The sequence below is a fragment of the Microbacterium sp. No. 7 genome (assembly GCF_001314225.1).
Classification (GTDB): Bacteria; Actinomycetota; Actinomycetes; order Actinomycetales; family Microbacteriaceae; genus Microbacterium.
In genome coordinates this window covers 3,292,130-3,522,815 of record NZ_CP012697.1, presented here as the reverse complement: position 1 = coordinate 3,522,815, position 230,686 = coordinate 3,292,130, and the positions used below count along the sequence as shown (strand labels likewise).

General features: G+C 69.6%; 195 protein-coding genes, 2 tRNA genes, 3 rRNA genes and 2 pseudogenes (2 of these 202 cut by a window edge). 144 read left to right on the top strand and 58 right to left on the bottom strand.

Going from position 1 to position 230,686, the window contains the following annotated elements; translation table 11 throughout:
* Together AOA12_RS16335 and AOA12_RS16330 are read left to right on the top strand one after the other, a co-directional pair.
* Nucleotides 1-1,618, top strand: the 3' portion of a protein-coding gene (locus AOA12_RS16335) for a hypothetical protein (RefSeq protein ID WP_054685130.1). Its footprint begins 1,208 nt before the window's first position; only the last 1,618 of its 2,826 coding nucleotides appear in the window; its start codon lies off the left edge, out of view; it ends in the stop codon at nt 1,616-1,618.
* 23 nt (nt 1,619-1,641) lie between these two features.
* Nucleotides 1,642-2,196, top strand: a complete 555-nt coding sequence (locus tag AOA12_RS16330) for a prepilin peptidase (protein WP_197280950.1) — start codon at nt 1,642-1,644, stop codon at nt 2,194-2,196.
* Nucleotides 2,197-2,460: 264 nt separating this feature from the next.
* Here the strand turns inward: AOA12_RS16330 and AOA12_RS16325 are convergent, their stop codons facing one another.
* Both AOA12_RS16325 and AOA12_RS16320 read right to left on the bottom strand, forming a co-directional pair.
* Nucleotides 2,461-3,318, bottom strand: a complete 858-nt coding sequence (locus tag AOA12_RS16325) for a bifunctional DNA primase/polymerase (protein WP_054685124.1) — start codon at nt 3,316-3,318, stop codon at nt 2,461-2,463.
* Nucleotides 3,318-4,382, bottom strand: coding sequence for a serine/arginine repetitive matrix protein 2 (locus AOA12_RS16320; RefSeq protein WP_197280949.1), 1,065 nt, complete (start codon nt 4,380-4,382; stop codon nt 3,318-3,320). The genes AOA12_RS16325 and AOA12_RS16320 overlap by 1 nt, the downstream gene beginning before the upstream one ends.
* A gap of 379 nt (nt 4,383-4,761) precedes the next feature.
* On the opposite strand from AOA12_RS16320, the gene AOA12_RS16315 reads away from it, so the two are divergent.
* Complete coding sequence (locus AOA12_RS16315; RefSeq protein ID WP_054685115.1) at nt 4,762-6,216, top strand: ParB/RepB/Spo0J family partition protein; 1,455 nt, start codon at nt 4,762-4,764, stop codon at nt 6,214-6,216.
* A gap of 66 nt (nt 6,217-6,282) precedes the next feature.
* On the opposite strand, the gene AOA12_RS16310 is transcribed toward AOA12_RS16315, so the two are convergent.
* The gene (locus AOA12_RS16310) at nt 6,283-7,149 is read right to left on the bottom strand and encodes a hypothetical protein (RefSeq protein ID WP_054685110.1); all 867 of its coding nucleotides are present in this window, start codon (nt 7,147-7,149) and stop codon (nt 6,283-6,285) included.
* 260 nt (nt 7,150-7,409) lie between these two features.
* Between AOA12_RS16310 and AOA12_RS16305 the strand changes: the two genes are divergently transcribed.
* Together AOA12_RS16305 and AOA12_RS16300 are read left to right on the top strand one after the other, a co-directional pair.
* Nucleotides 7,410-7,946: a hypothetical protein gene (locus tag AOA12_RS16305; protein WP_054685108.1), complete on the top strand. Its 537-nt coding sequence runs from the start codon at nt 7,410-7,412 to the stop codon at nt 7,944-7,946.
* Nucleotides 7,947-8,507: 561 nt separating this feature from the next.
* A complete protein-coding gene (locus AOA12_RS16300) occupies nt 8,508-8,702 on the top strand; it encodes a hypothetical protein (protein ID WP_054685105.1) in 195 nt (64 codons plus the stop codon).
* Between the two features lie 425 nt (nt 8,703-9,127).
* Here AOA12_RS16300 and AOA12_RS23890 read toward each other — a convergent pair whose 3' ends face one another.
* Nucleotides 9,128-9,754 carry a DoxX family protein gene (locus tag AOA12_RS23890; RefSeq protein WP_231637253.1) on the bottom strand — a complete coding sequence of 209 codons (627 nt, stop codon included), beginning with the start codon at nt 9,752-9,754 and terminating at the stop codon, nt 9,128-9,130.
* Between the two features lie 7 nt (nt 9,755-9,761).
* On the opposite strand from AOA12_RS23890, the gene AOA12_RS16290 reads away from it, so the two are divergent.
* Both AOA12_RS16290 and AOA12_RS23885 read left to right on the top strand, forming a co-directional pair.
* Nucleotides 9,762-11,012, top strand: a complete 1,251-nt coding sequence (locus AOA12_RS16290; protein ID WP_054684964.1) for an IS256 family transposase — start codon at nt 9,762-9,764, stop codon at nt 11,010-11,012.
* 253 nt (nt 11,013-11,265) lie between these two features.
* The gene (locus tag AOA12_RS23885) at nt 11,266-11,427 is read left to right on the top strand and encodes a hypothetical protein (RefSeq protein WP_156366540.1); all 162 of its coding nucleotides are present in this window, start codon (nt 11,266-11,268) and stop codon (nt 11,425-11,427) included.
* Nucleotides 11,428-11,510: 83 nt separating this feature from the next.
* Here AOA12_RS23885 and AOA12_RS16285 read toward each other — a convergent pair whose 3' ends face one another.
* Nucleotides 11,511-12,917, bottom strand: a complete 1,407-nt coding sequence (locus tag AOA12_RS16285; RefSeq protein ID WP_054678479.1) for an IS1380 family transposase — start codon at nt 12,915-12,917, stop codon at nt 11,511-11,513.
* Nucleotides 12,918-12,991: 74 nt separating this feature from the next.
* On the opposite strand from AOA12_RS16285, the gene AOA12_RS16280 reads away from it, so the two are divergent.
* On the top strand, nt 12,992-14,182 hold the full coding sequence (locus tag AOA12_RS16280) for a cytochrome P450 (RefSeq protein WP_156366539.1): 1,191 nt from the start codon (nt 12,992-12,994) through the stop codon (nt 14,180-14,182).
* 138 nt (nt 14,183-14,320) lie between these two features.
* Complete coding sequence (trpS, locus tag AOA12_RS16275) at nt 14,321-15,361, top strand: tryptophan--tRNA ligase (RefSeq protein ID WP_054679560.1); 1,041 nt, start codon at nt 14,321-14,323, stop codon at nt 15,359-15,361.
* An 8-nt stretch (nt 15,362-15,369) separates the two neighbouring features.
* Here trpS and istB read toward each other — a convergent pair whose 3' ends face one another.
* From istB to AOA12_RS16255, 4 genes are all read right to left on the bottom strand, one after another.
* Nucleotides 15,370-16,182 (bottom strand): IS21-like element helper ATPase IstB, encoded by an 813-nt coding sequence (gene istB / locus AOA12_RS16270; RefSeq protein WP_054679557.1) that lies wholly within the window; start codon nt 16,180-16,182, stop codon nt 15,370-15,372.
* Nucleotides 16,179-17,858 carry an IS21 family transposase gene (istA, locus tag AOA12_RS16265; RefSeq protein ID WP_054679554.1) on the bottom strand — a complete coding sequence of 560 codons (1,680 nt, stop codon included), beginning with the start codon at nt 17,856-17,858 and terminating at the stop codon, nt 16,179-16,181. The genes istB and istA (AOA12_RS16265) overlap by 4 nt, the downstream gene beginning before the upstream one ends.
* A 436-nt stretch (nt 17,859-18,294) precedes the next feature.
* Nucleotides 18,295-19,293, bottom strand: coding sequence for a 3,4-dihydroxyphenylacetate 2,3-dioxygenase (gene hpaD / locus AOA12_RS16260; RefSeq protein WP_054685097.1), 999 nt, complete (start codon nt 19,291-19,293; stop codon nt 18,295-18,297).
* Nucleotides 19,290-21,251: an FAD-dependent monooxygenase gene (locus tag AOA12_RS16255; protein WP_054685094.1), complete on the bottom strand. Its 1,962-nt coding sequence runs from the start codon at nt 21,249-21,251 to the stop codon at nt 19,290-19,292. The genes hpaD and AOA12_RS16255 overlap by 4 nt, the downstream gene beginning before the upstream one ends.
* Before the next feature lie 128 nt (nt 21,252-21,379).
* Here AOA12_RS16255 and AOA12_RS16250 point away from each other — a divergent pair, with 128 nt between their 5' ends.
* The 8 genes from AOA12_RS16250 (at nt 21,380) to AOA12_RS16215 (ending at nt 28,881) form a co-directional block, all read left to right on the top strand.
* The gene (locus AOA12_RS16250; RefSeq protein WP_054685091.1) at nt 21,380-22,057 is read left to right on the top strand and encodes an IclR family transcriptional regulator; all 678 of its coding nucleotides are present in this window, start codon (nt 21,380-21,382) and stop codon (nt 22,055-22,057) included.
* Between the two features lie 9 nt (nt 22,058-22,066).
* Entirely contained in the window at nt 22,067-22,462 is a 396-nt protein-coding gene (locus tag AOA12_RS16245) for a RidA family protein (protein ID WP_054685086.1), read from the top strand.
* A 56-nt stretch (nt 22,463-22,518) separates the two neighbouring features.
* A complete protein-coding gene (locus tag AOA12_RS16240) occupies nt 22,519-23,682 on the top strand; it encodes a Bcr/CflA family efflux MFS transporter (protein WP_054685084.1) in 1,164 nt (387 codons plus the stop codon).
* A 140-nt stretch (nt 23,683-23,822) separates the two neighbouring features.
* Nucleotides 23,823-24,983 (top strand): NAD-dependent formate dehydrogenase, encoded by a 1,161-nt coding sequence (locus AOA12_RS16235; RefSeq protein WP_054685082.1) that lies wholly within the window; start codon nt 23,823-23,825, stop codon nt 24,981-24,983.
* An 84-nt stretch (nt 24,984-25,067) separates the two neighbouring features.
* The gene (locus tag AOA12_RS16230) at nt 25,068-25,985 is read left to right on the top strand and encodes a LysR family transcriptional regulator (RefSeq protein WP_054685081.1); all 918 of its coding nucleotides are present in this window, start codon (nt 25,068-25,070) and stop codon (nt 25,983-25,985) included.
* Nucleotides 25,986-26,170: 185 nt separating this feature from the next.
* Nucleotides 26,171-27,391 carry an acetyl-CoA C-acyltransferase gene (locus AOA12_RS16225; protein WP_082406327.1) on the top strand — a complete coding sequence of 407 codons (1,221 nt, stop codon included), beginning with the start codon at nt 26,171-26,173 and terminating at the stop codon, nt 27,389-27,391.
* The gene (locus AOA12_RS16220) at nt 27,388-27,789 is read left to right on the top strand and encodes a PaaI family thioesterase (RefSeq protein WP_054685077.1); all 402 of its coding nucleotides are present in this window, start codon (nt 27,388-27,390) and stop codon (nt 27,787-27,789) included. The genes AOA12_RS16225 and AOA12_RS16220 overlap by 4 nt, the downstream gene beginning before the upstream one ends.
* 45 nt (nt 27,790-27,834) lie before the next feature.
* On the top strand, nt 27,835-28,881 hold the full coding sequence (locus AOA12_RS16215; protein WP_197280948.1) for a hypothetical protein: 1,047 nt from the start codon (nt 27,835-27,837) through the stop codon (nt 28,879-28,881).
* A gap of 98 nt (nt 28,882-28,979) precedes the next feature.
* Here the strand turns inward: AOA12_RS16215 and AOA12_RS16210 are convergent, their stop codons facing one another.
* Complete coding sequence (locus tag AOA12_RS16210) at nt 28,980-30,356, bottom strand: aldehyde dehydrogenase family protein (RefSeq protein ID WP_054685075.1); 1,377 nt, start codon at nt 30,354-30,356, stop codon at nt 28,980-28,982.
* Between the two features lie 128 nt (nt 30,357-30,484).
* Between AOA12_RS16210 and AOA12_RS16205 the strand changes: the two genes are divergently transcribed.
* From AOA12_RS16205 to AOA12_RS16135, 15 genes are all read left to right on the top strand, one after another.
* Nucleotides 30,485-31,498, top strand: a complete 1,014-nt coding sequence (locus AOA12_RS16205) for an ornithine cyclodeaminase family protein (RefSeq protein WP_082406326.1) — start codon at nt 30,485-30,487, stop codon at nt 31,496-31,498.
* 9 nt (nt 31,499-31,507) lie between these two features.
* Nucleotides 31,508-32,527 carry a dihydrodipicolinate synthase family protein gene (locus AOA12_RS16200; RefSeq protein WP_054685072.1) on the top strand — a complete coding sequence of 340 codons (1,020 nt, stop codon included), beginning with the start codon at nt 31,508-31,510 and terminating at the stop codon, nt 32,525-32,527.
* 207 nt (nt 32,528-32,734) lie between these two features.
* Complete coding sequence (locus AOA12_RS16195) at nt 32,735-33,691, top strand: LysR family transcriptional regulator (protein ID WP_054685069.1); 957 nt, start codon at nt 32,735-32,737, stop codon at nt 33,689-33,691.
* 91 nt (nt 33,692-33,782) lie between these two features.
* A complete protein-coding gene (locus tag AOA12_RS16190; protein ID WP_054685066.1) occupies nt 33,783-35,288 on the top strand; it encodes a bifunctional 3-(3-hydroxy-phenyl)propionate/3-hydroxycinnamic acid hydroxylase in 1,506 nt (501 codons plus the stop codon).
* A gap of 18 nt (nt 35,289-35,306) precedes the next feature.
* Complete coding sequence (locus AOA12_RS16185) at nt 35,307-36,248, top strand: VOC family protein (protein WP_054685063.1); 942 nt, start codon at nt 35,307-35,309, stop codon at nt 36,246-36,248.
* Between the two features lie 3 nt (nt 36,249-36,251).
* Nucleotides 36,252-37,271: a fumarylacetoacetate hydrolase family protein gene (locus AOA12_RS16180; RefSeq protein ID WP_082406324.1), complete on the top strand. Its 1,020-nt coding sequence runs from the start codon at nt 36,252-36,254 to the stop codon at nt 37,269-37,271.
* On the top strand, nt 37,268-37,975 hold the full coding sequence (locus AOA12_RS16175; RefSeq protein WP_197280947.1) for an ABC transporter substrate-binding protein: 708 nt from the start codon (nt 37,268-37,270) through the stop codon (nt 37,973-37,975). The genes AOA12_RS16180 and AOA12_RS16175 overlap by 4 nt, the downstream gene beginning before the upstream one ends.
* 111 nt (nt 37,976-38,086) lie before the next feature.
* A complete protein-coding gene (locus tag AOA12_RS16170) occupies nt 38,087-39,403 on the top strand; it encodes an oxidoreductase (RefSeq protein WP_054685055.1) in 1,317 nt (438 codons plus the stop codon).
* A 12-nt stretch (nt 39,404-39,415) separates the two neighbouring features.
* Nucleotides 39,416-40,120 (top strand): EthD domain-containing protein, encoded by a 705-nt coding sequence (locus tag AOA12_RS16165; protein ID WP_054685052.1) that lies wholly within the window; start codon nt 39,416-39,418, stop codon nt 40,118-40,120.
* Nucleotides 40,121-40,214: 94 nt separating this feature from the next.
* Complete coding sequence (locus AOA12_RS16160) at nt 40,215-40,664, top strand: MarR family winged helix-turn-helix transcriptional regulator (RefSeq protein WP_054685050.1); 450 nt, start codon at nt 40,215-40,217, stop codon at nt 40,662-40,664.
* Nucleotides 40,665-40,676: 12 nt separating this feature from the next.
* Entirely contained in the window at nt 40,677-41,627 is a 951-nt protein-coding gene (locus tag AOA12_RS16155; protein WP_156366537.1) for a LysR family transcriptional regulator, read from the top strand.
* A gap of 68 nt (nt 41,628-41,695) precedes the next feature.
* Nucleotides 41,696-42,931: a cytochrome P450 gene (locus AOA12_RS16150; RefSeq protein WP_156366536.1), complete on the top strand. Its 1,236-nt coding sequence runs from the start codon at nt 41,696-41,698 to the stop codon at nt 42,929-42,931.
* 73 nt (nt 42,932-43,004) lie between these two features.
* Nucleotides 43,005-43,349, top strand: a complete 345-nt coding sequence (locus AOA12_RS16145; protein ID WP_054685044.1) for a non-heme iron oxygenase ferredoxin subunit — start codon at nt 43,005-43,007, stop codon at nt 43,347-43,349.
* Nucleotides 43,346-44,551: an NAD(P)/FAD-dependent oxidoreductase gene (locus AOA12_RS16140; RefSeq protein WP_054685039.1), complete on the top strand. Its 1,206-nt coding sequence runs from the start codon at nt 43,346-43,348 to the stop codon at nt 44,549-44,551. The genes AOA12_RS16145 and AOA12_RS16140 overlap by 4 nt, the downstream gene beginning before the upstream one ends.
* Nucleotides 44,552-44,634: 83 nt before the next feature.
* Complete coding sequence (locus AOA12_RS16135; RefSeq protein ID WP_054685036.1) at nt 44,635-45,846, top strand: cytochrome P450; 1,212 nt, start codon at nt 44,635-44,637, stop codon at nt 45,844-45,846.
* Nucleotides 45,847-46,471: 625 nt separating this feature from the next.
* Here the strand turns inward: AOA12_RS16135 and AOA12_RS16130 are convergent.
* The 3 genes from AOA12_RS16130 to AOA12_RS16120 form a co-directional block, all read right to left on the bottom strand.
* A complete protein-coding gene (locus AOA12_RS16130) occupies nt 46,472-47,461 on the bottom strand; it encodes a substrate-binding domain-containing protein (protein ID WP_054685034.1) in 990 nt (329 codons plus the stop codon).
* Nucleotides 47,462-47,514: 53 nt separating this feature from the next.
* On the bottom strand, nt 47,515-48,747 hold the full coding sequence (locus AOA12_RS16125; protein WP_054678500.1) for an IS256 family transposase: 1,233 nt from the start codon (nt 48,745-48,747) through the stop codon (nt 47,515-47,517).
* 112 nt (nt 48,748-48,859) lie between these two features.
* The gene (locus AOA12_RS16120) at nt 48,860-49,135 is read right to left on the bottom strand and encodes a hypothetical protein (protein ID WP_054685031.1); all 276 of its coding nucleotides are present in this window, start codon (nt 49,133-49,135) and stop codon (nt 48,860-48,862) included.
* A gap of 152 nt (nt 49,136-49,287) precedes the next feature.
* On the opposite strand from AOA12_RS16120, the gene AOA12_RS16115 reads away from it, so the two are divergent.
* The 6 genes and pseudogenes from AOA12_RS16115 (at nt 49,288) to AOA12_RS16090 (ending at nt 55,276) form a co-directional block, all read left to right on the top strand.
* Nucleotides 49,288-50,796 carry a sugar ABC transporter ATP-binding protein gene (locus AOA12_RS16115; protein ID WP_054685028.1) on the top strand — a complete coding sequence of 503 codons (1,509 nt, stop codon included), beginning with the start codon at nt 49,288-49,290 and terminating at the stop codon, nt 50,794-50,796.
* Nucleotides 50,793-51,740 carry an ABC transporter permease gene (locus AOA12_RS16110; protein ID WP_054685025.1) on the top strand — a complete coding sequence of 316 codons (948 nt, stop codon included), beginning with the start codon at nt 50,793-50,795 and terminating at the stop codon, nt 51,738-51,740. The genes AOA12_RS16115 and AOA12_RS16110 overlap by 4 nt, the downstream gene beginning before the upstream one ends.
* Before the next feature lie 8 nt (nt 51,741-51,748).
* A complete protein-coding gene (locus AOA12_RS16105) occupies nt 51,749-52,777 on the top strand; it encodes an ABC transporter permease (protein ID WP_054685023.1) in 1,029 nt (342 codons plus the stop codon).
* 186 nt (nt 52,778-52,963) lie between these two features.
* Nucleotides 52,964-53,662, top strand: a pseudogene (locus AOA12_RS16100) (fumarylacetoacetate hydrolase family protein); the annotation flags it as partial.
* A 37-nt stretch (nt 53,663-53,699) separates the two neighbouring features.
* Complete coding sequence (locus tag AOA12_RS16095; RefSeq protein ID WP_054685020.1) at nt 53,700-54,485, top strand: 2-keto-4-pentenoate hydratase; 786 nt, start codon at nt 53,700-53,702, stop codon at nt 54,483-54,485.
* A complete protein-coding gene (locus AOA12_RS16090) occupies nt 54,470-55,276 on the top strand; it encodes an aldolase/citrate lyase family protein (RefSeq protein ID WP_054685017.1) in 807 nt (268 codons plus the stop codon). Before AOA12_RS16095 ends, AOA12_RS16090 begins: the two co-directional genes overlap by 16 nt.
* A 201-nt stretch (nt 55,277-55,477) precedes the next feature.
* Here AOA12_RS16090 and AOA12_RS16085 read toward each other — a convergent pair whose 3' ends face one another.
* Entirely contained in the window at nt 55,478-55,861 is a 384-nt protein-coding gene (locus tag AOA12_RS16085) for a nuclear transport factor 2 family protein (RefSeq protein ID WP_054685015.1), read from the bottom strand.
* A gap of 169 nt (nt 55,862-56,030) precedes the next feature.
* On the opposite strand from AOA12_RS16085, the gene AOA12_RS16080 reads away from it, so the two are divergent.
* Nucleotides 56,031-56,420 carry a nuclear transport factor 2 family protein gene (locus tag AOA12_RS16080; RefSeq protein WP_054685012.1) on the top strand — a complete coding sequence of 130 codons (390 nt, stop codon included), beginning with the start codon at nt 56,031-56,033 and terminating at the stop codon, nt 56,418-56,420.
* A 307-nt stretch (nt 56,421-56,727) separates the two neighbouring features.
* Nucleotides 56,728-57,708 carry a helix-turn-helix domain-containing protein gene (locus tag AOA12_RS16075; RefSeq protein ID WP_082406317.1) on the top strand — a complete coding sequence of 327 codons (981 nt, stop codon included), beginning with the start codon at nt 56,728-56,730 and terminating at the stop codon, nt 57,706-57,708.
* Here AOA12_RS16075 and AOA12_RS16070 read toward each other — a convergent pair.
* The gene (locus tag AOA12_RS16070; RefSeq protein WP_197280945.1) at nt 57,693-59,288 is read right to left on the bottom strand and encodes an FAD-binding oxidoreductase; all 1,596 of its coding nucleotides are present in this window, start codon (nt 59,286-59,288) and stop codon (nt 57,693-57,695) included. The genes AOA12_RS16075 and AOA12_RS16070 overlap by 16 nt on opposite strands.
* A gap of 178 nt (nt 59,289-59,466) precedes the next feature.
* Here AOA12_RS16070 and AOA12_RS16065 point away from each other — a divergent pair, with 178 nt between their 5' ends.
* The 5 genes from AOA12_RS16065 (at nt 59,467) to AOA12_RS16045 (ending at nt 64,592) form a co-directional block, all read left to right on the top strand.
* Entirely contained in the window at nt 59,467-60,237 is a 771-nt protein-coding gene (locus tag AOA12_RS16065; RefSeq protein WP_082406530.1) for an SDR family NAD(P)-dependent oxidoreductase, read from the top strand.
* Between the two features lie 83 nt (nt 60,238-60,320).
* A complete protein-coding gene (locus tag AOA12_RS16060) occupies nt 60,321-61,328 on the top strand; it encodes a fumarylacetoacetate hydrolase family protein (RefSeq protein WP_054685002.1) in 1,008 nt (335 codons plus the stop codon).
* A gap of 2 nt (nt 61,329-61,330) precedes the next feature.
* Nucleotides 61,331-61,951 carry a cupin domain-containing protein gene (locus tag AOA12_RS16055; protein ID WP_054684997.1) on the top strand — a complete coding sequence of 207 codons (621 nt, stop codon included), beginning with the start codon at nt 61,331-61,333 and terminating at the stop codon, nt 61,949-61,951.
* Nucleotides 61,948-63,930, top strand: a complete 1,983-nt coding sequence (locus AOA12_RS16050) for an acetoacetate--CoA ligase (RefSeq protein WP_054684993.1) — start codon at nt 61,948-61,950, stop codon at nt 63,928-63,930. The genes AOA12_RS16055 and AOA12_RS16050 overlap by 4 nt, the downstream gene beginning before the upstream one ends.
* A gap of 59 nt (nt 63,931-63,989) precedes the next feature.
* A complete protein-coding gene (locus AOA12_RS16045) occupies nt 63,990-64,592 on the top strand; it encodes a TetR/AcrR family transcriptional regulator (RefSeq protein ID WP_156366535.1) in 603 nt (200 codons plus the stop codon).
* A 50-nt stretch (nt 64,593-64,642) separates the two neighbouring features.
* Here AOA12_RS16045 and AOA12_RS16040 read toward each other — a convergent pair whose 3' ends face one another.
* Entirely contained in the window at nt 64,643-65,908 is a 1,266-nt protein-coding gene (locus AOA12_RS16040; protein WP_054684987.1) for a helix-turn-helix transcriptional regulator, read from the bottom strand.
* 143 nt (nt 65,909-66,051) lie between these two features.
* On the opposite strand from AOA12_RS16040, the gene fdhA reads away from it, so the two are divergent.
* The 3 genes from fdhA to AOA12_RS16025 all read left to right on the top strand — a co-directional run bounded on the left by fdhA (nt 66,052) and on the right by AOA12_RS16025 (nt 68,300).
* Nucleotides 66,052-67,272, top strand: a complete 1,221-nt coding sequence (gene fdhA / locus AOA12_RS16035) for a formaldehyde dehydrogenase, glutathione-independent (RefSeq protein WP_054684984.1) — start codon at nt 66,052-66,054, stop codon at nt 67,270-67,272.
* Nucleotides 67,273-67,353: 81 nt separating this feature from the next.
* Entirely contained in the window at nt 67,354-67,752 is a 399-nt protein-coding gene (locus tag AOA12_RS16030; RefSeq protein ID WP_054684981.1) for a GlcG/HbpS family heme-binding protein, read from the top strand.
* 158 nt (nt 67,753-67,910) lie between these two features.
* On the top strand, nt 67,911-68,300 hold the full coding sequence (locus tag AOA12_RS16025; RefSeq protein WP_156366534.1) for a hypothetical protein: 390 nt from the start codon (nt 67,911-67,913) through the stop codon (nt 68,298-68,300).
* 13 nt (nt 68,301-68,313) lie between these two features.
* On the opposite strand, the gene AOA12_RS16020 is transcribed toward AOA12_RS16025, so the two are convergent.
* The 4 genes from AOA12_RS16020 to AOA12_RS16005 are packed head-to-tail and all read right to left on the bottom strand — an operon-like array spanning nt 68,314 to nt 72,720.
* The gene (locus AOA12_RS16020) at nt 68,314-68,952 is read right to left on the bottom strand and encodes a TetR/AcrR family transcriptional regulator (protein WP_054684973.1); all 639 of its coding nucleotides are present in this window, start codon (nt 68,950-68,952) and stop codon (nt 68,314-68,316) included.
* Between the two features lie 11 nt (nt 68,953-68,963).
* Nucleotides 68,964-70,226: an ABC transporter permease gene (locus AOA12_RS16015; protein ID WP_231637104.1), complete on the bottom strand. Its 1,263-nt coding sequence runs from the start codon at nt 70,224-70,226 to the stop codon at nt 68,964-68,966.
* 26 nt (nt 70,227-70,252) lie between these two features.
* Nucleotides 70,253-71,032: an ABC transporter ATP-binding protein gene (locus AOA12_RS16010; protein ID WP_082406313.1), complete on the bottom strand. Its 780-nt coding sequence runs from the start codon at nt 71,030-71,032 to the stop codon at nt 70,253-70,255.
* The gene (locus tag AOA12_RS16005) at nt 71,029-72,720 is read right to left on the bottom strand and encodes an MDR family MFS transporter (protein WP_054684968.1); all 1,692 of its coding nucleotides are present in this window, start codon (nt 72,718-72,720) and stop codon (nt 71,029-71,031) included. Before AOA12_RS16005 ends, AOA12_RS16010 begins: the two co-directional genes overlap by 4 nt.
* Nucleotides 72,721-73,231: 511 nt before the next feature.
* On the opposite strand from AOA12_RS16005, the gene AOA12_RS16000 reads away from it, so the two are divergent.
* From AOA12_RS16000 to AOA12_RS15955, 10 genes and pseudogenes are all read left to right on the top strand, one after another.
* Entirely contained in the window at nt 73,232-74,482 is a 1,251-nt protein-coding gene (locus AOA12_RS16000; RefSeq protein ID WP_054684964.1) for an IS256 family transposase, read from the top strand.
* Nucleotides 74,483-74,776: 294 nt separating this feature from the next.
* Nucleotides 74,777-75,979, top strand: a complete 1,203-nt coding sequence (istA, locus tag AOA12_RS15995; protein WP_054684961.1) for an IS21 family transposase — start codon at nt 74,777-74,779, stop codon at nt 75,977-75,979.
* Nucleotides 75,979-76,533 (top strand): annotated as a pseudogene (locus tag AOA12_RS15990) (ATP-binding protein); the annotation flags it as partial. The gene istA (AOA12_RS15995) and the pseudogene AOA12_RS15990, both read left to right, overlap by 1 nt.
* A 399-nt stretch (nt 76,534-76,932) precedes the next feature.
* A tRNA-Met gene (locus tag AOA12_RS15985) sits at nt 76,933-77,009 on the top strand.
* Between the two features lie 375 nt (nt 77,010-77,384).
* Nucleotides 77,385-77,873 (top strand): hypothetical protein, encoded by a 489-nt coding sequence (locus AOA12_RS15980; RefSeq protein ID WP_156366533.1) that lies wholly within the window; start codon nt 77,385-77,387, stop codon nt 77,871-77,873.
* Between the two features lie 265 nt (nt 77,874-78,138).
* Nucleotides 78,139-80,196: an RNA polymerase sigma factor gene (locus tag AOA12_RS15975; protein WP_197280944.1), complete on the top strand. Its 2,058-nt coding sequence runs from the start codon at nt 78,139-78,141 to the stop codon at nt 80,194-80,196.
* Nucleotides 80,197-80,374: 178 nt separating this feature from the next.
* Nucleotides 80,375-81,688 carry a right-handed parallel beta-helix repeat-containing protein gene (locus tag AOA12_RS15970; protein ID WP_197280943.1) on the top strand — a complete coding sequence of 438 codons (1,314 nt, stop codon included), beginning with the start codon at nt 80,375-80,377 and terminating at the stop codon, nt 81,686-81,688.
* Entirely contained in the window at nt 81,685-82,410 is a 726-nt protein-coding gene (locus AOA12_RS15965; protein ID WP_054684950.1) for a hypothetical protein, read from the top strand. The genes AOA12_RS15970 and AOA12_RS15965 overlap by 4 nt, the downstream gene beginning before the upstream one ends.
* Nucleotides 82,394-83,614, top strand: coding sequence for a Dyp-type peroxidase (locus AOA12_RS15960; protein ID WP_054684947.1), 1,221 nt, complete (start codon nt 82,394-82,396; stop codon nt 83,612-83,614). Before AOA12_RS15965 ends, AOA12_RS15960 begins: the two co-directional genes overlap by 17 nt.
* A 142-nt stretch (nt 83,615-83,756) precedes the next feature.
* Nucleotides 83,757-88,919, top strand: coding sequence for an SdrD B-like domain-containing protein (locus AOA12_RS15955; RefSeq protein WP_054684944.1), 5,163 nt, complete (start codon nt 83,757-83,759; stop codon nt 88,917-88,919).
* A 177-nt stretch (nt 88,920-89,096) separates the two neighbouring features.
* Here the strand turns inward: AOA12_RS15955 and AOA12_RS24045 are convergent, their stop codons facing one another.
* Entirely contained in the window at nt 89,097-89,231 is a 135-nt protein-coding gene (locus tag AOA12_RS24045) for a hypothetical protein (RefSeq protein ID WP_257720146.1), read from the bottom strand.
* 111 nt (nt 89,232-89,342) lie between these two features.
* Here AOA12_RS24045 and AOA12_RS15950 point away from each other — a divergent pair, with 111 nt between their 5' ends.
* Together AOA12_RS15950 and AOA12_RS23220 are read left to right on the top strand one after the other, a co-directional pair.
* Complete coding sequence (locus AOA12_RS15950; protein ID WP_054684942.1) at nt 89,343-89,960, top strand: hypothetical protein; 618 nt, start codon at nt 89,343-89,345, stop codon at nt 89,958-89,960.
* 1,179 nt (nt 89,961-91,139) lie between these two features.
* Nucleotides 91,140-91,418 carry a hypothetical protein gene (locus AOA12_RS23220; RefSeq protein ID WP_156366531.1) on the top strand — a complete coding sequence of 93 codons (279 nt, stop codon included), beginning with the start codon at nt 91,140-91,142 and terminating at the stop codon, nt 91,416-91,418.
* A gap of 103 nt (nt 91,419-91,521) precedes the next feature.
* Here AOA12_RS23220 and AOA12_RS15945 read toward each other — a convergent pair whose 3' ends face one another.
* Both AOA12_RS15945 and AOA12_RS15940 read right to left on the bottom strand, forming a co-directional pair.
* Complete coding sequence (locus tag AOA12_RS15945; RefSeq protein ID WP_082406310.1) at nt 91,522-92,835, bottom strand: MFS transporter; 1,314 nt, start codon at nt 92,833-92,835, stop codon at nt 91,522-91,524.
* A gap of 133 nt (nt 92,836-92,968) precedes the next feature.
* Nucleotides 92,969-93,649 (bottom strand): GntR family transcriptional regulator, encoded by a 681-nt coding sequence (locus AOA12_RS15940; RefSeq protein WP_054684937.1) that lies wholly within the window; start codon nt 93,647-93,649, stop codon nt 92,969-92,971.
* A gap of 258 nt (nt 93,650-93,907) precedes the next feature.
* On the opposite strand from AOA12_RS15940, the gene AOA12_RS15935 reads away from it, so the two are divergent.
* Together AOA12_RS15935 and AOA12_RS15930 are read left to right on the top strand one after the other, a co-directional pair.
* The gene (locus AOA12_RS15935; protein ID WP_156366530.1) at nt 93,908-94,810 is read left to right on the top strand and encodes an AraC family transcriptional regulator; all 903 of its coding nucleotides are present in this window, start codon (nt 93,908-93,910) and stop codon (nt 94,808-94,810) included.
* 124 nt (nt 94,811-94,934) lie between these two features.
* Entirely contained in the window at nt 94,935-96,257 is a 1,323-nt protein-coding gene (locus AOA12_RS15930) for a hypothetical protein (protein WP_054684931.1), read from the top strand.
* Nucleotides 96,258-96,527: 270 nt separating this feature from the next.
* Here AOA12_RS15930 and AOA12_RS15925 read toward each other — a convergent pair whose 3' ends face one another.
* On the bottom strand, nt 96,528-97,586 hold the full coding sequence (locus AOA12_RS15925) for a LacI family DNA-binding transcriptional regulator (RefSeq protein WP_054684929.1): 1,059 nt from the start codon (nt 97,584-97,586) through the stop codon (nt 96,528-96,530).
* A 156-nt stretch (nt 97,587-97,742) separates the two neighbouring features.
* Here AOA12_RS15925 and AOA12_RS15920 point away from each other — a divergent pair, with 156 nt between their 5' ends.
* From AOA12_RS15920 to AOA12_RS15815, 22 genes are all read left to right on the top strand, one after another.
* Nucleotides 97,743-98,678, top strand: a complete 936-nt coding sequence (locus AOA12_RS15920) for a carbohydrate ABC transporter permease (protein ID WP_054687128.1) — start codon at nt 97,743-97,745, stop codon at nt 98,676-98,678.
* Complete coding sequence (locus AOA12_RS15915; protein WP_054684925.1) at nt 98,675-99,589, top strand: carbohydrate ABC transporter permease; 915 nt, start codon at nt 98,675-98,677, stop codon at nt 99,587-99,589. The genes AOA12_RS15920 and AOA12_RS15915 overlap by 4 nt, the downstream gene beginning before the upstream one ends.
* 80 nt (nt 99,590-99,669) lie before the next feature.
* Nucleotides 99,670-101,025 carry an ABC transporter substrate-binding protein gene (locus AOA12_RS15910; RefSeq protein WP_054684921.1) on the top strand — a complete coding sequence of 452 codons (1,356 nt, stop codon included), beginning with the start codon at nt 99,670-99,672 and terminating at the stop codon, nt 101,023-101,025.
* Nucleotides 101,026-101,094: 69 nt separating this feature from the next.
* A complete protein-coding gene (locus AOA12_RS15905) occupies nt 101,095-102,843 on the top strand; it encodes a glycoside hydrolase family 35 protein (RefSeq protein ID WP_054684917.1) in 1,749 nt (582 codons plus the stop codon).
* A 1-nt stretch (nt 102,844) separates the two neighbouring features.
* Entirely contained in the window at nt 102,845-104,356 is a 1,512-nt protein-coding gene (gene arfA, locus AOA12_RS15900) for an arabinosylfuranosidase ArfA (RefSeq protein WP_054684913.1), read from the top strand.
* Nucleotides 104,353-106,413, top strand: a complete 2,061-nt coding sequence (locus AOA12_RS15895; RefSeq protein WP_054687126.1) for a beta-galactosidase — start codon at nt 104,353-104,355, stop codon at nt 106,411-106,413. Before arfA ends, AOA12_RS15895 begins: the two co-directional genes overlap by 4 nt.
* An 85-nt stretch (nt 106,414-106,498) precedes the next feature.
* Nucleotides 106,499-107,521 (top strand): LacI family DNA-binding transcriptional regulator, encoded by a 1,023-nt coding sequence (locus AOA12_RS15890; RefSeq protein ID WP_054684910.1) that lies wholly within the window; start codon nt 106,499-106,501, stop codon nt 107,519-107,521.
* A 169-nt stretch (nt 107,522-107,690) separates the two neighbouring features.
* The gene (locus AOA12_RS15885) at nt 107,691-108,704 is read left to right on the top strand and encodes a substrate-binding domain-containing protein (protein ID WP_054684908.1); all 1,014 of its coding nucleotides are present in this window, start codon (nt 107,691-107,693) and stop codon (nt 108,702-108,704) included.
* 115 nt (nt 108,705-108,819) lie between these two features.
* Nucleotides 108,820-110,427 (top strand): sugar ABC transporter ATP-binding protein, encoded by a 1,608-nt coding sequence (locus tag AOA12_RS15880; RefSeq protein ID WP_054684907.1) that lies wholly within the window; start codon nt 108,820-108,822, stop codon nt 110,425-110,427.
* Nucleotides 110,424-111,509 (top strand): ABC transporter permease, encoded by a 1,086-nt coding sequence (locus tag AOA12_RS15875; protein ID WP_054684904.1) that lies wholly within the window; start codon nt 110,424-110,426, stop codon nt 111,507-111,509. The genes AOA12_RS15880 and AOA12_RS15875 overlap by 4 nt, the downstream gene beginning before the upstream one ends.
* Nucleotides 111,506-112,576 carry an ABC transporter permease gene (locus AOA12_RS15870; protein WP_054684902.1) on the top strand — a complete coding sequence of 357 codons (1,071 nt, stop codon included), beginning with the start codon at nt 111,506-111,508 and terminating at the stop codon, nt 112,574-112,576. Before AOA12_RS15875 ends, AOA12_RS15870 begins: the two co-directional genes overlap by 4 nt.
* Entirely contained in the window at nt 112,573-113,277 is a 705-nt protein-coding gene (locus AOA12_RS15865) for an L-ribulose-5-phosphate 4-epimerase (RefSeq protein WP_054684899.1), read from the top strand. Before AOA12_RS15870 ends, AOA12_RS15865 begins: the two co-directional genes overlap by 4 nt.
* On the top strand, nt 113,274-114,875 hold the full coding sequence (locus tag AOA12_RS15860) for a xylulokinase (RefSeq protein WP_054684896.1): 1,602 nt from the start codon (nt 113,274-113,276) through the stop codon (nt 114,873-114,875). The genes AOA12_RS15865 and AOA12_RS15860 overlap by 4 nt, the downstream gene beginning before the upstream one ends.
* The gene (gene araA, locus AOA12_RS15855) at nt 114,872-116,383 is read left to right on the top strand and encodes an L-arabinose isomerase (RefSeq protein WP_054684894.1); all 1,512 of its coding nucleotides are present in this window, start codon (nt 114,872-114,874) and stop codon (nt 116,381-116,383) included. The genes AOA12_RS15860 and araA overlap by 4 nt, the downstream gene beginning before the upstream one ends.
* The gene (locus AOA12_RS15850; RefSeq protein WP_054684891.1) at nt 116,383-117,339 is read left to right on the top strand and encodes an aldose 1-epimerase family protein; all 957 of its coding nucleotides are present in this window, start codon (nt 116,383-116,385) and stop codon (nt 117,337-117,339) included. Before araA ends, AOA12_RS15850 begins: the two co-directional genes overlap by 1 nt.
* Nucleotides 117,336-118,451, top strand: a complete 1,116-nt coding sequence (tal, locus tag AOA12_RS15845) for a transaldolase (protein WP_054684889.1) — start codon at nt 117,336-117,338, stop codon at nt 118,449-118,451. Before AOA12_RS15850 ends, tal begins: the two co-directional genes overlap by 4 nt.
* 461 nt (nt 118,452-118,912) lie before the next feature.
* Nucleotides 118,913-119,764, top strand: coding sequence for a DUF2510 domain-containing protein (locus AOA12_RS15840; protein WP_054684886.1), 852 nt, complete (start codon nt 118,913-118,915; stop codon nt 119,762-119,764).
* A complete protein-coding gene (locus tag AOA12_RS15835) occupies nt 119,764-120,570 on the top strand; it encodes a sulfite exporter TauE/SafE family protein (protein ID WP_054684884.1) in 807 nt (268 codons plus the stop codon). The genes AOA12_RS15840 and AOA12_RS15835 overlap by 1 nt, the downstream gene beginning before the upstream one ends.
* A gap of 38 nt (nt 120,571-120,608) precedes the next feature.
* Entirely contained in the window at nt 120,609-121,055 is a 447-nt protein-coding gene (locus tag AOA12_RS15830; protein WP_054684881.1) for an FAS1-like dehydratase domain-containing protein, read from the top strand.
* Nucleotides 121,052-121,459: a MaoC/PaaZ C-terminal domain-containing protein gene (locus AOA12_RS15825; RefSeq protein ID WP_054684878.1), complete on the top strand. Its 408-nt coding sequence runs from the start codon at nt 121,052-121,054 to the stop codon at nt 121,457-121,459. The genes AOA12_RS15830 and AOA12_RS15825 overlap by 4 nt, the downstream gene beginning before the upstream one ends.
* A 5-nt stretch (nt 121,460-121,464) precedes the next feature.
* Nucleotides 121,465-122,601: a UDP-N-acetylmuramate dehydrogenase gene (locus tag AOA12_RS15820; RefSeq protein ID WP_054687124.1), complete on the top strand. Its 1,137-nt coding sequence runs from the start codon at nt 121,465-121,467 to the stop codon at nt 122,599-122,601.
* Between the two features lie 77 nt (nt 122,602-122,678).
* Nucleotides 122,679-124,238: a trypsin-like serine peptidase gene (locus AOA12_RS15815; protein WP_054684874.1), complete on the top strand. Its 1,560-nt coding sequence runs from the start codon at nt 122,679-122,681 to the stop codon at nt 124,236-124,238.
* Between the two features lie 203 nt (nt 124,239-124,441).
* On the opposite strand, the gene AOA12_RS15810 is transcribed toward AOA12_RS15815, so the two are convergent.
* Genes AOA12_RS15810 through AOA12_RS15790 form a run of 5 tightly spaced genes read right to left on the bottom strand, consistent with a single transcriptional unit; the run spans nt 124,442 to nt 128,673 of the window.
* Nucleotides 124,442-125,659 (bottom strand): pyridoxal phosphate-dependent aminotransferase, encoded by a 1,218-nt coding sequence (locus AOA12_RS15810; RefSeq protein ID WP_054684871.1) that lies wholly within the window; start codon nt 125,657-125,659, stop codon nt 124,442-124,444.
* Complete coding sequence (panB, locus tag AOA12_RS15805) at nt 125,656-126,585, bottom strand: 3-methyl-2-oxobutanoate hydroxymethyltransferase (RefSeq protein ID WP_082406308.1); 930 nt, start codon at nt 126,583-126,585, stop codon at nt 125,656-125,658. Before panB ends, AOA12_RS15810 begins: the two co-directional genes overlap by 4 nt.
* On the bottom strand, nt 126,582-127,013 hold the full coding sequence (gene panD / locus AOA12_RS15800; RefSeq protein WP_054684868.1) for an aspartate 1-decarboxylase: 432 nt from the start codon (nt 127,011-127,013) through the stop codon (nt 126,582-126,584). The genes panB and panD overlap by 4 nt, the downstream gene beginning before the upstream one ends.
* On the bottom strand, nt 127,013-127,864 hold the full coding sequence (gene panC / locus AOA12_RS15795; RefSeq protein WP_054684865.1) for a pantoate--beta-alanine ligase: 852 nt from the start codon (nt 127,862-127,864) through the stop codon (nt 127,013-127,015). The genes panD and panC overlap by 1 nt, the downstream gene beginning before the upstream one ends.
* On the bottom strand, nt 127,861-128,673 hold the full coding sequence (locus AOA12_RS15790; protein ID WP_054684862.1) for a Rossmann-like and DUF2520 domain-containing protein: 813 nt from the start codon (nt 128,671-128,673) through the stop codon (nt 127,861-127,863). Before AOA12_RS15790 ends, panC begins: the two co-directional genes overlap by 4 nt.
* 307 nt (nt 128,674-128,980) lie before the next feature.
* Between AOA12_RS15790 and AOA12_RS15785 the strand changes: the two genes are divergently transcribed.
* The 4 genes from AOA12_RS15785 (at nt 128,981) to AOA12_RS15770 (ending at nt 132,549) form a co-directional block, all read left to right on the top strand.
* Complete coding sequence (locus tag AOA12_RS15785; RefSeq protein ID WP_054684859.1) at nt 128,981-129,850, top strand: ABC transporter ATP-binding protein; 870 nt, start codon at nt 128,981-128,983, stop codon at nt 129,848-129,850.
* The gene (locus AOA12_RS15780) at nt 129,847-130,653 is read left to right on the top strand and encodes an ABC transporter permease (protein WP_054684857.1); all 807 of its coding nucleotides are present in this window, start codon (nt 129,847-129,849) and stop codon (nt 130,651-130,653) included. Before AOA12_RS15785 ends, AOA12_RS15780 begins: the two co-directional genes overlap by 4 nt.
* A gap of 91 nt (nt 130,654-130,744) precedes the next feature.
* Complete coding sequence (locus AOA12_RS15775) at nt 130,745-131,917, top strand: sensor histidine kinase (RefSeq protein WP_054684854.1); 1,173 nt, start codon at nt 130,745-130,747, stop codon at nt 131,915-131,917.
* Nucleotides 131,914-132,549 carry a response regulator gene (locus AOA12_RS15770; RefSeq protein ID WP_054684851.1) on the top strand — a complete coding sequence of 212 codons (636 nt, stop codon included), beginning with the start codon at nt 131,914-131,916 and terminating at the stop codon, nt 132,547-132,549. The genes AOA12_RS15775 and AOA12_RS15770 overlap by 4 nt, the downstream gene beginning before the upstream one ends.
* A 96-nt stretch (nt 132,550-132,645) precedes the next feature.
* On the opposite strand, the gene aceB is transcribed toward AOA12_RS15770, so the two are convergent.
* Nucleotides 132,646-134,277, bottom strand: a complete 1,632-nt coding sequence (gene aceB / locus AOA12_RS15765; RefSeq protein ID WP_054684849.1) for a malate synthase A — start codon at nt 134,275-134,277, stop codon at nt 132,646-132,648.
* 181 nt (nt 134,278-134,458) lie between these two features.
* On the opposite strand from aceB, the gene AOA12_RS15760 reads away from it, so the two are divergent.
* The 12 genes from AOA12_RS15760 (at nt 134,459) to fdhD (ending at nt 144,295) form a co-directional block, all read left to right on the top strand.
* Nucleotides 134,459-135,928 (top strand): XRE family transcriptional regulator, encoded by a 1,470-nt coding sequence (locus AOA12_RS15760; RefSeq protein WP_054684847.1) that lies wholly within the window; start codon nt 134,459-134,461, stop codon nt 135,926-135,928.
* Nucleotides 135,929-135,988: 60 nt separating this feature from the next.
* Nucleotides 135,989-136,426 carry a pyridoxamine 5'-phosphate oxidase family protein gene (locus tag AOA12_RS15755; RefSeq protein ID WP_054684844.1) on the top strand — a complete coding sequence of 146 codons (438 nt, stop codon included), beginning with the start codon at nt 135,989-135,991 and terminating at the stop codon, nt 136,424-136,426.
* Between the two features lie 129 nt (nt 136,427-136,555).
* Nucleotides 136,556-136,628: transfer RNA gene (locus AOA12_RS15750), tRNA-Trp, on the top strand.
* A 46-nt stretch (nt 136,629-136,674) separates the two neighbouring features.
* A complete protein-coding gene (gene secE, locus AOA12_RS15745) occupies nt 136,675-136,938 on the top strand; it encodes a preprotein translocase subunit SecE (protein WP_054684841.1) in 264 nt (87 codons plus the stop codon).
* Nucleotides 136,939-136,991: 53 nt separating this feature from the next.
* Nucleotides 136,992-138,026 (top strand): transcription termination/antitermination protein NusG, encoded by a 1,035-nt coding sequence (gene nusG, locus AOA12_RS15740; protein ID WP_054684838.1) that lies wholly within the window; start codon nt 136,992-136,994, stop codon nt 138,024-138,026.
* Nucleotides 138,027-138,044: 18 nt separating this feature from the next.
* Nucleotides 138,045-139,007 carry a formylglycine-generating enzyme family protein gene (locus AOA12_RS15735; protein ID WP_197280942.1) on the top strand — a complete coding sequence of 321 codons (963 nt, stop codon included), beginning with the start codon at nt 138,045-138,047 and terminating at the stop codon, nt 139,005-139,007.
* Nucleotides 139,004-139,369: a YidH family protein gene (locus tag AOA12_RS15730; protein WP_054684835.1), complete on the top strand. Its 366-nt coding sequence runs from the start codon at nt 139,004-139,006 to the stop codon at nt 139,367-139,369. The genes AOA12_RS15735 and AOA12_RS15730 overlap by 4 nt, the downstream gene beginning before the upstream one ends.
* The gene (locus tag AOA12_RS15725) at nt 139,366-139,701 is read left to right on the top strand and encodes a DUF202 domain-containing protein (protein ID WP_054684832.1); all 336 of its coding nucleotides are present in this window, start codon (nt 139,366-139,368) and stop codon (nt 139,699-139,701) included. Before AOA12_RS15730 ends, AOA12_RS15725 begins: the two co-directional genes overlap by 4 nt.
* Before the next feature lie 119 nt (nt 139,702-139,820).
* On the top strand, nt 139,821-140,252 hold the full coding sequence (gene rplK / locus AOA12_RS15720; RefSeq protein WP_005050009.1) for a 50S ribosomal protein L11: 432 nt from the start codon (nt 139,821-139,823) through the stop codon (nt 140,250-140,252).
* 13 nt (nt 140,253-140,265) lie between these two features.
* Nucleotides 140,266-140,955, top strand: a complete 690-nt coding sequence (rplA, locus tag AOA12_RS15715; protein WP_054684830.1) for a 50S ribosomal protein L1 — start codon at nt 140,266-140,268, stop codon at nt 140,953-140,955.
* A 161-nt stretch (nt 140,956-141,116) separates the two neighbouring features.
* A complete protein-coding gene (locus tag AOA12_RS15710) occupies nt 141,117-143,426 on the top strand; it encodes an FdhF/YdeP family oxidoreductase (RefSeq protein WP_054684828.1) in 2,310 nt (769 codons plus the stop codon).
* 8 nt (nt 143,427-143,434) lie between these two features.
* Entirely contained in the window at nt 143,435-144,295 is an 861-nt protein-coding gene (fdhD, locus tag AOA12_RS15705) for a formate dehydrogenase accessory sulfurtransferase FdhD (protein ID WP_054684825.1), read from the top strand.
* Nucleotides 144,296-144,349: 54 nt separating this feature from the next.
* On the opposite strand, the gene AOA12_RS15700 is transcribed toward fdhD, so the two are convergent.
* From AOA12_RS15700 to AOA12_RS15685, 4 genes are all read right to left on the bottom strand, one after another.
* Nucleotides 144,350-144,625, bottom strand: a complete 276-nt coding sequence (locus tag AOA12_RS15700; RefSeq protein WP_156366529.1) for an acylphosphatase — start codon at nt 144,623-144,625, stop codon at nt 144,350-144,352.
* Between the two features lie 295 nt (nt 144,626-144,920).
* Nucleotides 144,921-147,125 (bottom strand): malate synthase G, encoded by a 2,205-nt coding sequence (locus tag AOA12_RS15695; RefSeq protein ID WP_054684822.1) that lies wholly within the window; start codon nt 147,123-147,125, stop codon nt 144,921-144,923.
* A gap of 104 nt (nt 147,126-147,229) precedes the next feature.
* Complete coding sequence (locus AOA12_RS15690) at nt 147,230-148,030, bottom strand: IclR family transcriptional regulator (RefSeq protein WP_054684819.1); 801 nt, start codon at nt 148,028-148,030, stop codon at nt 147,230-147,232.
* Between the two features lie 183 nt (nt 148,031-148,213).
* Nucleotides 148,214-149,044, bottom strand: coding sequence for a LysE/ArgO family amino acid transporter (locus AOA12_RS15685; RefSeq protein ID WP_082406306.1), 831 nt, complete (start codon nt 149,042-149,044; stop codon nt 148,214-148,216).
* A gap of 30 nt (nt 149,045-149,074) precedes the next feature.
* Between AOA12_RS15685 and AOA12_RS15680 the strand changes: the two genes are divergently transcribed.
* Nucleotides 149,075-149,962 (top strand): LysR family transcriptional regulator ArgP, encoded by an 888-nt coding sequence (locus AOA12_RS15680; RefSeq protein ID WP_054684813.1) that lies wholly within the window; start codon nt 149,075-149,077, stop codon nt 149,960-149,962.
* 169 nt (nt 149,963-150,131) lie between these two features.
* Nucleotides 150,132-150,476 carry an iron chaperone gene (locus tag AOA12_RS15675; protein WP_054684810.1) on the top strand — a complete coding sequence of 115 codons (345 nt, stop codon included), beginning with the start codon at nt 150,132-150,134 and terminating at the stop codon, nt 150,474-150,476.
* A gap of 86 nt (nt 150,477-150,562) precedes the next feature.
* On the opposite strand, the gene AOA12_RS15670 is transcribed toward AOA12_RS15675, so the two are convergent.
* The 3 genes from AOA12_RS15670 to AOA12_RS15660 all read right to left on the bottom strand — a co-directional run bounded on the left by AOA12_RS15670 (nt 150,563) and on the right by AOA12_RS15660 (nt 153,646).
* On the bottom strand, nt 150,563-151,081 hold the full coding sequence (locus AOA12_RS15670; RefSeq protein ID WP_082406305.1) for a MarR family winged helix-turn-helix transcriptional regulator: 519 nt from the start codon (nt 151,079-151,081) through the stop codon (nt 150,563-150,565).
* A complete protein-coding gene (locus AOA12_RS15665; protein ID WP_054684807.1) occupies nt 151,078-152,727 on the bottom strand; it encodes an MDR family MFS transporter in 1,650 nt (549 codons plus the stop codon). The genes AOA12_RS15670 and AOA12_RS15665 overlap by 4 nt, the downstream gene beginning before the upstream one ends.
* Nucleotides 152,728-152,998: 271 nt before the next feature.
* Nucleotides 152,999-153,646: a YqaJ viral recombinase family protein gene (locus AOA12_RS15660; RefSeq protein ID WP_054684802.1), complete on the bottom strand. Its 648-nt coding sequence runs from the start codon at nt 153,644-153,646 to the stop codon at nt 152,999-153,001.
* Nucleotides 153,647-154,226: 580 nt separating this feature from the next.
* Here AOA12_RS15660 and rplJ point away from each other — a divergent pair.
* Together rplJ and rplL are read left to right on the top strand one after the other, a co-directional pair.
* Complete coding sequence (rplJ, locus tag AOA12_RS15655) at nt 154,227-154,742, top strand: 50S ribosomal protein L10 (protein WP_054684799.1); 516 nt, start codon at nt 154,227-154,229, stop codon at nt 154,740-154,742.
* A gap of 45 nt (nt 154,743-154,787) precedes the next feature.
* Entirely contained in the window at nt 154,788-155,177 is a 390-nt protein-coding gene (gene rplL / locus AOA12_RS15650) for a 50S ribosomal protein L7/L12 (RefSeq protein ID WP_054684795.1), read from the top strand.
* A gap of 58 nt (nt 155,178-155,235) precedes the next feature.
* Here the strand turns inward: rplL and AOA12_RS15645 are convergent, their stop codons facing one another.
* A complete protein-coding gene (locus tag AOA12_RS15645) occupies nt 155,236-156,297 on the bottom strand; it encodes a LacI family DNA-binding transcriptional regulator (protein ID WP_054684792.1) in 1,062 nt (353 codons plus the stop codon).
* A gap of 226 nt (nt 156,298-156,523) precedes the next feature.
* Here AOA12_RS15645 and AOA12_RS15640 point away from each other — a divergent pair, with 226 nt between their 5' ends.
* From AOA12_RS15640 to AOA12_RS15615, 6 genes are all read left to right on the top strand, one after another.
* A complete protein-coding gene (locus tag AOA12_RS15640; protein WP_054684789.1) occupies nt 156,524-157,876 on the top strand; it encodes an ABC transporter substrate-binding protein in 1,353 nt (450 codons plus the stop codon).
* A 110-nt stretch (nt 157,877-157,986) separates the two neighbouring features.
* The gene (locus AOA12_RS15635) at nt 157,987-159,126 is read left to right on the top strand and encodes a carbohydrate ABC transporter permease (RefSeq protein ID WP_054684785.1); all 1,140 of its coding nucleotides are present in this window, start codon (nt 157,987-157,989) and stop codon (nt 159,124-159,126) included.
* Nucleotides 159,126-160,061, top strand: a complete 936-nt coding sequence (locus tag AOA12_RS15630) for a carbohydrate ABC transporter permease (protein ID WP_082406304.1) — start codon at nt 159,126-159,128, stop codon at nt 160,059-160,061. Before AOA12_RS15635 ends, AOA12_RS15630 begins: the two co-directional genes overlap by 1 nt.
* Nucleotides 160,062-160,260: 199 nt before the next feature.
* Entirely contained in the window at nt 160,261-161,580 is a 1,320-nt protein-coding gene (locus AOA12_RS15625; RefSeq protein ID WP_231637103.1) for a multidrug effflux MFS transporter, read from the top strand.
* A gap of 25 nt (nt 161,581-161,605) precedes the next feature.
* Nucleotides 161,606-162,226: a phosphatase PAP2 family protein gene (locus tag AOA12_RS15620; protein ID WP_054684782.1), complete on the top strand. Its 621-nt coding sequence runs from the start codon at nt 161,606-161,608 to the stop codon at nt 162,224-162,226.
* 10 nt (nt 162,227-162,236) lie between these two features.
* Nucleotides 162,237-164,228, top strand: a complete 1,992-nt coding sequence (locus AOA12_RS15615) for a helicase HerA-like domain-containing protein (RefSeq protein ID WP_054684781.1) — start codon at nt 162,237-162,239, stop codon at nt 164,226-164,228.
* 216 nt (nt 164,229-164,444) lie between these two features.
* Here the strand turns inward: AOA12_RS15615 and AOA12_RS15610 are convergent, their stop codons facing one another.
* Nucleotides 164,445-165,275 carry an RDD family protein gene (locus AOA12_RS15610; RefSeq protein ID WP_054684780.1) on the bottom strand — a complete coding sequence of 277 codons (831 nt, stop codon included), beginning with the start codon at nt 165,273-165,275 and terminating at the stop codon, nt 164,445-164,447.
* A 16-nt stretch (nt 165,276-165,291) separates the two neighbouring features.
* On the opposite strand from AOA12_RS15610, the gene AOA12_RS15605 reads away from it, so the two are divergent.
* The 4 genes from AOA12_RS15605 (at nt 165,292) to katG (ending at nt 171,273) form a co-directional block, all read left to right on the top strand.
* Nucleotides 165,292-166,287 (top strand): stage II sporulation protein M, encoded by a 996-nt coding sequence (locus AOA12_RS15605; protein WP_054684779.1) that lies wholly within the window; start codon nt 165,292-165,294, stop codon nt 166,285-166,287.
* A 235-nt stretch (nt 166,288-166,522) separates the two neighbouring features.
* Complete coding sequence (locus AOA12_RS15600; RefSeq protein WP_054684778.1) at nt 166,523-168,283, top strand: hypothetical protein; 1,761 nt, start codon at nt 166,523-166,525, stop codon at nt 168,281-168,283.
* Nucleotides 168,284-168,490: 207 nt separating this feature from the next.
* Nucleotides 168,491-168,985 (top strand): Fur family transcriptional regulator, encoded by a 495-nt coding sequence (locus tag AOA12_RS15595; RefSeq protein WP_082406302.1) that lies wholly within the window; start codon nt 168,491-168,493, stop codon nt 168,983-168,985.
* Nucleotides 168,982-171,273 carry a catalase/peroxidase HPI gene (gene katG / locus AOA12_RS15590; protein WP_054684776.1) on the top strand — a complete coding sequence of 764 codons (2,292 nt, stop codon included), beginning with the start codon at nt 168,982-168,984 and terminating at the stop codon, nt 171,271-171,273. Before AOA12_RS15595 ends, katG begins: the two co-directional genes overlap by 4 nt.
* A gap of 523 nt (nt 171,274-171,796) precedes the next feature.
* Here the strand turns inward: katG and aqpZ are convergent.
* From aqpZ to AOA12_RS15560, 6 genes are all read right to left on the bottom strand, one after another.
* Nucleotides 171,797-172,600, bottom strand: a complete 804-nt coding sequence (gene aqpZ / locus AOA12_RS15585; RefSeq protein WP_082406301.1) for an aquaporin Z — start codon at nt 172,598-172,600, stop codon at nt 171,797-171,799.
* A gap of 128 nt (nt 172,601-172,728) precedes the next feature.
* The gene (locus AOA12_RS15580) at nt 172,729-174,030 is read right to left on the bottom strand and encodes a DUF58 domain-containing protein (protein WP_054684775.1); all 1,302 of its coding nucleotides are present in this window, start codon (nt 174,028-174,030) and stop codon (nt 172,729-172,731) included.
* 97 nt (nt 174,031-174,127) lie between these two features.
* A complete protein-coding gene (locus tag AOA12_RS15575) occupies nt 174,128-175,084 on the bottom strand; it encodes an AAA family ATPase (protein ID WP_054684774.1) in 957 nt (318 codons plus the stop codon).
* Nucleotides 175,081-176,232, bottom strand: a complete 1,152-nt coding sequence (locus tag AOA12_RS15570) for a DUF4350 domain-containing protein (protein ID WP_054684773.1) — start codon at nt 176,230-176,232, stop codon at nt 175,081-175,083. Before AOA12_RS15570 ends, AOA12_RS15575 begins: the two co-directional genes overlap by 4 nt.
* Nucleotides 176,229-176,867, bottom strand: coding sequence for a DUF4129 domain-containing protein (locus AOA12_RS15565; protein ID WP_156366528.1), 639 nt, complete (start codon nt 176,865-176,867; stop codon nt 176,229-176,231). Before AOA12_RS15565 ends, AOA12_RS15570 begins: the two co-directional genes overlap by 4 nt.
* Nucleotides 176,864-178,204 (bottom strand): glycerophosphoryl diester phosphodiesterase membrane domain-containing protein, encoded by a 1,341-nt coding sequence (locus tag AOA12_RS15560; RefSeq protein WP_054684770.1) that lies wholly within the window; start codon nt 178,202-178,204, stop codon nt 176,864-176,866. Before AOA12_RS15560 ends, AOA12_RS15565 begins: the two co-directional genes overlap by 4 nt.
* A 148-nt stretch (nt 178,205-178,352) precedes the next feature.
* On the opposite strand from AOA12_RS15560, the gene mtrA reads away from it, so the two are divergent.
* From mtrA to hpf, 5 genes are all read left to right on the top strand, one after another.
* Nucleotides 178,353-179,033, top strand: a complete 681-nt coding sequence (gene mtrA, locus AOA12_RS15555; protein ID WP_054684767.1) for an MtrAB system response regulator MtrA — start codon at nt 178,353-178,355, stop codon at nt 179,031-179,033.
* Nucleotides 179,034-179,049: 16 nt separating this feature from the next.
* Nucleotides 179,050-180,759 (top strand): MtrAB system histidine kinase MtrB, encoded by a 1,710-nt coding sequence (gene mtrB, locus AOA12_RS15550; protein ID WP_054687117.1) that lies wholly within the window; start codon nt 179,050-179,052, stop codon nt 180,757-180,759.
* The gene (locus AOA12_RS15545) at nt 180,756-182,441 is read left to right on the top strand and encodes an LpqB family beta-propeller domain-containing protein (RefSeq protein ID WP_054684766.1); all 1,686 of its coding nucleotides are present in this window, start codon (nt 180,756-180,758) and stop codon (nt 182,439-182,441) included. Before mtrB ends, AOA12_RS15545 begins: the two co-directional genes overlap by 4 nt.
* 102 nt (nt 182,442-182,543) lie before the next feature.
* A complete protein-coding gene (locus AOA12_RS15540) occupies nt 182,544-183,185 on the top strand; it encodes a ComF family protein (protein WP_054684763.1) in 642 nt (213 codons plus the stop codon).
* Nucleotides 183,186-183,305: 120 nt separating this feature from the next.
* Nucleotides 183,306-183,968 (top strand): ribosome hibernation-promoting factor, HPF/YfiA family, encoded by a 663-nt coding sequence (hpf, locus tag AOA12_RS15535; protein ID WP_054684760.1) that lies wholly within the window; start codon nt 183,306-183,308, stop codon nt 183,966-183,968.
* Nucleotides 183,969-184,283: 315 nt separating this feature from the next.
* Here hpf and AOA12_RS15530 read toward each other — a convergent pair whose 3' ends face one another.
* The 4 genes from AOA12_RS15530 to AOA12_RS15515 form a co-directional block, all read right to left on the bottom strand.
* The gene (locus AOA12_RS15530; protein WP_054684759.1) at nt 184,284-185,603 is read right to left on the bottom strand and encodes a hypothetical protein; all 1,320 of its coding nucleotides are present in this window, start codon (nt 185,601-185,603) and stop codon (nt 184,284-184,286) included.
* Nucleotides 185,604-185,768: 165 nt separating this feature from the next.
* Nucleotides 185,769-186,977 carry an ABC transporter permease gene (locus tag AOA12_RS15525; RefSeq protein ID WP_054684757.1) on the bottom strand — a complete coding sequence of 403 codons (1,209 nt, stop codon included), beginning with the start codon at nt 186,975-186,977 and terminating at the stop codon, nt 185,769-185,771.
* Nucleotides 186,974-187,675, bottom strand: a complete 702-nt coding sequence (locus tag AOA12_RS15520; RefSeq protein ID WP_054687116.1) for an ABC transporter ATP-binding protein — start codon at nt 187,673-187,675, stop codon at nt 186,974-186,976. The genes AOA12_RS15525 and AOA12_RS15520 overlap by 4 nt, the downstream gene beginning before the upstream one ends.
* Before the next feature lie 74 nt (nt 187,676-187,749).
* On the bottom strand, nt 187,750-188,673 hold the full coding sequence (locus AOA12_RS15515) for an efflux RND transporter periplasmic adaptor subunit (protein WP_054684755.1): 924 nt from the start codon (nt 188,671-188,673) through the stop codon (nt 187,750-187,752).
* 223 nt (nt 188,674-188,896) lie between these two features.
* Here AOA12_RS15515 and secA point away from each other — a divergent pair, with 223 nt between their 5' ends.
* The 5 genes from secA to AOA12_RS15490 all read left to right on the top strand — a co-directional run bounded on the left by secA (nt 188,897) and on the right by AOA12_RS15490 (nt 198,785).
* A complete protein-coding gene (gene secA, locus AOA12_RS15510; protein ID WP_054684753.1) occupies nt 188,897-191,686 on the top strand; it encodes a preprotein translocase subunit SecA in 2,790 nt (929 codons plus the stop codon).
* 472 nt (nt 191,687-192,158) lie between these two features.
* Nucleotides 192,159-193,680 (top strand): 16S ribosomal RNA (locus tag AOA12_RS15505).
* A 419-nt stretch (nt 193,681-194,099) separates the two neighbouring features.
* A 23S ribosomal RNA gene (locus AOA12_RS15500) occupies nt 194,100-197,207 on the top strand.
* A 117-nt stretch (nt 197,208-197,324) separates the two neighbouring features.
* Nucleotides 197,325-197,441: ribosomal RNA gene (gene rrf, locus AOA12_RS15495) — 5S ribosomal RNA — on the top strand.
* Together the 16S, 23S and 5S rRNA genes form the textbook arrangement of a ribosomal RNA operon.
* Nucleotides 197,442-197,561: 120 nt before the next feature.
* Entirely contained in the window at nt 197,562-198,785 is a 1,224-nt protein-coding gene (locus AOA12_RS15490) for a pyridoxal phosphate-dependent aminotransferase (RefSeq protein ID WP_054684751.1), read from the top strand.
* A gap of 17 nt (nt 198,786-198,802) precedes the next feature.
* On the opposite strand, the gene AOA12_RS15485 is transcribed toward AOA12_RS15490, so the two are convergent.
* Entirely contained in the window at nt 198,803-199,213 is a 411-nt protein-coding gene (locus AOA12_RS15485; RefSeq protein ID WP_231637102.1) for an Rv3235 family protein, read from the bottom strand.
* Between the two features lie 152 nt (nt 199,214-199,365).
* Between AOA12_RS15485 and AOA12_RS15480 the strand changes: the two genes are divergently transcribed.
* Nucleotides 199,366-199,947 (top strand): hypothetical protein, encoded by a 582-nt coding sequence (locus tag AOA12_RS15480; RefSeq protein WP_054684745.1) that lies wholly within the window; start codon nt 199,366-199,368, stop codon nt 199,945-199,947.
* Between the two features lie 2 nt (nt 199,948-199,949).
* Here the strand turns inward: AOA12_RS15480 and AOA12_RS15475 are convergent, their stop codons facing one another.
* Entirely contained in the window at nt 199,950-200,231 is a 282-nt protein-coding gene (locus AOA12_RS15475; protein ID WP_054684742.1) for a helix-turn-helix domain-containing protein, read from the bottom strand.
* Nucleotides 200,232-200,319: 88 nt separating this feature from the next.
* On the opposite strand from AOA12_RS15475, the gene AOA12_RS15470 reads away from it, so the two are divergent.
* The 3 genes from AOA12_RS15470 to AOA12_RS15460 are packed head-to-tail and all read left to right on the top strand — an operon-like array spanning nt 200,320 to nt 203,662.
* Complete coding sequence (locus AOA12_RS15470) at nt 200,320-200,961, top strand: SAF domain-containing protein (protein ID WP_054687113.1); 642 nt, start codon at nt 200,320-200,322, stop codon at nt 200,959-200,961.
* Nucleotides 200,958-202,136, top strand: coding sequence for an AAA family ATPase (locus AOA12_RS15465; RefSeq protein ID WP_054684739.1), 1,179 nt, complete (start codon nt 200,958-200,960; stop codon nt 202,134-202,136). The genes AOA12_RS15470 and AOA12_RS15465 overlap by 4 nt, the downstream gene beginning before the upstream one ends.
* A gap of 35 nt (nt 202,137-202,171) precedes the next feature.
* On the top strand, nt 202,172-203,662 hold the full coding sequence (locus tag AOA12_RS15460) for a sensor histidine kinase (RefSeq protein WP_054684734.1): 1,491 nt from the start codon (nt 202,172-202,174) through the stop codon (nt 203,660-203,662).
* Here AOA12_RS15460 and AOA12_RS15455 read toward each other — a convergent pair.
* Entirely contained in the window at nt 203,659-205,947 is a 2,289-nt protein-coding gene (locus AOA12_RS15455; RefSeq protein WP_156366527.1) for an ATP-binding protein, read from the bottom strand. The genes AOA12_RS15460 and AOA12_RS15455 overlap by 4 nt on opposite strands.
* A gap of 394 nt (nt 205,948-206,341) precedes the next feature.
* Here AOA12_RS15455 and AOA12_RS15450 point away from each other — a divergent pair, with 394 nt between their 5' ends.
* Nucleotides 206,342-207,982, top strand: coding sequence for a hypothetical protein (locus AOA12_RS15450; protein WP_054684727.1), 1,641 nt, complete (start codon nt 206,342-206,344; stop codon nt 207,980-207,982).
* A gap of 180 nt (nt 207,983-208,162) precedes the next feature.
* On the opposite strand, the gene AOA12_RS15445 is transcribed toward AOA12_RS15450, so the two are convergent.
* Nucleotides 208,163-208,411, bottom strand: a complete 249-nt coding sequence (locus tag AOA12_RS15445) for a WhiB family transcriptional regulator (RefSeq protein WP_054684724.1) — start codon at nt 208,409-208,411, stop codon at nt 208,163-208,165.
* Between the two features lie 256 nt (nt 208,412-208,667).
* Between AOA12_RS15445 and AOA12_RS15440 the strand changes: the two genes are divergently transcribed.
* Nucleotides 208,668-209,078 (top strand): hypothetical protein, encoded by a 411-nt coding sequence (locus AOA12_RS15440; RefSeq protein ID WP_054684721.1) that lies wholly within the window; start codon nt 208,668-208,670, stop codon nt 209,076-209,078.
* Here AOA12_RS15440 and bcp read toward each other — a convergent pair.
* The 3 genes from bcp to aroA are packed head-to-tail and all read right to left on the bottom strand — an operon-like array spanning nt 209,052 to nt 211,928.
* Nucleotides 209,052-209,519, bottom strand: a complete 468-nt coding sequence (gene bcp / locus AOA12_RS15435; protein WP_442922248.1) for a thioredoxin-dependent thiol peroxidase — start codon at nt 209,517-209,519, stop codon at nt 209,052-209,054. The two genes, AOA12_RS15440 and bcp, sit on opposite strands and share 27 nt — an antisense overlap.
* A gap of 38 nt (nt 209,520-209,557) precedes the next feature.
* Nucleotides 209,558-210,595 (bottom strand): ribosome small subunit-dependent GTPase A, encoded by a 1,038-nt coding sequence (rsgA, locus tag AOA12_RS15430; protein ID WP_054684716.1) that lies wholly within the window; start codon nt 210,593-210,595, stop codon nt 209,558-209,560.
* Between the two features lie 7 nt (nt 210,596-210,602).
* Complete coding sequence (aroA, locus tag AOA12_RS15425; RefSeq protein WP_054684713.1) at nt 210,603-211,928, bottom strand: 3-phosphoshikimate 1-carboxyvinyltransferase; 1,326 nt, start codon at nt 211,926-211,928, stop codon at nt 210,603-210,605.
* Between the two features lie 143 nt (nt 211,929-212,071).
* Between aroA and AOA12_RS15420 the strand changes: the two genes are divergently transcribed.
* Both AOA12_RS15420 and AOA12_RS15415 read left to right on the top strand, forming a co-directional pair.
* Complete coding sequence (locus tag AOA12_RS15420; RefSeq protein ID WP_156366670.1) at nt 212,072-212,665, top strand: sigma-70 family RNA polymerase sigma factor; 594 nt, start codon at nt 212,072-212,074, stop codon at nt 212,663-212,665.
* On the top strand, nt 212,662-212,907 hold the full coding sequence (locus AOA12_RS15415) for a zf-HC2 domain-containing protein (protein ID WP_054684709.1): 246 nt from the start codon (nt 212,662-212,664) through the stop codon (nt 212,905-212,907). Before AOA12_RS15420 ends, AOA12_RS15415 begins: the two co-directional genes overlap by 4 nt.
* Nucleotides 212,908-213,048: 141 nt before the next feature.
* On the opposite strand, the gene AOA12_RS15410 is transcribed toward AOA12_RS15415, so the two are convergent.
* Nucleotides 213,049-216,753, bottom strand: a complete 3,705-nt coding sequence (locus AOA12_RS15410; RefSeq protein ID WP_054684706.1) for a multifunctional oxoglutarate decarboxylase/oxoglutarate dehydrogenase thiamine pyrophosphate-binding subunit/dihydrolipoyllysine-residue succinyltransferase subunit — start codon at nt 216,751-216,753, stop codon at nt 213,049-213,051.
* Nucleotides 216,754-216,897: 144 nt separating this feature from the next.
* Here AOA12_RS15410 and AOA12_RS15405 point away from each other — a divergent pair, with 144 nt between their 5' ends.
* The 3 genes from AOA12_RS15405 to AOA12_RS15395 all read left to right on the top strand — a co-directional run bounded on the left by AOA12_RS15405 (nt 216,898) and on the right by AOA12_RS15395 (nt 221,060).
* Nucleotides 216,898-218,358 (top strand): GuaB1 family IMP dehydrogenase-related protein, encoded by a 1,461-nt coding sequence (locus AOA12_RS15405; protein ID WP_054684702.1) that lies wholly within the window; start codon nt 216,898-216,900, stop codon nt 218,356-218,358.
* 255 nt (nt 218,359-218,613) lie between these two features.
* Complete coding sequence (locus AOA12_RS15400; RefSeq protein ID WP_082406300.1) at nt 218,614-220,005, top strand: hemolysin family protein; 1,392 nt, start codon at nt 218,614-218,616, stop codon at nt 220,003-220,005.
* Complete coding sequence (locus AOA12_RS15395; protein WP_054684699.1) at nt 220,002-221,060, top strand: hemolysin family protein; 1,059 nt, start codon at nt 220,002-220,004, stop codon at nt 221,058-221,060. Before AOA12_RS15400 ends, AOA12_RS15395 begins: the two co-directional genes overlap by 4 nt.
* A 102-nt stretch (nt 221,061-221,162) precedes the next feature.
* On the opposite strand, the gene AOA12_RS15390 is transcribed toward AOA12_RS15395, so the two are convergent.
* Nucleotides 221,163-222,233, bottom strand: coding sequence for an NADH:flavin oxidoreductase/NADH oxidase (locus AOA12_RS15390; RefSeq protein ID WP_054684697.1), 1,071 nt, complete (start codon nt 222,231-222,233; stop codon nt 221,163-221,165).
* Nucleotides 222,234-222,271: 38 nt separating this feature from the next.
* Between AOA12_RS15390 and AOA12_RS15385 the strand changes: the two genes are divergently transcribed.
* The 9 genes from AOA12_RS15385 to AOA12_RS15345 all read left to right on the top strand — a co-directional run.
* The gene (locus AOA12_RS15385; RefSeq protein WP_054684692.1) at nt 222,272-223,195 is read left to right on the top strand and encodes an ADP-dependent NAD(P)H-hydrate dehydratase; all 924 of its coding nucleotides are present in this window, start codon (nt 222,272-222,274) and stop codon (nt 223,193-223,195) included.
* A complete protein-coding gene (locus AOA12_RS15380; RefSeq protein WP_156366526.1) occupies nt 223,192-223,839 on the top strand; it encodes a TetR/AcrR family transcriptional regulator in 648 nt (215 codons plus the stop codon). The genes AOA12_RS15385 and AOA12_RS15380 overlap by 4 nt, the downstream gene beginning before the upstream one ends.
* Nucleotides 223,840-224,019: 180 nt before the next feature.
* Nucleotides 224,020-224,847 (top strand): ABC transporter ATP-binding protein, encoded by an 828-nt coding sequence (locus AOA12_RS15375; RefSeq protein WP_054684687.1) that lies wholly within the window; start codon nt 224,020-224,022, stop codon nt 224,845-224,847.
* Nucleotides 224,844-226,445: an ABC transporter permease gene (locus AOA12_RS15370; RefSeq protein WP_054684685.1), complete on the top strand. Its 1,602-nt coding sequence runs from the start codon at nt 224,844-224,846 to the stop codon at nt 226,443-226,445. The genes AOA12_RS15375 and AOA12_RS15370 overlap by 4 nt, the downstream gene beginning before the upstream one ends.
* A 74-nt stretch (nt 226,446-226,519) precedes the next feature.
* The gene (locus tag AOA12_RS15365; protein WP_054684682.1) at nt 226,520-227,557 is read left to right on the top strand and encodes an ABC transporter substrate-binding protein; all 1,038 of its coding nucleotides are present in this window, start codon (nt 226,520-226,522) and stop codon (nt 227,555-227,557) included.
* The gene (locus AOA12_RS15360) at nt 227,550-229,148 is read left to right on the top strand and encodes an FAD-dependent monooxygenase (RefSeq protein WP_054684679.1); all 1,599 of its coding nucleotides are present in this window, start codon (nt 227,550-227,552) and stop codon (nt 229,146-229,148) included. Before AOA12_RS15365 ends, AOA12_RS15360 begins: the two co-directional genes overlap by 8 nt.
* A gap of 117 nt (nt 229,149-229,265) precedes the next feature.
* Nucleotides 229,266-229,601: a thiamine-binding protein gene (locus tag AOA12_RS15355; RefSeq protein ID WP_054684676.1), complete on the top strand. Its 336-nt coding sequence runs from the start codon at nt 229,266-229,268 to the stop codon at nt 229,599-229,601.
* The gene (locus AOA12_RS15350; RefSeq protein WP_054684673.1) at nt 229,598-230,239 is read left to right on the top strand and encodes an NUDIX domain-containing protein; all 642 of its coding nucleotides are present in this window, start codon (nt 229,598-229,600) and stop codon (nt 230,237-230,239) included. The genes AOA12_RS15355 and AOA12_RS15350 overlap by 4 nt, the downstream gene beginning before the upstream one ends.
* A gap of 68 nt (nt 230,240-230,307) precedes the next feature.
* On the top strand, nt 230,308-230,686 hold the beginning of the coding sequence (locus AOA12_RS15345; protein WP_054684670.1) for an MFS transporter. 842 nt of this gene lie beyond the right edge of the window; 379 of the gene's 1,221 nt are visible here — the first part of the coding sequence; the start codon lies at nt 230,308-230,310; its stop codon lies off the right edge, out of view.

Sequence of the window (230,686 nt, the reverse complement as noted above, 5' to 3'; positions counted from 1 at the left end):
GTTCTTCTTCGCCGACCCGGTGCAGCTGCCTGCGCCGTTCGAGCCTGCCAGCGACGATGACCTGGTCTGGACCTACCCCCCGAACGCTGAGGATCACGCGCGGGCCGCGGTGAACCCCTACCCTTCACTGCTGCTGCTGGGGCAGGACCCCGCTGGCGCGCACATCCTGATCGATCTCGAGCACTGGCGCGCCCTGCACGTGCACGGGGGCACCAGCCTGATCGAGGCCGTCCTCACGGCGATGACGCTGGAACTGGCAACCACCCCGTGGGCGGACGACCTGCACCTCACCGTTGTCGGCGGGCATTCCGGACTGGCGGATGCCCTGGACGCCGGCCGGATCCGCTACATCGACACCATCGAGACGCTCCTTCCCATGCTGCGGGCCGAGCTCTCCGATATCGGCCAGGCGCTCGAGCGCGCCGGCTACGCATCGGTAACCCAGGCGCGCCTGGACGAGTCTCCCGAAACGTGGCCCACCCAGATCGTCATTGTTCACAGCGGCCTCGACGACCAGCACGCCCACACGCTCGCCGACCTCATCGCGCATAGCAGAAACGCGGGCATCGCCGTCATCGCAACGCACCCGCTGCTCGAGGGCGCGCGCCTGCGGCTGCGGGACGAGGAGCACGCAAGTCTCGACCCCGTTGGTCTGGACCTGTGCCTGCAGCAGGTCAGCGCGGAGGTGCTCACAGTGCTGAACCGGCTGATGGACGCCGCCACCGCCCCCAGCTTGCGCCCCGACGTCACCGCGGCAGTCACCTCCCTCCCGTCCCCCAGCGGCCACGACCACGCTGCCGAGCCCGGCGCACCTGCCACCGAGGTCACCGTCCCATCCCAGGAGGCGGGTATCGGCACGGCGGCCCCGTACCTGAGGTTGCTTGGGCCGGTTTCCCTCGACCTCCCGGACGCCGGAACGCCGCGACAGGCGGCGCCGGGCCGCGGCGTCGAACTGGTCGCCTACCTGCACCTGCACCCGCACGCCAGCACCGGCCAGTTCGCGAGCGCGTTCTGGCCGAACGCGGCACCGCAGGCCGCATCCATGTCGATGCGGAAGCTGACCAACCACACCAGGAACTGGCTCGGCGCCACCGACACTGACCCCCCGCGAAGCTACCTTCCCCGGTACGAGCCCGCCGAGGGGTACCGACTGGATCTGGGGATCCGCAGCGACTGGAGCGATTTCCAGGACCTCGTCGGCACCGACCTGACCGTGGCCGGCTCCGACGATCTCCTGGCGGCGCTGCGACTGGTCAGGGGGCAGCCGTTCACGGGCATCAAGCAGCGATTCTGGGCTTGGTGTCATCTGGACATGGAGGAAATGATCGCCCGGATCAGCGACGTCGCGGACGAGCTGTTCGGTCGCGCATATGCCGCCCGCGACCACGCTCGGGCGCAGTTCGCCGCGACGGTCGGGAACGTCGTCGACCCGGTCAATGAGATCGCCTGGCGCAATCTCATGCTCAGCGCCCTCGCCAAAGGTGACGTCGACCGGTTCGAACGGATCGTGGCCGACCTGGAACGCTACCTGGACAGCTTCGACGAGGGATACGAGCCCGAACCGGAGACCCAGGCCCTCATCGATGAGGGTCGCCGAGAGCTGGTCGCCGACCCATGACCCGCATCCCCTCGACCGGCACGATGTCCGTTGCCAGGCGCGGACTGGTCGCGGTCGTGACGACGGGATCGGCGATCGCGGCCGGGGCGGCATCCGCGGGGATCCAGCAGTCTCTGCCGCCGGTCGGTGTGCTGCTGCTGTGCCTGGCGGGCGTGCTGGCGCTGGTCGCGCTGAGCGTGGCCGACATCCGCTCGCATCAGATCCCCGACCGGCTGTTGCTGCCGCTGAGTGGGCTCATGGGCGGGTGGCTTGCGGCCGCGGTGGCGCTCGGCACCCCCGGCGCCGCCGCTGCCGTCGGCGATGCTGTCGTGGCGGGGGCCGTGCTTGCCGCCGTCTACTTCGTGCTGGGGCTCATGGGTGCGGTCGGTCTTGGCGATGTGAAGCTCGCCGGCGTGCTGGGGCTGTGGGTCGGCGGGCTCGGCGGGTTCTCGTGGATGCTGATCCCGATGCTGGCGGTGGGGATCAGCGGGACTCACCAGCTCGCCCGCCGCGTCCTGCGCCGCCCTGGCGCCGTCGCGCACGGCCCCGCGCTGGCCGTCGCCTCTGTGCTGTGCGCCGCGGTCGCGCTGTCCGGGTGAGTCGGCTCACTCCCAGGACGCCCTGCGCACATAGCGACCCGGTTCTTCCGCGCCGCGACCACCTTTTCCACACGCTCGACCACGTCCGTGTTCGACCCCAGCGCGATCGCGGCGCCAGCGTCGGGGTGGGACGCGGTGGCCCGGTAGAAGGTCACCGTTGCGCTGGCTGTATTCCACAGCTGGATCCACTCGAAATAGGAGTGTCGTTCTCGCGTCGGCCGCACGCCGAGCCGGCCATCGGGGACGTGCGCGGCACTCGTGTTGTCAGAGCCGGACCGAGGGTGGGGACGGTCCGGGCTCGATCCCGAGAGACCACGCCGCTGATACGGTGCGGAAGGCCGAGCGGATGGTGGTCTCCGCCTCCCGCTGCTGCAGGCCGGCGCGCTGCGCCGCGATCCCGAGCGCGCCGTGGGCGTACTCTTCCGGCAGTCCCAGCTCCGCGACCCGGCACGCCGCCCAGAACAGTGCCCGGTTACGGTTGCCCTCCGGCTGGCGTGCGACGAACGCCGCGATCCTGCGCACGACTGCGTCTGGGGAGCGATCAAGCTCCCGCGGCGGCGCGACGATCGGTGTCGGCGGTGGGCGGAGGAAGTCCCGGATCCGGGCGGCGTCCACCGGGCGGGCGGCGAGCGCGGTGTCGACGACTTCGTACCGCTTCGTTCCCGCACCAAAGGACGGCGGCGCGATCACATACCCGCCGTCGCCGCGGAAGTCGATGTGCGCGGCGGTGACGGCCCAGTTCCGTTGCGGCCAGGCCGGGTCCGCGGGGAAGTACACGTGCATCCCGCCTGAGGGGGTGCGCACCTTCGCGGCCCAGCCTTCGACCAGCCCGGCGTCCTCGAGTTGGCCGAACGCACCGTACCCGTCGCCGCTGGCGTACACGTCGATGTCGAGCACGTCGACGCCGTTGCCGCCGGTGGCGATCCCGATGCTCGCCCATGGCCAGGACCGCCACCAGGACTCCACGGTCGCGAGCGTGGTGGTGGCGTCTTTGAAGCCGTTCTCGGTGAGCGGGCGCTTGTGCTCGGGCACGCACGGGAACACGCGCAGCCCCTGCCGGGCGTAGTGGAACGCGGCCGCGGGCAGGGCTGCCGCCGGGGCGGGGTAGTCCACCTCGGTCATCATCGTTCCAGCGGGGGGTGACCGGCGCGGGCCGGTTCGCGGTGCAGGGACGGGGTGTTCGCCTGCGCTCGGAGTGCTTCGCTCATCCCCGGCGGGTAACCGTCCGAGGCGGCGGTCTCCGGCAGGTTCTCCAGGATGCCCAGGGCGGTGCGGCGGGCCTTCTCGGCGGTGTCCTGCAGCACCTCGGTCACGGTGCGGCCGTTCACGCTGTCCGCCCAGCCGGCGACGTACGGGACGGTGTATCCGCTGGTGTCCAGTCCGTGGCTGGCGGCGACGAACATCGCCACCGACTCCGCTTCCACCTCGTCGATGCCTCGATGCTCGCCGCGTGCGGTGAGGGAGTCCGGGGCATGCAGCTTCACGTGCGCGAGCTCGTGCAGCGTGGTCTTCAGCCGCGCCGCTTCGTCCATGTCCACTCGGACGGTGACCGTCCGGGTGGTGAAGTCGGTGATCCCGTTCGCGCCTCCCAGCACGCCCGCGTCGACGGCATCCTGCAGGGTGTACCCGCCGGCACGGATCTGCCCCTGCACCGCGACCAGCAGGCCGGGCGGCGCGGCGCCCTCCAGTAGCTGGGGCTCAGGACGCTCGGGGATCGGGGTGCCGCCGGTCATGGACACGTCCCACACCTTCGCCGGCTTCACACCCACCATCCGCTGCTGCACGACCTCGCCCGGCTCGGGTCGCTGTCCGCGCGGCAGGCGGCGCCAGGAGCCGGGGTCCTGTGGGGTGGCGGAGGCCATCGCCGCGAGCACGGGCTGTCGGATCACGAACCCCGGCTGTGTCGGCCACCGTCCCAGCGCCTTCCACGCCACCCTCCCGGCGACATAGGTCGGGTATGGGCTGGGCACCCGGCCGGCCTGATACGCGTCGGCGTGCTGGCTGAACAGCAGCAGCGTGTTCAGCCATGACCGTGACCGGAACCGCGCGGCGAACCGGATCGACTCCAGCCAGTCCTGCCCGGTCACCAGCCGCTGCACGGACTCCTGCAGCCTCCGGGTGATCTCCTCCATCTTCTCCACCCGGTACGCGGCCACTTCTTCCCGCGTGTATCGACGCGTCATCATCCACCCGCCTTCGAGCCACCCGCGCGGTGGCGCTCCAGCGTGGTGTGCACGCCCATCCCTGCGCGGCGGTCACGCGCACGCGGTTGCGGTCCTCCGCGTCGTGGGCGGTGGCGGCGCATGTCGCCGGCGCGGCACCGGTCGGCCCGTCTCCGGCTCTGCGACGGTAGCTCCCTCCGCCGGCTGCGTTCCCTTGCTCGCTTTTTCCAGACTCCGCCCTCCGCGCCGCTGCCGCGTCGCTGCGGGCTCCGCTTAGGAACCGCTCGCGGCGGGCACCGCGCCGGCTCTGGTCGCTTTCCCTCTGCGTGCCGGAACGGACCGACCGGACCGGCCAGGGACACGGCGCCCGCCGCGGCCCTGCCTCACACAGAAGGGCAATGCCATGACCACCACTACCCAGAGCCCGCCGGCCGGGATCCTGGAGTACGTCGACCCGGCACAGATCGTGCTGGAGACGAACGTGCGACCCAGTGCGCCGCTGACCGACGAGTTCATCGCCACCATCCGAGAGCACGGCGTGCTCCAGCCCGTCCGCGGCCGCCGCGACGACACCGGATCGGTGATCGTCCGCGCCGGGCAGCGACGGGTCCTCGCCGCCCGCGAGGCCGGGCTGGCCGCGATCCCCGTGTTCGTGGTCGACAGCACGGAGCACACCGTGGAACGGATCGTCGAGCAGATCGTGGAGAACGACCAGCGCGAAGCGCTCACCGACACCGACCGCACCGCCGCGTGGCAGCAGCTCGCGCTGGAAGGGCTCACGCCCGCGGTGATCGCCAAGCGCACCGGCACCAAGACTGCACGAGTCAAGACCGGGCTGAAGGTCGCCGGGAACGAACTGGCCGCCACCGCGATCGCCGCCCACCAGCTCACCCTCGACCAGGCCGCCGCCCTGGTGGAGTTCGAGGGGGACGAGGACACTGTCGCCGAGCTGATCGCGATCGCCGTCGAAACGCCCGGACAGTTTGACCACGCCGCACAGCGCGCCCGGGACGACCAGGCGCGCGCCCGCGCGCGGGAGGCCACCGAACAGGACCTCGCCGCGAAGGGGTTCACGATCCTGGACCGCGAACCCGGATACCAGGACACCAGCCACACCCGGATCACGGAACTGGTCGACAGTGACGGCAACCTCGTCACCGCCGAACAGATCGCCGGGCTCGACGGCGCCGCCGCGCTGGTGCGGGTGTACTACGGGGACGACGTGCACGTGACGTACTTCCTCGCCGACCCCAAGGCCCACGGGTTCGCACCCCGCTTCGGCGGCGGCAGCCAGTCCGGGCCGATGACCGACGATGAGAAGGCCGAACGACGCGAAGTCATCGCCAGCAACAAGGCCTGGGACGCGGCGCAGACCGTCAGGCGGGAGTGGCTGACCCAGTTCCTCGGGCGCCGCACCCTCCCGAAGGACGCGCCGCGGGTCATCGCCACCGCGCTCGCGACCGACCGCACCGTGGTCGCAAAGGGTCTGGAAGGCGGCAACAAGCTCGCCCACGACCTGCTCGGCGTCGCCCAGGACAGCGCATGGGGCGCGGACCGGCTGGCCGGGTTCGCGCACACCCACCCTGCCAAGGCGGTCCACGTCACGCTGGCGATCGTGCTGGGGGGCCTGGAGGCGTCCACCGGTCGGCACTCCTGGCGCAACCCGAACCGCGGGACGGCCGGCTACCTCACTACGCTCGAGGCCTGGGGGTACACCCTCTCGGACGTCGAGCAGATCATCATCGCACACACGCAGATCCACGAGGTCGACGAGGTCGAGGTCGACGACGAGGCGGAGGTCGGCGAGACTCCGGAGGAGTCCACCGCGGACGAGGCCGAGGTCGAGCTGGCCGTCTGATCCGCACGGGAGGGAGGGGCGCCCCAGCTACGGTTGGGGCGCCCCTTCCTGCTACTGCTCTTCCAGTTACAACCGCCGCCCGGTCGTGGGGTGAGCCGACGTCAACTCGTCCACCGGCTCTGTCCGGTTGATCTGTGCCACACGGTCGCTCAGCACCGTCGCCAGCGCTGGGAGCGTGGCCGCATGCTGGGGGAGGGGGCGGGGCAGGGCTGCTCGGGCCCGCTCGTCTCGGGCGAGCTCCGCGCTGACCTGGCGTGCCGCGTCGACATCGCGGCCGGAGTCCTCGATGATCGCGACGGCGTGATCCAGGGTCCGGGCGAGGTGACCGGGGGCCAGGCTGGTCAGTGTCGCCGCGAGTTGATCGACGATCGCGCGGTCGGCGTCGCCGACTCGGAACGCCGCCGAGGACTCGCCGGCGACACGATCCGCGACCGGGCCGACGACCAGCCGATACCGGTGCCCGTCCTGCGCCCCGGTCGCGTCGTACACGCCCGGCGGGATCCAATGCGACGCGTCCCACGCCCACCCCGTCCAGCGCTCACCGCCCACGACGGCGTTCGGCGTCGCCACCGACACCTGCGGGTTGGTCCGCTGCACCAAGGCGCGGGCACGGTCCAGCTCGGCGGCGCTGTATGGCCAGGCGGCGGGATTGCGTTCCGCCTGCGTCAGCGCCGACCGCAGCAGAGACACCGACAGCAGCTCGCCCGGTGTCCACGGCTGCACTGGGGCGGCACGGTCCGTGCCGGTCAGCGCTGCGATCGTGTCCAGCGCGCTCAACGCGCGCTCCAGCGCCTCTGCCTGCCAGTCGTCCCAGGCCTGAGCGAACCTCTCCTCGGACGCGAACTGCGATCTGCGCGGCTGCTCTGGGATCGGCACCGCAGCCGCATCGCGGATCGTCCGCAGCACATCCTCCCCAGCACTGATCTCGGCCACGACATCCGTCCCTTCCGAGCGGCACGGTGCCGCACGAATGGATGGTGTGCCGGCCCAGTCGCGCGCACGATCGGTCGCTGCCTGATACGCACCGCGGGGCGGGCATCGCCGGCGACGCAGGCTACGGGGCGGCGCGGACGGCGATGAACGCCGCGCCCGCCCGCAGGCGGTCGCCGCGTCGCCCGCCGCCGCTTCCGCACCGCCCCGTCCGCCCGCCCTGCCGACACGCCCACCCCGGGCGCGGCAGAAAGGACCCGATCATGTCGATCGACACACCGACCAACATCACCGAACTCACCGCCGCGCCCTCGCTCGCCTCCGCCGTGCGTGAGCCGTTGCCTCTGGTCGACCCCGCCAAGGCCGCCAAGCTGCGCGCGATAATCCAGGCCCGCGTCGATGCCGAACGGGAGGCCGCCCGGCTGCGCGCCGAGAACGAGCAGCTGCGCACCGCGCGGGTGCCTGTGGACGACCCGCGGATGCGCCACGTCTGGGTCGCCGCCGCGCTCGTCGCCGAACAGGAGGAGTACTGCGGCCAGTACGACGCAATCGTCGACACCGTCGGCGGCCCCAGCCGCCAGGACCTGCGCGACGCCGGCGACCTGGACCGTTCCTTCCGGGTTCGCACGCACATCACCTTCGAGGTGTGGCTTGAGATCAAAGCGTACAGCGAGGACGACGCGATCCGCAGGGTCGACAGCCTGTACCCGGCTGACGTCCGGGAACACCTCGAAGGCCACAGCCTCGACGACGCCGACCTGGAGAGCTGGGACGCCAGGGAGGCCGAAGTCGACGAGTGAGCCCCATCCGAGCAGGCGGCCCCGGACGCGCAGTCCGGGGCCGCGATCGTGTGACTCGCTCCGCGCGGAGACCGCCTTCCAGCACAAGCGGCGGAGTGGCATAAGTCCGCCGTTGCCGGTCCTGCCGACGTCCGCGGGCACCGGCCGCCTCACGGGGTCCGCTGAGGGCGACGCGAGCTCGGGCCGGCTGTCTCACCGGTTCGTGGGTGCCGTCCTCCGGCGCCGCGAGCGTACGGGACGACTCCTCCAGCGCCAAACGGCGACCTCGCTCCCTCCGCTCGCGCTCGGCGACCTCGGTCGCCGTTTGGCGCTTCCCCCGTCGCCCCGTCATCTCGCTTCCCGCCAGGACGGCACTCACGAACCGACAGGAGAACACCATGCTCACCGGGATTCGCGTCACCCTCGACGGACAGCTCGAGACCGTCACGCTCGACGACACCACCACCGCCAGCCTCGTCCACAACCTCCACAGCGCGATCGGATGCGATACCTTCGACGTGCTCCGGCTGCCCCTCGGGGCTCAGCCTCTACGTCGACGACGACGGCATCGGCCGCAGCACGTTGAATCCGATCCTCAGCCTCACCGCCGCCCATCTGGGCGCCCCCGCCGCGCTGTTCGGAGCCGGCATCTTCCTCGGGTACGACGCCGACAGCGGCGAGTCCCGCAGCCTCACGCACGGCCAGGCACGCACGGTCGTGCGTGCCTACCTCGCTGCGATCATCGACCTCGTTCGTGACAACCTCGACAGCCAGTAGACGGATCACCCGTGATGTGGGTCGTGCCTGAACCCACGCAGGCACGCCCGCATCACGCTGTCAAGCCGCAACCGGCCACACGCCGACTCCCGGTGCGACCCGCCCTCGCTCCCGCACCCGCACCAGCTCGCGCCCTCGAGAATTCCACACAACCGTGCCGTGGCCCGAGCTCGCCGTCCCCGTGTAGAACGACGTCGACACACTTCTTGCAACAAAGGGTCGGCGTGTCATCAGCCTGCCCGGTCAGGCGATCGGACCCGCGGGCGTTGGCTCACCGTGCGGTATAGCCGCGCCGACGCGATCGCGCGGTGGCTGCCGGAGCGTGACGCCGACATCAGTGGCGCGACCCAAGCGTGCACTCGAGGGCTGCCTCGCGTCCCGTAACCGACACCCCCGATAACTCACCACTGTGGGCCCGGTGAACCCTATAGCAGGACGAGGAACCCCAGCACAGCGCTAGCGATCGAAAGGACGAACAGGACGAGGGGCACGGCGAAGGGCTCCTTGCGACGCACATGCGTGGCGATCGCACCCAGCATGACGATCGCGAGACCGACACCGGCGATCGGGCTCAGAATCGGTGCGATGTTCAGCGCCATTGGCAGGATGAGGCCGATCACACCGAGTGTTTCGGCAAGGCCGATCAGCCTCACCTGCACGCTGGAGAAGTCCTCGACCCATGTCATGCGCTCTTGAAGACTCTCCTTCGGCCGGATCAGTTTTATGACGGCCGGCGCGACGAACGCAAGCGCGGTCAGGCCTGCGACGATCCAGTAGGCAATCAGCATCTTGAGCTTTCCAATCATTTGGGCTTCGACGTCGGCCGCAGAGGAGCCATGTTCGGCACCGGCGGAAAGGTCGTTCGGCAACGATTCCCATCGCGGCACGTCTCTGAGGCCTGAAAGCAACAGCCGCCGAACGGTCGGTGGGCTTCCCGTCGAGTAGTGCCCCTTAACGTGGTGTAGTTCGCGGTGGCCGGTTTCGTCGTAGACGTGGGCGCGGTCACCGTGTAGTCCCTTCGAGGAATCTCCTACAACCCACTCGAAAGGCATCTTCACGATGACCGCACCTCATATTGTCGACCCTGCCGGCCTGCTCGGCGAAGCCCTCGCGGACGCGTCGCCGGATCTGATGCGCAGCCTGCTGCAGACCATGATCAACGCGCTGCTGTCCGCCGACGCGGACGCCGTGGTCGGAGCGGAATGGGGCCAGCGCTCCGACGACCGCACCGCGCAGCGCAACGGCTACCGGCACCGCAACCTCGACACCCGCGTCGGGACCATCGACGTCGCGATCCCGAAGCTGCGCACCGGCACCTACTTCCCGGAATGGCTGCTGGAGCGCCGCAAACGCGCCGAGACCGCGCTGATCACCGTGGTCGCGGACTGCTACCTCGCCGGCGTCTCCACCCGCCTGATGGACAAGCTGGTGAAGACCCTCGGGATCCACTCGCTGTCCAAGTCACAGGTCTCCCGGATGGCGGCGGAACTCGACGAGCACGTCGACCAGTTCCGGCACCGGCCGCTCGGCGACGCTGGCCCGTTCACGTTCGTCGCCGCCGACGCGCTCACCATGAAGGTCCGCGAGGGCGGCCGCGTCATCAACGCGGTCGTGCTGATCGCCACCGGCGTCAACGCCGACGGCCGCCGGGAGGTGCTCGGCCTGCGGGTCGCGACATCCGAGACCGGAGCGGCATGGAACAGCTTCTTCGCTGACCTCGTCGCCCGCGGCCTGGGCGGCGTCCGCCTCGTCACCAGCGACGCCCACGCCGGGCTGGTGGAAGCGATCGCGGCGAACCTGCCCGGCGCAGTCTGGCAAAGGTGCCGCACCCATTACGCGGCCAACCTGATGTCGGTGACGCCGAAGACGATGTGGCCGGCGGTGAAAGCGATGCTGCACTCCGTCTACGACCAGCCCGACGCCGACGCCGTGCACGCCCAGTTCGACCGGCTGCTGGACTACGTCGACGGCAAGCTCCCCGACGCGTTCGAGCACCTCGACACCGCCCGAGCGGACATCCTCGCGTTCACCGGGTTCCCCGAGGGCCTCTGGCAGCAGATCTGGTCCAACAACCCGAATGAACGTCTCAACCGAGAGATCCGCCGACGCACCGACTCGGTCGGCATCTTCCCGAATCGCGACGCGATCATCCGCCTCGTCGGCGCCGTGCTCGCCGAGCAGACCGACGAATGGGCCGAAGGCCGCCGCTACCTCGGCCTCGACATCCTCGCCAAATCCCGCCTCACCCTCGTCACCGACACCGGAACCGAGGAGGTGAGCACCGACATCGTCCTCGAACTCAGCGCCTAACCCCTCAACAATTCGAAGGAAACCGAGCTACACCACTTCCTGGGGCTTGACCTCCCGTCGCTCTTCACCGGTGCCTGGAGGCGATCGTAACGCGGCCAACTCACGGCAGTCTTCTGTTGGTGCCCAGGAATCAGGTGGCAGGTATGGACGATATCGATTCCTGGACTGTTGAGTTCGGGTAGTGGCTTTGTCAAAGTATGCGAAACGGGGCGCACCGCACGTGCGAATCGGATCAGCGTCGAAGGGGACGAACATGACCGCCACCGACAGTTTCCTGGAGTCGATTAGCCCTCAGCAGCTTTTCGATGATCCGTACCCGATCTATGAGCGGCTCCGCAGGGACGCGCCTGTCGCTTATCCTCGATCCACCGATGAGCCTCGGGCGGCCCGGGCCGGGGTGGTCGGCGGGCGGTGATGTGTCGGGGGCAGGGGTGAGTTCCGGGCGTCGCATCCCGGTCGTCCACGTGGTCCTCGGTCGTGCCGCGGTCGCGGCGGTGGTCAGGCGAGAGCGACTGGTGGCGGCGCGTGCGTGATCGCGAAGAGCCGCGCGAACGCTGTCTGCCATGGCCAGGCCTTCGGGAGGTGTAGCGTGATCCGGCGCGCGGACCGCGCCAGCCGTGCGGGGACGTGGATGAGGGTGCGGCGGATGGTCGCGGTCGTGGCTCTCGTAAGGCGTCCCGTGTGGTCGGCGATCACGCCGGCGGCGCGGGTGAGGTTGAAGGCGATCACGGCGAGGACCAGCCAGGCGCTGTTCGCGGTGAACACCCCGGAGGGCAGGTGCGCGAGCGGGCCGTTCTTGAGGTCGGCGTGGACCTGTTCGATGATCGCGTGACCGCGGTGAGTCTTGTCCGCGACGACGGTGCCCATGTCGTCGTTGCTGGTGGTGGTGAAGAACGCGTGGTGCCGGTAGACGTCGAACAGTGTCGGCTGCTCCACCTTGTTCGGGTTCAGATCGGGGATACGGCGCACCACCAGCCGCCCTTCGATGCGCTCAGCCTTGCGCCTCGATCGGAACGCGGTGAACGGAACCTCGGCGACCTCGGCTTTGGAGATCAGTTGCCCGGTGCTCTCGTCACGGATCGAGTCGGTGTACTCGATCATCGTCCACGCATCCTCGGGGATCGTCGCGATCGCGGCCCTCACCGCAGGGTCCATCCGGACAGTCACCGACACGTCGGCGCCGGCCGTGATCGCGGTGCCGATGGTGGCGTACCCGTAGAAGGCAGAGTCCGCACGAAGTAACGGCCGAGCCCCGGCGGCGACGCCGGTGCGGCGCAGAGTCGCCAGGGCGTCGCCGACGATCCGTGCGGCGCCTTTCGGGGATCCTGTCTTCCCCTGCCGCAGCCGCTGGGCGAGGACCACCGGCGCCGACGAGGTCGTCGACGCGGTCGCGAGCAGCGCGTTCAGGCCGCGGACGCCGGAGTATCCGAACGAGGCGCCCTGCTTCTGGTAGCCGTGGACCTCGATGATGGTGTCGTCCAGATCGACCATCACCCGTGCGTCATCGTTCGCTCGGAGCAGCGGCGTGTCGACAGTGAGATTGGCGAGGACCCGGGAGGCGACCGCGTCGAGCTGTCGGACGTGCCCGAACCGGAACTCCCGCAGGAACGACCCGAGTGTCGACGGGGCATACGTCCGGTCGAACAGGCGGCCCATCCCGCCATGGCGGATCAGGTTCATGTCGTCAATCGAGTCCGCCCCCGCGAGCATCCCCGCCACCAGCGCCATCACCTTCGAGCCGGCGTTGGCGCCTCTGTCCGTCGGGACGCTCAACCGGACTTGAGCCAGCTGCGCGAGCCCCGCGCGCTGCGCGAGCCGGAGCATCGGGACCAGCCCGGCCGCGGACACGAGATTCGGGTCATCGAAGACCGCTGACACCGCGGCCGGAGCGTGCTTGAATTGCATCTACGAGATGCCTCTCGTTTCTGGGACTTAGAACCTTGACAAGCTCTATTTTCCCTGATCCGAGGGGCATTTCCGTGTCACGACGCCCGTTCCTCACCCCACCACATCGGTGGATCGAGGCTTATCTGCCGCAGCTTCACGTGTACTGGATCACACGTTGGGACGATGTCGCCGAGTCGACAGCTGAGAAGGAGCCGTGGATCTCTGGCTGGGTCGAGGGCGGTCCCAACTCCGTCCGGCTGGCGCGCTCGCTCGGGCAACCGGTCATCACCCTGGTCGGGGGCGATGTCCATAAGGATCTTCGTGTCGGCGTCGACAGGACGCTTCAGCCCCGCCCGATCACGAGGGTTGTCGAAGAGTCGATCCGCCCGATTGCTCGCGCCCATATCAGCGAGCTCGTGGCGAAGGGCAGCGCGGACCTTGTGTCCGAGTACTTCGAGCCCGTGAGCGTCGAGGCACTCCGCCATGTCATGGGCCTTGACCCGTATGTAGACGCCGAGACGCTGGTCCGCTGGTTCAAGCAGCTCGCGGGTGGAGCGGGAAACGTGATGAACGATCCCGAGATCTGGGAGCAGAACGAACTTGCGGCTCGAGAGATCGAGGACCTGCTGCTTCCGATCCTCGACGAGCTGTCCGGGAAAGCTGAGGAAGAGACGATGCTTTCCCACATGTTGTGGGCGGGTCGCACGGATGGAACGCCACGCGACAAGAATGCGATCCTCTCCACCGTCAAGATCATCCTGTTGGGTGGCATGCAGGAGCCCGGCCATGCGGCATCGTCGACCGCTCTCGGCCTGTACGAGTCCGGCCAGTGGGGATTGCTGCGCGAGGACGGTGCGAAGTGGATCCCGCAGGCGGTTCTTGAAGGTCTGCGATGGATCGCTCCGATCGGCACCACCGGTCGGACGGTGGCTCGGGACCACGAGCTTCACGGTGTGACGATCCCGAAGCATGCGGGTGTCGAAATGATTCTCGCCTCAGCGAACCGTGACGAGAAGTATTTCAGCCGACCCGACGTCTTCGACATCGAGCGCAACGAGAAGGACAAGCACCAGGCGTTCGGGGGAGGTCAGCACTTCTGCGCAGGACACTTCTTCGGGCGTCAGGTTGAACGGATCATGTTCGAAGAGTTGCTCGCGGCCACCAAGGACGTCTCACTCACGCCAGGCGCACCTGTTGAGAATGTCAACCTCAGCTGGGCCCAGGGCGGCAATCTAAACGGGACCCACCCTGTGGTTTCTGGTCTTGGTTCCGGGCCCCGGTAGTATCTCGTTCATGAACTTCAACCGTTCCGCTTGGTGGTGGCTGCGATAGCAGCCGGTTGAAGTATGTTCACGGGCTGCACGGCAGCTCGTGGAACGGCCCGAGTACTCCGTGTAGCTCCCAATCATCGGGAGACACAAATGGAGTCCTTCATCGCAACCGCGCAACGCTCGGCAGAGGTCGCGGTCCTCGTGGCCGAGCACCCCGAGCACTTTCGAGTCCTCACGGGTGAGCGGCCGACTGGGCCGCTGCATCTGGGCCACTACTTTGGCACCATCAGGGAACGGGTGCGTCTCCAGCAGGCTGGCGTCGAGATGTTCCTCGTGCTCGCGGACTATCAGGTCATCACCGACCGAGACACGATGGCTCACGTTCGCGAGAACGTCTATAGCGCTGTGCTCGACTATCTCGCCGCGGGCATCGACCCGGAACGGACGACCATTTTCACCCACTCGTCGGTGCCGGCGCTGAATCAGTTGATGCTGCCGTTCCTGAGCTTGGTCACCGAGGCGGAACTGCATCGTAATCCGACCGTCAAAGCGGAACTCGCGGCGTCCGGGCGCGCGTTGAGCGGGTTGCTCTTGACCTATCCGGTGCACCAGGCGGCCGACATTCTGTTCTGCAAAGGCAATCTCGTGCCCGTCGGCAAGGACAACCTCCCGCATGTGGAGATGACTCGCGTGATCGCTCGACGGTTCAACGAGCGCTATGGGGATGTCTTCCCGGTTCCGGATGCGTTGATCACGTCGACGCCGGAGGTTCCGGGCTTGGACGGTCGGAAGATGTCGAAGAGCTACGGGAACGCGATCGCGTTATCTATGACACCGGACGAGACAGTTGCGGTGATTCGTCAGACTCGGACCGATCAGGACCGGCGGATCAGTTTCGATCCCGAGGACAGGCCTGGTGTTTCGGCGCTGTTGTCGACGGCCGCGCTGTGCCGCGGTGTCGAGCCAGCCGAGTTAGCCGACGAGATCGGTGATGGCGGCAGCAGCGCCCTGAAAGCCATGACGGCGACAGCCGTGAACGACTTCTTGGAACCGTTGCGCGTGAGGCGGCAAGCCTTCGCCAAAGACGAGGATCTCGTGCGGGCGATTCTTCGCCACGGCAATGAGGCTGCGAACACTTCGGCGGAGTCAACACTGGCCCAGGTGCGCGAAGCAATGGGGACGATCTACTAGGACCTCGGTCAGACCTGGTCAGTGAGTCGGCGGGTGTGGGCGAGGCGATAGGAGTCGGTGCCGGTTTCGATGATGCTGCCACCGAACGTGAGTCGGTCGACGATCGCAGCGCAGAGCCTCGGGTCGGTGAAGGTCCTCGTCCATCCGGAGAACGATTCGTTGGAGGCTATCGCGACGGAGTTCTTCTCTTCGCGTTCGGTGAGGACCTGGAACAGGAGCTCGGCTCCGCGGCGGTCGAGTTCCATGTAGCCGAGTTCATCGATGCAGAGCAAGTCGACGCGGCCGTAGCGAGCGATGGTGCGGGCGAGCTGCTTCTCGTCGGCGGCTTCGACGAGTTCGTTGACGAGTTTCGTCGCGAGCGTGTATTTGACCCGATAGCCCTTCTCTGCAGCCGCGGTTCCCAGACCGATCAGTAGATGCGATTTCCCGGTACCGGAGTCGCCGATGAGGCAGAGCGGTTCGCCTTTGCGGATCCAGTCACCGGTAGCGAGTTGGTGGATCGTGGCCGGGTTGATGTTCGGGTTCGCGTCGAAATCGAAGTCACCGAGCCACTTGCTCCGCGGGAAGCCAGCCGCAGACACGCGCCGAATCGAGGAGCGCCGATCGCGATCATCGCACTCCGCGAGCAGTAGCTCTGCCAGGAACCCTTGGTAGGACAGCTGCTCTCGGTTCGCGGTCACCAGGGCCTCGTCAACGACGGCGCGGACAGTCGGGAGCCGGAGACGCCGGCAGGCCTGATCGACAGCCGCGATCGCTGCTTCTTCGGTGAGCCCGCGTCTCCGGCGCAGCGTCGTCGTGACGGTGGTGGGTTTCGTGGTCATGTTCCCGTGGTTCCTTCCCGATCAATCGCTTCGTCCGTGAGCGTCGGGCGTGCCCGACGTTCCAAGAGTTCGTCGTAGCCGGCGACACTCGGCAGTGGTCTCGTGTCGGCCGGGAGACCTGCGATCACCGCGGCCGGATCAGCGAGACGGCGTTGGGTGAGACTGACAACTCGTTGCTCGCGGCCAGACGCGAGTTCACGGAGATGACCATGCAGGCCAGGCCCACCCGTCGAAGTTTGTCTGCGGGCTTCGACAGCGACGACATCGGCGGTGACTGCCCCGACTTGGAGTGCTGCGTGGATGCCGGCGATCACTTCCTCTGCGGGCATGCTCCGGTGCAGAAGCAGAACATCAATGAGGGCTCGCGTGCCGACGGCATCACCATCGGTCTTGCGGGCGGCCGCCCAGAACGCATCGTGGGCAGCCGTAAACACTCCGGCCTCCCGCGCCCTCGCTAAGGCGGTGGCTCCCGGGAGCGCTCCGGGCTTCTGACGCAACACCTCGAGGTAATGGTCGAGGACGACTGATTGTCCGCCGCGCGCGACAACTCGCTCATGGCGGGCAACTTCCTGGTGCCCGTCGAAAACGACGACCACGGACGCGCGTAATGAGACGCGGACGTTCCGGCCGATCAGATGGGCGGGGACGGAGTACTTCGCCATCCGAACCGTGATCAGACTCGACCTGTCGACCCGCGGATGCAGCGTCAGGCCTGGATCGAATCGCTCATACGGCAGCGGCGACAGCAGTGCCTGTTCGACGGCGAAGTCCTGGCCGACTGTGCGAATCCGCGACGCGATCCGCCGCCTGTCATCCGCCGCGTCCCAGGCGCGGATTCTCGCGTTGAGTTCTGCGAGGGAATCGACAACCGGCATGGGTGTCAAATGTGTTCGCCGGAACCGCCCGACCTCACCCTCAACGCCGCCCTTCTCATGTGCGCCCGTGATACCGGGTTGGCAGTAGAACGAATCGAACCCGTAGTGGGAGCGGAACAGCACCCACCGCTCGTTCTCGATCCGGCCGCGCCCGTTGCCATAGAGCACCGCCTGGACTGCCGATGTCAGATTGTCGTAACGGATATGCCGGGTCGGGATGCCGCCAATCTCTTCGAACGCATCAATGTGGCCCTCGAGGAATGCTTCCTGCGACTGAGTCGAATAAACCCGGTGGATCGCCTTCCCCGAGTGAGAGAGCCGGAACACGAACATGTGGCACTTCGTCTTCACCCCAGCTAGCACCACCCACACCTCGCCGAAATCGACCTCAGCCTCCGCACCTGGCTGGTGGTCTTGAGGGATGAAGACCTCCACCCGCCGGCCCGCGACCGCGTCGATCTCGGGCCGGCGAAAGCGGACGTAGTTACGAACAGTCGAATACGACAATTCAGTCGCTCCGTGCTCCTCAATAAGACGATCCAGTACCCGGGTCGCGGTGTGGCGCTGCTTCCTTGGTGCCGTCAGATCCTCCCGCAGCATCGCGTCGATCGCGGGCTTGAACCGGTCAAGCCTCGGCGCCGACCTCACCCGCGTCTTCTTCGGCGGCGGTTCCGGCGAAGCCAACGCCTGCCGCACCGTCGCTCGCCCAACGTGATGACGGCGCGCAAGCTCTCTGATCGAGAGCTCCTCCACCCGCGCATCACGCCGAATCGCCGCGAACACATCCACCCGAGATCCCATCCCAAACCTCCACCATCAGCATCCGGAACAACAGTTCCGTCAACGGTGGAGGTGGACTCGGCTCAGGCTGCCGTGGACACCCCGTCAAGCAGCAAGTGGTCTCCGCTTAGATTGCCCTGGTGGGTCCGACTTACGCTGCCATAGTCACCTGTCCCGGTTAACGGGTGGGTCTTCCGGGCGCCGCGGAGTCTTGAGGTGGACTTCCAGGCCGCCTGAGCAAGGTGACGGGAGAGCCTCTGGTGACGTATCACCGGAGGCTCTCCGCGGCGGCGACGGGCCCGAGCGGTACGATGCGGCTCCTGGCGTTCGGGCAACCCTATGTATCGAGTCAATGCTGTGCAATCAGCGTGCGGCTTGGCTCGTAAGTAGGCCGGTGGACGCAGCCCCGGGTGATATGTGCCCGGGGCCTGTCTACGCCTTCAGGCCGTCGCGCGTGTCAGTGGATGGCGAGCACGTCTTCCAACGTGGCCGGTGCGGCAATGAGCAGTGGCTCGTGCACCGCCTCGCCGGGAAACTCGCTTGCCTCGAAGAACCAGCGCCGTGTTGCCGGAAGGCCCCACAGCTGAGCGCGGTTCGCGTTCGACAGATCCCAGCGCATCGGCACATCCTCCAGATCGATGAACTGGTAGTGCGTCGTGAAGAGTTCGATGCGGTGCTGGTCAGGGTCTCGCAGGTACAGGAACAGGGCGTTGCTGATGCCATGACGACCGGGACCTCGGTCGATCTCCTCACCGAATCCGAGGTCGCCGGCGACATCGGCTGCGTGGAGCAGCGAGATGCCATCGGGGACGGTGTAGGCGAAGTGATGCAGGCGCGGACCCCGACCATTCGTGAAGACGAGGTCGTGGGTGTTGCCCTTGACCTCCATCCACGATCCCCAGAGCTCGTCAGTGCCGTCCTTCGCCGTGTACTCCGCCAGGCGCATGCCCAGACCTGCCCAGAAGTCGGTGGCCTTCTGCACGTCGTAGGTGACCACCTGGTAGTGGTCGATGCGCTGCGGTGCACCGGCGACGAACTCTGCGAAGCGCTGATGCTTGCGCTCGACGAGGCTCATGGAGGAGGTGAGTTCCATGTGGGTGCCCACCGGATCGACGAAACGAAGCGTGGGACCTTGGTGAGGAAGCTCGACGCGTTCGTGCGTGATTCCGGCCGACGTGAAGTAGTTCTCGGCTTTCACGATGTCCTCGTCGGTGCGCACGCGCAGCCCCACCTGCAGCGCCTTGGCCTCGGGACCGCGTTCGAGCACGAGCGAGTGGTGGGCTACTTCCTCCCAGCCGCGGAAGTAGACGGCGTCGTCGGTCTCTTCCGTGACCACGAGGCCGATCACGTCGCGGTAGAAATCGCGCGAGGCAGCAAGATCGGTGACCTGCATGCGTACATGACTTGCACGCGTGATGGCGAAGGGGGGTTCCTGATTGGTGACTGGCAGGCTCATAGCGCTGTCCTTTCAGCGATGGTTATGGTGGGTACGTCTTGGTCAGACGCGGGGTTGCTCGTTTCGACTGGGGTGAGCATGTGTCCGTCGAAGAAGGACGCGAGTTCCTCTCGCGCGCTCAGGGGCAAAACTGCGGCGACGTACTGGTCAGGACGCACGACGACGATCGCGCCGTCCCGACTGATCTCGCGGTCGCGGAAGATGTCACGGCCGTGCCCCGCCGCAAAGATCTGGTTGATGTCGATGAGCCCCAAGGGCGTCTTCACCGGCTTGAAGGCATTGGGCACGGCACTGGGCTCGACGAGCGTGTAGTCCTGTTGATAGATCACCTTGGTGTCGAAGACGGCGTCGGAGTCGCCGCCGACGGGCGTGAACCGAACGAGCGGGGAGGCGGGGTCGGTCGACCACCAATCCGCGAACTCGGCCGTGGGCGTCCCGGAGAGGGCCGGCGCTGCGGAGTCGGCGAAGACGTAGAGGCGCCAGCGGCCGTCCGCCTCATGGAAGTGGCCGAGATGACGCCACCGGTTGTCGGCGCGCCGGATGACTTCGGCGGACTTGAATCGCTTCCCGACCGGGAAGCCGGCCGCAAGGTCATGATCCTCGGTGCCGAGGGTGATCATCGAGGGCGCATACTGCGTCATGAATCCGGCAGGAAACTCGAGTGTCGCGACGTAGTAGCGCTCGAGCTCGGTCGGGTCTTCCCATGAGTCGACCGGACGAGCCATCATCTCTGACCATTCCTTGTCGAAGTCGATGAGGTTCTGCGCGACGACTCTGCGCTCGGCGGCATAAGTGGACAACAGCGTCTCGGGGGCACGCCCCTCGAGCACGGCAGCGAGCTTCCAAGCCAGGTTGAAGCCGTCCTGGATCGACACGTTCATGCCCTGTCCTGCCTTGGCAGAGTGCGTGTGGCAGGCGTCGCCCATGATGAATGCGCGGGGCGTCTGGATGCCGACGAGATCGGTCGGTACGTCATCGAAGCCGTCCGCGATGCGGTGCGCGACCTCATAGACGGACCACCATGTGACTGCGCGCACGTCGAGCGAGTATGGATGGAGGATGCGATTGGCCTTCGCGATGATCGCCTCGACCGGGGTCGAGCGGACGGCCCCACCGTCAAGCTCGTCGATCTCGCCGAGGTCGACGTAGATGCGCACAAGGTAGCCGCCCTCACGGGGGATGAGCAGGATGTTTCCGGCGTCGTGGGATTGTATGGAGCACTTGAGCTGGATGTCCGGAAAGTCGGTGTTCGCCAGGACATCCATCACGCCCCAGGCGTGAAGTGCGGCCTCGCCATGAAGCCCGTGGCCGAGGGAGGCTCGCACGCGGCTACGCGCTCCATCGCCGCCAACGAGGTACTTCGCACGCACCGTCCGCATCTCACCCGCGCGAGGCCCCGTGACGTACTCGACACGTGCGGCGACCGGGTATGGCGCGTCCTGGTCGATGGTGCAGTCGACGAACTGCACGCCGTAGTCGGGGACGATGCGGCCGGGTGCGCGCACGGCATCGCGGAGAAAGTAGTCGAGGATGCGGGACTGGTTGACGTAGATGTGGGGGAACTCACTCATTCCCGTCGCATCATCCGGCGCTCGCGACGTCCGAACGATGATGCTCGGGTCGTCGTGGTCGGGCTTCCAGAAGCACATCTCAACGTTCCGGTAGGCCTCTTCGATCACCTCTCCAGCGAAGCCAAACGCCTGGAAGGTCTCGACCGAGCGCGCCTGGATGCCGTCGGCCTGGCCGACCTCGAGCCGGCCAGGGCGCCGCTCGACCACCCGCGCGTTGATAGACGGGAAGCGTGACAGCTGAGCGGTGACCACGGATGCGGCGGGACCGGTGCCCACGACGAGCACATCCATCTCGTCAGGCATATCAGTCGCCCTGTCCACGCCGAAGCCAGCCGCAGGTTTGATCCGCGGATCGTTCGCCTCGTACCCGCGGTAGTGGATCTGCATCGAAATTCTCCTTCGAATCGCCGACCAGTTGATATCAGCCGAACGACTGCACGTTCACTATCTGAGTGCTACGCTCAAATATTGATCTCATCGTAAGGCAATTCCGGATTCAAGGAAAGTGAGCCTCGATGGCGGAACAGAACGCCTCCACAGCAGAACTGAGCTCCGATGTCAGCAGCGTCGGTTCGCAGACCCTGTCTCGCGGGCTGGCGGCGCTGGCACTGATCGGCGAGTCCAGGTCGTCATTGACGATCAACGATCTCGCTGAAGGCCTGGGAGTCAACAGATCGGCGGCCTATCGCATCGTCCGTACTCTCGAGCAGCACCGCTTCGTGCAGCGCGGGCCGAGCGGAGAACTGGAGCTCGGGCTCCGCCTCGCCGCCTTCGGTCAGGGAGTAGCCCGTCAACTGCAGGCCGTGGCGCAACCGCACCTGCAGCGAGTAGCCGACGAGTTGGAGATGACGGCATTCCTCGTCGTGTTCGACGGTGAGGAGGTCGTGACGCTTCTCAGTGTCGAGCCGACCCATGCCGCGACCTACATCGCCCAGCGCCCCGGTCGTCGTCAGCAGCTCGGTCACGGCGCACCCGGGAAAGTCATCCAGTCCGTGCTGGATCCGCGCACGCATCGCCCGGCGCGGTTCGAGGCGACTCACGATGAGGTGATCCCCGGACTGTCGGCGATAGCGGTGCCGTTGTCGGTGGGTCGTCCCGCGTCCATCGCCGTTCTCTTCGCGACTCGGCCAATCGACGCCGGCGCCACCGCCGCCGTCCTGGAACGGGCAGCCTCAGAGATCGCGAAAGGATAGGCGTCGCCTGTGTCTGGTCGCGTCTCTGTCGAACTGCCCGGCTTCGGTCATGCCAACCCGATCCCCGCTGCGTCCCGGATCGGCCCGTTCGTCTACTCGAGCGCGTTCACCGGCCGTGAGTCTCGTTCTGGGGAGGTGCCACCCGATCTCGACCGCCAGGTCGTGAACATCTTCGAACACGTCCGCTCGCTGATGGCCGCCGTCGACGGCACCGTCGACGACATCATCAAGATGACCTTCTGGCTCGTTGACTTCCGTGATCGAACAGCTCTGAACCGGGAATGGCTCGCGATGTTCCCGGATCCGTCGAGTCGTCCAGCGCGGCACGCGGTGCACGCTCAGCTGGACAACGGCTTGCTCGTGCAGGCAGACCTGACCGCAATCGTCGATCTCCCGCGTCAATGAGCCGCTCAGGCGGTCATCGGCGGTCGCCGCTGGAGCGACCGCGTACAGTTCTGGCCATGCTCGCGGCGCTCACGGCGCTAGCTCCGCTCTCGATGGATATCTACGCGCCGTCGATGTTGGCGATGAGAGATGACTTCCGTGCACCGGAGTGGCTCATCCAGGCGACCATCACCGGATGCCTGCTCGGCATCGGCATCGGGCAGATCGTCTGGGGGCCACTCAGCGATCGCATCGGTCGTCGTCCAGTTATCCTGGTCGGCGGTATCGGGTGGACCATAGCCTCCGCGCTGAGCGCGATCACGGCAAATGCCGAGATGCTCGTCGCGGTGCGGTTCGTGGCCGGCCTCTTGGGTGCCGCATGTATCGTCGCCGCCCGCAGTGTCGTCCGTGACATCACGCCTGACGTCCGCCAGCGGGCGGCGAGGATCGGGATTCTCTCCATTGTGGGCGCGGCGGCCCCGATCGTGGCTCCGATCGCCGGAGCTGCAATCGCGGCTGTGTGGGGCTGGCGCGCGGATTTCATCGCCCTGACGATCATCGGCGCGGTGATCACACTCGCGTTCGCCGTCATGGTGCCCGAGACGATTCCCGAAGAGGAGCGTGCGAATGCGAGCGGAGGCATCGTCGCGGGGCTCGCGACCGCTCTGCGTGACCGGGAGCTGCTGAGCATCTCGATCGCGCTCGCGTGCTTCTCATTCGCGTTCTTCGCCTACGTCGCCACCGCCGCGTTCATCGTCGAGGGGGAGCGTGGCTATCCGCCGTCCGCGTTCGCGGTGGTCTTCGCCGCGAATGCGGCGGTGATGGTGCTGTCGACGTTGCTCTATCGACGGCTGGCGCGTCGCTATCCTGCCAGGTCCCTGATGGGCGTCGGTCTCGCGGGCGGGGTGATCGCAGGTCTGGCGCTGCTCCTGGCCGTTCGCACCGGCAGCCCGGACTCTGTGCTCTGGATAGCATCAATGCTCTTGATGGCCAGCTCCGGTTTCGCAATGCCTGCCGCACATGGCGCCGGCCAGTCCCTCCTGGTCGCCAGCGGCGCCGCGTCAGCACTCACCGGAGCGTCGCAGTTCCTCGGAGGGGTGCTCGGCTCACCTGTCACCGGCGCGATCGGAACAACCAGCGGTGTGCTGAGCGTGATCATCATCGTCGCCTCAGCTGCCGGCCTGGCCGCGTGGTGGGTCATCCCTCGTGATCCCAGGTCGCGCCGGCGGCGAACTCGTTAGCCACTCCTTCGCCCGTGAAACCCGTCAGTCGGTGTTCTCCATCGCCGACCGCACGTGCGGAACCGCCGGATGGAGTCCTCGCGGCCCTGGATCCAGACTGAAGAACGCACGAGTGTGCTCAATGACGCGGAGGTCAACAGATGGCGAAGGTGCTGATCGTTCTTTACCCGGATCCGGAGGCCGGCCACCCGCCTGCGTACGCTCGGGACTCGCTGCCGGTGATCGAGCGCTACCCGAACGGGCAGACGCTGCCGACGCCGAGCGCGATCGACTTCACGCCGGGCGAGCTGCTCGGCTCGGTGTCCGGCGGTCTCGGACTGGTGAAGTGGCTGGAGAGCCTCGGGCACGACGTCGTGGTCACGGACAGCAAGGACGGCGCCGACTCCGTCCTCGATCGCGAACTGGCCGATGCTGATGTGGTCATCTCGCAGCCGTTCTGGCCGGCCTATCTGACGCCCGAGCGCCTTGCGAAGGCGGAGAAGCTGCAGATCGCGATCACCGCGGGGATCGGATCTGACCACGTCGACCTGCCGGCCGCGATCGAGAAGGGGATCACCGTTGCCGAGGTGACCTACTGCAACTCGATCAGCGTCGCGGAGCACACGGTGATGCAGGTGCTCGCGCTCGTTCGCGACTACATCCCGCAGTACCAGATCGTCGTAGACGGCGGCTGGAACATCGCCGACGCTGTGACCCGCTCCTATGACCTGGAGGGCATGGATGTCGGAGTCTTCGCCGCTGGCCGCATCGGCCGTGCCGTGCTCGAGCGGCTTGCGCCGTTCGATGTCCGGCTGCACTACACCGACCGCTACCGCCTCCCCGCCGAGGTCGAGGAGACGCTCGGTCTGACCTTCCACGAGGACATCCAGTCGCTCGTCAAGAACGTCGACGTCCTCACCGTCCACGCGCCGCTCACCGCGGAGACACATGGACTGCTCGACGACGAGCTGCTCTCGACGATGCGCCGCGGCTCCTACATCGTCAACCCGGCCCGCGGTGCGATCGCCGATCAGGACGCGATCGTGCGTGCGTTGGAGAGCGGCCAGCTCGCCGGCTACGCGGGCGATGTGTGGTACCCTCAGCCCGCACCGGCTGATCATCCATGGCGAACCATGCCGCACCACGGCATGACACCGCACACCTCCGGCACGACGCTTACCGCGCAGGCGCGCTACGCCGCCGGTACGCGCGAGATCCTGGAGAACTTCCTCTCCGGGCAGCCGATCAGACCCGAGTACCTGATCGTCGAGGGCGGCGCCTACGCCGGCACCGGCGCGCACTCCTACGCTAAGAAGGACTGAGCCCCGTCCCCACAGAGCACGACACCGAATCTCCTACGGTGCGGGTGCGATATCGTCGGCACACCCGCACCGTAGGGGAAGCGAATGCAGCTCACGCAGCTCGAGTACTTCGTCGCCGTCGCCCGCGAACAGCATTTCGGTCGGGCGGCGGCATCCTGTTTTGTGTCGCCGTCTGCCCTCTCCGAGGCCATCCGGAAGCTCGAGATCGAGCTCGGTGTGCCACTTGTGCGACGTGGTCGCGTGTTTGAAGGACTTACCCCAGAAGGGCAGCTCGCGCTCGTGTGGGCACGTCGAGTCCTCGCTGACGACCGAGCGCTCCGCGACGAGCTGGCCGCCGCGCGGGGAAAGCTGAACTCCGAAGTCCGCTTCGGCGTCATCCCGTCGGCGGTCGAGCGTGCCGCGACTCTGCTGACCGCGTTGACGAGCCGCCACCCGCTCACGCGTGTACGGATGACCACCGGGCTCACGACGGAGGAGATCGTTCGCCGCATCCGTCACTACGAGCTCGACGCAGGGCTCATTCATCCGTCCGTCGACGATGCCGAGGACCTCCTCGTCACGCCGCTGTACGAGGAGACGATGGTTGTGGTCGGGTCGCAGCAGATCCTCGGTGAGGGTCGCACCGAACTATCGGGGGAGGAGCTCGCCGCTCTGTCTCTCTGCCTTCTTGAGCCGCACATGCGGGCGCGGCAACTGCTCGACTCTGCCCTCGAAGCCCGTGGCATCACGCTGACGCCGCGCATCGAGACAGACTCGGTGGAAGGACTCCTCGCGCTCGTCAGCACCGGCCAGTGGGTCGCGGTCGTGCCCAAGTCGGCACTCGGGACCGAGCTTCACTCATCGGCCCTCTGTGTCGTCCCCCTCGTGAGCCCCGCTCTCACGGTGCCGATCGCTCTCGCCCAACTTGCGGACGAGCCTCGCCCGCCCATCGCTGCGGCGGTGGAAGCGGCGGCTCGCACCCTCGGACCGAGCGCGGCCGGCGATCCGGAAGAGACCCGATGACCTCTCGTGCAGAGCACATGCGATATTGACGTCGGCCCCGAGGTGGCCGGTAGTGAGGCGCGCGGACGTGCCCCGTGGGGTCTTCAAGAGGCGATTGGCGCCCACGTGCACTCGCGCTTCTTGTCGGAGACCGATACGATACGATATGGACCGATCTGGTTCAACGATCGGGAGGACACATCGCCGTGACCACAGACCTCACACCGAACGACGCCGTCATCGTCGCATACAAGCGCACCGCATTCGGACGCGCTCGAAAAGGCTCATTGGCCGCGGAGCGCCCGGAAGATCTCGCCCTCACTGCTGTGCGAGCGGCCCTCGCGGAGGTCCCCGGGCTCGACCCGTCGACCCTTGACGACTTCTATCTCGGCACTGCGGTGCCGGAGGGGGCGCAGGGCGACAACGTTGCTCGTCGTGTCGCGGTCTACGCCGGATACGACTCGCTGCCGGGCGCGACGATCAACCGCTTCTGCGCGTCTTCGCTGCAGGCGACCGCGGCGGCGGCGCGCGCCATCCGGGCCGGGGACGGTGATGCGTTCCTCGTGGCCGGAATGGAGTCGACGTCGACGACTCCGCCGAACCCGACAAACGTCTACCCGGGAACCGAGAAGGTCGCCGCGCGCGCCGAGGCGATCTTCTCGTCGGACGAGCTGTGGACGGATCCGAGAGCGGAAGGCCTGACGCCGGATCCGTACATCGCGATGGGAATCACCGCCGAGTTCGTCGCACGCAACACCGGCACGACTCGGCAGGACCAGGACGACTGGGCACTCCGGTCGCAGCAGCGCGCGGTGGCCGCGGTCGAGGCTGGCTATTTCGAAGGGGAGATCGCACCGCACACCCTCGCAGACGGTGCGATCGTGACCACCGATGACGGCCCGCGCCCGGGCACGACGTCGGACATCCTCGCCGGCCTCCGGCCAGCGTTCCGCGAAGGCGGCACGGTCACAGCAGGCAACGCGAGTCCACTGAACGACGGTGCATCTGCGGCCGTACTCATGAGCGCGGCCCGCGCGCAGGAACTCGGCATCACTCCGCTTGCACGCATTCTGGGCGCCGGCGCGGCCGCCCTTTCGCCGGAGATCATGGGCCTCGGCCCGGTGCCTGCCACCCAGAAACTGCTGCGGCGACTCGGCCTCACGGTCGAGGACATCGACCTCATCGAGCTGAACGAGGCGTTCGCTGCGCAGGTTGTCCCCGTCGTCCGCCAGCTGGGCGCCGACCCCGACAAGGTCAACGTCCACGGCGGTGCCATTGCGCTCGGTCATCCCTTCGGCGCCACCGGCGTGCGGCTCACGGGAACGCTCACCCGCGCCCTTCGCGAACGCGATGCGACACTCGGGTTGGCGACGCTCTGCGTCGGCGGCGGTCAGGGCATGGCCCTCGTCGTGGAGCGCCTGTCGTGAGCGCCGTCGACGAGGGTGTCGTCGAGGCGATGTTCGGTGAGCCGTCGCTCGCGTGGTTCGGCTTCGATGTGATCGAAGCATCCGGTGGCTGCGCGACAGTGCGGGTGACACCTACCGAAGAACAGGCCAACGGCACGGGTTTCACGCACGGCGGCGTAGTGTTCGCGCTGGCCGACCAGACGTTCGCAGCCGCGGCGATCAGCGTGCTCGGTCGGTCGGTCACCGCGGACGCCATGATCCAGTACCTCTCGCCGTCGAAGCCGGGGGTACTTTTGACGGCCGTCGCTCGCACGACGTTCCACGACGATCGTCGCGCCGTCATCGATGTGGACGTGCTCATGGAAGAGCGCACGATCGCCGTCTACCGCGGCACCGCCCGAGCGGTTCGCCGGAACTGACCCGGTCCGACGCGCGTCGGACCGTCCTGTCCAGATGGACCACACATGAAGGGAACCTCGATGACATCAGGCGCAACCACCGCCGGCGGTGGATTCACGTACGAATGGCAATCCGGGTGGGGAGCGGACGGTCACCACGACGGCAGTTCGACCGGCTGGGCACACCACGGGCTCGTCGTCACCGACGACGACCGAATCATCACGTTCGCGGTCGACCGTCCCGAGGTGCTGGTGCTCAACACGGCGGGCGAGCTGATCACGAGCTGGACGCCCGACGTGGTCGAAGGCCACGGCCTGTTCCTCACCAGGGAGGGCGACGAGCAGTTCCTCTGGATCTCCGACATCGGCACCAAGAACCGCCCGCAGGAGGACGGCTCGTACGAGGCTGACGCCGAGCCGGTGCACGGAGCAGTCGTGAAATACACGCTCGATGGCACCGAGTTGCTTCGGATCACCGCCCCAGGCCTCGACGCCTACCGCGAGGGCAGTTTCTCGCCCGGTCAGGTCGCCGTCGACGATCAGGGTTCTGGCGACATCTGGGTGTGCGACCCGTACGGGCAGGCGTTGGTGCTCCGCTTCGACCGGGACGGCAACCTGCTGACGACGCTGACCGGAGCCGAGGGCGCCGGGGAGTTCAAGCATCCGCACGCGGTATTCATCGACCGTCGGCGTGGCGAGCCCGAACTTCTCGTCGCCGACCGGATCAACAAGCGCATCCAGGTATTCAGTCTCACCGGTGAGTACCTGCGGACCTTTGGTGAGGAGTTCTTCATCTTCCCGGGCGGCTTCGCACAGCGAGGCGACTATCTCTTCGTGACCGAACTCTTCGGCTCGGTGACGATCCTCGGTCCCGACAACTCGCGTGTCGGCTCGCTTGGTCAGGTCGCGCCCCCCGGTGCCCCTGGTTGGCCCAACACTGTGAACGAGGCCGGAGCGGTGGTGCGCCCCGCTCTGGAGGACGGCGCGTTCCATACGCCGCACGCCGCTGCCTTCGACTCGGAGGGCAATCTGTACTTGGCCGAGTGGCTGGTCGGCGGGCGGCTTGACAAGCTGCGAGTGATTGAGGAACCCGCCGGAGCGTCATCGGTCTGACGCGCGGCGAGCGACCAGCTTTCAGCTGACCTCGACCAAAGAGCGCATGCCTCCCGTGAGCCAACGGCTCGCGGGAGGCATGCGGCTTGCGGTGGCGACTACGCCTTCCACACGGTCTTGAGGTTGCAGAACTCCCGCTGCCCGACCGCGGCGAGCTCGCGTCCGAATCCAGAGCGCTTGATGCCCCCGAAGGGCAGCTCCTGGTAGGAGACGGTCATGCCGTTGATGAACACCGCACCCGCGTCGAGGTGTGACACGAAGTAGGCCTCTTCGTCGGGATCGTTCGTCCACACGGCGCTGGACAGGCCGAATGTGGTCTGGTTGGCGATGCGCAGCGCGTCGTCGTTGTCCTTCGCGCGGTACAGGGAGGCGACGGGACCGAACGCCTCCTCCTGTACCAGGCGGGCGTCGTCGGGAAGGTCGGCGATGACGGTCGGTGCGTAGAACCAGCCCGGCATGTCCAGCGCGGATCCGCCGGTGAGCACGGTCGCGCCCTTGGCCCGGGCATCGTCGACGAGTTCCGCGAGGTCGTCGCGACCGGATGCGGTGGCCACCGGGCCGACTTCCGTGTCGCGAAGCAGCGGGTCGCCGACCCTGAGCTCCGACATCAGCTTCGCAAACTCGGCGGCAAACTCGTCGTAGACGTCGGTGTGGACGATGAACCGCTTCCCAGCGATGCATGACTGCCCATTGTTGTTGATGCGCGCCTTCACCGCGGTCGCAGCTGCCGTGCGGACGTCGGCCGAGGCCAGCACGATGAACGGGTCGCTGCCGCCGAGCTCGAGCACCGACTTCTTGACGTGGTCGCCGGCGATCGCTGCGACCGAGCGTCCGGCCGGCTCGGACCCGGTGAGAGTCACGGCCTTGACGCGCGGATCGGCGATCACGGAGGCTACTTCGCCACCGCCGATCAGCAAGGCGCGGAATGAGCCCTTGGGGAAGCCACCGCGTTCGAAGAGGGTGTCGAGGAACAAGGCCGATTGCGGCACGTTCGAGGCGTGCTTGAGCAGGCCGGCGTTGCCCGCCATGAGGGCGGGAGCGGCAAAGCGGATGACCTGCCACAGCGGATAGTTCCAAGGCATGACGGCGAGTACGACGCCGAGGGGCTCGTATCGGGTCCACGCCCGCGATGCGCCGACCGTGGACGGGTCATCGAGCGGCACGTCGGCGAGGAAGGTCTCGGCGTTGTCCGCGTAGAAGCGCATCGCCTTGACCGATTTGTGCACCTCGGCCACGGACTGTAGGACGGGCTTGCCCATTTCGACCGTGATGAGCTCGCCGATGCCTTCCGCCTGGTCTTCGAGGATGTCGGCGGCAGCATGCATCCAGCTAGCCCGCTCGGCGTAGCTGGTCGCACGCAGCGCTTCGGCTGCGGAGGCCGCCTCGGCGATCCGCGACTCGACCTCGCTCGGATCGTGCGGCTCGATGACCATCTCGGTCGATCCGGTGGTGGGGTTTATCGTGGCGATCGCCATTGCGTTCTCCTCCTCGAGACGTTCGTGTCATGATGAGTGTACGCGAATGCGGTACGATACGTATCGTGTGCTAACCTGATGGGAAGGCATGCTGGACCTCAACGAAGACGGCACGAAGGAGTGACCCTGTGAGCGCCCACGGCGAAACCCCGGCTCTCTTGCCAGTGTTCCTCACCGACGCGGATGTCGAGTCCTTGTCGGACCTGCCCAGTGCCATCGCCGCGATCCGCAGCGCCTACACCGCCGTCGAGGACGAGCATCGCAATCCTGGTCGCATCTTCGCAGACAGCAAGCGTGAGTGGATGCGCGTCATGCCGTCCGTGCCCTCGAGCGGTCGCCTGTTCGGCGCGAAGTCGATCAACGGCTCCTTTGCCGATGGCCTGCAGGTGAGTTATCTCATCTCGCTCTTCGACAAGGACACCGCGGCGCTGGTCGCCCTGGTGGACGGCAACCGCATCACCGGACTGCGCACGGCAGCCACCAGTGCCGTCGGGGCGGAGACGATCATCCCGCGGCGTCCGCTGCGAGTGGGGGTGATCGGATCCGGCTTCGAGGCGCAGTCGCACACGAGCGCGCTCTCCCTGGTGGCCGATTTCGCCTTGGTCAGCGTGTTCAGCCCCACCAAGACGAACCGGGATGCGTTTGCCGCGAAGTTCGCTGAGAGCCTCGGCGTTCCCGTGGTTCCCGTCGACTCTGCCGAGGCCGCAGCGACCGGCGCGGACCTGATCCTGTGCGCGGCGCGATCCCGAGACGAGTCTCCGACGATTCAAGCGGAGTGGGTCGGCGCAGACGCGACGATCGTCTCGATCGGATCGACCACGCCCGGGCAGCGTGAACTGCCCGCCGACCTCATCGCCCGCGCATCACTGGTAGTCGCAGACGGTGTCGACGAGGTCGTGCATGGCAGCGGCGACATGATCGCCGCCCGAGCTGCGGGGATCGACGTCGACGGCATCACCGTGTCCCTCAACTCCGTGCTGCTCGGCAACACACCTGTCGACCGCGAACACGGCATCCGCATCTACAAATCGACGGGCTCTGGCCTGCAGGACATCGTCGTCGCCGAGGCGCTCGTCGATCTCGCGCGCCAACAGGGGATCGGAACCGTTCTCCCCGTCGGCATCGTAACCGCCCGAAAGTAAAGGAAATCCATGGTCGATTACACGAAGGACCAGGCACGGGCCTGGGCGAAGCAGCACTGGCAGGGCGCGATTGCGGTGACGATCCCGTCGTACACCCCCGACTTCTCAGCCATCAACGAGAACGCGATCCGCCACGACATCCTCAAGCTCAAGGAACTCGGCTTCGCCGGCACACTGCTGGTCACCGAGGTCGCGATCACGCCTGAGGAGAACGCGCGGGTCACGGCGGTGGCCCGGGAGGCCGCCGGGCCGGACTTCCAGCTGTTCTTCCACGCGGCGTTCAACACGCTCGAGGAGAACATCGCAGCCCTGAAGCTCGCGGAGAAGGAGGGCGTGGACAGCGTTCTGCTCTCGTACCCGACCGCGTTCTGGCCGACGACGCTCGAGGAGGTGTACGACTACACCAAGACGCTTGCCGACTCCACTGACCTTGGGGTCATGCTCTTCGGCCTTCCGGCCTGGGGGTTCGAGCGGATCGACAACGCCGGCATGCCGGTGCCGTGGGTGCGCCACGTGCTCGACACGATCCCCAACATCGTCGCGATCAAGGCCGAGCAAGGCAACCCCGGCATTCCCGGGGTTATGGAGATGTACCACCACTTCCACGATGAGGTCGTCATCTCCTGCCCCATCGAGGGCGAGACCATCCCGCTGATGTCCGTGCTCGACTTCCAGTTCTCCGGCACCAGCAACACCAACTGGATGAGCGACTACTTCCCGAAGGCGTTCGAGCTCGCCCGCGGTGGCGACTACGAAGCCGCCATGAAGCTCTGGTGGCAGGTGGCCCCGGCCCGAGCAGCCAACAACGCGATCCTGACTGGCTCCGCAATCGGAACCACGGTCATCAACCGGACCGGCTGGAAGTACCAGGAATGGCTTGCGGGGTTCAACGGCGGCGCACTTCGCGCCCCGGCGCCCCGCATCCCCGACCGCCTCATGAAGCAGGCCCGGCAGGCGCTCATCGCCTCGGGGCTGCCCGTGACCGACCTGCCGGACAGCGAGTTCGTGAAGGGTCGCACGCGAGCCTGATGCCCAACGGGCGGGCATCGGCGACTTGCCCGCCCGCACGATACCAGCTCCCGCGCGCGGAGCGTCTTCGCCCGCGCGCGGGATGCTCCACGTCCGGCACGGGCGCCACCTTCACGGTCTCTCAGTTGGCTACCCCTGGCGGGCGTGGTCGGCCTGCAGCACCGTCTGGGCAGTCGTATGTGATGCTGGCACCATCAGTTCACCGAGATGGCCGAGGCTGAGATGGCGCCGATCGACTACAACCTCCTCCGTCCGCTCCGGATCCTGCTCGAGGAGCGCAATGTGACCCGCGCGGCGGAGCGGATGCATGTGTCCCAGCCGTCCATGTCACTCGCCCTTGCGCGACTACGTGCTCACTTCGATGACCCACTGCTCGTTCGGCGCGGCAACAGACATGACCTCACCCCCTTGGGGGAGCGGCTCCTAGCGGCGCTTCCGCGTGCAGTGGGGGAGGTCGAGCAGGTATTCGGGTTGCAATCCCGCTTCGACCCCGTCTCGAGTGCGCGAGCGTTCACGATTGCCGGCGTCGACTACATGATTGCCCGGATCGCGCCCGCACTCAATCGCATCCTCGAACGGGAAGCACCCAATGTCCGCTTCGAGTTCCCCGCCGCGGACGGGCGACTCGTACACGCCCTGCCCGACTCTCTGCGGACCGTCGACGCGGTCATCCTCCCGCATGGCTATACGGGCGATCTGCCGCACCTGGACTTCGCGCCCGAACCATGGATGTGCCTCGCCGACGGCGCATCGGGTCTCGGAGTGCAGCCGGCCGCGGATGAGTTGCTTACCCGTCCATGGGTCTACACGCTTCCGGCGCGGGAGGGCATGACGCCGGCGCGGCAACAGCTCCAGTTCCGCGGCATCGAGATCGCGATCGTCGCCGCGACGCCGAACTTCTTCGTCGTGCCTTCGTTGATACTGGGCACAGAGCGAGTGGCGCTCGTCCCGGCCGGATTCGGGCGGATGGTCGTCCGTCAGGAGCCGCGTCTCCGGCTCGTTCCTACGCCATTTGACCTCGACCCCGTCCGCGACGCGTTCTGGTGGCACCCGGATCGCGAGCACGACGCCGAGCACATCTGGCTGCGCGGCGTGCTGGCACGAGTACGCGACGACGTCATCAAAGAATCCGATAACGGAGATACCTCAATCGCAATTGCCTGATCACCCGGGCGGGTGCAGATTAGGAATGTCCACCGCGGGGTAGACTAAGGGCGTTCCGATACGGAACGAACCGAACACGAAGGAGTGTGACGTGAGCTACGACGCCGACGTCATTGTCATCGGAGCCGGCCCCGTCGGCACGACCGCCCTCGCCCTGCTCGGCCGCCTCGGCGTGAGCGCGATCGGACTGGAGAAGGACCACGAGATGTGGCCCACCGCACGGGCCGTGCATTTCGATGGCGAGTCATTTCGCACGCTCCAGGCGCTGGGTGTCGCAGACGAGTTCCGCGAGGTCACCATCCCGATGAAGGACGTGGACATCATCAACGCCGCCGGCGAGGTCCTCGTGCACGCCGCGACGGATCGGATCGGCGACCAGGCATGGAACGAGCACATCAGCTTCCATCAGCCCGACATCGAGGGACTCATCCATGACGTGCTGGACGACACGTCCGGTGTGACCCTGCGCACTGGGGTCACCGTCAAAAAGGTCGAGGACGTCGGCGACGGGGTCGTCGTCACGTCGATCGACGACGCGGGCGCCCTCAGTGTGCTTCGCGCGAAGTGGGTCATCGCTGCTGACGGTGGCCGCAGCGAGGTCCGACGGGCCCTCGGGATCGAGACAGACAAGTACGGCGAGGACGAGCAGTGGCTGGTTGTCGACGGTCACCTCACCGACGCACCGGGTTATGACGTCGACATGATCCAGTTCGCGAGCCACCTGCGCCCCGCTCTCTGGTTGCGACTGCCCGGCACGCGGGTGCGCATGGAGTTCATGCTCGTCCCCGGCGACGATCCGCAGGAGATCGTGACCCCTGCTGCCGTCGAGAAGCTCAGCGACGGCATCCTGCCTCAGGACAGGTTCGCCCCCGACCGCCAGGCGATCTACACCTTCCGCGGGCGGATTGCACAGCGCTGGCGCAGCGGACGGATCTTCCTCGCAGGCGATGCTGCCCACCAGGCACCTCCCTTGTATGGACAGGGACTCTGCGCCGGTCTGCGTGATGTGGCAAACCTCGTCTGGAAGCTCGACTTCGTCAACCGCGGACTGGCCGACGACTCGCTGCTGGAAACCTATGAGAGCGAGCGAAAGCCGCACGCGACCTTCTGGGTCGAGACCGCGGCGAATCAGGCCGTCGCGATCCAGACGCTCGATCCCGAGATCGCCAAGGCACGCGACGAGTTCATCCGATCCCACCCCGAGGCGTCCGCCGTGCCGACATCGCCGGCGTTGGGGCCGGGGCTTCACGAGGGCGACAAGGATGAGCGGGCCGGCAAGCTCTCAATCCAACCCGTTCTCGCCGATGGCACTCGTCTGGACGACATGGTGGGCCTGCACTTCGTCGTTGCTGCCGAGCGCGCCGTTTACGAACAGCTTCCCGAGGCGATCAAGAACGCTCTGGACGAGGATGGCGACACGGTGACGCTGCTCGACCCGCTCAAGGTTGGCGAGCTGCTGTCCTCCGTCAACGCCAGGGCCCTCGTCATCCGGCCCGATCGGTACATCCTCGGTGTCGGCGACACCGCCGCTGACCTGGAGCGCCTCGTCCGGGGCATCCCCTCCATCGCGCACCTGACTGCGCCTGTGACCAGCTGAACCGCAAAGGAGAATCCCATGACATTCAGCCCAATCACCCACATCCGGCACTTCGACATCGCCGTTCCGGACTTCGACAAGCAGATCGAGTTCTACAAGAACCATTGGGGCCTCACGGTGCAGCACGACGATGGTGACGTCGTCTACTTCGCCGCCGAGGGCTCGCCCGAGCAGTACATCACGCGAGTGCGCCGGGCGCAGGACAAGCGTCTCGACCTGGTCGCCTTCGGTGCAGCCGATCGGGAGTCCGTCGACACGCTCGCTCAGCAGTTGGCGACTTCCGGCGTTCCGCTGGTCTTCGAGCCGACCGACCTGCAGACGCTGGGCGGCGGCTACGGGTTCCGCTTCTTCGACCTCGAAGGCCGCACTGTCGAGGTGTCGACCGAGGTCGAGCACCGCAAGCACCGCAAGGTGGAAGCGAAAGAGGCTATCCCCGTCCGCCTCTCGCACGTCGTCCTCAACTCGAGCGAGCCGGAGAAGATGCGGGCGTGGTACGAGAAGCACCTCGGGTTCCGCCTGTCGGACACGTTGAACCACCCTCATGCAGGTGACCTCTTCTACTTCATGCGCTGCAACTCGCAGCACCACTCGATGGCGATCGCGCGAGGCCCGCATGCCTCCCTGCAGCACGCGTCGTTCGAACTGCGCAGCCTCGACGACTACATGTACGGCAGTGGGCGAGTCATTCGCGCGGGCTACCGGAAGATCTGGGGTCCGGGCCGGCACCGCGCGGGCGACAACACCTTCACCTACTTCATCGACCCCAATGGCAACACGATGGAGATGACTACCGAACTCGAGATCCTCGACGAGGACTCCTGGCACCCGCACATCTACGACGTGCAGGAGCCCGAGACGAGCGACCAGTGGGGGACCGGCGGAGACATGGACGAGTTCATTACCAAGGAGATGTTCAACGACTCCGACAACGACCACCTCTTCGTCGCTCCGCCGGTCTGATCCGTGGACTCCTTCTCGATCGGGGCCGTAGAGGTTGACGGCTCTGCGTTCCCTGCTGTCTTCCGCGGCGATGATCTCTACGATGTGCGCCAGGTGCTTCCCGGCATCTCTAGCACTCGGCAACTCTTCGCGGAGTGGGATGTCAACCTTGACGCGATCGCGGCACATCTGGAAAGTCCAGTCGCCGCACCGCAGTCGCTCAGCGCGCTGACGCGCGCCGGGCGACTGCGGATCTTGCCGCCGCTCCAACCGATGGGCACGATCTTCGCGGCGGGTGTGAACTATCGCGAACACATCATCGAGATGGCGGTGGCGCACAAGCTCGGGAAGACCGGCGCGTCCGACGAGCAGTTGCGCGCCGATGCCGCAGCCGACATCGATGTTCGTGTCGCGGAGGGTGACCCGTACGTCTGGGTCGGGATCCCCTCTGCCGTGTCCGGCGCCCGCGACGACGTCCAGCTTCCCGACTTCGGCACGGACGTCGACTGGGAGGCGGAGCTCGGCGTTGTCATCGGCAGACGAGCACACCGCGTCGCAACCGAGGACGCGCTCAACTACGTCGCCGGATACGTCATCGTCAATGACATCTCGGCCCGGAGCCTCGTCCCTCGTGAGGATATTGCGAAGATAGGCACGGACTGGTTCCGGGCGAAGAACCAGCCCACGTTCTTCCCTGTCGGGCCGGTGGTGGTGCCCGCCCGCTTCGTACCGGACCCTTCCGACCTCAGCATTCAGCTCCGCCTCAACGGCGAGCTCATGCAGGATTCTTCGACGTCCAACATGGCGTTCGGTGTGAGCGAGCTGATCTCCTACGTTTCATCGGTAGCGATCGTCGACCCGGGCGACCTGCTTATCACCGGCTCGCCGGCAGGCAACGGATCGCACTGGAATCGGTTTCTCCAGGACGGCGACGTCATGGAGGTGACGATCACCGGACTCGGCACGCAGCGAACCGCTGTGCGGGGCCCAAGCGGAATACTTCCGCCATGGCAGGCCTCGCGTCCCAGCAAGGTCGGGGCATGACGCTGCGGCTTTCGTACTTCGTTCCACCCGCGCCGCTCGTCGTGGCCCAGGAACTCTCCCTTGCAGGTGTGTCGGACTTGTCGGAGGAGGTGACCACCGGCAGTCCCGCCCAGCTCGCCGGTCTTCTCGACGGCACGATCGACGTCGTGGTGACCGCGATCGACAACCTCTTCGAATGGGTCCGGGCGGGAGCAGATGTTCGACTGGTCGCACAAGTCGAATCGACGACTCCGCTCGCGATCTTCGCGCGGCCGGACATTGACACGATCGCTGAGCTGGCCGGCAAACGTTTCGGGGTGGATGCGTTCGCGAACGGCTTCGCGCTCGTCGCGCGCTGCCTCCTCGCCGATGCGGACGCGGAGGTCGAGTACGTCGAGGTCGGCGGCGTGAAGCAGCGCTTGGAGGCTTTGCTCGCGGGTGAGGTAGACGCCACACTTCTGGGTCCTCCGTTCGACGCGCGTGCGCTAGCGGCGGGCCAGAACCAGATCTGCAGCATTCAAGAGGAGTTTTCGGCGTTTCCAGGTCAAGGTGTCATCGTCCGACGAGAGTTGCTTGCTTCGGCGGACGTGGTGGCACTCCTCGACGCCCTACGTCGTGGCGGTGCGCTGAACGTCGACCTTGCCGGGCTTGAGCTGTTGACCGACATCCGCCGCAAGCTTGGTGTGCTACCTGAGGGAGTGGAGCTCAGGTCACTCGTCGCGTAGGAGTCGGTGCAAGCTCAGTTGATTCAACTTTCTAATACGATACGCACCGTACCGCACGCGTGATAGATTGCAGATGCGGGTGATGAGGCCCGCGATTCGATGAGGAGATTCATGTCGACCAGCACCACAGCCGCCGAGGTTCTTGGTCAGCCGCTGACGATCAACAAGCTGGCGATCAAGAACCGCATCTTTCTCGGACCGATGGCGGTGCTCCAGCCCACCGAAGATGGTCGGCCGAGCGACCAGTCGATCGCGTTCCTGAAGCGACGCGCGGAAGGCGGCGCTGGTGCCGTTTTCGTCGGCGGGTCCGTCGCCACGGCACGCGCCTTCCGCGAATCTCCCTTCGCTCCCAACATTCGCTACGACGAGGATGAGTTCATTCCCGACCTGAAGCGTCTCGTCGACGAACTGCACGCGACAGGCACCGATGTGAAGGTCTTCGCTCAGCTGTTCCCCGCGTTCGGGCGTATGGGCGTTCCGCGCGAGGGCAACTGGATCACCTCGGCGTCGCCCAAGTCAGTGGAGTTCGGCGCGGCAGGCCTTCCCGATCACGTGTACATCCCCGGCGGCCGTGTGACACCGCTGCCTCACGAGGCGACGCACGAAGAGATCGCGGAGCTCCAGCAGGCGGTGGTGGATGCCGCGCGCCGTGCCACGACGGCCGGCTTCGACGCCATCGAGATCGCAGCGCACATGTGCTATTTCTACTCATCGTTCCTGTCGACGCTGTCCAACTTCCGAACCGATGAGTACGGCGGATCCGTGGAGAATCGTGCGCGCATCCTCAGGGATGTTGTAGCCGCGGTGCGTGCAGAAATCGGCCCCGATGTCGCGCTCGGCTTGCGTTTGAGCGCGAACGACCACATGCCCGGTGGCCAGGGACCGGACGGCTTCGCTGCGGTCACCGCCGAGATTGCGAAGGCCGGCCTCGACTTCGTCGCGCTGACAGACGGCAACTACGAGTCGATGAAGGACAACGTCACCAGCGAGTCCGGAAAGATGCTCCGAGAGGGCGAGCCGCAGGAGTTCCGCAGGGCTCTCGGTCCGGACATCACCATCCTCCTCAGCAGCACCCCCGATCCGGAGCAGGCTGCTGCCGCGATCGCGGACGGCACCGTGGACGCCACGATGCTCGCGCGGCAGATGCTTGCCGATCCCGACTACGCCGCAAAGGTGCTCGAAGGTCGTGTCGCGGAAATGGTCTGGTGCGACCACGCGAACTCGTGCATGCGTCGGCTGATGACCCAGGTACCGGTGCAGTGTCACAAGAACCCCGACATGGGCCGCGAGAGTCCCTCGGCGCGCCGATCGAACGCGGGACAGGACCTGTTCATCTGGGCCGCAGGTAACCCGTTGCTCATGTTCATCGCCGATAAGGCCGCGCGTACTGCGCAGAAGATCAAGCCGGCGCGGGCTGGCGCGCACTGATTGGAGTCCACGATGTCGAGTCCTGCCTACAAACTCACCCTGCTGCTCAAGGCTCGCGAAGGGCTCGATCCGGACGTCTTCGCCGACCGATGGCTGAAGCTTGAGGCGGCGGACCCTCTGACGGCGCCTGGCCTGGTGGGCCACGTGTTCAATCGCCCGCTTCTGGGCGTCGCGCCAATCGTCAACGCATCCAGCGGGGTGTACGACGCAGCACAGGAGACCTGGTGGGAGAGGAAGAACGACGCAGCCGATTGGTTCGTGTCTCGCGCCTTCCCCGCGTGGTTGGCTCTGCGCACCCCGCTGCTAGCCGCACGGCCGGATGCTGTCGGCGGCCAGCCGAACGTGATCTGGGAGCAGGCAGAGGAGGAACCCGGCGAGACCGTGAAGGTGATCACGGTCCCGGTAGCCCGGCGTAGCCTCACCGTCGGAGAGTTCTCCGAGTACTGGACCGGCACGCACGCCGAACTCGCTCTGCAAGGCCCCGGCACCAAGGAGCGGCTCGTCCGGCTTGAGGATACGCCTGCCCAGCCGACGCCGAGCCCTTTCACAAAGAACCGATATGACGGCGTAGGGGCGATCACCTTCTCGTCGGAGGCGGCGCTGGCCGCGGAGTTCGACTCGGACTACTACCGCAACACCCTTGCCCCCGACGAGTCGCGATTCAGCGATCCGGTCTTCTCGACCGTCCTGGTGACCCGGCCCGTCGCACTCCTGTGAGGAAGCGTTCCGTGAGGTCCATCACGAAATCGAAGGCCTAGCTATTTGGAAATAGCTATGTTCTCATAGATGTATGCACGCTAATGGTGTCGTGATGCTTCCGGAGGTCGAGGCCGTCCTAGATCCGGAGGCAGAAGGAGTGGAGGTTCTTGCCGACCTCGTCCTCAATGTCGGACGCAAGATCCAGGCTCGGACCGTTGCAGAAGTGGGTCCTGCCGTGCTCACTCACCTTGAAGTGCTGGTGCTCCGGCACGTGGCGCGACAGCCAGGCGTGACGCCGACGGCGCTCGCCCGACAGCTCAGCCTCAAGAGCAGCAACACCAGTGCTGTCTTGCGCTCACTGGAACATCACGGACTCGTCGCGCGCACGACCGACTCGTCCGATCGCCGCATCGTGAGAGTGATTCCGACCGAGGCGACTGGCCGGATGGTGGGAGACGTCAGCCGATACTGGGAGGGTCTGCTCGGCTCGCTGATTCCGGAAACCCATCTCCATGCCGCCCTCATTGCACTGCGCGCGCTTGACGCGGCTTTGGAAGATTGAGTGGACGGGGCAATGGATCTCAGCCGGATCGACTTGAATCTGCTGGTCGCGCTTGATGCACTGCTGGCCGAGCGCAACGTTACTCGGGCGGCATCCCGACTGTACGTCGGGCAGTCCACCATGAGCGCCACCCTCGGTCGGCTGCGGCAGCTCTTGGGCGACCCAATCCTCGTTCGCGAAGGCCGGGAACTGGTCGCAACTCCATTCGCCGAGTCGCTGGCCGCACCGTTGGGCGAGGTCCTGGCGCAGCTGTCGCAGCTCGTCTCCCAGCGTCCGGGGTTCGATGAGAAGACCTCCAGTCGTGCGTTCCGGATCATGGCGACGGAGTACTCGACGACGATCTTCCTGCAACCGCTCCTCACCCGATTCGCGCACGAGGCGCCTCATGTCGAACTGCGTTTCTCTACGCTGAGCCAGGACTACGCAGACCAGATGCGCCGCGGCGAGGTGGACCTTCTCGTCTACCCGCTCGAGTCGCTGCAGGATTCCGACCGGTTCGAGAACGCCGCGCTGTTTCGCGACCGGTACGTCCTGCTCGCAGACGAAGCCAACGAGGCCGTCAAAGACAAGGCCACAGTTGAACAGCTCAGCACGTTGCCCTACCTCGCGATGACCTTTGATGGCCGGCCTTCTTACGTCGACATCCAGCTCCAGGAGCTCGGCATACAGACCAACCGCCTCGTGGTGGCTGCGGGCGCGCTAGGGCCCTTTCTCATCCGGGGCACCGATGTCATCACAATCACCCATGAGTCGCTGGCCCGTTTCGCTGCGGAGGAGACCGGGACGCTTCGCGTGCTGGATCTGCCCGTCGAGTTGGCTCCCATGACGGAGTCCATGGTGTGGTTGCCGCGATACACGCGCGATCCCGCCCATGAATGGCTCCGCAGGACCATTGTGGACGCTGTCGAGCAGTACGGCCGTGGGCGGTGGGGTCGAGACATGACGGCTCCAAACGCCGATTGAGGCATCGGTACAGACGATAGCTGCGCATTCAACTATCAATTTCCCAAATCCCTGCCGCCTTCTTACCGTTGAAGTGTCAGGCCACCGAACTACCGATCGTGGCGCAAAGGAGCGTTTCCATGGCTACAAAGACCGCTGTCCCGTCGTTCGACGCCGACTTCATCTCCCTCGAGGTCGCGACCGACCCCTATCCGGTGTACACGGAGCTTCGCGGGCTCGGCCCGGTCGTCTGGCTCGAGAGCTTGGGGATGTACGCCGTCACCCGTGACGTGCTCGCACGCGAGGTTCTCTCGAACCCGGCGATCTATTCGTCGGCAAAGGGAGTCTCGACGAACCCGGGGCTGAACGAGCAGAGCGGCGGAGCGATGCTCATCACGACTGACGGCGCACAGCACCGGGAGCTTCGCGAGGTCTTTCGCAAGCCCTTGCGCCCCAAGGCGCTGCAGGAAATCACTGGACGGCTCACTGAGGAGGCGACCTCGCTCGTCGACCGACTCACCGGTAGCGGGACCTTCGAAGGCGTCAACGACTTCGCCTGCCACCTGCCGCTGACCATCGTTTCCCGTCTCATCGGCGTCCCGGAGGAGGGCCGAGAGCACCTGCTGGACTGGGGCACGGCCTTCATCGAGATGGCGGGTGGCGACAACGATCGTGGCCGCGCGGCGGCACCTCGCGCGATGGAGATGATCCAGTGGGCCACGGAGAACATCACGCCCGAGCGGGTGTCGAAGGGCGGGTGGGCACACCAGCTGATCGAGGCTCACGAAGCGGGCGGACTCGACCAGGAGTGGATCGTCCGGCTCACGATCGACTACATCATCGCGGGTCTTGACACGACGATCAGTGCAACCAGCAGCCTTCTCTACCAGCTCGGCCGACACCCCGAGCAGTGGAATCTGCTCCGGGAGAACCCTGGACTGATCCAGTCGGCCATCGGCGAGGCTGTGCGGCTCGAGAGCCCGCTCCAGGCGATGTCCCGCGTGACGACACGCGACGTCGAGCTCGGCGGCGTCGAGCTGGCGGAGGGCTCGCGCGTCGTAGTGATCTTCGGTTGCGTCAACCGCGACGAAGAGCGCTGGGAGCGGGCGGACCAGTTCGACATCACGCGTCCCGACGCCACCGAGCATCTGGCATTCGGCCTCGGGGAGCACGCCTGCGTCGGTCAGGGACTCGCGAAGCACGAGATCCAGACGCTGCTCAAGGCGATGATTCCCACGGTCTCCGAGATCGAGGTCGATGAGCCGGCGTGGCACCCGCTGAACGGCGCCCGCGTCCTCTCCAGCCTTCCCACGAGATTCAACTGAACACATTCCGCAATTTGCTGTACGATACGTATCGGACGCTTTAGGTCCGACCGGATGCAAAGGAGCACCACACATGCCGGCACGAATCCTGGCCGCCAAGGTCAGCGACGTCCCTGACGGCGAGGCCATCGTCATTCCGCGGGCCCTGACCGGAACAGTCGACGACATCGCGCTCTTCCACGACAGCGGAGAGTACTTCGCGTTGGACAACACCTGCTCGCACGAGCTCGCGTCCCTCGCCGAGGGATGGATCGAAGGCGGCGTGGTGGAGTGCCCGATGCACACGGGCAGGTTCTGCCTCCGAGACGGCAAAGTGCAGTCCGCACCTGCTACGGAGGACGTCGCTTCGCACGGGGTGGAGGTGGATGGCGATGACATCGTCATCCTCCCCAACCCCGAACGAATCGCCGAGCCGTGACTGGCCACCCGGAGTCGGTCGTCATCGTAGGCGGCGGAGTTGCCGGCTACACCCTGGCCGACGCCCTGCGCGCCCGCGGTTTCGCCGGACGTGTCACGATCATTGACCGCGAACCCGCCCTCTACGATCGTCCGCCCCTTTCGAAGGCGGCCTTCATCGACGACATCGGTCTGCACGATCTGGCCTTCTCGACCGACCCTCACCTTGAGGAGCGCGGTATCGAGGTCATCTCCGGTCGAAGCGTGGTCGCGCTCGAAGACGGGGGCGCTCAGCTGGACGACGGTCGTCTGATCGCGGGCGACGCACTGGTGCTCGCCACCGGCGGCAGCGCGCGACAGATCCGCTTCCCCGGGCACGATGCTCCGATCGTTCACACGTTGCGAACGTTCGATGACGCGTCTCGGATCCGGGCTGCGGCACGGCCGGGAGCCCGAATCCTCGTCGCCGGGGCGGGACTGATCGGCGCTGAGCTCACCTCCTCGCTGCTGACTCTCGGAGTCGACGTCACCCTCGTCGACCCCGTCGAAGTGCCGATTGTTCCTGCCGCAGGCGTGGCGATCGCGCAGCGCCTTCACGCCATGCACGCCATGCGTGGCGCCGACGTGAGAATCGGCCTCATCAGCGAGGTCGTGCGCGAGGGGGAGGGGTGGACCGCGATTCTCGCGGACGACACGCGCCTCGCCGTGGATGCGGTGGTCGTTGGCGCCGGACTCGTTCCGAACGTCGAGCTTGCCGAGGCAGCGGGCCTAGAGGTCGAAGACGGCATCGTCGTCGACGAGCGACACCGGGTGTCCGACGGCATCTACGCGATCGGAGACGTCGCGCGCGTCCGTGACGCGGACGGTGTCCTGCATCGACGCGAAGAGCACTGGGAGGCCGCTCAGCATGACGCGCAGGAACTCGCCGCCCTTCTGGTCGGCGAGGAGCCCGAACCGCGAAGCGCGCCGTGGTGGTGGTCTGACCGCTACGACGTGCACGTCGAGGGCGTCGGGCGGATGACCGGGCCTGGCGAGACCGTGTTGCGAGGAGAGACCGTCGCATTCCATGTCGACGGCGACCTGCTCGTCGGCGCAGTCTCAATCAACGACACCATGACAGTTCGCGCGGCGCGCCGGCTCATCGATCAGCGGATCCCCGTCTCGCGAGTCGACCTCATGGATCCGTCTGTGTCGCTGAGGGGCCTGCTGCGTGTGCCGCGCTGAACGAATCCCGAACCACCAACCGTCCATGGGTGCGACCCCGCACCAAACCCGTTGCCACCAACCCTCGTCGAAGGAGACGATTAATGTCCGCCGTCGCTAGCTTCCTTGAGTCGATCAGCCCGCAGCAGCTCTTCGAAGACCCGTACCCGATCTATGAGCAGCTGCGAAGGGATGCCCCCGTCGCGTATATCCCGCAATTGCACCTGTACTGGATCACCAAGCACGAGGACGTCGCCGAAGTCGTCTCGGAGAAGGAGCCGTGGGTCTCCGGCGGTGGCAACACGAGCGAGCGCATGGAGCGCAGTCTCGGCAAGCCGGTGATCACTCTGGTCGGTGGAGAGGTGCACGATGAACTGCGGTCCGGTGTCGACCGAACCCTGCAGCCTCGCCCGATCACGAGGGTTGTGGAGCAGTCCATCCGCCCGATCGCACGATCCCGCGCACAGGAGCTGGCAGCCCGGGGCGAGGCCGACCTCGTCTCGGAGTACTTCGAGCCGGTCAGCGTCGAGGCGCTACGTCATGTGATGGGCCTGGACCCGTATGTCGACTCTGACACGCTGATCCGCTGGTTCAAGCAGCTGGCCGGCGGTGCCGGCAATCTCACGAACGACCCGGCGGTCTGGGAAGCCAACGACGCCGCAGCTCGTGAGATCGAGGATCTGCTGCTGCCGGTCCTCGACGATCTCGCCTCCAAGCCGGAAGAGGAGACGATGCTCTCCCACATGCTTTGGGCAGGTCGCACCGATGGAACCCCCCGCGACAAGAACCACATCCTCTCGACCGTCAAGATCATCCTTCTGGGCGGCATGCAGGAGCCCGGGCACGCGGCATCCTCGACCTCGTTGGGCCTCTTCGAGTCGGACCAGTGGGGACTGCTGCGCGAAGACGGCGGAAAGTGGATTCCGCAGGCCGTGCTCGAGGGGCTGCGCTGGATTGCCCCCATCGGAACCACCGGACGCACCCCGAGCCGTGACTTCGAGTTCCGGGGCGTTCCGCTCGCAAAGGGCGCGCCCGTCGAGGTGATCCTCGCGTCAGCGAACCGCGACGAGCGGGTCTTCCGCGAGCCCAACGTGTTCGACATCGAGCGCAACGAGAAGGACCAGCACCAGGCGTTCGGTGGCGGCCAGCACTTCTGTGCCGGTCACTTCTTCGGCCGTCAGGTGCAGCGGATCATGTTCGAGGAGCTGCTCGCAGCCACCAAGGACATCACCCAGAAGCCTGGCGCCCCGACCCCGGTCAACGGCTGGGTCTTCCGCGCGCCGCGCAGCCTTCAGGTGGATCTGCACGTGAACTGAGCAAGAGAGCACCCGGCCACGTCAGCGGTCGGGCGGATGACGGCCCGTAGCGGTGGGTCGTCGAGGGGACGGAAGGGCGGAATCGGCGCCCTCCGTCCCCTTTCGCGTGGGCGTCCCGTGCGCTGGGCGCTGCTTCGCGGGCGTCCTCTTTGCGAAATGATGTCTCCGCAACGCACGCTCGAACGGTCTTCCATGGGGACTGCACGAGTTCGATGACGACGTCTCAAACTGCACACGCTATCGAGAGCACCCTGACGTCGCGATCGTCGGTCCCGGATAACTGGGTTTCTGGCGTCACTTCATCCGGATTAGCTGTGTCCTTCACAGCGTTCGGCGCAGGCGTTCCCGGCGTGGCGAAAGTCTCGACCGGGCGGTCGTGTGCCGACATTCCGGACCCGTCTTCTATGCGCGCTCTTCGGTGGTCGCGCAAGGTTGAGCCGCGGGAGCGAGGGCAAAGGCCAGGACGAATGAGGAACCGGGGCCAGCGTGGGCGCGGTCGACCGCGGTCCCTCGTGCGCGTACATCGATGCGTAGGGCCACCCCGTCTCACGGCGCCCTAACGGGGAGCATGACGAAAGTGCGCACCCGGGGGTCCCGGGTGCGCACTTTCGTTGATCGTCTGGGCCTACTTCCCCGCGGACGGATCGGTAAAGAACTCGTCGAGCAGTGCCTCAGGAAGCAGTGTTCCCGGCGGGTTCTCGAGGCCGGTCGGGTCGGTGTAGTCCGCCGACGGGTCGGCGATCTCAGCGAGGTTGTCCCGGTCGACGATCACCGGAGCGTAGACGATCTGGTTCACCTTCGGCCCGCCTCCGGCGAGGATTCTCTTGCCGACGGAAACGGTCGCTGCGGCCTGCTGGGTAGCGGAGGTCGTGCTTCCGTAGTACGGGTAGTCCGGGTTGTCCAGCGCCCAGTTCGCGAAGCCTTGGCTGCCTCCGATGTCGTTGATCGGGGGAATCGGGTCGATACCGGACTCCTGGAAGGCGGTGAAGGTAGGCAGGCCCATGGTGCCGTCTTGCAGTACCGCGTCAACACCAGCCGGGTTTGTCGCGAGGTACTTCAGCACCTCGGCCTGTGTAGTGGCGGGGTTGAACAGGCCGGCAACCTCGCCCACGACGTTGATGTCGGGGCAGAACTCGAGCACATTCTCGATGCCCGTGTTGGCGTCCAGAGTCGATCCGATGCCGGGAACGCCAACGACGCGCAGCAGGTCGCCTTCGCCGATGCTGCTGAGCACGCCGGCACCCGCGATCATCGACTGGAGCACGCCGTTCATCGCGACATTCACCGCGTAGGGAGAGTCGACCGGAAGCTGCACGGTGACCACCGGAATACCGGCGTCGTACGCCGACTTGATCGTCTCGATCGCGGCTTCGGGCGCCGCCGGCAGGTAGAAGATGATGTCGGGCTTGAGTGCGATGGCCTCCTGCAGCTGCTGGATCTGCAGTGGCACGTTGCTCGTGACGTCGGGGGCGAGGTTCGCGATGACCTCGATGCCTTCAGCCTCGAGGTCGTTGATCAGGTTCTCCTGGAGGGTCGCGATGAAGGGGTTTGCCGGGGGGTGTCCGACGTAGGCTGCTGTCCATCCCTCGGTCTTGCTGGACTTGTAGTCGGCCACGTCCCGCTGAGTGGTGGTCTTTCGTTTCCACTCGATGATCAGCTGGTTGCAGTTTAGGCGGCCGTGATCTCGGGCAGCATCACCGCGTCCTCGACCGAGTTGGTGGCGGCGAGTTCGGCCATAGACGCTTCGGAGAAGTAGCGGCGGTCGCCGGCTTCCCATTCGTCGTGCTGCTCGATCAGAACGGCGCCGGTCAGGCGCAGCAGGCTGGCAGCGTTCGGGAACACTCCGACGACGTCGGTGCGACGTTTGATCTCCCGGTTCAGCCGTTCCAGCGGGTTCGTCGACCAGATCTGCCGCCAATGCCGGGCTGGGAAGTGCTTGAACGCCAGCACGTCGGCTCGGGCATCGTGGAGCATCTCAGCCGCCTTGGGGTGAACGCGGTCGATCATGCGTGCAACCTCATCGAACTGTGCATCAATGTGCTCAGCGTCGGGTTGGGCGAAGATCGTGCGGATGATCGAGGCGACCATCTCCTGCCGACCCTTGGGTAAGGCGGTGAGCACGTTGCGCATGAAGTGCACGCGACACCGCTGCCAACTGGCTCCCTGCAACACCACTGCGGCGGCTGCTTTCAAGCCAGCGTGTGCGTCGGAGATCACCAGCTTCACCCCGCCAAGGCCTCGGGCTTTCAGGGACCGTAAGAATGCTTTCCAGAACTCCTCGGTTTCGCTGTCGCCCACGTCGAAGCCGAGCACCTGACGGTGCCCGTCAGCGGTTATCCCGATCGCGACGACAACCGCTTGGGACACCACCCGACCGTCGATGCGAACCTTGCAGTAGGTGGCGTCCAGGAAGACGTAGGGGTAGGCGATCTGGGACAGGGAGCGGTCGCGGAATGCCGCAACCGTCGCGTCAAGGCCTTCGCAGATGCGCGACACCTCGGACTTCGAGATGCCGGTGTCGGCGCCGAGCGCTTTGACCAGGTCGTCGACTTTGCGGGTGGACACGCCGTGCAGGTAGGCCTCCATCACGACGGCGAACAGCGCCTGATCAACCCGACGGCGCCTCTCCAACAGCGACGGGAAGAAACTGCCGGCCCGTAGCTTCGGGATTCGTAACTCCAGATCTCCCGCAGTGGTCGACAGGGTGCGCAGCCTCGCCCCGTTGCGGGTAGCGGTGCGCTCGACGGTGCGCTCGTAGGGTCCGGCACCGATCACCGACGCGGCTTCAGCGTCGATGAGTTCTTGGTAGAGCCGTTCGGTCATCTGACGGATCCGGTCGGTGGTGTCGGTGAGTTTCAGCTCGGCGAGCAGCTCGAGCAGGGCAGACTGATTGAGGGCCATCGTGCGATCTCCTGTCGTGAGTAACTTGGTCGTTCTCACTGACCATCGCACGGTGGCCCCCCACGTCAATGACACGACGCTCAAGACCGGAAAGTCCACCACTCAACGGGACTCAGGCCTTGTAGTCGATCCACGCCGACTCCTCCACTGCGAGCGGATAGGCGTTGAACGCTGCTTGCGCGTCCTCAGAGAAGTCAGCTAGCAGGTTGCCGGGATCGGTCGCGCCGAGATCGGGGATCGTGCCGCATTCGTCTGCGGCGGCATCACCTGTGCTGCCACCGCCGCCTCCCGTTGCGGGGGCCGAGCATCCCGCGAGGGCGAGAACGCCCGCAGCGATCAGCGCAGCACCGGTGCGGGCCCAGCCGGTTGCGCGTTTCTTGGTTGCCATGATTCGAGGACCTCTTCCTTGAGTTCATCTGCGCGATGTGCATTTCGCGCCTCTCGAGCACAAGCTACACACGTTCGATACGATCCGTCTAGTATCTGTTATGGTGATGCTGCTTTCATCCCCGTATTGACAACTCGACGAGGAGTGTGGATGTGAACGAGGGCGCCCGTGGTTTACGTCTGTCCGGGATCGGCAAGCGCTTCGGCGCGACCCGCGCCCTCGTGGACGGCGAGCTGCATCTCGCTCCGGGGGAGGTGCACTCGCTTCTCGGCGAGAACGGTTCGGGGAAGAGCACGCTGGTGAAGATCATCGGTGGTGTCCACAGGCCTGACACGGGCGAGTTCACACTCGATGGAAAGCCCGTGACCCACGCCAACCCTGCGCAAGCCAGCGAGCTGGGCATCGCGGCCGTGTTCCAGGAGGTGCTCACCGCTCCTAGCCAGTCGGTACTGGACAACATCTGGCTCGGCACCGACGGGGTGTTCCGTCGCAGGTACACACGAGCGCAGCGGCGCGACCGCGCGGCTGAGGTCCTGGAGCGGCTCGTTGGCGGCCTCCCGCTTAGTGCGCCCGCTGGGCAGCTCTCGCTCTCCGAACGCCAAGTGGTGTGCATCGCGAGAGCACTCGTCCGCGATCCGCGAGTGCTCGTCCTCGACGAGTCCACCGCCGCACTCGATGTTCAGACCCGAGATCGGCTGTTCGCAGAAATGCGTCGTCGCACCGCGGAGGGGTGCAGCATCCTCTTCATCACACATCGGATGGACGAGGTGGAGGAAGTCTCCGACCGGGTGACTGTGTTGCGCTCTGGTCGCACGGTCTCGGTACGCGACCGCGCGGAGATGTCGATTGATCAGCTCATCCTCGACATGAGCGGGGTCGCCCATACGGCTGGGTCAGGCAATCGCGAGCGCGAGCTCGGACCCATCACGCTGCGCGCCGAGGCACTCCGGCTTGCCCCAGACGCGGAGCCGATCGACTTCGAACTGCGAGCGGGGGAGCTGGTGGGTTTGGCCGGGCTGGAAGGGCACGGGCAAGACCGGTTCATCAAGCGTCTGGCGGGCGTTGTCGCCGGCGACGATGCCGTGCGCCGGGTCCGGCCCGACGGCGAGCTGCCTGTACATCGAGTCGGAGACGCCAGCCTGGGGATCGCCTACCTGCCACGCGAGCGTCGCGGGGAGTCGCTCTTTGAATCGCTGGCGATCCGCGAGAACTTCGCGCTGCCGACGATGCGCGAGGATTCAGCCGGTCCAGTCCTCAGCTGGAAGCGAATGTCGGCACGCTTCCAGGAGTACGTCGATTCACTCAAGATCCGCTTGGGCAAGGACACTGATCCCATCTCCAGCCTCTCAGGTGGCAGTCAGCAGAAGGTCTTGCTTGCGCGCTGGCTCGCGACCAAGCCGAACGTGCTTCTGCTCAACGACCCCACCCGAGGAGTCGACATCATGACCAAGCGCGAGATCTATGCCACTCTCGAGCGTCTCTGCGCACAGGGGATGAGCGTGGTCATGCTTTCGAGCGAAGTCGAGGAGCTCGTCGAACTTGTCGACCGGGTGCTCGTCTTCCGCAATCAAACGCTGTTCACCGAGATCCCTCGAACCGACCTCAGTGCTGAGGCGATTGTCGCGGCATACTTCGGCCACGGAACTGAGGCTGCAGCATGAACCGCGGACTTGCCTTCTTCCGAGAGCACACGTGGGCTTTCGTGCTACTCCTCGTCATCGTGCTGCTCATCCTCAATCTCGTCATCTCGCCGAGCGTCTTCTCGGTCCAGAGATTGCCCGCCACGCTTGCCACACTGGCGCCGTTCGTGCTGGTGAGCTTCGCCTCAACCCCCCAGATCCTGGGGGGAGGCGCCGATATCTCTGTCGGCCCGTTGATGGTGCTGGTCAACTGCATCTTCGTCGCCGTACTTCTCCCCGCGGGGCTCGGCGACCTCTGGATCTCGTTGCCTATCCTGCTACTCGTGGCCGCGGGCGTGGGCACGATCAGCGGCGTCCTTGTCACGATCTTGAGGCTCAACCCGCTGATCGCCACGACCGCGATGCTGTTCGTGGTCCTAGGCCTCGCACAGACGATCGCTGGCCGGCCCGCCTCCGCCCCGCCGAACTGGACAGGGGCCCTCGCCGGAGCCATCGGCTTCGTGCCGGGAGCGGTCGTCACGATGGGGGCAGCCGCCTTGATCTGGTTCGGCCTGACTCGTACGGCGTACGTTCGCAACCTGCTCGCGACCGGTGAGAGCGACGTCTCCGCGTATGGCTCAGGAGTGAATGTCACCGTCGTGCGGTTGCTGTCCTACACGCTTGGCGGCCTGTTCGCCGGGATCGGCGGCATTGCGCTCTCGGCGTTCCTGCAGACCTCGCTCGCGAACCTCGCCTCGACCTACGCGCTGCTCGGAATCGCCGCTGCCGTCCTCGGAGGCACCAGTCTGGCCGGCGGCCGCGGTGGGCTGTTCGGCGCCTTCCTCGGCGGTCTCGCGATTTACCTGTTGCAGCAACTGCTCACGGCGGCGGGCGTCAACCCCAGTCTCATTCAAGTGAGCTATGGTCTCATCCTCATCATCGCCGTGGTTCTCGGGGCGACTCTGCTCACCTCGAGGAAGAGATAGGAGATCGCATGTCCGACAACTCCTCAGTCACCGCTTCGCTGACCGCGCCTGGTGCTCGCCCCGGGGCATGGTCGCGTTTCCGCGAGTACGCGCTCGAACGGCCGGTTCTTCAGATCGTCATCCTCGTGGCGATGGCGACTTGGCTGATCGTCCTCATCCCTTCCGTCGCGACCAACTGGCGGGCGATCACGTCGATCCTCGTCATCGCATCACTGCTCGCGCTTGCCTCGTTGGGCCAGACGCTCGTGGTCATCGTGGGTGGCGTGGATCTCACGATCCCCGGCTACATCATGATTGGGGCGTGGCTCGCCGTGGACGGCACGGTGAAGCTCGGTCTTCCCCTTCCAGTCGCCCTGCTCGCCACGATCGTCATCTGCGGCGCGATCGGGGCCCTGATCGGCTTCATCTGTCACCGATGGAACATTCCCTCACTGATCGTCACACTCGGCGCGGGCGCGGCCCTATCCGGGACGGCCCTCGTGATGACAGCGGGGGACTTCAACGGAGCGCCGCCGGAGGAACTTCGCGGCCTCGCGTCGGCAGGCAGCACCACGTTCGGACTGCCGGTGCCGCCGATCATCCTCATCGTCATCGGTTGCGCCATCATTCTGTGGCTCGTGCTCAGTCGCACCGCCGTCGGTCGCCGGTTCTATGCGACCGGCATGAACATGCGGGCTGCCAACCTCACGCGCGTCAACTCCTCGCTGACGTGGACAGTAGTCTTCGCTCTCTCCGGGGCTGTCACGGGCGTCGCAGGCATGCTCATCGCAGGCTTTGGCGGGGGATGGACCCAGGGTCTCGGTGACCCCTATCTGTTCACGGGCCTCGCGGCAGTGTTGATCGGCGGAACGACCTTCGGATCGCCTCGCGGAACCTTCACGCGGACGGTGTTGGGCGCGCTCATCCTCACACTGCTGTCCACGATCATCCTCGGCTACCGACTCAATGAGGAACAGGGCCTCATCCTGTACGGCGTCATCATCATCGCGATGCTGACGATCTACGGTCGCGAGCGGCACGTGCGAGACCGCTTCTGAGCGGCCACCATCCGCTGACAGCGGAGCGGCACACCATCGCTGTCGGGTGGGCACTCGCGTGGTGAGCGCTGCCCGTGATTCCGCTGCGCGCAAGGATCCGTTGGTGTCGGTTCGTCAACGCCCGTTTCGCCCGCTCCCGCATCGACCTTGTCGATCGGCTCGAGCAACATTTCAGGAGGAAACATGAGCACTGTGCTTTCGGATGAGCTTCACGCGAAACTCGTCGCCGCACCCGTCGCCGGCCTGTCGCAGCAGCTGCGTGTACGTGGCATCCGCCAGGTCTTCATCGACGGACCCAAGTCCGACACCCCAGGTGCAAAGCTCGTCGGAACGGCGAAGACGCTGCGGTTCGTGCCGCTGCGTGAGGACCTGTTCCAGGCCCACGGCGGCGCCTACAACGCGCAGAAGCGTGCGTTCGACGCAGTCGAGCCGGGCGAGGTCCTCGTGATCGAGGCCCGCGGCGATGCTTCTTCGGGGACCCTCGGCGACATCCTTGCGCTCCGGGCCAAGGCTCGCGGAGCCGCGGGCATCGTGACCGACGGCGGCGTGCGTGACTATGCGACAGTCGCCGGGATTGATCTGCCGGTGTTCTCGCTCGGCGGGCATCCAGCGGTGCTCGGCCGCGTCCATGTGCCATGGGAGCACGACGTCACGATCGCATGTGGCGGTGCCACAGTGCAGCCCGGCGACATCATCGTCGGCGACGACGACGGCCTCATCGTCATCCCTCCCGCCGTCGCGGCTGAGGTCGCCGACGCCTGCCTCGCGCAAGAGGCCGAAGACGAGTGGGTTGCCGCCCGCGTCGACGAGGGCCATCCTCTGGAAGGACTGTTTCCGATGAATGCCGAGTGGCGCGCCCGCTTCGAAGCCTCCCAGGAGCGATGAGCACGCGCTCGGAGGCGACACCACGGAGGAGAACCGGATGCTGCAGCCCGACGACATCGAGACGATCGCGGATGAGCTGGCCGAGGCCGACCGCGCGCACAGCGTGATCCCGCGGATCACCGCGCGCCACCCGGAGGCGACCGTCGAGGATTCATATGCGATCCAGGGCCTGTGGCGCGATCGGATGATCGCATCGGGCCGCCGGCTCGTCGGCCGCAAGATCGGCCTCACCTCGAAGGCGATGCAGCAGGCCACCGGCATCACCGAGCCCGACTACGGCGTCATGTTCGACGACACCGTGTACGAGACCGGCGCCGAGATCCCGGTCGACCTCTTCTCGAACGTGCGCATCGAGGTCGAGCTCGCGTTCATACTGAGGCATCCGCTCGAGGGCCCCGACTGCACGCTCGACGACGCCCTCGCGGCGATCGACTACGCCGTGCCGGCGCTCGAGATCCTCAACTCGCACATCGAACTCGAGCGCCGCACGATCGTCGACACGATCAGCGACAACGCCGCGTACGGCGCGATGGTGCTCGGCGACGTGCGAAAGCGCCCCGACGAGATCGACCTGCGCTGGGTTCCGGGCATCCTGAGCCGCAACGGCGAGATCGAAGAGACCGGCGTCGCCGCGGGCGTGCTCGGCCACCCCGCGACCGGCGTGGCGTGGCTCGCGAACAAGTTCGCGCAGCACGGCGCGCGCCTCGAGGCAGGCGAGATCATCCTCGCCGGGTCGTTCACGCGCCCCATGTGGGTGCAGCGGGGCGATAGCGTCAGGTGCGACTACGGACCGATGGGAGTCATCGAATGCCGCTTCGTCTGACGCCGACCTTCAGAGCCGCCCTCGCCGAGACGTCCCGGCCCCTCGCGGGCATGTGGGTGTGCTCGGGCTCGCCCCTCGTCGCCGAGATCTGCGCGGGTTCGGGCCTGGACTGGCTGCTCATCGACATGGAGCATTCGCCGAACGGCCTGGAGTCCGTGCTCGCGCAGCTGCAGGCCGTCGCGGCCTACCCCGTCACGCCCGTCGTGCGCGTGCCGATCGGCGACGTGGTGACGATCAAGCAGGTGCTCGACCTCGGAGCCCAGAACCTGCTCGTGCCCATGGTGTCGTCGGCGGCGGATGCCGCGGCCGCCGTCGCGGCCGTGCGCTATCCACCGCGGGGCACACGCGGGGTGGGCTCGGCGCTGGCACGGTCGGCGCGGTGGAACCGCGTCGACGGCTACCTCGAGAACGCCGACGACCACGTCTCGGTGTTCGTGCAGATCGAGACGGCGGCGGGAGTCGAGGCCGCAGCAGAGATCGCCGCGGTCGACGGGATCGACGGCGTGTTCGTCGGGCCGAGCGACCTCGCGGCGTCGATGGGCCTCCTCGGCCAGCAGACGCACCCCGATGTCGTGGCCGCCGCGCTGAGCGGGTTCGATGCTGTGCGGGCCGCCGGCAAGCCGGTCGGCGTCAACGCCATCGATCCGGCCGCTGCCCAGGCGTACCTCGAGGCCGGCGCGTCGTTCGTGCTCGTCGGGGCCGACGTGGCGCTGCTCGCACGAGGCTCGGAAGCCCTCGCCGCACGCTGGGCTCCGGCATCCGCTTCCCCAGGCGAGCGTCCCTCGTACTGAGCGCCGCGCCCAAGCAGCAACGTCCCAGGTGCTAGTGCATGGGGAGGTACGGCCGCACGTTGTCGTAGCACTCAGCACAGATCGAGCACGTGCAGCGAGCGGATGCTGTGCTGCGTCAAGGTGCCCGGGCAGCCGTCCACTCAGCGTCCGGCAACCTGATGCACTCCGATAGCCCCCGGTCGGGGCCAACGCATCGACCGTTCAGAACGACGGCGGCCGCTCGAATCCCTTCGCCGGACGCCACGCATCCCAATGCTCGGCGAGACGGCCGTCCTTCACCCGAAAGATGTCGACGAGCATCCCGTTGGTGCGCGTCTCCTGTCGGACGACGAAGTCACCGTCCCCGATGATGTTCACTTCGAGCGTTCCATCAGCCGCGAGATCGCCCGTCAGCGGGAGAGGGATGACGTTCGTGAAGAAGTCCCGCACCCCCTCGCGGCCCTGGCCTGCGTCGGGGTTGTGCTGGATGTAGTCATCGGCTAGCAATTCGTCGAGTACCTCGAGATTGTCGCCCGGTCCATAAGGAACTTCCCGGAAGAACCGCTCCACCAGCTTCTTGTTCGCTTCGACCTGTTCGCTCGCCATTGATACGCACCTCGTTCATCTCAGCTTTGAGTCAGTGACGCTCCGTCACCGATACTGAACGTACTGTATCGCTATTGATGTTCAAGAGCCATCGCGCTACGTTCAGTGCTGTACGGCTCGTATCGTACACATCAGTTGCCGCGAACCGCGCAATCGAAGGAGATGACGGATGGCAGCCACGCAGCAGGACATCACCCAGCAAGAACGCAACAAGCAGGTCGTCGAGAGGATGTTCGAGGTCGTCTACGGCGACGGTACCAACTTCGAGATCTTGGACGAGATCGTCCCGGAGGACTACATCCAGCACAACCCAAGTGCCGGACAGGGACGCGACGGACTGATCAAGTGGTTCCGCGAGATCGTGCCGCTGCCGGAGTGGCTGGATGCGTCGGGGACAGTCGCAGTACACCTCATCGCCGAAGGCGACTTTGTCGTCCGGCAGGAGATTCGCACCCACGGTGTGCTTCTCGACGTATTCCGCTTCGAGGACGGCGTGGTCAAGGAGCACTGGGACGCCTTCCGTCCCGATCCCGGCACCGAGCGCCTGCCCGGCTTCTAGACGATCAAGCTGCCGCCTCGGCGGCCGATCGGGACCCGTACAGCATTCATCTGCCCTGGAAGCCGTTCGGTGCCTTTCCTTCTGGACGTGCACCAGTTCATCGTCGGCGTCGGTCTCGATCGAGAGGGTTGAGGCCTCGATCATCGTGCGGCGGGTGCCGACTTCGTTCGCGCGGCGACAACGCGGCCGGACTCGGCACCCGCCTGCTCGCTTCGGCCGGACATACGAACTTCTTGCACGATCCGTTTGGCTTCGGCCGTAGCGAACTGCCGCATCCTCAACCAAGAAGGGCTTGGTGTGCGCAGGTATGACCACCCTCATCGATACCCGTGTCGTTCCCGCCCCCGATCGATCCGAATACTGGGCAGAGGGAATCGCCCAGCACTTCTTTCCGATCCGCGTGGAATCAGTCAGCGCGGATTCATTCGATGCGCGGCTCACCGGAGGTCAAGTTGGGCCTGTCGCTGTGCGCTCGATCACCGGATTGCCGCATCGAGTCGGACGCACCCTGCCGATGATCGCCAGCTCCGATCCGGAGTGCATCATCCTGTACCTCGTCCGGGACGGCCTCTGTCGCATCGCCCAGGACGAGACGTCCTCGCTGCTACTCCCTGGCGACATCGCTATCCAGGACTCGTCGCGACCGTCTGTCTTCGAGGCGACGACGGGGTTCGATGTGCTAGTGCTGAGCTACCCGAAATGGCTCATCGGTCCGCGCGCAGGTGCTATTGCCCGGCGCGGCGGTACAAGGATGGCTGGTCGAGAGGCCGCGTTCGCACGTCTGGTCACTCCGTTCGTCGCGAAGCTTGCCTGCGCTGCGGATGGGGGAGGGGTGGCCGGTCCGGAAGGGGACGGCGCTGCCGAGATGCTCATCACCATGCTGCGCACGCTCTACGGCGACTCAGGCCCGGTCCCGACCCCCGCGGAAGACTTGCTCACGCGCATGCGGGGTTATGTGGCAGCGCACCTCCACGACCCGGATCTAGGACCTGAACAGCTTGCCCGCGCACACTACGTGTCCACCCGCTACGTCCATAAGTTGTTCGCACCGACAGGGGTCGGGGTATCGGCCTGGATTCGACGGCAGCGGCTCGACGGCGCCCGCGTGGAGTTGCAAACAACCCGCGATGCCCGAGTTGCCGAGGTGGCCGCGCGCTGGGGCTACCGAGACGCGGCGAGCTTCGCGCGGGCCTTCCGTGAGCAGTTCGACTGCACGCCCAGTGATGCCCGGGCTCTCGGCGGCGCCGTAGTCGACGCCGCCGAGCCGGTCGATCAGGTCAATGGGTAGCCGGCCTCGCGCAGTCGCCTACCCCAGATACCCGACTTGCCTGGGGCGATGATCCCGTTCGGATCGAGCGCGTCCTTGAGGGTTTCATTGAGCCGGCGCTGCGCGTGGTCGTTGAAGTCGAACTGGTCCGCTGCGGCATCCGCGAAGTACGGATGTGCGCGGTACTCGCCGTAGCCAAGCTTGCCGGCGCGGATGACCATAGCCCTCGCGTGCTCGTACGCGGCGTGCACTTGATCGGGATTCTTCGTGTCGAACGGGATGACATTGATGAACGTCGTCGACCGAGCGTTGATGGGAAGCATCCCGCCCAGGTAGTCCAGCCCAGCATCCGCGCACATCGACTTGAAGAGATCCTGCGCCTTCTTCGCATGGGCCGCGGACAACGGAATGACCGGCGAGAAGTCGACATGGCCGCCCTCGTCGCCGCCTGACCATCCCGCCATCTTGTAGAGATCGAGGCTCGGAACTCCGATCTGCACTCGCTCGTGCGGGTTGGGGAGGGATTCCCACTCATCCTTCGTGTGCTTGGCGCCAACGATCTCGACACTCGGGATCTGCTCGAAGCGTGCCTTGAGTTTCGCGAAGTTGTGGTCAACCACTGCCTCGTCGCCGTAGAGAGCGAAGCGCATGTTCCAGCGGCCGATGCCGAGTTCCTCGGCGATGTGGTCGATGACCTCCTCGGGGATCGGCCCGTCGCCGTCGTACCAGTCGGAACGCGCGCTGAGCATCGAGGCCATGATCAGCGTGTTCGCGAACTGCGGACGCATGTCGATCGTTCCGTTCAGCATGAGCTCGCGAAGCGCGTCGACGACTGTCGGCATCTGCGCGTCGTCCCACATCGTGAGCCAGAGCGGCATATAGATCTCGGGCTTCGGCATCAGCCAGTAGCCCATTTTCGTGACGATGCCGAAGTTCGACTGCATGAACAACTCGGTCGTGGTCGGACCCAGACCCCGCTTATACAGCGGCCAGACCGGATTGTTCGTCATGCCGCCGGATCCGGTCCGGTAGAGGTCGCCGTCCGGCAGCACGACTTCGAAGCCGCAGTGCGACGCCTGGTCGATCGAGTACGGCATATAGGTGAGGCCGTGCTCGAGCGTATTGGAGACGACGCCGCCCCAGCCAATGTCAACGATCGAAGCGACGAGGTTGTGACCGCCGGCTTCGATGGCGTCATGGAGGTCGAACCAGCTGACCCCGGGCTCAACGAGTGCGTAGCCGAGCTCTTCGTCGATCTCGATGCCCTTCATGTTCCTGAACGAGACCATGACGGCACCCCGCACCCAAGGGGCGGCGCCACCGTAGCCGTTGTTCTTGCCTCGGCTGATCGGCCAGAGCGGGATCTGATGCTCGCCCGCGATTCGGACGATCGCCTGGACGTCCTCGACGGACGAGACACTGACCACAGCGGACGGCACGTTCATGGCTTCGCCGGGAACCTGATACGGATCCTGGAAATCGGCGAGCGCCTGAGCATCCGTTGCTACCTTGTCGTCGCCGATGGAGGACGCGAACGCCGCGAGGGCGGCGGCGAGCTGGGTCTGTGTAACCCCAGGGGGTGTCGGGTGGTTCGCGAGCATTTCTTCCTCGTCTCGTCGGTGAGTGAGTGGTTGGATCCGTCGTACCTCCACGTCCGCGAAGCAATCGCGTGCGGTGCATTCCGTGCACAGCCTCGTGCGCGGAAAGCACGATCGCGCCCCGACGGCGCCCTGCCGTGATTCGATGCCACCACGGCTCGATCGCCTTAGGAGGCAAGACATGAATCGACTGCAAGACAAAGTGGTGCTGCTCACGGGCATCGGCGGCGGCATGGGCCGCGCGACCGCGCGCTTGTTCGCTCAGGAGGGCGCGGTCGTCGTCGGAAGCGATCGCAATCCTGATGCTGCCGCTGAGACGGTCCGGTTGCTCGCAGGTGAGGGGTACACGATCGATTCGACCGCGCCGGTAGACCTCGCAGACCGCACTGAGGTGCAGGCGTGGGTCGAGGGCGCCGTCGCCAGGCATGGACGGATCGACGTGCTCTACAACAATGCGAGCCACCCGAAGTTCGCACCCTTCGCCGAGCAGTCGGAGGACGACTACCGCTATACGATCCGCAATGAGCTCGATGTGGTCTGGCACGTGACCCAGTTCGCATGGCCGCACCTGGCGAACTCGCAGGGGAGCATCGTCATGATCGGCTCCGGCGCGGCAATTCTCGGTACCGTTTCGTTGCCCCAAGCCGCGCATGCAGCGACGAAGGGCGCCATCGTCTCGCTGACGCGACAACTGGCCGCAGAGGGGATTCCTCTCGGCATTCGCGTCAACACCGTAAGTCCCGGTGTCATGGCCACGCCGCCGATCCTTGCGATGTTCGAACAGTTCGGGGACGACAACCCCGTGGCGCCGATCGTCAAGCGCTCGCTCGGTGGGAAGGCAGGCGATCCAATCGAGGTGGCCTACGCGGGTCTGTACCTGGCTTCCGCTGAGGCTCGCTGGGTGACTGGCGCCCACCTCGTCGTCGACGGCGGTGTGAACGCCACCGTGTGACATCGATCGACAGCGCCCACTTGCCATGCGATACGACTCGTACCGTATAGTGAGTGTAGGACAATCAAAGGAAGGGTCCACCAATGAAGTTGGGACGAATCGAAGTCCAGGGGCCGGACGGAGCAGAGCTCCGTGTCGTCGCCGCCCAGCCGGAGCAAGGCCGGGTCATCGACCTGAAGAAGGCATACGCGCTCGCGCTGCAGAAGGGTGGCGCATCCGTTGAGGGCTCCCGGCATCTCGCGCACGCGACGTTCCGGGATCTCACGCAGGGCATCTCCGCCGGGGACTTCTTCCTCGACGCGGCCCACAAGGCGCTGGACGCAGCCGATGACGCTGCGCTTGCGATCGACGAGGTTGTCTGGAAGGCAGCGATCAAGCCCCCGGTGATTCGAGACAGCCTCACCTTCAACGGGCACATCAAGAACTTCTTTGGCAACGTGATGAAGTCGACGCCGACCCGCGCGGTCTACGAGCGCCCGGGCTTCTTCAAGGGATCCACGGCGACCATCTATGGCACGAACGAGACGATTCCCTACCCGGACATCACGGAACAGCTCGACTATGAGCTTGAGATCGGCTACATCATCGGCAAGCCCGGGCGCAACGTGACTCCGGAGGATGCTTTCGGCCACGTGTTCGGAATCACGATCTTCAACGACTGGTCGATGCGCGACGTGCAGGTGCTCGAAAGCCCCATCGGTATGGGCGCCCAGCACTCCAAGGACTTTGCCTACGGCATCGGTCCTTGGATCACGACTCTCGACGAGATTCCGTCGATCATCGGGCTCGCTGGCCAGGTCCGCGTGAACGGCGAGGTGTGGTCGAACACCAAGGTGGAGGACTTCATCTGGAAGCCCGAGGAGACCGTGTCATACGTCTCGCAGTTCGACGGGCTACAGCCGGGTGACCTCATCGGATCCGGCACGATGGCGTTCGGCGCCGGCGCCGAGCTTCAGAAGTTCCTCCAGCCCGGCGACGTGCTGGAACTCGAGCTCGAAGGGGTGGGCGTGCTCCGCAGCCCCATCTCAGCGACGAAGGAATCTGCGTCCTGGTGGCCCACGCCGCAGCCTTTCCCCTTCGAGGAGAACTGACTATGACCGAGATCACTCCCCGGCCCCCAGTCCGCCGCGTTGTCACCGGGCACGATGACGAGGGTCGCGCCATCATTCTGAGCGACGGGCCAGCGCCGAACACGTTCCGCTCCGACACCATCACCGGCTTCGGTGCGTCTGTTGCGTGGTTCACGGATTCGCCTGACGTGGACATGGTGACCGATCGCGACCCGGCCCCCGTCGAATCCATCGACCGGATCGGCTTCCCACTCACCGGCCAGACGGTCTTCCGAATCGCTGACTTCCCACCGGACGCTGTCTATCCGCAGAACGCCGGCGACGCGGTCTTCGAGGAGATCAACGGGCAGGACGAGCGCGAGGCGGGCAGCGAACACAGCAGCGACAAGCACTTCTGGTTCCACCGCACCGACTCGATTGATTACGCCATCGTGATCGACGGCGAGATCACCCTTCTCGTCGACGACGGGGAAGTGACGCTCAAGCCCGGGGACGTGGCGATCCAGCGCGCCACCGCGCACGCATGGTCGAACCGGACGGACAAGATCGCCCGGGTGGCGTTCGTCCTGATCGGGACCCCGCCGATCACCACGGCCGAGATCGCGGAAAAGCGCGCGGAGGCCAAGACGGCGGAGCGGGTGTGATCGTCGACGCCGCGGCCGCGGACGGCGAGATCATCTGGCGGCCCGATCCTGAGACGACCGATGTCGCCCAGACGGAGCGCTTCGCCTCGTTCCTCCGCGACCGCGGCGTCGACGTCGGTGAAGGCTACCCGTCGCTCTGGCAGTGGAGCGTCGACGATCCGGACGCGTTCTGGTCAGCTTTCATCGAGTTTGCCGGCATCCAGATCGGCGGCCAACCGGGTCCCGTTCGAGACGGAACCGCGATGCCCGAGACCCGGTGGTTCCCCGGGCGAACCCTCAACTTCGGCCGGCATCTCCTCGAGAACCGCGAAGGCACCGCGCTGATCGCCGTCGCCGAGGACGGCACCACCGAGGAATGGACGTTCGACCGGCTCCGAGGCGAGGTGGGCGCGCTGGCCCGACACCTCCGATCGCTCGGCGTGACGGTCGGAGATCGGGTAGTCGCGGTACTGCCCAACGTCCCGGAAGCCGTGGTGGGGCTGCTGGCCGCGGCGTCCATCGGGGCCGTGTGGTCGGTGTGCTCCCCGGAGTTCGGTCCCGGCGCGCTTGCTTCGCGCTTCCGGCAGCTCGAGCCGAAGGCAATTCTGGCTGTGCCGGGCTACAAGCTCTCCGGCAGCGACCGTGACCGCAGGGCGGAGGTGGAGGAGCTTCTCGCGCAACTGCCAAGTCTTCTTGGCGTCGTCTGGCTCACCCGCCACACGACGATACCCGTGCCCGCCGCCGGGCTGCCCACGGCGGAGTGGGATAGCGTGACGGACACCCCCTCAGAGCCCGAGTTTCTCGACGTGGAGTTCAGCCATCCGCTCTGGGTGTTGTTCTCATCAGGCACCACGGGGGTTCCCAAGGGCATCGTGCATGGGCACGGGGGCGCGCTCCTGGAGGAGCTGCAAATGCTGTACTTCGGCGGCGACCTTCGCGCCGGGGACCGGCTGTTCAACGTCGCCTCCACCAGCTGGGTCGTGTGGAACTCACTGATCTCATCGATCGGGATCGGGGCGGTGCCGGTATTGCTCGACGGCAATCCGACCTATCCCTCCATCGACCGGGTGTGGGAGGTCACGGCAGCGACCGGAGCGGCCGTGCTCGGCGTCGGCGCAGGCTTCGTTCACGCCTGCGCGAAGACCGACCTCGTCCCGAGCCGCGATCACGACCTCGCCGCGCTACGTGAGATTCAGGTGACTGGGTCGCCGCTATCCGCAGACGGTTTTCGCTGGGTCTATCGCAATGTCGGCGATATCTGGCTCGTCTCCATGAGCGGGGGCACGGATATCGCAGGATGTTTCGTCGGCGGCGCGCCGACCGAGCCGGTTCGAGTCGGATACATCCAGGCACCTGCGCTCGGCGTCCGCGTGGAGTGCTGGGATGAGCACGGCAAGCCGACCCGCAGCAAGGGCGAACTCGTGGTCACGGCTCCGATGCCATCGATGCCACTGTTCTTCTGGGGCGACGAAGACGGCTCCCGATACCGCTCCAGCTACTTCGACACGTACCCAGGCGTGTGGCGGCACGGCGACTTCATCGAGATCTCCGACAAGGGCATTCTCATCCTCGGGCGTTCGGATTCCACCCTGAACCGCAACGGCATCCGACTCGGGTCGGCCGACATTTACTCGGTCGTCGAGGCCCTTCCCGAGATCGCGGAGGCGATGGTCATTGGTGCTGAGATCGGGGACGAGGGCTACTACATGCCGCTGTTCCTGCGGGTGGTGCCCGGTACCGACGAAGCGGTCGCACAAGCGGCCGTGGCGAAAGCGATCCGCGCCAACCTCTCGGCGCGCTACCTTCCCGACGAGATGATCGTCATGCGGGCCATCCCGCACACGAAGACGGGAAAGAAGCTAGAGGTACCGGTGAAGCGCCTGATCCAGGGGGTCCCGCTGGCCGAAGTGGCCGATCTTGGGGCGATCGATGATTCCGCGCTGCTGCAGGAATATGCGGACTTCGCCGTAGCGAAGAGGCCGGCGCTTGCGGCCAGGTAGGTTGGAGAATCGCCATAGTGAACGTTTCGTATCGCTCGGAGAATGGCTAGGGTCGTTGCGTGGCAATTCGCAGTGAACACAGTCGGCAGGCGATTCTGGACGCAACGATGAAGTTGCTCGACGGGCGTGAGCCCGACTCGGTCACGGTCCAGCAGCTCTCCATCGAGCGCATCGCCCGTGAGGCTGGCGTCAGCAAGACCACGATCTACCGCTGGTGGACCAACAAAGCTGCCGTCATCATCGACACCTTCCTAGAGAGCCACATCCTCTCGACGCCAGTTCGGGAGGATCTCCCCGCGATCGATGCGCTTCGGGAGCACGCCGTCGCGCTCGCCTCGCTCTACTCGGGGCATGAGGGTCGCTTGATGGCCCAGCTCATCGCCGAGAGTCAGTACGACCCGGCTACTCTCGATGAGTTCAAGCGTCACTTCTGGCAGCCGCGTCGCGATGCAGTGGGACGGGTGATCGCGCGTGGTCAGGCGGAGGGCTCCATCCGCACGGGAATCGAGGCGAGTCTGCTGGCGGACGCCATCTATGCCCCGATCTATTTCCGTCTGCTCTTCCAGGAGGGAGAGCTCACCCCCGAGGCCATCCGCGCTCAGCTCAACGTTATCTTCGATGGGATCGCGACGCCGCAAGACGCCGCGCAAGTCGCGCACTAGAACGACTCCGTCGATGCGGATCGTCGCGGTGCGCGAGCAGGTGCCCCCTTCTAACCGGTAGGTAGCGGGTGCGCGAGGAATACCGCGGTGGCTTCCGATCGGGATGACACGCCGAGCTTGCGGAAGATGCTCGTCACGTGAAACTTGACGGTGTTCTCGCTGATCTTGAGCTCCTCAGCGATTGCACGGTTGCGGCGACCGCTGATGAGGCGGTGGAGTACCTCCAGTTCCCGGGGACGCAGGTCCCATCGAGCGGCTGTCTCGGCGGTCGCGTGCGGCGGATCAAGGGGGATGATCATGGACAGTTCCGTGCCCCATCCCGGCGTCGTCTCCATTGACATGCGTCCTCCCAGTGCATGGATGCGCTGTCGGACAAGGTGCAGCTGTGTGGAGGAATCGGACAGTTCGGCTGCTCCGTCGTCGCGAATATCGATGAGAAGGTTCGTCCCGTCGCACCCCCATTTCACGCGTACTCGACTGACATCGGCACGGTCGATGAGGGCGAGGATCGATCCGCGCACGACTGCCCGGGCGCCGTGTGCCACCTCGCTCGGCAAGGGGCGGCCATCGCTCGGCGGCTCGACGAACTGCACGTCGAGATCGCGGAATCGCACCAGCGGCCGCAGGTCGTCACGCAACCGTGCGAAAGCCGTGGTCACGGGTTCCTCCGTGAATGTGAGCGCGCGGTCGCTCGCCGTGCGCAGCAGCACGAGCGCTTCCGCGGCGATACCGGTCGCTGTGCTTCGCGCGGACTTGTCGTCGAGGGCGGTTGACCGCAGCGCGGCGAGCACCGATTCGAGGGTCGTCGAATACTGGTCCGCCAACTCGGTTAGCGCGCCCATGCGCACTCCCGACGTTGCGCGTGCGAGCTGCAGATAGTCAGGAGTTGCCTCGTCGGCGAGCTCCTGCACGCGTAGCGCGACGATGTTCCAGATCTGCAGGATGGTCGCTTCTGCGCCCGGAATCGGACGAGCGTTCACCATGACGAGGAGGGCGCCGTTGCGGGCCACCACGTCGAGCGTGGAGACGCTCTCGCCGTCGAGTTCCAGCGCGCCAGTGAGAATCGAGCCGGGTGGCGTTCTCCTGCCGATCTCGTCGAGGTCGAAATGCGAGATGCCTCTGATGATGCCTGCATCACCGGCGCCGTACCGGCTGGCTCCTGTCGTGTCCGCCACCAGCGTCACCACGGCGTCGTGGGGTGCGAACGTGGACAGAAGCTGCGACAACAGATTCGGCAGGGCTGGAGCGGGAGCAGTCACGACCTCGACGAGGTCGCGCAGGGTGTATTCCGTACAGAGGTGTCCGCCATCGGGCATGCCCTCATGCTACGCCCGCACGCCTACCAATATGGGTAGTGGATACGGTCCTCTGGAGGGATTCCGCTACCCGATTGCGCAGGGCATGCTCGAAGCGAGAAGTATGACGCGCGTTCCCGTCGCGCGTGAACGAGAGGACAAAGATGTCAGGCAACAGAGCTGTCGCGTACAAGGGACCGGGCGAGGTCGAGGTTATCGACACCGACTACCCCACCTTCGAGCTCAAGGACGGCCCCGGCGTGAACCCGGCGAACGTGGGCCGCAAGGTGCCGCACGGCGCGATCCTGCGGACGGTGTCCACGAACATCTGCGGGTCGGATCAGCACATGGTGCGCGGGCGCACGACCGCACCGGCCGGACTTGTGCTGGGGCACGAGATCACCGGCGAGGTCGTCGAGGTCGGCCCCGACGTGGAGTTCATCAAGGTGGGCGACATCGTGTCGGTGCCGTTCAACATCGCGTGCGGCCGCTGCCGCAACTGCAAGGAGGGAAAGACGGGCATCTGCCTGAACGTCAACCCCGACCGGCCGGGCAGCGCCTACGGGTACGTCGACATGGGCGGCTGGGTCGGCGGCCAGGCGGAGTACGTGCTGGTGCCGTACGCCGACTGGAACCTCCTGAAGTTCCCCGACCGCGACCAAGCGCTCGAGAAGATCCTCGACCTGACGATGCTCTCCGACATCTTCCCCACGGGCTTCCACGGCGCCGTGACCGCGGGGGTCGGCCCGGGCTCGACGGTCTACATCGCCGGCGCGGGCCCGGTGGGCCTGGCCGCCGCCGTCGGCGCGCAGTTGCTGGGCGCCGCCGCGGTCATCGTGGGCGACCTCAACGAGGACCGCCTCGCCCGCGCCCGCTCGTTCGGCTGCGAGACCGTCGACGTGTCGAAGGGCGACCCGAAGGATCAGATCGAGCAGATCCTCGGCGTACCCGAGGTCGACGCCGGCGTGGACGCGGTGGGCTTCGAGGCACGCGGTCACGGCTCCGACGCCGGCCACGAAGCGCCCGCGACGGTGCTGAACTCCCTCATGGATCTCACCGCCGCCGGCGGGGCGCTCGGCATCCCGGGCCTGTACGTCACGGGCGACCCGGGCGGCATCGACGAGGCCGCGAAGGTCGGTTCGCTGTCGCTGCGCCTGGGTCTCGGCTGGGCGAAGTCGCTGTCGTTCACGACCGGTCAATGCCCGGTGATGCGCTACAACCGGCAGCTCATGATGGCGATCCTGCACGACAAGGTGCACATCGCCGACGCCGTCGGCGCCACCCCCATCTCGCTCGAGGACGCCCCGCAGGGGTACGCCGAGTTCGACCTCGGCGCCGCCAAGAAGTACGTCCTCAACCCCAACGGCTACATCAAGGCCGCCTGACGAAGACCCACAGACGGCGAGCGGATGCCTCGGTCCGAGGCATCCGCTCCCGATCCACACCCCACAGAGTAAGGAACCACCATGTCCGTGAACCTCGAAGACGCCCGCCGCGTCATCGCCGCCGCCGAGAAGCGGGCCGACGAGATCGGCCAGCCCATGAACATCGCCGTCGTGGACGCCGGCGGCAACCTCGTCGCCCACGTCCGCCAGGACGGCGCGTGGATCGGCAGCGTCAACATCTCGATCAACAAGGCGTGGACGTCCAAGGCCTTCGACATCCAGACCAAGGACCTCGGCGACAACGCGCAGCCGAACCAGCAGTTCTACGGCATCCACGCCACCAACGGCGGCAAGGTCGCGATCTTCGCCGGCGGCGTGCCCCTGTCGCGCGACGGCAAGGTCGTGGGCGCGGTCGGCGTCAGCGGCGGCTCGGGCGAGCAGGACCAGACCGTCGCCGAGGCCGGCGCCGCAGCCTTCTGAAACGCTGACCAGCGAGGGGCGAGGTCCTGCAACCTCGCCCCTCGTTGTCATTCTGGTGATGTTCTCGAAGATCGAAGCGTCGGTGGCCGGTTCTTCATCCGTGCGCGTGCGCATTGCCACCCGTCGCATCACGCAGCATCAGAGCGCACAATTGCGTCATGACTCATGCAACCGCATATCAGCCGGGGGTATGCAATATCGGGCCGGCGGAGATCCGCAGGCGCCGGGTCTCGGGGTGGTTGGGCCTGGGTGTGGCGCTGGTCTTCCTCGTCCTCGCATTCGCGTTCGGCTGGGCCGCGCCGTGGCGTCTCCTCGTGGCGCTACCCGTCTTCCTGTCGGCGCAAGGGTTCCTGCAAGCTGCGTTCCACTTCTGCGTCGGCTTCGCGAGCCGCGGGCTCTATAACTTCGGGGCGCTCGGATCAGTAGAGTCGGTGCAGGACGCGGAGTTCCGCCGGAAGGATCAGCGCAAGGCGCTTCAGATCACGGGCCTAGCGCTGGGAATTGCTGTCGTCGCCGCGCTCGCCGCGTTCGCAGTCCCGGTCGGATGAGGATGGCGTCTCTTCATTCCGCCGGTCTCGCAGTCAGAGCCCGTGCGGCGCGGGCCAGCGCGTCGTCGACGAGCTGATCGGGGCGGGAGAGTTCATCGACCTTGCCGATCCAGTTGTGGGCGAGGTTGTGCATGATGCCGAACGCGAGCGAGAACGTCATCGCCGCGTCGGCTTCGGTGTCCGACGGATCGGCGCCCGGTCGATCCGCCTGCAGTCGCCGTCGGATCAGCGCGACGACCACCTGTTGAGCATCCTGCATGCGCGCGAACTCACCGAGAGCGAGCGCGGGGTTCTGCATCATGACCTGCTGGCGCTTACGTGTGAGATCGGCATGGTCGGGACCTGCCCCGGCGAAAGCGGCAACCATCGTTGCGAGCAGGTCTCGTAGCGGAGATCCGCCGAGTCCCGTGACGTACTCGTCTTGCTGCTGCGGGCTGGGCAGGGGAGGCTCGATGCCGAGCACTGCCCGCTCCTTAGACCCGGCATAGTTGAAGAACGTCCGCTGTGAGATCATCGCCGCGTCGCAGATCATCTCGACGGTGACGTTGTCGTAGCCGTGCGTGATCACCAACTCGAGGGCGTGGCGCTCGATCGCGTCACGGGTCGCCCGACGCTTGCGTTCGCGCAGTCCCTCGCCGCTGGTCTCGCTCATAGTGTCCATCGTCACTCATAACGCAGCGCGTCGATCGGGTTCTGCACGGCGGCGCGCCGGGCGGGCAGGGTTCCGGCCAGAAACGCGATCGCCATGACCACGAGGATGACGGTAGCGATGGACAGCGGCTGGAAGAGCATAATCTGCAGTCCGGGAAGGCCGGAGAGAACGGATGTCGCGAGCACGCTGCTGATCGCTGATCCAGCCAGGATGGCGATCCCTGCGCCGATGGCACTGCCGAGGAAGCCGATGAAGACGGCCTCGGCGCTGAACAGTGCGAAGACCTTCCCGCTACCCATGCCCATAGCCTTCATGAGTCCGATCTCGCGCGTGCGCTCCTGCACGCTCATCAGCAGCGTATTGACGATGCCGAACCCGGCCGCGATGAGGGCGATGACGGCGAACGCATTGAGGACGCCGACGATGCCGTTGATGACGGTCTGGAACGCGCCGATCTGGTCGGCGGTGGTCTGCGCTTGGAACCCCTGATCGGCGAGGTCGGCCTTGATGGCTGCGATCTCATCGTCAGACGCGTCGGGGTCGATGAATGCGGTCACTGAGATGTAGCCCGTCGGCCCCTCGACGGTGCGGCCCGTCTCCTGGGTCTGGACGATCTGCTCGGTGAGGTGCTGATTGATGCTCGCGCCCAGGGAGAGCAGCGACGTGTTCGTCACACCGACGACGGTGGCGGGCACTTCGTGCTGCTCACCCAGCGCGTCCGTCACACCCAGGGTCACGTCGGCGCCGATCGCATCTTCGGCGTCGGCGAAGCCGAGGACGTCGAGGAACTCGTCGGGGAGCAGGATCTCGCTCTCATCAGAGTCTGACAACGGCTCGCCCGCGGCGAGGTCGGGGACGGTGGCCGCCGCGGCGGGGTTGAGGCTGATCTCATACTTGTCGGCGCCGGGCGCGGTGATGAATTCGGCATTCACCATGACGGTGGGCTCGACCCGAGTGATGCCGTCCGTCGCCTCGATCGCCTCGACGTCGTCGGCTGTCAGCGTCGTGATCCCGAGTCCACCGCCGGGCAAACCGCCGCCGGCGCTCGCGCGGTCCGGGTCGTAGCGGGCGGGGCCGTCTTCGGCTCCGAGCTCGTCATCGGGCGCCGCGGTGACGGTCAACACGCCCTGCGCGCCGATCGCGCCCAGCTGGTTGCCGATGTAGTCCGAGATGCCCGCCCCGATGGCACTGGTAATCGTCAGCGTGAACGCACCGATGAAGATCGCGATGATCGTGAGCGATGTGCGCAGCTTGCTGCGGAATGTGTTCTGCATCGCCGTACGGAGCAGGTCTCCGGTTCTCACGCTTCCGCGCCCTTCGTGTCGATCGGGCCGGTGTGCCCGTGCGGGTTGGGCGGCGGGGGAGAGTCGACCTCGAGCCCATCGCGCAGGTAGATCTGCCGGTCGCAGCGCGCGGCTAGTTCGGCGTCGTGGGTCACGATGACGAGTGTGATGCCCCACTCGCGGTTGAGCTGGAAGAGAATGTCTTCGACGATCGCGCCCGTGGCAGTGTCGAGGTTGCCAGTGGGCTCGTCGGCGAAGATGACCTTCGGATTGTTGACGAGGGCGCGGGCGATGACCGCACGCTGCTTCTGGCCGCCCGAAAGCGCGGTCGCCTTGTTCTTCGCCTTGTCATCGAGCTCCAGCGACCGCAGTGCGGCCAAACCTCGTTCGTTGCGTTCGCGAGCACCCACGCCGGCGATCTTGAGGGGCAGTACGACGTTGTCGAGCACCGTCGCGTTCGGAATGAGGAAGAACTGCTGGAACACGAAGCCGAACTCCCGGTTGCGCAGGCCATTGAGCTCCCGCGCGCGCAGACGGGCGGCATCCTTGCCTTCAATCTGGATGCTGCCGTCGTCGGGTTCGTCCAGGAGGGCAAGGATATGCATCAGCGTCGACTTGCCTGAGCCGCTCTTGCCGACGATCGCCACCGACTCGCCCTCGGCGAGGCGGAGCGAGACACCCTTCAGAGCGTCGAAGCGACTGGAGCCGCTCCCGTACGACTTGTGGATGTCTGATGCGGCGAGCAGGGTGCCGGATGCGGCTACCCCTCCGCCTGACTGCACGGCAGGCGCGGTCATCGCTGCCCCTCGACGGTCTCGCTCGCGGGACTGCGTTCGCCTTCGGCGCTGGCTTCGCCGGCACTGCTGCTTACGTGGTGGTGCCCGCGTTCCGCAGCCTCCAGCCGTTCGGCCTCGTCGCCGCCGACTGCCTCGCCGCGCGCGACGAGCCCGGCGACATCGGAGAGCGGGATCTGCTTGAGGAAGAGCGCGAGCACGAACGCGAGCCCGATGAACGGCAAGAGGTACCAGAACACCGGAGCGAGGGCGTCCGCGTAGGCGGTCACGACTCCCTCGCGCACCGTGTCGGGGAGTTGCGCGAGCACGGAGGGGTCGATGCTCGCGGTGGCTTCACCAGCTTGGTCGGGGGTAGCGCCAGCGTCCGTGAACACGGCCATGAGGTTCTCGGTAAGCCGCGTCGTGAACAGCGTGCCGAACACGGCGACGCCGAGCGAAGCACCTACCTCGCGGAAGTAGTTGTTCGTGCTGGTCGCGGTACCGACCTCGGTTGCTGGCACCGCGTTCTGCACCACGAGGACTACGACCTGCATGATCAGACCCAGGCCCGCGCCGAAGATGAACAGGTACACGCAGATCAGCCAGATCGGGGTCGCCGCAGTCAGTGTGGTCATGAGCACCATCGCGACACCCGTGACCAGCGTGCCGATGATCGGGAAGATGCGGTACCGGCCGGTCTTGGTGATCAGCAGACCGGAGGCTATCGACGTGCCCATGAGGCCCACCATCATCGGGAGCATGAGGAGGCCGGATGCCGCAGCTGAGGTGCCCGAGGACATCTGCAGGAACGTCGGCACGAAACCGATGGCAGCGAACATGCCGATACCGAGCGTCATGCCGATGGCGGTCGCGTTGATGAAGACCGGGTTGCGGAACAGCGACAAGGGGATGATCGGGTCGGCGGCGCGCGATTCGACGAAGACGAAAAGGGATGCCGCGACCAGCAGCCCGAGACCCCACGCCCAGGTCGCCATCGAACCCCAGCCGAAGTCGGCATCGCCGCCGAAGTCGGAGAAGAAGATGAGACATGTCGTCGCCGCCGACAGCAGCAGCACACCGAGCCAGTCGATCGGCTTGGTTGCCTTCTTGCTGGGGAGCCGGAGGGCGACGAGCGCGATCACGAATGCGGCGATGCCGACGGGGATGTTGATGTAGAACGCCCACTGCCACGTGAGGTGATCGACGAAGTAGCCGCCCAGGAGTGGACCGGCGACCGCGGCGAGACCGAAGATCCCGCCGAGCGGGCCCAAGTACTTGCCGCGCTCAGATGCCGGGACGATGTCGGCGATGATCGCCTGCGAGAGAATCATCAGGCCACCGCCGCCGAGGCCCTGGATGGCGCGAAAGACGACGAACATCCAGAAGTCTGTCGCGAACGCGCAGCCAACCGAGGCGAGAGTGAAGATCGCGATTGCGATGAGGAAGAGGTTGCGACGACCCAGGATGTCGCCGAACTTGCCATACACCGGCATCACGATCGTCGTTGCCAGCAGGTAAGCGGTCGTGATCCACACCTGGTGCTCAACGCCGCCGAGCTGCCCGACGATCGTCGGCATGGCGGTGGAGACGATGGTCTGATCGAGGCTGGACAGCAGCATCCCCGCGATCAGCGCTGAGAATATGATCCAGATCCGCCGCTTGGTGAGCAGCAGTGGTGCATGGCCCCCAACAGGGGCAGCGGCAGCGGTCACGGGGGGCTCCTTGGTGACGATACGGGATGGTCGCGGGGCGGAGCCGCCGCGAAGTTCAGTTATGCATTATTGCATAACTGCACGAATCGCCAACCCCGGTCTCGAGACTGCCCAGCTCCGCCACGGTGGCGCTCCGAGAGCGTTGGGGCGTCGCAGATCACGTCGGCGGTGACGCTGTGGTACGCGTGCTCGATCGAAATCGGGGTCGACGGTTGAGTTCGTCCTCGACTCCCGCGAGTTCGTGTCGGGTTTGCTCGGAGAGGTTGGTGGACTTCGGGACGTCCTTCCACTACGCAAGCTCCAGGGGGCGGGCAGTGCTCGGCATCGAGCCTCCAATGCCGGGCGAGGACGTCCGGGTCGCGTACGTCTTGGATGAAGGTGGATCGCCCCTCAGTAGTGCCCCTTAACGTGGTGTAGTTCGCGGTGGCCGGTTTCGTCGTAGACGTGGGCGCGGTCACCGTGTAGTCCCTTCGAGGAATCTCCTACAACCCACTCGAAAGGCATCTTCACGATGACCGCACCTCATATTGTCGACCCTGCCGGCCTGCTCGGCGAAGCCCTCGCGGACGCGTCGCCGGATCTGATGCGCAGCCTGCTGCAGACCATGATCAACGCGCTGCTGTCCGCCGACGCGGACGCCGTGGTCGGAGCGGAATGGGGCCAGCGCTCCGACGACCGCACCGCGCAGCGCAACGGCTACCGGCACCGCAACCTCGACACCCGCGTCGGGACCATCGACGTCGCGATCCCGAAGCTGCGCACCGGCACCTACTTCCCGGAATGGCTGCTGGAGCGCCGCAAACGCGCCGAGACCGCGCTGATCACCGTGGTCGCGGACTGCTACCTCGCCGGCGTCTCCACCCGCCTGATGGACAAGCTGGTGAAGACCCTCGGGATCCACTCGCTGTCCAAGTCACAGGTCTCCCGGATGGCGGCGGAACTCGACGAGCACGTCGACCAGTTCCGGCACCGGCCGCTCGGCGACGCTGGCCCGTTCACGTTCGTCGCCGCCGACGCGCTCACCATGAAGGTCCGCGAGGGCGGCCGCGTCATCAACGCGGTCGTGCTGATCGCCACCGGCGTCAACGCCGACGGCCGCCGGGAGGTGCTCGGCCTGCGGGTCGCGACATCCGAGACCGGAGCGGCATGGAACAGCTTCTTCGCTGACCTCGTCGCCCGCGGCCTGGGCGGCGTCCGCCTCGTCACCAGCGACGCCCACGCCGGGCTGGTGGAAGCGATCGCGGCGAACCTGCCCGGCGCAGTCTGGCAAAGGTGCCGCACCCATTACGCGGCCAACCTGATGTCGGTGACGCCGAAGACGATGTGGCCGGCGGTGAAAGCGATGCTGCACTCCGTCTACGACCAGCCCGACGCCGACGCCGTGCACGCCCAGTTCGACCGGCTGCTGGACTACGTCGACGGCAAGCTCCCCGACGCGTTCGAGCACCTCGACACCGCCCGAGCGGACATCCTCGCGTTCACCGGGTTCCCCGAGGGCCTCTGGCAGCAGATCTGGTCCAACAACCCGAATGAACGTCTCAACCGAGAGATCCGCCGACGCACCGACTCGGTCGGCATCTTCCCGAATCGCGACGCGATCATCCGCCTCGTCGGCGCCGTGCTCGCCGAGCAGACCGACGAATGGGCCGAAGGCCGCCGCTACCTCGGCCTCGACATCCTCGCCAAATCCCGCCTCACCCTCGTCACCGACACCGGAACCGAGGAGGTGAGCACCGACATCGTCCTCGAACTCAGCGCCTAACCCCTCAACAATTCGAAGGAAACCGAGCTACACCACTTCCTGGGGCTTGACCCGCCCCTCCGCGTCCGGGTGAGCACTCGGGGTACGATGCTGGCTTTGTTAGTGTCGAGCCGCTTGCTCGAAGTGAACGGAACTTGCGCCGCGCGAACTCGCTCTCATCGAAAACCGGACGCACGTGCCTCAGAGGAAGCCCGCATGATCGTCTCCCTGACGTTCGGGATCATGTGTCGGCGACGCTCCAATCTGACGTGTTAACGACGGGCGAAAACGAGGCCACCCAGACAGATTGGGTGGGTGATCTCGGTGGAAGATTGGGCGTTGATCAGGCGGCTGGTCGCGGACGGAGTTCCGAGGCGGCAGGTTGCGAGGCAGCTGGGGATCGGGCGGTCGACGGTCGATAGGGCGTTGGCGTCGGACCGGCCGCCGAAGTATGAGCGGCCGGCGCAGGAGACATCGTTCTCGCCGTTTGAGGCGCGGGTGCGGTCGATCCTCGCCGAGCATCCGGATATGCCGGCGACGGTGATCGCGGAACGGGTCGAGTGGGCTGGGTCAATCACCTGGTTCCGGGAGAACGTTCGTCGGCTCAGGCCGGAGCATCGCCCGGTCGATCCGGCCGATCGGCTGACGTGGGCGGCCGGGGATGCGGCGCAGTGTGATCTGTGGTTCCCGCCGCGGAAGATCCCGCTGGAGGACGGCTCGAGCGCGCTGTTGCCGGTGCTGGTGATCGTCGCCGCGCATTCCCGGTTCGTGACCGCGCGGATGATCCCGACCCGCAAGACCGAGGACCTGCTGCTCGGGTCGTGGGAGCTGATCCAGCAGTTCGGTCGGGTGCCGCGGCGGCTGATCTGGGACAACGAGCCGGGCATCGGCCAGAAGGGGCGGCTCGCGCAGGGCGTCGCCGCGTTCGCCGGCACCCTCGCGACGAAGGTCGTGCAGCTGCGCCCCTACGATCCGGAATCGAAGGGCATCGTGGAGCGCCGCAACGGGTGGATGGAGACCTCGTTCATGCCCGGCCGCACGTTCACCTCACCCGCCGACTTCAACACGCAGCTGGCGAACTGGCTGGAGCGGGCGAACGCCCGGGTGGTGCGGACGATCAAGGCGCGGCCGGTGGATCTGATCGAGCACGACCGGTCTCGGATGCTGCCGTTGCCGCCGGTTCCGCTACAGCTGGGCTGGCGAGAACGGGTCCGCCTCGGCCGCGACTACTACGTTCGCCTCGATGCGAGCGACTACTCCGTCGACCCGACCGCGATCGGCCGGATGGTCGACGTCACCGCGGATCTTGACCGGGTCCGAGTTCGGCTGGAGGGACGGATCGTCGCTGACCACCGACGGATCTGGGCGCGCGGCGCTGTCGTGACCGCCCCTGCCCACCGGGAGACCGCGGGGTTGCTGCGACAGCAGTTCCAACAACCCCGCCCAACCATCGTTGACGACCTGACTCGCGATCTCGCGGAATACGACCGCGCGTTCGGAATCAGCGGGGTGGCGTGATGGCCAGCGCAAAGAGCACCGAGTCGGTCAAGCAGATCACCTATCTCGCCGGCGCACTGAAAGCACCTCGGATCACCGAGGCCGCCGCCCGGATGGCCGACCAAGCCCGGGACGCCGGCTGGTCGTTCGAGGACTACCTCGCGGCCGTCCTCGAACGCGAAGTGTCCGCCCGCAATGCCTCCGGCGCTGAGCTGCGGATCAAGGCCGCCGGGTTCCCGGCTCGCAAGACCCTGGAGGACTTCGACTGGGACGCGCAGCCCACCGCCCGGCAGCAGGTCGCGGCACTCGCTTCCGGCGGGTTCCTCCTGGAAGCGCAGAACGTGGTCCTGCTCGGTCCTCCGGGAACCGGGAAGACGCATCTGGCGACCGCGCTCGGGATCGTCGCCGCCCGGCATGGGCACCGGGTGCTGTTCGCGACCGCGACGGACTGGGTCACCCGGCTCACCGACGCGCACCGGCAAGGGAACCTGCCCCGAGAGCTCACCCGGCTGCGTCGTTACGGGCTGATCATCGTCGACGAGGTCGGCTACCTACCGTTTGAGCAGGATGCCGCGATCCGGTCCTGCGTGTGACGCGCTATAGCCTGACTCGGCAGGAACACGTTGTCGGCTGTCGGCGAGGATCGCCCGGACGCGCTTCCTCTGGTCTGCTTCCGACATCTGGCGCGTCGGAGTCGAGAGCAGGTCCAGCCAGACGGTCGTGGCGTCGTCAACGAGTCAGCAGATGACTTCTCGCGTGCTCGGGTGCACGTCGGGTTGGCGACCGGGGGCATGCTGCGGGCGGCGATGGTTACCCGGGGACACTTGATGTGTCGGCGAAAAGTCGGCGCACAGTTGCCTCGACGCGATTCCAGGCCTCCCGAGATGTCGGCTATGATGGGAGGTGCAAGCACGAACACTGGATCGAAGAAACTCGGTCTGGTCAGAGCTTTTCTGGGAGTCCGCTCCCGATGCGGCGGGGTAGCTCAGTTGGTGAGAGCGCACGACTCATAATCGTGAGGTCGCGGGTTCGAGTCCCGCCTCCGCTACCACGTAGGTTCTCCTCGAACGAATGACCCTTGAGACAGGGGTTCTCCGGTTCGGCGCTCTTTGCGTCGGGGCTGGGTGCAGGAGCGCCGGATGCCGAGGCGTCGGCGGCTTCGAGGACGTCGGCGACTCGCGGGTGCCTTCTGCCTGCACACTGCCCGCCGACCGTGCACGCGAGCCGAATCGCGCGTAGGCCGGGGTGTTTCCCGGGCCTGCGTCACCGTATCGGTCTCGCGGGCTTTCTCACTGGTGGAAGGGCACCCCCACGTCGTGCCGCACGGCACTCCTGCCCTTCAGCACTCCAGCCATCCGAGAAGGGCAGCGCGATCATGTTGCACGGCAGCGGACAGGCTGAAGCCGGGCTTCCGTCGCGTGCGGGCGTGGGAGCGGCCACGGGCTCCCGGCACGTGCCGACGATGCGCCGCACGGTGCCGTTGCCGTTCATCGCGGCAGGACCGGCCTGGGGGCGGGGCGAGTCGGACGAGCCGGGGTCGCCGCCGCACCCGGTGCGCGCACGCCTGCGCATCGTCGACCTCCGCAGGCACGCCCCCGTGCACGATCCCGACAGCCCGTGGGGAGCCGAGATCTCGTTGCGGGACGCGGCGGGTGCGCTGTTCCCGTTCGAAGAGGGGACGACGGTGACGTTGCACGATGTGCGGGGACCCGCGCTGTCGTGGCGCGCCGATGGCGTGCCGCTCTTCGGCGGCGAGTACGTCGGTGAGGGCGGCGAGCGCACCTTCGAGGCCTTCGGCGGCGAGGAGACTCTTCTCGTCTCGCTCGCGGCCGCGCTGCCGTTGACCGTCGGAGCGACGATCACAGTGCCCGGCTACGGCAGGTTCGTCGCGCCCGCGGTGGTGCGCAGGCCGTAGAATCGAAGGCTGCGGCCTTTCGACGTCGGGTCCGTGAGGTCGCCGAAGGGATCCAGGTGTTGACCTGTTCAGGGGTCCGCGCCTTTGCGCGGATCGGCGCACGTCCGCTGCGCGCAGCCCCGTCTTCGCCTGCCCTCGGACACGATTTGCGCCTCTCGCGTCACTATTCGCCCCTCCATGACTTACTAGTCAAAGGGTGAGCTGAGAGAACGGGACGGCATTGGTCGAAGATTCGAGCGAGGCAGGCATGGGCGCCGAGGCGGGCATGTCCGCGAGCAGCGAGAGTGAGCTGCTGTCGCGCGTTCGCGACGGTGACGCCGAGGCATGGGCCGAGCTATGGCAGCGCCATGTCGGCGCCGCGCTGCGACTGGGACGCCGGATCGCCCCTGGGCGAGCGGAGGATCTGGTGTCGGAGGCGTTCCTGGCGACCTATCAGCAGCTCACCGTGCGCGGCAACGGACCCCGCGACGGCTTCCGCGCCTACATCCTTGCGACGATGCGCAACACCGCGATCCGGTGGCAGAAGGCGGATCGGCTCACGGACCTGGAACCGGAGATCGAGGCGCTCGATCTCGACGACGGCTTCACGGGGATCGAGGATCGCGAAGACGCGGCCATGCTGCTGGCCGCGTTCCAGGGGCTGCCGCAACGCTGGCAGCGGGTGCTCTGGCTCTCCGAGGTGGAGGAGACGAGCCGAGGAGAGATCGCCGCCGACCTGGGCATCAAGCCGAACGCCGTCTCGGCGCTGCTCCGGCGTGCGCGCACCGGCCTGCAGGAGTCCTGGCTGCGGCAGCACGTGCCCGAGTCGCTTCGCGACGACGAGACGCACGTGGCGCGGCTGCTCCCCGAACTGATCGTCCGGAATGTGCGGGTGCTGCCGACGGTCGCCGCGCGCTCTCACGTCGCGGCCTGCGGAGCGTGCGCGGACGTATGGCTGGAGCTGCTCGCCAGCCACCGGCAGATACGCGGCAAGACGCTCGCGACCGCCGGATTCGCGGCTCTCGGCGTCGCGCTCCAGGCCGCCTCGCCGATGACGCTGGGGGCCTCGGCCGCGACTCTGACGCTCGCCGTGCTGGCGGCGGTGGCCGCCAGCACGGCGGTGGTCGTGGTCGCCGGCTCCGTCATCTACGGCACCCCTCCCGCCGCGTCGGTCGTCACCGCCCCCGCGCCTCCGTACACCGTTCGGCCGGTCGAACAGCAGACCGCGCCCAGCCCGGCTCCGCTCCTGGCCCCGACGGCGGACGTGCCGATGGCGGGACCGGTCCCGGGCGTCGGGGACCGGCGCACCGATGTCGGAGGCGAGCCGGAGTCCCCGGCCCCGATCGATGTCTACGACCGGTGGCCGGATCTCTGGGATCGACCGCCCGCCGACCAGGGCTCGGAGAACGACGTCGAGTCGCCGAGGGCTCCCTCGACGCCGACGGACGCGGTCGGGCGGGGCAACCTCGACCCGTCCATCGAGCCGATCGACTTCTCGCGCGACGAGCCGCCCACCGACTTCTACGAGCCGCCTGCCCGGCCCAGCCAGCCGGACACTCCCCTCCCGCGTCCGGCGCCCGAGGATCCGGTCGATCCCGGCGCCGGGACGCCGGGCGGCGACGGCGGTGAGACCCCGGTCGATCCCGGCGCCGGGACGCCGGGCGGCGACGGAGGCGAGACTCCCGACGAAGGGGCGGACCCCCCGCCGCGCTCCGGTATCGAGACTCCGGCCGAGTCGAGCGGATACCTCGCGCCGACGCTCGCCGGGCGCACCGAGCCCGGCGTGTCGGTCGCGGTGGAATACGAACGGCAGCCCGACGAGTTCTCGAGCGCGACGCCGACGGGCCAGTTCCTCACCACCGCCGACTCCGACGGCGCGTGGAGCTTCAACCTGAGTCCCGAGCTTTCGGACTACCCGGGGACCTACGACTACCGGGTGTGGACAGTGGTGGGCGAGGAGACTTCGACGGCCGACACGGGCCGGTTCGTGCTCATGTCGCCCACGGTCACCGGCTTCGAGAGTCTCGATCCGTTCGAGATGCTGCCCTTGGCGGAGGCCAGCACGACGGGGATCGTCTTCCAGGTCACCGGCCCGCCGAACGGATCCGTCTGCCTCACCTCGGTCTACTCCGGCCAGGCGCAGCAGATCGGCCTCGACGACACCGGAACCGCGACCAAGCGGATGCGGTTCCTCGCCGGGGGAACCTACTATCTCGTGTTCCGCGGCTGCGAGGGCGAATACCGGGGCCCCGCCACGGAGGTGTTCGTCGACGTCGAGGGCGAGGAGTTCAGCCCCCTGGGACCGGACCCGGCCACAACGGTCTTCGAGCTCGTCGACCCCTGAGCGGGGCCGACGCCTGGGCTCGCGACCTCATCGAAGGACCTCCGTGGTCGGCGAACGGTCGTGCGTCCGGAGTGTCTATGAATCCGCTGAAAGAAATCTCGTTCCGCGTCACCTTCGCCATCGAACGAGCTTCCTCAGAATGGTCTTCCTCATGTCTTCCAAAGGGTGGAGTTCTCCTATGGCATCGGGCATTTGTCATCGACGGGTGCGCCTGTCGCGCTCGCTCGCCCTCACCGCAGCGCTCGCGGTGCTCGTCTCATCCGGCTGCTCGTCGGCTCCCGGTGGCGCATCCGGTGATGAGCCGGGCGGCGGCTCAGCGCTCGTGCGCGTGCCGGAGGACGCCTCCTTGGCGGATGCCGGCACCCTCGTGGCCGACGGCGGTGTCATCCTGATCTCTCCCGGCCTGTACCACGAGAGCCTCGAAGTGCGCGCCGACGATGTGACGGTGCGCGGACTCGACCGCAACGGGGTCGTCATCGACGGTGAGCTGACCCGTCAGAACGGCGTCGTCGCGACCGGCGAGCGCATCGCGGTCGAGAACCTCACCGTTCGCAACCATCTGCAGAACGGCGTGCTGATCACCGGGGTCACCGACGAATCGGGCGCCGGCGTCGCGCGCGGCCCCGACGGCTACCTTCCGGAGGCCGCGCCGCCACCCGTGCCCGGCTACCTCGTGCAGCACGTCACAGCGACCAACAACGGCCTCTACGGCATCTACGCGTTCAACCGCACGGGCGGCGCCATTCGGCAGAACCTCGCCAGCGGCGGCTCGGATTCGGGGATCTACATCGGCCAGTGCGCATCGTGCGGCGCCCTGGTCGAGGGCAACGTCCTGGTCTCCAACGCGGTGGGACTCGAGTTCGCGAACGCCTCCGATGTGATCGTCACCGGCAACCGCATCGTGGGCAACCGGATCGGCGTCTCGGTGCTCAGCAACTACCTCGAGGCGCACGGTCCGAGCCGCGGTGTGCAGGTGGTGGGCAACGTGATCTCCGGCAACAACGAGGAGCGGACCCCCGAGCAGGCCGGCGGGGCGTTCGGCGTCGGCATCGGCCTTTCCGGCACCGTGGATGCCGTGGTCTCGGCCAATCGCATCGAGGGAAACACGACCGCCGGGGTGTGGATCACCTCGTCGGAGGACTTCGCCCCCGCGGGAAACACGGTCGAAGACAACTCCCTCGCCGGGAACCGCCGTGACGTGGTCTTCGCGCCCGCGCGCGAGGCGGCGGGCGGCAGCAACTGCTTCCGGCTGCAGCCCGGGACGCTCACCGAGCCGGTCGGGCTTCCCGCCGAGGGCTGTGCGACAGAGATCGGCGTCTTCTCGCCGCCGACCGCACCGCCGGGCATCGTCTTCTCACGCGTGCCGTTCCCGTCTGAGCGCGCGGGTCTCGCGGAGGTCGACGAGTCTCCGCGTATCGTGCCGGATGCCATCGCACTCCCGAGCGTCGCCGAGATCACCGTGCCCGACGCCGACCTGCTGGACGACGAATGACGGGCACGGGCGCATCCCGGCGGGCTGCGCTTCGAACGCGGCGCATCATCGTCGCACTCCTGCTCGGTCTCGCCGTGACGCCGATGCTGGCAGGCTGCTCCGCCGGGCTGTCGGACACCGGCGCACCGCTCACGATCGCCCAGGCCGAGCAGCTCGCCGGCAGTCGCTTCGCGCTGTATGCGAAGGGGCCGTTCACCGCCGTGGTCTCGTATCTGCCCGACGACGACGTCGATCACATCGCCGCCCGTCTCACGGTCGATCCCGAGACCCACCGCGCCTGGGGAACGCTCGAGCGAGGGCCCGAAGGGCTCGCCGTCAGCACCCCGGTGCTCGTCGCCCCGGGCGGACTGGCGGTCGATCAGGGCGGAGCGTGGCGCCCCGCCGACGCGCAGGCCGGGGCGCGTCTGGCCGTGCAGGGGGTCTTCCTGCTCGTCGCCGACCGGCCGGAGAACGCTCAGCTGCTCCGGCAGTCCGACGCGGTCCACCTCGGCTCCGCCGACGAGAACGGCGAGACGCTGGACGTCTACCGGCTGCCGTCGTCCGCCGACGACGCCGGCGCATCGTGGACGGGAGCGCAGTCGCGCATCTGGCTGACGGCCGACGGCGAGATGCGCCGCGTCGACTCGGGGGAGGGCGGCGCGCTCGAGATCGTGCTGACCGGCGACGAGCCCGTCGAGGCGCCCCGCGGTGCGGAAGAGGTCTGGCGTGCGATCGGCGGCTGACGGTGCGGCATCCGGCGCGAACGACGCCGCGGACGCCGGCGTCGACGACCGTGGACCGGCGATCAGCGATGCATCGCCGGACACCGCGTCGTCGTCGGCGGCGCCTCCACGCCCGACCCGCCGGCACCTGCTGACCGCCACCGGGGCGGCGCTCGCCGGGGGCACGCTCGGATGGGCGGGCGCCCTCGCATCCTCCCGGCGTGGCGGTGAGGAGGCGCAGGCCGCGCCGACGCCCGACACCGACCCGGAGGCGGGCCCGGCGCCGACGGGCGCCGACCTGCGCGCCGGCATCACCTGGCCGGTCGTTCCCCAGCGGCACACCGCCGTCGCGGTGATCACGCTGGAGCGGCGTTCGGCGCAGCACGTCATCGAGCTCGCCCGTGCCGCCTCGGCGTCGGCCGGCGCGCACCCCGCCGACGCCGGCGACGTCACCGTGCTCACCGCCCTCGGCATCCGGCACGCACGCTCTCTCATGCCGGAACGGTGTGGCCGCGCAGAGGGCCTTCCCGGTTTCGACAGCGATGCGCCCGCGATCGTGCGCGGCGGCGACCTGCTCGTGACGGCGGCCTCCGAGACCGCTGCCGGCGCGTCGGACGCACTGGCCGGCGCGCTGAAGCCCCTCGGCGCGCACCGTGTGCTGTGGGCGCAGAAGGGATACCGCGACGCGCCGACCCCCGCGGGCACCACGCGCTCCGGCATCGGCTTCATCGACGGCATCGTGAACCCGCGCACCGAGGTGGAGCTGCGGGCCGGGGTCTGGGCAGGCGAGGCGAAGCGCGACACCTTCCTCGTGGTGCGCCGGATGCTGGTGGCCCGCTCGTTCGGCAGCCTCGGCGTGCCTGAGCAGGAAGCGGCGGTGGGCCGGAGCCGAGACACGGGCGCCCCGCTCTCGGGAGGCGGCCCCCTCGACGACATCGACCTGTTCGCGAAACGCGACGACGGGCGCACGCTCATCCCCGCCGGCGCTCACGCGCGCCGTGCCCACCCGGCCAACATCGGGCGTGCCCTCATGCTGCGCCGCAGCTACAGCTTCGACGCCGACGACGGCTCGGGGCTGCTCTTCGTCGCAGCCCTCGCCGACGCCGAGACCTTCGTGCTCACCCAGCGCCGTCTCGACGCGCACGACGACCTCCTCCGCCATACGACGACCACCGCCGGCGACTGCTTCTTCGTGCCGGAGGAGCTCTCAGAGCGCACGATGTAGACGTTCCCCGGCGAGCTCTCGGACTTCTTCTCAGATTTTTCTCAGACGTCGCGTCACTTCGTCCGGCGACAGCGCTTTCTTCTCCATGCGGGCCTCTGCTGTCTCACCCGCGCCTTGTGAAAGCTCTGATCGAGGAGAACGAATGACAACCCCCCTATCGAAGCAGCCGCCTCCGCGGCGGGGCAGAGGGCTCGCGCTGGCGACGACGGCGATCCTCGCCGGCACGTCGGTGCTGACCACCGCTCCGGCCGCGTTCGCCGACGCCGGTGACGGCACGCTGACGGTCACCGTCGTCGAGGACGTCAACCACGACCACACCCGGGATGCGGGTGACATCGCGCTCGAAAGCGTGAAGGTGCGCATCACCGACGCTCAGGGCAACTGGGTCGAGAAGCAGACCGGCGCCGACGGGTCCATCGTTCTGGCGCCCGGTGACTCGGGCAACGACCTGGTCGGCGGCACGTACCGCGTCGCCGTGACGAACCCGAAGGCGAACACGTACTCGGAGTCGTATCTGATCGACGGCTATGCCGAGCCGCAGTTCTCCCCGGCGACGTCGTTCGTCGACCTCTCGGGTGGCACCGACATCGGTGTCTCCGTCGGCTACATCGACGTCACCAAGGTCGGCTACGCGAACGCGACCATCTACTCGGCCACCCAGCCCGACAGCATCTGGCCGTCGGGCAAGGCTGACGCGCTCGAGGTCTACCAGACGCCCTACAGGCTCGACAGCGCTCCGACCGCGATCACGACCGACTTCACCCTCGGCGCCCTCTACGGCATCGGGCTCGATCGTGACGAGAACGAGATCTACGCGGGTGCGTACGCGAAGCGCGGCTCGGACTACGGTCCCGGCGGCGCCGGCGCGATCTACCGCGTCGACCCGGCCTCCGGCGCGTGGGAGCAGTACGTCACCGTCGCCGACGCCGGCACCACCGCGCACGACTTCGATGAGATGATCGGCGAGCACCAGGCGCAGGACTTCTCGTTCCGCTCGGCCGTCGGTCGCGAGTCGCTGGGCGATGTCGAGGTGACGGAGGACGCCGCGTTCCTCCTCGCCATCAACATGCACACCGACTCGGTCGTCGTCTACCCCGTGCAGGATGCCGTCGACCCGGCGCCGATCCAGACGCTCGCGATCCCCGCGATCGACTGCTCGGCCGACTGGGCACCGATGGCCATCACCGAGAACATCCTCGACGGCGACCCGAACGAGGGGAAGATCTACATCGGCGCCACCTGTGGCGCCACCATGCAGGCCTCGATCATCGAGTACGAGATCTCGGCGGGCGGCGAGCTGTCGCCGACCGGCACGGTGTGGACGGGCGACCCGACCACGGCGCCGGGCTCCAGCGGCGTGAACTCCGCAGGCAGCGGCGCCGCCGAGTGCTGGCCCGTCGACTGGCGGGTGTGGACCGACGAGATCCCGCAGGCCTGCGTGGATGCGTCGGCCAACTGGAGCACTCCGCCGAATCCGGCCGGCGTTCACGTGCAGTACTCGGTTCCGCAGCCGATGCTCTCCGACATCGAGTTCCTCGAGACCGGCGAGCTGGTGCTGGCCTTCCGCGACCGCGGTGGCGACCAGAACGGCCCGATCCTGTACGCAGGCGAGAAGACCAACGGCTACGGCTCGTACATGGACTACATCGTCGCCGGCAACGTGCACGCGGTGAGCATCGAGGGATCGACGATCGACTTCGACGCCCGCCCCGATGCTCCCCGTGGCGGTGACTTCTATGACATCGGCTTCAGCCACAACGAGGCCGCCTTCGGCGGCATCGTGTACGTGCCGGGCACCGAGCGCATCGTCGGCAACCAGATGGACGTTCTGGGCATCTATCAGCAGGGTCTGCGCGCCTGGGACCCCCTGACCGGTGACTACGCGGCATCGAAGACCGGCACGCCGAACCAACTCGTCGGCACGCACTTCCGCAAGGGCCAGGGGCTGGCCGACATGGAGGCGTATTACCGGCTGGTCGACCAGCAGATCGGAAACCGCATCTGGATCGACACCGACGCCGATGGCATCCAGGACGCCGGCGAGCCGGCCGTCGCGGGCGTGCAGGTGTCGCTGTACGACGAGGACGGCACCCTGATCGCCACGACCGAGACCGACGCGAAGGGCGAGTACTACTTCTCGACCAGCGACGGTGTGCAGCCGGGCGTGACGTACGAGGTGCGCCTCGACCGCGCCGCCGACTTCGAGGCGGGCGGCCCGCTCGCCGGCCTCGAGCCCACGCGCGACAACCGCGGCGGAGACCGCGGGATCGACAGCAACGGCAAGCTGGTCGACGGCGTCGTCGTCGCCGAGGTGATCACGGGGGCCGACGGGGTGAACGATCACTCGATCGACTTCGGCTTCCTGCCGGGAGAGCTCGTCTCGATCGGCGACTACCTGTGGATCGACGAGAACGGCGATGGCTTCCAGGACGCCGGCGAGAAGCCGGTTCCGGGTGCCGTGGTGAAGCTGCTCGACAAGGACGGCACCGTCATCGCCGAGACCACCACTGACGACGACGGCTACTACGTGTTCGCCGATCTTCCGGGTGACACCGAGTTCGTCGTCCAGTTCCCGACCACGGTGCGTGTCGACGGCCAGCGCTACACGCTGACCGCCCAGGGCGCGGACACCGCGGCTGCGAACGACTCGAACGCCGACCCGGCGACGGGTCAGGCGCCGGTCAGGACGCCCGACAGCGGACTCAACTCGTCCGGGCCGGGTGAGGCCGACGACCCCACCGTCGACGCCGGCTACGTGCTCGCTCCGGCGGCGCCGCTCGTCTCGATCGGGAACTTCCTGTGGGTCGACGCCGACGGCGACGGCATCCAGGACCCGGGCGAGGCCCCGGTCGCCGGTGCCACCGTGCGCCTGCTCGACGAGAACGGCATCTTCATCAAGGAGACCGTGACCGACGAGAACGGCTTCTACGTGTTCACCGACCTCGAGGGGTCGACGGACTACATCGTGGAGTTCCCGACGACGGTCACCGTCGGCGGCGAGGACCTGTCGCTGACGAGCCAGAGGGCGGGCTCCGACACGGCTGCCGACTCGAACCCGGCGCCCGACACGGGGCGCGCCCCGGTGACGACGCCGGCGACCGGAAACAACTCCGCCGTGCCCGGTGAGGTCGACGACCCCACCATCGACGCGGGCTACGCACGGCCTCCGGCAGCACCCGTCTCCATCGGCGACTACCTCTGGGTCGACGTCGACGGCAACGGTGTTCAGGATGCCGGTGAGTATCCGGTGGGCGGCGCGACCGTGCGCCTGCTCGACGCCGATGGCAACCTCGTGAAGGAGACCACGACCGACGGCAACGGCTTCTACGCCTTCACCGACCTGCGTCCGTCGACCGACTACATCGTCGAGTTCCCGACGTCGGTCACGGTGGGCGGCTCGCAGTTCGTGCTGACCGAGCCCGGTCGGGGCGGCGACGAGACGGCCGACTCGAACCCGGCGAAGGTCACCGGCCGTGCACCGGTGACCACTCCGGACTCGGGCGACAACTCGGGCCTGCCCGGTGAGACCGACGACCCGACCATCGACGCCGGCTACGTCGAGTCGTCGGCGCCGCTGGTCTCGATCGGCGACTACGTGTGGATCGACGCCGACGGCGATGGGATCCAGGACGGCGATGAGAATCCCGTTCCCGGTGCGGTCGTGAAGCTGCTCGACGCGGACGGCAACGTGGTCGCGACCACGACGACCGACGCGAACGGCTACTACGTGTTCGCCAACCTGCCGGTGGAGACCGACTTCATCGTCGAGTTCCCGACCACGGTCACCCTGGGCGGCGTGGAGCACACCCTCACCGCGCCCGGCCAGGGCGGCGACGAGGCGCTCGACTCGAATCCGGACGTCGCCACCGGTCGTGCGCCGGTGACCACGCCTGCGTCGGGCTCGAACAGCACCGCGCCGGGACAGGCCGACGTGCCGACCGTCGACGCCGGTTTCGTGCCGGTTCCGCCGACGCCGCTGGTGTCGGTCGGCGACTACGTGTGGATCGACGCCGACCGCGACGGCATCCAGGACGATGGTGAGAAGCCGGCTGCCGGTGTCACGGTGAAGTTGCTGGATGCGGACGGCAATGTCGTCCAGGAGACGGTGACCGACGAGAACGGGTACTACGTGTTCTCCGATCTGCCGGTGAACACCGACTTCATCGTCGAGTTTCCGGTCGCGGTGACGGTGGACGGCGTGAAGCACACTCTGACCCGGCCGGGCCAGGGCGGCGACGAGGCGCTCGACTCGAATCCGGACGTCGCCACCGGTCGTGCGCCGGTGACCACGCCCGGGTCGGGCTCGAACAGCACCGCGCCGGGACAGGCCGACGTGCCGACCGTCGACGCCGGTTTCGTGCCGGAGCTGGTGTCGGTCGGCGACTACGTGTGGATCGATGCCGACGGCGACGGCATCCAGGATGCCGACGAGCCTCCGCTCGAGGGCATCACGGTCAGGCTGTACGACAAGGACGGCAACCTCATCAAGGAGACCGTGACCGACGAGAACGGCTACTACGTGTTCACCGACCTGGTGAACTCGACGGAGTACATCATCGAGTTCCCCACGACGACGAACATCGGCGGGGTTCCGCTGACCCTGACGCAGCCGAACGCCGGATCGGACGACGCTCGTGACTCCGACGCCGACCCGGTCACAGGACGCGTGACGGTGACGACTCCGACGGAGGGCGACAACTCGGCTGAGCCGGGCAAGGCCGACAACCCGACGGTCGACGCCGGCTTCGCCCTGTCCGGTGTCGTCCAGCCGACGCCGACGCCGACGCCGGTCGAGCCGACGCCTACGCCTACGGACCCGACGCCTACGCCTACGGACCCGACGCCTACGCCGACGGAGCCGACGCCTACGCCGACGCCGGTCGAGCCGACGCCTACGCCGACGCCGGTCGAGCCTACGCCGACGGAGCCGACGCCTACGCCGATTGAGCCGACGCCGACGCCGATTGAGCCGACGCCGACCCCGACGCCGGTCGAGCCTACGCCGACGGAGCCGACGCCTACGCCGATTGAGCCGACGCCGACGCCGATTGAGACGCCGATTGAGCCGACGCCGACAGACCCGACGCCGACGCCGGTCGAGCCGAAGCCGACGGACCCGACCCCGACGGTGACGCCCGGCAACCCGGTGAGCCCGCCGGCAGATCCGGGGGCGAACGGAGGACTCGCGGCGACGGGTGGCCAGATTCCCTGGTTCGCCGCCGGAGCGGGTGCGCTCCTCCTCCTCGTCGGTGGATTCATGGTGGCACGTCGCCGCCGCGGAAACACCGAGGTGAGCGCGGAGTAACGCGTCAGCGTCGAAGGGGGCCAGCGCCTTGTGCGCTGGCCCCCTTTGCGTTTCGCGTTCGCCTCCGCGTGCACGCTGCTGTTGTGCTCGGCATGGTGGTCGCGATCAGTTGCTTCATCGGGGTCTCTGCTCTGCCCGAACGCAGTCTCCTGATGGGGTTTTCGGGAATGGGCTGATTCAGGTGCTCGGCGAGGCGGTGATCGAGGAGCCGTAGCCGCGCAGTTGGATGGCTTCGTCCATCCGCTGGGCGGTGAGCGGCAGATGATGAAGCTCGATGATGTTTGGTTGACGAACAATCGATAACAGGAGCATGATTTTCTCATGGTGCGGTGGGGGCGAGCTGGACATTCGAGGCAACGGCGAGTGCGAAACAGGTGGATTGCCGCCGGTGCTGTTCTTGCTGTCGCCGTTGCCGGAGTGGGAATGTCGTTCTCGGCGGGTGCGACGACAGTCGCGTCGCCTCTGGTGGGCAGTGCCGATTCTCCGTTGGTCACGCCCGATCCGCGGGCGGTCGATTGCATCAAGAAGAACGAGCGTGGCGAACCCTATTGGCACGGCGACGCGTCGCCCGGACTGCTGCGTGCCGCGGAGGTATTGTCGGCCTTCGTACATGAGAATCCCGATGCCGCCACCGGCGTGGCGTACTGCAGTGACCGGTCGGGGGTGCTGATATTCGTGCCGGAAGTGTCGAGCGTCGTTGATCAGGCCGTCCATCGGGCGCAGCGTGAGGTGAATGACGAGACGGAGACCGTCGATGTCGTGCTCGTCGCCGCACCGCTCGCACCGCTTCAGGAGGCCGTCGACACTGTGCCGTCGGATCTGCTCGATGAAGCCGGCATTGTCAGCCTTGGCGTCGATGTTCTCGTCGGCGGAGTGACCTTGGGGATCGATCCGACGAGCGCCTCTGCGTCGGATGCGATGTCCAGGGTGCTGGCTGAGATCGAATCGATCGTCCCGGGCGCTCTCGTGAGAATCGAGAAGGAGATCGACACAGCCCCGGTGCGGTTCTCCGTGGATCGCCGGAACGATGTCGCGCCGTAGAACTCCAGCACGGAGTGGAAGCCGTCGGGCGGCGGGGTATGCTCGCTCGGGCTACCGGTGACTGTCGCGGGTCAACGCATGAATATGACGGCCGCGCACTGTTTCGGAGGCTCTGGTGTGCATCCTGCGTCGGAGGCGAGTGTCGGAAATCAATATACGACGACGTGGACCGGGTCTCTCGACGCGTACGGAGACTGGAAGCTGCTCTATGGTTCGACCTACGCCAACCACGTCTTCAGCGGTGCGATCTCAGGGCCAACGATGAGCAGTTCGCTCCCGATTGTTGGAATCAACTGGAATCCGTTGGCTATCGGCTCAGGCCTATGCACCTCCGGTCGGACTACAGGCCAGATCTGTCGGTACTGGGTGAAGGGCACCACTCTGCGGAGGAAAATCGAAGGCTACTGGATCCGTCACCTCGTGTGGCTGAGGCATGATGGGACCGCTCCGTACGATGGCGAGGATTCTGACGGATTCCGGCCTGGTGACTCCGGTGGACCGTGCTACTACAACAACGGCTCCGGCGGAATGATCGGTGCCGGAACCATGACTGCGGAGAACGGGAGCGGCGGGGGCTACCTCTTCCACTGCACACAAGTCTCTGGTCTCAAGGCGTGGCCCGGCGGATCCAGCGCATCCTTCTGACGCGTCTCGGTTCTGGGCATCGGGCAGGGAAGACGTAGTCTCGTGCCGATCCGCATCGTCGCGAACCTCGATACGCCTTCGAGTGCAGCTTCGACGACGTGGATCTCATGGCGGTCGCGACCATCGACATGGATGCGAGGTCTTACATCGACGGAGCAGGCCACGAGACCGTAAAGCAGTTCCAGCGCTGCTTGCGCACGGATGAGTGATCGCGACGAGCCTGAGCCTTGTCCAGCGGACGGTCGCCTTCGTGGATGCGACCCCGGATGGGCGCGGAGACCTGCTTCAAGGCGCACGCACCACTGCCAAGGGCTCGATCGCGTGGAAGGTCAGCTCCAGCGAGCGCTCGGGCGCAGCCTGCACCGCTATCGCGAAGGGCGGGGGCGGTTCAGGCGGAGGAAACCGCCTGGAAACCGTGCTGCGCTACCGTGGCTCGCGCCCATTCCCCAGATGGGCGGCCGTTCGGTCGACCGCCCCCAGCTTCCCCCCGGCTGGGGGCGGTTCCGGAGGCCTGGTGTCAGAGCGCGCCCTCTCATGGACGAGTCAGCACCCGTATCCGCGAACGGCCTGGGCTACCGCTCGATGAAGACGCTCGCCGTCAGGATGAACGAGTCGACCCGCGCGCAGCTGGGCATCGCCGCCGAGCTCGACGACCGCACGGTCACCGACAAGATCCGCCTGGCGCGGGAAGCCTGGATCGAGAAGACCACGTCTGATTCGTTGCGGCGCGGGCCTCGGCGGTGGTCACCCCGTGGAACTCCTGGGCACACGTGGCCGCCTCGGCCCCGCGATGGCGGCATCCACTGCCCATGAGTGCGGGTTTGCCGAAAGTGCTGGGCACTCGTGGTCGCCTCGAGTCGTGGGATTCGGCGACGACTGCCCAGCGGATGCCGCCGAGCCGACCCGCCCGGCGATCTCATCCGGCCGGCGGGCGCCGCCATGCGGTCAGTATCGCGAGCGGCGTCAGCGCGGCGATCGCGGCGACGGAGAGCACCGAGAAGCTGCTGGCGGCGAGCAGCGGGCCGGCGGCGAACGCGGCGGTGGCGCCGAGCAGGTTCGAGAGGGCGTCGGCGCCGCCCTGGGACGAGGCGCGCGCCTCGTCGGTGACGGCGGCGCTGAACAGGGCGGATCCGGCGACGTTCACGAACGACCAGCCGACGCCGAGCAGGATGAGCGACGCGATGATCCACGGGATGCCGTCGGGGCGGATCGCGCCGATCAACAGCGAGGCGAGGAAGATCAGGATGCCGGTCGCGATCGTGACGCGATGGCCGAAGCGGTCGGCGATCCAGCCGACGAGCGGAGCGAGCGCGTACATCCCGATGATGTGCAGGCTGATCGTGACGCCGACGATCGTGACCGAGCCGCCCTGGTGCTCGATGTGCACGGGCGTCATGGTCATGATCGCCACCATCACGATCTGCGCCGTGACGATCGCGATGAGCGCGTAGCGGGCCGCCCGGTTCGTGCGCATCTCGGTGAGCACCGCGCCGATGCGCCCGCCGCGCCGGCGCGTCTTGTCCGCGGGCGCATTCCGCGTCGCCGCGTCGCTCCGCGGCGCCGCGACCTCCTGTGCCGCCGCGAGTGTGAGCAGCGGGTCGGGGCGCAGCCAGACCGAGACGATCACGCCCGCGAGCGCCAGGCACACGGCCGCGATGAGGAACGCGGCGGCGAACACCGTGAGGCCGGTGACGCCGCCGACGAGCTCGCCGGGGATGCCGAGGTTGGGGCCGATCACGGTGCCGAGCGTGCCCACCCACACGACGAGGGCCAGCGATCGGCCCCGGTGCTGCGGCTCGGCGAGGTCGGTCGCGGCGAACCGTGCCTGCAGGCTCACAGCCGTGCCGACGCCGATGAGGAACAGGCCGATGAACAGCGGGATGACGAGGCTCCATTGCGCCGCCGCGACCAGCAGCGCGCTGCCCGCCGCCGCGACCCACCATCCGCCCGAGAGCGCGACGCGTCGTCCGTAGCGGGCCGCGATCGTGCCCAGCGGCAGGCCGAAGACCGCGGCGCCCAGCGTGCTCGCGGTGCGGGCGAGACCCGCCCACGCCTCGCTGTCGGTGACCTGTCCCGCGAGGAGCACGCCGATCGAGGGGGCGACGCCCACGCCGATCGTGCCGATGACCTGCATGACGATGAGCACGATCATCGTGCGGCGCTGGATCGTCGCGCGAGCGACGGACGCCTCGGGCGCGGCGCCCGGGAGGGGGGAGGGGATGCCGGTCATGCGCATCCTTTCGTGACGCGACGGCTGACGCGTGTCTCCGTGATGTCGCCGGCTTCGCCGACGGGCATCGCGCTGGGACACAACTTGTATCCTAGTGCGATGACGGGTTCGGTGACTCGCCGTGCACGCCCCGTCAGCGCGCGCGATCGCGCGCGAGCGTCTCCAGCGGATGCTCGGGGACGGGCAGCTCGTAGGCGTCGGAGACGTGCAGGCGCAGGGTCGCGGTGAAGCCCGTGACGTCGCCCGTGCGCAGCCGCCGCGTGAGATCCTCGTGCTCGGCGATGATGTCCTCGCAGCGGGCGAGGAGCCGCTCGCCCGACGCGAACAGCACGAACCGCTGCCGGTCGGCGAGGCGATCGTTGAGCTCGAGGAGCACGCTGTTTCCGCTGGCCTCGACGAAGCTGCGGTGGAAGGCGATCGTGAGCTCGATGAAGCGGCGGACGTCGCGATCGGCGAACGCCGCGCGCTGCGCCTCGATCGAGCCGTCGAGCCGATCGGCGAGGCGCTCGCGCGCATCCTCGCCGAGGCGGCCGGCGCCCGTCGACTCCAGCACGAGGCGCGCGTCGGCGAGCTCCACGAGCGCGCGCTCGCCGAGCCCCTGCACGAGCGCGCCGCGCTGGGGGTAGATGACGATCCATCCCTCGTCTTGCAGGCGGGCCAGCGCCGCGCGCACGGGTGTGCGGCTGACCCCGATCTCCGCGGCGAGCTGTGCCTCGCCCAGCATCGTCCCCGGCAGGAGCTCGCCCTCGAGGATGCGATCCCGGATGGACGCGTAGGCCCGCTCCGAGGCGCTCGCGCTCGTCGTCTCGGACATGCCCGCTCCCCGTCGTCGTCCGTCGATACAACCAGTATCCCGGTCGTGCGCCGGGGCGTTCGCCGTTGGCGCACGACCCGAACGGCCCGTCGTCCGCGGATGCCCCGGATGCGGCCAGTCGTGCCCCGTTTGCGGCGTACGGCGGGCCTCGTCTTCGCTTGCGCGTGCAAGCTGGGCACGTCCGCTCCCACCTGGGCCGTGTCTTGCCCGTCTCCGGTGACAGCGCGGCAGGACGGGGGAGAACGATCAGTGACGGGGATGCGCCAGCGAACCGGTCCAGGCGGGTCCCGTCAGGAGAACGTCCCGGTGTTCCGCGGCGGCGCCGTCGGCGACGCGCTCGCCGCGATCCGCGTTCGGGCTCACGGCGGGCACGATGCCGTCGCGAGCGTCGAGACGCTCGCGTGGGGAGAGACGGCGCTCGCCCGTGTCTACGTCCGGGGCGTGCCCGAGATGACCATGTCGACCGCTCGGTCGGGCGGCGGACGGCTGATCCTGGTGGCCGAGGGAACTCTGCTGCTGGAGCCGTCGAACGAGGTCGGACCTCGCCGGTTCGCGTATGTCCCGCCCGGTGGCGAGGTGCGGTACCGGGCGAGCGGCAGCGTCGCGTTGATCAGCGTCGAGCTGTCGGGGCTCTTCCGCGCGGAGCTCGAGCCCAGCATCTCGTTCCAGTCGCCCGTCGACGACAGCGGCGACGGGTTCGCGCTGGTCGTGGCCGTCGTCAACACGCTCTTCGTCAACCGCGGGCTGGTCTCCGGAGCCTCCCGCATCGCGCTCGAGCGTGCGCTGTGCCTCATCGCCGGAGGCGTCGTCCCCCACTACCGCGGCTCGCTACCCGCCGGCCGCGCCCGTGACATCATCGAGCGGGCCAACGAGATCATCGCGAGCGAGTACGGGGATCCCGGGCTCACCCCGCAGGTCATCGCGACGCGGCTGGGCATCTCGACAGAGCACCTGCGCAAGACGTTCCGCGCGATCGACTCGACGCCGTTCGAGGCCATCAGACGAGAGCGCCTGCGGGCGGTCGAGAGGTCTCGAGCCGCTTTCCGCGATCTCGACCTCTCGACGCACGTGCGACTCGCGGGGTTCACGAACCTCAAGGCATACCATCGCGCATCCGCAGCGCAACGCTCGCGTCGCAGGCGGCACCCCGAGTCGGTGTGACCACCGGTTCCGGGCATCCACGCCCCGTTTCCGGCGCACGACCGAACGGGCGCGTTCGCCGTCGGGAGAGTGGACCTCGTGCCCGGCGCACGCCCCGCACGAACTGACCGAAAGGAACACTCGCATGAGCAGCAACGAGAGTGAGAGCGCCCACCACGACGGTGTCGGAGCGGTCGGGCGCCGCACGATCGTCAAGGGCGCCGCATGGTCGCTCCCGGTCATCGCGACGGCGATCGCGGCTCCGATGGCCGCAGCGACGGCCGGACCGATCGTGGCGATCGCCGGGCTCGGGCCGACCACGATCGTCGGCGTCGACGTCACGACCGTCGTGGTCGTCGCGAGCGGCAACGCGACCGCCGACATCGACCTCACGCTCCCGGCCGGCTTCGTCTGGGCTGACGGACATCCCTCGCTCACCCGCACGATCGGCCAGGGCGCCGGCGACCATCCCGTTCCGGCGTTCCGTGCCACCGCAGCCGCCCCGTCGGCGACGATCACCGCCGTGACATCGAGCGCCTCGACGACCGCGACGACGACGGTGGTCTCGTCCTACGCGATGCAGGCCCTCGGCCACATGAACATCATCGCCGACGGGCCCGACGAGTTCCGCGCCGACTTCACCATCATCGTGCCCCGGGGCGTGAGGCCGTCGAAGATCTTCTACAACTACTACCCGACGACCGCGAACGCGACCCTCGAGCTGACCAAGCACGGCGGGGACAACAGCACGGCCGTGCGCAACTCCGTCGATCAGGCCTACGGCATCGTGCACGTGCAGGACCTGGGCAACGACGTCGAGCGGCTGTTCATCCACGCGCGCGGCGACTCCGACATCGGCAACGTCCCGACGGCCGATCTGGAGTGGGTCGTGCGGGCGACCTGGCCCGCGCATGCCGACACGACGCTGACGTTCCCGCTGCGCCAGCAGTACCGGGGCGCCACGGGGCGTCCGGTCGCCATCAACGCCTGGGACCACACGACGAGCGGCCTGAACGGCTACGTCGGGCCCAACGCCCAAGCGGGTTGGGGAAACGTCGTCGATGCGAGCAGCGCCGGCGGCCTGAACCCGAACCTGTTCCACATCGACGCGCTGGTCTCGGGACGCACCGCGGCGCAGGGCAATGACCGCACGACCGAGGTCTACTACCAGTTCGTGCACGAGGACGGCACCGTCGCGTCGATCACCCCGACGCCGAGGATCGTCAGCATCCCGAACAACACGGGCTACACGAACGTGAGCGGAGTCCTGCTCCGCTGGGGCGACCCGGCACTCGGCGCATCCATCGCGTTCGACAAGCCCGGATACTGGAGGCTGCTCGTGTGGCCGCAGTCGAGCAACTCGTCGGCGACCAGCACGGCCACGCCTGACGGTGTCGCATGGAGCCCCGGCGCGGACACGGGCTGGCAGGTCGGCTCGGTGTTCTGGAAGCTCCCTGCATCGGCCTGAGCGGTCGGACGGGCGCGAACGACTGTCGCCGGCGGGGAGGCCGGCGACAGTCTCGCGTGCGGCGGATGCCGGGATGCCGACCCGTCGGCGCGCGGCTCGGATGTCGTGGGCACTCGTCGCCGCCTCGCGGCGCTGCACCCGGCAACGACTGCCCACGACTTGCGGCCCGGTGCGGATGGTGGGCGGTCGTGGTCGTCTCGGGCTCCGGCATCCGGCAACGACTGCCCACGATTCGCCGCCCGCCCCCACCCCGCTACGCCCCGCGCCCCGTCACGCTCCGGGGGCGGGGGAGCGCGGGCCCCGGTAGGGACCGGTCGAGTCCCGTACGACGAGCCGCGTGCCGATGCGGCGCACGCCCGGTTCGATCGTGCCGCGCTCGATCTCGTCGATGATGAGCGAGACGGCGAGCGAGCCTGCGGCCTCGAAGTCCTGATGGATCGTGGTGAGCGGCGGCCAGAACTGCGCGGACTCGGCCATGTCGTCGAAGCCGACGATGCTGATGTCCTCGGGGACGCGCACTCCGGATCGGTGGAAGGCGTGCATGGCGCCGAGCGCCATCTGGTCGTTGGCGGCGAAGACGGCGGAGACCTCGGGGTTGCGCGCGAGCACGAGCCCGGCGTGGTAGCCGAACTCCGAGGTCCAGTCGCCGACGATGACGTCGGGCACGCGGCATCCGCGCTCCTCGAGCGTGCCGCGCCAGGCGGCGGCGCGCTCGGATGCCGAGTTCGACGCCGACGGCCCCGACACGTGCCACACGGTGGGGTGGCCGAGGTCGAGCAGGTGCTCGACGGCGAGCTGTGCGCCCTGCGTCTGGTCGGCGTTGACCGAAGGGCGGTCGGGGCGGGCTCCCGACTCGACCACGACGCTGGGCATGCCCGGGGGGAACTCCAGCGAGGCCTCCGAGATGATGTGCGACTCGATGATGATGATGATCCCGTCGACGGCGTCCTCGCCGAGCCGCCGCAGGGCCGACGAGACGCCCGCGTCGGAGCTCTCGGCGTGCGCGGGCTGCACCTGGATGATCTCGAGCGCGTAGCCGCGCGCGGCGGCCTCGCCGGCGATCGCGCCGATCGTGCGGATGTTGCCCAGCGTCTCGAGGTTGAAGACCACGACGCCGATGGAGCGGAAGGTGCCGAGCCGCAGCGCGCGGGCGGCGACGTTCGGGCGGTATCCGAGCTCCGCCATCGCGGCCTCGACGCGCCTGCGGGTCTTCTCCGACACCGCGCCGACGCCGCTGGCGACCCTCGAGACGGTCTGTCCCGAGACGCCCGCGAGCTCGGCGACGTCGCGCTGTGAGACCGCTCGACCGCGGTCGGAGAGGGAGGTCATCGCTGGCACCTGATCCTTCGACGGGCTTTCGCCGGACATCCGAGCCCAGAAAATGTTGACGTTAACTTGACGAGGGTGAATGGGTACATGCTACAGTCGGCGCAAGAATTGTTGACGTAAACAATTCGGTGACTCGAAGGACGAGGTGTGACGAAGATGTCATCGATCCACGCTGCGGCCCCGCCACGCACGAGCGCTCCGCGGGGTCGACGCCGCGTGCACTCCGCATCCCGGCAGTGGGCGGGGCTGGGCTTCGTCTCGCCGTTCCTCGTCGTCTTCGCGCTCACGTTCCTCGCGCCGGTCGCCTACTCGATCTACCTCAGCCTGTTCCGCCAGCGGCTCATCGGCGGCAACGCCTTCGTCGGTCTGGAGAACTACCTGCAGGCCTTCGCCGACCCGAAGTTCCTCGAGGGCGGGCTGCGCGTCGCACTGTTCCTCGCCGTGCAGGTGCCGATCATGCTCGCCCTCGCCCTCGTCGCCGCTCTCGCGATCGACTCGCGTCGGCTCGCAGGGTCGTCGCTGTTCCGCATCGGCCTCTTCCTGCCCTATGCCGTGCCCGGCGTCGTCGCCGTGCTCATGTGGGGCTTCATGTACTCCGAGCGGATGGGCCTGGCGGGCAACGTCAACGCCCTGCTCGGGTTCGACCTGATCACGCCGTTCACGCAGGAGTGGATCCTCGTCGCGATCGGAAACATCGTCACGTGGGAGTTCGTCGGCTACAACATGCTGATCTTCTACTCCGCGCTGCGGGCGATCCCCGGCGACCTCTACGAGGCCGCGGCCCTGGACGGCGCGGGACAGTTCCGGGTCGTGTGGAGCATCAAGCTGCCCGCCCTGCGCGGCGCGATCGTGATCGCGACGATCTTCTCGATCATCGGCAGCTTCCAGCTGTTCAACGAGCCCAACATCCTCAGGCCGCTCGCGCCCAGCCTCATCACCACCTACTTCACCCCGAACATGTACGCGTACAACCTGAGCTTCTTCGGGCAGCAGGTCAACTACGCGGCGACCGTCGCGATCATCATGGGCGTCGTCACCGCCGTGATCGCCTACGTCGTCCAGCTGCGCGGCAACAGGCAGGAGCTGCGATGAGCGCCACGACAACGACGACCACGCGCCGACGGGCGCGCACCCTCGATCGCGCCGCCGGCGTCATCGAGCGCCCGCGGCGGTCGATCACCCTCACGATCGTGATGTCGGTGTTCCTGATCTACTCGTTCCTGCCGCTCGCCTGGCTGGTGATCAGCTCGACGAAGACGCAGGAGGCGCTGTTCAGCTCGTTCGGCCTGTGGTTCTCCGGACCCTTCGCGTTCGTCGACAACATCGTGCAGACGCTCACGTACGACGACGGCATCTTCGTGCGCTGGCTCGGCAACACGCTGCTGTACGTCGTCGCCGGCGCCGGCGGGGCGACCATCCTCGCGACCCTCGCCGGCTACGGCCTGGCCAAGTTCACGTTCCCCGGCAAGAAGGCGATCTTCGCGATCGTGCTCGGCGCGATCGCGGTGCCGGGCACGGCGCTCGCGGTGCCGACCTTCCTCATGTTCAGCCAGATGGGCCTGACGAACACCGTCTGGGCGATCATCATCCCGTCGCTCATCTCGCCCTTCGGCCTCTACCTCATCTGGGTCTACGCCGTCGACTCCGTGCCGACCGAGCTCCTCGAGGCCGCCCGCGTCGACGGTGCCGGCGAGCTGCGCACGTTCTTCACGATCTCCGTCAAGCTGCTGGCGCCCGGCATCGTGACGGTCGCCATGTTCGCGATCGTCGCGACGTGGAACAACTACTTCCTCCCGCTGATCATGCTGAACGACCCCGGCCTGTTCCCGCTGACCATCGGTCTGCAGCAGTGGAACCAGCAGGCGACCGGCGTCGGATCCGACCCGATCTTCCACCTCGTGATCACGGGAGCCTTCCTCACGATCGTCCCGATCGTGATCGCGTTCCTCCTGTTGCAGCGGTTCTGGCAGTCGGGGCTCAGCGCGGGAAGCGTCAAGCAGTAGGGGCCTGCGCGACGGCGAGCCAACCCTCCATCCACCCCATCCACGATCCGACTCCGAAGAAGCGGAAGGACAACACAGCAATGAGAAAGCACACACTGATCCGCGGCATCGCCGCGGGCGCGGCCGCGCTCCTGGTCGGCGCGGGCCTGGCGGCCTGCGCCTCCGACGGCGGCGGCACACCCGGCGGAGGTGCCGACCCGGGCAGCGCCGACGCCATCGAGAAGGCCCTCGAAGAGGGCGGCGAGCTCACGTACTGGACGTGGACGCCGTCGGCCGAGGCTCAGGTCGCGGCGTTCGAGGACGAGTACCCGAACGTGAAGGTGACCGTCGTCAACACGGCGAGCGCGAACGACAACAACCTCAAACTGCAGAACGCGATCGCAGCCGGCTCGGGAGCGCCCGACGTCGTGCAGCTCGAATACCAGTCGCTGCCGCAGTTCATCCTCTCGGACGCGCTGCTCGATCTGACCGAATACGGCTTCGCCGAGCTGGAGGACCTGTACACGCCCGGACCGTGGAGCGCCGTGTCGCAGCAGGGCGGCATCTGGGGCCTGCCGCAGGACTCGGGCCCCATGGCGCTCTTCTACAACAAGCGCGTCTTCGACGAGTTCGGCCTCGAGGTGCCGGCGACCTGGGACGAGTACGTCGAGGCGGGGCGCAAGCTGCACGCCGCCGACCCGAGCTACTTCATCACGAACGACTCGGGCACCGACGCGGGCTTCGGCACGTCGATGATCTGGCAGGCGGGCGGGCGCCCGTTCCAGGCCGACGGCGAGACGATCACGATCGATCTCGCCGACGAGGGCACGCTGACGTGGGCGAGCACGTGGGACACCCTGGTGCAGGAAGGGCTCATCAGCCAGATCTCGGGGTGGACCGACGAGTGGTTCGCGGGCCTGTCCAGCGGCAAGATCGCGACGTTGCCGATCGGCGCGTGGATGCCGGGCGTGTTCGAGTCGGGCGCCGCGGCCGGCGCCGGCGACTGGCGCGTCGCGCCCATGCCGACCTATGACGGCGGCACGGCGGTCAACTCCGAGAACGGCGGCAGCTCGGAGGCCGTCACGAAGCAGTCGAAGAACCCGGCGCTCGCCGCTGGCTTCCTCAAGTGGCTCAACTCCTCGCCGTCCTCGATCGAGGTCTTCCTCAGCAAGGGCGGCTTCCCCGCGACGGTCGCCGAGCTGACCTCCGACGAGTTCCTGGACTACGAGTCGGACTACTTCGGCGGTCAGAAGATCAACCAGGTGCTCGTCGACGCCGCGAACGCGGTGACCGGCGGCTGGCAGTACCTGCCGTGGCAGTCGTACGCCAACAGCATCTACGCCGACACGGTCGGCAAGGCGTACCTCACCAAGACGCCGATCGCCGACGGGCTCGCCGCCTGGCAGGAGCAGAACGTCTCCTACGGCACCGAGCAGGGCTTCACCATCGCGGAATAGCCGTCTCACCCGCGGGGCGGCCGGGCCAGCGCCCGCCGCCCCGCGTCCACGTCCTCAGGAGCAGACCCCATGACAGCCCGCAGCTTCCGGATCGGCGATCGCGACTTCCTCCTCGACGGAGAGCCCTTTCGCGTCATCTCCGGCGCCCTGCACTACTTTCGGGTGCACCCCGACCAGTGGCGCGACCGCATCCGGATGGGCCGGATGATGGGACTCAACACGATCGAGACCTACGTCGCGTGGAACGAGCATTCCCCCGAGCGCGGCGTGTTCGACACGGCCGGCCGACTCGACCTCGCGCGCTTCCTCCAGGAGGTGCACGACGAGGGGATGCACGCGATCGTGCGCCCCGGCCCCTACATCTGCGCCGAGTTCGACGGCGGCGGCCTGCCCGCCTGGCTCTTCCGGGACGGCGATGTCGCCATCCGCAGCACCGACCCGCGCTTCCTCGCCGATGTGTCCGCCTACCTGCGGGACGTGATGGCGATCGTCGCCCCGCTGCAGGTCGATCGCGGAGGCCCCGTCATCCTGCTCCAGGTCGAGAACGAGTACGGGGCCTACGGCGATGACCACGACTACCTCCGTGCCCTCGCGGCGCTGTTCCGCGAGTACGGCGCCTCGGTGCCGCTGACGACGGTCGACCAGCCCGAGGCGCGCATGCTCGAGGCGGGCGGCATCCCCGAACTGCACAAGACCGGCTCGTTCGGCTCGCGAGCGGCGGAGCGGCTCGACGTGCTGCGCGCTCAGCAGCCGACGGGGCCGCTGATGTGCAGCGAGTTCTGGTGCGGCTGGTTCGACCACTGGGGAGCGCACCACCACACCACCGAGCCCGGAGACTCGGCCCGCGAGCTCGATGCGCTGCTGGCCGCGGGCGCCTCCGTCAACGTCTACATGCTGCACGGGGGCACGAACTTCGGTCTCACGAACGGCGCCAACCACAAGGGCGTCTACCAGCCGACCGTCACGAGCTACGACTACGACGCCCCGCTCGACGAGGCCGGACGCCCGACGCCGAAGTTCTGGGCGTTCCGCGAGGTCATCTCGCGCCACGCGCCCGTGCCCGCGTTCGCGCCGGCGCCCGCCGAGCCGTTCGCCGTGCCGCCCCCTGCCCGCCTGCGGCACGTCGGCGCGCTCGCCGACCTGCTCGAGGCGCGCTGGAGCGCGCACGCCGACGTGCCGACGATGGACGACGTCGGCATCGCGCGCGGCCTCGCCCGCTACACGGCGCGTCTCGACGTCGGCGCCGATCCCGTCGTGCTCGCCTTCGCCGGCGTGCGCGACCGCGCATGGGTGTCGCTGGACGGGACGCCGGTCGCGTCGCTCTCCCGCGAGGCGCACGAGCGCGCCGTGACCCTGCCCACCGGGACCGGGAGGCTCGAGATCCTCGTCGAGGACGAGGGCCGCGTCAACTACGGCGTGCGCATCGGCGAGCGGAAGGGGCTCATCGGCCCCGCCACCGTCGACGGCGTGCCGCTGACGGGGTGGCGGATCGCGCCCGTTCCGATCGACCTGCTGCCGCAGACGCAGGCCGCCGGCGCCCCTCGCCGTGCGGGCGCCTCGGTGTGGCGCGCGACCGTCGCACTGTCCGGCCCGGCCGACCTCGCGATGTCGACCGACGGCCTCGGCAAGGGCATCGCGTGGATCAACGGGTTCTGCCTCGGCCGCTACTGGCGGAAGGGACCGCAGGCATCGCTGTTCGTCCCGGCGCCGGCCACGCGCGCCGGCGAGAACGAGATCACCATCCTCGAGCTGGAGACGCTCACGGCGACGGAGATCGGCTTCGCCGACGACCTGCGTCTCGGACACACGGAGAGCTGACATGACCACCGCCACCACGATCCTCGATCCCCGCGCCGTCGTCGCCGACCTCGACCGCCGCCTGTTCGGCGGATTCGTGGAGCACCTCGGGAGACACGTCTACGACGGCATCCACGAGCCCTCGCATCCGTCCGCGGACGAGCGGGGGTTCCGCACCGACGTGATCGATCTCGTCCGCGAGCTCGGCATCTCGGTCGTCCGCTACCCGGGCGGCAACTTCGTGTCGGGCTACCGCTGGGAGGACGGGATCGGGCCGAGGGAGCAGCGACCGCGCCGGCTCGACCTCGCATGGCACACGACGGAGACCAACGAGGTCGGCCTGCACGAGTTCGCCGACTGGCTCGACGAGGTCGGCTCCGAGCTGATGCTCGCCGTCAACCTCGGCACCCGCGGCATCGCCGAGGCGCTCGACCTGCTCGAGTACGCGAACGCGTCGGCCGACACCGCGCGGACGCGCGAGCGCGCCGCGAACGGGCGGGAGCGGCCGTTCGGCGTGCGCATGTGGTGCCTCGGGAACGAGATGGACGGTCCCTGGCAGCTCGGCGGCCGCGACGCCGCGGACTACGGCCGGCTCGCCGCCCGCACGGCCCGGGCCATGCGCCGCTTCGACCCCGGGCTGCAGCTCGTCGCGTGCGGGTCGTCGTCGCGCACCATGCCGACGTTCGGCGCGTGGGAGCGCGAGGTGCTCGAGCACGTCTTCGACGACGTCGACTTCCTCTCGTGCCACGCCTACTACGAGGCACGCGACGACGACGCGCAGGAGTTCCTGGCATCCGCCGTCGACATGCACCTGTTCATCGAGACCGTCGTCGGCATCGCCGACGACGTCGCCGCGGCGCGCGGCAGCGACAAGCGCATCATGATCTCGTTCGACGAGTGGAACGTCTGGTACCAGTCGCGCTGGAACGCGATCGAGGGCACGCAGCCGGCGGACGACTGGCCCGTCGCGCCGCGGCTGCTCGAAGACCGCTACACCGCGCTCGACGCCGTCGTGTCCGGCGACCTCCTCATCACGCTGCTCCAGCACGCCGATCGCGTGCGCTCCGCGTCGCTCGCCCAGCTCGTGAACGTCATCGCGCCGATCATGACCGAGCCCGGTGGTCCCGCGTGGCGGCAGACGATCTTCTTCCCGTTCGCGATCACGTCGCGGCTCGCGGGCGATCGCGTCCTGCGGGTGCCGGTCGAGGCGCGCGCGTTCACGAGCGCGCGCTTCGGCGACGTGCCGAGCGTCAACGCGGTCGCGACGGCCGACACGGACGGCGTGAGCCTGTTCGTCGTGAACCGCTCGACCGCCGATGCCGTCGAGGTGGCCGTCGACGTCACGGCTCTCGGCCCGCGGCCCGCCATCGTCGAGACGCACCTGCTGCACGAGCGCGACGCCTCCGCGGCGAACACCCTCGACGATCCGGAGCGCGTGAGGCCCCGACCGATCGATGACGCCCGGCTCGACGGGGGAATGATGAGGTTCACGCTGCCGCCGGTCTCGTGGGCCGCCCTGAGGATCGCGTCGTGACCGCCCGTGCGGCGGCGCACCGCTGGGTGAGGCCCGGCGCCCTCGGCGCGGGCGGGTTGCGCTACGGCGCCGACTACAACCCCGAGCAGTGGCCGCGCGACGTGTGGCACGAGGACATGCGCCTCATGCGCGAGGCCGGCGTGAACATCGTCTCGCTCGGGATCTTCTCGTGGGCGCTCCTGGAGCCGCGGCCGGGGGAGTGGGACTTCGGCTGGCTCGACGAGGTCATGGACCTGCTGCACGACAACGGCATCGACGTCGACCTCGCCACCGCCACGGCCTCCCCGCCGCCCTGGCTGACGCGCCTGCACCCGGAGGTGCTGCCCGTGACCGCCGACGAGACGGTGCTCTACCCGGGCGGGCGGCAGCACTGGCGCCCCACCTCGCCCGTCTTCCGACGCTACGCTCTGCGGCTCGTGCGCGCGCTCGCGGAGAGGTATCGCGACCACCCGGCGCTCGTCGCGTGGCACATCTCCAACGAGCTGGGATGCCACAACGCGTTCGACTACTCCGACGACGCGGCCGCGGCGTTCCGCGTGTGGCTGCGGGGGCGATACGGCACGCTCGACGCCCTCAACGACGCGTGGGGGACCGCCTTCTGGTCGCAGCACTACGGTGCCTGGGACGAGATCCTGCCGCCTCGCATCGCGGCCGCGCAGCGCAACCCCGGACGACAGCTCGACTTCGAGCGGTTCTCCTCCGACGCCCTGCGCGAGCACCTCCGCGCCGAGGCGGCGGTGCTCGCCGAGGTGACGCCCGACGTGCCGCGCACGACCAACTTCATGGTGTGCCAGAACATCCGCGACATCGACTACGCCACGTGGGCGGGCGACGTCGACTTCGTCTCGAACGACCACTACCTGCGTCCCGGCGAGCTCGGGCGCGACGACCTCTCGTTCTGGGCGAACCTGACCGGCAACCTGGCGGAGGGGCATCCCTGGTTCCTCATGGAGCACGCGACCAGCGCCGTCAACTGGCGTGAGGTCAACCCGCCGAAGCGCGCGGGCGAGCTGAGGCGCGACGCCCTCACGCACGTGGGGCACGGCGCGGACGCCGTCTGCTACTTCCAGTGGCGCCAGTCGCGCGCCGGCGGCGAGCGCTACCATTCCGCGATGGTGCCGCACGCCGGAGCCGACAGTCGGGTGTTCCGCGACGTCGTCGCGCTGGGCGCCGAGCTGCGCGCGCTCGCGCCGGTCGCCGGCTCGCACCGCGAGCGGGCGCGCGTCGCCCTGCTCTTCGACTACGAGTCCTGGTGGGTGAGCGGGCGCGACTCGCATCCGAGCGACGCGCTGCGCTACGACGCCGAGACCCTGACGTGGTACCGGGCGCTGCTCGACCGCGGCGTCCGCGTCGACGTGCTGCCCGTGCACGCCGCGTTCGAGGGCTACGAGGTCGTCATCGCACCCATGCTGCACGTCGTGCCCGACGGGCTGCGGCGTCGTCTGGAGGAGGTCGTCCTCGACGGGCGGCACGTGCTCGCGACGTACTTCTCGGGCGTGGTCGACGAGCACGACCGCGTGTGGCTCGGCGGCTATCCCGGCGGGCTGCGCGACCTGCTCGGCGTGACCGTCGAGGAGTTCGTCCCGCTGCTGCCGGGCACGCGCGTGCGGCTCTCCTCGGGCGCGGTCGCGACGACCTGGACCGAGCGGATCACGCGCGTCGGCGCCGACGTCGAGGTGATCGACACGTACGCCGACGGCGATCTGGCTGGCGGCCCCGCCGTCACGCGAAGGCGGGTGGGCGGCGGTTCCGCGACCTACGTGTCGGCCGACGTCGCGCGCGCAGGCGCCGTCGACCTGCTGCGGGCGTGGGCCGCCGAGGTCGACGCGCTGAGGGGCGAGCCGCTCGCGGCGGACGGACGCCTCGAGACGATCGTGCGCGCCAAGGGCGGGACGCGGTTCGTGTTCCTCGCCAACCGCACCGACGAGGCCGTCGACGTGCCCGTGACCGGCGAGCGGGTCGGGGCCGGTGGGGCCGGTGCGGAGCGCGCGGGGACGGAGCCGGTCTGGCGGATCGGCCCCGGCGAGGTCGCGATCGTCGCGCAGCCGGGGTCGTAGCGCGGGCGCCGCGGGGCGGGCGTGCCGCCTTGTCGGCGTCGTGCGAATCGCGAGTACGATGGCCGCGACCCCGGCGGAAGGAATCATGACGGACACGACTGGGCGCGGTGCGTCGCGCCGGCCGAGCATCTACGACGTGGCCAGGCTCGCGGGCGTCTCGCACATGACGGTGTCGCGTGTGCTCAACGACCACCCCAACATCCGCCCGTCCACGCGGGAGCGGGTGCTCAAGGCGATCGCCGACACGAACTACACGCCGAGCTCGATCGCGCGCGCGCTCGCGACGCAGCGTGCCATGCGCATCGGCGTCATCGTCGACTCGCCCGTGCAGTACGGTCCCAACAGCACGCTGCGTGCGCTGGAGAGCGCGGCGCGCGACGCCGGCTACGCGATCAGCGCGTTCTCGATCACCGACGGCGACGGGCAGCGGCTCGACGCGGGCGTCGTCGAGCTCGTGACCGAGGGCGTCGACGCGCTGTGCGTCATCGCACCGCGCGCCTCGTCTCTCGACCTGCTCGGCGGCCTGAACCTCTCGTTGCCCCTGCTGGTCGTCAAGTCGGAGCCGCATCCGGGCATGCACACCGTCGGCGTCGATCAGCACGAGGGCGCGATGCTGGCGGTCGACCATCTCATCGAGATCGGGCACCGCTCGATCGTGCACCTCGCCGGCCCGCAGGACTGGTACGACGCGCGAGTGCGTCAGCGGGGCTGGCGCGATGCGCTGACGGCGGCCGGCCTCGACCTGTCGGAGCCGGTCGTCGGCGACTGGACCTCAGACTTCGGCTACGCGTTCGCTCGCGACGTCGACGCGTCGGCGGGCACGGCGATCTTCGCGGCCAACGACCAGATGGCGCTCGGCGTCATCCACGGCCTCAGCGAGCGAGGACTGCGCGTGCCGCAGGACATCAGCGTCGTCGGCTTCGACGATCTTCCCGACGCGAGGCACTTCCTCCCGCCGCTCACGACCGTGCGTCAGGACTTCGCGGCTCTGGGCGCCCTGGCGGTGCGATCGCTCGTCGCGGCGATCGACGGCGCCGACGCCGAGCAGCACGAGATGATCCCGCCGACGCTCAAGGTGCGGGCCTCGACGGCGGCCCTGGCGTCCTGAGCGCCGCAATTATCACAGAACGATAACGAACCGCGTATTCGCCCGATATGCTCTTGTGTGACGTGATTGTTAGCGCTCACAATTGAGGCGCGGTCCACGAGCGTCCCGATCGGGATGGTGGCGGTCCACTCCCCGGCGAACGGTCGCGGAGTCTCAAGGAGGAGATCACATGCGAATCACACAGCGCGGAAGAGGCCTCGTCGGCCTCGTTGCGACAGGCGTCCTCGTGCTCGGACTCGTGGGCTGCTCGGGCGGCTCCGACCCGGCCGCCACGGGCGACGACACCACAGGCGGCGGCGAGGTCATCACGGTCGGCTACGTCGCCGTCGGCCCCGAGGGCGGCTGGCGCAACGCGCACGAGCAGGCGGTCAAGGACGCGTTTTCGGCCGAGGCCGGCTTCGAGCTGAAGTACGCGCCGGCGGCAAGCCCGACCGACCAGAAGTCGCAGCTCGACGCGTTCGCCACGTTCGTCAACGACGAGGTCGACGCGATCCTGCTGACCGCGACCGAGGCGTCGGGCTGGGAGGACTCGCTCGCGCTGGCGCAGGAGGCGGAGATCCCCGTCATCCTGCTCGACCGCGGCGTCGATGCCGGCGACGACCTCTACGCCACCCGCATCGCGCCCGACAACGTCACCGTCGCCGCCGCGGTGGGGGAATGGGCGCTCACGGCCTTCCCCGACGGGGCCAACTACTACGTGCTCGAGGGCGTTCCCGGCCTGTCGGTCGTCAACGAGCGCAACGAGGGCTTCGAGGACGCCATCGCCGGCGCGGCCGGCTGGAACAAGGTCGGCGCCCAGACCGCCAACTGGAGCCCCGACGAGGGCAAGTCGGTCACCGAGACGGTGCTGAAGGCGAACAACAACGACATCCAGTTCATCTTCGCTCAGAACGACGAGATGGGAATCGGCGCGGCACAGGCGGTGAAGGATGCCGGCCTGACCCCCGGCACCGACGTCAAGATCGCCACGATCGACGGCACCCAGGGCGCGCTCGAAGCCCTCGCGGCCGGCGAGCTGAGCTTCGTCGCGCAGTACAACCCGTTCTTCGGCGACATCGCGATCTCGGCCGTGAAGTCGGCCCTGAACGGCGAGACGCTCGAGAAGACGATCATCGTCGAGGGCGAGACGTTCGACTCTCCCGAGGCCGCCCAGGCCGCGATCGACGCGGGCAAGGGCTTCTGACCGCGCCCTGCGTCAGACGACAGGAGGCGGTGAGCGGGAGCTGCCGGCCACGGCTGTTCCCGCTCCTGCGCTCCGGTCGACCCGCGTGATCATCGCTGCAAGGAGCCACTCTGTCATGTCCGAACCCACCGCGATCGTCGAGGTCCGCGGCGCCTCCATCGCCTTTCCTGGGGTCAAGGCGCTCGACGACGTCAGCTTCCGGCTGCTCCCCGGCGAGGTGCACACCCTGATGGGGGAGAACGGCGCCGGCAAGTCGACGCTCATCAAGGCGCTGACGGGCGTCTACCCGCTGGACTCCGGTGAGATCGTCGTCGACGGCGAGGCCCGCCGCCTCACCGGCACGGCGTCGGCGCAGGCCGCCGGCATCTCCACCGTGTACCAGGAGGTCAACCTCTGCACGAACCTGACGATCGGCGAGAACGTCATGCTCGGCCACGAGGTGCGCGGGCCCGTCGGCATCAACTGGCGCAAGACGCATGCGCGGGCGAGCGACGCCCTGGCGCGGATGGGCCTCGGCCATCTGGACCCGCGCGCGCCGCTGTCGTCGGTGTCGATCGCGCTGCAGCAGCTGGTGGCCATCAGCCGTGCGATGGTGACGGACTCGAAGGTGCTGATCCTCGACGAGCCGACGTCGAGCCTCGATGCGAACGAGGTCGAGGTGCTCTTCGGCGTCATCCGCCGGCTGCGCGAGCAAGGGGTGGCCATCCTCTTCGTCTCGCACTTCCTCGACCAGGTCTATGCGATCAGCGACCGCATCACGGTGCTGCGGAACGGCCGGTTCGTCGGCGAGTACCTGACGCACGAGCTCGACCGCGCTCAGCTGATCTCGCAGATGATCGGCAAGGACTTCGCGTCGCTGCGCGCGCTCGGCTCCAACCGGCAGACCGAGGTGCGCGACCGCTCGGCGACGCCCGTCTTCGCGGCCGAGGGGCTCGGCCGCAAGGGCGCTGTCAACCCCACCGACGTCGAGATCCACGCCGGCGAGGTCGTCGGGTTCGCGGGCCTGCTGGGCGCCGGTCGCACCGAGCTCGCGCGCCTCATCGCGGGCGCGGACAAGGCCGACTCCGGCACCGTGCGCGTCAAGGGACGCAGGCAGACGCTGAGCTCGCCGGTCGCCGGGCTCGCGCACGGCATCGCCTACTCGACCGAGAACCGCCGTGAGGACGGGATCGTCGGCGACCTGAGCGTGCGCGAGAACATCCTGCTCGCCGTCCAGGCCCGGCGCGGCTGGCTGCGGCGCGTGCCCGCCCGGCAGATCGACGAGCTCGTCACGACCTACATGGAGCGCTTCAGCGTGCGGCCGAACGACCCCGACCGGCCCATCCGGCTGCTGTCCGGCGGCAATCAGCAGAAGGTGCTGCTGGGCCGGTGGCTGGCCACCGACCCCGACCTGCTGCTGCTGGACGAGCCCACGCGCGGCATCGACGTCGGCGCGAAGGCCGACATCCAGGAGACGGTCGCCGAGCTCGCCGCCGGCGGCATGGGCGTCGTCTTCATCTCCTCCGAGCTGGAGGAGGTCGTGCGCCTGTCGGAGCGGATCGTCATCCTCAAGGACCACGAGAAGGTCGGCGAGGTCGTCAATGGACCCGAGGTGACCGCCGAGAGCATCGTCGCGGTCATCGCGGCCGAGTCCGAGGAGCGCGCCGGGGAAGAGGCCGGCGCGCTCGCCGCGGAGGTCACCGCCGGGGACCGTCTCGCACACGAGGAAGGAGACCGGCCATGAGCCGGGTCAAGGCAGCCCTGCGCACACCGTGGTTCTGGGCCATCGCGGGCATCGTCCTGCTGCTGGCCGTCAACACGGTCAAGGATCCCGCCTATCTCGCGATCGGCGTCAACCCGACGACGGGGCTGCTGACCGGGAACCTGCTCGACATCCTGCGCGTCGCCGCTCCGATCATCATGATCGCGCTGGGCATGACGTTCGTCATCGCCACGGAGGGCATCGATCTCTCGGTCGGCTCGATGATGGCCGTCGGCGGCGCCGTCGCGATGCAGACCCTGAGCACGCTGCGCGAGCCGGACTCGGTCGGTGCGATGCTCGCGGCGATCGGCCTGGCGGTGCTGCTGGCGATCGTGCTCGGCGTGCTCAACGGCGTCCTGGTCGCCGTGGTCGGCCTGCAGCCGTTCATCAGCACCCTGATCATGATGCTCGCTGGTCGCGGCATCGCGCGCGTCATCACGGGCGGGCAGAACACCAATGCGACCAACGAGCCGTTCCGCCAGCTCGCCAACGGACAGCTCCTCGGCATCCCCACCAGCTTCGTCCTGGCGATCGTGATCGTCGTGCTGATCGCGCTGCTCATGCGCCGCACGGCCCTGGGGCTGATGATCGAGTCGATCGGCATCAACCCCCGCGCCAGCCGGCTGGCCGGCATCCGTCCCCGCCCGCTGCTGATCGCGGTCTATGCGCTGTCGGCCGCTCTGGCAGCGGTCGGCGGCCTGTTCAGCGTCTCGGAGGTGATGACGGTGAGCGTCTCGGGCACCGGCAACCTCATGGAGATGGACGCCATCCTCGCCGTCGTGATCGGCGGCACGTCGCTCGCGGGCGGCAAGTTCTCCATCCTCGGGTCCACGGTGGGGGCGTTGCTGATCGCGACGCTGAACAAGACGGTGCTGTTCCTGGGCGTGCCCGCGGCCGCGACCCCGGCCTTCAAGGCGCTCGTGATCATCGCGCTGGTGCTGCTGCAGTCCGAGCGGATCCGGTCGCTCGCCTTCGGCGGCCGCACGACGCCGCGCATCCCGAGCGGCCCGCCGTCGCCGTCGGCCGGGCAGGGAGTCCCCGTCACGAAGGAGGCCGTCGGATGAGCGACGCGAAGACCCTCGCAGAGGCCGTTCCCCCCGCCGACGATCTGCCCAAGGGCGGCGAGGCGGTGCGGACCGCCGGCTGGGGGCGGATGTGGGAGCGCAGCCAGACGCTGCTGCCGACCCTCGTGGCGCTCGTGCTGCTGTTCGCCATGCTCGTCTATGCCGAGGCCGCCTACGGTCGCGTGTTCCACGCGGGCACGATCTCGAGCCTGCTGGTCAGCTTCGCGCCGACGATCATCCTCGCCGTCGGCATGACGATCTTGATCCTCACGGCCGGCATCGATCTCTCCGTCGGCGCCGTCGTGGCGTTCAGCTCGGTCGCGGGCGTCATGCTCATGAACATCGGCGTGAACGGCTGGATCGGGATCGTGCTCATGATCCTGTTCGGCGCGCTGTTCGGCCTGGTGGCCGGCGTCATGGTGCAGTACTTCTCCGTGCAGCCGTTCATCGCGACCCTCGCGATGATGTTCCTGGCGCGGGGGCTGGCCTCGATCCTGTCCACCACGCCGGTCGTCGCGCCCGCCGACTCGCCGCTGCTGCTCCTGGCCACCGACTGGAAGATCGTCGACGGCCCCAAGGTGAACGACTTCACCGTCACGCCCGGGCTGCTGATCGCGGTGCTCGTCGTGATCGCCGCCGTGTTCTTCCTGCACCGCACCCGCATGGGCCGCACCGTCTACGGCATCGGCGGCAACGAGGCGTCGGCGCAGCTGATGGGCCTGCCGGTCGCGCGCACGCGCGTGTGGATCTACATCGTCTCCGGGGCGCTCGCGGGCCTCGCCGGTGTCGTCTACACGGCCGAGGTCGGCGGCAAGGCGCAGAACGTCACGGGACTGGGATGGGAGCTCGACGCCATCGCGGCGGTCGTCATCGGCGGCACGCTGCTGACCGGCGGCGTCGGCTACGTCCTGGGATCCGTCATCGGCGTCTTCGTGATCGCGGCCCTCCGTCTGATCATCACGAAGGACGGCACGATCAACCCGGAGTACCTGACCATCATCACCGGAGCCGTGCTGCTGGCCTTCGTGCTGCTGCAGCGCGTGCTCACGAGCAGGAGCAGAAGATGAATCCCCACGCCGAGGCACAGGCGGCCATCGATGCGGTCCGCGCCGACGTCGCGCGGCTCCACGGCGAACTGGTGCGATACGGCCTGGTGGTGTGGACGGGCGGCAACGTCTCGGGCCGCGTGCCGGGCACCGACCTGTTCGTGATCAAGCCGTCGGGAGTGCCCTACGACGATCTCGCGCCCGAGAACATGATCCTCTGCGACCTCGACGGCAACGTGCTGCCGGGAACCCCCGGCAGCGAGCGGTCGCCCTCGTCCGACACCGCCGCGCACGCATACGTGTACCGGCACATGCCGCACGTCGGCGGCGTCGTGCACACGCACTCCACCTATGCCGTGGCGTGGGCCGCGCGGGGCGAGGAGATCCCGTGCGTCATCACCGCGATGGCCGACGAGTTCGGCGGGCCCATCCCGGTGGGGCCGTTCGCGATCATCGGCGACGACTCGATCGGCCGCGGGATCGTCGACACGCTCGCCGTCCACCGCTCGCGCGCGGTGCTGATGCGCAACCACGGGCCGTTCACGATCGGCGTCGACGCGAAGGACGCCGTCAAGGCGGCGGTCATGGTCGAGGACGTCGCCCGCACGGTGCACCACGCGCGGCAGGCGGGCGAGCTGACCCCGATCCCGCAGGAGGCGATCGACCGGCTCTACGACCGCTACCAGAACGTGTACGGGCAGACCACGGACGCCCGGCGATGACCGCCCGCGACGACATCCTCGCGGGACGCACGAGCCTCGGCATCGAGCTGGGGTCCACGCGCATCAAGGCCTGCCTCGTCGGCGAGGACGCCACGACCGTGCTGGCCGTCGGCGCGCACGACTGGGAGAGCCGGCTCGAGAACGGGCACTGGACCTACGGCCTCGACGACGTCGAGCGGGGCGTGCAGGCGGCGTACGCGGCCGTCGTCGCCGACGCGCACGACCGTTACGGCGTGCGGCCGGAGACGTTCGGCGCGATCGGGGTGTCCGCGATGATGCACGGCTATCTCGCGTTCGACGCGAACGGCGAACTGCTCGTGCCGTTCCGCACGTGGCGCGATACGACGACCGGCGTCGCCGCCGCGGAGCTCACCGCACTTTTCGGCGTGAACATCCCGCTGCGCTGGTCGATCGCGCATCTGCATCAGGCCGTCGTCGACGCGGAGCCGCATGTGCCGCGGATCGCCTCGCTCACGACGCTCGCGGGCCACGTGCACCGGCGGCTGACGGGCGAGAGCGTGCTCGGGGTGGGCGATGCGTCGGGGATGTTCCCGATCGACGCCGCGACGGGCGACTACGACGAGCGGATGCTCGCGGCCTATGACGCTCTGGCCGATGGCCGGCTGCCGACGACGTTGCGCGCGCTGCTGCCCGCGGTGCTGCCCGCGGGGGCGCCTGCCGGTGCGCTGACCGCCGACGGCGCGGCATACCTCGATCCGGCCGGCGGACTGCGTCCCGGCGTGCCGCTGTGTCCGCCCGAGGGCGATGCGGGAACGGGGATGGTCGCGACGAACTCCGTGTCGCCCCGTACCGGCAACGTGTCGGCCGGCACGAGCATCTTCGCGATGGTCGTGCTCGAACGAGCGCTCGCCGAGGCGCACGACGAGATCGACCTCGTCACGACGCCCGCCGGCGACCCCGTCGCGATGGTGCACTGCAACAACGGCGCGAGCGAGCTCGCCGCGTGGGCCGCGCTGTTCGTGCGGTTTGCGGAGGCCTCGCACCGGCCGATCGAGCCCGATGCCGCGTTCGAGGTGCTGTTCCGCGAGGCGATCGAGGGAGAGGCGGATGCCGGCGGCGTGGTCGCCTTCAACCATCTCGCGGGCGAGCCGATCGCGTGTCTCGTCGAAGGGCGTCCGCTCCTCGTGCGTCTGCCCGGGAGCTCCTTCACGCTCGCGAACGTCATGCGGGCGCAGCTGTACGGCGTGTTCGGCACCCTCGCGCTCGGCATGCGTGTGCTGCACGACGAGGGCGTGTCGCTCGACCGGATGTTCGCGCACGGAGGCATGTTCCGCACGGCCGGCGTCGCCCAGCGCTTCCTCGCCGCCGCGCTGGGCGCCCCGGTCGCCGTCGGCGACCTGGCCGCCGAGGGCGGCGCATGGGGCATCGCGGTGCTCGCCTCCTACCTGCGTCACGCGGGCGAACGCGGGCTGGGGGAGTACCTCGACGCGCACGTCTTCGCCGCGGCATCCCTCTCGGTCATCGAGCCCGAGCCCGAGGACGTCGCCGGCTTCGCCGCCTATCTCGACCGCTACCGCGCCGCGCTCGCCATCGAGGCGGCGGCGGTGGACTCCCTCAACACAAGGACCCCTTCATGACGCGCACACCCCTCTCCACCTCGTTCGACGGCCTCACCGTCTGGTTCGTCACCGGCAGCCAGTCGCTCTACGGCGAGGAGACGCTGCGACAGGTCGCCGAGCAGTCGCGCGCCGTCGCCGAGGGACTGTCGGGACTGCCCGTGCGGGTCGAGTGGAAGCCCGTGCTCATCGAGCCCGACGGCATCCGCCGGCTCGCGCTCGACGCGAACGCCGACGACTCGGTCATCGGCGTCATCGCGTGGATGCACACGTTCAGCCCCGCCAAGATGTGGATCGCGGGGCTCGACGCACTGCGCAAGCCGCTGCTGCACCTGCACACGCAGGCGAACGTCGAGCTGCCGTGGGACGAGATCGACTTCGACTTCATGAACCTCAACCAGGCCGCGCACGGCGATCGCGAGTTCGGCTACATCCAGACGCGGCTGGGCGTGGCCCGCAAGACGGTCGTCGGCCACGTCTCGAACCCCGCCGTGCGACGGCAGATCGACGACTGGCAGCGTGCGGCCGCCGGCTGGCACGCCGTCCGCACGCTGAAGCTCGCGCGCTTCGGCGACAACATGCGCTACGTCGCCGTCACCGAGGGCGACAAGACCGAGGCCGAGCTGCGATTCGGCGTGCAGGTCAACACGTGGGGCGTGAACGAGCTCGCCGAGGCGGTCGCGCAGGCGACGGATGCCGAGATCGACGCCCTCGTGGACGAGTACGCGGCGTCCTACGACGTCGCGTCCGAGCTGCTGCCCGGCGGCGATCGTCACGGCGCGCTGCGCGACGGCGCCGCGATCGAGGCCGGTCTGCGCTCCTTCCTCGAGGCGGGCGGGTTCGGCGCGTTCACGACGTCGTTCGAGGATCTCGGCGCGCTGACGCAGCTGCCCGGGCTCGCCGTGCAGCGGCTCATGGCCGAGGGGTACGGATTCGGCGCGGAGGGCGACTGGAAGACCGCGATCCTCGTCCGCGTCGCGAACGTCATGGGCACGGGGCTGCCCGGCGGGGCGAGCCTCATGGAGGACTACACGTACGACCTCACGCCGGGCGACGAGAGGATCCTCGGCGCGCACATGCTCGAGGTCGCCCCGTCGTTGACGACCGCCAGGCCGCGGCTGGAGGCCCACCCGCTCGGCATCGGCGGCAAGGCCGATCCCGTGCGGCTCGTGTTCACGGCCGACCCGGGGCCCGCCCTCGTCGTCGCGCTCAGCGACCTGCGCGACAGGTTCCGGCTCACCGCGAACGTCGTCGAGAACGTCGTGGCCCCCGATCTGCCGAGGCTGCCCGTGGGGCGCGCGGTCTGGAAGCCCGCGCCCGACTTCGCGACCAGCGCGGCGTGCTGGCTCGCGGCCGGCGCCGCGCATCACACGGTGATGACCACGGCCGTCGGCATCGACGTGTTCCGCGACTTCGCGGAGATCGCCCGCACCGAGCTCGTGGTCATCGACGAGGAGACGACGGTGCGCGGGTTCCAGCACGAGCTGCGCTGGAACCAGGCCTACTACCGGCTCGCGCAGGGGCTGTGATGGGGGCGCTTCCCGCGTCGGGCGTCCAGCACACCCTCCGCCACGGCGACGACGTCGCGACGATCGCGAGCATCGGCGCATCGCTGCGATCGTTCACGCGTGCAGAGCGCGATCTGGTGGTGCCGTTCGACGCCGACGAGGTGCGGCCTTTCTATCGCGGCGCGACCCTGGCCCCGTGGCCCAATCGCGTCGTCGACGGCGGATACTCCTTCGACGGGGTCGATCGTCAGCTGTCGCTGACCGAGCCCGCACGAGGCCATGCCCTGCACGGGCTGGCGGCGTGGCTCGACTTCCACGCCGTGGACAAGGGGTCCGACCATGTGACCCTGCAGGCCGTCGTCGAGCCGCAGGCCGGCTATCCGTGGCGTGTGATCGTGCGAACGACCTTTGCGCTGGCGCCGGGCGGCCTGACCCAGACCGTGCGCGCCGAGAACGCCTCCGACACCCCGGCTCCGTTCGGTGCGGGCCCGCACCCGTATCTGGTCGCGGGGGAGGGGCTCGTGGACGACTGGACGCTCGAGCTCCCGGCCGAGCGGGTGCTCTCGGTCACCCCGGATCGTCTCGTCCCCACGACGCTCGATCCGGTGACCGCGGCGTTCGACTTCCGGAGCCCGCGGCGTGTGGGCTCGACCCGGATCGATCACGCGTTCACGGGGCTGACGCGAGACGGCGGCGGGATCACGACGGTGCGGGTGACCGATGCCGCGGGATCCGGCGTCGGCATGAGCTGGGACGCCGCATGCCCCTGGGTGCAGGTCCACACCGCGGACCTGCCCGGCGGCGCCGGCCGGCCCGGCCATCGTGCCGGTCTCGCCGTCGAGCCCATGACGTGCGCGCCCGACGCGTTCAACGACGACCGATACGATTTCGACACCGGCCTTCTCGTCCTCGGGCCCGGCGAGACCGCCGAGGCATCCTGGCGGATCTTCGCCATCGCACCCGAGGAGAACGCATGACCTCCCCTACTCAGGCTTTGTCCGTTGCCGGTGTGAGTATCTGGCTCGATGATCTGTCGCGTTCCCGGATCTCGTCCGGGAATCTGGCCGATCTGGTCGCCACGCGTGATGTCACGGGTGTGACCACGAACCCGACGATCTTCCAGGGCGCGATCGGGAACGCGTCGGACGACTCGTACCGGGAGGCGCTGTCCCGGTTGGCCGCGGAGGGCGCGGACGCGGATGCGGCGATCTTCGCGCTGACGACCGCGGACGTGCGTGACGCGGCCGATGTCTTCCGCCCCGTCTACGATGCCACGCGCGGTGTGGACGGGCGGGTGTCGATCGAGGTGTCTCCCGACCTGGCGCACGACACGGCCGCGACGGTGACGGAGGCGAAGCGGTTGTGGAAGGCGGTGGATCGTCCGAACACGCTGATCAAGATCCCGGCCACCAAGGCGGGCCTGCCCGCGATCACCGAGGTGATCGCGGCCGGTATCAGCGTGAACGTGACGCTGATCTTCTCGCTGGAGCGTTACGCCGAGGTCATCGACGCGTACCTCGCCGGACTGGAGCGTGCCCACAGCGGCGACTTTGACCTCGCGAGCATCCACTCGGTCGCCTCGTTCTTCGTCTCCCGGGTGGACACCGAGGTCGACAAGCGCCTGGCCGCGATCGGCACACCCGAGGCGCTCGCGCTGAAGGGCAAGGCCGGCATCGCCAACGCCCGCCTCGCGTATGAGCTGTACGAGCAGAAGTTCGCCGGGAAGCGCGCCCGCGACCTGGTCGCCGTTGGCGCGAACGTGCAGCGCCCGCTGTGGGCCTCCACCGGGGTGAAGGATCCTGCGCTGCCGGACACGCTGTACGTGACCGAGCTGGTCGCTCCCGGCACCGTGAACACGATGCCCGAGAAGACCCTGGACGCCACGTTCGATCACGCCGTGGTCACCGGCGACACGATCACGGGCGGGTACGCTGCCGCGCACGGCGTGTTCGATGCCCTCACCCGTGCGGGCGTCGACTTCGCCGACGTGACCCAGGTGCTCGAAGACGAGGGCGTCGACAAGTTCATCGCCTCCTGGCACGACCTCCAGAACACCGTGGCCACCGCCCTCGACAAGGCCCACCGGTAGCCGCCCGCCCGGTCCCTGCGGCGGGCCGGCACCCCGCTCGGATGTCGTGGGCACCCGTCGCCGCCTCGCGGCGCTGCGCCCGGCAACGACCGTCCACCGCTTGCGGCCCGGTGCGGATGGTGGGCGGTCGTGGTCGTCTCGGGTTCCAGCATCCGGCAACGACTGCCCACCGCTTGCGGCCCGGTGCGGGTGGTGGGCGGTCGTGGTCGTCTCGGGCTCCGGCATCCGGCAACGACTGCCCACGAGTCGCCGGCGGGAGTCGCCGGCGGGCCCCGGGGGCCGACCCCGGCCGCGACCCGCCGCTCCACCCCGCCCGGCCCCGCGACATCCCGTCGTCGCCGTGATGTTCGCTGATGTTTACACGAATCGAGGCTCGGCGGGCCCGCTCGCGCACGCGCGGCGGGGTGAAACCGCGTAGGGTCGGAGGCGGTGCGCCCACAGGGGCCGCAGAAGGAGCGCGAATGAGTACCCCCGCCGGTTGGTATGACGACGGACACGGAACCCAGCGCTGGTGGGACGGCACGCAGTGGACGGAGCACGTGCAGCCGGCCGCCGCCCCGACGCCTCCCGCGCCCGCGGCCCCGACGCCCGCGGAGCCCGTCGCACCGGCCGCGTCCACGCCTCCCTATGCCGCTGCGGCCACACCGCCCTACGCGGCCACGGCGCCGTACGCCCCGTCGTACCAGACGGCTCCCGCGTACGCGGCCGCGCCGCCCGCCCCCGCCCCGGCGTCGAACCGCTGGGTGCTCTGGGTCGTCGGCGGCATCGTCGCGCTCATGATCGTCGGAGGCGCGCTGTTCTTCATCGTCAGCACGATCGTGGCGACGACGATCCAGGACGAGAGCCCCTTCTCGCAGCCCGGGCCCGACGCGCCCATCACGGTGCCGACCGAGGCGCCGGACGAGGAGACGAGCGAGGACGGTCCCGTCTTCCTCGAGCTCACCGAGGCGGAGCGCGCCGAGGCCGAGCGCGTCGTGCACCGCTACGACGCCGCCTGGCTCAACGCGGACTGCGCGGAGTACCTGGCCGTCACGACCGAGGACTTCCGCTGGGACGTCGAGGGCGACGAGTGCGAGGCGTTCCGCGCCGACGCGGCGAACTCGCGGCAGATGCTGACCGACTACGTGATCGTGATCGACGACGCGTATCGCGACGGCGACTACGTGCTCGTCGTGACCACCGAGACGGGCACGCTGCTCGTCGGCGACGACGGCGAGCCGCTCGCGGAGCCCGAGCCCGTCGAGTACGGCTTCTTCTACGAGCTCGTCGAGCAGGACGGCGTGCTGCTCATCGACTACCTGTCGGGATACTGATGCCCACCGGACAACAGGCGGCGCGCGCGCCGCGATTCGTGCTCATCTGCGTGGCCATCGGCCTGCTCGGCGGCTTCATGTCGGGCCTGTTCGGCGTGGGCGGCGGCACCATCATCGTGCCGATGCTCGTGCTGCTGCTCGGCTTCGACCAGCGCCGCGCCGCGGGCACCTCGCTCGCGGCGATCGTGCCGATCGCCGTCGTCGGCGTCGTCAGCTACGCGCTGCACGGCTCGGTGGCGTGGATCCCCGCGCTCATCCTCGCGGCCGGCGCCGTCGTGGGCGCCCAGATCGGCACGTGGCTGCTCGCCCGGCTGCCGCAGCACGTGCTGCGCTGGTGCTTCGTCGGCTTCCTCGTCGTGGTCATCGCGATGCTGTTCGTCGTGATCCCGTCGAGGGATGCCGGACTGCCGCTCACGCCGCTCTCGATCACCGGCCTCGTGGTGCTCGGCCTGATCACGGGCGTCGTGGCCGGACTGCTCGGCGTCGGCGGCGGCATCGTCGTCGTGCCCGCGCTCATCATCGTCTTCGGCACGAGCGACCTCATCGCCAAGGGCACGTCGCTGCTCATGATGATCCCCACGGCGATCTCGGGCACGTTCGGCAACATGCGCCGCGGCAACGTCGACCTGCCCGCCGCCGCCGTCATCGGCGTCGCCGCGTGCACGACGACGGCGCTCGGCGCGTGGGTCGCGACGCTGCTCGACCCGTTCTGGGCCAACGTCGTCTTCGCCGCCTACCTCGTGTACATCGGCTACCAGATGGCGCAGAAGGCGATCGCCGACCGCCGGAAGGGCCGCGGGGCGTAGGCCCCGGCGCCCGGGACGCCTCTCGATAGGATCGACGGGTGAGTGTCAATCCCGAACTCGTCGGCCGCTCGTTCGCGCCGACGCCCGCCTACCTCGTCGGCCGAGAGAAGGTGCGCGAGTTCGCGCGCGCCGTGTTCGCGACCGATCCGCAGCACCACGACCCCGAGGCGGCGCGCGCGCTCGGCTACGCCGACGTGGTCGCCCCGCCGACGTTCGCGATGGTGGTCCAGGACCTCACGCTGCAGCAGCTGCTCGCCGAGCCCGACTCCGGCATCGCGCTGGAGCGCACGGTGCACGCCGAGCAGCGCTTCCGCTACACGCGGCCGATCGTCGCGGGCGACGAGCTCGTCGCACAGCTGCGCGTCACCGGCATCCGTCCCTTCGGAAAGGGCGCCATGGTCACCAGCGAGGCCGAGATCGCCGACACCGCGGGGGCGCACGTCGTCACCGCGACGTCGGTGCTGCTGATCGGAGGCGAGGAATGAGCCCCCTCGAGGTCGGCGCCGTGGTCGCCGAGCGCACCGTGCACCTCACCCGCGAGTCGCTCGTGCGCTACGCGGGCGCGTCGGGCGACTTCAACCCCATCCACTACCGCGACGACGTCGCCGAGCGCGTCGGCCTGCCCGGCGTGCTGGCGCACGGCATGCTCACGATGGGCCTCGCCGTCGCCACGATCGGCGAGTGGCTGGGCGACACCGGCCGGGTGCAGGAGTACGGGGTGCGCTTCACGCGCCCCGTGGTCGTGGATGCCGAGGCCGGCGCCGACGTGACCGTGACCGCCAAGGTCGGGGCGGTCGACGAGACCGGCGCCCGCATCGACCTGACGGTCACGCACGGCGACACGACGGTGCTCGGCAAGGCGCAGGTGCGCGTGAGCCTGCCGGCGTGACGTCCATGCCCAAGATCGCGCCGATCCCGCTCTCCGAGCTCACGACGCTGCGCGTCGGCGGCACGCCCGCCCGCATGGTCGAGGCGACGACGCGCGACGAGCTGGTCGAGACGCTGCGCGCCCTCTGGGACGACCGCGAGCCGTGGCTCGTGCTCGGCGGCGGATCGAACGTGCTCGTCGCCGACGAGCCCTTCGACGGCACCGTGGTGCTGATCCGCACGCAGGGTGTCAAGCGGCTGCCGTCGCCCCGCGAGGGCTTCGAACGGCTGCGGGTGCAGGCCGGCCACGAGTGGGACCGCCTCGTCGCGTTCACGGTCGACGAGGGGCTCGCGGGCATCGCCGCGATGAGCGGCATCCCGGGCACCGCCGGCGCGGCCCCGATCCAGAACATCGGCGCCTACGGGCAGGAGGTCGTGCAGACCCTCGTCGAGGTCGAGCTGCTCGACGAGTCGACGGGCGAGGTCTCCGTCGTCCCCGCCGCCGAGCTCGGCCTGGGGCTGCGCACGTCGGTGCTCAAGCAGCACTACGGCTCCGTGCCCGTCCGCCCCGCCGTCGTGCTCTCGATCACGCTCGAGCTCGAGCGCGTGGGGCGCGGCGACGTGCCCGTGCGCGGCGCGCAGCTGCGCCAGGCGCTGGGGCTCGACGCGTCGGCGGCGGTGTCGCTCGCGTGGATCCGCGAGACCGTGCTGCGCATCCGCGCCGGCAAGGGCATGGTGCTCGACGAGACGGATGCCGACACGCATAGCGCCGGGTCGTTCTTCCAGAACCCGGTCGTCTCGGCGTCGTTCGCGCGCACCCTGCCCGACGACTGCCCGCGCTGGCCGATGGCGCCCGACGCCGATCCCGTCACCGTGATCCCGCTCGGCAGCTGGGACGGGCAGGTCCCCGTGCGGCGGCCCGCGGTGCCCGACGTCAAGCTGTCGGCCGCGTGGCTCATCGAGCACGTCGGGCTGCGCAAGGGCTTCCGGCTGCCGCGCTCGCGCGCGGGGCTCTCGACCAAGCACGCGCTCGCGCTCACCAACCGCGGCGGCGCGACCGCCGGGGAGGTCGCCGAGCTCGCCCGCCTCGCGGTGCAGCGCGTGCAGTCGGACTTCGGCATCATCCTGCAGCCCGAGCCCGTGCTCGTCGGCGTCGAGCTCTGACACGGGATTTCTCCCGGTCGCCCGTCGTCGCGCCGCTCGCGACCGCCGATAGGGTGTGAGCGACGAGGGGGGTCGCGATGGCGCGCACGAGGAACGGAGCGGTGTCGGCCGCGGCGACGATCGCGGCGGCGCTGCTGCTGGCGGGCTGCACCGCGACGGGCACGACGGACGAGGCGCTGCCGTGGCCCGAGCCGACCGTGCCGTGGACCGACGAGGCGAAGGAGCCCCTGGCATCCCCGCTGTCCCTCGAGGCGCTCGTGGCGTTCAGCGGTGTCGTGGCGCTCAACGCGGGCTCGTCGTGCAGCGGCACGCTCATCGACACGGGCGTGCCGGCCGGCCCGGGCTACGTGCTCACCAACGGCCACTGCGTCGGCGACGTCGGCCGTCCGCCGCAGCAGACGACGATCGACGAGGACTGGTTCGGCACCGCGGAGTTCCTGCGCGCCGAGGGGAACCTCGACGGCACGTTCACGGCCGAGGTCGTCGAGCTCGCGTACTCGACCATGCGCCACACCGACACCGCGATCGTGCGCCTCGACCGCACCCTGGGCGAGCTGCAGGACCTCGGCCTGCGCGCCGTGCCCATCGCCGCCGCGGAGCCCGCGAAGGGCAGCACCGCCGTCAACGTCGGCGTGCCGGTGCAGGACATCGCCGACCCCGCCGACATCGTGCTGCGCCGCGGCGAATGCACGCTCGGTGCGCAGCACACGCTGCTGGAGAGCCACTGGCTGTGGTCCGGCGCATGGTCGAACGACTGCGAGGGGATCCAGCAGGGCTCGAGCGGGTCGGGCGTGTTCGCGGTCGATGCCGACGGCGCGCCGACCGAGATCGTCGCGATGATCAACACGACCTCGTGGGGCGCCCTCGCCGAGGAGGCGTGCGAGCTGAACGGGCCGTGCGAGGTCACGGCCGACGGCGTCGCGATGGCGCCGCGCACCAGCTATGCGCAGTCGGTCGCGGGCGTCGGCCGTTGCTTCGACGCCGTCACGGGCGTGTTCGCGCTCGGCGACGCGTGCCCCCTGCCCGTGTCGGACCTCACGGCGCTCGCCGGCGGCGGCGCCTTCCGCGGCGGCGGCCTGCTCGACGGCTTCGGCCGCACGCCGCAGGCCGAGCTCGTCGGCGCCCGCCCGGGCACCGTGCGCACGGCGCTCGTGCCGCTCGGCGATGCGACGGCGTGCGGGGATGCCGCGACCTACGCGGGCGCCGACGCGCAGCCGCTGCCCGGGGGAGAGGGCGTCGGCTGGGGCGAGGGGCTCGTCGTCGAGCCCGTGCTGCCCGAGACCGAGGGCCGGTACGCGCTGTGCGCCGTGCAGGGCGAGAACTACGCGGGCGCCGCGACGATCGTCTTCACGGTCGACCGCACGCCGCCCGTGTGGCCCGCGGGCGCGACGGTCGAGCGGATCGACGACGTGGTCGTCGTGCAGCCGTTCGTGCGGTCGCCGGAGCTCGCGAACTCGCGCTACACCTGGGGCCCGCTCGGCGAGGCCGACTGCGACGACACCGCCTCGTTCGAGGGCTTCCGCATCGTCCCGCTCATGATCGAGGCCACCGACCTGCCCGCCACCTACTGCCTCTACCAGACCGACAGCGCCGGCAACCCGACCCCCGTCACCCGCATCGACATCCCCGCGCTCTGACGCGGGCCCGGCTCACTCCCGCCACCCCACCACCGCGCCCCGCTGACCCCGCGCCCCCGTGATCTCGCGCCCCCGTGATCCCCGAGAGTGCATCCGGGCGCCGAGAATGCATCTGGCGGCCCAGAGTGCGGCGCCGACGTGCATCCTCGGCCGCCGGATGCACTCTCGACGGATGGATGCCGGAGGGGCGGCATCCCGGTGGGTCAGGTGAACAGGCGCTGGAGGCGCTGGGCGCCCTCGAGCAGCTGGTCGTCGCCGAGGGCGTACGACAGGCGCAGGTAGCCGCTGGGGCCGAAGGCCTCGCCGGGCACGACGGCGACCTCGGCCTCGTCGAGGATGAGGTCGGCGAGCTCCAGCGTCGTGGTCGGGGTGACGCCGCGCCAGGTCTTGCCGAGCAGCCCCGTCACGTCGGGGTAGACGTAGAAGGCGCCGAGCGGCGTCGGCACCGTGACGCCGGGGATCTTCGACAGCTCGTCGACGATCAGGCGGCGGCGGCGGTCGAACGCCAGGCGCATCTGCTCGGCGTCGTCCTGCGATCCCGTGAGCGCGGCCGCGGCGGCGCGCTGAGCGACGTTGTTGACGTTGGAGCTGAGGTGCGACTGCAGGTTCGCGGCGAGCTTGATGGCGTCGGCGGGGCCCACCATCCAGCCCACGCGCCAGCCCGTCATCGCATACGTCTTGGCGACGCCGTTGAGCAGCAGGGTCTGGCCGGCCAGCTCCGGCACGGCCTCGACGATCGACATGGCGCGCACGCCGTCGTAGACGAGGTTCTGGTAGATCTCGTCGGTGATGACCCAGATGCCGTGCTCGAGGGCCCACTGGCCGATCGCGGCGGTCTCCTCGGGGGTGTACACGGAGCCCGTGGGGTTCGAGGGCGACACGAACACGAGCACGGTCGTGCGGTCGGTGCGCGCGGCCTCGAGCTGCGCGACCGTGACCTTGTACTCCTGGTCGGCGCCCGCGAACACCTCGACGGGCACGCCGTCGGCCAGGCGGATCGCCTCGGGGTAGGTCGTCCAGTACGGCGCCGGCAGCAGCACCTCGTCGCCCGGGTTCACGACCGCCTGGAAGGCCTGGTACACGGCCTGCTTGCCGCCGTTGGTGACGACGACCTGGCTCGGCGAGACCTCGAGCCCCGAGTCGCGCAGCGTCTTGGCGGCGATCGCCTCGCGCAGCACCGGCAGGCCCGCCGCCGGCGTGTAGCGGAAGTTCGCGGGGTCGTGCAGCGCCTCGGCGGCGGCATCCACGACGAACGCCGGGGTGGGGAAGTCGGGCTCGCCGGCGGCGTAGGAGATGACGGGCTTGCCTTCGGCCTTCAGCGCCTTGGCCTTGGCGTCGACCTTGAGGGTGGCCGACTCGGCGATGGCACTGAGCTTCCGGGACACACGGGGCTTGCGGGAGAGCGGGGCGCGTTCAGTCACGATACGAGCGTAGTCGGCGACGGGTCGGTCACGGGATGCCGCAGGCCGATCTCCGACAGGGCGATCAGCTCGCGCAGCCGCTCGGCCTCGCCGGCGGCCATGCCGTAGCCGTGCGCGGCCGTGGGGAAGGCGCCCGCGTGCACCTCGGCGACGTAGTCGGTGACCGCGGCGGTCATGCTCTCCAGCAGGCTCGCGTAGCGCTTCACGAACCGCGGCTGATGGCCGTCGTGCATCCCCAGCACGTCGTGGAACACGAGCACCTGCCCGTCGGTGGCAGGGCCCGCGCCGATGCCGATCACCGGGATGCGCATGAGCGGCATGACGACCTCGGTCACGTCGCTCGGGATCGCCTCGAAGACGATCGCCGAGCATCCCGCGTCCTGCAGGGCGACGGCGGCGCGGCACACCTCGAGGGCGGCCTCCGCGGTGCGTCCCTGCGCGCGGAACCCGCCGGCGAGCACGGCCGTCTGCGGCGTGAGGCCCACGTGCCCCACGACGGCGATGCCGGCGGCCACGATCGCGCGCGCCCGGTCGACCGTCGTGCCGCCGCGCTCGATCTTCACGGCGTCGCAGCCGGTCTCCTTCACGAACCGCTGCGCGGTCTCGACCGCCTGCTCGTCGGAGCGCTCGTACGAGCCGAACGGCAGGTCGGCGACGAGCAGCGGCACCGAGAGGCCGCGGCGCACGGCGGCGGTGAGCATGATCATCTCGTCGACCGAGACGGGCACGGTGCTGGGATAGCCGAGCACCGTCATCGCGGCCGAGTCGCCCACGAGCACCATGTCGGCGCCCGCGGCCTCGGCGACCCGCGCGCTCGCGTAGTCGTAGGCGGTGATCATCGCGATCGGCTGACCGAGCGCCTTGCGCTCGGCGAGCTCCGGCAGGGTGACCGGGCGGCGCGCGGATGCCGCGGGCTGCACGCTCACGCGAACACGTCCCTGGCGCGCAGACCCGCGAGGTCGTGCTGCGCGGGCGGCGTGCGCAGCTCGGCGACGGCGTCGTCGACCGTGATGATCGCGTTGTCGCGGTCGACGTGCACGACGACCGGCTCGTACGCGTCGAGCTCGGCCTCGTCGTAGTCGGCGTAGGAGATCACGATGACGGTGTCGCCCGCGTGCACGAGGCGCGCCGCGGCGCCGTTGACCTGCACGGTGCCCGAGCCGCGCACGCCCGCGATCGTGTAGGTCTCGAAGCGCGAGCCGTTGTTCACGTCGACCACGTGCACCTGCTCGTGCTCGCGGATGTCGGCGCGCTCCAGCAGGTCGGGGTCGATCGTGATCGAGCCCACGTAGTTCAGGTCGCTCCCGGTGATGGTCGCGCGGTGGATCTTCGACTTCAGCATCGTGCGCCGCATCAGCGCCTCTCCTTCAGGATTCGGTTGTCGATGAGTCGTGCCGCCCCGACGCGCGCCGCGACGGCGAGCAGGGCGGCCGGCGCGATCCGATCGACCTCGTGCAGGTCGTCGGGGTCGCGCAGCTCGAGGTATTCGGGGTCGACGCCCGCGGCGGCCAGCTCGGCCCGGGCCGCGGCGAGCACGGCGTCCGCGCCGGTCTCGCCGCTCTCGACGACGCGCTCGGCCGCCGCGAGGGCGCGGTTCAGGGCCGTGGCGCGACGGCGGTCGTCGTCGGTGAGGTAGACGTTGCGCGAGCTCATCGCCAGGCCGTCGGCCTCGCGCACGATGGGACAGGCCTCGATGCGCACGGGCATGTCGAGGTCGCGCACGAGGCGGCGCACGACGAGCACCTGCTGTGCGTCCTTCTGACCGAAGAACGCGACGTCGGGCGCGACCATGCCGAAGAGCTTGGCGACGACGGTCGCGACGCCGTCGAAGTGGTGCGCGCCGCGCGCGGCGCCGCACAGCACCTCGGTGACGCCCGAGACGTGGACGGTGGTCGCGAAGCCGTCGGGGTAGACCTCGGCCGGCTCGGGGGCGAAGAGGACGTCGGCGCCGGACCGCTCGGCCAGCGCGGCGTCCCGCGCCTCGTCGCGCGGGTACGTGCTGAGGTCCTCGCCCGGCGCGAACTGCGTGGGGTTGACGAAGAGCGACACGACCACGAGGCCCGTCGTCTCGCGCGCGCGGCGGATCAGCGACAGGTGCCCCTCGTGGAAGGCGCCCATCGTCGGGACGAGCCCGACGGTCCGTCCGTCCCGCCGTGCCTCGGCCACGGCGGCGCGCACCTCGGCGACCGTGCGGACGATCCTCATGACGCGCGTCTCCCCTGTGCGGGGGCGGGGGCCTGTACGGGGGCGGCGGCCTGCGTGGGGATGGCGGTCCGTGCGGCGAGCGCGCGCGTGCGGTCGGCGAGCGCGTCGAACAGCGGCAGCAGCTCGGCGGCGTGGGCGCGCACGGCGTCGCGCTGGCGCCGCACGGTCGCCTCGTCACCGCGCGCGATGGGGCCCGTGAGAGCGGCCTCGGGGCCGCGTGCGGCCCAGTTGTCGACGGTGCTGCGCACGAGCGGGGCCAGGATCGCGCGCGCCTCGTCGCCCGCGAGCCCGAGGGGGGCGAGCAGCCGCTCCGCGGCATCCTGCAGCGTCACGAGATAGTTCGAGGCGACGGATGCCGCGGCGTGGTACGTCGCGCGGTGCTCGTCGGCGACGGCGAACGGCCGCATGCCGAGCGTATCGGCGAGCCCGGTGGCCGTGGCGAGCGCGTCGGGGGCGCGGCCCGCGACGGCGCATCCGATGCCGTGCAGGATGCCGGGCCGCTCGTCGCCGAGGAACGTCTGCAGCGGGTGCAGCGCGAAGTCGGCCGCGCCGAGCGGCGTCGCGCCCGACGTGTGCCCGATGAGCGTGGCCGGGCCGCGCAGGGTGGCGACCATCGCCGCGATCTCGCCGTCGGGCACGCACAGCAGCGTGACGTCGGCGGCCGGCACGGGCTCGCCGCGTCGGGTCGGTCCGTGCGTCGTGAGGCCCGCCGCGCGCAGGGCGCGCGCGATGACGGTCCCGAGCCGTCCGGCGCCGACGACGCTGACGGAGGGATGCGGAGAACGCGCGGAAAGAGAGGGGGAGGTCATGGCTCCTGCGTGCGGGGGCGGCGCACTAGGCACACAGGGTACCGCTTTCTGGGTGCGGTGTAAAAACGCCGCCGGGCCGGTGCCGGCGTGGCCGAGGCGCCCGGTGCGCAGTGCAGGACGGATGGTGGATCCCGGCCGGTTCGGCGGGCTCGCGGGGGCGCTCGGCCGATCTGTCCTGCACGGTGCACATCGCGGGCCGGGTCGCCGAGGCCGTGACGCCGCGGACCGCGGCATCCACCGAACGAGGGATGCCGCCTCCCACGGATGACGGCTGCCGGGGGGCCGCGGCGGCGAGGAGCCTGGAGACATGGCAGAGACAGCGGTGCGGGTGCAGAGCCTGCGCAAGACATACGGCGACCGCGCGGTCGTCGACGGCGTGACGTTCGACATCGCGCGGGGCGAGACGTTCGCCCTGCTCGGGCCGAACGGCGCGGGCAAGTCGACGACCGTCGAGATCCTGGAGGGATACCGGCGCCGCAGCGGCGGCGACGTGCACGTGCTCGGGGTCGACCCCGAGGGCGGCGGGCTGGACTGGAAGGCGCGGCTCGGCATCGTGCTGCAGACGGCGGGGCAGGCGGGCACGGCGACCGTGCGCGAGCAGCTGCGCCAGTTCGCCGGGTTCTTCCCGAACCCGCGCGACGTGGACGAGGTCATCGCCGCCGTCGGGCTCGAAGACCGCGCCTCGACGCGCATCGCGAAGCTCAGCGGCGGCCAGCAGCGACGCGTCGACGTGGCGCTCGGCATCGTCGGCAACCCCGAGCTGCTGTTCCTCGACGAGCCGACGACGGGCTTCGACCCGCACGCGCGCCGCGAGTTCTGGGAGCTGATCCGGCGCCTGCAGACCGGCGGCACGACGATCGTGCTCACGACGCACTACCTCGACGAGGCGGCCCAGCTCGCCGACCGGGTGGCCGTCATCGCCCGCGGGCGGCTGCGCGCGATCGGGCCCGTCGCCGGGCTCGGCAGCGCCGAGGCGCGCGTCCCGATCGTGCGCTGGATCGAGGACGGCCGTCCGCGCGAGGAGCGCACGACGACCCCGCTCGCGCTCGCCCGCGCGCTCGGCGAACGGCTGGGCGATGAGCCGCTGGGGCTGGAGATCGTGCGTCCGTCGCTCGAGGACATCTACCTCACGCTCGTGGCCGACGACGCCCCGCAGGCCGAGGAGGCGGCACGATGAACGCCGTCCGCCTCGGCGTGCACCGCGCCGGCTATGAGATCCGCGGCTACTTCCGCTCGCCCGACCAGGTGTTCTTCACGTTCCTGTTCCCCGTGCTCATGCTGTCGCTGTTCGCGACGATCTTCTCCGAGGTCGGGCCGGGAGGGGATGCCGGTCTCCCGGCCGTCTCGGCCGGCCAGTACTACCTGCCCGGGATGATCGCCGCGGGGCTGCTGCTGTCGGGCGTGCAGAACCTCGCGATCGACATCGCGATGGAGCGCAGCGACGGCACGCTCAAGCGCCTCGGCGGCACGCCGCTGCCGGCCGTGAGCTACTTCATCGGCAAGTTCGCGCAGGTCGCGGTCACCGGCACGCTGCAGGTCGGGCTGCTCCTGGTCGTGAGCGTGCTCGCGTTCGACGTCGAGCTACCGGCCGACGGCGAGCGCTGGCTCGTGTTCGCGTGGGTGTTCGTGCTCGGGCTCGCGACCTCGGCGCTCCTCGGCATCGCGCTGTCGGCGGTGCCGCGCTCGGGCCGCAGCGCGAGCGCGGTCGTCATCCCGATCGTGCTCGTGCTGCAGTTCGTCTCGGGCGTGTACCTCGCCTTCTTCCTGCTGCCCGAGTGGCTGCAGAACGCGGCATCCGCGTTCCCGCTGAAGTGGATGGCGCAGGGCATGCGATCGGTCTTCCTGCCCGACGGGTACCGGGTGATGGAGCAGGGCGGTGAGTGGAACCTCGCGGGCGTGGCGATCGCCCTGGGCGTGTGGCTCGTCGTCGGGCTCGTGCTCGCGCGGCTCACCTTCCGGTGGACCCGGCGCGACGCGTAGGCCAGGCTGGGATCATCCCGGCGGGGACGGACACGGCATGTGCGGGCGCACGACGGGCGGGCGCGGCGCGGAGAGCCGGAGCGGAGGCGGGATGACCGGCAGGCGGTACTGGTGGGACGTGACCGTCGTCGGCGTCGTGCTCGTGGTCGGGGCGCTCGCGAGCCTCCAGCTCGAGACGCCCCTCGACCACGCCCTCTGCGGCTTCGTGCTGCTGCTGTTCGCCGTCGCCTACGCCGTGTGCGCCCGCCCCGAGCTCGGTCGCGGCTTCGGCGGCGGGGGCACGTGGCGGGCGCCGGTCTTCGTCGCGCTGGCGTGCGTCGCGCTGCTGCTCGGCACCGCCGTGGCCCCGCAGGTCGCGACGCTGCAGGCCGTGGCGTACCCGCTCACCTGGCTCATCAGCGCGGGCAGGCGGTCGGCGATCGCGGCATCCGCCTGCATCGCCGGCGCGGTGCTCGTCGGCACGGCGCTCGCGGTGCCGGGCCTCGACGGCGTGCTGAGGGCCGTGATCACGGCGGTGCTCTCGTTCTCGTTCGCGCTCGCGATGGGCCTGTGGATCTCGAGCATCGTCGAGTACGGCGAGCAGCGGGCGGCGCTGCTCGCCGAGCTCACCGCCGCACAGGGCCAGGTCGAGGCGCTCAGCCGCGACCGCGGCGCGGCACGGGAGCGCGAGCGGCTCGCCCGCGACGTGCACGACACGCTCGCGCAGAGCCTCGCGGGCCTCGTGATCCTCGCCGAGCGCGCCGGCCGGCAGGCCCGGTCGGGCGACGCGCAGGCGGCGGCCGCGTCGATCGCGACGGTCGAGGACGTCGCCCGTGACGCGCTCGCCGAGGCGCGGGCCCTGGTCGTGCGCACCGCGGCGGTGCCCGAGGCGCCCGCGTTCGGCCGCGCGGTCGAGCGCCTCGTCGAGCGGTTCCGCGCCGAGGCGGGCCTGGAGATCGAGCTGGACCGCGGCGGCGACGCGTCCCCACGCGGCCGGGATGCCGAGGTCGTGCTGCTGCGCTGCCTGCAGGAGGCGCTCGCGAACGTGCGCAAGCACGCGGGGGCGACGCGGGCCCGCGTGGAGGTGCACGCCGACGCCGACGGGGCGGTGCAGCTCGCCGTGCACGACGACGGCCGCGGCTTCGACCCCGCGGCGCCCCGCGACGGGTTCGGGCTCGACGGCATGGCCGAGCGCGTCGCGCTCGCCGGGGGCTCGCTGGAGATCGACACGGCGCCGGGCCGCGGCACCGTGCTGCGGGTCGCGCTGCCGGGGGTGCCCTCGTGATCCGCGTGCTCGTGGTCGACGACCATCCCATCGTGCGCGCCGGCCTCGCGGGCCTGCTCGGCGACGAGCCGGGCCTCGACGTGGTCGGCGAGGCCGCCGACGGCGAGCAGGCCGTGCGGATGGCCGCCGCGCTGCGCCCGGACGTCGTGCTCATGGACCTGCGGATGCCGGGGGTCGACGGCGTCGCCGCGACGGCGCGCATCGTCGCCGCGGGCGCGGGATCGCCGGCGGCGCCGAAGGTGCTGATCCTCACGACGTACGAGTCCGACGACAACATCCTCGCGGCGATCGAGGCGGGCGCCGCGGGCTATCTGCTCAAGGCGGCGCCGCAGCGGGAGATCGTCGCGGGCATCCGCTCGGTCGCGGCGGGACAGTCGGCGCTGTCGCCGCAGGTCGCGGTGCGCCTCGTCGAGCGCGCCCGGCGCCCCGAGCCGGCCACGACGCTCACGGAGCGCGAGACCGACGTGCTGCGGCTCGTCGCCGCGGGGCACAGCAACAAGCAGGTCGCGGCCGCCCTCGGCATCCGCGAGTCGACCGTCAAGACGCACCTGCTGAAGGTCTTCGACAAGCTCGGCGTCGCCGACCGCACGCGCGCCGTGACCCTCGCGATGGAGCGCGGCCTGCTCGGGTGAGGGCCGCCGCCGCGGCATCCGCGGACGCGAGCAAGGCCGCCGGGAACGGGTGTGGGGGCGGATGCCGCGGCATCCGCCCCCACACCATCCCGACGGTCAGTCGGTCTCGACGAGGTACTTCGTGTAGGCGCCCGTCGTGAAGAAGGCGGGGAAGTCGGGCTCCAGCGCCACCTCGCGGAAGACCGTGGCGGCGTCGTCGAAGCGGTCGCCCTCGGTGCGCGGGGCCTCGCCCAGCACCTGCGCGATGATCCCCTCGACGTACTCGCGGGTGATGCGCGTGCCGTCGGCGGTCGAGCGGTCCTGGTGGACCCACTGCCACACCTGGCTGCGGCTGATCTCGGCGAGCGACGCGTCCTCGACCAGGTTGCCGTGCGAGACCACGCCCACGCCGCGCAGCCACGACTCGAAGTAGCGGATGGCGGTCAGCACGTTGTCGTGCACGCCCTGCGCCGTGATGGGACGGCCCATGCGCAGGTCGAGCAGCTGCGTCGCCGTCACCTCGACGTCGTCGCGCTGACGGTCGAGCTGGTTGGGCCGGTCGCCGAGCACGGCGGCGAACGCGTCCTCGGCGATGCCGAGCAGGCCCGGGTGGGCCACCCACGTGCCGTCGAAGCCCGCCTCGGCCTCGGCCCGCTTGTCGCTCGCGACGCCCTCCAGCAGCGCCGCCGTCGCCTCGGGGTCGCCCGCGTACGGCAGCACGGCGCTCATGCCGCCGATCGCGTAGGCGCCGCGCTTGTGCGCCGTCTTCACGAGCAGCTGCGTGTAGGTGCGCAGGAAGCCCACCGACGTCGTCACCTCGTTGCGGTCGGGCAGCACGAACCGGGCGCCGCGGCCGCGGTAGTTCTTGATGATCGAGAACACGTAGTCCCAGCGGCCCGCGTTCAGGCCGGCGCAGTGGTCGCGCAGCTCGAACAGGATCTCCTCCATCTCGAACGCCGCGGGCAGCGTCTCGATGTGCACGGTCGCGCGGATGCTGCCGTGCGGCAGGCCCAGGCGGCGCTCGCTGAAGCTGAACACGTCGTCCCAGAGCTTGGCCTCTTCGGCGCTCTCGATCTTCGGGATGTAGAAGTACGGGCCCTGGCCGCGCGCGATCAGAGCCTGCGCGTTGTGGAAGAAGTACAGGCCGAAGTCGACGAGCGAGGCCGAGGTCGCCATCGTGCGTCCCGCGCGGTCGCTGAACTTCAGGTGCTGCTCGGTCAGGTGCAGGCCGCGCGGGCGCATCGTGATCGTCGGCGTGCGCTCGGCGGTCACGCGGTACTCCTTGCCCGACGCGCTCGTGTGCTCCAGCGTGCCGCGCACCGCGTCGAACAGCGTCAGCTGCCCCTCGATGACGTTCGTCCACGTGGGGCTCGTCGCGTCCTCCAGGTCGGCCAGCCAGACCCGGGCGCCCGAGTTGAGCGCGTTGATCGCCAGCTTCGGCTGCGGCGCGCCCGTGATCTCGACGCGGCGGTCCTCGAGGCCCGGCCCGGCTCCGGCGACCTTCCAGTCGGCGTCCTCGCGGATGTGCGCCGTGTCGTCGCGGAACTGGGGGTCGCGTCCCGTGCCGATGTCGAAGCGGCGGCGCAGGCGGTCGGCGAGCCGGTCGTGGCGACGCCCGGCGAAGCGGTCGTGCAGCTCGGTGAGGAACGCGATCGCCTCGGGCGTGAGGATCTCGTCGTAGCGGGGACGCAGCGGTCCGGTGATGGTGATCTGGGTCGTGGGCGCGATGCCCGCGTCGGTCGGTGTCATGGCCCTGGCTTTCTCGGAGGGGGATAAGGCGGATGCCGCGACCCGATCTCTCGTTCGGGACGCGGCATCCGCCGATCCGGCTGGTGTTGATAAGACCACTATGCGTGAAATTTTTCGGCCACTTGGCGAAAAGTGCGGTGAATTTTTGTTGATCTTCACGTTCTGTGACACACTTGCGGTTATGACGAACCTCGATGTCCCGGTCGCCGACGATGTCGACGAGACCGACGCGCTCACCATCGGCCGCCGCATCCGCCAGCTGCGCACGGCGCGCGGGATGACCCTCGACGAGCTGGCGACGGCCGTCGAGCGCGCCCCGAGCCAGCTGTCGATGATCGAGACGGGCAAGCGCGAGCCGAAGCTCACGCTGCTGCAGGCGATCGCCCGCGCGCTGGGCACGTCGCTCGACACCCTGCTCGAGGCCGAGCCGCTCGACGAGCGCGCCACGATGGAGATCGCGCTCGAGCGCGCCATGAAGGGGCAGACGTTCCGCTCGCTCGGCATCTCGCCGTTCCGCATCGGCAAGACGATCCCCGACGAGGCGCTGCGCGCCCTGCTCGCGCTGCAGGGCGAGATCGCCCGGCTCAACGACGAGCGCTCGGCCACGCCCGAGGAGGCGCGCCGTGCGAACGTCGAGCTGCGCCGCCTCATGCGCCGGCAGGACAACTACTTCCCCGAGCTGGAGGCCGAGGCGCGGCGCATGCTCGACGTCATCGGGCACCCCGGCGGACCCCTCACGCAGCGTGCGGCGAGCGAGATCGCGGCCCACCTCGGGTTCACGCTGCACTACGTGTCCGACCTCCCGGCGTCCACGCGATCGGTCGCCGACCTGCGCAACGGCCGGCTCTACCTGTCGAACTCGGTGCCCGGCAAGGGCGACTCGCGCACGCCCGTGCTGCAGGCGCTGTCGAGCCGCATCCTCGGGCACAGCGAGCCCACGTCGTACGCGGAGTTCCTGCGGCAGCGCGTCGAGACCAACTACCTCACCGGCGCGCTCATGGTGCCCGAGTCGGATGCCGTGGTCTTCCTGCACGACGCCAAGTCGCGGCGCGCCATCTCGATCGAAGACCTGCGCGACGCGTACTCGGTCTCGTACGAGACCGCCGCGCACCGGTTCACGAACCTCGCGACGCAGCACCTCGGCATCCCCGTGCACTTCCTCAAGGTGCACGAGTCGGGCACGATCACGAAGGCCTACGAGAACGACGACGTCAACTTCCCCTCCGACCGCTTCGGCTCGATCGAGGGGCAGCTGTGCTGCCGCAAGTGGACGAGCCGGGTCGTCTTCGACATCCCCGACAAGTTCAACCCGTACTACCAGTACACCGACACGGGCAACGGCACCTACTGGTGCACGGCGCGCGTGGAGCACCTGAGCGACGGCGCGCACTCGGTGAGCGTGGGCGTGCGCTTCGACGACACGAAGTGGTTCATCGGGCGCGAGACCACGAACCGCGGCACGTCGCGGCACGCCGTGGAGGTCTGCTGCCGTCGCCCGCCCGCCGATCTGGAGGGGCAGTGGCGCGACCAGGCCTGGCCGAACGTGCGCACGCCGCGCACGCTGCTCGCGACGCTGCCCTCGGGGTCGTTCCCGGGCGTCGACACGACCGACCTCTACGAGTTCCTCGACGAGCACGCGCCGCGCGTCTGAGGCCGGCCCCGCGATCGGCGGACACTCGCGGATGTCGGCGCGACGCGGCAGGATGGGGGTATGACCGACAACGCCGACGCCGTCACCCACCTCACCGACGCCGAGTGCTTCGAGCGCCTCGCCCAGCACGAGCTGGGCCGCCTCGTGACGAGCGTGGGCGCGGTGCTCGACATCTTCCCCGTCAACTACGTGCTCGACGGGCAGACGATCGTCTTCCGCACCGCGGAGGGCAGCAAGCTCACCGAGCTGACCATCAACGACCAGGTGCTCTTCGAGGTCGACAGCTTCACCGACGCCGACGCGTGGAGCGTCGTCGTGCGGGGCGCCGCCGCGCGGCTCGACACGGCCGCCGAGGTCGAGGCCGCCGACCGGCTGCCGCTCACGCCGTGGATCCCCACGCTCAAGTACAACTACGTGCGCGTCACCCCCGACGCGGTGTCGGGCCGTGCCTTCCGCCGCGGCGAGGAGCCCGATCGCTACGGCATCCAGTCGTACTGACGTCGTCGCGGTTCGCGCCGCCCGTGTGCATGACGTACACTGGACGACGCAATCGCCTGCATTCTTTTGCCGTGCCGTGGGAACACGAGCGGGGCGGGGATGCCGGCATCCCGAGGCCGTCAGGTCTCTAGGGCGGTAGCTCAATTGGCAGAGCAGCGGTCTCCAAAACCGCAGGTTGCAGGTTCGATTCCTGTCCGCCCTGCGCGTCAGCATCAGCTGGCACGAATTCACACGACACGGGTGGGTACATGGTTCCGGAGGAGTTCGGCGACGAGATCGTCGTGGCCGACGGCGCCCGCGCGAAGAAGCCGAACATCTTCGCACGGAGCGCGACATTCATCCGGCAGGTGATCGCCGAACTCCGCAAGGTCGTCACGCCGACCCGCCAGGAGCTCGCGAAGTTCACCGGCGTCGTGCTCGGATTCGTGGTCGTCATGATGGGGGTCGTGTACGGACTCGACCTCGTCTTCACGTGGATCGTCGAGATCGTCTTCGGCGCTCCCGGCGCGTGATCGCGGGCTCGTGCCGCCCGGCTCACCCCCAGATCCCGATGGAAGAGAAGTAAGTGTCTGAAAGATATGTCGACGACGCCGATTGGGCGACCGCTGCCGAGCAGTCCAGCGAGGACGACGAGGCCCAGGAGGGCAACGTGCTCGCCGAGGAGCAGCGCGCGGCCGAGCCGGCGGAGCACGTGGCGATCCACATCGTCGACGAGGACGACGCCGACGACAGCGACGACGAGCTGGACGACATCGACATCGACGACCCGGAGGCGGATGCCATCGTGAACGACGCACTCGAGATCGACCAGGCCGACGAGGCGGAGGCCGCCGCCGAGGCGCTCAACGAGTCGATCGCCGACGAGATCGCGGCCCGCGAGGCCGCCGAGGCCGACCGCGTGGCCCCCTACGACGGGCCCGAGCTGGACGACGACGCCGAGGACGAGGCGGGCGACGCCGAGGACGACGACGCGGAGCCCGAGGACCCCTACGAGGCGTTCCGTCAGGAGCTGCGCGAGCTGCCCGGCAAGTGGTACGTCATCCACTCGTACGCGGGCTTCGAGCGCAAGGTGAAGGCCAACCTGGAGCAGCGCAAGTCGACGCTCGAGGTCGAGGACGACATCTACCAGATCGAGGTCCCGATGGAGGACGTCGTCGAGATCAAGAACGGCCAGCGCAAGATGGTCAACCGCGTGCGCATCCCCGGCTACGTGCTGGTGCGCATGGAGCTCAACGAGGACACCTGGTCGGTCGTGCGTCACACGCCGGGCGTCACGGGCTTCGTCGGCAACGCGCATAACCCGACGCCGCTGCGCTTCGAAGAGGCGTTCAACATGCTCAAGTCGCTCGTGGAGGCCAAGGAGGTCGCACCCGCGAAGGGCGCCGCCGCCAAGGGCGCGCCCGCGGCGGCCCGCACCGTCGTCACCGAGGTCGACTTCGAGATCGGCGAGACCATCACGATCAAGGAGGGCTCGTTCGCGGGCCTGCCGGGCTCGATCAGCGAGATCAAGCCCGAGAGCGGAAAGCTCACCGTGCTCGTGTCGCTCTTCGAGCGCGAGACGCCCGTCGAGCTCTCGTTCGACCAGGTCACCAAGGCCTAGCGGTTCGCCGGGGCGGGCATGTCGCACACGTCGCCCGGATGCGGATGCGGATGCGCCGCACCCGCTCGGCAGAGCGGTGCGGCACCCGTCTCGATCGGCCGGCCCGTCGTCGGGACCGGCGACGGCCGTCACGCGATCGAGCAGATCGGGATCGCGGCCGGCTCCTTCGTGATGGGCGACTCGTCGGGAGACCGCAACCCCGGCGACGGCGAGGTGCCGCTGCACGCCGTCGAGCTCGGCGCGTTCGCGATCGACGCGACGAGCGTGACGAACGCCGACTTCGCCCGGTTCGCGGAGGACACCGGATACGCGACCGAGGCGGAGTCGTTCGGATACTCCGCCGTGTTCCACCTCGCCGTGGACGCGCCCAGCGACGACGTCATGGGACCCGCCGCCGGCACGCCCTGGTGGCTCGGCGTGCGCGGCGCCGACTGGCGGCATCCGCACGGCCGCGGCTCGACGATCGACGGCCTGGACGACCACCCCGTCGTGCACGTCAGCTGGAACGACGCGATCGCCTACTGCGCCTGGGCCGGGCGGCGCCTTCCCACCGAGGCCGAGTGGGAGTACGCGGCGCGCGGCGGGATCGCCCGGGCGACGTATCCGTGGGGCGACGCCGAGGTCGACGACGGCGGCTGGCGCGCGAACATCTGGCAGGGCGACTTCCCCGTGCGCAACACGGCCGAGGACGGCCATCTGACGACCGCGCCGGTGCGCAGCTACGAGCCCAACGGCTACGGGCTCTGGCAGTGCGTCGGCAACGTGTGGGAGTGGTGCGCCGACTGGTTCGACGCGCGCTACTACGCGTCATCGCCGGCGTCCGATCCGCGGGGGCCCGCGACCGGCGAGACGAAGGTCCTGCGCGGGGGCAGCTATCTCTGCCACGTCTCGTACTGCAATCGCTACCGCAACTCGGCGCGCTCGCAGAACACGCCCGACTCGTCGATGGGCAACGCGGGGTTCCGGACGGTGGCCCGATGAGCGGCGGGCGGCGGTTCCCGGCATCGGTGTACGGCCGCGGCGACGAGCCGGACGTCCGGTTCTCCCTGGCCAACGAGCGCACGTACCTCGCGTGGATCCGCACGGCGCTCGCCCTGTTCGCCGGCGGCGTGGCGCTCGAGCTGCTCGGCGGCGACCTCTCGCCGGGGCTGCGGCACGCCGCGTCGCTCGTGCTCGTCGTGTCGGGCGTGGTGCTGCCCGCGCTCGCCTGGATCGGATGGTCGAGGACGGAGCGCGCGCTGCGGCTCGGGCAGCCCCTGCCCGCGTCGATCCTCGGGCCCGTGCTCGGCGTCCTCGTCACGCTCGCGGGCGTGCTGATCGTGCTGGCGCTCGTGCTGCCATGACGGGCCCCGTCGACCCGGGCCTGCAGCCGGAGCGCACCGAGCTCGCGTGGCGGCGCACGGCCCTCGCGATCGGCATCGGCTCGCTCCTGGCCCTGCGCATCCTGCCCGAGGCGCTCGGCGGCGCGGCGTGGGCGCTGTGCGGCGTGGTCGGGCTGCTCGTCGCCGCGGCGCTGTGGATCGCCGCGCGCCGCCGGTACCACTCGGCCGCCGCGGCGCTCGCCCGGACCGGCCGGATGCCGGGGGCCGTGCCGATGCTGCTGCTGGCGCTGTTCGCGACCGCCGTCGGCGCGGGCGGCGTGATCCTCGTGGTGAGCGGCCGGCTCGCCGCCTGAGGTAGAATTGTGTGGTTTGCGTGCGCGCTCCGGCGCGCCGCGAACGGCCACCGCGCTCCGGAGAGTCTGGAGAGGCGGGAGAGGGATGCCGTGGCATCCGCTCGACGAAAGGAAAACGAATGGCACCGAAGAAGAAGGTGACCGGCCTGATCAAGCTCCAGATCAACGCCGGCGCCGCCAACCCGGCGCCGCCGATCGGCCCCGCGCTCGGTCAGCATGGCGTCAACATCATGGAGTTCTGCAAGGCGTACAACGCCGCGACCGAGTCGCAGCGCGGCAACGTCATCCCCGTGGAGATCACCGTCTACGAGGACCGCAGCTTCACCTTCATCCTGAAGACCCCGCCGGCCGCCGAGCTCATCAAGAAGGCCGCCGGCGTGCAGAAGGGCTCGAAGACGCCGCACACGGTCAAGGTCGCCAAGCTGACCAAGGACCAGGTGCGCCAGATCGCCGAGACCAAGATGCCCGACCTGAACGCGAACGACATCGAGGCCGCCTCGCTGATCATCGCCGGCACTGCCCGTTCCATGGGCATCACGGTCGAGGACTGAGGGGGAGAGACACATGGCTAAGTCCAAGGTTTACGCAGCAGCCGCGGCCAAGATCGACCGCGACAAGTTCTACACGTCCACCGAGGCCGTGAACCTCGCGAAGGAGACGGGCTCGAAGAAGTTCGACTCGACCGTCGAGGTCGCCCTCAAGCTCTCGGTCGACCCCCGCAAGGCCGACCAGATGGTGCGCGGCACCGTCATGCTGCCGCACGGCACGGGCAAGACCGCCCGCGTCATCGTCTTCGCGACGGGCCCGGCCGCCGAGGCCGCGATCGCCGCGGGCGCCGACGAGGTCGGCGGCGCCGAGCTCATCGAGAAGGTCGCCGGCGGCTGGACCGACTTCGACTCGGCCGTCTCGACGCCCGAGCTCATGGGTCAGGTCGGACGCCTCGGCAAGGTCCTCGGTCCCCGCGGCCTCATGCCGAACCCCAAGACCGGCACCGTGACCCCCAACCCGGCCAAGGCCGTGGAGGAGATCAAGGGCGGCAAGATCGAGTTCCGCGTCGACAAGCACGCCAACGTGCACTTCGTCGTCGGCAAGGCCTCGTTCACGGCCGAGCAGCTCGACGAGAACTTCAAGGCCGCGGTCGAGGAGATCGTGCGTCTGAAGCCCTCGAGCTCGAAGGGTCGCTACATCCAGAAGGGCGCCGTGTCGACCACGTTCGGCCCCGGCATCCCGCTGGACGTCGCCTCGCTCGTCTGAGACACGCGCATCACGATGGGCCTCGCCTCCGGGCGGGGCCCATCGTCGTGTCCGCCGCCGGCCCCTGTGCTCCCCGGCGTCCTGCCTCCCGGAACGGGCGTTCTCGCGGCATCCTGTTCCGAACCGGCCCGTCGCCGGCCCGGGGCCGTACCCTGGAGGGTATGGCGACGAAGCCCCCGACGGAGGACATCGACGAGACGCGCGTGCGCGTGGCGAAGCCCAAGCAGGTGGCGGTGGGCGTGCCCGCGGTGCTGCACGCCCTGAAGATCTCGAACGAGCAGATGGGCGTGCGGCGCAGCATCGAGACGCTGCTGCGCGTCAACCAGAAGGACGGCTTCGACTGCCCCGGCTGCGCGTGGCCCGAGGAGGACAAGCGGCACATCGCGGAGTTCTGCGAGAACGGCGCGAAGGCCGTCGCCGAGGAGGCGACGCTGCGCCGCGTCGGCCCCGACTTCTTCGCCGCGCACGCGATCGACGAGCTGCGCGGCCACGACGACTGGTGGCTCGGTCAGCAGGGGCGCCTCACGCATCCGATGATCCTCGACGAGGGCGCGACGCACTACCGGCCGATCGGCTGGGACGAGGCCCTCGCCGAGATCGCCGACGCGCTCGCGGCGACCGCTCCCGACGAGGCCGTCTTCTACACGTCGGGCCGCACCTCGAACGAGGCCGCCTTCCTCTACCAGCTGCTCGTGCGCGGCCACGGCACCAACAACCTGCCCGACTGCTCCAACATGTGCCACGAGTCCAGCGGCTCGGCCCTCACCGAGACGATCGGCATCGGCAAGGGCACCGTCACGATCGACGACATCCACGGCGCCGACCTCATCATCGTCGCCGGCCAGAACCCGGGCACCAACCATCCGCGCATGCTGAGCGCGCTGGAGAAGGCGAAGCAGCGCGGCGCGACGATCGTGGCCGTGAATCCCCTGCCCGAGGCGGGGCTGCTGCGCTTCGAGAACCCGCAGACCGTGCGCGGCGTCGTGCTCGGCGGCACGCCGCTCGCCGACGAGTTCGTGCAGATCCGGCTCGGCGGCGACCAGGCGCTGTTCCAGGCGATCGGCAAGCACCTGCTCGAGGCCGAGGAGCGATCGGGCGGCGTGCTCGACCACGACTTCATCGCCGCGCACACGAGCGGCTTCGAGGCGTACCGGCGGCAGCTGGGGGATGCCGCATGGACCGAGCTCGTGGATGCCACCGGCGTCCCGGAGCCGGAGCTGCGCCGCATCGCCGAGCTCGTGCGCGGCTCGGCGGCGACGATCGTGTGCTGGGCGATGGGCCTGACGCAGCACAAGCACTCCGTGCCGACGCTGCGCGACGTCGTCAACGTGCTGCTGCTGCGCGGCGACATCGGGCGGCCCGGCGCGGGCGTCTGCCCCGTGCGCGGGCACTCGAACGTGCAGGGCGACCGCACCGTCGGCATCTACGAGAAGCCATCGGAGGCCTTCCTCTCCGCCCTCGACGCCGAGTTCTCGTTCACCGCGCCGCGCCGGCACGGCTACGACACGGTCGAGGCGATCCGCGCGATGCGCGACGGGCGGGTGCGGCTCTTCATGGCGATGGGCGGCAACTTCGTCTCGGCGACCCCCGACACGGGCGTGGTCGAGACGGCGATGGCGAACGTCGACCTCACGGTGCAGGTCTCCACCAAGCTCAACCGCTCGCACGTCGTCACGGGGCGTCGCGCGATCATCCTGCCCACGCTCGGTCGCACCGATCGCGACCGGCGCGGCGGACGCGAGCAGCGCGTGACGGTCGAGGACTCCATGGGCGCCGTGCACGCCTCGCGCGGCCGGCTCGCCCCGCCCGCCGACGACCTGCTCAGCGAGGTCGCGATCGTCGCCCGCATCTGCGCGCGGCTGTTCGCGGCGCGCGACAACGCGCCGCGCGCCGACTGGGCCGCGCTGGAGGCCGACTACGCCGGCATCCGCGCGCACATCGAGCGCGTCGTGCCCGGCTTCGACGACTACGAGCGGCGCATCGACAAGGGCGCGACGCTGCACCTGCCCAACGGCCCCCGCGATGCGCGGCGCTTCGCGACCGCCGACGGCCGGGCGCGGTTCACCGCGAACCCGCTGGAGTACCCGCGCATCCCCGAGGGGCGGCTGCTGCTGCAGACGCTGCGCTCGCACGACCAGTACAACACGACGATCTACGGCAAGGACGACCGGTACCGCGGCGTCTACGGCGGCCGCCGCGTCGTGCTCGTGCACCCCGACGACATCGCCGCGCACGGGCTCGCCGAGGGCGAGATCGTCGACCTCGTGTCGGAATGGACGGATGCCGGCGGTGCCGTGCAGGAGCGGCGCACCGAGCGCTTCCGCGTCGTGCCCTACGCCACCCCGCGCGGCAACGCGGCGGCGTACTATCCCGAGACGAACGTGCTCGTGCCCCTCGACTCCGTCGCCGACGTGAGCGGCACGCCGACCTCGAAGTCGGTCGTCGTGCGGCTCGAGCGGCGCCCCGCGTAGGCCGCGCGATGGGCCGGATCACCGCACGCCGCCCGATCGAGCGGATCACCGTCGGCCGCGGCAGCGCGCGGCGCGTCGACACGCTCGCGGTCGAGGAGCCGCTCGAGATCCGGCTCGCGGGCCGGCCGCTCGCCGTCACGATGCGCACGCCCGGACACGACGTCGAGCTCGCCGCCGGCTTCCTCGTCTCGGAGGGCGTCATCGCGCGCGGCGAGGACTTCCGCGGCGCCATCCACTGCGGGGGACCGGGCGCCGGCGGCGAGGGCAACACGTACAACGTGCTCGACGTCGCGCTCGCGCCGCACGTCGCCCCGCCGTCGCCCGACCTCGCGCGCAGCTTCTACACGACGAGCTCGTGCGGCGTGTGCGGCAAGGCCTCGATCGACGCCGTCGAGACGGTGTCGTCGTACGACGTCGCGACCGACGCGGCGACGGTGCCGGCGGAACGCCTCGCACAGCTGCCGGGCGTGCTGCGGGCGCACCAGGCGGCCTTCGACAAGACCGGCGGGCTGCACGCCGCGGCGCTGTTCCGGGCCGGCGAGGCGGATGCCGGGGCTCCGGATGCCGACGACGCGGCGCCCCTCGTGGTGCGCGAGGACGTCGGGCGCCACAACGCGCTCGACAAGGCCGTGGGCTGGGCGCTGCTCGGCGGGCGACTGCCGCTGTCGGGCACGGTGCTGCAGGTGTCGGGCCGCGCGAGCTTCGAGCTCGTGCAGAAGGCGGTGATGGCCGGCATCCCGATCCTGTCCGCCGTGTCGGCCCCGTCGTCGCTCGCCGTCGAGCTCGCCGAGCGGTCGGGGCTCACCCTCGTCGGCTTCGTGCGCGGCGACACGATGAACGTGTACACGCGCGGCGACCGAGTGGTGTGAGGGCGCAGCACCCGTTGACTCATCCGGCCCGGCGGCGACGGTGCGGACCTCGCTTCACCCGTCCGCCCGCACCTCGAACCCCGTCGCGCCGGTCGGTGCCGTCTCGGTCTCGCGGATGGCGTGCACGCGTGCCCACGCAGGACCCGTGCGCATCCAGGTGAGGAGCTCATCGACCTGCGCGTCGGTGCCCTCGATCTCCGCCTCGACGCGGCCGTCGGCGAGATTGCGCACCCAGCCGGTGACGCCGATGCGGAGCGCCTCTGACCTGGTGGCATAGCGGTATCCGACGCCCTGCACCCTGCCTTCGACCGTGACGTGAACCCGTTTCATGGCATCCATCATGCGCCGGGGGCGGCGGGCGGGGGAACCTCGGCGACGAGGAACTCGCCCTCCAGGAGCTCAGGTGTCACGCGACGTCGACCCAGTTCTCGTAGCGGAGGTTGCCGAGGAGCCAACGATAGTCGGCGGCCGATGCGGTCATGCGCCCAGTCAACCCTCCCTCGCCGAGCCCTCCCCCCGTCGCCGAGTCAATCCTCCGTCGCCGAGTCAATACCCCGCAAGCGCGGAAGGAGTATTGACTCGGCGGGCGGGGATTGACTCGAGGGGCTCGGGGGCCGGGGGGCTGTTACGCCCGGGCCTTCTTCGCGCGGCGCATGCGGTGCAGGATCGGCTCGGTGTAGCCGTTCGGCTGCACCGCGCCGTCGACGATGAGGCTGCGGGCGGCCTCGAAGGCGATGCCCGGCACGCCGTCGCGGAGGAGCGGCTCGTACAGCGGGTCGCCGGCGTTCTGCGCGTCGACCACCGACGACAGGCGGCGCAGCGCGTCGTCGACCTGCTCCTCGCTGATCACCTCGTGCGCGAGCCAGTTGGCCAGCAGCTGGCTGGAGATGCGCAGGGTCGCCCGGTCCTCCATCAGGCCGACGTCGAGGATGTCGGGCACCTTCGAGCAGCCGACGCCCTGGTCGATCCAGCGCACCACGTAGCCCAGGATCGACTGCACGTTCGTGTCGACCTCGGCCTGCTTCTCGTCGTCGGTCAGCGCCGACGCGTCGCCGAGCGGGGGCACGAGGATCGGGTCGATGCTCTGCGGCGCGCGCGTCGCGATCTCCTTCTGCACCGCGCGCGCGTCGACCTCGTGGTAGTGCAGGGCGTGCAGCGTCGCGGCGGTCGGCGACGGCACCCACGCGGCCGTCGCGCCCGAGCGCACGTGGCCGATCTTCTGCTCGAGCATGTCGTGCATGAGGTCGGGCATGGCCCACATCCCCTTGCCGATCTGCGCGCGTCCCGGGAAGCCCGCGGCGAGGCCGGTGTCGACGTTCGCGTTCTCGTAGGCGAGCAGGAACGGCTGCTTCTTCATGTCGGCCTTGCGCACCATCGGGCCCGCGTGCAGCGACGTGTGGATCTCATCGCCCGTGCGGTCGAGGAAGCCGGTGTTGATGAACACGACGCGGTCGCTCGCCGCGGCCACGCAGGCCTTGAGGTTCACCGTCGTGCGACGCTCCTCGTCCATGATGCCGATCTTCAGCGTCCGCGCCGGCAGGCCGTAGAGCTCCTCCACGCGCCCGAGCGTCTCGACCGCGAAGGCGACCTCGTCGGGACCGTGCATCTTGGGCTTCACGATGTACATCGAGCGGGTGCGCGAGTTCTGCGGGCCTTCGCCGCGCAGGCTCGGCAGCGCGCCGAGCGTCGTGAGGACGGCGTCGAGGATGCCCTCGGGCAGCTCGTAGCCGTCGGCGTCGCGCACGGCGTCCGTCGTCATGAGGTGGCCCACGTTGCGCACGAACAGCAGCGAGCGGCCGGGCAGCGCGAACGAGCCGCCGTCGGGCGCGGTGTAGGCGCGGTCGGGGTTGAGGGCGCGCGTGAACGTGCGGCCGCCCTTGGTCACCTGCTCCTGCAGCGTGCCGTCGATGAGCCCGCGCCAGTTGCGGTAGCAGAGCGCCTTGTCCTCGGCGTCCACGGCGGCGACGGAGTCCTCGAGGTCGATGATCGTCGTGACGGCCGACTCGAGCACGATGTCCTGCACGCCCGCGGCGTCGGTGCGGCCGATGGCGCCCTCGCGGTCGATCACGATCTCCAGGTGCAGCCCGTTGTGCTGCAGCAGGATGCCGGCCGGCGCCGCCGCGTCGCCCGTGAAGCCCGCGAAGGCGGCCGCGTCCTGCAGGCCCGTCGTCGTGCCGTCGCCCAGCGTCACCCGCAGCGCGCCGTCGGCGACCGCGTACGACGTCGCGTCGACGTGCGAGCCGGATGCCAGGGGAGCGGCGAGGTCGAGCAGCGCCCGGCCGCGGGCGATGACCTCGGCACCGCGCGCGGGGTTGTAGCCGCTGCCCGGCGCGAGGTCGCCGGTCTGGTCGATCGCGTCGGTGCCGTAGAAGGCGTCGTACAGCGAGCCCCAGCGGGCGTTCGCGGCGTTGATCGCGAAGCGCGCGTTCGACACGGGCACCACGAGCTGCGGACCCGCCTGCTCGGCGATCTCGCTGTCGACGTTCTCGGTCGTGATCGTCAGCGAGGCGGGCTCGGGCACGAGATAGCCGATCTCCTCGAGGAACGCGCGGTAGGCCGTCGGCTCGGGCTGGCCGGGGTTCGCGCGGTGGTACGCGTCGATGCGGGCCTGCAGGTCGTCGCGCACGGCCAGCAGCTCGCGGTTGCGCGGCGCGAGGTCGCCGAAGATGCCGGCGACGCCCTGCCAGAAGGCGTCGGGCTCCAGGCCCGCGGCCGGAAGCGCCTCGCCCTCGATGAAGTCGACGAGAGGCTGTGCGACGAGCAGGCCGGCGCGCTCGACGGCGTCGCTCGCAGCGGGGGCTGACGTGGTGGTCGCGGGGTCGTGAGCCATGACGATGTCCTCTCTGGTCGGGGCGCGGTGCGCCGTGCGGTCAGATTAACGGCGGCGCGCCGACAATGAAACCTGGTTTCCGCATCGTGAAAACCGTGCGGGGGTCACCCGCGTGGCGCATCGGTGAGACGGCTCTCGGCGCGCGTCTCGGACGCGATGCGCTTGGCCGTCACCGTGAGGATCGGGATGGCGCGCCGCGCGAACGCCTCGTCGACGCGCATGACGGGTCCCGACACCGAGATCGCCGTCGGCGCCGGCATCCCGCGCACCGGCACGGCGAAGCAGCGCACGCCGAGCTCCTGCTCGTTGTCATCGATCGCGTATCCGCGGGTGCGGGTCGTCGCGAGGTCGGCGAGCAGGGCGTCGACGTCGCTGATCGTGTGCACGGTGGGCGTCGGCATCCCCGCGCGCTCGGTCAGGGCGCGCACGTCGGCGTCGTCGAGCTGCGACAGGATCGCCTTGCCGACGCCCGAGGCGTGCGTGTGCACGCGCCGGCCGACCTCCGTGAACATCCGCATGGTGTGCGTCGACGGCACCTGCGCGACGTAGGTCGCCATGTCGCCGTCGAGGATCGCCATGTTCGCGGTCTCGCCGAGCTCCTCGACGAGGCCCGCGAGGTGCGGGCGCGCCCACGCGCCGACCTGCCGGCTCGCGACCTCGCCGAGGCGGATGAGACGCGGGCCCAGCCCGTAGCGTCGGTTGGGCAGCTGGCGCACGTGCCCCGAGGCCATGAGCGTGTGCAGCAGGCGATGGATCGTGGGCAGGGGGAGCCGGGTGGCCTCCGCGAGGTCCGAGATCGGCGCGTCGCCGCCCTGCGCGGCGATGCACTCCAGCAGCTCGAACGATCGCGCCACCGACTGCACGGTCGATGCGCGCGACGTCTGCTGGGCCCCCGTGTCGGTCATGCCGCCTCCCTCGCGCCTGGATGTCCGTGCGATGTCCACGATACGGAAGAGAGTATCCGAGATGACGGGATGAGGATGCCCGAGGGGGATGCCGGGGTGCGGGATCGCGGCCGGGGGAGGAGGCGCTGCGAGCGCTGGGCCGGGGGCTGCGGGCCGGGGCACGGAGCGCGGCGGCGCGATGCGTCAGTGCGGCAGCACGAGCGAGACCGCGATCGCGAGCATCACGACCGCGATGACGCCGTCGAGCACGCGCCAGGCGCGCGGCGTGCCGAGCCAGCGCCCGAGGAACCGCGCGCCGACCGCGAGCGAGAAGAACCATGCGACGGAGGCCACGACGGCTCCCGCGGCGAACCACCAGCGCCCGTCGCCGTGTGTGCTCGCGACCGAGCCGAGCAGGAACACCGTGTCGAGGTAGACGTGCGGATTGAGCCACGTCAGCGCGAGGCACGTGAGCACGACCGCGGCGCGCCGCGAGCGCGGGGCGGTCGTCGCGGTGGCGGGTGTGGTGGGGACGGCGGTGGGTGTGGTGGGGACCGCCGGGGCGGTGCCGGCATCCGGGGTGCGGGCGGGCAGCACGACGGCATCCCTCGTCGGGGCGTGCACGCCGGCGGTGCGCGGGTCCGCGCCGCTGCTTCGTCCCTCGCCGTCGCCTCGCTGGTCCTCGTCGGCGACGCGCAGGCTCTCGCCCGTGGGCCGCAGCGCGCGGCGCGCGGCGAGCACGGCGTATCCCGTGAGGAACGCCGCGCCCGCCCAGCGCACGGCGTCGACGAGCCACGGCACGGCCTGCAGCAGCGCCCCGAGCCCCGAGACGCCCGCGACGATGAGCGCGGCGTCGGAGAGAGCGCAGACGGCCGCGACCGTGAGGGCGTGCTCGCGGCGCATCCCCTGCCGCAGCACGAACAGGTTCTGCGCGCCGATCGCGACGATGAGGGACAGGCCGAGGCCGAGGCCCGCGAGAGCAGAGGTGAGCACGCCATCGACGGTAGGGTCGGCAGCAGCGACAGTCCAGTTCATGATTCTTCACCTGCATAAGGAGTGCTGAAGATGCAGCTCGTCCCGGAGCTCGCGATGACCCTCGCGGCGGTCGTCGACGAGGGCAGCATGGATGCCGCCGCGCGCCGCCTGCACATCACGCCGTCGGCCGTGAGCCAGCGCATCCGCGCGCTCGAGGAGCAGGCGGGCCGTGTGCTGCTCGTGCGCTCGAGGCCCGCGCGGCCCACGTCGGCCGCGCATCCGATCCTGCGCTACGCGCGGCAGCTCGCACTGCTGCACAACGACGCCCTCGCCGAGCTCGGCGAGGGCCGCACGGCGACGCTGCCGATCGCCGTCAACGCCGACTCGCTCGCGACGTGGTTCCTGCCCGCGCTCGCGCGTGCGGGCGCCCGGCACGAGGTCGTGTTCGACCTGCATCGGGACGACCAGGACTTCACCGCGACGCTCCTCGAGGCGGGCACCGTGACGGCGGCGGTCACCTCGCGCGCCGAGCCCGTCGCGGGCTGCCGCGTCACCGCGCTGGGCGTGCTGCGCTACGAGGCCATGGCCGCGCCTGCGGTGGTCGACCGCTGGTTCCCCGACGGGCCGACCCCCGCGGCGCTCGCGGCGGCCCCGGTCGTCGACTTCGACGCGCGCGACGACCTGCAGTCGCAGTGGCTCGCACAGCAGGACGCCGACCTCGCGGCACCGCCGCGGCACCGCGTGCCCGCGTCGCACGACTTCGTCACCGCGGTGCGGCTGGGGCTCGGCTGGGCGATGCTGCCGCGCCTGCAGGCGCAGCCGGCGCTCGACGCGGGGGAGCTGGTGCTGCTGGGCGGTGCGCCCGTCGACGTGCCGCTCCACTGGCAGCAGTGGAACCTGCGCTCGCCGCTGCTCGACGACGTCGCCGCCGAGATCGTTGCCGAGGCCCGCCGCGCCCTGATCCCGCCCGCGCCCTGATCCCGCCGCGCCCTGACCACCCTGCGCCCCGAGCGCTCCTGCGCCCCCGCGCCCCTCCCGCCCCGCCCCGGTCTCGTCTCCGCCGAGATGGTGGGTTTCTCGCCGAGACGGTGGGGCGGTCTCCGCGAGAAACCCACCATCTCGGCGAGATTGGTGACAGGATGCCGACATGGGAACCGTCGACGACTATCTAGCGGGACTCGAGCCGGCCGATGCGGCGATCATCGCCCACGCGTACGACGTCGTGCGAGACGCGGTGCCCGACACCGAGCAGGGCCTCGGCTACGGCATGCCCGCGCTCCTCTACCGCGGCCAGTCGCTCATCTCGGTCATGCGCGCGCGACATCACTTCGGCGTCTTCCCGTTCAGCCCGGCCGCGCTCATCGACATCCTGCCGCTGCTCGACGGCATCCAGCACGTCAAGGGGACCATCCGCTTCACGCGGGATGCCGTCGTGCCCGACGACGTGCTCCGTGCGCTCGCCGCCGCGCGTCGCGCGCAGATCGACGGGTGAGCGTTGCGCAAGCCGACGGGTGATCGTCGCGCGCAGATCGACGGGTGAGCGACGCCCAAGCCGACGGGTGAATCCCGCGGCGCGCGTCAGAGTTCGTTGAGCAGCGTGTGCAGCAGCCGCGCGAGCTGCTGGATGTCGTGCACGGGCCAGTCCTCCAGCGCCCGGAGCAGCGTGCCCTCCTGCGGTGCGCGCGCCGCCGCGAGCCGCTCGAGCCCCTCGGGCGTGGCCGAGAGCAGGCTCGACCGCCCGTCCTCGGGGTCGGGCTCGCGCTGCACGAGCCCGTGCCGCTCCAGCTCGCGCACCGCGCGGCTCACCTGCCCGCGATCGATGATGAGCAGCTCCGCGAGCGCCGACGGCGTGATGGGCCCGCGGCGCGCGATCGTCGTGAAGAGCTTGTAGGCGCCGGGGAGCATGCCGGGGGCCAGCCGCTGCGCGTTGAGGGCGAGATAGCGGCGGAACCGGTTGGCGAGCTCGCCGAACTCGACCTCCAGCGCCCTGACGGCCTCGGTGCGGGCGGCATCCGGATCGGCCGGCGCGGTGCGGGATGCGTCGGCCGATCCGGGGCCGCGCGCGTGGGTCTGCGCGGCCCGAGCGCTCTCGTTCATTCCGCGTCCTTGTCCCGCCCCGCCCCGGTGGTCGTCGTGTCGATGCTACCCGTGGCGGTGAGCGTGCCCATCGCGGCCGGTGCGGAGACGGTCGCGAGGTCGGCCTCGCCCGCGTGCATCCGCTCGGTCGTCGTCATGCGTCCCAGGGGGATGTTGGGCAGGAAGACGATCGCCACGAGGCTCAGCACCGCGAACGGCACGGCGATGAGGAACGAGTGCGAGATGCCCTGGGCGTAGATGTCCTCGATGAGCACGCGCAGCGTCTCGGGCATGTCCGAGACCTTGGGCATGGCGCCCGACTCCAGCTGCTGCGCCCAGTAGGCCGCCTCGTCGCCGAGTCCGGCGATCGTCGTCGCCAGCTTCTCCTTCGCGCCGGCCATGAGCTCGATGACACGCGCGGCGAGCGCGGCGCCCATGACCGAGACGCCGATCGTGCCGCCGAGGCTGCGGAAGAAGGTCACGCCCGAGCTCGCGACGCCGATCTCGGTGGGCTTGGCGGTGTTCTGCACGACGAGCACGAGGTTCTGCATCGTCATGCCGACGCCGGCGCCGAGCAGGAACATGTAGACGGAGACGAGCACGAAGTCGGTGTCGTAGCGGATCGTCGAGAGCAGCGCCGAGCCCGCCGTGAGCAGGATCGCGCCGACGACGAGGTACGGCTTCCAGCGGCCGAACCGCGTGACGAGGGCGCCGACGCCGATCGACGCGACGAGCAGCCCGCCGATCATGGGGATCGTCATGAGACCCGCCTGCGTGGGCGTCGCGCCGCGGGCGAGCTGCATGTACTGGCTGAGGAAGACCGAGGCGCCGAACATCGCGATGCCCGTCGCGATCGAGGCGACGACCGAGAGCGTGAAGGTGCGGTCGCGGAAGAGCGAGAGCGGGATGAGCGGCTCGCGCGAGCGGAGCTCGACGACGATGAACAGCACGGCGCTCACGAGGGCGATGCCGACCATGAGCACCGTCTGCACGCTCCACCAGTCGAAGTCGGTGCCGGCGCTGGTCACCCAGATGAGCAGCAGCGAGACCGAGACGGCGAGCAGCACGATGCCGAGGTAGTCGATGCTGACCTTCTTCTTCGGCACGGTGGACAGGCGCAGGGTCGTCTGCACGAGGATGAGCGCGGCGATCGCGACGGGCAGCGCGACGAAGAAGTTCCAGCGCCAGCCGAACGCGTCGGTGATGACGCCGCCCAGCAGCGGCCCGCCGATCGTCGCGAGCGCCATGACCGCGCCGAACAGTCCCATGTAGCGGCCGCGCTCGCGGGGGCTGATGATGTCGGCCATGATCACCTGGCTCAGCGCGGCGAGGCCGCCCGCGCCGATGCCCTGCACCGCGCGGAACGCGATGAGCGTCGCGGGGTCCTGCGCGAAGCCCGCCGCGGCGGTCGCGGCGATGAAGATGACGATCGCGAGCTGGTACAGCAGCTTGCGGTTCGTGAGGTCGGCGAGCTTGCCCCAGATCGGGGTGGAGATCGCCGTGGTGAGCAGCGTGGACGTGACGACCCACGTGAACGCGGTCTGGTCGCCGCCCAGGTCGTGCACGATCACCGGCAGCGACGACGACACGACGGTGGAGGCGAGCATCGACACGAACATGCCGAGGATGAGACCCGAGAGGGCCTCGAGCACCCGGCGGCGCGTCATGGGCGAGGCCGCCGGCGCGGCGGTCTCGGAAGAAGCGGATGAAGTCACGGAACCCCTCGATCCCAACTGATTGAGCAACGTCAAATATTGACAATCGTCAACCATAACCCCATGCTTGCGCTCCGTCAACCACCCCGCCGTCTTCTCCGCGAGACGGCACGGGCGCGACGAGACTGCCCGCCAGAACGGCAGTCTCGTCGCGCGGATGCCGTCTCGCGGGGTGGGGGATGCCGGGTGGGGGATGCCGGGTGGGTGAGCGCGCGTGGGGGCGTCAGTCGCTGAGGGCGAGGGCGCGGTAGGGGGTGCGTGCGGAAGGGGGTGCGGGGGAGGTGCGCTGGGACTGGGTGCGGAGATAGAGCTCGTCGATGAGCTCGGTCGCGAGCCGCACGAGGTTGCCGATCTCGCGCTCGTCGCGGTCGACCCACGCGCACTTGGGCTCGTCGCCGATCGGCACGAAGCCGTCGTGCTCCTCCCAGACGACGAGCGTGCGCTCGGCGCCGAGCACGTGCTGCTGCCACCAGACCTGGCGCAGGTAGGTGCGGGGGATCGAGCGCCAGGTCTTGTTGGTCGTCTTGATCTCGGCGAGCGTCACGCGCCCGCCGGCGTCGACCGCGATGCCGTCGGGCGTCGCGAGGTGCCGCTTCTCGACGACCGCGTGGAACAGCGCCGACGACGGCTGGATGCCGTGCGTCGCCGCGACCCACGCCGCGATCTCCGGCTCGCGCCGGCGCCCGTGCTCCGTGTAGGCGTTGCCCGAGAAGCCCGACCCGCGCAGCTTCGCCTCCGCGACGCGCGGGATGGCGTTGTGCGTCGTGAGCTGCGCGACGTCGGTCGCCGTGATGCCCCGTGACCGGGCCCGCAGCCACGCCACCCGGTCGCGCGAGTCGGCGACGATGCGCGCGGCCAGTTCGGGAGTCACGCGCTCGAGGCTAACCCCGACCCCCGTCATCCCCCGCCCGACACCCCGCCCGTTCCCCGACCCGCCCGCCACCCCGCCCGTTCCCCGACCCGCCCGCCCGGCACCCGCCCTTCGACCGCGGCACCCTGCGGGTGCTCGCCCGCGGCATCCACCTTTCGCCGCGGTTGAGGGAGTTTGAGCGGAGGGGACCCGTGCCCGACCGCGGCAGATTGCGGGTCGCGGCGCCCTGCACCCGCAGTCTGCCGCGGTTGAAGGGATGTGGAAGGTGACGTGGGAGGGATGAGGGGGTGGTGCAAGGGATGCCGCGAGGAAGCGGGCGGTGCGGGATTTGGGGATGGGCGCGGGGGAGGGTACAGTGGACGAAGCCAAAGACCGCTGGTCTCGGCGTGCGCGTGAGCGGATGCCGACGAAGCTCTGCGATGCAGGGGCCCGCGCAGGTGACACTGATACTTCCCGGGAATCCGGATTCGAGGCTCCGTGCGCTTGCGCCGGAGCCTTTCTCGTTGCCGGGGCGTGCCCCCGCGGATCGGCGGCCGATGTCCCGCTGCCGCGGGGCGTCTCATACACACAAGGAGTGGCCATGGCGCAGAAGGACGCAACGGTCGCCGAGCTCACGAAGAACTTCGAGGACTCGACTGCCGTTCTGCTGACCGAGTACCGCGGTCTGACGGTCGCCCAGCTCAAGGAGCTGCGCAACAGCATTCGTCAGGACGCGGAATACGCCGTGGTGAAGAACACGCTGACCAAGATCGCCGCGAGCAACGCGGGGGTCACGGGCCTGGACGACGACCTCAAGGGTCCGTCGGCCATCGCCTTCGTGCACGGTGACCCGGTCGCCGTCGCCAAGGGTCTGCGTGCCTTCGCCAAGGCTAACCCTCTTCTCGTCGTCAAGGGCGGGTACTTCGACGGTGCCCCTCTGACCGCGGAAGAGGTCAACAAGCTCGCCGACCTCGAGAGCCGTGAAGTCCTGCTGGCGAAGCTCGCCGGCGCGATGAAGGCCTCGCTGACCAAGGCGGCATATCTGTTCAACGCTCCGCTGTCGAAGGCCGTCCGCACGGTCGACGCGCTGCGTGAGAAGCAGGAGTCCGCGGCCTGACATCGGGTCTCGGCGTAGTTCACCCCCAATTCAAGGAGAATCATCATGGCAAAGCTCAGCACTGAAGAGCTGCTCGACGCGTTCAAGGAGCTGACGCTCATCGAGCTCAGCGAGTTCGTCAAGGCCTTCGAGGAGGCCTTCGACGTCACCGCCGCCGCCCCCGTCGCGGTCGCCGCTGCCGGCGCCCCCGCCGGTGGCGCTCCCGCCGAGGAGGCCGAGGAGAAGGACTCGTTCGACGTCATCCTCGAGGCTGCCGGCGACAAGAAGATCCAGGTCATCAAGGTCGTCCGCGAGCTCACCTCGCTCGGCCTCGGCGAGGCCAAGGCCGTCGTCGACGGTGCCCCCAAGGCCGTCATCGAGGGCGCCAACAAGGAGGCCGCCGAGAAGGCCAAGGCCGCCCTGGAGGAGGCCGGCGCTTCGGTGACGCTGAAGTAATCCCGTTCCCCCGCGGGGGACCCTCAGTGAGGGCCCGGATGCCACGGCATCCGGGCCCTCACTGCTTCTCCGTGCGGTCGCTGTCGAGCACGGCCGGCGCGCGAGCGGGGTCGGCGGGACCCGTCGTCCCCCGCACGACGAGCCGCGACTGCATGCGCACGACCGTGGGCGTGCGTGCCGGATCCTCGATGTGCGCGAGCAGCAGCGCCACGGCGGCCGCGCCCTGCTCGCGCGGGTCCTGCTGCAGCGTCGTGAGCGAGAACATCTCCGCGAGCTCGTGGTCGTCGACACCGATGACGCTGAGTCCGAGGGGGACCTGGATGCCGAGGCGCCGCGCCGCGATGATGGCGCCGACCGCCACCTCGTCGCACGTCGCGACGACCCCGGTCGGTCGCTGGCGGGCGTCGCCGAACAGGTCGACCGCGGCGGCGTAGCCCCCCGGCATGCTCGTGGGGGAGCGGATGTGGCGGATCTCGCCGGACAGCCCGGCATCCGTCATCGCCGCCGCGTAGCCCTCGAACCGGCGACGGTCGACGTGCGTCCACTGCTCCCGCCCCTGCTCGTCGACGCCGCCGCCGAGGAACGTGATCGTGCGATGGCCCAGCGTGAGCAGGTGCTCCGTCGCGCGGCGCAGCGCGTAGTCGTCGTCGACCGTGACGCAGCTCGTCTCGCCGGCCGGCGTGACGACGCCGACGACGGGGCGGCCCACCTTGGCGAGCTGACGGATCTCGGCGACGTCGGGCTCGAGGCCCACGGCGATCAGCCCGTCGAACCGCTTGCGCGTGAGGAAGTCGCGGAAGATCCGCGCGCGCGCGGCCGACCCCGGTCGTGCGTCGTAGAGCGTGAGGTCGAGCCCCCGGTCGAGCAGCGCGGTCTGCACGCCCTCGAGCACCTCGGCGAAGAACCACCGGGTGAGGTAGGGCATGATCACGCCGATGTTCTGCGTGCGCCCCGTCGCGAGCGAGACGGCGCTCGTCGACGGCGCGTAGCCGAGCTCCTCGGCGACCCGGCGCACGCGCTCCCGCGTGGCGGCGGCGACGGAGCCGCCGCCGCTCAGCGCGCGGCTGGCGGTGGCCTTCGAGACCCCCGCCCGCGCGGCGACGTCCGCAATGCCGACCATGGTGGCATCGACCTCCTGTCCCTTCGCACACTCTAGCGAACGAGGCGCACCAATGGAACCGGTTCCAGTAACGCGGAGTCACGGATCATCCCTGTCGTTATCCGGTTGTGACCGTCGCCTCGTTGTTGCCGAGGGGGCGCTCCCCTAGGTTTGAGTGGAATCGGTTCCCCACGGAGGGGAGCCGTGTGCACCATCTCATTCCGTGCACTCGATGAGGAGGAAACTTATGGGGATGTCACAGCGCCGCTGGATCGCTCCGCTCGCACTCGTCGGCGCTGCCGGCCTTGTGCTGACCGCCTGCAGTGGCGGCCCGGGCTCCGGCGGCACCACCGGAAACGGGGGCTCCGGCTCGACCGGAGGGGGTGACGAGAAGGCCGTCGTGACCATCTACGGCACCATCGCCGACACCGAGGCCGAGCTTCTCGAACAGTCGTGGGCCGACTGGGAGGAAGAGAACAACATCGACATCCAGTACGAGTCGTCGAAGGAGTTCGAGGCCCAGATCGCGGTCCGCGCGCAGGGCGGCAACGCCCCCGACCTCGCGATCTTCCCGCAGCCCGGCCTGATGGCCGACATGGCGACGCGCGGCTTCCTCAAGGAGGCGCCGGACGCGGTCAAGAGCAACGTCGAGTCGGGCTGGACCGAGGACTGGGCCGCCTACGGCACGGTCGACGGCACGCTCTACGGCGCCCCGCTCATGGCGAGCGTCAAGGGCTGGATCTGGTACTCGCCGTCGTTCTTCACCGAGAAGGGCTACGAGGTCCCCACTGATTGGCAGGGGCTGCTCGACCTGACGGCGAAGATCCAGGCCGACACCGGCAACCCGCCGTGGTGCATCGGCTTCGGCTCCGACGCCGCGACCGGCTGGCCCGGCACCGACTGGATCGAGGATCTCGTCCTGCGTCAGTCCGGCCCCGAGGTCTACGACCAGTGGGTCGCCAACGAGGTGCCCTTCACCGACCCGAAGATCCAGTCGGCGTTCGACGAGTTCGACAAGATCGCGCGCAACCCGCAGTACGTCAACGCGGGCTTCGGTGACGTCAAGTCGATCGTGACGACCCCGTTCGGCGACGCCGCGCAGGCGCTCGTCGACGGCACGTGCGCGCTGCACCACCAGGCATCGTTCTTCGACGGCTTCATCGCGGATGCCGGCGGCGACGTCGCCGAGGACGGCGACATCTGGGCCTTCCTGATGCCCCCCTACGAGGCGGGCGGCTCGAGCGACGGCGCGGTCGTCACCGGCGGCGGCGAGATCGTCGCGGCGTTCTCCGACTCGGAGGCCACGCAGAAGGTGCAGGAGTACCTCTCCAGCCCCGAGTGGGCCAACAGCCGTGTGGAGCTCGGCGGCGTGATCAGCGCGAACAAGGGCCTCGACCCCGCGAACGCCTCGAGCAACATCCTGAAGGCCGCGATCGAGATCCTGCAGGCCGACACCACGACGTTCCGCTTCGACGCCTCCGACCTCATGCCGTCGGCCGTCGGCGCGGGCACGTTCTGGAAGGGCATGGTCGACTGGGTGAACGGCACCGACACGGCGTCCGTCCTCCAGCAGATCGAGGGCGGCTGGCCCTCGTCCTGACCCGATGAGCCGCGGGGCCGCTCCTGAGGGGGTGGCCCCGCGGCCCTTCTTTCCGGCAGAGTGGCTTCCACCTCTGCCGCTGGGTCCGACGTCGTACTCGAAAGGCTCTCATGTCCGTTCAAGATTTCTTCCGGTGGTTGTCCCACCTGCATCCTCTTCTGGAGATCGTCGTCGTGGTGGGGGTGTTCGTCGCCGTCGTGGCGCTCATCCTCTTCTTCATCGAGATCGCCCCGAAGCCCGGCCGCACGTACACGATCATCCGCCTCGCGGCGTGCGTGCTCGGCCCCGTGCTCGTGCTGTTCGTGCTGCAGTCCTGGTACGAGGCCATGGCCGCAGCGGCCGTGCTCGGCCTGCTGTTCTTCTTCCTCGACAAGCGCGCCAAAGGCGGCGCGGGGTCGATGTTCCAGCTCGTGGGCTTCCTGACGCCCGCGCTCGCCCTGCTCGCGGTGGGCCTCGTCGTGCCGACGGTGCAGACCGTCGGGCAGGCGTTCATGAACTCGCGCGGCACCGAGTTCATCGGGCTCGCGAACTTCGAGTGGATCTTCACGCAGCCGCAGAACCTGCGCATCATCGGCAACACGATCCTGTGGGTGCTCATCGCACCCGTCGTGTCGACGATCGCGGGACTCGCGTACGCGTACTTCATCGACAAGACGCGCGGTGAGAAGTACTACAAGATCCTCGTGTTCATGCCGATGGCGATCTCGTTCGTCGGCGCCTCGATCATCTGGCGCTTCATGTACACGCCGCGACCGGCGGGCCAGGACCAGATCGGCTTCCTGAACCAGGTGATCGTGTGGTTCGGCGGGCAGCCGTACAACTTCCTCGCCGACGATCCGTGGAACACGCTGTGGCTCATCGTCGTGTTCATCTGGATCCAGACCGGTTTCGCGATGGTGGTGCTCTCGGCCGCGATCAAGGGCGTTCCGACCGAGCAGCTGGAGGCCGCCGAGCTCGACGGCACCAACGCGTGGCAGCGGTTCATGAACGTCACGGTCCCCGGCATCCGTCCCGCTCTCATCGTCGTGCTCACGACGATCTCGATCGGCTCGCTGAAGGTGTTCGACATCGTGCGCACGATGACGGCCGGAGCCAACAACACGTCGGTGCTCGCGAACGAGATGTACACGCAGTTCCGCAGCTTCGAGGCGGGCCGGTCGGCTGCGTTCGCCGTGATCCTGTTCCTGCTGGTCATGCCGATCGTGATCTACAACGCCGTTCAGCTCAAGCGTCAGAGGGAGGTCCGCTGATGACCACGACACAGGCCGTGGCCACGGGCCCGAAGGCCCCCCGCAAGCCGCTCGGCGCGACCGCGAAGCGCCGGCTGACATCGCCGTGGGCGACCGCCGCGGCGCTCGTGATCGCCGCGATCTGGACGGTGCCGACGTTCGGCCTGTTCCTCACGTCGTTCCGGCCGAAGGAGCTGATCGGCACCACCGGCTGGTGGACGGTGTTCCAGAACTGGGGCTGGACGCTCGACAACTACGCGACGGCGCTGCAGAGCGGAACGGGCCAGCTCAACATGGCGGGCGCGTTCATGAACTCGATCGCGATCACGATCCCGGCGACGCTGCTGCCGATCACGGTGGCGCTGCTGGCGGCGTACGCGTTCGCATGGATCGACTTCCGCGGCAAGACGATCCTGTTCATCTGCGTGTTCGCGCTGCAGATCGTGCCGCTGCAGATGGCGCTCATCCCGGTGCTGCAGCTGTTCGCGCAGGGCACGATCTTCGGGTTCCCGGTGATCGAGGCGTTCGGCTCGGTCGGCTACGCGCAGGTGTGGATCGCGCACACGATGTTCGGCCTGCCGCTGGTGATCTACCTGCTGCACAACTTCGTCTCGGAGATCCCGGGCGAGGTCATCGAGGCGGCGCGCGTCGACGGTGCGGGGCACGGGCAGATCTTCTTCCGCATCGTGCTGCCGCTCACGGCGCCGGCGATCGCGTCGGTCGCGATCTTCCAGTTCCTGTGGGTCTGGAACGACCTGCTCGTGGCGCTGATCTTCGCCGACGGCAACGTCGCGCCGATCACCAAGCTGCTCGCGGAGATGACGGGAAGCCGCGGACAGGACTGGCACCTTCTCACGGCGGGCGCGTTCATCGCCCTCGCGGTGCCGCTCATCGTGTTCCTGGCGCTGCAGCGGTTCTTCGTGCGCGGCCTGCTGGCGGGCTCTACGAAGGGCTGATCGGGCGGATGCCGGAGGGGCGGTGCACGACGGCGTGCATCGCCCCTCTTTTTCGTGCGTTCTTTCCGTGCGTTCGGTCCCGGGGTCCGCGCGCTCAGCCCCGCGTCACCGGGAGGGGCTATCATCGATGGAGCGCGCGAATCGTTTCGCGACCGTCTCTCGCGCCCGCGCGTCCGCCCTCTCACCCCCTGGGACTCCGTTGTACGACACCGCCTCCATCCCCACGCAGGAACCGCGTGCCACGGGCGCCATCCGCACCCTCGGCGCCGACCCCGCGACGGCGCCCGTCGTGCTGCACCCCGGCGATGCGATGCCGACGCCCCGCCGCGTCGTGCTCGTGCTGCTGCTCGGTGCGCTCACGGCGCTCGGCCCGTTCACGATCGATCTGTACCTGCCGGCGTTCCCGCTGCTGCAGCGCGACTTCGACACGACCGCGGCGGCGATCCAGCTCACCCTGACGGGCACGATGATCGGCTTCGCCCTCGGGCAGCTCATCGTGGGACCGCTCAGCGACAAGGTGGGCCGTCGCGTGCCGCTGCTCGTCGTGACGGCGCTGCACGTGCTCGCGAGCATCGCCGCGGCGCTCGCGCCGGAGCTGATCCTGCTCGGCGTCTCGCGCGTCGTCATGGGCATGGGCGCCGCCGCGGGCAGCGTCGTGGCGATGGCGATCGTGCGCGACCTGTTCGGCGGACGCCGGCTCGTGGTCATGCTGAGCCGTCTCGCGCTCGTGTCGGGCGTCGCGCCCGTGGTCGCGCCGCTCATCGGCTCGCAGCTGCTGCTCGTCATGCCGTGGCGCGGCATCTTCGTGGTGCTCGCCGTGTACGGCGTGGTGATGCTCGTCGCCTCGATCGTGCTCGTGCGCGAGACGCTGCCGCCCGCGCGCCGCCAGGAGCGCGGAAGCACGACGGTGCTGCAGCGCTACGCGAGCGTGTTCGGCGACCGCGTCTTCCTGGGCGTGCTCGTGATCGGCGGCACGACGTTCAGCGGGCTGTTCTCGTATCTGTCGGCCTCCTCGTTCCTGTTCCAGGAGACGTACGGGTTCGACGCGCAGCAGTACGGCATGCTGTTCGCCGCCAACTCGATCGGCCTCGTGATCGGCATCCAGGTCGCGGCGCGCCTCGCCGCGCGGTTCGGCCCGCAGTGGGTGCTCGCCTGGTCGACCGCGGTGCTCATCCTCGCCTCGGGCGGCATCATCGCCGCCGACCAGCTGAGCCTCGGCCTGTGGGGCACGATCGTGCCGCTGTTCGTGTTCATGACGGCGGCCGGGTTCACGTTCCCGTGCGTGCAGGTGCTCGCGCTCGACCGCCATGGCAACGCCGCGGGCACCGCCGCGAGCGTGCTCGGCGCCGTCAACAGCGGCGTCGCGGGGCTCATCACGCCGCTCGCGGGATGGATCTCGGGCGGCGCCGCGATCACCGCGACCACGATGGCGATCGTGATGATGGGATGCGCGGTCGTCGGCGCGCTCTCGCTGTGGCTCGTCGTGCGGCCCCGCACGGTCGAGAAGCTCACCCCGTGATCGCGCGTCGCGCCACAATGATGCGATGAGCATCGCCGAGGCCGACGTCGAGCGCGGGCTGCGCCTCGGCGTCGTGGGCGTCGCGCTGCTGGTCGCCGGAGCCGTGCTGGGCGCGATCGTCGCGGGCACGGACGCCCCGCCCCTCGACCGCTGGTGGGACACGACCGTCGGCTCCCTCGCCCCGGGGCTCGTGCCCGTCTCGCTCGCGCTGGACGGGATCGGCGGCGGCTGGGTCGGCGTGCTGCTCGTGCCGGCGGTGATCACGGCGGCGCTGCTCGCCGCCCGGCGGCCGTGGGCGGCGGGGTTCTTCGTCGTGGCATCCGTCGTGAGCGCCCTCGTCGTGCAGGTGCTGAAGAACGTCTTCGGCCGCGCCCGCCCGGAGGACATGTTCGTGATCTCCGACTTCGGGTCGTTCCCGTCGGGGCACACGGCCAATGCGGCGACGGTCGCGGTCGTCGCGATCGTGCTCTTCTCGAGGCTGTGGGTCGCCGTCGTCGGCATCGCCTGGACGGCGCTCATGGCGTTCGCCCGCACGCAGGTGCACGCGCACTGGCTCACCGACACGATCGGCGGCGTGCTCGTCGGGACGGGCGCCGCGCTGCTCGTCGCGGCCGTGTTCGCGGCGCCGCTGCGGCGGCGTCGCTAGGCTGAGCGCCATGACCGCGCCCGAGCCGCCCGCCGTTCCCGAGCCGCCCGCCGCCGCTGCGCCCGATTCCGCGGCATCCGTCGCCGCGGCCGAGCTGGTGCGTCTGCGCGCCGAGGCCGAGGCCGCCGAGGCGGCCCTCGCCCTCGCGCAGGCCCGTGCGGCGCTCGCCGCCGCGGAAGCCGAGGCCGCCCGCGCCGCCGCCGCGGGTCCCGCGGCATCCACCCCGCCCGCTCCGTCGGAACGGGACGATCTGCCGCCCGAGCCGGCTGTCTCAGCCGGATCTCCTGTTCCCGGAGCTCCGGTCCCGGAAACTCCTGTTCCGGAAACTTCTGCTCCGGCCGAGACGGCGCGGACGGATGCCGTGAACGCCGGCCCGCTCACGGCGCACCAGGTCGCCACGATCGCGCGGGGCTACGCGTTCGAGCACGCGGCGCTCGAGCTCGGCGCGCTCGTCAACGGCGAGCCGGTGCCCGAGGCGCAGGTGCGCATCCCGCTCGCCATGACCAACCGGCACGGGCTCGTCGCGGGCGCGACCGGCACGGGCAAGACGCGCACGCTGCAGGTGCTCGCCGAGCAGCTCGCCGCGCACGGCGTGCCCGTGTTCGCGGCCGACGTCAAGGGCGACCTGACGGGCGTCGCGGTGCCGGGCGAGCCGAGCGAGAAGCTGCGGCAGCGCACCGACGGCATCGGGCAGCCGTGGCGGCCGCAGGCCTCGGCGACCGAGTTCCTCGCGCTCGGCGGCGTCGGACGCGGCGTGCCCGTGCGCGCGACGGTGTCGGGCTTCGGGCCGCTGCTGCTCAGCAAGGTGCTCGGCCTCAACCAGACGCAGGAGTCGAGCCTCGGGCTCGTCTTCCACTACGCCGATGCGCACGGTCTCGCGCTCGTCGACCTCTCCGACCTGCGCGCCGTGCTCACGTACCTCACGAGCGACGAGGGCAAGCCCGAGCTCAAGGGACTGGGCGGCCTGTCGGCGGCGACCGCCGGCGTCATCCTGCGCGAGCTCATCACCTTCGCCGACGGCGGCGCCGACGTGTTCTTCGGCGAGCCCGAGTTCGACGTGCGCGACTTCCTGCGGCTCGCCCCCGACGGGCGCGGCGTCATCAGTCTGCTGGAGGTGCCGGGCGTCATCGACCGGCCGGAGCTGTTCTCGACCTTCCTGATGTACCTGCTCGCGGAACTGTTCGAGACGCTGCCCGAGGTCGGCGATGCCGACAGGCCGAAGCTCGTGTTCTTCTTCGACGAGGCGCACCTGCTGTTCCGCGACGCGTCCAAGGCCTTCCTGGCGTCGATCGTGCAGACGGTGCGGCTCATCCGCTCGAAGGGGGTGGGCGTGTTCTTCGTCACGCAGAACCCCAAGGACCTGCCCGCCGACGTGCTCGGCCAGCTCGGCTCGCGCGTGCAGCACGCGCTGCGCGCCTTCACCCCCGACGACGCGAAGGCGCTGCGGCAGGCCGTCGGCACGTACCCGACGAGCGGATACGACCTCGAGCGGGTGCTGCAGGAGCTCGGCACGGGCGAGGCGATCGTCACCGTCATGAGCGAGAAGGGCGCGCCCACGCCGGTCGCGTGGACCCGGCTGCGGGCGCCGCAGGGGCTCATGTCGCCCGCGCCGGAGGCCGAAGTGGAGCGCCTCGTCGCGGCATCCCCTCTGCTGGCGTCCTACGGCACGCCCATCGACCGCGAGTCGGCGCGCGAGATCCTGACCGCGAAGATGGATGCCGCGGCCGCCGCCGACGCCGCGGCGCAGGCCGCCGCCGAGAAGGCGAAGGTCGAGGCCGAGCTCGCGAAGCAGCAGGCGGCGATCCAGAAGCAGCTCGACAGGGAGGCGCGCGAGCGCCAGAAGGAGTACGACCGGCTGCTCAAGGCCGCCGGAGGCGGGCGCACCCGCACGTCGCGCTCCCCGGCGAAGAGCCCGCTCGAAGACCTGCTCGGCTCGAAGGCCACGCAGACCGTGCTGAACACGGTCATCCGCGGCGTCTTCGGCACCGGCCGCCGCCGCTGACGCGCCGGCCCGACGTGCCGCCCCGCCCGACGGGGTTGCACAATTCAGGAGACTCCGCGCCGGGAGGGGCGGATCGGCCGCCCGGCGGCCGTTCTTCCTGAGTTGTGAACGGCATCGGGGCCGGGCGGTCGCCGGGCGGATGCCGGTGCAGGCCCGGCCGGATGCCGGCGGCCTGGACGGATCCGATGGGCCCGGCCGGATGCCGGGGCGCGCGGCTCAGCGCGGCGGCAGCGCGCGGGTGTCGTCACCGGCGGTGAGGCGGGCGACGCGCTCGTTCTGGCCCTGCAGCGCGGCGTACTCGCGGTCGCGGCGCACGGCGACGACGGCGCGCACGAGCGTCTCGGGGTCGCACGGCGGCAGGGGCGCGACGAACGGCCGCATGTCGTCGGCGAGCGTCGCGGCGAGCCGCATGCGCGCGGCGGGGGCGAGCGCGTCGGCGCCGCGCACGAACTGGGCGGCGCGACGGGCGATGCGGTCGGGCAGCCGCGCGACGTCGGCGATCTGCGCCCATGCGGCGAGCACGGGGGGCACGCCCGGCGCGGGGGCGGGCAGACGCGGCGGGCGCGTGCGCTCGCTGTAGGTCCCCGCGAGCAGGTCGCCGAGCCGTTGCGCCCGCGGCGTGAACGCGCCGACGATGCCGGCGACGGCGCCGAGCGTGAACCAGACCTCCAGCACGCCCGCGAGCGACCGGATGAGCGCGTGCCGGAACCCGGCGGCGCCGCCGTCGGCGCGCACGATGCGGCCGCCCACCGCGAGCTTGCCGAGGCTGCGTCCCCGCGTCGCGGTCTCGACGGCGGCCGGCAGGACGACGAGCACGACGACGATCGAGCCGATCAGCAGCGCGGGCGCGAGCGCCATGATCGTGACCCCGGCGACCCAGCTCACGACGATCCAGAACACGACGAGCAGGATCGCCGACGCGACGACGTCGATGAGCGCCCCGAGCGCGCGCAGGAACAGGCCGAGCGGCTGCACGTCGAGGGCGACGGCCTCGCCCGTGAGCACCTCGTCCTGATCGATCTCGACAAGCTGGGGCACGGCGGACACGGATACAGTGAATCACATGGACCTCGACGCGCTCTCGGCCGCCCGGGAGCACGAGTGGTCGCGGCTCGACGAGCTGGGCCGCACGCGGCGGCTCACTGGCGTCGAGGTCGACGAGCTCGTGGAACGGTATCGCGCGGCGTCCGCCGACCTGGCCGACATCAAGACGTCGGCGGGGCGCAGCGCCTGGGGCGACCACCTGTCCACGCTCATCGCGCGGGCGCGCCTGCGGCTGACCGGCACGCCCGACAACATGCTGCGGCAGCTGCCGCGCTTCTTCGTGCACCAGCTGCCCGCGGCGCTCTACCGCCTGCGCTGGACGACCCTCGCCGTGGCCGTGGCGTTCTTCGCGATCGGCGCGCTCGTCGCCGTGTGGATCGCCCGCGACCCCGCGGCGATCGCGGCGCTCGGCAGCGAGGCGCAGCTCGCGCAGTACGCCGAGGAGGACTTCACCCAGTACTACAGCGAGCACGCCGAGGGCGTGTTCGCGACGATGGTGTGGACGAACAACGCCTGGATCGCCGCGCAGTGCATCATGTTCGGCATCACGGGGTTCTGGCCGGTCATGGTCGTCATGCAGAACGCGACGGGCCTCGGCACGGCCGCCGCGGTCATGTTCGCCTATGACCGCGGCGATCAGTTCCTGCTGCACATCGCCCCGCACGGCCAGCTCGAGCTGACGGCGATCTTCGTCGCGGCGGCGGCGGGCCTGCACATCTTCTGGGCCTGGGTCGTCCCCGGTCCCCGCAGCCGCGGGGAGGCGCTCGCCGCCGCAGGCCGCTCGCTCGCGACGGTCGTGATCGGCCTCGTGCTCGCGCTCGCGCTGTCGGGCCTGGTCGAGGGGTTCGTCACGCGCCAGCCGTGGCCGTGGGCGCTGAAGATCGGCATCGGCACGCTCGCGCTCGGCGTCTTCCTGTTCTACATGCTCGTCGTCGGCCGCCGCGCCGCGCGAGCGGGGGAGACGGGCGACCTCACGGAGTACGAGGCGGGCGCGCAGCGTCTCGTCGCCGGATAGCGGCGCGGGGTGAGGCTCAACGCCGTTCGGCTGGTCGTCGGGGTCGGGGGTCAAGATCCTGGTGCGGAGTCTCGCGGGATGGGTGCGGTGATCGGTGTCGCCTCCTTCGGCGCGGTACCTGGAGATCACGCGTCCGCTACGCTCACGGAAGCGGCATAGCTGAAATGACATCGCGTCCAAGATCCGGGGTCAAGGTCCGGGCGAGTACGCCCTCACAATCGGACGAAAGGACGACATGGCTATGGAGATCGAATCCACCGGAGCCACGCACTCGGGTGCGATCCGCCGTGCATTCGCGCTCGGTCTGGTGGGTACGACACTTCTGGCCACCCTCACCGCCTGCTCTCCTTCGCGCTCGCTCGAGGCGTACTGCAGCGTCATCGAGGAGCACAAGGAGAGATACATCAATGCCATGGCTGCAGCCACGGGCGGAGAGGACCTCATCGGCGGGATCATGCAGGCAGTCTCGGCGATCGGCGATATCGGGCAGATGTGGAAGGAAGCGGCAAAGGTCGCTCCCGAAGAGATCTCAGCTGACGTCGAGGCGACGGCAGCAGCATGGGATGCGCAGCTGAAAGCCGCGGAGAAGGCGGCGAGTGATCCCCTGGCCGGATTGACCGCCGGATTGATGAGCGGCATCACCAATGCCGCCGCCATCTCGCGTGTGGATCAGTACACGGCGGCGAACTGTCCGGGAATCGGCGCCGCATTCGTGGCTGTCGGCGACTCGGAGGACGACCTTGCGGCGGCCTCGGACGACGGCGAGACGTCGCCGGCAGCAGTGTTCCCTCGGGTCGACGAGCTCGAGGCATTCCGATGGTCGCCCTTCGAGTACGACGACGGCGACATCTTCATGGGGCCTCGTACCGTTGCGCTCATCGAGAAGGCACGCGAAGGGATCGTGCAGGTGTATGGCGCGGAGAACCCGTTGCCCGTGACGGTCTCTCCTCCCGTCGACGCGGATCGTGAGGTCCTCGGCCGTGCGTTCGGTGTGCAGCAGAGACCCGGCGCGGACTCCGCGCTGATCGTGACTTCGATGGAGCGGAAGCGCTCGACGGGACTGCAGGCTGGAGAGCAGGTCGTCACGATGCGCGTGTACGATGACAGCGGGACGACGGTGTCTGACGCTTGGGTGTCTGCTTTCGGGGGCGAGCAGATCAGCGGAACAGCGCTCTTCGGCGATACCGTCCATATCGCTATGTCGGACGAATCCACTCGAGAAGACATCTTCCTGGCCGTCTCGGCGTCGAGCGGAGACGTGATATGGCAGATGATCTGCTCGGTCCCGCTCGGCAACTACTTCTGGTTCTCGCGAGCGACGCATCATGTGATTCTCGGGGCGGATGGAACACGTGTCGTCGAGTGCGGGGATGATCTCATCGGGGTCGCGCCGAATGGCGACCAGATCTGGTCCTACACCCCGGAGCGATCGCAGCTGACGACAGGTGGCACCGCCCGTGTGCTTCCGGGAGACGCGGAACGTTTCGCCTATGATCAGAGCGCGGCGTCGAGTCAGGTCGATGTGTATGACATATCAACCGGTGAGCCCGTCGCGCTTGGTCTTCTCGAACCGCTCTACGATCCTGTATCCGGTCTGCTTCTCACCCGACCGGATGGTCAGCGCGGAGGAGGGGACGAATCCCTTCGCGTCACAGACACGGCGACCGGAGAAGTTCTGCTTCGCGTCTCCACATCGCAGGTCGAAGCGCTGCAGGGACTTACTCCGCTCGGTGCGTTCGATGAGCGGCTCTGGTTCTACACGAAGGACGGTCTGGAGATCGTGAGCCTGAGAACCGGTGAAAGCGACTCGCTCACTCCTGCCCGTGATGCGTCGGTGCCCCATTACGAGCCCTACCGGAACATTCCGCTCGTCTCGGGCGAGACGTGGGTGCTTCTCGGCCAGACGAACGGCGGCTCCTACCCTCGTGTCTCGGGCATCTACCGTGATCCCGCAGGAGCGATCACGACCGCAGACCTTCCTCCTGCAACTCGCTGATCCGTGCTCGGGACCGTCAGGAGAACGGTGGATCTGGGACCGGCCTGGCCGAAGGGAAGGGCGATGAGCCAGACCATCGAGATGATCGATCCTGTGACGGGAGAGATCATCGATCCGACACGCCCGCTCGGACGACTATCCGAACGGCAGGGGGGGTTAGGCTCCCCTTCCTTTTACTGAGTCAAAAAAAGTCCTACCCTGGATGTCATGACCACGACATCCGCCGACGCCATCCGCGCCGCCGGACTGCGGGTCACCGAGTCGCGCAGCGCCGTCTACGCGGCGCTCGGAGCCCACCCGCACGCCACGGCCGACGAGATCTACGCCGCCGTGCGCCCGCACCTGCCCAGCACGAGCCGGCAGTCGGTCTACAACGCGCTCGGCGACTTCGCCGATGCGGGACTCGTGCGCCGCATCGAGCCGGCCGGGCACGCCATGATGTTCGAGCTGCGCGTCGCCGACAACCACCACCACATCGTGTGCACGTCGTGCGGCGCCGTCGAAGACGTCGACTGCGTCGTCGGGCACGCGCCGTGCCTCGCCCCCTCCGACACGCACGGCTTCGCCGTCTCGGTCGCCGAGGTCACGTTCTGGGGCGTGTGCCCCGCGTGCCAGGCCGACCCGTCGCGCGGTGCGGCCGCCCGCGCCCTGACATCCGATCCCCCCACGACACCCGACACTCCCGAGGAAGGAACACCATGACCGAGCAGCACGACGCCGTCGCGCCCGTCGGCGAGGACGTCACCGGCATCGACCAGTCCGTGACCGTCACCGACACCGACGAGGCCCAGGCCGAGCAGGCCGCGACCTGCCCCGTCATCCACGCGCAGCCGCACCCCACCTCGGGCTCGGCGAACAACGTGTGGTGGCCCAACCAGCTGAACCTCCGCATCCTCAAGAAGAACCCCGCCGTGGGCAACCCCCTCGGCGAGGACTTCGACTACCGCGCCGCGTTCGATTCCCTCGACCTCGCGGCCGTCAAGGCCGACATCGCCGAGACCCTCACGACCTCGCAGGACTGGTGGCCCGCCGACTTCGGGCACTACGGCCCCCTCATCGTGCGCATGGCGTGGCACTCGGCGGGCACCTACCGCGTCACCGACGGCCGCGGCGGCGGCGGTGCGGGCCAGCAGCGCTTCGCACCGCTGAACAGCTGGCCCGACAACGTGGGCCTCGACAAGGCCCGCCGCATCCTCTGGCCCGTCAAGAAGAAGTACGGGCAGTCGATCTCGTGGGGCGACCTGATGATCCTCGCGGGCAACGTCGCGCTGGAGACGATGGGCTTCCGCACCTTCGGCTTCGCCGGCGGCCGCGCCGACGTGTGGGAGCCGGACGACGACGTGTACTGGGGCCCCGAGACGACGTGGCTCGGCGACGAGCGCTACTCGGGCGACCGCGAGCTGGAGCGTCCGCTCGCCGCCGTGCAGATGGGCCTCATCTACGTCAACCCGGAGGGCCCGAACGCCAACCCCGACCCCGTGGCGGCGGCGCGCGACATCCGCGAGACCTTCGGCCGCATGGCGATGAACGACGAGGAGACCGTCGCGCTCATCGCGGGCGGCCACACGTTCGGCAAGACCCATGGTGCGGCGCACGACAGCAACCTCGAGGACAACCCCGAGGCGGCCGGCCTGGAGATGCAGGGCCTCGGCTGGAAGAACAACCACGGCACGGGCAAGGGCGACGACCAGATCACGTCGGGCCTGGAGGTCACCTGGACCTACCACCCCACGCGCTGGGACAACGAGTTCTTCCACATCCTCTACGCCTACGACTGGGAGCTGTTCCACAGCCCGGCCGGCGCGCAGCAGTGGCGTCCGATCAACGGCGGTGGCGCCGACATGGTGCCGCTCGCGCACTCGAACGGCCGTCGCGAGCCCCGCATGCTCACGACCGACCTGGCGCTGCGCTTCGACCCCGAGTACGACAGGATCTCGCGCCGCTTCAAGGACGACCCCGAGGCGTTCGCCGACGCGTTCGCACGCGCCTGGTTCAAGCTGACGCACCGCGACATGGGCCCCGTCGAGCGCTACCTCGGCCCCGAGGTGCCCGCCGAGGAGCTGCTCTGGCAGGACCGTGTCCCCGCCGTCGACCACGAGCTGATCGCCGCCGCCGACGCCGCCGCGCTCAAGCAGCAGGTGCTCGACTCCGGTCTCACCGTGAGCGAGCTCGTCTCGGTGACGTGGGCCGCCGCCTCGACCTTCCGCGGCAGCGACAAGCGCGGCGGCGTCAACGGCGCCCGCATCCGCCTCGCGCCGCAGAAGGACTGGGAGGTCAACGCCCCCGCGCAGGTGCAGAAGGTGCTGGGCGTGCTCAGCGGCATCCAGTCGGCGTTCAACGAGAGCCGCACCGACGGCACGCGCGTCTCGCTCGCCGACCTCATCGTGCTCGCGGGCAACGCCGCGGTCGAGAAGGCCGCGAGCGACGCCGGCGTGGATGCCGTGGTGCCCTTCCACCCCGGCCGCACCGACGCCTCGCAGGAGCAGACCGACGTCGAGTCGTTCGGCTACCTCGAGCCGGCCGCCGACGGCTTCCGCAACTACTACGGACCCGTCGCCGCCGCGTGGGGCCTGCCCGCCGAGCACATGCTCATCGACCGCGCCAACCTGCTGACCCTGAGCGCCCCCGAGCTGACCGTGCTCGTCGGCGGCCTGCGGGTGCTCGGCACGAACTGGGACGGCTCGGAGTACGGCGTGTTCACCGACCGCGTCGGCGTGCTCACGAACGACTTCTTCGTGAACCTGCTCGACCTCGGCACGACGTGGACGCCGCTCGACCCCGGCAAGCACGCCTTCGAGGGCCGCAAGGACGGCTCGGGCGAGCTCGTCGGCCGCGGCACGCGCGTCGACCTGCTGTTCGGCTCGAACTCCGAGCTGCGCGCCCTCGCCGAGGTCTACGCCTCCGACGACGCCCGCGAGAAGTTCGTGCGCGACTTCGTCGCCGCATGGGGCAAGGTCACCGAGCTCGACCGCTTCGACCTCCACGCCTGAGGCCCGGCCGGGTGGCGGGGGAGCCTTGCCTCAACCCCGCTGGTCGAGTAGCGCGCGGAGCGCGCGTATCGAGACCCGTGTAGCGGTCCGTTACACGGGTCTCGATACACTCGCGGCTTTGCCGCGAGCACTCGACCAGCGGGGTCAAAGCACGCCGGCATCCGGCGGGGGGTGAAAGCGCGCCGGCATCCGGCGCAGACACACAGAAGGCCCGCTTTCTCGCCTCGGGGGAGCGGGCCTTCTGCGTCTCCGCGGTGCCTGAGCCCTGGCCTCGCCGGCCGGGTGGTGCGAGAGCTTCAACTCCGCTGGTCGAGTAGCGCGCGGAGCGCGCGTATCGAGACCCGTGTAGCGGTCCGTTACATGGGTCTCGATACACTCGCGGCTCCGCCGCGAGCACTCGACCAGCGGGGGTGAAAGCGCGCCGGCATCCGGCGGGGGTGCAGGGCGCGTCGGCATCGGCCGTAGACACGCTGAAGGCCCGCTTCCTCGTCTTGGGGGAGCGGGCCTTCAGCGTGTGCGGCGCCTACGCCTTCTTCGCCTCGAAGACGGCGCGGTAGACGAAGCCCGCGATCAGTGCGCCCACGATCGGGAACACGATGAACGCCCACAGCTGGCCGAGCGGTCCCGTGCCGCCGTAGATCGCCGCGGCGATAGAGCGCGCCGGGTTGACCGACGTGTTGGTCACCGGGATGGAGATGAGGTGGATGAGGGTCAGCGTGAGGCCGATCGCGAGGCCCGCGAACGCCGTGCCGAGGCGCGCGTGCGTGACGCCGAGGATCACGAACAGGAAGACGGCGGTCAGCACGATCTCGATCACGGCGGCGGCGCCGAGGCCGAACCCGCCGGGCGAGAGGTCGCCGAAGCCGTTGCTCGCGAAGCCGCCGGACTGCGCGGCGTCGAGCCAGCCCGCGGGACCGAACGAGCCGATGAGGAACAGCAGGCTCGACGCGACGGCGCCGCCGACGATCTGCGCGACGATGTAGCCCGGCGTGTCCTTCCACGCGAACCGGCCCGCGGCGGCGACGCCGAGCGTGACGGCGGGGTTGAAGTGGCCGCCCGAGATGGGACCCCACGCGTAGGCGCCCGCGACGACCGTGAGGCCGAACGCGAGCGCGACGCCCACGAAGCCCACGCCGAGCGAGGTGCCGTTGTCGCTCGCGCCGAAGTTCGCCGCGAACAGTGCGGTGCCGACGCCGCCGAAGACGAGCAGGAAGGTCCCGAGCGCTTCGGCGAGCAGCTTCTGGGCGGTGGTGGCGACCGGCTCCGGCGCGGTCGTCGTGACGGGCGCGGGCGGCGGCGTGCGCCCGGCGGAGGACCTGCGAGACATGGCGTGCTCCCTCGTTTCGGCATCGTTCTTCGGTACCGTTGTTGCGCCCGATTGTCCCCGCGGCGCACGGCGCGCGCTCCACGACACGCCGCGCACCGCCGTGCGCGCCGCGTGCGCGGCCGGCACGGCTACAGGCGCGCGGCGGCCTTGAGGGTGAGGTAGCGGTCGGCGATGGCCGGGGGAAGGTCCTCGGGTCCGCGGGCGATCGCCTCGCCGCCGGCGCGGCGCACGGCGCGGCCGACGCGCTCGGCGTCGCGGGTGGCCTGGGCGCGCGACGCGAGCTCGTACACGTCGTCGGGCGTGAGGCGGTCGGGCGCGGGCGGATCGTCGTCCGTCACGCTCCCGACGAGCACGGGGCACCGTCGCGTCGCCGCGGGCAGCGCCGCGAGGAAGCCGCGCGCGGTCTCCGGCGCGTCCTGCGCCGTGAGCAGCACCATGAGCGACGGCCGCGTCGTGAGCGTGCGCACGGCCGCGAACGCGGCATCCCAGTCGGTGTCGATGAGCTGCGGCTCGACCGGCGCCATCGCGTCGACGAGCGCCGGCAGCAGGCCCGGCCCGTCGACGCGGGTCACGCGCGCCCGCACGACACGGTCGAACATCACGAGGTGCACGTGGTCGCCCGCGCGCTGCGCGAGGGCCGCGAGCAGCAGGGCGGCCTCCATCGCGGCATCCATCCGCACGCCGTCGCCGACGCGCGCCGCGGCCGTGCGCCCCGTGTCGATCACGATCACGACGTGGCGGTCGCGCTCGGGACGCCACGTGCGCAGCATGGTCGTTCCGGCCCGCGCCGTCGCGCGCCAGTCGATCGAGCGCACGTCGTCGCCGCGCACGTACTCGCGCAGGCTGTCGAACTCGGTGCCCTGGCCGCGCACCTGCACGCTCGTGCTGCCGTCGAGCTCGCGCAGCCGCACGAGGCGCGAGGCGAGGTGCCGGCGCGCCGTGAACGGCGGCAGCACGCGGATCGCCCCGGGCGCGTCGATGCGGCCCTGGCGCCCCGCGAACCCCAGCGGCCCGCGCGTGCGCAGCACGACGAAGCCCGTGCGCAGCTCACCGCGCCGGCGGGGGCGCAGCGGCACGTCGATCGCGCGGCGCTCGCCGGGCGGCACGTCGACGCGGAACCGCGTCGCGGGCGCTCCGGCGGTGGGCTGCCACGCGTCCCGCAGCTCGCCGCGCACGGGACGCGGGCCCCCGTTGCGCAGCAGCACCGTCGTGGCGACCGGGGCGAAGCGCAGCACCCGCGCGGGCAGGCGCCGCATGACGGTCACCCGCCGCGGATCGGCGGCGAGCACGACGTCGACCGCCGTGAGCACGGCGCACAGCGCCGTCCACAGCCCCGCGACGCCCCACGCGGGCATGCCCGCCGCCGACAGGACGACGACGGGGATCACGCCCACCGCGAGGGCGAGCGCGAGCCGACCGGTCACGAACACGGCGTGCGCCCTACCCGTCCCACTGGGTCTCGACCGCGGCAGAGTGCGGGTGTCGCGCGCTCAGACCCGCACTCTGCCGCGGTCGAACGTCGTCTTCTCATAGCGGCACCGGGGTCTGGCGGACGACGGAGGAGAGGATCGCGTCGACCGACACCGCCTCGATCTCCGCCTCAGGCCGCAGCCGCAGACGGTGCCGCCACGTGGGCACGAGCATCGTCTGCACGTGATCGGGCGTGATGGCGGGGAAGCCGCCCAGCCACGCCCACGCCTTCGCGGTCGCCAGCAGCGCCGTCGCGGCGCGCGGGCTCGCGCCCAGCTGCACCGACGGCGAGTCGCGGGTCGCGCGCGCGAGGTCGACCACGTAGCCGAGCACGTCGTCGGACACCTCGACGGATGCCACGGCGCGCTGCGCCTCGTGGATCTCCGCGGCGCCCGTCACCGGCTCGACCCGGGCGAGATCGCGCGGCGAGAACCCGTCGGCGTGCCGGCGCAGCACCGCGATCTCGTCGGTGCGCGCGGGCATGCCGATCACGAGCTTGAGCAGGAAGCGGTCGAGCTGCGCCTCGGGCAGCGTGTACGTGCCCTCATGCTCGACGGGGTTCTGCGTCGCCGCGACGAGGAACGGATCGGGCAGCGGGCGCGAGACGCCGTCGGCCGACACCTGCCGCTCCTCCATCGCCTCCAGCAGCGCCGCCTGCGTCTTCGGCGGGGTGCGGTTGATCTCGTCGGCGAGCAGCACGTTCGTGAACACCGGCCCCGCGCGGAACTCGAAACCGCCCGCGTGCGCGTCGTAGACGAGCGAGCCGGTCACGTCGCCGGGCATGAGGTCGGGCGTGAACTGGATGCGGGTCGTGTCCAGCCCGATCGCGCGGCTGAAGCTGCGCACGAGCAGGGTCTTCGCGACGCCGGGCACGCCCTCCAGCAGCACGTGCCCGCGCGCGAGCAGGGCGATCAGCAGGCCCGTCACGGCGCCGTCCTGGCCGACGACGGCCTTGCCCACCTCGATGCGCACCCGGTTCATCGCCTCGCGCAGCTGCGGGTCGGTCTGACTCATGGATTCTTCCTCTCGGGGTGGAGCGCCTGGGCGACCGCGTCGTCGAGGCCGCGCAGGGCCTCGGCGAGGTCGACCAGCTCGCGGTCGGTGCCGGCCACGCCGTCGCGCAGAATGTACCGCACGCGCCCGCGGTCGGCGCCGAGACGGGCGGCCGCGGCATCCGCGATCTCGTCGACGGTCGCGGCCGGGCCGAGGCCGAGGCGCGTCGCGAGCCGGTCGAGCGTCGCGAGGCGCAGCCGGTCGAGCGCGTGCGTGCGGTCGCCCGTGCGCTGGTACAGCCGTGCGCGGCCGCGGGTGGTCTCGTCGGCGCGCACCGTCACGGGCAGCGTCTCGAAGACGAGCGGCCCGAAGCGGCGCCCGCGCCAGACGCCCGCGGCGATCGTCGCGAGCACGAGCATCGTGATCGCCGGGGTCACCCAGTCGGGGCTGAGCTCGCCGATGCTCGCGTCGCCCTCCAGATCGCTGTCGGCGAGCGCGGGCAGGTACCACACGAGCGTGGCGTGCCGTCCGAGCAAGCCCGCCGCGAGGGCCGCGTTGCCCTCGGTCGCGAGGTGCTCGTTGGTGAAGAGGCCGGCGGCGTCGACCGCCGCGACGCGGGTGCCGTCGCGGTCGGAGACGAGCAGGCCGTGGCCGTCGCCGGCGGGATAGCACGCGACCGTCCCGGATGCCGGGGAGAACACCTGCCACGGCGTGACCGCGCCGGCGCGCTGCGCCTCGGCGAGCTCGCACCGCGGCTCGGCGGTCTCGCCGCCGATGCCCGCGGGGGCCGCGTCGAGCAGCAGGCGCAGATCGCGCGTCGCGGGCTCGAGCAGCACGACGTCGGAGGCGCCCGCCGCGAGGCGCTGCACGGTCTCGTCGGAGAGCGGCGACGTGGCGCCGAGCGCGAGGGTCGTGCCGGCGACGGCCGCCGCCTCGGCCTCGGCGAGGGAGCGCGCCACGACGACGCGCACGCCCTGCGACTCGAGCACGCGCACGAGCGCGCGGGTGCCCGAGGGGCTCGCGGCGTCGGGCTCGAGCAGCCCCAGCGCCGGCTGCCGCACGATCGAGCCGATCGCGGCGGCGACGATGCCCAGCACGACGACGGCGACGGCGATGAGGATCCAGCCCGTCGCGGCGCGGCGGCGCGGGGGAGCGGCGACGGCGGTCATGCGAGGGCCTCGTCGAGCACGGGCGTCGCCGCCTGCAGCCGCGCGTCGAGCTCGGCGACGCGGGCATAGGCGTCGGCGGTGCCGGGCCGCTCCAGGTAGCGCACGTCGTCGAAGTCGTCGGCGATCGCGTTCAGCGCCGCGTGCTCGCCGGGGAACGCGGCCGTCGCGGCGGCGGCGAAGCGGTGCACGGTCGCGCCGGGCTCGATCTCGACGATCGTGCGCTCGGCGAGGGAGCGTGCGACGGCCCGCGTGCGCAGCACGGTCGCGCCGCCCCAGTCGCCGCCGGCGGCCGCGGCCTCCGCCGCGCGCCGCAGCTCGGCCGCCGTGAGCGTGTCGCCGTCGTCGAACAGTGCCGCGCGGCCGGCCGACCGGGCGGTCAGGCGCGGGAGCCCCCAGATGAGGATCGCGACGACGAGCAGCACGACGACGACGCCGACGACGAGGGTCGACAGCCACGGCCCGAGCGAGCCCGGGTTCAACCCCGAGAGCAGGTCGGCGAAGAACCGGAAGACGGCCTGGGCGAGGCGGTCGAAGGCCGACGGCTCGGCCGCCTGGTAGATCGGGTCGGCAAGCTCGCGCTCGGCCCACTCGCGCGCCTCGTCGCCGCCCGGGATGAGCGGCGGCCCGGCCGTCACGGCACCCCGCCGCCGGGCGGCGCCCACTGCGTCGGCGACGGCGGCCCGTCGGAGCCCGCCGGCGCGTCCGCCGCGGGGCCCCCGGGCGGCGCCGGGGCGGACGGGGCGACGGGAGAGGGGGGAGGGGCGGCCGGCGCCGCGACCGGCGGGGGTCCCGCCGGTGCCGGAGGCGCGTAGCCGGGACCCGGCGGGGGCCCCGCCGACGGCGGGGGCGCATAGCCGGGCGCCGGCGCATGCCCCGGCGCCGTCGGATACCCGTAGCCGGGCACGAACGGCGGGGCGGCGGGGCGCGGGGCGACGACGCGGCCGATGTGGGCCGTGTACGGATCGGCGAGGCCGGCCTCACCGGCATCCCGCCGCTCGACGTAGGAGAGCAGGTCGATGTCGAGCCCCTCGTGCCGCATGCGGCAGTCGACGTAGACGAGGCTCGTCGCCGTCGCCTGCACGACCATGCCGACCGCCTGGATGAGCACGACGATCACCTGGGTGACGATCGAGCCGACGAGCAGCGAGATGATCGCCCCGGCCTCGGGGTCGCCCGTGGGCGCGAAGATCTGCTCCATCCCGATCGACAGCAGCGACAGCGGCGTCGAGACCAGCTGGGCGAGGAAGCCGAACGCCAGCGAGATGATGACGACGATGCCGAGCGTCGACCAGAACCGGCCCCGCGTGAGCCGCCACGAGCGGGCGATCGCGCCGCGGATCGTCGCGTGCTCGATGACGATCGCGGCCGGCACGAGCAGCAGCTTGACCGTGAGCCAGAGATACAGCGGCAGCGCCGCGACCGCGGCGAGGATGCCGAGGAACAGCGCGGCGAAGCCGATCACGACCGACAGTCCGATGAGCGCGCCGACGATCGCGCCCGTCGCGAGCACGACGGCGAGCATGAGGAGGAGCATGTAGCCGACGAGGCGCCAGAACACGGGCCGCACGCGGGCCCACAGCTCGCGCAGCGTGAGCTTCTCGGCGAGCACCTCGCGCGAGACCTCCACGACGACGACGCCCTGCACGACGGCCGAGAACGCCGTCGACGCGATGCCGATGACGACGCCCACGACGGCCACGAGCGCCGTCGACCCGATCAGGATGGCCTCGAAGTCGTCGCTCGTCGTCGGCACGTTCACGATGCGCAGCACGGCCCAGACGCCCACGGCGGCCAGCGCGGTGCTCGCGACGAGCGTCACGATCGCCTGCACGACGAGCGCGAACCCCAGGAGCACGCGCGGGTTCTGGCGCAGCGCCGTGAACGAGCGGCCGAGGATCGTCCCGAAGGTCAGCGGACGCAGCGGCACGATCCCGGGACGCGACGCCGGCGTCCAGGCCGGGTAGACGGTCATGGAGCCTCCTCGAACGAGCCGTCGCGGTCCTCCCTATCGTTTCACACCCCTCCGACAGCGGTCCCCGGCGCTGTTCCGTGACCTTCCCGTCACCGTCGGATACTGTGAGAGAGCGCCCGATCTCGCAGCAGAAGGACTTCCCGGTTCCATGACAGCCCGCATCCTCGTCGTCGACGACGACACCGCCCTGGCGGAGATGATCGGCATCGTCCTGCGCACCGAGGGGTTCGAGCCCCTGTTCTGCGCCGACGGCGGCATCGCGGTCGACGAGTGGCGGGCGCAGCGGCCCGACCTCGTGCTGCTCGACCTCATGCTGCCCGGCATGGACGGCATCGAGGTCTGCACCCGCATCCGCTCGGAGTCGGGGGTGCCGATCATCATGCTCACGGCGCGCACCGACACGGCCGACGTCGTGCGCGGCCTGGAGTCGGGCGCCGACGACTACATCGTCAAGCCGTTCAACCCGAAGGAGCTCGTCGCCCGCATCCGCACGCGACTGCGGCCCGTCACGCAGCCCACGAGCGGCGTGCTGCGCATCGGCGACCTCACCGTCGACGTCGCCGGGCACGAGGTGCGCCGCGGCGACGAGGTCATCACGCTCACCCCGCTCGAGTTCGAGCTGCTCGTGGCGCTGGCGTCCAAGCCGCAGCAGGTGTTCTCGCGCGAGATGCTGCTCGAGCAGGTGTGGGGCTACCACTACAAGGCCGACACGCGTCTCGTCAACGTGCACGTGCAGCGCCTGCGAGCCAAGGTCGAGCTCGATCCCGACAACCCGCGCATCGTGATGACCGTGCGCGGCGTCGGCTATCGTGCGGGCGCGGCCGACTGACGATGCGGCGCCGGCCGTGAGCCCCGACGCGATCCCCGTCTCGGCCGGCGTGCGCGACTGGCGCTCGTGGCCGCGGCGCTTCGGGCACCTGTGGACGCGCTCGCTGCGCTTCCGCACGCTCGCCCTCACGCTCGGCCTCACCGCCCTCACGATCCTCGTCTCGATGGTCTGGATGGCCCTCGCCATCCAGAACGAGCTCTTCGAGTCGCGCGTGCAGCAGGCCCGCGAGGCCGCGTGGGACGCGACCCGATCGGCGCAGGTGCGGCTCGACGCCACGGTGGTCTCGAACGACCCGGCCGTGCTGCAGGACGTCGTGACCGACCTGCGCGACGTCGAGTTCCGGCAGGCCGCGACGAGCATGCTCGCGATGTACCGCGTCGATCCCGAGCCCCTGCCCGGCGCGCCGCAGAGCTTCGAGCAGGGCGGTCTCACCGAGGCGCTGCTCACCGACGGGCTGCGCGACACGGTGCGCCGCGACTCCAGCCTGCAGTGGTGGCAGTCGATCGGGCTCGCTGCCGAGGACGGCGGCACCGTGCCGGGCGTCGTCGTGGGGCAGCAGCTGGTCCTGCCCGAGGCGGGCGCCTACGAGCTGTACTTCGCCTACGACCTCGCGGGCGAGGCGCGCACGCTGCAGTTCGTGCAGCTCACGCTCTGGGGCGTCGGCTCGGTGCTCGTCGTGCTCATCGGCGCCATCTCGTGGATCGTGCTGCGCTCGGTCACGGTGCCGATCGCCCAGGCCGCCGAGACGAGCGCGACGCTCGCGGCCGGCGAGCTCAGCGTGCGCCTGCCCGTGCGCGGCCAGGACGAGTTCGCGGTGCTCGGGCGCTCGTTCAACGCGATGGCCGACAGCATCGAGGCGCAGATCAAGGAGCTCGCCGACCTGTCGCTCGTGCAGCAGCGCTTCGTCTCCGACGTGTCGCACGAGCTGCGCACGCCGCTCACGACCATCCGGCTCGCCGCCGACATGATCTTCGACCAGCGCGACGCGTTCGACGCCGCCACGGGGCGGGCGGCCGAGCTGCTGCACGCGCAGGTGCAGCGGTTCGAGACCCTGCTCGGCGACCTGCTGGAGATCAGCCGCTACGACGCCGGCTCGGTGCAGCTGGAGCTCGAGGCGACGAGCCTCGCCCACCTCGCCGAGGACGTCATCGCCTCGATGCAGCAGCTCGCCGAGCAGCACGGCTCCGACGTGCGGCTCGTCGCCCCCGGCGGGTACGCCCCCGTCGAGATGGACCCGCGCCGCATCCGCCGCATCCTGCGCAACCTGCTCGGCAACGCGATCGAGCACGGCGAGGGCCGGCCGATCGTCGTGACGGTCGACAGCGACCAGCGCGCCGTCGCGGTGGGCGTGCGCGACTTCGGCATGGGGATGTCGGCCGCCGACGCGGAACGCGTCTTCGACCGGTTCTGGCGCGCCGACCCCTCGCGCAAGCGCACGATCGGCGGCACGGGGCTGGGGCTGTCGATCGCCCTCGGCGACGCGCGCCTGCACGGCGGCACCCTCGCGGTGTGGTCGGCGCCCGGGCGCGGCACGCACTTCGTGCTCACGCTGCCGCGCGACGGCGCCGACATCGGCGACACGTCGCCGATCGCCCTCGACCCCGGCGACGACGACATCGCCCCGTACGACGCGCTCGGCGCGACCCGCCCGATCGACGTCGTGCCCGGCGCGACGGGGGCGATCGGCACGGCGGGCCCGGCCGGGCCGATGGGGGTGGCGAGATGACGGCGCGGTCGCTGCGCGCGCTCGCCGTGTGCCTGCTCGTGGTGGCGCTCGCCGCGTGCGCGGGCCTGCCGACGCGCGGGCCGGTCAACGCGGGGGGCGTCTCGGCCGAGGTCGACCGCGAGGCCGACTTCGCGTACCTGCCCGACCGGCCGGTCGAGGATGCCACGCCCGAGCAGATCGTCGACGGCTTCCTCGCCGCGGGGTCGGGCCCGCGCGGCAACTGGTCGATCGCGCGCGAGTTCCTCGCCCCGTCCTACCGCGACCAGTGGGACCCGCGCGCGGGCGTCACGATCCACCGCCCCGGCCGCCCCGTGCCCGTGCTCACGGGCGACGGCACGGTGCAGGTGAGCGTGCACCCCACGGGCGCCGTCGACCACACCGGCGCCTACACCTCCGAGGTCGGCGGCGACGTCACGCTCGAGTTCCGGCTCGCGCAGAACGCCGACGGCCAGTGGCGCATCGTGCAGGCGCCGAGCGGCATCGTGATCGACGAGGGCCGCTTCGCGACGGTGTTCCGCAACTATCCCGTGATGTTCTTCGACCCCACCTGGACCTACCTCGTCCCCGACGAGCGCTGGTTCCCGCGCGAGTTCGCGGCGACGTACATCGCCGAGGCGCTCGTCGGCGGCAGTCCGAGCCCGTGGCTCACCGACGCCGTCGTCACCGCGTTCACGGAGTCGTCGCGCGTCGAGCAGCGCGCCGTGCCCGTGCGGCAGGGCGTCGCGCAGGTCTCGCTCGGACCGGCCGCCCGCTCGCTCGAGCAGACGGTGCTCGACCGCATGCAGACGCAGCTGCAGCACAGCCTCGCGGGCGCCGGCATCCGCTCCGTCGCGATGATGGTCGGCGACCAGACCCTGTCCGCGACCGCCGTGCACGAGCGCTCCACCCGCATCGACCCGCGGCCCCTCCTGCTCACCGCCGAGGGCTTCGGCTTTCCGATGGGCGAGAGCCTGGAGGTCATCCCGGGCCTGAGCTCGGCGATCACCGCGCTCGAGGAGCCGCCCGTCGCGATCGAGGTCGACGCCGACCGCACGTCCGCGGCCGTGCGGTTCGTCGACGGCAGCACCGCGCTCGTGAGCGCCGAGGGCGACGTCGTGCCGCTCGGCGGGCCGGGCAGCACGGTCGCGCCGTCGGTCGACCCGTTCGGCTTCGCGTGGACCGTCGACGCGACCGAGGCCGCCGTGCCGACGGTGTTCGCCGCCGACGGCGACCTCGTCGAGCTGACCGTGTCGCTGCCCGGCGTCACGCGCATCGACGCGCTGCAGGTCTCCCGCGACGGCACGCGCCTCGCCGTCGTCGGTCGCGACGGCACGGTGCCCACGCTCTGGGTCGCCGGCATCGTGCGCGACCGCGACGGCACGCCCGTGCGCCTGGGCGGCGAGCGGAGGATCCTCGCGACGCTCGGCAGCAGGGGGATGTCGCTCACGTGGCTCGACGCCGAGACCGTCGCCGTGCTCACGGCGGGCGAGGGCGAGACGCACGTGCACGAGCAGCGCATCGGCGGCGGGCTGACCGTGCGCCCGGCGCCCGCCGACGCCGTGCTGGTCACGGGCAGCAGCCAGTCGGGCGGGCTGCGCGTGCTCGACGCCGCCGGCATCCTCTACCTGCAGCGCGGCGGCACCTGGCAGAACGTCGCGACCGACGTGCTCGGCGTCGCGATCCAGCAGGGCACGCCGGAGTAGCGGCGGCGCGCCGCCTCGTCCCCAGCCGAGCGGATGCCGCGGCTGTCCACCGATCCCGGGCCACGCCGCCGGCGGCGTGGCCCGCCGCGGCAGACTCGGGACATGCCGATGCCTCCCTCCGTCGCCGCGGCGCTCGCCGAGGCCCTGTCGCTCGTCCTCCCCTCCTGGTGCGCGGGGTGCGATGCGCCCGGCGCGGCCGTGTGCGACGCGTGCCGTGCCGCCCTCGCGCCGCGCCCGAGGCGTCGCGAGCTCGCCGGCGGCCTCGTGGTCGCGAGCGCGCTGCCGTTCGACGGGGCCGTCGCCCGCGCCGTGCGCGCGCTGAAGGAGGAGGGGCGCACGGAGCTCGCTCGGCCGCTCGGAACGGCGCTCGACGCGGCGCTCCGCACGATCGCGCCCGCGGGCGACGTCGCGGTCGTCGCGGTGCCCTCGTCGCGCGCGGGCATGCGCCGCCGCGGATACGCGCCCGCCGCGCTGATCGCCCGCGCCGCGGGCCGCCGCCCGCTCGGGCTGCTGCGCGTCGCCGGCCGGGCCGGCGACCAGCGCGGGCTGTCGCGCGAGGAGCGCCGCCGCAACGTCGAGGGGACGCTGCGCGCGCGGCCTTGCGCGGGGGTGCGCGTGGTGCTCGTCGACGACGTCGTGACGACGGGTGCGACCCTCGTCGAGGCCGCGCGGGCGCTGCGTGCCGCGGGGGCGATCGTCGTCGGCGCGGCCACCGTCGCGGCCACTCCGCGCCGCGCTCTATGAACTGCCTTAGTCACGGCAGATGATGCGTGACAGGGCGCCCCCGCGCCGATAGCGTGGAACGTGCAAGGCGAACCCAGGGTCCGCCCGTGACGGGGAGGACCCGGAACAAGGAGGTCACGGATGGAAACCAGCATCGTCGGCGTCGGAGTGAGCATCTCCGACCGCTTCCGCACGGTTGCAGAAGAGAAGTCCACCCGTGTCGAGCACCTCGCGCCCCGCGCGCAGCGGCTCGACATCAAGGTGACGCACCGTGCGTACCGCAATGGCAGTCGTGAGGAAGAGACGGTCGAGCTCACCCTCACCGGCAAGGGGCCCGTGATCCGGGCCGAGGCCACCGATCACGACAAGTTCGCCGCTCTCGACCAGGCCGTCGACAAGCTGTCGGAGCAGATCCGTCGCGCGAAGGAGAAGCGCGTCGACGCCCGCAACAACCCGCGCGGCGCCAAGTTCGAGAAGGGCACGGGATCGCTCGCCGGCATCGACGTGCAGCCCGCCCCGCTCGACGTCGTGCAGGCCGTCGCGACCGGCACGATCCCGATCGTCTCGCAGGCCGAGGACGACGAGGACTACACGCCCGTCGTCATCCGCACGAAGGAGTTCGACGCGGAGTGGATGACCGTCGAGGAGGCCGTCGACCGCATGGAGCTGGTCGGGCACGACTTCTTCCTCTTCATCGACGCCCGCACCGACTTCCCCAGCGTCGTCTACCGCCGCAAGGGCTGGGACTACGGCCACATCGCGCTCAGCGCGGTCGCGCCGCCCGCGGCGGAGCTCGCGTCCTGACCGCAGGAGCCTGAGCGCGGGGCCCTGATCCCAGGACCCCGAACACGGAGGGGCGGATGCCACGGCATCCGCCCCTCCGTCATGCCGCCCCGAGGGTGCTGGTTATCCTCGCGAGGGTGCCTGTTGTTCTCGCGAGGGTGCCTGTTGTTCTCGCGAGGGTGCCTGTTGTTCTCGCGAGGGTGCTGGTTGTTCTCGCGAGGGTGCCTCCGAAAGCACCCTCGTGGAGATACCCAGCACCCTCGTGGAGACAACAGGCACCCTCGGGGAGACAACCAGCACCCTCGCGGAGACAGCGGGCACCCTCGCGGGGCGGGCTCAGTCGAAGAAGCCGTCGAGCAGCGAGCCGATCACGAGGCCGCCGAGGATGCCGCTGGCGAGATCGCCGCCGCCGCTGCCGCGCCGTCCGCCGCCCCAGCCGCCCTGGTCGTTGCCCGGACGCGACTGGTCGATGTCGCGCTGCGCGAGCTGCAGCGCCTCGGCGGCGAGCATGCCGCAGCGGCGCGCGTCGGCCATGGCGCGCTCGCGATCGTCCTCGTCGATCGGGCCGGCCGCGACGGCGGCCAGATCGATGCGGATGCGCTCAGCCTCGGCGAGGCGCGTGCGCGCATCGGCGCCGATCCAGCCGCGGTGACCGGAGATCACGCTGCGGGCGACCCCGAGCTGGCGGTCGGCGTCGTCGATCGCGTGCCGCACGTGCGCCTCGGAGGGCACGGGCCGCGCCTCGCGCTCCCGCGCCTTGCCGACGGCGGCGTCGAGCGCCGCGTTCGCCTCGCGCAGGCGCGTGAGCTCGCCGAACGGGTCGGGCTTCTGTCCCGCGGGCGTGAGGGCGCCGAGCTCGCGCTCGAGTGCGGTGACGGCCGCGGCGACGGGGGCGTGCCGCAGGAAGGGGCGGGCCGCGACGATGTCCTCGCGCGAGTCCTCGATGATCGCGGCGAGCGTCGACTCGGCGCGCAGCGCCTCGATCTCGTACGTGTCCACGGCATCCAGCAGCGTGCGCGCGCGCCGCACCGCCTCGATCGCGGTCTCCAGCGCCAGGTTGGCCTGCTCGCGCTGCCCGCTCTCGCGGCGGGCCGTGGAGATGTCGGCGCTGTGCTCGGCGAACGCGAGCAGCTGCCGCGTCTCGGCGGCGTTGCCGGCGACCTTGTGCACGGCCGCGGGCGCGTACCGCTCGGTCAGCCGCGCCGCCGTCGCCTCCGCACCCGGGACGCGCTCGGCGAGGCGCACGAGGTCGCTGCGGATGCCGGCGATGATCTCGGGGGCCCGGCGCGCCCGCTCGACGGCGCCCGCGAGCGCCTCGGTGCGGTCGTCGAGCAGCTCGCCCGCCCACTCGCACAGCTGGATGATGCGCGCGTTGCGCGTGCGCAGCTCCTCGGGGGTGTCGGGGATGTCGTCGTGGTTGAGCTGGTTCAGGTGGAAGGCCTCGCCCAGGTGGTGCCGCACGGCGTCGAGCGCCTCGCGCAGATCGCGCGTGGCGTCGGCGCCGAGCTCGATCTCGGCGTAGGCGAGCTCGTCGGTCGTCAGCCGCAGCCGCTCGTCGGCGGCCACGAGGGCCGCGTCGGCGCGCTTGCCCTGTTCGACGTCCTGCGCCGCGAGCTGCTCGCGCTCCCTCTTGCGACTGCCCCAGAATCCGGCCATGCATCGATCCTACGTTCGCGACATGTGCAGCAGCCCCTCGTCGTCCCGTCTCGTCCGCCTCGCCCGCCGACCCGTGCGTGGTGCAGGACGGATTCGGGATGCCGGGCGTGTCGCGCGGCGTCCCGGCCCGTCGGACGGGAAAGTCCTGCACCGCGCACGCCGTGGCTAGAACCGCAGCGCGTCGATCACCTTGACGCGCATCGCGACGAGGGCGGGGAGGATGCCGGCGAGCGCGCCGATGCCGACGGCGGCCACGAGGCCCGTGAGCGCCGCGCGCATCGGGAACGGCGGCACGTCCTGCAGCCCCGAGAACATGATCTCGGTCGTCAGGGGCGTGCGCAGCACGGCCACGACGATCAGGATGCCGATGACGCCGGCCACGGCCGTCGCGACCACGTTCTCCAGCATCACGACGGTGAAGACGCGTCCCGCCGTGGCGCCGAAGCTGCGTCGCACGCCGATCTCGCGGATGCGCTGCCGCATCGCGACGAGCTGCACGTTCACGAGGCTCAGCCCGCCCAGCAGCAGCACGAGCGAGACGCCGCCGACCATCGCCAGCTCCGCCATCGCGCGTCCCGGATCGGGGCGCGACGCCCAGTCGGTGCGCGACACGCCGATCGTCGTCCCGTCGGTGATCCCCTGCCGCAGGTCGGCCGCGAGCACGGGCCCGATCTCGGACGCCTGATCGGTGCCGACCCACACCTCCCACGTGGGCGCCGTTCCCTCCGGCAGGCCGCCCGCGCGCGCGACGTACGTGTCGAAGAGCAGCGTCACCGTCTTCTGCGTGTCCCACATCCCCTCCCGCGGGCGCACGCCGACCACCTGGTAGGTGCCCGCGACGTCGCCGCCGAGCGTCACCGTGGGATGCGTCGCCACGGGCCGGCTCCCCAGCACCTCCCACAGCGCCTCGCTGACGATGATCGGGGGAGCCGCGAGCTCCTCGTCGCCGTCGCGGAACCAGCGGCCCTCGGCGACCACGACGCGGTGCATGGTCGCGTAGTCGGGGTCGACGAGCTCGACCTGCGCCGGCCGCAGGTAGTCGCTCGTCTGGATCGGCACCGTGAAGCCGGTCGCGCGCCGCGACACGTGCGAGAAGCCGAACCGCTCCGACACGCGATCGAAGCGCTGCTGCATCGCGGAGAGGTCGACCGCGCCGCCGCCCTCGCGTCCCGCCGACACCGAGAGCGTCGCGGGGCGCCCGCCGTTGCGGTCGGAGTACTCCGCGTTCTGCTGCCAGGCGTACTCGTTGAGCGCGACGACGGCGGTGATCGCCCCGACCGACACGGCGATCGCGACGAGGCTCAGCAGCACCCGCAGCCGATGGTGCCGCACCTCCGCCCACGCCTCGGCGAGCGCCCCGACGATCGCGCTCACCGGGTCACCGCCGCGAGGGGAGAGGCGGCGATCGCGGTCTCGAGCTCGAACGACTCGAGCCGCCCGTCCACGAGCCGGTAGTGCCGGCGGGCGCGCGCCGCCACGTGCAGATCGTGCGTGATCGTCACGAGCGCGGCATCCGTCTCGGCGGCGACGGCGTCGAGCAGCGCCATCACGGCCGCGCCCGTGTCGACGTCGAGGGCGCCCGTCGGCTCGTCGGCCAGGATGAGCGCCGGCCGGCGCACGAGCGCGCGGGCGATCGCGACGCGCTGCTGCTCCCCGCCCGAGAGGCGCTCGGGCGGGGTGTCGAGCCGATGGCCGAGACCCACGCGCTCGAGCATGTCGCGGGCGATGCGTGCGCGCTGCCAGAACGTGCGCCCCTTCGTGTAGCCGAGCGGCATCACGACGTTCTCGGTCGCGGTGCGCCCGGCCAGCAGGTTGAACTGCTGGAAGACGAACCCCACCTCGCGCCCGCGCAGCCGGTCGAGCGGTCCGCGGCGGATGCGGCGCACCTCGCGGCCCCGGAACGCGACCGTGCCGCTCGACGGCTCGTCGAGCATCCCGAGGATGTTCAGCAGCGTCGACTTCCCCGAGCCGCTGCGGCCGACGATCGCGACGTGGTCTCCCGCCGCGACGTCGAGGTCGACGCCGCGCAGGATGTCGAGGCGGCTCTCGTCGGGCAGGACGACGTGCCGCATGACGCCCCTGAGACTGACGAGGGTGGGGCTGACGCGGGAGGGGCTCACGAGATCGGGAGCGGATGCCGGGGTGCTCACCAGTTCCACCCCGGCTCCTCGCAGTACTGCCCGCCGCGACCGTCGTCGTAGCAGACGGGCTCGGCGCTCTCGGTGGTGCCCGGCACGAACTCGCGCACGCGGTCGCCCTCCGCGAGCCCCTCGGTCACCTCGACCCGCGTGCCGTCGTTGACGCCGAGCGCGACCGTGCGCTCCTCGAGGCCGTCCGCACCGTCGTCGACCCACACGACGCCCGAGCGCGCGCCGCCCTTGACGGCGGTCAACGGCACGACGAGAACGCCGGATGCCGTGCCGATCCGCACGTCGAGCGTGACCGGCAGGCCGGCGAACACGATCTGGTCGGCCGGCACGGCGCAGCGCACGCTCGTCGTGCCGTCGGGGGAGACGGCGGTCGTCAGCCCCGTGCAGACGAACGGCGCGGGGCCGTCGGGGATCGTGACGGTGCCCTCGGTGGGCGCGCCGACGAGCCGGTAGAGCTGAGCGGCCTGCACGTCGCCGTGCACGTGGTAGCGCGCGGGGGTGAGCGTGGCGATGTCGCCGCCGAGGCTCACGGGCTGGCCCTCCATGACCGTGAGCTCCGAGATGTCTCCGGCCTCGGGCGCGACGATGTCCTCGTAGCGCCACTGGTCGTACACGATCGTCACGAGCACCTGGCCCGCCTCGACGGCCTGGCCGTCGGCGACGTGCACCTCGTCGATCTCGCCGTCTCGCGTGCTGCGCACGGCGTACGCCTCGTCGCGGGCGATCGTGCCGGTCAGCGTCAGCGCGTTGGAGACGTCGCCGCGGGCGACCTCGAAGACGGGGTCCGCGATCTCGGCGCTCGGCAGGGCGGGAGGCGCGGCCGGATCGGGGAAGAACGCGATCTTGGTGAGGCCGGCGGCGATCACGCCGAAGATCACGACCATGAGAATGGGAAACACCCACCGGCGCCAGACGAGCACGGCATCCTCCTCGCTCTGCGGCGACGGTCGCCGCCTGCTGGTACCTGGCTATCAGCCGCGGAAGACGCGCGGGTGACGCCGGCGGAAAGCCCCGGGTGAGCTGGGGGCACACCCTTAGGGGACCCTGGGTATCGTCCCGGGCAGGGCGTCGGAAGAATCACGGACGGGTAACATGGCGGGGTATGCCTGGGCGCTCTTGCCTACTGATAGATGGAGATCCTCCGTGGCCAACCCTCTCGAGAAACTTCTGCGTGCCGGCGAAGGACGCCTCCTGCGTCGCCTTCAGCAGGTCGTCAAGGCGGTCGGCGCCCTCGAAGAGGAGTACGCGCACCTCACCGACGACGAGCTCCGCGCCGAGACCGCCGAGTTCCGTGCGCGCCACGAGGCGGGCGAGTCGCTCGACAAGCTGATGCCCGAGGCCTTCGCCGCGGTGCGCGAGGCCGCCAAGCGCACGCTGGGCCAGCGCCCGTACGACGTGCAGATCATGGGCGGTGCGGCGCTGCACCTGGGCAACATCGCCGAGATGAAGACCGGTGAGGGCAAGACGCTCACGGCGACCTTCGCCGTCTACCTCAACGCCATCGCGGGCAAGGGCGTGCACGTCATCACGGTCAACGACTTCCTCGCCTCCTACCAGTCCGAGCTCATGGGTCGCGTCTACCGCACGCTCGGCATGACGACGGGGACGATCGTCGCGGGCCAGACGCCCGAGGTGCGCCGCGAGCAGTACGCGTGCGACATCACCTACGGCACGAACAACGAGTTCGGCTTCGACTACCTGCGCGACAACATGGCGTGGCGCAAGGAAGACCTCGTGCAGCGCGGGCACTGCTTCGCGATCGTCGACGAGGTCGACTCGATCCTCATCGACGAGGCGCGCACGCCGCTCATCATCTCGGGCCCGTCGTCGGGCGAGGCCAACCGCTGGTTCCTCGAGTTCGCGAAGGTCGCGCGCACGCTGGAGGCGGGTGTTGACTACGAGGTTGACGAGAAGAAGCGCACGATCGGCGTGCTCGAGCCGGGCATCGAGAAGGTCGAGGACTACCTCGGCATCGACAACCTCTACGAGTCGGTCAACACGCCGCTCATCTCGTTCCTCAACAACTCCATCAAGGCGCTCGCGCTCTTCAAGCGCGACACCGACTACGTCGTCATGAACGACGAGGTCATGATCGTCGACGAGCACACGGGACGCATCCTCGCGGGACGGCGGTACAACGAGGGCATCCACCAGGCCATCGAGGCCAAGGAGGGCGTGCCCGTCAAGGCCGAGAACCAGACGCTCGCGACCGTCACGCTGCAGAACTACTTCCGCCTGTACGAGAAGCTCGCGGGCATGACGGGCACCGCCGAGACCGAGGCGGCCGAGTTCATGTCGACCTACAAGCTCGGCGTCGTGCCGATCCCGACCAACCGGCCGCTCATCCGCAAGGACATGCCCGACCTCGTCTACAAGAACGAGCAGGCGAAGTTCGCGCAGGTGGTCGAGGACATCGCCGGCCGCCACGAGAAGGGCCAGCCGGTGCTCGTCGGCACCGTGAGCGTCGAGAAGAGCGAGCACCTCTCCCGCCTGCTCGCCAAGCGCGGCATCAGGCACGAGGTGCTGAACGCGAAGAACCACGCACGCGAGGCCGAGATCGTCGCCCGTGCGGGCCGGCTCGGCGCCGTGACCGTCGCGACCAACATGGCCGGCCGCGGCACCGACATCATGCTCGGCGGCAACGCCGAGTTCCTCGCGGTGCAGGAGTTGAAGGCGAAGGGCCTCGACCCCGTCGAGACCCCGGAGGAGTACGAGGCGGAGTGGGATGCCGTCTACTCCGCCACGCGCGACACCGTCGCCGAGGAGGCGGCGAAGGTCACCGCGGCGGGCGGCCTCTACGTGCTCGGCACCGAGCGGCACGAGTCGCGGCGCATCGACAACCAGCTGCGCGGACGGTCGGGCCGTCAGGGCGACCCGGGCGAGAGCCGCTTCTACCTGTCGCTCACCGACGACCTCATGCGGCTGTTCCAGTCGGGTGCGGCCGAGGCGATCCTCGCGCGCACGAACTTCCCCGACGACGTCGCGATCGAGTCGGGCATGGTGAGCCGCGCGATCAAGAGCGCGCAGGCGCAGGTCGAGAGCCGCAACGCCGAGGTGCGCAAGAACGTGCTCAAGTACGACGACGTGCTCAACCGGCAGCGCGAGGCGATCTACTCGGACCGCCGGCACATCCTCGAGGGCGACGACATCGCCGAGCGCGTCGAGCACTTCATCGAGGATGCCATCGGTGCGATCGTCGACGACCACACGGGCGCCGGCCACACCGAGAGCTGGGACTTCGACGCCATGTGGACGGAGCTCAAGACGCTCTATCCCGTGGGGGTGACGATCGACGAGGTCGCCGCCGAGGCGGGGTCGAAGGGGCGCGTGACGGCGGAGGGGCTCCGCCGCGAGCTGCTCTCCGACGCCAAGCTCGCCTACCGTCGCCGCGAGCAGCAGCTGGGGACCAGCGCGACGCGCGAGCTCGAGCGCCGCGTCGTGCTGCAGGTGCTCGATCGCCGCTGGCGCGACCACCTGTACGAGATGGACTACCTCAAGGACGGCATCGGCCTGCGCGCGATGGCGCAGCGCGATCCGCTGATCGAGTATCAGCGCGAGGGCTATCAGATGTTCCAGACGATGATGGCGCAGATCAAGGAGGAGACCGTCGGGTTCCTCTTCAACCTCGAGGTCGAGGTGCGCCAGGGCGCCGACGGCGCGGTCGAGGGCAAGGTGGAGGCCAAGGGCCTCGACGCCCCCGCCGTCGAGGCGCAGCGGCTGCAGTACTCGGCGCCCGGCGCCGACGGCGAGGTCGAGGTGCGCAACGAGCGCGGCCAGGTGCAGCAGGCGGCCACGGGACGCGCGCGCGCCGCGCAGGTCGCGGCCGCGCCGCAGCAGGAGGGCGCCCGGGGTGCCTTCGGGCAGCCCGCCGACGGCGCCCCGGACGCGCCGCTCAACCGTCAGCAGCGGCGCGCGGCCGGCCGTCGCGGCTAGGGGAGAGCGGCGCGACACGCCCGGGATGCGAACCGGATTTGCGCCGCCTCCCGGATCCGCGTAAGTTATTCCTTGTTCGCCCCAAAGGGTTGAGAGAGAGCCGGAAGGCCTCACTCCCCTCAAGTAGCAGAACACCTTCCCTCAAGAAACTCTCCGGAGCTTTCGGATGCCGCCTTCGGGTCGGGCGCCGATTTGACAGCCGGAGAGGGAGGGATAAGATAGTGAAGTTGCCCAGCGACGAAGGCCGAGAGGCTGGAACGTCGGAGCATCCGATCTTTGAGAACTCAACAGCGTGCACTTGTCAAATGCCAAATTTTACCTCGTCCGGTCTTTTTGATCGGGTTGAGATTCCTTTGGATCAAAGTCCAATCCTTTCGGGGGTTGGCGTATGGATATGTCAGTGATGGCATCCTTTTTGGTCAGTTCGAACTCGCTGGCATGGCTTTTTTCCGGTCATGTTTGGCTTTTTTCTTTTACGGAGAGTTTGATCCTGGCTCAGGATGAACGCTGGCGGCGTGCTTAACACATGCAAGTCGAACGGTGAAGCTGGAGCTTGCTCTGGTGGATCAGTGGCGAACGGGTGAGTAACACGTGAGCAATCTGCCCCTGACTCTGGGATAAGCGCTGGAAACGGTGTCTAATACTGGATATGAGCTATGACCGCATGGTTGTGGTTGGAAAGATTTTTCGGTTGGGGATGGGCTCGCGGCCTATCAGCTTGTTGGTGAGGTAATGGCTCACCAAGGCGTCGACGGGTAGCCGGCCTGAGAGGGTGACCGGCCACACTGGGACTGAGACACGGCCCAGACTCCTACGGGAGGCAGCAGTGGGGAATATTGCACAATGGGCGGAAGCCTGATGCAGCAACGCCGCGTGAGGGATGACGGCCTTCGGGTTGTAAACCTCTTTTAGCAGGGAAGAAGCGTGAGTGACGGTACCTGCAGAAAAAGCACCGGCTAACTACGTGCCAGCAGCCGCGGTAATACGTAGGGTGCAAGCGTTATCCGGAATTATTGGGCGTAAAGAGCTCGTAGGCGGTTTGTCGCGTCTGCTGTGAAATCCCGAGGCTCAACCTCGGGCCTGCAGTGGGTACGGGCAGACTAGAGTGCGGTAGGGGAGATTGGAATTCCTGGTGTAGCGGTGGAATGCGCAGATATCAGGAGGAACACCGATGGCGAAGGCAGATCTCTGGGCCGTAACTGACGCTGAGGAGCGAAAGGGTGGGGAGCAAACAGGCTTAGATACCCTGGTAGTCCACCCCGTAAACGTTGGGAACTAGTTGTGGGGTCCATTCCACGGATTCCGTGACGCAGCTAACGCATTAAGTTCCCCGCCTGGGGAGTACGGCCGCAAGGCTAAAACTCAAAGGAATTGACGGGGACCCGCACAAGCGGCGGAGCATGCGGATTAATTCGATGCAACGCGAAGAACCTTACCAAGGCTTGACATATAGAGGAAACGGCTAGAGATAGTCGCCCCGCAAGGTCTCTATACAGGTGGTGCATGGTTGTCGTCAGCTCGTGTCGTGAGATGTTGGGTTAAGTCCCGCAACGAGCGCAACCCTCGTTCTATGTTGCCAGCACGTTATGGTGGGAACTCATGGGATACTGCCGGGGTCAACTCGGAGGAAGGTGGGGATGACGTCAAATCATCATGCCCCTTATGTCTTGGGCTTCACGCATGCTACAATGGCCGGTACAAAGGGCTGCAATACCGTGAGGTGGAGCGAATCCCAAAAAGCCGGTCCCAGTTCGGATTGAGGTCTGCAACTCGACCTCATGAAGTCGGAGTCGCTAGTAATCGCAGATCAGCAACGCTGCGGTGAATACGTTCCCGGGTCTTGTACACACCGCCCGTCAAGTCATGAAAGTCGGTAACACCTGAAGCCGGTGGCCTAACCCTTGTGGAGGGAGCCGTCGAAGGTGGGATCGGTAATTAGGACTAAGTCGTAACAAGGTAGCCGTACCGGAAGGTGCGGCTGGATCACCTCCTTTCTAAGGAGCATCTGAGCCTCTTCGGGGGTTCCAGAACTCAGTACCATGCCGAATGTGTGTGGCTGGGGCTCATGGGTGGAACATTTGACATGCCATTGCTGATGCGTGGTGCTGCTAGTACGTCTTCTCTTCGGGGGGGGATTGGAAGGTGGTGTCGCGGGTTGGTGGTGGCTGCACGCTGTTGGGTCCTGAGGGACCGGGCGCTTGCCTTCCTTTGTGGGGGGTGGGGGTTCGTTGCTTCTGGGCCTTCTTCTGTTGCCGGCTGGTTTGCTGGTGGGGGAGGGGGTACCGCCCGTACTTTGAGAACTACACAGTGGACGCGAGCATCTTTGAATGCCTGGATTTTTTCCGGGTGTTCTTTTGATGATCTTAAAGATCATTAGTCAATTTTGTTTTGAGATTGACGATTCGAACTCATGTTTCAAGTCTTTAAGAGCAAACGGTGGATGCCTTGGCATCTGGAGCCGAAGAAGGACGTAGCAATCTGCGATAAGCCTCGGGGAGTGGATAAGCACACTGTGATCCGAGGGTGTCCGAATGGGGAAACCCCGCTGGGCGGCGTGCCGACCTAGTGACTCTCGTCTGAATATATAGGGCGGGTAGAGGGAACGTGGGGAAGTGAAACATCTCAGTACCCACAGGAAGAGAAAACAACCGTGATTCCGTGAGTAGTGGCGAGCGAAAGCGGATGAGGCTAAACCGAGTGCGTGTGATATCCGGCAGGAGTTGCGTGTTCGGGGTTGTGGGACTTTCCATACAGTTCTGCCGAGCTGTGAGCGTTACAAGAAGGTATAGACGAACCGCATTGAAAGGCGGGTCAGAGAGGGTGTGAACCCCGTAGTCGAAATGCTTCTCTTGGCGTGGTGAAGTATCCCAAGTAGCACGGGGCCCGAGAAATCCCGTGTGAATCTGTCAGGACCACCTGATAAGCCTAAATACTCCCAGATGACCGATAGCGGACAAGTACCGTGAGGGAAAGGTGAAAAGTACCCCGGGAGGGGAGTGAAATAGTACCTGAAACCGTTTGCTTACAAACCGTTGGAGCACCCTTGGTAGGTGTGACAGCGTGCCTTTTGAAGAATGAGCCTGCGAGTTAGCGATACGTGGCGAGGTTAACCCGTGTGGGGTAGCCGTAGCGAAAGCGAGTCTGAATAGGGCGAGTGAGTCGCGTGTCCTAGACCCGAAGCGAAGTGATCTATCCATGGCCAGGCTGAAGCGACGGTAAGACGTCGTGGAGGGCCGAACCCACTTAGGTTGAAAACTGAGGGGATGAGCTGTGGATAGGGGTGAAAGGCCAATCAAACTTCGTGATAGCTGGTTCTCTCCGAAATGCATTTAGGTGCAGCGTTGCGTGTTTCTTGCCGGAGGTAGAGCTACTGGATGGCCGATGGGCCCTACCAGGTTACTGACGTCAGCCAAACTCCGAATGCCGGTAAGTGAGAGCGCAGCAGTGAGACTGTGGGGGATAAGCTTCATAGTCGAGAGGGAAACAACCCAGACCACCAACTAAGGTCCCTAAGCGCGTGCTAAGTGGGAAAGGATGTGGAGTTGCTGTGACAACCAGGAGGTTGGCTTAGAAGCAGCCACCCTTGAAAGAGTGCGTAATAGCTCACTGGTCAAGTGATTCCGCGCCGACAATGTAGCGGGGCTCAAGCACGTCACCGAAGTTGTGGCATTGACATTTTTGGTAGGCCTTCGTGGTCCAGCCGTGTTGATGGGTAGGAGAGCGTCGTGTGGCCGGTGAAGCGGCGGGGTGACCCAGCCGTGGAGGCTACACGAGTGAGAATGCAGGCATGAGTAGCGAAAGACGTGTGAGAAACACGTCCTCCGAAAGACCAAGGGTTCCAGGGTCAAGCTAATCTTCCCTGGGTAAGTCGGGACCTAAGGCGAGGCCGACAGGCGTAGTCGATGGACAACGGGTTGATATTCCCGTACCGGCGAAGAACCGCCCAAGCTAATCCAGTGGTGCTAAACGCCCGAGCCTGAGCATCGTACCCTTCGGGGTGCACCGTTCAGGGGAGCGCGTGACCCCATGCTGGTGCGGTTAGCGTGTTAACAGGTGTGACGCAGGAAGGTAGCCCATCCCGGGCGATGGTTGTTCCCGGGGCAAGTGCGTAGGCCGGGTCATAGGCAAATCCGTGACCCTTACAGGCTGAGACACGATGCGGATGAAAAGTGGGTGATCCTCTGCTGCCAAGAAAAGCATCGACGCGAGGTTCTAGCCGCCCGTACCCCAAACCGACTCAGGTGGTCAGGTAGAGAATACCGAGGAGATCGAGAGAATCGTGGTTAAGGAACTCGGCAAAATGCCCCCGTAACTTCGGGAGAAGGGGGGCCATCCGCTTATACCAGCTTGCCTGGAAAAGGGTGTGGTGGCCGCAGAGACTAGTGGGTAGCGACTGTTTACTAAAAACACAGGTCCGTGCGAAGACGCAAGTCGATGTATACGGACTGACGCCTGCCCGGTGCTGGAAGGTTAAGAGGACCGGTTAGCCGTAAGGCGAAGCTGAGAATTTAAGCCCCAGTAAACGGCGGTGGTAACTATAACCATCCTAAGGTAGCGAAATTCCTTGTCGGGTAAGTTCCGACCTGCACGAATGGCGTAACGACTTCCCAACTGTCTCAACCGCGAACTCGGCGAAATTGCATTACGAGTAAAGATGCTCGTTACGCGCAGCAGGACGGAAAGACCCCGTGACCTTTACTACAGCTTGGTATTGGTGTTCGGTGTGGCTTGTGTAGGATAGGTGGGAGACTGTGAAGCATTCACGCTAGTGGGTGTGGAGTCGTTGTTGAAATACCACTCTGGTCACTCTGGATATCTAACTTCGGACCGTGATCCGGTTCAGGGACAGTGCCTGGTGGGTAGTTTAACTGGGGCGGTTGCCTCCCAAAGAGTAACGGAGGCGCCCAAAGGTTCCCTCAACCTGGTTGGCAATCAGGTGGCGAGTGTAAGTGCACAAGGGAGCTTGACTGTGAGACTGACAGGTCGAGCAGGGACGAAAGTCGGGACTAGTGATCCGGCAGTGGCTTGTGGAAGCGCTGTCGCTCAACGGATAAAAGGTACCTCGGGGATAACAGGCTGATCTTGCCCAAGAGTCCATATCGACGGCATGGTTTGGCACCTCGATGTCGGCTCGTCGCATCCTGGGGCTGGAGTAGGTCCCAAGGGTTGGGCTGTTCGCCCATTAAAGCGGTACGCGAGCTGGGTTTAGAACGTCGTGAGACAGTTCGGTCCCTATCCGCTGCGCGCGTAGGAAGTTTGAGAGGATCTGACCCTAGTACGAGAGGACCGGGTTGGACGAACCTCTGGTGTGCCAGTTGTTCCGCCAGGAGCACCGCTGGTTAGCTACGTTCGGGATGGATAACCGCTGAAAGCATCTAAGCGGGAAGCCGGCCTCAAGATGAGACTTCCATCCCCGTTTGGGGGAGAGGCTCCCAGCTAGACTACTGGGTTGATAGGCCGGGTGTGGAAGCACGGTAACGTGTGCAGCTGACCGGTACTAATAAGCCGATGACTTGATAACATTTTTTCGAATCTGTGATGGTTCGCGTCCACTGAGTGGTTCTCGATGTACGGTCGAGAACCCGCCCGCACCCTTCCTTGGGGTGTGTGCTTGGTTTTTGTGACACATCTATAGTGTTTCGGCGGCCATAGCGAGAGGGAAACGCCCGGTCCCATTCCGAACCCGGAAGCTAAGCCTCTCAGCGCCGATGGTACTGCAGGGGGGACCCTGTGGGAGAGTAGGACACCGCCGGACTTCTTTTACACGAAATGGCCACCCACTGACGGGTGGCCATTTCGCATTTCAGGACCGGTGATTGGTCGTGAACGCCCCGCCGCGGGGGAATCCTCCGTCGCGCAGGAGTACGCTGTTCCAATGACCCCGCGCACCTTCGATCAGTCGTCCAAGCTCAAAGACGTCCTCTACGAGATCCGCGGGGCAGCACTGGCCGAGGCCGACCGACTCGAGGCCGACGGCCATCGCATCCTCAAGCTGAACACGGGCAATCCGGCCGTCTTCGGCTTCGAGGCGCCCTACCAGATCGTGCGCGACATGATCGAGGCCATCCCGCACGCGCACGGCTACAGCGACAGCCGCGGCATCATGCCGGCGCGGCGCGCCGTGGTCTCCCGCTACGAGGAGGTCGCGGGCTTCCCGCAGTTCGATCCCGACGACGTCTACCTCGGCAACGGCGTCTCCGAGCTCATCACGATGACGATGCAGGCCCTCCTCGACGAGGGCGACGAGGTGCTCATCCCGGCGCCGGACTATCCGCTCTGGACGGCGATGACGAGCCTCGCCGACGGCACTCCCGTGCACTACCTGTGCGACAACGAGAACGGCTGGCAGCCCGACCTCGACGACATCCGTGCCAAGATCACGCCGCGCACGAAGGCGATCGTCGTGATCAACCCCAACAACCCGACCGGCGCCGTCTACACCCGCGAGGTGCTGGAGGGCATCGTCGAGATCGCACGCGAGCACGAGCTGCTGCTGCTGAGCGACGAGATCTACGACCGCATCCTCTTCGACGACGCGCAGCACATCCCGCTCGCGACGCTCGCGCCCGATCTGCTGTGCCTCACCTTCAACGGCCTGAGCAAGACCTACCGCGTCGCGGGCTACCGGTCCGGCTGGCTGGTGATCACGGGACCGAAGCGTCACGCCGCCGGATTCCTCGAGGGCATCCAGCTGCTGGCGTCCACGCGCCTGTGCCCCAACGTTCCCGCGCAGCACGCCGTGCAGGCGGCGCTGTCGGGCGTGCAGTCGATCGACGCGCTCATCGCGCCGTCGGGGCGGCTGCACGAGCAGCGCGACGCCGCGTGGGAGGGCCTCACCAAGATCCCCGGCGTCACCTGCAGCAAGCCCGAGGGCGCCCTCTACGCGTTCCCCCGCCTCGACCCGAACGTCCACGACATCCACGACGACGCGAAGCTCGTCTACGACTTCCTCGTCGCCGAGCACGTGCTGCTCGTGCAGGGCACGGGCTTCAACTGGCCGACGCCCGACCACCTGCGCATCGTCACGCTGCCGGAGGCGCGCGTGCTGACCGAGGCGATCGAGCGGCTGGGCAACTTCCTGTCGAGCTACCGGCAGTAGCCTGGCGGCGTCCGTCGTCAGAGGATGCCGACGCTCATCGCGCGCCAGCGATCGTCCCAGCCCTCGAGGCGGATGGCGACGGCGCGCACGCGCACGGGGCCCGCGACGACGACGGTCGCCTCGATGACGGCGTCCTTGGGGCTGCAGTGCCGCACGGACACGATGCGGTGCGCGGGCCGGGCCGCCGTCTGACCGCGCGCGCTGCGGGCGCGGGCCGTGAGGTTGGCGCGCGTCACGAGCGCGCGGAACGCGTCCTCGCTCATCCATCTGGCGAGCTGATCGACCTCGCGCACGCCCGCGAGCACCTCGAGGACGCCGATCGTGAGGTTCCGCAGCAGCGGCTCCGGATCGGGCAGCTGCGCGGCGGTGGCCGGCTGCGCGGCGAAGTACTCGGACACGGCACGTGCGCTGCTGAGGCGTCGTCTCATGCTGCGATGAGCGGTCATACGCGTTTCCCCCCGGAACGAAGACGATGATCGTCGTCTTGAGTAGACCACAGGCGTCCGGGCCGCGGGATGAGAATGCTCCAACCTGTGGACAACTCGCCACCGCGCCGGAGCGCGTGCTCTAGCCTCGGCTCGTGCGGTGGGATCGCTTCTTCGAAGACCTGGAGACTCAGCTCGACTCCGAGTGGGAGGCCGAGCGCGCCGCGCTCGACAGCGAGTCGGAGCGCCTGCGCCTCGCCAAGCTGCCGCTGCGCGAGCGGCTCGTCGCCGCCGTCGGGGCGGACGCGGGCGCCGACCTCGTCGGCGCGGAGTCGGTGTCGGGCCGCGTGAGCGCGGTCGGTGCCGACTGGTGCGCGCTCGACGGCGCGAACGCCCACGCGACGCTCGTCCCCCTCGGCGCGATCGTCGCGCTGACGCTCACGCACGAGTCGCTGCTGCGATCCGCGCGCGCCGCCTCCGCGGGGTCGATGCTCTCGCAGCGGATGACCTTCGGCTTCGTCGCGCGCGACCTGGTGCGAAAGCGCGTTCCCGTGGCGATCGTGCTGACGTCGGGACGCACCCTGACCGGCACGATCGACCGCGCCGGCGCCGATCACCTCGACGTCGCGCTGCACGACGTCGACGCGCCGCGACGGGGCGACGCGGTGAACGGCCACCGGATGATCCCGTTCGCCGCGATCGCCGCCGTGCGCCTGGGCGCGCCGGTCGCGCTCTGACGTCAGTCCGGGTGCCGCACCGGCCCGCGACCCCACAGCTCGGGGAAGCTCGCGGCGTTCGACTCGCGCCACAGCGCCATGCGACGCGCCTCCTCCGCCTGGTCGTCGAGGTACGCCTCGACGCTGTCGGCCTCGACGCGCCACTGTCCGGGCGAGCCCACCCGCGCCCCGCGGAGCTGTCCGTCGAGCACGAGCGCGATCACCTCGTCGACCTCGATCGCGAGCATCTCCGCCACCTGCGCGGGCGTGAACAGGCGCGCGCCGGACGGAGTGGGCGAAGACATGAGGCCATTATGAGCCCGCCTCCCGACACGATGCCAGACTGTGGATAACTTCCGCGGGCGGCTCGGGCGCCGCGACACGATGGACGCCATGACCTCCCTCGATGCACCCCGGCCGAGGCCGCGCGCCTTCTGGTCCGACCTGCGGTTCCTCCTGGGGATCGCGCTGATCGCGGCATCCATCGCCGGTGTCTGGCTCGTCGTCGCCGCCGCACGCCACACCGAGCCCGTGCTCGCCGCGACGCGCACGATCGTCGCCGGCGAGAGCGTCGCCTCGAGCGACCTGCGCGTCGTCGACGTCGCCCTCGGGCCGGCGAGCGACGCCTATGCACGCCCCGCGACGCTCGCGCCCGGCGCGATCGCGACGCGCACGATCTCGCGCGGCGAGCTGGTGCCGACGGGCGCCCTCGGCTCCGCCGGGCAGGCGCAGACGACGACGGTCGTGCTCAGCAGCGCGGTCGACGTGCCCGCGGTCGTCGAGCGCGGCAGCGTCGTCGACGTGTGGGCCGCCGACCGGGTCGAGCGCGGTGAGCCCGTGACCCCGCGCATCCTCGTCGCGGCCGTGACGGTCGCGAGCGTCGACCGGCGGTCGTCGGCGCTCGGCTCGCCGGGGACGTCGGTCGAGGTGGTGATCCCGCAGGCCGACGTGGCGGCGGTGCTCGCCGCCGTCACGGGCGAGGCGAGCGTCTCGGTCGTGCCGACGACGGGACCGACGACCGGACCGACGCCGTGAGGGTCGTCGTCGCGGTGCCGGGCGAGCGCGGGCGCCGGCTGGGGGAGTCCCTGACGCAGGCGGATGCCGAGGTCGTCGCGCTCGTCGAGCCGCGCGATGTCGCCGGCGGCGCGCACGAGGCGCTCGCGCACGCCGACCTGCTCGTGATCGCGGCCGATCGCCGCACGCTCACGGCCGAACTCGTCGCCGCGTGCGACGAGCTCGGCGTCCGCATCGCCCCGCTGTGCGGGCGCGACGACGACCGGCGCCGTGCGGCGCTGTTCGGCCTGTCGGCCGTGGACGACGAGACGGACGCCCAGGACATCCTGCATCCCTCGGCACCGCGCGTCGAGCCGGATGCACGCGGGCGCACGATCGTCGTGTGGGGCGCCGCGGGGGCGCCCGGGCGCACGACCGTCGCGATCGAGCTGGCGTGCGATCTGGCCCGCGACGGGCGTCGCGTCGCGCTCGTGGACGCCGACAGCCACGCCCCGTCGCTCGCACTCGCCACGGGGCTCAGCGACGAGGGGCCGGGCTTCGCCGCCGCGTGCCGGCGGGCCGAGCGGGGCGCGCTCAGCCGCACCGAGCTCACCCGCATCGCGAGCAGGCTCGGCGCGGTCGACGTGCTCACGGGCCTCAACCGGCCGTCCCGCTGGCCCGAGCTGAGCGCGTCGCGCGTCGGAGCGGCGCTCGCGGCGTGCCGCGCGTGGGCGGACGCCGTGGTCGTCGACGTCGCGTCGCCGCTCGAGCGCGACGAGGAGATCGTCAGCGACCTCGACGGCCCCCGGCGCAACGCGGCCACGCTCGCCGCGCTGGCCGCCGCGGACCTCGTGGTCGCGGTGGTCGGCTGCGATCCCGTCGGCGTCTCCCGGTTCGTGCGGGCCTACCCCGACCTGCGGGCGACGATCGGCACGACGCCCGTGCGCGTGCTCGCCAACAAGCTCCGTCCCGGTGTCCTCGGCATCGACGCCCGCGCGCAGGTGCGGCGTGCGCTGGAGCGGTTCACGGGCGTCTCCGACGTCTGGTTCGCCCCGTGGGACGCGAGGGCGGCCGACGCCGCGATCCTCTCCGCGCAGCCCATCGCGCACGCCGCGGCGCGCTCCTCCTTCGCCACGGCGCTGCGCCGGTTCGCGGGCGAGGCGATCGCGTCGCCGGCGCCCGCGCGACGCGGCCCCGCCGCTGCTCGGAGCGCATGAGAGAGAGCGCGGGAGAGAGTCGGTACCCTTGACGGGTGTCCACCCTCAGCGATCTCGTCTACGCCCAAGGGCGCGCGAGCGATGCCGACGTCGAATGGCTGCACCGGCTGGCCGGTGACGGCCAGCTGCTCGCCGACCTCGCCTTCGCCGACATCGTCATCTGGGTGCCGACGCTCGACGACTCCTTCGTCGCCGTCGCGCACACGCGGCCCTCGGGCGCGGCGACCCTGTTCTACCGCGACATCGTCGGCGACCGGGTGCGGCCGCAGTGGCACACGCAGGTGCGCGACGCGTTCACGCAGGCGCGCATCGTCGACTCGGCGTCGCCGGACTGGTTCGAGGAGACGCCGACGCGCGTGCGCGCCGTGCCGATCGTGCGGCGGCGCGCGCAGGGCGACCAGCCGGCCGTCGTGCTGGGGGTGCTCACGCGCCACACCAACCTCGGCGAGGCCCGCACGCCCTCGCGGCAGCAGATCACGTTCAACGACTGCGCCGACGACGTGTTCCGCATGGTCGCCTCGGCGGAGTTCCCCGACCTCGACGCGCCCACCGCGCCGCGTCGCGGAGCGCCCCGCGCGTCGGACGGCCTGATCCGGCTCGACGTCGACGGGGTCACGACGTTCGCGAGCCCCAACGCGCTGTCGGCCTTCAACCGGCTGGGCTTCGACGACGAGCTGGAGGGCGAGGCCCTGCTCGACGTCGCGACCCGCATCCTGCCCGCGAGCCGCGAGGTCGACGAGTCGCTGCCGATCGTGATGGCCGGCCGCGCCCCGTGGCGCGCCGACATCGAGCTGCGCGGCGTCACGGTGTCGCTGCGGACGATCCCGCTGCGCGATCACGGCACTCGCATCGGCGCCATCGTGCTGTGCCGCGATGTCACCGAGATCCGCCATCAGGAGCAGGAGCTGATCACCAAGGACGCGACGATCCGCGAGATCCATCACCGCGTCAAGAACAACCTGCAGACCGTGGCCTCGCTGCTGCGCATCCAGGCGCGGCGCACGCACTCCGACGAGGCCCGTGACGCCCTGACCCACGCGATGCGCCGCGTGGCGGCGATCGCCGTCGTGCACGACACGCTGTCGGAGGGGCTGACGCAGAACGTCGACTTCGACGTCGTGTTCGACCGCGTGCTCAAGCTCGTCGCCGAGGTGGCCGCCGCGCCGAACACGCGCGCGCAGACGCGGAAGACCGGATCGTTCGGCCGGCTGCCGAGCGAGTACGCGACGCCGCTCGCGCTGGCGCTCACGGAGCTCGTGACCAACGCGGTCGAGCACGGCCTCGCGGGCCAGGAGGGCGAGGTCGAGATCATCGCGCAGCGCACGGAGGAGGAGCTGTCGGTGCGCGTGCGCGACACGGGCGTCGGCCTTCCCGAGGGTCAGGTCGGCCGCGGGCTGGGCACGCAGATCGTGCGCACGCTCATCCAGGGCGAGCTGAGCGGCACGATCGACTGGCACACCGTGATGGGCAGCGGCACCGAGGTCACGATCGAGATCCCGCTGCGCTACTTCCGCAGCGCGACCTAGCGTCTCGTCGCGTCGCCGCGGACGCCGCCGATCATCGCCGGGGCGACGAGCTCGCGCACCTCCTTGCGCGAATGCACGCCGAGCTTGCGGCGGATGTGCTCGACATGCCCCTCCGCCGTGCGCACCGAGATCACGAGCTCGTCGGCGATCTGCCGGTTGGTCCGGCGCAGCGCGATCAGCTGCGCGACCTGGAGCTCGCGCTCGGTGAGGAGCGCGTCGAGATCGGCCGTCAGCCGTTCCCCCGACCGGTCGAGGGCGAAGTCGATCGCCGCCTCGGGGTTCATGGCGTTGCCGAAGCGCCACTCGGCGGGGCGCTCGGCGCGCAGCAGCTCGAGGCGTCCGTGCAGACCGGTGCGCTCCGCCCGCGGGCTGCTGAGCGGATGCCACACCGACACCGCCGTCCGCGCCGTGCCGTGCGCCGCCGAGATGAGCACCGTCGCCCGCTTGTCGTCCCCCCGCTCCAGCTCGATGAGCCCCGCGAGGAACAGCATGGCGGGATTCTCCGGCCGGTTCGGAAAGGGGCGCACGAGGGTCAGCGCGCGACGCAGCCGGTCGTCGGCCGTGGCGACGTCGGAGGAGGCCCACGCGTGGAAGGCCAGACCGTGGAGCGCGTACGAACGGTAGTAGGTCTCGGCGAACCGGTCGCTCGCGTCGATCATCTCGTGACAGGATGCCGCGGCCCGGTCGTAGCGCTGCGTCGCGTGCAGCAGATACATCTCGATCTGCTTCAGCTGGAACCACAGCGGGTCGGCGACGGCCTCGGCTCCCATCAGCCCCCGGCCCTGCGCGATCTGCGCCTCCGCGCGGTCCCACTGCCGTCGCATGACGGCGAGGAACCCCGAGACGAAGCACGAGCCTGCCTTCTCCCTCGGATCGGAGGCCGTCGCGGCGACCGCGGTCAGCTCGTCGGCGATGTCCTGCGCCCGGTCGAAGGCGCCGATCGCGGCGAGATAGGTGGCCGTGCCGCCCCGGCAGCGGTAGGCGAGCTCCGACACCGCGGTGCCGTACTCCTCGATGCGGGTGAACCAGTGCAGGCCCTCCTCGAGCATGCCCGCGCACCACCAGAGGTACGGATTGGGACGCACCATGATGTCGAGCAGCCTCTCGTGCTGATCGGCGCGGCCGAGGGCGAGCTCGATCGCGGAGCGGATGTTGGGCAGCTCGGTCACCGCCTGGGCATGGAGCTCGCGCTGCCGGGGCCCGAGCCATCCGCTCTCGAGCTCGCGCCCGAGCGTCGCGTACCAGTCCAGGTAGCGATCGCACACGCGGTCGTCCTCCTCCTCGGCGTACAGCTCGTCGCGCCCGAACTCGCGCACGAGCTCGGGCATGTGGAAGCGGCGCCTGCCCTCGGACGTGACGGGCGCGAGCACCGCCTGCTCGACGAGGGACTGCAGGACGTCGAGCACCTCATCGCGCGCGAGCCCCGGCAGCAGCGACGACGCGAGGTCCGCGCCGAAGTCGCCCTGGCAGATCGAGAGGGCGCGCCACGCCTCGCGCTGGCCGGGCAGGCAGAGGCCGTAGCTCCACTGGATCGACTCCAGCAGCCCGCCGTGCCGGCCCACTCTCGTGCGCGTGCCGGGACGCAGCACGGTGAACGGACGCGCGATGCTCTGCATGAGCTCTTCGAGCGAGAGCGTCCGCAGCCGCGACGCGGCCAGCTCGATGCCGAGCGGATTGCCGCCGACGCGCCGGCAGATCTCCCGCACCATCGCGAGGCACTCGCGGCCGTGGATCTCGGGCGTGATCGCCGACGCTCGGTCCAGGAAGAGCCGTTCCGCGGTCCCGACGCCGTCGGCGGCGGGCGCGGGGCCGACGGGAAGCGGGCCGACCGGGACGATGTGCTCGATCTGGAGGCCCAGCACGGTCCTGCTCACGACGACGACCTGGCAGCGCGAGGTGTGGCGGAGGAGCGTGGCGGCGACGTCCGCGCATTCGTCGATGACGTGCTCGCAGTTGTCGATGACGACGAGGCCGCGGCGCTCCGCGAGGTAGGCGCACAGCGCCGTCAGCGCATCGCCCGGGTAGCTCGTGATGCCGGCTGCGGCGGCCAGGGACGAGGCCAGCAGCCCGGGGCGCTCGAGCGAGTCGGCGTCCACGTACCAGGCGGCGCCGCCTTCGGCGACGTGGCGCCGGACGGCCTCGACGGCGAGACGGGACTTGCCGATGCCGGCGGGCCCGTGAAGCGTGACGAGCCGGCTCAGCCGCATCCGCTCGGCGAGCAGCGCTGTCTCGGGCTCACGTCCGACGAACGACCCGGTGAAGCGGGCCCAGGGCAAACGGATCACGATGCCGCACACCTCCTCGCCGGTCGTCCTCGGCGGCACGCCTCATGCGATCGCGCATGCCGCGCCGGACTCCTCGTCCGCGCCGCCGGGGATGCACACAGCATAGGAGCGGCACCGGAGCGGGCGGAGCGGCCGCCGTACGGAAGCCGTAGTGCCCGGCGTGTGATGCGTAGCGGATGCGTAGTCGGGCGGGAACTCGCGTGTCTGTCGGGTAGCCGATCGCCCGGGCGGCGTACGGCGCGGCTCGTATCGTGAAGACGCCGCTGGGGGGGCGCGGGCGGATTCGCACGCGGCCGGGGGATGGACATCCGCTGGATCCCGGGCACATCGGAACAGTCCAACGGGCGGCACGCGCGAGCGTGCCGCCCGTCAACGCAGGGGAGATCACACGACTATGACCATCGATGAGAACACGCCGCTCGTGCCGCAGGCGTCCGCGGACGGAGCGGGTGTCAGCCGGCGCCGCGTGGTCAAGGCGGCCGCATGGTCGGCTCCCGTCGTCGCGGTGGTGGTCGCCGCCCCCTACGCGGCGGCGACCACCACGATCACGGGCATCGCGCTCGCGCCCGGCAGCTGCGCGCTCGTCGCGCCGGGTGCGACCATCCCGGCCATCGGGATGAACGTCACCCCCGCCGCCGCGGCCGCGGTCACGCTCACCCTGACCGGCGGATACACGTTCGCGTCCACGGGAACCGCCGTCGCCACCGTCACGACGGACGCGAGCGGCCACTACGACATCGATGACGTCGTCGCCCCGTCGGGGGTCGGCGCCGCGGGCACGATCACCGCGACGGCGGTCGCCGACTCGTCGGTGACGACGACGGCGACCCTGCCCGCGGTCGGCGCCCCGACCTACGGCTGGGGATACGGCGCGCAGGGGCAGATCGGCAACGGCACCACCGGCGAGACGTACAGCACGGCGGTCGCCTGGCAGCTGCCGGCCGAGACCGTCGCGGTCGGCTCGACCTATTCCGGACTGGCGGCGGTCACCGCCGACGGCCTTCTCTACACGGTCGGCTACAACGGCTACGGCGACCTCGCGAACGGCTCGACCTCCGACAACAACACGCCCGCCGCCGCGCTGCTGCACGGCACGTCGACGCCGATCGACAACGTGGTGCACGTGTCGAACACGTCGAACGACGAGGCCATCGTCTACGTGCGCCGTGGCGACGGCACGTGGTGGGGCGCGGGCGAGAACAACTCGAACTCCATGGCGAGGATCGGGCAGCCGTACTCGGGCGAGCCGACGTTCACGGGCTTCGTGCAGATGGGCCTCGACGTCCTGGCGCAGCCGGGCAATGCGGGCGCGTCGATCTCATGGGTCGACATCAGCGCGTGCACCGGCCGCGCGAGCACGACGATGGCGATCTACACGCTGTCCGACGGCACCGTCTGGACCGCCGGCGAGGGCTGGTCCCGCGGCGGCAGCGGCGTCGGCATCGGGAACGGGGTGACCGGCATCGTCTCGGGCGTGTTCCAGCTCCAGACGGCGGCGGGCGCTCCCGTGACGGGGATGGTCAAGGCCGAGGGCGTGTACCAGTCGTCGATCATGCTGCTGGATGCCGCGGGCAACCTCTGGTATGCGGGCTATGACGGCTTCACGGCGGCGGCCGGCTATTCGAACAACGGCTACGTGCAGAGCTACCCGAAGCCCGAGGGCAAGACGGTGACCGACATCATCGCGGCCGGGCAGTTCTCGTACTACGCGATCACCTCCGACGGCAGCGCCTATGCGGTCGGCGACAACATGGGTGGCAAGTTCGGCGTCGGCGCCGCCGGGAACTCGAACGCGTGGCGCAAGGTGCTGCTCGACGACGTGGTGGAGATCGCCTCCGGCGGCGATGGCACGCTCTTCCGCACGGGCTCCGGCGAGGTCTTCTTCGCGGGCGTCAGCGATCGCGGTCAGAGCGGAAACGGCGTGAACGGCCAGCAGTACCTGACGCCGACGAAGGCGACGAGCCTGCCGGGGCCGGCGATCTCGATCGCGAGCTCGTGGTGGGACTCGCACGCAGCCGTGGTCTCGCTCTGCTGAGCATCACGGCCGACGGGGCAGGGCACGCGCTGGGGGATGCGGCGTGCTCTGCCCCTTTCGTGTCTCCGGGCGCCGCGGGCGATGCCGGACGACGGCGATCGACGGCCCGTGGGCAGCACGAAGACCGGATGCCGGGATCCGGCATCCGGTTGACGAGAGGGGGTTGAGAGGCGGCGGCGTTCAGCTCGCGCGACGGGCGCGCGCGGCGCGGCGCTTGAGGGCGCGGCGCTCGTCCTCGGAGAGACCGCCCCACACGCCCGAGTCCTGACCGGTCTCGAGGGCGTACTGCAGGCAGACCTCGGTCACGGTGCAGCGCGCGCACACCGTCTTGGCCTTCTCGATCTGGTCGACGGCCGGCCCGGTGTTGCCGACGGGGAAGAACAACTCGGGGTCTACCGTCAGGCAGGCAGCCTTGTCGCGCCAATCCATACTCTTGTGCTCCTTGATGCGGGTGAGACGTGTCGATGGCGACGCCGATGCAGGGCGTCGTCTACTCTTGTGGGTGTGCGAGCGGAGCTCGCCCCACTGCTTTGTGGGAGCACACTGCAACAGACATCGTTGCACGCGGCGGCGGGTGAATCAAGAGTTAACAGGACGTTTTTTTCTGAGAAACCTTGTGTTCGCCTGGCGGCGGACGGCACGCGCCGAGACACGCGCCCGGAGAAGCCGAGAGAAGAGGATCACGGTGACCGCATCGACGCCCGCCCGGCTCGCCGCGCTGCTGCTGGCGGCCGAGGGCGCCGCGCTGACGGTGCTGGCGGCCTGGGAGCTCGTCGCCCTGGTCAGCGGGGACACGACCTCCGTGGAGAGCTCGATCGCCCTGTTCGCCCTGACGCTCGTCGGTGCGGCGGCCCTCGTCGCGTTCGCGGTCGCCGTGTGGCGCGGCCACTCGTGGGGGCGTTCCGGCGGCATCGTCGCCCAGCTGCTGCTCGCGTCGGTCGCCCTGGGCATGCTCACCGGGCCCGGGGCGCGACCCCAGGTCGCGCTCGTGCTCGCGGTTCCCGCCGTGGCGGGCTTCGTGCTGCTCATCGCCGCGGTGCGCCGTGCCGGCGCCGACGCGCGTGCCGCGTCAGCCGATGCCGAGGATGCGCCGTAGCCGCGCGACGTGCCCCGTGGCGCGCACGTTGTAGAGCGCCTGGTCGATGCGGCCGTCCTCGTCGAGGACGAAGGTCGAGCGGATGACGCCCTGGATGACCTTGCCGTAGTTCATCTTGTCGCCCCACGCGCCGTAGGCGTCGTGCACGGCGTGGTCGGGGTCGCTCAAGAGCGGGTAGGGGAGCGCGTCCCGCTCGCGGAACTGCCGCAGCTTGGCGGGCTCGTCACGGGAGATGCCGTACACGGCGTAGCCGGCGTCGGCGAGCGCCGCGGCGCTGTCGCGGAAGTCGCACGCCTGCTTCGCGCACCCCGGCGTCATCGCGGCCGGGTAGAAGAACAGGATCGTCTTGCGTCCGCGCAGGTCGGCGGAGGAGACGGGGTGCTCGTCCTGGTCGAGGAGGGTGAAGGCGGGCGCGACGGTACCGGGCTCAAGACGGGGCATCATTCGAGTCTATGAGGGCCCGCGCCGCCCTCGGGCCACTACGCGAACGTCGTCAGCAGCCGCTGCAGGGAGTCGAGCCGTGCGGCGCCGCGCTCGCCCAGACGGCCCTCGTGCACGGCCTCGACGATCGCGCAGTCGGGGGCGTCGGGCAGGTGCGTGCACCCGCGCGGGCACTCCTCGGCGACCGCCGCGAGGTCGGAGAAGGCGCGCAGGATGTTCGCGGTGTCGACGTGCCCGAGCCCGAACGACCGCACCCCGGGCGTGTCGATGACCCAGCCGGTGCCGCCGGGGCCGCGGTAGCGCAGCGACACGGTGGAGCTCGACGTGTGGCGACCGCGGCCCGTGACCTCGTTGACGTGGCCGGTCGCGCGGTCGGCGCCCTGCACGAGCGCGTTGACGAGCGTCGACTTGCCGACGCCGGAGTGACCCACGAACACCGTGGAGTGCCCGACGAGGCGTGCGCCGATCTCCTCGACCGGCATCCGCCCGCGACCGCTCGTGAACACCTCGAGGTCGTCGAGACCCTCGAAGTGGGCGAGGAACCCGGCGGGGTCGGCGAGGTCGGTCTTCGTGACGACGAGAAGCGGATGGATGCCGGCATCCAGCGCCGCGATCAGATAGCGGTCGACGAGGCGGGGACGCGGCTCCGGGTCGGCGGCGGCCACGACGACGAGCATCTGATCGGCGCCCGCGACGATGACGCGCTCGACCTGGTCGGTGTCGTCGGCGCTGCGGCGCAGCAGCGAGGTGCGCTCCTCGATGCCGACGATGCGGGCGAGGGTCCCCGCGTCGCCCGAGACGTCGCCCACGACGCGCGCCCGGTCGCCCGTGACGATGGGCTGCCGGCGCAGCTCCCTCGCGCGCACCGCGAGCACCTCGTGCTCCTCGGGCCCGTCCTCGTCGACGAGGACGGTGTAGCGGCCGCGATCGACGCCGAGGACGCGCGCGATCACCGCGTCGGCGTGCGCGGGACGGCGCTTGGTGCGGGGGCGGTTCGCCTTGGGGTTCGGGCGCGAGCGCACATCGGCTTCGTCGAATTCGGGCTCCTCGTCGTCGAGGTCGTCGAGCCAGCTCACGGGGTGCCTACGACTCCTGCGCGGGGGCGAGCATGCCGTGCCACAGCTCGGGGAACTCGGGCATCGTCTTCGCCGTCGTGCCGATGTCGTCGACGACGACGCCGGGCACGCGCAGGCCGAGGATGGCGCCCGCCGTCGCGATGCGGTGGTCGTGGTGCGCGCGCCACAGGCCGCCTTCGAGGGGGCGAGGGGTGATGCGGATGCCGTCGGGGAGCTCCTCGGCGTCGCCTCCGAGCGCGCGGAGGTTGCCGACGAGCGCGGCGATGCGATCGGTCTCGTGGCCGCGGATGTGGCCGATGCCGTGCAGCGTGGTCGGGCCGTCGGCGAGCGCCGCGAGCGCGAAGAGGGTGGGCGTGAGCTCGCTCGCCGCCGTCAGGTCGAGATCGACGCCGGCGATGCGGCCCGTGCCGGTGACCGTGAGGGCCCCGCCGCGACGGCTGACCCGCGCGCCGAGCACGGCCAGGATCTCGGTGAGCAGGAACCCGGGCTGCGTCGAGCTGGCGGGCCAGCCGGGGATCGTGACGCTGCCGCCCGTGACGAGCGCCGCGGCCAGGAACGGGGCGGCGTTGGACAGATCGGGCTCGATCGTCGCGTCGCGGCCGCGGGGCGTGCCGGCGGGCACGACCCACTCGCCCGGCGTGGGTCGCTCGACGTGCACGCCGCGGCGCGCGAGCGTCTCGACGGTCATGTCGATGTGCGGCACGCTCGGCAGCCGGTCGCCCGTGTGGACGAGGTGCAGCCCGACGTCGAACCGCGGCGCGGCCAGGAGCAGCCCGGAGACGAACTGGCTGGAGCTGCTGGCGTCGATCGCGACCTCGCCGCCGCGGATGTGTCCGTGCCCGCGCACCGTGAACGGCAGCGCCCAGCGGCCGCCGTCGTCGATGTCGACGCCGATCTCGCGGAGCGCCTTGATCATCGTGCCCATGGGGCGGTGCAGGGCCGTGGGATGCGCGGTGATCTCCACGTCGCCGTCGGCGAGCCCCGCGACGGGGGCGACGAACCGCATCACGGTGCCCGCCTGCCCGCAGTCGATGACGGTGCCGCCCGCGAAGGCGGCCGGCGGCGTCACCTGCAGGTCGGGCCCGAACGCGCCGGTGCCCGGCACGGCGTCGACCTGCACGCCGAGGGCGCGCAGGGCGCCGACCATGCGGTCGGAGTCGTCGGAGTGCAGGGGCGCGTGCAGCGTGCTGGGCCCGTCGGCGAGGGCCGCGAGCACGAGCTTGCGATTGGTCAGCGACTTGGAGCCGGGCACGTTCACGCTCGCACGCACGGCGTCGTCGTGAACGGGCGCAGGCCATCCGTCGAGGCGAGGGGAATACCCGAGTGAAGTCATCGGTTTCTACCCTAACGAACCCCTCTGACATGGCACGCAGAATGGCCGGCCGGGGGACGACAGGGTGGAGGACCACGCTCGTGACAGCGACGCTGACGCACGACCCGACATGCCGCACGGACACCGGAATAGACTGGCCGGTGATGGAAGAGCAGGCGGAGACCGATCCGCGCACGCAGTTCGAGGAGCAGGCGCTCCCCTTCATGGACCCGCTCTACGCGGCCGCCATGCGCATGACGCGCAATCCCGCGGACGCCGCCGACCTCGTGCAGGAGACCTTCGTCAAGGCGTTCGCGTCGTGGTCGTCGTTCACGCAGGGCACGAACCTGAAGGCGTGGCTGTACCGCATCCTCACGAACACCTACATCAACACCTATCGCAAGCGGCAGCGGGAGCCCTATCAGGGCACGATCGACGACCTCGAGGACTGGCAGCTGGGCGGTGCGGAGTCGACGACGGCGACGAGCACGCGCTCGGCGGAGGCCGAGGCGATCGACCACATGCCGGCATCCGTCGTCAAGGACGCCCTGCAGTCGCTGCCCGAGGACTTCCGTCTCGCGGTGTATCTCGCGGACGTGGAGGGCTTCGCGTATCAGGAGATCGCGGACATCATGAAGACACCGATCGGCACGGTCATGAGCCGCCTGCACCGTGGCAGGCGCATGCTGCGTGACCTGCTGAGTGACTACGCACGGGAGCGGGGCATCACCGTCCCCGCCGCAAGGAGCAGGAAATGAGCGACTGCGGTTGTGAGAAGGCGCGCCGGGACTTGGAGGAGTACCTGCGCAAGGAGGTCTGCAAGACGGCCGAGGCCGATATCCGCGAGCATCTGGAGGGCTGCCCCGGATGCCGCGACGAGGCCCTCGTGTCCCGCACGCTGACGGAGGTGCTGGCCCGCTCGTGCAAGGAGGCGGCGCCCGAGGAGCTGCGCGACATGGTGATCGCGCGGCTCCGCGCCGCCCACGTCACCGCGAACTGATCCGCGCCGGCCGGTCCGCCGGCGCGCAGGGCCCGGAAGACCTGGTGCGGAGGCGCCCCGGAGACTCGGCGCGCAGGCGCCCCGGAGACGACGAGACGCCGCCGGCGCGTGCCGGGCGGCGTCTCGTCGTGCGGTCGGGGATCAGCGCGCGAGCGCCTCCTCCATGAGGGCGGTCTGCTCGGCGGCGTGGACCTTCGCGGAGCCGGCAGCCGTCGAGGCCGCGGCGGCACGCGTCACGCCGCGCACGGGGCGGCCGTTCAGCTGCGGCACGACGTTGAAGGCGATGAACGGCCAGGCGCCCTGGTTCTCGGGCTCGTCCTGCACCCACACGATCTCCGCGTTCGGGTACTGCGCGATCACCGCGTTCAGCTCGTCGACGGGCGCCGGGTAGAACTGCTCGAGGCGCACGAGGGCGATCTCGGGATTCGGGTTCTTCTCCAGCTCGCTGCGCAGATCCCAGTGGATCTTGCCGCTGTGCAGCAGCACGCGCGTGACGGCGTTCTTGTCCAGGCCGCGGTTGTCGTCGAGCACGGGCTCGAAGCGGCCGGTCGTGAAGTCCTCGACGGGGCTCGTCGCGCCGCGCAGACGCAGCATCGCCTTCGGGCTGAACACGATGAGCGGGCGGCGCGGGCGCGAGTACGCCTGGCGGCGCAGCAGGTGGAAGTACGACGCCGGCGTCGACGGGCGCGCCACGGTCATGTTGTCCTGCGCGCACATCTGCAGGTAGCGCTCGATGCGCGCCGACGAGTGGTCGGGGCCCTGGCCCTCGTAGCCGTGCGGCAGCAGCAGCACGAGGCCCGACTGCTGGCCCCACTTCTGGTCTGCAGCCGTCACGTACTCGTCGATGAGCGCCTGCGCCGTGTTGGCGAAGTCGCCGAACTGCGCCTCCCACAGCGTGAGGGTGTCGGCGCGCTCGACCGAGTAGCCGTACTCGAAGCCCATCGCGGCGTACTCGCTGAGCAGCGAGTCGTACACGTAGAAGCGTCCCTGCGACTGCGACAGGTTCGCGAGCGGCAGCCACTCCTGGCCGTTCTCGCGGTCGTGCAGCACGGCGTGACGCTGCACGAACGTGCCGCGCCGGGCGTCTTGGCCCGCGAGACGCACGTTCGTGCCCTCCATGAGCAGCGAGCCGAACGCGAGCAGCTCGCCGAAGGCCCAGTCCACGCCGCCCTTGCGGCTCATGTCGTGGCGCTTGGTGAGCAGCTGTTGCAGCTTGCCGTGCACGGTGAAGCCCTCGGGGCGGTTCACGAACGCGTCGCCGATCTGGTGCACGACGTCGAGCGAGACGCCCGTGACCTCGGGCTCGCCCGCGACGACGTCGTTGGTCGCCGTGGTGGTGGCGATGCCGGTCGTGCCGGTCTGCGCGGCGTGCGTCTCGGCGAAGGCGACCTCGAGGCGGTCCTGGAAGTCGCGCTTGGCCTGCTCGTACTCCTCCTCGGTGATGTCGCCGCGGCCGACGAGCGCCTCGGTGTAGAGGTGGCGCACCGAGCGCTTGGCCTCGATGAGGTTCGTCATGAGCGGCTGCGTCATCGACGGGTCGTCGCCCTCGTTGTGACCGCGGCGGCGGTAGCAGACGATGTCGATCACGACGTCGCGCTTGAACTCCTGGCGGTAGCGGAAGGCGAGCTCCGCGACGTGCACGACGGCCTCGGGGTCGTCGCCGTTCACGTGGAACACGGGCGCCTGGATGGTCTTGGCGACATCCGTCGCGTACACGGAGGAGCGGCCGTCCTGCGGCAGCGTCGTGAAGCCGACCTGGTTGTTGACGACCACGTGGATCGTGCCGCCCGTGCGGTACGCGCGCAGCTGGGACATCTGCAGCGTCTCGACCACGACGCCCTGGCCGGCGAACGCGGCGTCGCCGTGCACGAGGATCGGCAGCCACGAGAACGAGCCGATCGGCATGCGGTCCTGCTTGGCCCGCACGATGCCCTCGAGCACGCCGTCGACGGTCTCCAGGTGCGAGGGGTTCGCCGCGAGGTAGACGGGGACCTCCTTGCCCGAGTCGGCGACGAACGTGCCCTCGGTGCCCAGGTGGTACTTCACGTCGCCCGAGCCGCGCTTCGAGCCGATCGCGACCGACCCCTCGAACTCGCGGAACACCTGGCCGTAGGTCTTGCCGGCGATGTTGGTGAGCACGTTGAGGCGCCCGCGGTGGGCCATGCCGATCGCGGCGCCGTCGAGGTTCGCGTCGGCCGCGCCCTGCAGGATCTGGTCGAGCAGGGGGATGAGTGACTCGCCGCCCTCGAGGCTGAACCGCTTCTGGCCGACGTACTTCGTCTGCAGGAAAGTCTCGAACGCCTCGGCCTCGTTGAGCTTGCTCAGGATGCGCAGCTGCTCGTCGTGGCCGGGCTTCTGGTACTTCACCTCGACGTTCTCCTGGAACCACGCGCGCTGCGCGGGGTCCTGGATGTGCATGTACTCGATGCCGATCGTGCGGCAGTACGAGTCGCGCAGGATGCCGAGGATGTCGCGCAGCTTGAGCGTGCGCCGGCCGCCGAACCCGCCCGTGACGAACTCGCGGTCGAGGTCCCAGAACGTGAGGCCGTGCGACTCGATCTCCAGGTCGGGGTGCGTGTGCTGCACGTACTCGAGCGGGTCGACGTCGGCCATGAGGTGGCCGCGCACGCGGTAGGAGTTGATGAGCTCCTGCACGCGCGCCGTCTTGTCGACGCGCTCGGCCAGGTCGACGTTGATGTCGCTGTTCCAGTGGATGGGGGCGTAGGGGATGCGCAGCGCGGCGAAGATGTTCTCGTAGAAGCGGTTCTTGCCGATCAGCAGCTCGTGCACGATCTTCAGGAACTCGCCCGAGCCGGCGCCCTGGATGACGCGGTGGTCGTAGGTGCTCGTGAGGGTGATCGTCTTGCCGATGCCGAGCTCGACGAGGGTGCGCTCGCTCGAGCCCTGGAACTCCGCGGGGTACTCGAGGGCGCCCGCGCCGATGATCGCGCCCTGGCCCTTCATGAGACGCGGCACGGAGTGCACGGTGCCGATGCCGCCCGGGTTGGTGAGCGAGATCGTCGTGCCCTGGAAGTCGGCCGCCGTGAGCTTGTTCGCCCGGGCGCGCTTGACGAGGTCCTCGTAGGCGGCGAGGAACTCGCCGAACGTGAGCGTGTCGGCGCGCTTGATGCTGGGCACCATGAGGGCGCGCGTGCCGTCGGGCTTGGGCAGGTCGATCGCGATGCCGAGGCCGATGTGCGCGGGGGAGACGACCGACGGCTTGCCGTCGATCTCGGCGTAGTAGACGTTCTGGCTCGGGAACGCCTTGAGCGCCTGGATGAGCGCCCAGCCGATGAGGTGCGTGAAGCTCACCTTGCCGCCGCGCGTGCGCGACATGTGGTTGTTGATCACGATGCGGTTGTCGATCATGAGCTTCGCGGGCACGGTGCGCACGCTCGTCGCCGTGGGCACCGTGAGCGAGTCGTCCATGTTGGCCGCGAGGGTCTTGGGCATGCCGCGCAGCGGCGTGACGACGTCCTCCGAGGCGCTGTCCTCGGCGGCGTTGCTCGGGGCGTTCTGCGGCGCCTGCGCGGGGACCGGCTGCGGCGCGGCGGGCCGCGCGGTCGTGCGGGCCACGGGCGGCGCGCCGACGACGGGGACCGGAGCCGTCGGCGGGTGGGTCTCGGATGCCGGGGCCGCCTGCGTCGTCGTCGCCGGCGGCGCGGCGGGAGCGGCGGCCTCGGGGGCGGAGCCCTCGGGCTGGTAGGCCTCCAGCACCGGCCACCACGAGCGGTCCACGGAGTTTCGATCCGTCAGGAACTGCTCGTACAACTCCGCAACGAGCCACTCGTTGGCGCCGAATCCGTTGTCGTTGCTCGTTCCTGTTCCGGTCGCCTGATTGGACACGAATGTGCCTGCTTTCGTCGATGAAGTACCGATGGCGCGCGAGCGCCGGTGTGCCCGCGCATACGTGCTTTCAAGGGTAGCCCAGATCGATGCCCGGCAGCGCCGGTCGGCCGCGATGCGGACGGGGGTCGGTAGCGTTGTCGTATGCGATTTTCCGGCGCCCAGCCCACCGTCGACCTCACCTACTCCGACGTGTTCCTCGTTCCGCGCCGCTCCGGCGTGACGAGCCGTCTCGACGTCGACCTGGCGCCCGGCGACGGCACGACCGCGACGGTCCCGCTGGTCGCCTCCAACATGAACTCCGTGACCGGTCCGCGCCTGGCCGCCACGCTCGCGCGCCGCGGCGGCCTCGGCGTGCTGCCGCAGGACATGGCCCTGCAGGACCTCGACGCCGCGATCCGCTGGGTCAAGCGGCAGCCGGTGCCGTGGGACACGCCCCTCGTGCTGAGCCCCGACGCGACCGTCGCCGACGCCGCGCTGCTGCTGCCGCCGCTGGAGGGGCGCGGGATCGTCGTGGCGTCGGCGTCCGACGGCGGGCGCGTGCACGTCGACGACATCGTGGGCATCGTGCCGGCCACGCGGCTGGGCACCGCGCTGAGCGACGCCCGCCTGGGCGACCTGGTGCGCGCACGGATGGTGTCGATCGACGCCGACGACGTCACCGACGCGCGCCAGGCGTTCGACCTGCTCGTCGCGGCCGAGGCCGAGACGGTGTGCGTGCTGCAGCACGGCCACCTCGTGGGAACGCTCTCGCAGCGCACGGCGCTGCGCGGCACGCTCTACCGCCCCGCGCTCGACGCGGACGGCCGCCTCGCGGTCGCCGCCGCCGTGGGCATCAACGGCGACGTCGCCGCGAAGGCGACGGCGCTGGCCGCCGCGGGCGTCGACGTGCTCGTCGTCGACACCGCGCACGGCCACCAGGACGGCATGCTGCGCGCGCTGCGCACGGTGTCGGGCCTGAGCCTGGGCCTGCCGATCGTCGCGGGCAACATCGTCACGGCCGACGGCGTGCGCGACCTCGTCGCGGCGGGCGCCACGATCCTCAAGGTCGGCGTCGGCCCCGGCGCCATGTGCACGACCCGCATGATGACCGCGGTCGGGCGGCCGCAGTTCTCCGCCGTGCTCGAGACCGCGCAGGCGGCGGCCGAGGTCGGCGCGCACGTGTGGGCCGACGGCGGCGTGCGGTACCCCCGCGACGTCGCGCTCGCGCTGGCGGCGGGCGCGGCATCCGTCATGATCGGCTCGTGGTTCGCCGGCACGATCGAGGCGCCGGGCCAGCTGCAGCTCGACGCGGACGGCCGCGCGTACAAGGAGTCGTGGGGGATGGCGTCCACGAAGGCCGTGCACGGCCGCTTCGGCCGTCTCGACCCGTACGAGCGCGCCCGCAAGGAGCTGTTCGCCGAGGGCATCTCGTCGTCGAAGATCTACCTCGACCCGCTGCGCCCCTCGGTCGAGGACCTCGTCGACATGATCACCTCGGGCGTGCGCTCGTCGTTCACCTACGCCGGCGCCGCGTCGGTCGCCGAGTTCCACGACCGCGCCCTCGTCGGCCTGCAGTCCGCCGCCGGCTACGAGGAAGGCAAGGCGCTCCCCGTCAGCTGGTAGCCCGCCACCCCCTCCGTCCCTCCCGCGAGTCAATCCTCGCTCGCCGAGTCAATGGCCGAGCAGCGCGTTTCCTCGCTTGATTCGGCGAGCGAGGATTGACTCGGCGGCGGGGTGGAGGCCGGTTCGGGGAACGTGGAGCGGGTGTGCGCAGTGTGCGGGCGGATGCCGTAAACTCTCTGCCACGATGGACGACCCTCCCAGTAGTAGACCCTCGCCCCACCGACCCTGCCGCCTCCGCCCTGGAGGTGATGTGTGATGGACTTCATCATGTTGGGGGTGGGGCTCATCCTCACAGTCGGCACGGGCCTCTTCGTCGCCAGCGAGTTCGCACTCGTCAACCTCGACCGCGCCGATCTCGAAGCACGGCAGGCCGCGGGAGAGTCGCGGCTCGCACTCACGATCAGCGCGCTGCGGATCACCTCGACGCACCTGTCGAGCGCGCAGCTGGGCATCACGCTCACGACCCTGCTCACGGGCTACACGATGGAGCCCGCGATCTCGAACCTGCTCGGTCCCGTGCTGATCACCTGGGGCATCCCCGAGGCGGCCGTCCGGCCCGTCTCGGCGACCGTGGGCATGGCGATCGCGACCGTGTTCTCGATGCTCATCGGCGAGCTGGTGCCCAAGAACTTCGCCCTCGCCGTGCCGCGTCAGACGGCGAAGCTCGTGATGCCGTTCCAGGTGGCCTTCACGACCGTGTTCCGCCCCGCCGTCACGGTGCTCAACGGCAGCGCCAACGGCGTGCTGCGCGCGATGGGCATCGAGCCGAAGGAGGAGCTGTCGGGTGCCCGCACGGCCGAGGAGCTCTCCAGCCTCGTGCGCCGCTCCGCGAGCGCGGGCGTGCTGGAGCAGGACACCGCGTCGCTGCTCGACCGCACGCTGACCTTCTCGCGGCTCTCGGCCGCCGACGTCATGACGCCGCGACCGAGCCTGCACGCGATCGCCGCCGGCGACAGCGTCGAGGACGTCGTGCAGCTGTCCCGCCGCACGGGCCACAGCCGCTTCCCGGTGTACGACGAGTCGATGGACGACATCGTCGGCATCGTGCACGTCAAGCAGGCCGTGTCGGTGCCGCGGGAGCGGCGCGCCGACGTGCCCGCGAAGGCGATCGCCGAGGAGCCGCTGCGCGTTCCCGAGGCCGTGCACCTCGACGTGCTGCTGGCCGAGCTGCGCGGCCGGGGCTACCAGATGGCCGTCGTCGTCGACGAGTACGGCGGCACGGCCGGCATCGTGACCCTCGAGGACCTCGTCGAGGAGATCGTCGGCGAGGTGCTCGACGAGCACGACCGCAGCCGTGCGGGCGTGGTGCGCGCCGAGGGCGCCGTGATCTTCCCCGGCGAGCTGCGCCCCGACGAGGTGCTCGACCGCACCGGCATCCGCGTGCCCGAGGGCGACGTGTACGACACCGTGGGCGGATTCCTCATGGCGGCGCTCGAGCGCGTGCCGTCGGTCGGTGACACCGTCGAGATCGAGGACGGCACCCTCGCGGTGCACCGGATGGACGGACGCCGCGTCGACCGGGTGCGCTTCGTGCCGAAGCCCGTGCACCCGGATGCCGACGACGCCCACGGCGAGAAGACCCAGGGCCAGAAGACGCAGGGCCAGAAGACCCAGGGCGAGAAGACGCAGGGCGGTGACGAGCGATGAGCGACTGGGCGGGTATCGCATGGCTGGTCGTGCTGCTGGTCTTCAACGCGTTCTTCGTCGCCGCGGAGTTCGCCGTCATCTCCGCGCGCCGCTCGCAGATCGAGCCGATCGCCGAGCGCGGCTCCCGTTCCGCGAAGACCGCGCTGTGGGCCATGGAGCACGCGACGCTCATGCTCGCGACCTGTCAGCTGGGCATCACGATCTGCTCGCTGCTGATCCTGAACGTCTCGGAGCCGGCCATCCACCATCTGCTGGCGGTGCCGCTCGGGCTCACGGGCTGGGGCGAGGCGGTCGTCGACGTCGTGGCGTTCGTGATCGCGCTCGTGGTGGTGTCGTACCTGCATGTCGTGTTCGGCGAGATGGTGCCCAAGAACCTCGCGTTCTCGGTGCCCGATCGCGCGGTGCTGCTGCTCGCGACGCCGCTCGTGTGGTTCTCGCGCCTGTTCCACCCGATCATCGTCGTGCTGAACTGGCTCGCGAACCACATCGTGCGCCTGTTCCGCGTGGAGCCGAAGGACGAGGCCACCTCGACCTACACGCTCGAGGAGGTCGCGACGATCGTCAACCAGTCGCGCATCGAGGGCGTGCTCGACGACACGACGGGCGCGGTCGCCGCGGCCGTCGAGTTCACCGACAAGAAGGCACGCGACGTGGCCGTGCCGCTGGCCGATCTCGTGACGCTGCCCGACACGACGACCCCCGACGAGGTGGAGCGCGCCGTCGCGCGCTACGGCTTCTCGCGGTACATCATCGTCGACGGCGCGGGCGCCCCGCTCGGCTACGTGCACCTCAAGGACATCCTGCGCGAGGCGGAGGGCAGCGATGCGGCGAAGGCGACCGCTCCGCTGAACCCGAAGCGCATCCACCGCATGGTGTCGGTGGAGGAGACGACCGACCTCGAGGACGCGCTCACGCTGATGCGCCGCTCGAGCCGCCACGTCGCGCAGGTGCGCGACGCCGAGGGCGAGCTGACCGCGGTGCTGTTCCTCGAGGACATCCTGGAGGAGCTGGTCGGCGAGGTGCGCGACGCCACGCGCCGCGGCCACGGCCGCTGACGCCGGCATCCGTCGTTCGCACGACAGGAGAAATCACGGGGACAGGACGATCCGTCAGGAATCGTCCTGTCCCCGTGATTTCTCCTGTGCTCGTGACGGTGCTCAGGGGCGCGGGCGGGCGCGCAGGTACTGGTTCGGCCAGGGGGCGAGGTCGGAGTCGCCGAGCTCGCCCGCGGCGCGCAGCGCGAAGTGCGGGTCGCGCAGCCACTCGCGGCCCGCGAGGACCACGTCGGCGTCGCCGTCGGCGAGGATCCGCTCGGCCTGCGGGCCCGACGTGATCTCGCCGACGGCGCCCACGCGCAGCCCCGTGCGGCGACGGATCTCGGCCGCGAGCGGCACCTGGTAGCCGGGACCGACGGTGATCCGCTGGTGCGCGACGAGGCCGCCGCTGGAGATGTCGAAGAACGCCACGCCGCGCTCGGCCGCCCACTGCGCGACCGTGGCGGTCTCGTCGACGTCCCAGCCGCCCTCGGCGGCATCCGTCGCCGAGAAGCGCACCAGCAGCGCCGCATCCGGCGCGGTGTCGCGCACGGCGTCCACGACGCGCAGCAGCAGGCGGGCGCGGTTCTCCAGCGAGCCGCCGTAGGCGTCGGCGCGGGTGTTGCTGAGCGGCGAGAGGAACTGGTGCAGCAGGTAGCCGTGCGCCGCGTGGACCTCGATCGCCTGGAAGCCCGCGGCGACCGCGCGTGCCGCGGCGGCCGCGAACCCCTCGACGACCCGGTCGATGCCGGCCTCGTCGAGCTCGGCGGGCTCGTCGAAGCCGTCGAAGGCGATCGCCGAGGGCGCGACGGTCTGCCAGCCGCCCGCGTCGTGCGGGATCGACGCGCGTCCGCGCCACGGCGCGAAGGTCGAGGCCTTGCGCCCCGCGTGCGCGAGCTGGATGGCGGCGACCGCGCCGCGGGCGCGGATCGCGGCGGCGATGGGCGCCCACGCGTCGCGCTGCTCGTCGTTCCAGAGCCCCGCGTCCTCGGGCGAGATGCGCCCCTCGGGCACGACCGCCGTCGCCTCGGCGATCACGACGCCCGCCCCGCCGGACGCGAACTGCGCCAGGTGCACGTGGTGCCAGTCGTTCGGCACGCCGTCGACGGCGGAGTACTGGCACATGGGCGCGACCCACAGGCGATTGCGCACGGCGAGGCCGCCCAGATCGAACGGCGAGAACAGCGAGGTCATGGTGCTCCTGGTCGTGCGGGCGCCGGTAGGGTGGCGCCATGGTCGAGGGAACGGAATGGTCGCGGGCCGACGCCGCGGCGTTCCTGCGTGTGCCAACATCACGGGACGACAAGTATTCCCGCGGTGTCGTCGGGCTGCGCACCGGCTCGGAGCGCTACCCGGGCGCGGCCGTGCTGGGGGTCGAGGGCGCGTGGCGCGCCGGCGCCGGCATGGTGCGCTACGTGGGTCCCGCGCGCGATCTCGTGCTCGCCCGGCGCCCCGAGACGGTCGCCGTCGACGGGCGCGTGCAGGCCTGGGTGATCGGGTCGGGGACGGATGCCGCGGTGCGCGCCCCCGCCGAGACCGAGGCGCTCCGCGCGCTGCTGGCGGGGGAGGTCCCCGTGGTCGTCGACGCGGGCGCCCTCGATCTCGCGTCCGCGGCCGCCGCGCCGATCGTCGTGACTCCGCACGCGGGCGAGCACCGCCTGCTGCGGGAACGGCTCGGGCTGCCGGTGTCGCCGGGCGTGCCCGGCGGGGCGGCGCGCGGCGGCACCGACCGGGCGGAGTCCGACGGCGGTGGCGCTGACCGGGTGGAGGTCGCCCAGGCCGAGGCCGACCGCGCGGAGGCCGCCCTCGGCACCGCCCGCGCGCTCGGCGCGACGGTGCTGCTGAAGGGCGCCACGACCGTCGTCGCCTCGCCCGACGGGCGCGTGCGCACCGTGACGGCGCCGACCTCGTGGCTCGCGACCGCCGGCACGGGGGACGTGCTCGCGGGCGTGCTGGGCGCCCTCGTCGCGGCGGGCGGCGACCTGCCGGGCGCCGCCGCGACCGCCGCATGGATCCACGGCCGCGCGGGCGCCGCCGCCTCGGCCGCCCGCGGCGGCGGGCCGCTCGTCGCCCTCGAGGTCGCCGAGCACGTGGCATCCGTCGTCGGCGGCCTGCTGACGGGGTCCGCCGAGGGCGCGGGGAGGCCGACGCCGTGACGGCTGCGGCTCAGCGACGGGAGCGCGGGCGTCCGCGCCTCGTGGATCGCGAGGCGGTCATCGACGCGGCGGTCGCGCTCGGGCTGTCGAAGCTCACCATGACCGCGCTGGCCGAGACGCTCGGCGTGCGGCACTCCACGCTCTACCGGCACGTGGGCGGCCGCGACGACATCGTCACCGCGGCGGCCGACCGGGTCTTCGACGCGGCGCCGTGGCCGGTGCCCTGCGACGACTGGCGTCAGCACGTGCGCGACTACGCGCGGACCCTCATGGACCTCTACGAGGCCGATCCCGGCCTCGCGGCCGAGGTCGGCCGGCTGCGGCGGGCCCCCGACGGGCTGTTGCGTGCCCTCAACGACTTCCGGTCGGCGCTCGTGGACTACGGCCTCTCGCCGGACGACACCATCGTGCTCAGCGACCTCGTCATGCAGCTCGCGCGGCAGGCCTACGACTTCCGCCGCGCCGACGACGGCTCCCCGCTGAGCGAGGAGGAGGTCCGCCGCGAGATGCGCGGCCGCCTCGACGACGTCACGCGCGGCGCCGACGAGCGGGTGCGCGAGGCGCTGGTCGCGTTCACCGCCGCCGACTCGCGGCACAACTTCGACGTCAAGCTCGAGCACATCATCCGCGGCTTCGAGCGCTGAGCGCACCGCCGCCGGCAGCGGTCCCGTTCCCGGCTCCGCGTAACCCGGATGTCGCCGGGAGGCGCGAAAGCACGCGGCAGGATTGCGCCTTCGTTTCGCGTCGATTAAATAAGCAACAGCCTGTTGCAAAAGATGCGGACCCGCTTCTACTGTCAAGCCATGACAGGAGGAAGGACGCACATGTACGACGATCGTCGCCAGGCCCCCGCCGGCCTCGGCATCGAGATCTCGGAGCTCGGCAAGCGTTTCGGATCGGCCCGCGGCACCGGCGTGGACGCCGTGTCGGGCTTCTCGCTGACCATCGATGCGGGCTCGTTCGTGTCCCTCATCGGGCCGTCCGGATGCGGCAAGTCCACGGTGCTGCGCATGATCGCCGACATCGAGTCGCCCACCGACGGCTCCATCGCGATCGGAGGCCGCACGCCCGCGCAGATCCGGACCAGCAGCCGCCTCGGCATCGCCTTCCAGGAGCCCGCCCTGCTGCCCTGGCGCTCCGTGCTGGGCAACATACGGTTCCCCTCCGAGCTCGGCGGCCGGTCCACGGTCGACCGCGCGGAGCTCCAGGCGCTCGTGGACCTCGTGGGCCTCAGCGGGTTCGAGCGTTCGCGGCCCGGGCAGCTCTCGGGCGGCATGCGCCAGCGCGTCGCGATCGCCCGCGCGCTGTCGGTGCACCCCGACGTGCTGCTGCTCGACGAGCCGTTCGGCGCGCTGGACGAGTTCACGCGCCAGCGGATGAACCTCGAGCTGCAGCGCATCTGGACCGCGCGGCGGGTCACGACCCTCCTCGTCACCCACTCCATCACCGAGGCCGTGTTCCTCGCGGACGAGGTCGTCGTCATGTCGGCGCGTCCCGGCCGGGTCGCGGAGATCGTCGAGGTCGACCTGCCGCGGCCTCGGACGACGGAGATGATGACGACCGACGCGTTCCACCGCCTCGTCGACCGCGTCTCCCGTATCCTGTTCGCCAGCCAGCACGCCCACCGTGCCGCGCTCGAGGCGGCGGCGTGACCGTCGCGCTCACCCAGCCCCGCGGATGGCGCCTGCGCCTGCCCGCGCGGCTGGACGGCCGCATCGGCTGGGGCACCGTCGGCACGCTCGCCGTCATCGCCGTCTGGCAGCTCGTCGTCGGCGCCGGCGTCGTGCCCTCCTACGTGCTGCCCACACCCCTCCAGATCGTGGACGCCTGGGTCGGCGCCCTCGACCTCATCGCCGTCAACCTCCCCGCGACGCTGCGCACGGCGGGCCTCGGCTACCTCGCCGGCAACGCGGTGGCGATCGCCCTCGCCGCGCTCGCCGGGCTGTGGAGCCCCGCGGAAGGACTCGTGTCGCGGCTCGCGATCGCCGCGCACTGCATCCCGACGATCGCGCTGGCGCCCATCCTGCTGGTCGTCGCCCCCGGCGAGCTGCCCGGCATCATCCTGGCCGCCCTCGGGGTGTTCTTCGCGACCCTCGTCGGCATGCTGACCGGCATGCGGTACCCCGACGGCCGCGCCGTCGAGGCGCACCACGCCTTCGGCGGGCGGCGGCTCACCGAGCTCGTCAAGGTGAAGCTGCCGTACGGCATGCCCGGCATGTTCTCCGGCCTGCTGCTGGGCGTGCCCGGCGCCATCGTCGGCGCGCTGATGAGCGAGTACCTCATGGTCGGGCGCGGCATGGGCGGCGCGATCACGGCGGCGCAGGAGCAGCTCGACGCGGCCCGGGTGTGGGCGCTCTGCCTGACCTGCGCGCTCGTCTCGGCGCTCGCGTTCGCGGCCGTCGGCGCGCTGCAGCGCGCCGTGCTCCCGTGGCTCGCGGAGACCTCCGTGTCGTACGCGGCCGCGGGTGCCCGCGGCGCCTCCGCGCACCCCGTGCGCGACACCGTGCTCGGCCTGCTCGTGTTCCTGAGCGTGGCGTGCACGCTGTGGTGGGGCGCCCTGCAGGTCTTCGGCATCTCTCCCTACCTGGGCAAGACCCCGCTCGACGTGCTCGAGTACCTCGTCGTCGGACCCGCCGCGCTCGCGCACACCGCCGAGCTGCTCGGCTATCTCGGCACGACGCTCGGCAACGCGGCGCTGGGCCTGGCGCTGGGCACGCTCGTCGCGGTCGTCCTCGCGGCCGCCTTCTGCGCCGTCCCCGCGCTCCGCGAGGCGGCGATGCCGACCGTGCTGCTGGCGCGCAGCGTGCCGCTCCTGGCGATGATCCCCGCCATCGCACTGGCGCTCGGCTCCGGCCTGCTGACGGTCGTCGCGCTCACCGCGCTGCTCTCGTTCTTCCCGACGCTGATCACCGTCATGAACGCGCTGGACGCGGTGCCGCGCGACATCTCCGATCTCGCCCGTGCCTACAACGCGAGCCGCGCGGACGTCACCTTCCGCATCCGCGCGGTGTACGCCGTGCCCGCGGTGTTCCAGTCGCTGCGCATCACCGCGACCGGCGCGCTGCTCGGGGCCATCGTCGCGGAGTGGCTGGCCAGCCCGGGCGGCATCGGCTACTTCGTGCTGCGCTCCGCCTCCGAGTCCAAGTTCGTCGCCCTGTGGTCGGCCGTCGTGGTCGTGACGCTCGTGTCGATGGTCCTGTACGTGATCGTCGTCGCCGTCGAGACCGCCGTGCGCCGCCGCATCCTCTGATCCGCCCCTCCCCGCACGCCGCCGCGTCGCGGCGGCGTCATCCGCCCTGCCCGTCCCGCCCCGAAGGAGACACCATGCCCCGCACCGCCTCGCGCCTCGTGCGCGCCGCCGCGGCCTCGCTCGCCGTGGCCCTCGCCCTCACCGGCTGCGCCGCCACGACCCCCGCCGAGCCCGCCGCGAGCACCGAGACCGATGCCGCCGTGGAGCACGCCGACCTGAGCCTGCAGCTGCGGTTCATCGCCAACGCCCAGTTCGCGGGCAGCTACATGGCGCAGGAGAACGGCCACTACGACGACGAGGACCTCACCGTCTCCATGACGCCCGGCGGCGTCGGCATCGCGATCGACCCGCTCGTCGCGCAGGGCACCGCCGACATCGGGATCTCGTCGGCGGCCAACGTGGCGATGGCCCGCGCCGAGGGCGCCGACCTCAAGATCATCGGCGCCGGCTACCAGCACAGCGCGACGGTCGTCATGTCGCTGCCCGAGAACCCGATCGAGACGCTCGCGGAGCTGAAGGGCAGGAAGCTCGGCGCGGTGTCGAGCAACTTCGCCATGGTCATCGCGTTCCTGGAGGCGAACGGCATCGCGGAGGACGAGGTGGAGCTGGTCTCGATCCAGGGAGACGCCGCGCCGCTCCTGTCCGGTCAGGTCGACGCGATGATGACGATCGCCACGAGCCAGCCCCTCGTGCTGGAGGCGCAGGGCATCGAGCCGGTGCTGATCCCGATGGCGGAGAACAACTTCGACGAGCTCGACTTCACCTACATCGTCACGGAGCGCACGCTCGCCGACCCCGCCAAGCGCGCCGCCGTGGTGCGCTTCCTGCGCGCCGAGATCGCCGGCTGGAACGACGCGCTCGCCGATCCCGAGGCGGCCGCCGACCTGGCCGTGGACGTCTACGGCAAGGACAACGGGCTCGACCGCGCCCAGCAGGTCGCGCAGGCGACGGCGCAGGTGTCGCTGTTCCAGACCGACGACGACGCGCCGGGGATCTTCTGGCTCTCCGACGCCGGCATGGAGCGCACGCTCGCGACCCTGGACAAGCGCGGCATCGACGCCGACGAGTCCCTCTTCGACACCTCGATCCTGACGGAGGTCTACGGTGGCTGACCGCATCGATACCGACGTCGTCATCCTGGGCGGCGGCCCGTCGGGCGCGACGCTCGCCCTCGCGCTCGGACGCCGCGGCATCCGCACCGTGCTCGTCGACAAGGGGCACGAGCCGCTCCCCGGCGTGCGCGCCGGCGGCGCCTCGTCGCTCGTCATGACGATCATGCGGACGCTGGGCGTCGAGGAGGAGATCCGCGCGCGCGCCCCCGTCCCGCCGGGCTGGCCCCGCACCAGCGTCATCACGACGGGCCTGTGTGATCGCGTGCTCGACGTGCGCGGTCCGCGCAGCCGGGCCGACGAGGCGACCACCGCGCCGGCGATCATGCAGAACGTGCCCTCGTCGGTGCTGGAGACCGTGCTGCGCGAGGAGATCGCCCGGCAGCCGTCGGTGACCACGCTCTACGGCTGCACGTTCGGCGGCGACCTCGTGCAGGACGAGCAGGGCGTCACCGTCGTCGTCCAGGACGATGCGGGCGTGCCGGTCACCGTCCGCGCGCAGTACGCGGTGGGCGCCGAGGGGGCGAACAGCCCCACGCGCGCCGCGGTCGGCATCGGCATCGAGGGGCATCCGCACTTCACGACGCGGCACACCGTCGAGTTCGTCGCCCCGGGGCTCGGGGCGCTGCACGGCCTCGGCGACCACAACCAGTACTGGGTCATCAACGAGGACCTCATCGCCTACGTGCTGCATCAGGATGCCGGACGGCGGTGGACGCTGCAGATCGAGGAGGTCGCACCGCACGTCGAGCCCCTCCTGACCGATGCGGCCGCGCTCGTGCGGCTCGCGGTCCGCGGCGACGTGGAGATCGAGTGGGCGAGCGTGCGCCGTTGGCGGGCCAACGCGTTCTACGCCTCGCGGCAGCGCGCCGGCCGCGTGTTCCTCGCCGGCGACGCCGCGCACGCGACGCCGCCGGGCGCCCTCGGCCTGCAGCAGGGCATCGCGGACGGCGCCGACCTCGGCTGGAAGCTCGCGGCGCGGCTGCAGGGCTGGGGCGGCGAGGCGCTGCTGGACTCGTACGAGGCGGAGCGGTGGAGCATCAGCCGTGCGCTCGTGGAGGAGGTGGACGTGCGCGGCCCGCATCGCCTCGCCGCCTATGCCGCGTACGAGGGCGAGGAGCGCGACGCCGCGATCCTCGAGGACATCGCCCGCCGCGACCTGAGCCGGCTGTCGCTCGGCATCGCCGCGCACGGCTACGTCTACGGCGGCTCGCCCGTGCTGTCCGGCCCGCGGGTCGCGACGGGCGCGCGGTTCTCGGCGTCCCCGCTCGCCGAGGTCGGCAAGCAGGTGCCGCACCGGTGGCTGCCGGACGGTCGCGCCCTCGTCGACACGCCCGGCGAAGGGCTCGCGCTGCTGCACGGCTCCGCGCACGATCCGTCGTGGTTCCTCGACGCGGGCGGCGGCGCGGGGGTGGCCGTGAGCGCGGTCGCGCTCGACGACGAGACGATGGCCGGGCTGCTGGGCGCGCCGGGCGCCCGCCGCGCGCTCATCCTGCGTCCCGACGCGCACGTCGCGTGGGTCTCCGGCGAGCCCGGCGACGGCGACCCCGCGGTGGTCGACGTCGTGCTGGGGCGCGTCGCGCAGACCGTGTGAGCCGTCGAGCGGGTCCCGCACGGCCGCGTGCGGGACCCGCTCGCGCGGGCGCGGCAGATGGTCGCGGGCGGGAACGGCCCGCGGGTACGGTGGAGTCGTCTACTCCCGGAGGTTCCCATGCTCATCGCCTTCTCCGTCGCTCCGAGCGGCACCGGCCGATCCGACGGCTCGGTGCACGACGCCGTCGCCGCCGCCGTCGAGGTCGTCCGCGCGAGCGGCCTGCCCCATCGCACGACGTCGATGTTCACCGAGGTCGAGGGGGAGTGGGACGAGGTGATGGCCGTCGTCAAGGGCGCCGTCGACGCCGTGCAGCCGTTCGGGTCGCGCGTGTCCCTCGTGCTCAAGGCCGACATCCGTCCCGGATACAGCGGCGAGATCGACGCGAAGGTCGAGCGCCTGGAGCGCGCGCTGGACGAGCGCACGGCCGAGGACCACGCGGACGCGGACGGATGACCGAGGGCGACCTGCGGTACGCCGCCACGGCGGTGCTGCTCCGCGCGTCGCGCGGCCGGATCGAGACGCTCATGCTCGAGCGGCCCGATCGCGGGAACTTCGCGGGGATGTGGGTCTTCCCGGGCGGCAAGATCGACGCCGAGGACGCCGGCGACGACCTCGTCGAGAGGGCGCGTTCGGCGGCCGTGCGCGAGACGCGCGAGGAGGTCGCGCTGGAGCTCGACCCCGACGAGCTGCTGCTGCAGGCGCGCTGGACGCCCGCGGCCGACCGTCCGCTGCGCTTCCGCACGTGGTTCTTCCTCGCGCGCGATCCGGGCGGGCCGATCGCGACCGACCCCGGCGAGGTCGTGGATGCCGCATGGCTGCGCCCCGCCGACGCGCTCGAGCGGCACGCGGCCGGCGGCCTGCTGCTGGCGCCGCCGACGTGGGTGACCCTGCACACGCTGGCACGGCACGACGACATCGACGATCTGCTCGAGGCGACGCGGGCGCGCGGGGTACGGCACTTCGACACGCACCTGCACGGCCAGATCCTGCTGTGGGAGGGCGACGGCGAGTATCCGGGCGGCGACGGCGGTCCCCGTCGGCACCGGTTCGACCGCTCGTCGCTGCCGTGGGCGTACATCGCCGACGACTGATCGGCACGCGCGCCGACCAGGGTCGTAACGATTCGATCCCGAGGCGGCAGGGGCGATAGGATCGCACGGTGACGTCCTCGACTCCTTCGAGGGGCGCGGCGAAGAGGGCGCTCATCTCCCTCGCCATCGGCAGCTTCGGCATCGGCATGACCGAGTTCGTCGCGATGGGCCTGCTGCCCGAGATCGCGCGCGACCTGCTGGCCGCGCAGTGGACGGCATCCCCCGAGATCGCGCTCAGCCAGGCGGGCTGGCTCATCTCCCTGTACGCCCTCGGCGTCGTCGTGGGCGCCCCCACGATCGCCGGCTCCGTCGCGCGCTTCCCGCGGCACCGCGTCATGCTCGCGCTCGCCGTCGCCCTCACGGTCTTCAACGGCCTCATCGTCTTCGCGCCGACCTTCGAGCTCGTCTGCGTCGCGCGGTTCCTCGCGGGGCTGCCGCACGGCGCCT

Bases quoted from the DNA above. Each gene is read 5' to 3' on its own strand.
- AOA12_RS16330 (WP_197280950.1), top strand. From the start codon at position 1,642: ATGTCCGTTGCCAGGCGCGGACTGGTCGCGGTCGTGACGACGGGATCG.
- AOA12_RS16325 (WP_054685124.1), bottom strand. From the start codon at position 3,318: ATGACCGAGGTGGACTACCCCGCCCCGGCGGCAGCCCTGCCCGCGGCC.
- AOA12_RS16320 (WP_197280949.1), bottom strand. From the start codon at position 4,382: ATGATGACGCGTCGATACACGCGGGAAGAAGTGGCCGCGTACCGGGTG.
- AOA12_RS16315 (WP_054685115.1), top strand. From the start codon at position 4,762: ATGACCACCACTACCCAGAGCCCGCCGGCCGGGATCCTGGAGTACGTC.
- AOA12_RS16305 (WP_054685108.1), top strand. From the start codon at position 7,410: ATGTCGATCGACACACCGACCAACATCACCGAACTCACCGCCGCGCCC.
- AOA12_RS23890 (WP_231637253.1), bottom strand. From the start codon at position 9,754: ATGCCTTTCGAGTGGGTTGTAGGAGATTCCTCGAAGGGACTACACGGT.
- AOA12_RS16290 (WP_054684964.1), top strand. From the start codon at position 9,762: ATGACCGCACCTCATATTGTCGACCCTGCCGGCCTGCTCGGCGAAGCC.
- AOA12_RS23885 (WP_156366540.1), top strand. From the start codon at position 11,266: ATGACCGCCACCGACAGTTTCCTGGAGTCGATTAGCCCTCAGCAGCTT.
- AOA12_RS16285 (WP_054678479.1), bottom strand. From the start codon at position 12,917: ATGCAATTCAAGCACGCTCCGGCCGCGGTGTCAGCGGTCTTCGATGAC.
- trpS (WP_054679560.1), top strand. From the start codon at position 14,321: ATGGAGTCCTTCATCGCAACCGCGCAACGCTCGGCAGAGGTCGCGGTC.
- istB (WP_054679557.1), bottom strand. From the start codon at position 16,182: ATGACCACGAAACCCACCACCGTCACGACGACGCTGCGCCGGAGACGC.
- istA (WP_054679554.1), bottom strand. From the start codon at position 17,858: ATGGGATCTCGGGTGGATGTGTTCGCGGCGATTCGGCGTGATGCGCGG.
- hpaD (WP_054685097.1), bottom strand. From the start codon at position 19,293: ATGAGCCTGCCAGTCACCAATCAGGAACCCCCCTTCGCCATCACGCGT.
- AOA12_RS16255 (WP_054685094.1), bottom strand. From the start codon at position 21,251: ATGCAGATCCACTACCGCGGGTACGAGGCGAACGATCCGCGGATCAAA.
- AOA12_RS16250 (WP_054685091.1), top strand. From the start codon at position 21,380: ATGGCGGAACAGAACGCCTCCACAGCAGAACTGAGCTCCGATGTCAGC.
- AOA12_RS16240 (WP_054685084.1), top strand. From the start codon at position 22,519: ATGCTCGCGGCGCTCACGGCGCTAGCTCCGCTCTCGATGGATATCTAC.
- AOA12_RS16235 (WP_054685082.1), top strand. From the start codon at position 23,823: ATGGCGAAGGTGCTGATCGTTCTTTACCCGGATCCGGAGGCCGGCCAC.
- AOA12_RS16230 (WP_054685081.1), top strand. From the start codon at position 25,068: ATGCAGCTCACGCAGCTCGAGTACTTCGTCGCCGTCGCCCGCGAACAG.
- AOA12_RS16215 (WP_197280948.1), top strand. From the start codon at position 27,835: ATGAAGGGAACCTCGATGACATCAGGCGCAACCACCGCCGGCGGTGGA.
- AOA12_RS16210 (WP_054685075.1), bottom strand. From the start codon at position 30,356: ATGGCGATCGCCACGATAAACCCCACCACCGGATCGACCGAGATGGTC.
- AOA12_RS16200 (WP_054685072.1), top strand. From the start codon at position 31,508: ATGGTCGATTACACGAAGGACCAGGCACGGGCCTGGGCGAAGCAGCAC.
- AOA12_RS16195 (WP_054685069.1), top strand. From the start codon at position 32,735: ATGGCCGAGGCTGAGATGGCGCCGATCGACTACAACCTCCTCCGTCCG.
- AOA12_RS16185 (WP_054685063.1), top strand. From the start codon at position 35,307: ATGACATTCAGCCCAATCACCCACATCCGGCACTTCGACATCGCCGTT.
- AOA12_RS16175 (WP_197280947.1), top strand. From the start codon at position 37,268: ATGACGCTGCGGCTTTCGTACTTCGTTCCACCCGCGCCGCTCGTCGTG.
- AOA12_RS16170 (WP_054685055.1), top strand. From the start codon at position 38,087: ATGTCGACCAGCACCACAGCCGCCGAGGTTCTTGGTCAGCCGCTGACG.
- AOA12_RS16165 (WP_054685052.1), top strand. From the start codon at position 39,416: ATGTCGAGTCCTGCCTACAAACTCACCCTGCTGCTCAAGGCTCGCGAA.
- AOA12_RS16160 (WP_054685050.1), top strand. From the start codon at position 40,215: ATGCTTCCGGAGGTCGAGGCCGTCCTAGATCCGGAGGCAGAAGGAGTG.
- AOA12_RS16155 (WP_156366537.1), top strand. From the start codon at position 40,677: ATGGATCTCAGCCGGATCGACTTGAATCTGCTGGTCGCGCTTGATGCA.
- AOA12_RS16145 (WP_054685044.1), top strand. From the start codon at position 43,005: ATGCCGGCACGAATCCTGGCCGCCAAGGTCAGCGACGTCCCTGACGGC.
- AOA12_RS16135 (WP_054685036.1), top strand. From the start codon at position 44,635: ATGTCCGCCGTCGCTAGCTTCCTTGAGTCGATCAGCCCGCAGCAGCTC.
- AOA12_RS16125 (WP_054678500.1), bottom strand. From the start codon at position 48,747: ATGGCCCTCAATCAGTCTGCCCTGCTCGAGCTGCTCGCCGAGCTGAAA.
- AOA12_RS16120 (WP_054685031.1), bottom strand. From the start codon at position 49,135: ATGGCAACCAAGAAACGCGCAACCGGCTGGGCCCGCACCGGTGCTGCG.
- AOA12_RS16110 (WP_054685025.1), top strand. From the start codon at position 50,793: ATGAACCGCGGACTTGCCTTCTTCCGAGAGCACACGTGGGCTTTCGTG.
- AOA12_RS16105 (WP_054685023.1), top strand. From the start codon at position 51,749: ATGTCCGACAACTCCTCAGTCACCGCTTCGCTGACCGCGCCTGGTGCT.
- AOA12_RS16095 (WP_054685020.1), top strand. From the start codon at position 53,700: ATGCTGCAGCCCGACGACATCGAGACGATCGCGGATGAGCTGGCCGAG.
- AOA12_RS16090 (WP_054685017.1), top strand. From the start codon at position 54,470: ATGCCGCTTCGTCTGACGCCGACCTTCAGAGCCGCCCTCGCCGAGACG.
- AOA12_RS16085 (WP_054685015.1), bottom strand. From the start codon at position 55,861: ATGGCGAGCGAACAGGTCGAAGCGAACAAGAAGCTGGTGGAGCGGTTC.
- AOA12_RS16080 (WP_054685012.1), top strand. From the start codon at position 56,031: ATGGCAGCCACGCAGCAGGACATCACCCAGCAAGAACGCAACAAGCAG.
- AOA12_RS16075 (WP_082406317.1), top strand. From the start codon at position 56,728: ATGACCACCCTCATCGATACCCGTGTCGTTCCCGCCCCCGATCGATCC.
- AOA12_RS16070 (WP_197280945.1), bottom strand. From the start codon at position 59,288: ATGCTCGCGAACCACCCGACACCCCCTGGGGTTACACAGACCCAGCTC.
- AOA12_RS16065 (WP_082406530.1), top strand. From the start codon at position 59,467: ATGAATCGACTGCAAGACAAAGTGGTGCTGCTCACGGGCATCGGCGGC.
- AOA12_RS16060 (WP_054685002.1), top strand. From the start codon at position 60,321: ATGAAGTTGGGACGAATCGAAGTCCAGGGGCCGGACGGAGCAGAGCTC.
- AOA12_RS16055 (WP_054684997.1), top strand. From the start codon at position 61,331: ATGACCGAGATCACTCCCCGGCCCCCAGTCCGCCGCGTTGTCACCGGG.
- AOA12_RS16040 (WP_054684987.1), bottom strand. From the start codon at position 65,908: ATGCCCGATGGCGGACACCTCTGTACGGAATACACCCTGCGCGACCTC.
- fdhA (WP_054684984.1), top strand. From the start codon at position 66,052: ATGTCAGGCAACAGAGCTGTCGCGTACAAGGGACCGGGCGAGGTCGAG.
- AOA12_RS16030 (WP_054684981.1), top strand. From the start codon at position 67,354: ATGTCCGTGAACCTCGAAGACGCCCGCCGCGTCATCGCCGCCGCCGAG.
- AOA12_RS16025 (WP_156366534.1), top strand. From the start codon at position 67,911: ATGACTCATGCAACCGCATATCAGCCGGGGGTATGCAATATCGGGCCG.
- AOA12_RS16020 (WP_054684973.1), bottom strand. From the start codon at position 68,952: ATGAGCGAGACCAGCGGCGAGGGACTGCGCGAACGCAAGCGTCGGGCG.
- AOA12_RS16015 (WP_231637104.1), bottom strand. From the start codon at position 70,226: ATGCAGAACACATTCCGCAGCAAGCTGCGCACATCGCTCACGATCATC.
- AOA12_RS16010 (WP_082406313.1), bottom strand. From the start codon at position 71,032: ATGACCGCGCCTGCCGTGCAGTCAGGCGGAGGGGTAGCCGCATCCGGC.
- AOA12_RS16000 (WP_054684964.1), top strand. From the start codon at position 73,232: ATGACCGCACCTCATATTGTCGACCCTGCCGGCCTGCTCGGCGAAGCC.
- AOA12_RS15975 (WP_197280944.1), top strand. From the start codon at position 78,139: ATGTCCGCGAGCAGCGAGAGTGAGCTGCTGTCGCGCGTTCGCGACGGT.
- AOA12_RS15970 (WP_197280943.1), top strand. From the start codon at position 80,375: ATGGCATCGGGCATTTGTCATCGACGGGTGCGCCTGTCGCGCTCGCTC.
- AOA12_RS15965 (WP_054684950.1), top strand. From the start codon at position 81,685: ATGACGGGCACGGGCGCATCCCGGCGGGCTGCGCTTCGAACGCGGCGC.
- AOA12_RS15955 (WP_054684944.1), top strand. From the start codon at position 83,757: ATGACAACCCCCCTATCGAAGCAGCCGCCTCCGCGGCGGGGCAGAGGG.
- AOA12_RS24045 (WP_257720146.1), bottom strand. From the start codon at position 89,231: ATGCTCCTGTTATCGATTGTTCGTCAACCAAACATCATCGAGCTTCAT.
- AOA12_RS15950 (WP_054684942.1), top strand. From the start codon at position 89,343: ATGTCGTTCTCGGCGGGTGCGACGACAGTCGCGTCGCCTCTGGTGGGC.
- AOA12_RS23220 (WP_156366531.1), top strand. From the start codon at position 91,140: ATGGACGAGTCAGCACCCGTATCCGCGAACGGCCTGGGCTACCGCTCG.
- AOA12_RS15945 (WP_082406310.1), bottom strand. From the start codon at position 92,835: ATGACCGGCATCCCCTCCCCCCTCCCGGGCGCCGCGCCCGAGGCGTCC.
- AOA12_RS15940 (WP_054684937.1), bottom strand. From the start codon at position 93,649: ATGTCCGAGACGACGAGCGCGAGCGCCTCGGAGCGGGCCTACGCGTCC.
- AOA12_RS15935 (WP_156366530.1), top strand. From the start codon at position 93,908: ATGCGCCAGCGAACCGGTCCAGGCGGGTCCCGTCAGGAGAACGTCCCG.
- AOA12_RS15930 (WP_054684931.1), top strand. From the start codon at position 94,935: ATGAGCAGCAACGAGAGTGAGAGCGCCCACCACGACGGTGTCGGAGCG.
- AOA12_RS15925 (WP_054684929.1), bottom strand. From the start codon at position 97,586: ATGACCTCCCTCTCCGACCGCGGTCGAGCGGTCTCACAGCGCGACGTC.
- AOA12_RS15920 (WP_054687128.1), top strand. From the start codon at position 97,743: ATGTCATCGATCCACGCTGCGGCCCCGCCACGCACGAGCGCTCCGCGG.
- AOA12_RS15915 (WP_054684925.1), top strand. From the start codon at position 98,675: ATGAGCGCCACGACAACGACGACCACGCGCCGACGGGCGCGCACCCTC.
- AOA12_RS15910 (WP_054684921.1), top strand. From the start codon at position 99,670: ATGAGAAAGCACACACTGATCCGCGGCATCGCCGCGGGCGCGGCCGCG.
- AOA12_RS15905 (WP_054684917.1), top strand. From the start codon at position 101,095: ATGACAGCCCGCAGCTTCCGGATCGGCGATCGCGACTTCCTCCTCGAC.
- arfA (WP_054684913.1), top strand. From the start codon at position 102,845: ATGACCACCGCCACCACGATCCTCGATCCCCGCGCCGTCGTCGCCGAC.
- AOA12_RS15890 (WP_054684910.1), top strand. From the start codon at position 106,499: ATGACGGACACGACTGGGCGCGGTGCGTCGCGCCGGCCGAGCATCTAC.
- AOA12_RS15885 (WP_054684908.1), top strand. From the start codon at position 107,691: ATGCGAATCACACAGCGCGGAAGAGGCCTCGTCGGCCTCGTTGCGACA.
- AOA12_RS15880 (WP_054684907.1), top strand. From the start codon at position 108,820: ATGTCCGAACCCACCGCGATCGTCGAGGTCCGCGGCGCCTCCATCGCC.
- AOA12_RS15875 (WP_054684904.1), top strand. From the start codon at position 110,424: ATGAGCCGGGTCAAGGCAGCCCTGCGCACACCGTGGTTCTGGGCCATC.
- AOA12_RS15870 (WP_054684902.1), top strand. From the start codon at position 111,506: ATGAGCGACGCGAAGACCCTCGCAGAGGCCGTTCCCCCCGCCGACGAT.
- AOA12_RS15865 (WP_054684899.1), top strand. From the start codon at position 112,573: ATGAATCCCCACGCCGAGGCACAGGCGGCCATCGATGCGGTCCGCGCC.
- AOA12_RS15860 (WP_054684896.1), top strand. From the start codon at position 113,274: ATGACCGCCCGCGACGACATCCTCGCGGGACGCACGAGCCTCGGCATC.
- araA (WP_054684894.1), top strand. From the start codon at position 114,872: ATGACGCGCACACCCCTCTCCACCTCGTTCGACGGCCTCACCGTCTGG.
- AOA12_RS15850 (WP_054684891.1), top strand. From the start codon at position 116,383: ATGGGGGCGCTTCCCGCGTCGGGCGTCCAGCACACCCTCCGCCACGGC.
- tal (WP_054684889.1), top strand. From the start codon at position 117,336: ATGACCTCCCCTACTCAGGCTTTGTCCGTTGCCGGTGTGAGTATCTGG.
- AOA12_RS15840 (WP_054684886.1), top strand. From the start codon at position 118,913: ATGAGTACCCCCGCCGGTTGGTATGACGACGGACACGGAACCCAGCGC.
- AOA12_RS15835 (WP_054684884.1), top strand. From the start codon at position 119,764: ATGCCCACCGGACAACAGGCGGCGCGCGCGCCGCGATTCGTGCTCATC.
- AOA12_RS15825 (WP_054684878.1), top strand. From the start codon at position 121,052: ATGAGCCCCCTCGAGGTCGGCGCCGTGGTCGCCGAGCGCACCGTGCAC.
- AOA12_RS15820 (WP_054687124.1), top strand. From the start codon at position 121,465: ATGCCCAAGATCGCGCCGATCCCGCTCTCCGAGCTCACGACGCTGCGC.
- AOA12_RS15815 (WP_054684874.1), top strand. From the start codon at position 122,679: ATGGCGCGCACGAGGAACGGAGCGGTGTCGGCCGCGGCGACGATCGCG.
- panD (WP_054684868.1), bottom strand. From the start codon at position 127,013: ATGCGGCGCACGATGCTGAAGTCGAAGATCCACCGCGCGACCATCACC.
- panC (WP_054684865.1), bottom strand. From the start codon at position 127,864: ATGAGGATCGTCCGCACGGTCGCCGAGGTGCGCGCCGCCGTGGCCGAG.
- AOA12_RS15790 (WP_054684862.1), bottom strand. From the start codon at position 128,673: ATGACCTCCCCCTCTCTTTCCGCGCGTTCTCCGCATCCCTCCGTCAGC.
- AOA12_RS15785 (WP_054684859.1), top strand. From the start codon at position 128,981: ATGGCAGAGACAGCGGTGCGGGTGCAGAGCCTGCGCAAGACATACGGC.
- AOA12_RS15780 (WP_054684857.1), top strand. From the start codon at position 129,847: ATGAACGCCGTCCGCCTCGGCGTGCACCGCGCCGGCTATGAGATCCGC.
- AOA12_RS15775 (WP_054684854.1), top strand. From the start codon at position 130,745: ATGACCGGCAGGCGGTACTGGTGGGACGTGACCGTCGTCGGCGTCGTG.
- aceB (WP_054684849.1), bottom strand. From the start codon at position 134,277: ATGACACCGACCGACGCGGGCATCGCGCCCACGACCCAGATCACCATC.
- AOA12_RS15760 (WP_054684847.1), top strand. From the start codon at position 134,459: ATGACGAACCTCGATGTCCCGGTCGCCGACGATGTCGACGAGACCGAC.
- AOA12_RS15755 (WP_054684844.1), top strand. From the start codon at position 135,989: ATGACCGACAACGCCGACGCCGTCACCCACCTCACCGACGCCGAGTGC.
- secE (WP_054684841.1), top strand. From the start codon at position 136,675: ATGGTTCCGGAGGAGTTCGGCGACGAGATCGTCGTGGCCGACGGCGCC.
- AOA12_RS15735 (WP_197280942.1), top strand. From the start codon at position 138,045: ATGTCGCACACGTCGCCCGGATGCGGATGCGGATGCGCCGCACCCGCT.
- AOA12_RS15730 (WP_054684835.1), top strand. From the start codon at position 139,004: ATGAGCGGCGGGCGGCGGTTCCCGGCATCGGTGTACGGCCGCGGCGAC.
- AOA12_RS15725 (WP_054684832.1), top strand. From the start codon at position 139,366: ATGACGGGCCCCGTCGACCCGGGCCTGCAGCCGGAGCGCACCGAGCTC.
- rplK (WP_005050009.1), top strand. From the start codon at position 139,821: ATGGCACCGAAGAAGAAGGTGACCGGCCTGATCAAGCTCCAGATCAAC.
- rplA (WP_054684830.1), top strand. From the start codon at position 140,266: ATGGCTAAGTCCAAGGTTTACGCAGCAGCCGCGGCCAAGATCGACCGC.
- AOA12_RS15710 (WP_054684828.1), top strand. From the start codon at position 141,117: ATGGCGACGAAGCCCCCGACGGAGGACATCGACGAGACGCGCGTGCGC.
- fdhD (WP_054684825.1), top strand. From the start codon at position 143,435: ATGGGCCGGATCACCGCACGCCGCCCGATCGAGCGGATCACCGTCGGC.
- AOA12_RS15700 (WP_156366529.1), bottom strand. From the start codon at position 144,625: ATGAAACGGGTTCACGTCACGGTCGAAGGCAGGGTGCAGGGCGTCGGA.
- AOA12_RS15695 (WP_054684822.1), bottom strand. From the start codon at position 147,125: ATGGCTCACGACCCCGCGACCACCACGTCAGCCCCCGCTGCGAGCGAC.
- AOA12_RS15690 (WP_054684819.1), bottom strand. From the start codon at position 148,030: ATGACCGACACGGGGGCCCAGCAGACGTCGCGCGCATCGACCGTGCAG.
- AOA12_RS15685 (WP_082406306.1), bottom strand. From the start codon at position 149,044: ATGAACTGGACTGTCGCTGCTGCCGACCCTACCGTCGATGGCGTGCTC.
- AOA12_RS15680 (WP_054684813.1), top strand. From the start codon at position 149,075: ATGCAGCTCGTCCCGGAGCTCGCGATGACCCTCGCGGCGGTCGTCGAC.
- AOA12_RS15675 (WP_054684810.1), top strand. From the start codon at position 150,132: ATGGGAACCGTCGACGACTATCTAGCGGGACTCGAGCCGGCCGATGCG.
- AOA12_RS15670 (WP_082406305.1), bottom strand. From the start codon at position 151,081: ATGAACGAGAGCGCTCGGGCCGCGCAGACCCACGCGCGCGGCCCCGGA.
- AOA12_RS15665 (WP_054684807.1), bottom strand. From the start codon at position 152,727: ATGACGCGCCGCCGGGTGCTCGAGGCCCTCTCGGGTCTCATCCTCGGC.
- rplJ (WP_054684799.1), top strand. From the start codon at position 154,227: ATGGCGCAGAAGGACGCAACGGTCGCCGAGCTCACGAAGAACTTCGAG.
- rplL (WP_054684795.1), top strand. From the start codon at position 154,788: ATGGCAAAGCTCAGCACTGAAGAGCTGCTCGACGCGTTCAAGGAGCTG.
- AOA12_RS15645 (WP_054684792.1), bottom strand. From the start codon at position 156,297: ATGGTCGGCATTGCGGACGTCGCCGCGCGGGCGGGGGTCTCGAAGGCC.
- AOA12_RS15640 (WP_054684789.1), top strand. From the start codon at position 156,524: ATGGGGATGTCACAGCGCCGCTGGATCGCTCCGCTCGCACTCGTCGGC.
- AOA12_RS15635 (WP_054684785.1), top strand. From the start codon at position 157,987: ATGTCCGTTCAAGATTTCTTCCGGTGGTTGTCCCACCTGCATCCTCTT.
- AOA12_RS15630 (WP_082406304.1), top strand. From the start codon at position 159,126: ATGACCACGACACAGGCCGTGGCCACGGGCCCGAAGGCCCCCCGCAAG.
- AOA12_RS15620 (WP_054684782.1), top strand. From the start codon at position 161,606: ATGAGCATCGCCGAGGCCGACGTCGAGCGCGGGCTGCGCCTCGGCGTC.
- AOA12_RS15615 (WP_054684781.1), top strand. From the start codon at position 162,237: ATGACCGCGCCCGAGCCGCCCGCCGTTCCCGAGCCGCCCGCCGCCGCT.
- AOA12_RS15605 (WP_054684779.1), top strand. From the start codon at position 165,292: ATGGACCTCGACGCGCTCTCGGCCGCCCGGGAGCACGAGTGGTCGCGG.
- AOA12_RS15600 (WP_054684778.1), top strand. From the start codon at position 166,523: ATGGCTATGGAGATCGAATCCACCGGAGCCACGCACTCGGGTGCGATC.
- AOA12_RS15595 (WP_082406302.1), top strand. From the start codon at position 168,491: ATGACCACGACATCCGCCGACGCCATCCGCGCCGCCGGACTGCGGGTC.
- katG (WP_054684776.1), top strand. From the start codon at position 168,982: ATGACCGAGCAGCACGACGCCGTCGCGCCCGTCGGCGAGGACGTCACC.
- aqpZ (WP_082406301.1), bottom strand. From the start codon at position 172,600: ATGTCTCGCAGGTCCTCCGCCGGGCGCACGCCGCCGCCCGCGCCCGTC.
- AOA12_RS15575 (WP_054684774.1), bottom strand. From the start codon at position 175,084: ATGAGTCAGACCGACCCGCAGCTGCGCGAGGCGATGAACCGGGTGCGC.
- AOA12_RS15570 (WP_054684773.1), bottom strand. From the start codon at position 176,232: ATGACCGCCGTCGCCGCTCCCCCGCGCCGCCGCGCCGCGACGGGCTGG.
- AOA12_RS15560 (WP_054684770.1), bottom strand. From the start codon at position 178,204: ATGACCGTCTACCCGGCCTGGACGCCGGCGTCGCGTCCCGGGATCGTG.
- mtrA (WP_054684767.1), top strand. From the start codon at position 178,353: ATGACAGCCCGCATCCTCGTCGTCGACGACGACACCGCCCTGGCGGAG.
- AOA12_RS15545 (WP_054684766.1), top strand. From the start codon at position 180,756: ATGACGGCGCGGTCGCTGCGCGCGCTCGCCGTGTGCCTGCTCGTGGTG.
- AOA12_RS15540 (WP_054684763.1), top strand. From the start codon at position 182,544: ATGCCGATGCCTCCCTCCGTCGCCGCGGCGCTCGCCGAGGCCCTGTCG.
- hpf (WP_054684760.1), top strand. From the start codon at position 183,306: ATGGAAACCAGCATCGTCGGCGTCGGAGTGAGCATCTCCGACCGCTTC.
- AOA12_RS15530 (WP_054684759.1), bottom strand. From the start codon at position 185,603: ATGGCCGGATTCTGGGGCAGTCGCAAGAGGGAGCGCGAGCAGCTCGCG.
- AOA12_RS15520 (WP_054687116.1), bottom strand. From the start codon at position 187,675: ATGCGGCACGTCGTCCTGCCCGACGAGAGCCGCCTCGACATCCTGCGC.
- AOA12_RS15490 (WP_054684751.1), top strand. From the start codon at position 197,562: ATGACCCCGCGCACCTTCGATCAGTCGTCCAAGCTCAAAGACGTCCTC.
- AOA12_RS15485 (WP_231637102.1), bottom strand. From the start codon at position 199,213: ATGAGACGACGCCTCAGCAGCGCACGTGCCGTGTCCGAGTACTTCGCC.
- AOA12_RS15475 (WP_054684742.1), bottom strand. From the start codon at position 200,231: ATGTCTTCGCCCACTCCGTCCGGCGCGCGCCTGTTCACGCCCGCGCAG.
- AOA12_RS15470 (WP_054687113.1), top strand. From the start codon at position 200,320: ATGACCTCCCTCGATGCACCCCGGCCGAGGCCGCGCGCCTTCTGGTCC.
- AOA12_RS15450 (WP_054684727.1), top strand. From the start codon at position 206,342: ATGACCATCGATGAGAACACGCCGCTCGTGCCGCAGGCGTCCGCGGAC.
- AOA12_RS15445 (WP_054684724.1), bottom strand. From the start codon at position 208,411: ATGGATTGGCGCGACAAGGCTGCCTGCCTGACGGTAGACCCCGAGTTG.
- bcp (WP_442922248.1), bottom strand. From the start codon at position 209,519: ATGCCCCGTCTTGAGCCCGGTACCGTCGCGCCCGCCTTCACCCTCCTC.
- aroA (WP_054684713.1), bottom strand. From the start codon at position 211,928: ATGACTTCACTCGGGTATTCCCCTCGCCTCGACGGATGGCCTGCGCCC.
- AOA12_RS15420 (WP_156366670.1), top strand. From the start codon at position 212,072: ATGGAAGAGCAGGCGGAGACCGATCCGCGCACGCAGTTCGAGGAGCAG.
- AOA12_RS15415 (WP_054684709.1), top strand. From the start codon at position 212,662: ATGAGCGACTGCGGTTGTGAGAAGGCGCGCCGGGACTTGGAGGAGTAC.
- AOA12_RS15405 (WP_054684702.1), top strand. From the start codon at position 216,898: ATGCGATTTTCCGGCGCCCAGCCCACCGTCGACCTCACCTACTCCGAC.
- AOA12_RS15400 (WP_082406300.1), top strand. From the start codon at position 218,614: ATGGACTTCATCATGTTGGGGGTGGGGCTCATCCTCACAGTCGGCACG.
- AOA12_RS15395 (WP_054684699.1), top strand. From the start codon at position 220,002: ATGAGCGACTGGGCGGGTATCGCATGGCTGGTCGTGCTGCTGGTCTTC.
- AOA12_RS15390 (WP_054684697.1), bottom strand. From the start codon at position 222,233: ATGACCTCGCTGTTCTCGCCGTTCGATCTGGGCGGCCTCGCCGTGCGC.
- AOA12_RS15385 (WP_054684692.1), top strand. From the start codon at position 222,272: ATGGTCGAGGGAACGGAATGGTCGCGGGCCGACGCCGCGGCGTTCCTG.
- AOA12_RS15375 (WP_054684687.1), top strand. From the start codon at position 224,020: ATGTACGACGATCGTCGCCAGGCCCCCGCCGGCCTCGGCATCGAGATC.
- AOA12_RS15365 (WP_054684682.1), top strand. From the start codon at position 226,520: ATGCCCCGCACCGCCTCGCGCCTCGTGCGCGCCGCCGCGGCCTCGCTC.
- AOA12_RS15355 (WP_054684676.1), top strand. From the start codon at position 229,266: ATGCTCATCGCCTTCTCCGTCGCTCCGAGCGGCACCGGCCGATCCGAC.
- AOA12_RS15350 (WP_054684673.1), top strand. From the start codon at position 229,598: ATGACCGAGGGCGACCTGCGGTACGCCGCCACGGCGGTGCTGCTCCGC.